Source organism: Bacillus sp. TE8-1, from assembly GCF_008368855.1.
GTDB lineage: Bacteria > Bacillota > Bacilli > Bacillales > Bacillaceae_G > Bacillus_A > Bacillus_A cereus.
Genome location: NZ_QPET01000002.1, coordinates 1 through 197,130 on the forward strand (window position 1 = coordinate 1; position 197,130 = coordinate 197,130).

Genomic DNA, 197,130 nt, shown 5'->3' on the forward strand with positions numbered 1-197,130 from the left:
AGCCTCTTTCTTTATTATATATTACGCCTTATGACACTCTGGACAAACGCCATAAATTTCTAAGCGATGACTATTGATAACGAAGCCTGTCGTTTTCGCAGCTTCCTCTTCCAGCTTTTCCAAGCCTCCATAAGGAAAATCAACAATCTTACCACATTTTTCGCAAATCACATGATAATGTTGACTTGTAACATAATCAAATCTACTTGAAGCGTCTCCATAAGTTAATTCCTTTACAAGTCCAACCTCTTTAAACACACGTAAGTTATTATAGACAGTTGCAACACTCATATTTGGAAACTTACCTTCTAATGCTTTATAAATATCATCCGCTGTTGGGTGCGTCATTGATTCCACAAGGTACTCTAAAATAGCATGACGCTGTGGAGTAATGCGTACACCCGTATTTTTCAGCATTTCTAGCGCTTCTTTTAATTCTTCTTTGACCACCGTCATGCACCCCGATTCTATACGGATTATTATTTTATAATTCTTATAAAGAGTGTACTCCTTTTCTTATAAATCGTCAATATTTCTACTATAAGTATGTAGTTTATTTTTATATTCAGGACTTGTTTTTATGTATCTTTCCCTTTTTTCTTCATATATTCCATAGAAAAAAGTGCGACATAATCGCACTTGGAATACTATCATCTGAGGAGGTATGCCCTACACTTCCACTTTATGTAAGGCAGTAAAATATGTATAGACACTTGCCTTGTTTCTGCATATTTTATCTCCAATGTAGATTTATTTTATATAAGAAAGAACATCCTCAATATGTCCTTTCACTTTCACTTTACGCCACTCTTTTACAAGTTCACCGTCTTTATTAATAAGGAATGTAGAACGCTCGATTCCCATATACTCTTTCCCAAAGTTCTTTTTTAACTTCCAAACATCGTATAACTCTGCTACTTTATGATCTTCATCTACTAAAAGTGTAAATGGCAATTCATGTTTCTCAATGAATTTCAAATGTCTATTCGCTGAATCAGGACTTACTCCAAGAATAACCGTATCCTTCTCTTGAAATACTCCATACGCATCACGAAAATCACATGCTTCAGTTGTACATCCTGGCGTCATATCTTTCGGATAAAAATAGAGAACTACATTTTTACCGCGGAAATCAGCTAGGCGAACTTCTTCTCCATTACTTCCCTCTAATGTGAATTCTGGTGCCATTTCTCCTACTGTAATCATAGTTATCACTCCTACTCTTTTCCTTTACTATAACAAATGCTTCCTTATTTTTCATTGTCTATTACAGACCTCATCACAAAAGCAAAAGGGAGTGTATATCCAATTAGTGCTTCTGCGATTGCAATCCATCGCCCAATTCCAATCGGAGATATGTCACCATATCCAACAGACAATAAAGTAACTGCGCTAAAATATAAACAAACTTCGACGAGTTGAAAAGAATGAGCGTTCAAACTTTCTCCGTCCTCTTTCAAAACTGCGAAACCCATTTCCTCTAATACAACGTAACTTAATCCAAATGCGATTAGTACTGTTGTATAGATTAAAAATAATGTGGCCAAATTATAGAGCGAAAAAAAACGCGTTGAATCCGAATAGGAACTCCATAATAATTGGACACTTTTCAAAATAGCGATTGCTGCAATTAATAGAATAAATCCCCATAACATGTCCTCCACCTCATTTTATATGTATGAGGTGGAGAACTGATTTATCCCTTAGAAACGAACAAGCTTCTATAATTAATTACCCGCGCCACGATACCTTTTTACCCCTTGGTTCCAGAGGGTGATTGCAATCGTAAAACAGATAACACCAACAATTGGCGTCGCAAATGCATAACTATTCCATTCTGTTTTTCTTAAAAAGTATGCCGCTGGATATACTCCAACAAACGCAAACGGTAAAACAAACGTTAAAATGAAACGAATTACACGATTATAAATATTAACAGGATAGCGCCCGTAATTACCTATGTTATACATAAGAGGCATAATTGAACTTTTCGCATCCGACCAAAAGCCAAGGCTCGCCAGCGTAACAAATATACCTCCATATACAAGTGCTCCTCCTCCTACCATCAATATAAATAAGAAGAAATCATACCAGTAAAAAGATAATTGTAACTCCACAGCTGCATATCCCATTACAACAATCCCTGTAATAGCTCCAATTAAAGATTCAAGTTCCATTCTTTCTAATATAATTTGAAATAGGCTATGGATCGGCCGCGTTAATACACGATCCATCTCCCCTTTAATAATGTATCGATCATTAAAATCCCATATATTAAAGAAAGCTGAAAAGATGGCAAATGGTACTAAAAAGAAACCATAAATAAAGATTACTTCTTCTCGACTCCATCCCTTCAATGCTTGTGTATGCCCAAATACAACGAGAATAAATATTAAATTAACTGCTTGAAGCGATAAATCAGAAAGTAAACCAACGATAAAATCGCCTCGATACTCCAATTTTGTTTTTATATATTGACTTGCATATTGTAAAAATAAGTTTATATATAGCATCTCATCATCCCCCTTGTACAATTAGACGTTTTCTCGCCGTTCTCCACATGAGTACAATTGGAATAATAAGTACAATCGCCCAAATCACTTGAAATACTAAAGCCTCATACAACTTACTCCCCTGTATACCTTCAGAAAAAATCATACTTGGAATATAACTAATAGCCTGAAACGGTAAAAACATCATTGCTTTTTGGGCCCATAGCGGATAAAAACTAATTGGTAATAATAGACCTGAAAATAAATCAATAACAACGCGTTTTGCATACATAATCCCACTATTATTAAATAGGAAAAACGTAAGCATTCCCGTCATTAAATTAATTTGTGTATTAATAATAAAACTAAATATTAAAGATAAGAAGAAATATAACCACGTTTGAAAATTTGTTGTAATTTGCAACGAAAATAATAACGTAACGATAACCATGCCTGGAATGGAAAAGAAGGCAAAACGAAATATTCCCTCGCCAAGACCTTGCATAACTTTCATTCCCAAATAGTTATACGGACGAATTAATTCTACAGCCACACGTCCTTCTTGAATCTCCATCGCAATTTCCCTATCTATATTATTAAAATAGAAGGCACGTGCCATCCACGCGATTGCGATATACGTGGTCATTTGCGAAATAGATAAACTTTCAATATTCTCTTTTCCGCTATAAATTGCTTGCCATAAAAAATAGTAAGCACCGATATTAATCGTATAAATTAAAATCCCGCTATAGTAATTTGTACGATACGCAAGCATCATTAAAAAGCGAATTCGAATCATTTCAATATACTTACCCATGCGTAATACCTTCTTCATAAATGTTACGAATAATTTCCTCTGTAGACACTTCGTTAATTTTTAAATCTTTAATTTGAAAGGCTTGTACTACTTTAGAAATAAGCATTGAAATAATAACTTCTTCATTCGGAATTTTTGCAACCCATGCATTTTCCTCTTTTGCTTTCGACCAAACGACATGATTATCTGGCATAACCATTGATAAAGCCTGATAGGAAACTGGTGCAACAAACTGAAAGTGAATTTCCTTCTCCGCTCCCCACTGCGTACGAAGATTATTTAAAGAACCGTCATACATAATATTTCCTTCATCCAGCATGATAACGCGCTCACATAAAGCTTCAATATCAGTAATATCGTGTGTTGTTAATAAAATTGTTGTTTTATAACGTTCATTCATTTCTTTTAAAAATTCACGTATTTTCAATTTCACAAGTACATCTAACCCAATTGTTGGCTCATCTAAAAATAATAACGGTGGATTATGAATTAAGGCTGCCGCTAATTCACAACGCATCCTTTGACCAAGAGATAATTTTCGAACTGGTTTATCTAATAAGGGCCCTATATCTAACGTTTCAATTACGTGTTCCATATGCTCCTTATACTGAGCGTCTGATACACCATACACTTTCTTTAATAAACGAAACGATTCTTGTACTGCAATATCCCACCAAAGTTGCGAACGCTGTCCAAAAACAACACCAATTGTTCTTACAAATTCTTCTCTTTGTTTATGTGGGTTCATTCCATTTACTGTGATTTGCCCTGATGTCGGAGTTAAAATCCCCGTAAGCATTTTAATTGTTGTTGATTTACCAGCACCGTTCTCACCGATATAACCAACCATTTCACCTTGCTTCACAGTAAAAGATACATCATTTACTGCTGGTACTATTTTATAATTACGATTTAATAAATCGCGAAATGCACCCTTTAAGCCCGGACGACTTGAATAGGCTGTAAACTCTTTACGTAACCCTTGTACCTCAATTACCGATTTCATAATCGGACCCCCCTCCTAAATGTCACAACGAATAGTTTACCCAACTGCCTTCGCTATCACAAACAATACGTCTTTTCGAAAAACATGTTAGAATAATACATAGATTTTTGTAAGGAGATGAATTGTAGTGAATTTCACAAAGTCAGAAGCATTACATAAAGAAGCTTTAGAGCATATCGTTGGCGGTGTTAACAGTCCTTCTCGTTCTTTTAAAGCAGTTGGCGGCGGCGCTCCTGTTGCTATGGAACGTGGGAAAGGCGCTTATTTCTGGGATGTAGACGGAAATAAATATATCGATTATTTAGCAGCATACGGTCCTATTATTACTGGACATGCTCATCCGCATATAACAAAAGCAATTACAACAGCTGCTGAAAATGGGGTACTTTATGGAACACCAACAGCGCTAGAGGTAAAATTCGCAAAAATGTTAAAAGAAGCAATGCCTGCATTAGATAAAGTCCGTTTCGTAAACTCTGGTACAGAAGCAGTGATGACAACGATTCGTGTTGCTCGTGCTTATACAGGTCGCACAAAAATCATGAAATTTGCTGGTTGTTACCACGGTCATTCTGATTTAGTACTTGTGGCAGCTGGATCTGGCCCTTCTACTTTAGGAACTCCTGACTCAGCTGGCGTACCACAAAGTATCGCACAAGAAGTTATTACCGTTCCATTTAACAATGTAGAAACTTTAAAAGAAGCTTTAGATAAATGGGGTCATGAAGTAGCAGCTATCCTTGTAGAACCGATCGTTGGAAACTTCGGTATTGTAGAGCCTAAACCTGGATTCCTTGAAAAAGTGAATGAACTTGTTCACGAAGCTGGCGCACTAGTAATTTATGATGAAGTTATTACTGCTTTCCGCTTTATGTACGGCGGTGCTCAAGACTTACTTGGTGTTACACCCGACTTAACAGCGCTTGGTAAAGTTATTGGCGGCGGCTTACCAATCGGTGCTTACGGTGGTAAGAAAGAAATTATGGAACAAGTTGCTCCGCTTGGACCTGCATACCAAGCTGGTACAATGGCAGGAAACCCTGCTTCTATGGCATCAGGTATCGCTTGTCTAGAAGTACTTCAACAAGAAGGGCTTTATGAGAAATTAGATGAACTTGGTGCAATGCTTGAAAAAGGAATTTTAGAGCAAGCAGCGAAACATAATATCGACATTACATTAAATCGTCTAAAAGGGGCTTTAACTGTATACTTCACAACTAATACAATTGAAGATTACGATGCCGCACAAGATACAGACGGTGAAATGTTCGGTAAATTCTTCAAGCTTATGCTTCAAGAAGGAGTTAACTTAGCACCTTCTAAATACGAGGCATGGTTCTTAACTACAGAACATACAAAAGAAGATATTGAATATACAATCGAAGCTGTCGGCAGAGCATTTGCTGCCCTAGCAGACAATAAATAATCCCTTCATTAAAAGGAAAAAAGAAAGCTCACCTTTCTTTTTTCCTTTTTTCTATTTCATAAATCACGCATTAATAGTATAATTATTCATAATTATCTGTTTTATATTCTTTTACAGCATTACTATCTCTGTGTACAAGGTGATTTGCACCTTAAATAGTAAGATTATTCTAACTTTTACAAAAGGGGGGATTGACGGATGCTCAATAAAAAAAATACATGGACACCGTCTTTATTTCGAGATTATAGAAATGCAGAACATGATGCGTGTGGAATCGTTTCCGTTATGGAGAAACGAAAAATTGCTACAAAAGAAAACATTGACCTTTGCATACAATCACTCGTCAAAATGAATCATAGAGCTGGTTTCATTAATGGCGAGGGCGATGGCATCGGCATTCACATTGATATACCAAAAACGCTTTGGAATGAAAAACTAAAAAGTAGCGGATATAATCCAACGATTGTGGATCATCCCCACTTTATCGTTGGACATTTTTTTCTAAATAAAAAAGAAAACATTACTGCCTTAAAAGATTATATTCGTACGCAATTAAACAACAAAAACTTTGCAATCATTTTCGAAAGTGATGATGCAACAAACTCAGATGCGCTCGGTCCACTTGGTAAACAAGAAGAACCTTTATTTTGGCAAGTTGCCCTTATCGCAGAAAACGAAATTACAAATATTGAGCAAACATTATTTTCTGTCACAATAAAAATAGAGGAAAACGAAGCAATTCATGTTGCTTCATTAAGTCATGATCATGTTGTATATAAAGTTCTAGGTGCTGGTGATACGCTTGTTGCCTACTATAATGATTTACAACATCCGCTTATCGCTTCAACTATGACATTAGGACATAACCGCTACTCTACTAATACATTATCTAATTTTTTTCGTGTACAACCATTTAGCATTCTCGGACATAATGGTGAAATTAACACAATTGCGAAATTACGCGATCAAGCTGAAATGATTGATGTACCACTTACTGCAGGAGGCAGTGACTCTCAAGATTTAAACCGCACCTTAGAAACCCTACTTGTTCAATACGGCTACAGCTTATTTGAAGCAATGGAAATTCTATTCCCACCAATTATTAATGAAATTAAACTTTATGAAACACCTTTACAAGATTTATATACGTATATACGTGAAGCATGGGGACATTTTGCACAAGGACCAGCTGGCATCATTTCCCGTTTTAAAGATGAAGCTGTTTTCAGCGTTGATTCCCTTGGATTACGCCCAGTATGGAAAGTAGAGACAGAGAGCTCTTATATTTTCTCTTCTGAACCTGGAGTTGTATCACCAACTAAATATGTAGCAGAACCAAAACCACTCGCTCCTGGAGAAAAAGTCGGATTAAAATGGAATGAACAAGATGAACTTGTTCTTTATGAATATGACAAATATCAAATCCAAGTATATAACCGTTTTAAAAAGCGAATTGATACTACCAATTACCATTTAAATTTATCTATCCCTGAAACGAAAAAAATCCAAGGGCTATGTGATTCTGTTCAAGTTGAAACGAAACAATACGTCGCTTTCGGATGGGACCGAGAACATATTCAACTTCTTGAACAGATGGCAACAAAAGGCGTTGAGCCAATACGCTCACTTGGGCATGACTCACCACTTGCCGCACTCGATACTGATAGACGAAATATCGCTGACTTTATTAAAGAAAGTGTAGCTGTTGTTACAAACCCTGCAATTGATCGTGACCGTGAAATTGAACACTTCTCTACACGTACTGTACTTGGAGAGCGTCCAAGTTTATTAAGCGGCGCAAAACGGCCATTTGTAGTTGAAATGCTTTCACCAATTATTTTAGAAGGCAGCGTGGCACAACCTATTGCAGAGGAATTACACACAATTACGTACGAACAACTCATAGAGCTATTTAAGACTCATAACTCTATCGCCACAATCTCTGCTACATTCAGCTCGTCAGAAACTCTGCAATGCGCATTAAGCCGCATTAGTTCTGAAGCGATAGCTGCTGTTAACAATGGCGCTTCCCTACTAGTATTAGATGACGCAAAAGCCCATCTAAATGAACGATTGTGGATTGATCCACATTTAGTTACTGCTAAAGTACATCAAGCATTAAGTGAAAATAAATTACGCCGCAATTGTTCTCTCGTTATACGTTCTGGTGCTCTTCGCTCCTTACATGACATTGTCACGCTATATGGATTAGGAGCAGATGGTATTAATCCATATTTATTATTCGCGACTGTAAATGATGGAACAAAAACACCAATTACGAATCTATATAATGCACTTAATAAAGGATTAGAAAAAGTCATTTCAACAATTGGAATTCATGAGTTACGTGGTTACGGACGTCTCTATTCATCTATTGGGTTACATGAAGAAATCGCAAATATATTACAGATTACAAATTTCTTCGGTTCAAATGATTTAGCCTTTTCACTTGAATCACTTGTTGAAGATGCAAAAATACGAGCAGAGGATTATAACAATCCTAAAATTAGAATGCGAAAATCATTTCATATATTCCCGCGAATTTGGAAAGCAATCGGCGATGTTGCAAAAGGAAATTCTTATGATGATTACCGTGACAAGTTAAGTGAACTAGAAGAGAATAATCCAATTGCAATCAGACACCTTGTTCAAACGAAACAAACAAAACATGTCGTTCCAACTGAAGAAGTATCTATCGGCATCAAAAATCATAATTTACCATTTATTATTAGTTCTATGTCATTTGGTTCTCAAAACGAAATTGCCTTTCGCGCATATGCAGAAGCAGCCGATCAGCTAAATATGATTAGCTTGAACGGTGAAGGCGGCGAAATTAAAGATATGATTGGAAAATATCCACATACACGTGGACAACAAGTGGCATCTGGGCGATTTGGAGTAAATGCCGAACTACTAAACTCATCAAACTTAATTGAAATCAAAATCGGTCAAGGCGCAAAGCCTGGGGAAGGTGGGCATTTACCTGGTTCAAAAGTGACAGCCAAAATCGCTGAAGCACGTAATGCGACAATCGGCTCAGATTTAATTTCACCTTCTAATAACCATGATATTTATTCAATTGAAGATTTAGCTCAAATGATTACAGAAATTAAAACAGCTAATCAACTTGCCAAAGTAGCCGTGAAAGTCCCTGTTGTTCCTAATATCGGAACAATTGCTGTCGGTATCGCCAAAGCTGGCGCTGATTTTATTAACATTAGTGGATTCGATGGCGGAACAGGCGCTGCACGTATTCACGCATTGCAGCATGTAGGTCTCCCTGTAGAAATTGGTGTTAAAGCCGCTCACAACGCTTTATTAGAAGCAAGCATGAGACATAAAGTAGAGATTTGGGCAGATGGTGGTATTCGAAGTGTAAATGATGCCTTGAAAATCATGCTCCTCGGAGCAAACCGTATTGGATTTGGCACACTATCAATGATTGCAATCGGCTGTACTACTTGCCGTGGGTGCCATCTAGATACTTGCCATGTTGGAATTGCGACACAAATCGAGTCTGAAGCACAAGCAAAAGAACATGGGTTACGCCGCTTCGTCCCACGCGAATTAGAAAGCGCAGTTGCTGGCCTGCTAAATTTATTCACCTCTTTCGGTGTAGAACTAAAACGATTAACAGGACAGCTTGGTTATACAAATTTACAAGCAATTGTTGGGCGTTCTGATTTATTAGAGCAAGTTCGAGGCGAAAATTTATTAAACTTACGTAATTTACTACAAATAATAGAACATCCATCTGTTACAACAACAGAAGGCGTACCGGAAAAACAATTTAAGACAGTTCATTCCGCTGACTCAAAAGAATTGGTAGGCGTTGGTGTAGAGCAACGCGTTATGGGTGGTCTAGAATCATGTTATCGCGTTCGCAGTAAACTATATGAAGCTACTCAACTTGAACCACTTACATTAAAGTATACGAATGGTTCTATTCCCGGAAATGGGTTAGGTGCTTACAATAGTGAAAATTTATTTATACACGTAAATGGCGGCGCACAAGATGGCATTGGTAAAACTTCCTTTGGTGGTGGGATTTATATAACGAAATCAAAAGGAAAAGACGGAGTATATTATAACGGTTCTGTCGGAAAAGGATTTGGATATGGTGCACAAAAAGGGGCACTATACGTGCAAGGGAACGCTGATGCTCGCGCTGGCATTCGCCTTTCTGGGGCAGACATGATAATTGGAGGTAGAATAACAAAACCACTCCGTGAAAAAGAGCAAGGAAATATAGGTGCATACTCCAATATTAAAGGTTTTGCTTTTGAATATATGACAAATGGGCGAGCGCTTGTTTTAGGTGACCCTGGTCCATGGATTTGCGCTGGCATGACTGGCGGTGTTGTTTATTTGCGCCGTGATTCAAACTTAGGCTTAACAGAACAGGCCTTAAAAAGAAGAATCGCAAAAGGCGCAAATGTTACATTACAACCAATTAGTAAAAATGGTTTGAAAGATGTAACTGAATTATTGCTAGACTATATTCGTGTACTAAACGAGCACGAGCAATATGAGGAAGTTGCTTTGTTAACACCATTATTAGATGATATACAGAACAAGTTTTTTGAGATTATCCCGAAAAAAGAACAGGCAGATCCATCTATCTCAACAGAGTAAAATGAGTAATTTTCATTATTAAGAAAAAATTGACGAAGTACGCTTCTCATAGTAATCTATAGTAACAATTTGAGACCTGCTGAAATTCAGCAGGTTTTTTTACTAAAAACTGATGTTTAAAAGGAATTAGGAAAAATTATAAAGTGAAACTTTAATTAGCCTACACCAATCGGACGTTTACCGGCATCCAGCTTCTGAATTTTGAGGCGTGAATCTTACTACTCACAATTAGCGGGATAAAATGAACACTAATTTCTTTTAACGTCACTAAAATATCACTTGCTAACATATTGTAATGAATGTATAGTATCATGTTGTACATTCATTATGACAAGAGAAAGGATCTTATTAAGGGTATGAAACTTGGTGCTCGCATTTTAAAAACGGGTATTGCCATCACGTTAGCTTTATTTGCTTGTATTTTACTTCAATTACCGAGTCCGGTATTTGCGGGAATTTCAGCTATCTTTGCTGTCCAACCGTCTGTATACCGTTCTTATTTAACAGCACTTGAACAAATTCAAGCAAATGTAATTGGTGCGATATTTGCTATCGCATTTGCTACTGCTTTTGGACATAATCCTTTTATTATTGGATTAACATGTATATTAGTAATTGCTCTTACATTACAATTACGATTAGAAAACACAATATCAATTGCTTTAGTAACAGTTATCGCCATTATGGAGTATCAAGGCGAAGATTTCTTTAGTTTTGCCTTACTTCGATTTGCGACGATTATGATTGGTATTATTGCGGCTTCACTTGTAAATTTAGTATTTATGCCGCCAAAATATGAAACAAAACTTTATCATCGTATCGTTGATAATACAGAAGAAATTGTAAAATGGATTCGAATGAATAGCAGGCAGGCTTCTGATTTTACAACGCTAAAAACTGATATTGATCGTATGAAAGAAAAAATGATCAAACTAAACCATTACTATTTGCTGTATAAAGAAGAAAGAAGCTACACGAAAAAAGTAAAGTTCGCAAAAATTCGTAAGCTCGTTTTATTCAGACAAATGTTAGCGACAACAAGCCGTGCTTTAAGTACGTTAAAATCATTACACCGTACTGAAAATGAACTGCGCTATATGCCGGAAGAATTTCAGGAATCTATCCAAAACGAACTTGACTCATTAACGCATTATCATGAACAAGTTTTATTAAAATTTATTGGTAAAGCAAAAAAACAACAATCAGTTGAAATGCTTGATGAAGTTGAAACAGGTAAACAAGAATTAATTGATATCTTTATGGAATATCAAAATAAAGACGATGAAGAAGCATATAAAACATGGTTACATCTCTTCCCTCTTATTTCTTCCATCATTAACTATAGTGAAGAAGTAGAGCATTTAGATTTGCTTGTAGATAGCTTCTACACATACCATAAACCAGAAAAAGAACTCCAAATCGATGATAAAAAAGAAGACGAATAAAAAACAGCTCCTTTTATGCTAAAGGAGCTGTTTCTGTTATATGTTGAAGTTGATATAAATTGTAATAAAATCCTCTTTTTCGCATTAACTCTTCATGAGAACCAGTCTCTTTAATCTCACCGTCTTCAATGTAAATAATCGTATCAACATGCGTAATCGTCGCTAATCGATGTGCAATTATAATCGTTGTCCGGTCAGCAGCTAACGTCTGAAGCGCCTCTTGAATATACCTTTCATTTTCTAAATCTAATGCTGAAGTTGCTTCATCTAATATAAGTACCGAAGGATTCTTTAGAAACACTCGTGCAATTGCCACGCGTTGTCTTTGCCCGCCCGATAGCTTCACACCACGTTCTCCAACGACAGTATTATAACCATCTGGTAAGTCTATAATAAAATCATGAATTTGCGCAGCTTTAGCAGCTGCAATCACCTCTTTCTCTGTAGCCTTCGGATTTCCATATAAAATATTAGCTCCAATTGTATCGCTAAACAATAAATTATCTTGCAGTACAATTCCAATATGACTACGCAAATTTCTCATATTATACTTTCTTACATCTATGCCATCTACATAAACCGTGCCTTCAGAAACATCATAGAAACGCGGGATCAAACTAGCAAGAGATGACTTTCCTCCCCCACTCGCTCCTACAAGCGCTACTTTCTCTCCAGGTTGCATAGTTAATGACAAGTTGTGTAATATCTCTTTTTCATCTGCATTATAACGAAAAGAAACATTGTCAAATACAATTTCTCCATTTAATTTTTTCGTTTGTACCGCATTTGGTACATTAACAATATCGTATTTTTCATCTAACAGTTCAAACACACGGTCCATCGATGCAAAAGATTGTGTTAATGTTGTAGATGAATTAACAAGGCGGCGAAGCGGACTATATAAACTATCCATATATCCAACAAAAGCTACCATCGTTCCTAGCGTTAACTGCCCTTGAATTACTTCATATGCTGCAAAACCAATCACAAGTAACGGACCTAAATCGGTTAACGTGTTTACTGCCGAAAATGTTCTTGCCGTCCAACTTGTATGGGTTAATGCTTTCGTTAAAAATTCATTATTTCTTTTTTCAAACTGCTTCCCCTCATACTCTTCTAACGCAAAGCTACGTGTCACTTGCATTCCTTGAATACGTTCATGCAAATACCCTTGCATCGTCGCTAACGCTTGTGAACGCTCTTTCGTCAATTTCCGAAGACGTCCGAAAAAATATTTCACTGCAATTACATAAATAGGTAAAATCAATAACGCAACAAATGTTAATTTTATATTCATAGAAAACATAACAATGATAGCAATAGCAATTGTTGCAGTATCTAACCAGACGTTCATCAAACCAGTAATTACAAAATCTTTCGTTTGTTCTACATCATGGATGACACGCGAAATAATCTCCCCTGTTTTTGTATTGGAGTAATAACGTAAACTTAACTTTTGTAAGTGACCGAAAATATGCTTCCGCAAATCATACAGTATTGTATTTGCGATACGTTGGGCGAAATATTGACGATAATATTCAATCGGTGGTCTTAATACCGCAAAAATAAAGAAAGCAATTCCAATCGCTGTTATTAATTGAGATGTTTTATCTTGAAGTGAGCCAGCGCCTTGAATTACATCATCGATAATATACTTTAATAACCACGGCATAATAAGTGGGATACCGAACTTAACTAGTCCAATAATAATTGTAATAGCAATAAGCCATCGATATGGTTTAACAAATTGTAAATATCTTTTTATGCCTTGCACATAATCCCCCCTCTAATAGGACAAACCTGCCGGGAAGCCCCCTGCAGGTTTGTTTTAATTTCTGTACATTAAATATCGTTCATACCACATATCTACGAAATCTGGTGCAAATGGACCTTTTCTTTGATGAATCCACTGTGTTAAATGTGCTACATTTCGTTTTAAAATTGTATCAATAACAGGTGGATACTGCATAATTTCACTATGTTTTTCATACTCATCTTCATCTAGAAGCGTATATGTCATATCTGGATATACTTTAATATCTAAATCATAATCAATATACTTTAATGCTTCAGGATCATACGCAAAAGGTGAGCTTAAATTACAATAATAATATACGCCATCTTCCCTAAGCATCCCAATCACATTAAACCAATAGTTGGCATGAAAATAACAAATTGCTGGTTCACGAGTAATCCATGTTCGGCCATCCGATTCTGTAACTACTGTACGATCATTCGCTCCGATTACAAGACTCTGTGTCCCTTTTAAAATTGTTGTTTCTTCCCACATTCTATGAATGGAGCCATTATGTTTATAACTATGTATTTGTACTTTTTCTCCTTCTTTGGGAAATCCCATATATGCTCCCTTCTTTCAACTGCAAATGCCCTTTGAACGGCATTCACTTTTTTTCTATTATAACTTTTTTGTCGAAATTTTAAAACTAAAGGGATAAGACTCTATTTTTCAAACTGAATATGCAGGAGGTTTATCGTTGAATACTATGCCCCACCGCTTCTTAGGAGATAAAAGGATTGTACTGTATTATTTATAAGCGAGGACACGTAATAGAAAAAGCCCTTCTCTATTTCCATACAAAGAAGGACTTTTCACCTAAAGATAACAATATATCTTATCCTAAATTTGAAATCATTTTTTCAGTTGCAAAAGATTGAATTACACTATTCGTTTGTTCTTCAAATTTCTCATGTAACATCTTCAACGCTACTTCTGTTCTATATATTTCCTGGCGGATAAAATGCAGTTCTTTTTTATCGCACGTATCTTTTTCATTCATTTCAATTTGTTGATACTTCTCTAGATGTGCTTGTAACTTTAACAATTCATCCATCGTTTCTAATTGCTCCCCTACCAACTTATCAAAATCGTTCATTACTTACCCCCTTTTGGACTTATTCATCAGTTATTATTCCTAATTACATAATTCTAATTGTTAACTTCCTTCTCCTTTGACTACATTTGTTGACTTATTAGAAGTTATGTCGTTCGCTTTCTTTTCATTACAACGATCCACGCAAAAAGAAAACACTTCTCCCGAATTAGAGAAGTGTTTTTCTTTCATTACTGATTTGAGCTAGAAGATTGTGATTGTTTTGCAGCTGACTTAGCATTTTGTTTTTTCACAGAATGCACGTCTGTTTCAGTTGCAAATTCTGTACCATAACTAGCGTTTGCACTTTGTGCACCAGAAGCTTGTGCTTTCTTTGCTTCTGATTGTGCGTTTGCTTGTTTTACAGCTTGTACATCTGTTTCAGTTGAAAACTCTGTACCATAACTAGCATTTGTACTTTGAATGCTAGCACCAGAAGTTGCTTTGTTATAACCTTGTTGTTTTTTACTCATCTTTCTCACCTCCACAATCAATAATGTAACCAATTCACTTAGAAGCTATCCGTAATTTTCTTTTGAATAATTTCCGCATATATCTTTTGTTACTTATTCAAACTATAAGAAATGGAGGTGGAAATATGTATATAGGACGCGATATGACTGAACTAACGATGATTTCAAAAAATGAATGGAAAGAAGATGAATTAGCTTATTTTCATCACTCACTACAACAGGTTCTGCCTTATTTAAATGTAGAAGGGCAAAGTATTTACAAAGAAATTGTAGTAGAAATCGAATCAAGAGGCGGCTTACAAGAAGGTGAAGCTAGTTGGACTCATGGGACAAAAATTTCTTACGATTAAAAAAGTGTTCCCTAGATTGGGAACACTTTTTTATTTATTGCATTGTAATTTTCTCCACACAATTTTCATAAATAGTACGGTGTGATTTTGAGAAAGGTAATTGCTCAAATACCTCTTTCGATACAAATTTTAATGTATCTGTATCAACAATATTACCGGTTACTTTTCCGTAAAATACAAATATATCCCAAGTACGATGTGTAAACGTATGTTGTACATTCATTGCGTATTCATCAATAGAAACCTCGAGCTCAAATTTTTCTTTCATATAATCTATAAGCTGTTCCTTCTGATTTCGAATACCTTCTCCAAGTTCAGCATTAGGAAACTCCCACATGTTAGCTAACAAACCTGTACTTGGACGTTTATTAATAACGTAACGACCGTCTTCAGTTTGAAGTACGCCTGCAACAATAGGTACCATTTTAGGAGCTTTCGCTTTACTTTTTACTGGTAATTCTTTTTGAACACCTTCAGCATATCCTCTGCAATGCTCACGCACAGGACAAAGTAAGCACGATGGATTTTTAGGAATACAAATCAATGCACCTAATTCCATCAATCCTTGATTAAAATAAGATGGGTTTTCTACTGAAATAATTTCACGCACAATCTCTTCAAAAACTTTTCGAGTCTTTGGTTTTGCAATATCATCCCATACTGATAAAATACGAGATAATACACGCATAACATTTCCATCAACTGCCGGCTCTGGTATACCATATGCGATACTTAAAATAGCACCTTTTGTATATGGTCCTACTCCTTTTAACTTTTCAATTTTCTTTACATCACTTGGTACAACCCCGCCGTATACTTCTTTTACCTCTTTTACTGCCGCATGTAAATTACGTGCTCTAGAATAATATCCTAAACCTTCCCATGCTTTTAATACTTCTTCATCATCAGCGTTCGCTAACGCTTCAAGTGTAGGAAACTTCCCCATAAAATTTGCGTAATATGGTTTTACAGCTTCTACTCTTGTTTGCTGCAACATAATTTCAGAAACCCAAACGCGGTATGGATCTTTATTCTTTCTCCACGGTAAGTCGCGCTGTTCTTCTTCAAACCAACCAATTAAATCATTTTGAAACTGCTCTATATTAAAATTGTTTAGTATTTCAAGTGTCAAACTTGATCCCCCTCATTTTTTTGCATATAAGTACTATTATAAAGATTTTAGGAAAAAATTTAAGTAAGATGACATAGGAAATAGAAGGCAAAGGACTTGAGGTATCGAATAAAAAGAGTTACATTAATAAAAAACGGAGGTGGATTTCTATGGACACAGCCACTCACCTTGTTATGGGTATCACTTTAGGTAGCTTAGCAACATTAGATCCAGCCATAGCACAAAGTGATATTGGCCCCCAAGCTGTTATGCTTGCTACAATTGCTGGTTCCAACATTCCTGACATTGACACAGTTTTAAAATTGCGTAATAACGCTAAATATATAAGAAATCATCGTGGGATTACTCATTCTATTCCTGCGGTAATTCTTTGGTCATTCCTTATAAGTGGCATCTCTTTCGCCTTCTTTTCAGAAGCTCCATATCTTCATCTACTACTTTGGTCATTTATTGCCGTCTTTCTTCACGTCTTTGTAGATATTTTCAACGCCTATGGTACACAAGCATTACGACCTTTCACAAAAAAATGGGTCGCACTTGGCATAATTAATACATTCGATACCGTAATTTTCTTTATCCATATACTTGCAATTGCTTGCATGCTCGTCGGTTCTCATAAGGGATATACAGCTTTAGCGGCATATATATTAATGATTGTTTACTATATCGGACGGATTATGATGCACAGAAATATAAGAAGCGTTGTACACAAACGTTTCAAAAATGTCGAAAAGATTATCATTTCTCCTTCTTACCGATTTTATCATTACCATTTAGCAGTCGTTACGGCTGATTATTACTACGTTGCGAGATGGCACCGTGGTAACATCATGATATATGATAAGTTCGATCGGATACCGTTCCCAGACAATAATATTATGCGAGCAGCTAAACAAGATGAAAACATCTCAGCCTTCCTATCTTTCTCTCCTGTATATCGCTGGGATATTTTTGATCATGACCATTATTATGAAGTACGATTCATTGATTTACGATATCGAAGTAAAGATTATTATCCATTTGTTGCAATCGTTCAGCTCGACCACAATTTAAATATTATTAGTTCCTATACAGGATGGATCTTTAGTGAAGAAAAGCTTCGAAAAAAACTGGAATTACTTCCACATTAAAAAAAGCGACTTAAGTCGCTTTTTTTAATGTTTCAAATGATCTTCTTGATTAATTAAATGACTATACTTCGGATTATTTGTCCGCATTTCATGAAGGCGTACACCATGATTATTAATCCATGATCGTACCACTTGTTCCGTCATTTCATCGCCTTGATAACGACCTGATTTTGCATAAGTTGTTTGAAAATCTTCCCATAGTAACTCAACCCACGCACGAGCTTGTGCGTAAGAAAGCTTGTCATTCTTGTCTAATAATTCTTTCGTTAATGTTTCATAAATATCATTCATATTATAATCTCCTTTTACCTATTTATCCCTTCATTTCTAAAGGATAGTTTCTTCAATTTTGCACATTCTATAATTGATACTTCTTAAAGAGGTATCAACCGATAATGAGGAGGGCGTTCGCAATGGGTAAACAAGCCGAATTTTGGTCTGAGTCAAAAAACAACAGCAAAATCGACGGTCAACCGAAAGCGAAATCACGCTTCGCTTCGAAACGACCTAACGGCACAATTAACACGCACCCACAAGAACGTATGCGTGCTGCAAATCAGCAGGAAGAATAGTACAAATTAAATTAACTTCCTACACGAGGTGATAAAGATGAGCTACCGTGATCGCTTAGATAGTCGTTCTGAATTATTTAACCATACGTGGACTCGTCCAAAACATGCGAAAGCACAAGTTAACGGACAGACGCAACAAACCCAGTCTCTCATTATATTGGCAAATGAATGTAAAAAACGCCAATTTTAGAATCTCCTATCTCCTTTAACGCCTACCAAAGATGAAAACCAGAGAGATATATGCTCTCTGGTTTTTATTTTTCTTGCAATAAGGAAATTGGTATGCCAATCTCTTCATTATCATTTTGCTTATATCCCCAAGCAAATACCCCATTGAAATACGTAATTTTAAATAATACACCAGGTTCTTCTACTAATTCATATGTTTCACCAATACGGAATTTGTTTACATCCGTCATATAAGCACGAGCCATTGCCATTTTTCTCATTAATACATCAAATTCATTGACAATCCCAAGCTGCTCAGCTTTTACTGCTTGCTCCTTCAAAGCGCCAATTTCTTCCCTTAGCTCATGCGGTGTCATTTCACTGTAGCGTTTTGGCATATTCATCTTATTCTCCTCATTCCTCTTCGCGTTTCATTTGCAAAAATATCTCGATTTCATCAATAGAGAATCCTTTTCGATATAACGCTTGTTTCATCTTGTTTTCAAATGTCCATCCATCATACTTCTTATATTTCTCATAATATTTATTCCCATGATAGTGTAACGCTTCTTGTTGCTTTTCGTCATCTTTTTCGTCTTTCAATTCTTCCAAACAAATTTGAATTACTTCTCTAGAATATCCTTTTCGAACAAGCATCTCATCTAACTTTAGTTTCATTTGTAAAAAAGAATGTTTTTGATAAGATTTTTTCTTCTTCTCTATGAGAAACAAGGCATTCTCAATTTGCTTTTCCTTCGGATATTCTTGTAAACTATGTGTAATAATTAAATCCTGAACACCTTTATTTAATAACTCTCTTTTAATAACAGTTGGACCTTTTCGATTCACATTACTTTGCGTTCGCGTATATAAAACAGCATACTCTTTATCATTAATATATCGGTCATGTAATAATTTCGAAACGACTTCAGAGATGATGGCCTGTCCCACTTCTTTTTTTCGTAAAAAATCTTCTATTTCTTGTTTTGTTCTCATTTGATAGGATAAATAGGAGATTGCTTGTAAATATGCTTTTTGTACTTCTTCATTGTACAAAATATTTCCTAACTCGATTTCATCAATTTCTAAGCCTTTTTGTAATCCATGTTTTATTAAGATTACTTGATCCACACTAAATCCGTACTCTTCGCCTTGACCTTTATCAATATAAATATTAAATCGTTCTTTCGATCGTTTTTGTACTTCTATTTTTGTAATGACAGCCATACTCTCACCTCTCTATTATTTTAACATAGTCGAGGAACATTTTTTCTTTTCAAGAATATATATAATGAGGAGGAAATACTTGTGAAAATCGCAATTTCTGGTGGTACAGGCTTTATCGGTAAATCCCTTTCTACTTTTTTTATTCAAAAAGGATATACTGTTTACATTCTCACACGAAAAAAAACTACTGAAACTTCCGATCCTAACCTTCAGTATGTTCAATGGACACCAGATTTACAAACCTTCCCCCTCTCTTCTATTGATATAGTTATTAATCTAGCCGGAGAGTCTATTAATAGTAGATGGACAAAGCAACAAAAGAAAGTCATTTTAAACAGTAGAATTCAAACAACAAAAGGAATCATTAAACAATTGCAGACACTCCATACAAAACCACACACATTTATTAACGCAAGTGCTATTGGATACTATGGAACGTCTGAAATAGAGTCTTTTACAGAACAGCATGAGACTCCTGGAAATGACTTTTTAGCAAATACAGTATATTCATGGGAACAAGAAGCATCTAAAGCACGTTCTCTCGGAATACGAACAATCTACGCAAGATTTGGAGTTGTATTAGGTGCAAATGGAGGAGCTCTTCCCAAAATGCTACTTCCCTATCAATTCTATATCGGCGGCACCATTGGTTCTGGGAAGCAATGGTTATCATGGATTCATATAGACGATGTCGTTCGTATGATGGATTTCATCATACACAAAAAAGAAATTGATGGTCCTCTTAATATGACAGCACCAACACCCATAAGAATGAAGGAATTTGGAGAAAACATTGCAACTATAATGAAAAAACCTCATTGGTTGCCTGTACCTTCATTTATCATTCAAACTTTACTGGGTGAAATGAGCATACTTGTACTAGAAGGGCAACGTGTATTACCCATTAAGGCAATTGAACATGGATACCAATACACATTTCCGGCAATAGACCATGCATTACAAAATATACTTTCGCATACAATGTAGTACTTCTAAAACACAATTTTACATGGGCTCTTTCAAAACTTTCATTTTCTAGGATCCTAAGCATTACCATACAAATAACCTTTCAGTTACTTTCCCTTAACTTCCATTAGCATTATAAAGTAACAGAAATGAGGTACCTATGAAAATATTGCTCAAACAAGCCATTGTATACCCTATTACATCTCAAAAGTTTCAAGGAGATGTACTCGTTACAGGAGAGCGAATTACCGAGGTCAAACCTTTTATTCAACCTACTCAAGATATGACCGTTATAGATGCACGAGCACTCCATCTCTTACCTGGCTTTATTGATGTCCATACTCACCTTGGTCTCTATGATGAAGGTACTGGTTGGGCTGGAAATGATGCCAATGAAACATCTGAAGTTTCAACACCACATATTCGTTCTTTAGATGGAATCCATCCTTTCGATATTGCCTTTCAAGACGCTGTACAAAACGGAATTACAACCGTTCACGTTATGCCTGGCAGTCAAAATATTATCGGGGGTACTACTTGTGTAATAAAAACAGCTGGAACTTGTATTGATCATATGATTATTCAAGAACCTGCTGGTTTAAAGATTGCCTTTGGAGAAAATCCTAAAAAAGTCCATAGTAATGGAACAAAAGAATCCATTACACGTATGGGGATTATGGGGTTACTTCGGGAATCATTCTATGAAGCACAACACTACGGGCACGAAGCTGATTTTAGAATGCTTCCTATTTTAAAAGCATTACGTCGTGAAATACCCGTACGTATCCACGCTCACCGAGCAGATGATATTAGTTCTGCGCTACGCTTTGCAACGGAATTCAACCTCGATCTACGTATTGAACATTGTACAGAAGGACACTTTCTTGTTGAAGAGCTTTCGAAACACAATTTGAAGGTTTCAGTTGGTCCCACTCTGACACGTCGTTCTAAAATCGAACTAAAAAACAAGACATGGGATACTTACCATATATTATCTAAAAATGGTGTGGAAGTTTCTATAACAACAGATCATCCTTATACACCCATTCAATATTTAAATATTTGTGCCGCTGTTGCAGTAAGAGAAGGGTTAGACGAGAAAACAGCACTAGAAGGAATCACCATATTCCCAGCGCGAAATTTGCGTTTAGAGGATAGAATTGGAAGCATTGAGGTTGGAAAAGACGCCGATCTCGTGTTATGGACTCATCATCCTTTCCATTATTTAGCCAAGCCTGTACTAACTATGATTGATGGAAAAATAATTTACAAAAAAAATAAAAAAAACTAGTTTATTTTTTTGACTAGATAAAGTATTATACGATTATAAACTGAATGAAACCATAATCAATTTGTGTCGTGATTATCATTTTCAAATTGATGAATGGGGAAGGCAAATGGTGCGCCACCAGCGTTAGAAACTGGTTCTAGTGGGTTCGATTCCCACCCCGAAATTTTTTAAAGATTGATATAAAAATTTCGAGGGTGGGGTGTTTTTTCGTCATGCTACCCTCGTGTGAGGAGGAGTTAGTATGTTGAAAAAACGCGACTTACACGACAGCCACGTTCTATACGAGTTAATGGTGGATCCAGCTGTCTTCCCTTTTGTGCGTCAAAAGGCTTATTCTTATGAAGAATATTTATTCTTAACAAAACAAACGATTGAAGCTGAAGAACGTGGTGAATTAATTTCACGCACAATTTTAGATGAATGGGGTAACCCTATCGGAACAATTACTTTATTTGATGTGCAAGAAAAAGCTGGATTTCTCGGGACATGGCTTGGCAAACCATATCATGGAAAAGGCTATAACAAATTAGCAAAAGATTCATTTTTTAGTGAACTTTTCTATGAATTAGATATTGAAACAATTTTCATGCGTATTCGTAAAATAAATATTCGTTCTATTAAAGCTGCAGAAAAACTGCAATATGTGAATCTAGCAAACGAAACAAGAAAAGCCGTATATGATGAAATTAACGCAAACGAAGAAGTGTATAACTTATATGAAATTCCAAAAGATCAATACACACTTGCTACAATGCGAGATACAACCTTCCAAGATGCTCATCAATTAAAAGAAGCGTAATCTAAATTTTCTGAAATGATAATCAATCGTTAACATTTTCCATATGCGTATATCCCCTCATGTCTTTGGAAACGATAAATAGTAACTTTAAGACACGAGGTGATTTGTAATGGATAAAAAGAAACGTGATAAAGCAAAAAACACATTATCTAGTACACAAGAAGTTCTCTATCAACGCGAATTTCAAAAAGCAGATCGTGCAGCAGGATATCGCTCGAAAAGCATTTAAAGTGAAAATGAATAATTAGAAGTTTCCCCCCTAATTATTCATTTTCATTACATAATTTTCTCGACTGATAGAAGTAAGCAAAAAAGCCCCTTATACATAAGGGACTTTTTTTGCTGTGGACAACTTTATCCACAAAACCAACAGAATTGTTAGTAATTTTCAAAAACATTTAATATTTTTCTATATTAAAGCATATATCAGCTGTTTTAATTGTGGATATTTTTCTAAAAATTGTGGACAATGTGGATATAGTTGTTAATATTCCGACTTTACTGTTTAATGAAAGCGTAATCCTTTTGTGGATAACTGGCTGAATTTTCTTTGAAAATAATAAAGAACCCTCTTTACATATACAAAGAGGGTTTCATATTAAGTAAAAGATTGTGCAAGAGCAGGTGATTTAATAGGTATATGACGCGGTTCTGCATGATTTTCTGCCAAAATTGCATCTACAATATGACCAGCTGGCTCTGGAAGATAGATGCTTTTCATTGCTTCTTTCATTTGAAGAAGCTTCACATCATCTTGTAATAATGCCTCTGTTTTTGCAAAAACCTCACTATCATCGCGAATGACAACTGCTGCTCCCTTTCTTTCAAAGTACATCGCATTTTCATTTTCTTGTCCTGGAACAGGCTTATATAAAATGACAGGTACTTGCAACGCTGCTGCTTCACTTAATGTTATTCCGCCTGGCTTCGTAATCATACAAGAAGTAACACGGAATAATTCATCAATATTTTCAACATACCCAAACACTTTTAATGCATCGGAATTTTGCTTCTGTAAACTTAATAAATCCTGTTTTAAAGCTTCATTTTTCCCACAAACGACAACTATTTGTAAATTAGGCACTGACATAAATGATTGGCATAGTTCTTTTACATTTCCTAATACCCCATGAGCACCTGCTACAATTAGTAAAATCTTTTTATTCTTACATAACTGATATTTAGTATATATGATTTCCGGATTTACCTTTAACTCAAAACTACTCCGAATTGGAATTCCTGTTTCAACAATTTGTTCCGCAGGTACACCGATATCAACCATCAATTCTTTCACATGATCCGTTGCAACAAAATAACGATCTACTTCTCGATGAATCCATATTTTGTGCACGCAAAAATCCGTTAATACGTTATAGACAGGAATTGAAATACCTGTTTGTTTCTTCAATTCTGGTACAGCGATAATTGGAAATGTATTAATTACAATATCTGGTTTCTCCACCTGTAATAGTGTTTTCAAACGTTTTCTTCCAAAGTTCGCATACCAAGATGCTATTTTCTTATCATAAATTTTTTCTACCCCGTAATAAAACAAACGATATAATTCTTTTCCTATTGTATAACTTTTTAAATATAGATATTTTGTAATGTCAGTTATAAATGGATGTGATTCTCCAAACAAGTCGCATACAATAACATCTTCAATTCCTTTTTGGCGAAATGTTTGTTCTAATGTTTTTGCTACTTGCACATGACCATTACCGTAATGTGCAGTTAATATTAAAACCTTGGGGTTTTTTATCAAACAAATCCACTCCTAGCTTTTTGTTTCTCCATATTGCATATACGACAATAGGAAAAACATTTTCCTTAAAAATTACATAAACAGATTCTAATAATTCCCTTTCAGCTATGTACCTGTCGTGGATATGCAAAGCATATAAGATTGACCCCTTAATCCTATCTGTGCTCATATCTTTACATTATACTTTCCTATAAGAGCTTTCGCAATAACTTACAAATGTTCTCTATTCCATGATACTCACTCTTTTACTTCTTAATTCTTTTTACTATTTTGATTTCCCTTTACAATTATGTAAATTTCTCCATTTATTCCGTACAAAATTATGGATATTCTACTTTCAGTATACTCTTTTATCAATATATACTCTAGATTTTATTGTAAAGAAAGCAAAAAGCCTAATCCAATATTTGGATTAGACCGCTTGTAAAATATATTTAGCATGTTCTACATTTTTCTCAGTAGGTGGTTCTACATTTGCGAGTGGATACTTGTGTCCAAGCGCCTCCCATTTATATACACCAAGCTTATGATATGGTAACACTTCAACTTTTTGAACATTAGACAGACTTTGAATAAAGCTAGATAGTTTTTGTAGATCCTCTTCATTATCCGTAACACCAGGAACTAATACGTGTCGTACCCAAATTGGTTTATTCTTATCCGATAAATAACGAGCAAATTGTAAAATATGTTCATTTGGTTTCCCTGTTAATTTACGATGCTTTTTGGAATCGATATGTTTCAGATCCAATAAAACTAAATCTGTATAATCCATTAAAATATCTAGCTTATTTTGGAATTCTGGTTCCTCAGAATAACAACCACCAGAAGAGTCGATTGTGGTATGGATACCAGCCGCTTTACACTTTTTAAACAACTCAATTAAAAAGTCTAGCTGTAATAATGGCTCTCCACCGCTAACTGTTATACCGCCTCCGGAAGCTTCAATAAATGGAAGGTAACATGTCACATCCTGCATCACTTCTTCAACTGTTATTTCTTTACCTTTACCGATTTCCCACGTATCAGCATTATGACAATATTGACAACGTAATAAACACCCTTGTGTAAATATGACATAACGAATCCCCGGGCCATCAACAGTACCACAAGACTCTACAGAATGTATTCTTCCTTTTACCATGTTACTTCCTCCTTTATTGAAACAGCCTCCCTTCGCTATATATTAAGAGCGAAGGGACACTTTTTTCATTTACATGCTTTCATGCATTGTACGGTTAATTACATCAATTTGTTGTTCACGAGTTAATTTAATAAAGTTTACAGCATAACCAGATACACGAATTGTTAATTGTGGATACTTCTCAGGATGTTCCATTGCATCCATTAATGTTTCACGGTTAAATACGTTAATATTTAAGTGGTGCCCTTCTTTTACTGCATAGCCATCAAGCATTGATACTAAGTTACGTACTTGTACATCATCTTCTTTACCAAGTGCTTTCGGAATAATAGAGAATGTATTAGAAATACCATCTTGTGCATCTTCATATGGTAATTTAGCCACAGATAATAATGAAGCTAATGCACCTTTTGTATCACGTCCATGCATTGGGTTCGCACCTGGTGCAAATGGTTCTCCAGTACGGCGGCCATCTGGAGTATTACCAGTTTTCTTACCGTATACAACGTTAGATGTGATTGTTAAGATTGACATTGTATGAACAGAATTTCTGTATGTTTTATGTTTACGAAGTTTATTCATAAATGTTTTTACAAGATTTACAGCAATCTCATCTACACGATCATCATTGTTACCGTATTTAGGGAAATCTCCTTCAATCTCGAAGTCAACTGCAATACCATTTTCATCACGAATTGGTTTTACTTTTGCGTATTTAATTGCACTTAATGAATCTGCTACTACAGATAGACCAGCGATACCTGTTGCCATTGTACGAAGAACGTTTGTATCATGAAGTGCCATTTCAATACGTTCATAGCTATATTTATCATGCATGTAATGGATAACATTTAATGTGTTTAAATATAGACCCGCTAACCATTCCATTGTCATATCAAACTTATGCATAACTTCTTCATAATTTAATACTTCAGAAGTAATTGGTGCGTACTCAGGACCAACTTGTGCTTTTGACTTTTCATCTTTACCACCGTTAATCGCATATAATAATGCTTTCGCTAAGTTTGCACGAGCTCCGAAGAACTGCATTTGTTTACCGATTCTCATTGCAGATACGCAACATGCAATACCGTAATCATCGCCGTATTCAGGACGCATAATGTCATCATTTTCATATTGAATTGCTGATGTTTTAATAGACATTTTCGCACAGTAGTTTTTAAAGTTCTCTGGTAATTGTTTAGACCAAAGAACAGTTAAGTTTGGTTCTGGAGCTGGTCCTAAATTATCTAATGTATGCAAGAAACGGAATGAGTTCTTTGTTACTAATGGACGACCATCTAATGCCATACCACCGATAGATTCAGTTACCCAAGTTGGGTCACCAGAGAATAATTCATTATAATCAGGTGTTCTTGCGAATTTCACAAGACGTAATTTCATAATGAAGTGATCTACAATTTCTTGTACTTCTTCTTCTGTTAAAGTACCATTTGCTAAATCTCTTTCAATGTAAATATCTAAGAATGTAGAAGTACGTCCAAGACTCATTGCAGCCCCGTTTTGCTCTTTAATCGCTGCAAGGTATGCGAAGTATAACCATTGGAATGCTTCTTGTGCATTTGTTGCTGGCTTAGAAATATCGAAGCCATGAGAAGCAGCCATTTCTTTTAACTCTTGAAGTGCACGCATTTGCTCAGATAACTCTTCGCGTAAACGCATCGTATCTTCGCTCATTACACCACCAGTTAAATTCAAATCAGCTTTTTTCGCTTCAATTAAATGATCAATACCATATAACGCTACTCGGCGATAGTCACCGATAATACGTCCACGTCCGTATGCATCTGGAAGACCAGTAATAACACCTGATTTACGTGCATTTCTCATTTCTGGTGTGTATGCATCAAATACACCTTGGTTATGAGTTTTTCTCCACTCTCTAAAAATACGACTAAGTTCTTTATCCATTTCGTATCCATAAGATTCACAAGCTTGTTCTGCCATACGAATACCACCATATGGTTGTAAAGAACGTTTAAATGGTTTATCAGTTTGGAAACCGACTACTTTTTCAATATCTTTATTTAAGTATCCTGGGTCATGTGATGTAATAGAAGAAACAATTTTTGTATCCATATCAAGAACGCCACCGTTTTCACGTTCTTTCGTTGTTAAATCCATTACTTGATCCCAAAGTTTTTTCGTTGCTTCAGTTGCTTCTGCTAAGAAAGATTCGTCCCCTTCGAAAACGTTTACATTATTTAAAATGAAATCGCGAACATCAATCTCTGCTTTCCATTTTTCACCTTTAAAGTTTTCCCATGCGTTTTTAACATTTTCTAATACTTGAGTCATCCTAATCTCCTCCATTTTTGATTAGTACAGGACTAAGATTTTTTATATAACAGCTTACACACTTAGAATACTACTTTTTTACGAAAGTGAACGAAATAGTTGTGACATGTTTGTGAAATGTTGAGCAAACTACTATATATATAGTGTTAACTTCATTTAAAAGTCTTTAAAATTAACCCTTTCCTTAATTGTATTTTTTTGGTATCCTTATATACGAGTCCTATTTTGTAATATAAGAACAATACCCATTGTAGAGCTGTAATACTCTTATCTCCTAATCTGTTATAGTTTTTATAACAGAACAAAAAAGTGTACACATGTTGTACACTTTTTTTGTTACTTCTATAAAACATCTCTTTTTCTATTGCCATCATAGAATCCGCCACGATTGTCTGTTAATGCAATTATTTGATCTAGTCCTTCTATATGATCACCTATAATTCGAAGTACAGCTGGTGGATGACCTATTTTAGCAAAATGTTCACTGGGACGAATACGGTTCATCTTATCGACCTCAACACGACTTACACATGCAACTTCAAATCCTGAAAGAATAGCTTTCACTTGGGCTACACACGGCGCCAGTAAAGATCTATACCCAATTTCTTTCAAACACTTACGGCTAAACGCATTCGGTACAGCGATAAGAGAGCCTACGCCTAGATCTTTTCTATCACAAGCTAAATTTAATGCATATTTAAATGCAGTTACAAGATGAAGCGGTACTCTTAAATCTAAATAATGATTTAGATCATTTAATGCAACATCTGTTCCATCTGCAATAGCTTTCGCAAAAGGATACAGCTCACTCGCTGGAATAACAAAATCGCCATCTATAAATAACACAATTTCTCCTTTTGCAAAATACGTTCCAAGTGAGCGCCCCACATCATTTCCGAGTGCTTCTTTATATACAATTGTCGTTGCCCCTTTGTCTTTTGCAATTTTTTTCGTTTTATCTGACGAACCATTTACGACAACGATAATTTCGAAGGGTTCAATTTTGCGAAGCTCTTCTATAACGTTTCCAATTGTTTTCTCTTCATCTTGTACGGGAATAACAACCGATAGTTGCTTTCCTTTATACAAATCAGATGTAACACCCCACCCTTGATAAAACTCTTCAAAACTTAAAGTATGATAGACACTATCCCTTTTCCTATTTCCATCATAATATCCTCCGCGCTCATCACTGCTTAATATCCGTTCTGCTACTGCTTCTATATGATCACCTATCATTCTTTTTTCAGATTGGGAAAGATTTGGCCCATATGCAGCATGCTGGAATGGACGAAATTTATTCGGCGTAATAACGTCAATGGCACAATGACGACTAATTCTCCATTTACTTTGAACTAGGTGTAAATGAGCCACAATAGGATTAACAAAACATTCATATCCGATGCTTTGAACGACTTCTTTCGTCAGCGCATGAGGTACATCTAATAAAGAATTCATTTTTAATTCTTCACGCTCTAACATTGCATTTAATATTTGGCGCCATACTGTAATAGAAGTGGTTTTTTTCCTTTTTAAAAATAATGCATCCAAATTATTTAAAACTACATCTGCCTGATCGTATAAAATCGGATTAAGGAATAATTTTAATTTTGAAGTTGGAATAGCAAAATCACCATCTATAAATAGTAATACATCACCTATCGCATGTTTTGCGCCGACTGCACGTCCAACATCGTTCCCTAGTAGCTCTGTATGCTTGATTACTTTACACCCTAAACGATCTGCAACATCTTCTGTTCCATCATTACAACCGTTTGCTACTACAATGATTTCTACTGGATTTAATGGTCTTACCGATTGAATAACGTCTGAAATCGTATCGACCTCATTACATGCAGGAATAATAACAGATAATGACTTAGCCATTGTTTTGTTCACGAAACCACTTAATTGTTTCCTTCAATCCGTTTTCCCACGTTACTTTCGCCTGAAATTGAACAAGCTCTTTTAATTTTGTTACATCTGGTCTTCTATTTGGAATTTCTTCAAAACCATGAGGATATACTTCTTCAAAAGGCACTTGTACAATCTTCGAAGAAGAATTCGTTAATTTTTTAATTACTTCTGCTACTTCTTTTATACTCTGTTCATTCTCAGAACCTATATTAATAATCTCACCATTTACCTTCTCATCCATTGCCCGAATTGTTGCTTCTACCGCATCACTCACATACGTAAAACAACGTGTCTGCTTTCCATCTCCATATACGAGAATGTCTTCTCCTTGCAGTGCCGCACGGATAAATCGCGGAATTACTCCTGCATACGGACCATCTTTCGCTCTTGGACCATAAATATTAAAATATCGAACAATCGTTACCGGTAAGCCTTCTAATGCGTATCCTAAACATAATGTTTCTTCTAACGTTTTACAAACCGCATAACTCCAACGAATTTTAGAAGTTGCCCCGTACAATCGATCTCCCTCTTCAGAGAAAGGCGGCTTGGCCTTACCATATACTTCTGAAGTAGAAGCAAAAACTACTTTCTTCTTTCCTTTTAGCGCTGCTTGTAAAATATTTCTCGTCCCATCAAAATTCGTTTCTATGAGCTCTATACTTTTTTCCATTGTTGTTTTCACACCTAAAATTGCTGCTAAATGAAACACGACATCATGCTGATCTACTAATTCATAAATAGAATTTTTATCTAAAACACTTATTGGAATAACACGGATTTCTTTCATTAACTCTTTATGGTACTTATTTTTACCTTTATAAAAGTTATCCACAACAGTGACCTCATAACCTCTTCTCATCAACTCTTCAGCTAAATGTGACCCGATAAATCCGGCTCCACCTGTAATTAAACATTTCTTACTCATTTACTCACCTTCTTTACAATCCCGCGTGTATCTATTACTCGGTCTATTCCTTTAAAAAGCTTCCAATCAATATTAGAATGATCCGTTAAAATTAAAATACAATCCGCTTTTTTAACTTTTTCTTCATCTAAAGAAACAGATTGGTACACCTTATCTCCAATTTCCGCGGAAGAAATATAAGGATCATGATATTCTATCTCGTATCCTTGATTTCTTAATAATTGAATAATCGGTAACGCTGGTGATTCTCTCAAATCATTTACATCTTTTTTATACGCAATCCCTACAATTAACACCGTTGCAGGTAATTGCACCACACTTTTTACTTTCCGGACCATTTTCTCTGGCATTTCTTCATTAATTATATGTGCAGCCTCAATTAATTGACTAATTGCTCCATTCTTTTTTATTCTCCATTGAAAATATAAAGGGTCTACGGGAATACAGTGTCCCCCTATCCCTGGCCCTGGCCAATACGGAGTAAACCCAAATGGTTTTGTAGATGCCGCTTCAATGGCCTCATAAAAATCAATGCCTAAACTTTCACATAGTGTGTTTAGTTCATTTACTAAAGAAATGTTAACTAAGCGCTGAATATTTTCAAATAGCTTGCACATCTCTGCTACTTTCGGAGAGCTAACAGGTACAACTTCGTCAAAAATGGTACTATATAAATCCTGTACCTTTTGTTTACACTTTTCTGTTTGTCCACTAATAACTTTTGGAATAGCTTGAACTGAATATTGACTATTTGCTGGATCAATTCTCTCAGGGGAATATCCGATATAGAAATCTTCCCCTACCTTTTTACCATTTTGAGAAATAATAGGTAGGATGACTTCTTCAAGTGTGCCTGGATATGTGGAGCTTTCAAAAATGAAGGTTTGTCCTTTTTGAAGGTTTTGTTGTATATAATGCGAAGCTGAAATGAGGGCACTTAAGTCTGGTTCTCTTTGTTCATTAATTGGAGTCGGGACAGTGACAATAACATAATCACTATTTTGAAAATCAGCAATGCCTTGATCCGGTGTATTTACTGTTAATTTTTTTTTCGTCAATAAACTTTGTAACTCTTTAGAAGAAACATCCGGAATATAACTTTCTCCTTTTATAATTGAGTCTATTTTTCTAATATCTTTATCTAATCCAAGTACTGTATGCCCTCTTTCTGCAAAATGTACCGCTAAAGGAAGGCCAACATACCCTAGCCCAATAATAGCTACTTTACTACTATTCATTTGTATTCTCTTCTTCCCTTCTCAATTGTTGAATTACATCTCTATCTCTATCTCCATCTGTAAAACCACCACGTTCGTCCGTACATTGTAATAAATACGCAACCGCTTCAAGTTGATCACCGAAAATACGATCAAACGCTGAAATACGCCCATTTACAAATTCGTGTTGCTCTGGACGTACTCGATTTGTTTTTATAACATCTACTAACTCTACTGTTGTAATAGAGAATCCTTCTAAAATAGCTTTCACTTGTGCTAATGGCGGAATGATAAGGGAATCATATCCTATTTTCTCTATTACCTTCTTATGAATGGCATGTGGTACAGCAGTTAGTGAGTTATTCCATAAATCTGGTCGTTTCGCTATCAAATTCACAAAGTATTTTCCCATACTAATTGGATCTGCTGGATGAAACATATCTAATAAGCATTGTAAATCATTTAACACCACGTCATTTCCATCTTCAACAGCATGTAAAAATAGAGTGAGTTTTTTTGCTGGAATAACAAGATCACTATCAACGAATAAACAAATATCTGCCGTAGCATGCATGGCACCTATTGCTCGTGCTACATTATGTCCAAGCGCCTTCGTAAATTCAACAACAATAACATTCTCTAGCTTTGCCTGTTTAACAGTCTCAACATCTGCTCCATTCGCGACAACTATAATTTCATCTACACCTGCTTCTTTCACTTCTTTTATAACAGACCTTATGGTCATTTTCTCTTCTGATACTGGGATAATGGCACTATATTTCGCTTTATTCTTTTGTAATAAAACTGGTTTATACTTTCCTACAAACTCTCTATCTCTATTGTCCTCTGAAAAACCACCGCGTTTACCATATGTTTCGATTACGTATTGTAAAGCTCGCAAATGATCACCCATAATACGACTAGTCGCTTTCGGATAAGGAGAGCCAGGTGATGTACCAGTATGCACAGGACGAACTTTATTTGTGTAGATGACATCAACTGAAGCCATATCAGAAATATCTACTCCTCTAGACATCGCCATCGCTTGAAATAATGCTGGATCTGCTAAATTCCACCACCCCAGTTTTTCAATCACTTTACGACTTATCGCATGTGGTATTGCAATTAAAGATCCTACAACAAACTCTTTCTTGTTCAAATAACGATTTAACATATATTTTCCAACCGTCGTATAATGCGGTCTCATCTTCAAGTAAACGGACCATGTTAAATTATTTAAAACAATCTCATGTCCTTGTCGTATTCCTTTAATAAAATTGTATAATTCTTCACTTTTCATGACGATATCACCATCTAAAAACAAAACAATCTCGCCTTTTGCTTCTCTAGCACCAATTGCCCGTCCCACATCATTACCAAGAGAATATCTATAATAAATCACACGGCAATTATGCTGTAATGCTATTTCCTTCGTCCCATCTGTCGATCCATTATCTACTATGATAACTTCATATGGTTCGAGCTTTCTTACCTCTACTAAAACTTTTGATAAAGTACTTGCTTCATTATGCACTGGAATAACAACTGACACTCTCATACTTGTATCACTCTTACCCTTCCAAGCGAACATAAGCAATAATAGGAATACGCACAACTACATCTTCTGGTGGTCCATAAGAAGGAGAAGTACGAACAATTACTGCCCCATCCGTCACAGATAAAAGAACGCCTACAATGATTTCTACAGCTGTCACAACTTGCACTAGTTCTCCAACATGGTTACGTAATTCATCAGTAAATAACATATATAACTCTCCTTTCTTACGCTTCTTTAATTGATATAATACTTGTAAATGGTAATAAAACTTCAGTTCCTATTCCTTCTTGCAATGTTAAGAAGTCATCACCAACTGCTACAATAACACCTGTTAATTGTCCAACTGTCACCGTAATTTCTACGTTTTTACCTAAATACTGCTTTGCAATTTCTTTAAAAGGTGATGTATTGCATTCTTTTAAAATGTTACAAATAATAGATTGAAATCTACTTGATTCAATAACTTCTTCCGTAGCTTGCTTAGAGTTTCTTTGAATAAATCTCGCGAAGTTTTGTGAAAATAAAAGTCTTTCCACAGCAGGCAATAACTTATTATCTAAAAAATAATCTAATTGTCTATTAAACAATCTTGATAATTTATGCCAATATTTTCTGAACAGACACATACACTTCTCCTCCTATTATTTTTAGATTATAAAATTTTACATCCATACATCTTAATGTATACAAAATGGATATTTTTGTGATAGGTAAGACATACATTTTCTAAAAGAAATATTTGTTTCAGAGCATAAAAAAAACTATCCAACAGGATAGTTTCTTACACTTCAATATTCCGCAATATCGAATAAATGTCATTATTCACTTTACCAAATGATTTAATATTATTTTGAATGTTAGATAATAAAACAACATATACACTACCATTTTTACTAAATCCGTTTAAGCAATTCCAACCTGGCATTACACCATGATTCGAATAGCTTCCTGGGTCTACGTACCATCCAAACCCGTAATCCTTTTTTCCACCCGTAAACATTTGATCGTAACTCTCTTTTGAAATTAATTTTCCAGAGAATAGTGCTTCGTTAAATAAATATAAATCATGCGCACTTGTGTATATATCACCACAACCATATAGTTGTGACATGCTTGGAATATTAGGTGTTGTCATATTATTATTTACTATTTTATAACCCGTTGATGGGAATCTTGTTTGTTCTAACGCTGTGCCAAAGCCAGAATGTTTCATACCGGCAGTGGCAAAAATATGTTGTTTAATATATTCTTCGAGTGACTGCCCACTTACCTTCTCTGCAATATAAGCAAGTATAGAGTAGTTCGAATCAGAATACTTCCACTTCTCTCCTGGACCACCAATACGCTTTTGATTTCCTATCCGCTTTATCAGTTCTTCATGAGAAATATCTTCTTTTCCCTGCTCATATTCGGGAATCCCTGATGTATGTGTTAATAGATGTTTTAGCTGAATATTATTACCTTGTGGAAAATCTGGAATATACTTCGCAACAGTATCTTCTACTTGTAATTTATTTTGATCTTTCAATTGCATAATAGCAGTTGCTACAAACGCCTTTGAAATAGAACCAATATAAAAAGTCGTCTCTGAATTATTCGGTACTTGCTGCTCTTTATTTGCCATACCATACCCTTTATTCAGAAGAACTTTTCCGTTCTTCACAATAACAGCTGTCCCGCTAAATCCTGCGTTTTGTAAATACTGGTCCAATTGAGCGTTTTCATTAATTTCTTGAGGTGGCCCTTCAGCAGGTTTCTCCGCTGCTTGCGCTTGCTTCATTTGTTCTTCCTGCTCTTTTTGTTTTTGCTTCTGTACTTCTTGTTTCTTTTTTTCTTCTTTCTTTTTTAACTCTTCTTGTTTCTTCATTTCTGCTGCCGCTTTTAAAGTTTCTTCTTTCTTATTATGCGCAACAATTTTTGTATACATGAAATATACAAGTGATAATAGTAAGACGAGAATGATTGTTCTTTTTATGTATACAATCGGCCGATGTGCTTTCCCATTCGCATTATTTTTTTCCTGATCCATAATTGCTTTTTTCCCCTTACTCACCAATAATTTAATTCCTCTACTAAAGATTCGTTTTAGTAGATTATGGATAATCCATTCTATATCATCCCTACTTTATCACGCACTGCACATATTACCAACCTATATGTACAAAAAAGAAAAAGAAAATTTACAAAAGTAAGATTCCCGTTAAATTATTAACAAAAAAAAGAGGATATCCTCTAAAAAATTGATGTTATCAATCTTTTTGGACATCCTCTTATCTCATTATTTATACGTGTTTTTTCATATCATCGGCAACAGATTCAACATTTGTACCTACGATAACTTGTACACTTGTATTACTTAATTTCATAACACCTTTTGCACCAGCACGTTTTAATGCTGCTTCATTTACTTGACCAGCATCTTTTACTTGTAAGCGTAGACGTGTTGCACAGTTATCAATAACTGTTAAGTTTTCTTTTCCGCCTAAAGCTGCTACGTAAGTTTCACCAATTGAACCTGCAACTGGTGCATCACCATCTTCAACTAACTCATCGTCATCTTCACGACCAGGAGTTTTTAAATCGAACTTCTTAATTAAGAAGTAGAATACTATGAAATAAATTGCTGCGTAAATTAAACCGATACCTGCTAGTAAGACTGGTTTTGTTGCAATACCGAAGTTTAAAGCATAATCGATTGCACCGGCACTAAATGAGAAACCATCATGAATGCCAAGTGATGTTGTAATGAATAAAGAAAGACCTGTTAGTACAGCATGAATACCATATAATACTGGTGATAAGAACATGAATGAGAATTCAATAGGCTCTGTAATACCAGTTAAGAATGAAGTTAATGCTAGACCAGCTAACATACCAGTAACTGCTTTACGCTTTTCTGGTTTAGCAGCTGCAATCATTGCGAAACATGCTGCTGGTAAACCGAACATCATAACTGGGAAGAAACCAGTCATAAACATACCTGCTGTTTTGTCACCTGCAAGGAAACGAGCAATATCACCATTAACAACATTACCTGCTGCATTTGTAAAGTCCCCAAATACAAACCAGAAGTATGTGTTCATTACGTGGTGTAAACCAATTGGGATTAATAAACGGTTTAATAAACCAAATAATCCTGAACCAATTGCACCTAAATTAACAATTCCATGAGCTAATGCATCAATACCATTTTGAATTGTTGGCCAAATTTGTGCAAATAGAATTCCTAATATCAGCATCACAACTGATGTAACAATTGGAACGAAACGTTTTCCAGCAAAGAAACCTAACCATTCTGGAAGTTTAATCTTATGGAATTTATTATAAAGAAGTCCTGCTATAACACCAACAATAATACCACCTAAAACTTTCATATCTACTTTAGTCGATAATTCAGCAGCCTTAGATACTTGTGTCATTGTATCTGCAAGCTTAGATGGATCTACATTTGCGCTATTACCTATTAAATCTTGGACTTTACCTAATTTACCTTGTAATTCAGCAGTTGAATACCCTTTGCTAAGTGCATCAATACTATTTTTCATAACAAGATAACCAATTGCACCTGCAAGACCTGCTGCACCACTACCATCCACTGAAAGACCGATTGCAATACCAATTGCAAAAATAAGTGCTAAGTTATCAAAAACTGCTGCGCCGGCCTGTGCCATAACAGGAATATCAAATACATCTGGTTGCCCTAAACGAAGCAATAATCCTGCTGCTGGTAGTACTGCGATCGGAAGCATTAACGCTTTACCAATACGTTGTAAAAACTGCAACATTTTAATTCCCCCTAATTAAATTTATGAAATCGTTATCATTATAAGTACGCTTTAGAAAACGCTTTCTATTACATAACCATAATAACATATAGTTGTATAGATGTGTAGTTTTTATTTCTGAACTTTTTATGGATAAATCTCCTATTTCCAAACTGTTATATAAAAGGAAAATTCTCCTTTTTAAAATACAGAATACTCGAAACGAAAGACCTATTATATCACATTGAACTTTCGTTTTATCATTCCACTTTTTCATGTTATTATTTATTTCCGAGCATATCGGGAAAAGTAAACTTAGTTAATTCAAAATAGGAGCGTTGGTACTATGCAGTGCATTGAAACAAACAACTTACAACAGTTGTTAGAACAAGTAAAACCATATACGAAAAAAGGCAAACTTGCTACTTATATCCCCGAACTAGGAAATGCAAATCCAGACGATTTAGGGATTGCCATTTTCCATAAAGAAACAGAATATATCCATGCAGGCAACTCACAAACACTATTTACTCTTCAAAGTATTTCCAAAGTAATTACACTTGCCCTTGCCCTTTTAGACCGTGGTGAAGAATATGTATTTTCTAAAGTTGGAATGGAACCAACGGGTGACCCATTTAATTCTATTATTAAGTTAGAAACGACAAGTCCGTCCAAACCCCTTAATCCAATGATAAATGCAGGAGCATTAGCTATTACAAGCATGTTAGCAGGAAAAGATAACGAGGAAAAAATGGAACGTATTCTTCACTTTGTACGTGAAATAACAGATAATCCTACTATTAATTATTCCTCTAAAGTTGCCGATTCAGAACTAGAGACAGCTTATCTAAACCGTTCACTTTGTTATTATATGAAACAAAACGGAATTATCGATTGTGATATTGAAGAACTTATGGATTTATATACTCGTCAATGCGCAGTTGAAGTAAACTGCATCGATTTAGCACGTATCGGCTTAATTTTTGCAATGGATGGATATGACCCATATAAAAAGAAACAAATCATCCCTAAACATATTACAAAAATTTGCAAAACATTTATGGTCACATGTGGTATGTATAACGAATCTGGTGAATTTGCAATTCGTGTTGGTATTCCTGCAAAAAGCGGTGTAGCCGGTGGTATTTTTGGCTGCGTAAAAGGAGACATGGGAATCGGTATTTTCGGACCAGCTTTAGATGCAAACGGAAATAGTATTGCTGGTTTTAAAATTCTTGAACTTCTTTCTGCTCAAGAAGGTTGGAGCATTTTTTAATCGCGAGTTATCCTGCTATACTAGCAGGATTTTTTATTTCGCCAAAATCTCAATTTTGTGAGTTATCAATCTTCTTATAAAAACAGTGCTGAAAGTTTCTCTATATCATGCATATTTGTTCCCCCCTCCTGAATAATATAGTACAACCTAGCGCTATATGTGGAGGTGTGAAAGATGAAACTAATATTTCAAATGGGAAAACAACCTGTTCTTGAAAAAACAATCCTTCTTTTTATATTGAGTATTGTAGAAAGCTTGAAGTTAAAAGTTGTTTCACTCGACGAAGCTCACCGATACATATTCAATTTAGAAGTACTTGAATTATTAATGGATCGGAACATCGATGATCAAGTACTTGAACTTATTCATTTCGGGATGGGACTTGAAGACATTTATCACGTGCTTCCTGAAGAACTTGAGCATACGATTGAGGAATTAAAATGGCTTTGCATTCAAGTATTAAGTGAGTACAGTATGCATGAAGAATCGGAACAATTAATTGAAGATATACGGTAAAAAAGCACCTATGTAGGTGCTTTTAATGTTTTTTTAAACTATTTTTATACGCCTCAATATTTACTGGTAGCTCTTCCTCTTCCAAAGTATGTTCATTTACATCTTTATGAATGAACGCACCTTTAGGTGGTTGATGATCATGCCCTTTTTTCTTATGATCAAATGCTTTCCCGCGTCCCATACAAATCCCCCTTTCTTAAAAGAAATCCGTATTAGTATGGAGAAAAGTACGTCGATATATGCAATCCCTTGCTGTATTTCCAAGGAAATACTCGAACCTTGTTTTCTACTCTCCTTACAACAACTGATCAATCCCAATAAGAATTAATAACACTCCTGCGATAACTGTCGCCCACTTTCCTAAGTATTCTGCTAAAAATCGTTTCCCTACATACGCAAAGCCACTAATACAAATAAAACTAAACACCCCTGAAATAGTTGCTGTAAGCCAAAGGTTCAAATTTGTTATCCCAGCATCAAATCCACCTGCAATATTATTAATAGACAACGCAATCCCTAATACAATTGCTTCTGAAAAACTAATTGTTTTAGAACCATCAAAATCTGCTTTTTCTGGATCACGTAAAATTCCCATAAGTACATTACCATCTTTAGAGCCTACGGTATTTCTTTGCCCCAAGAAAGGCTGGCACAAAATAAACACCCCGATTATCCCTAAAACGATTGCTCCAATCAGGTTTGCTGTAAACTCTGAAATAAATAACGCGATCCAGTTCCCAAAAAATCCAGCTAATAAAGTAAATAAAAACCCAAAAAATGCGATGATAAAATTGTTGAACCACGAAATTCTAATTTTACGAATGCCATATGCAATCCCAACACCTGCATTATCTAAATTAGAAGCAATCCCGATTAAAAAAATTGAAAATAGACCTGCCGTACTCATAAATAGCCACCCCTTTTCCTCACTTTTCCATGCATCTTATGAAAATGTTGAGCAACTGTGCCTGTCTGTTTCATATACATGTAATAAATGCTCAACATTTTTTCAACAATAAAAAGGAGTGCCTTCGCTATGCCTAAAGAAAATCCAAATGAGCGGCTTAGTAGATTAATAAAAAAACTTTTAAAAGAACGTGCCTTATCTATGCGCCAACTCGGAATGCTTACAAATATTGATCCCGCAACAATCTCAAGAATTATGAATGGTAAACAACCGCCAAAACAAAAACACCTACAAAAATTCGCAGAATGTCTGCAAGTTCCACCCCAATTGTTATTTGATGAAATGTATCCTGATTCTCCTCACATTAATAAAGAAAAGACGGATATGTACACATCTCTTGATACAATTCAGCAAACTCTGCAATCCTCTAACTTATTCGATTTCGACTACACAACAACCCGCGTAAAACAAGAACTTGAAAACTATGAACGATATGCTCAAACAACAGAAGGTGAAAAGCGCATTCATGAAAGTTTCGCGAGCAAGTTAGAACAAATTGATAGTGCTGGCCCTTTCATTGAACAATTAACAGATATGTATCAACAATTTTGCAATGAAACGATTCCAAAAGAAGAGCGTGCAGTTCTTGGTGGCGCATTACTGTATTTCATTTTATCGACAGATATTATTCCCGACTATCTCTTTCCAATTGGCTATTTAGATGATGCGATTGCTGTTGAATTAGCAAAAGAGAAATTAATGGAACTAAAACGAAAGACATAGAAAAATAAAGAACTATTTCAGTTGTTTCTATTTAACTCTGAAATAGTTCACTAAAAAATCGTACAAGTATACATACCTGTACGATTTCAACATACTAATCTATTTTTTCATATGACACCATTCATATATAAATGCTGTTATTACTTTTGTAAATTCAATTAACTGCTCTACTTCTACTTTCTCATTTATTGAATGAGCTTCCTCTAATGTGCCTGGTCCGTAAATAACAGCCGGAATATGAAATTCACTAAACCAACCACCATCCGTTACCGTTGCAGACATATCTAAAATTGCGTTTTTAGAAAGAATTGATTCATGTACTGAGCTAAGCGTTTTTACAGCTGTATGTTCACTATCTATTTCTAAAGAAGGGAAAATTTCGCCACGATCCACAATCATTGATTCTCCGCCCCACTTAAATTGTGGTGGATTTTCACTTAGCCATGGATCGGCAGCTGCTACTTTACCGATATACTCTTCAATTTCTTTTATTATTTGTTCATGTGTTTCATTCGGATAAAAGTGCACTGTTATCCATAACCGGCACTCATCCGCAATAAAAGCTGCATGTCTTCCACCCTCAATAACAGCTGGATTAATTGTTGTTGTTCCAGACGGATAGCCTTCATATGTTTTCATAACTGCCCAATGACGCTCTAATTCTTGTAAACTTTGCACAATTTTCATCATTTTTTCAATTGCACTCGCTCCAAATAAACGTCCTCCAGCATGAATCATTTGCCTACGCGTTGCATCATGAAACGTTTGAGGGCTTTTCACAGTAATCCAGCCAGTAATTACGCCGCCCTGTCCTTGCATATGTAAATTACTCGTATCCACTACGACTGCAAAATCAGCATCATAACCTCTTTTGCAGCATTGAAGTGTACCAGCTTCTCCAACTTCTTCTCCAATTACGGATTGAAAGATTAAATCTCCAGGTAATTCAATACCAGCTTCTTGTAATAGCTGAATAGCAAATAGCGCTCCAGCTAGTCCCCCTTTCATATCAGCTGCACCACGTCCAACTAACCAACCATCTTTTATAAATGGCTCAAACGGATTTGTTTCCCACGCCTCATCTGCCGATACTTCAGCTACATCCATATGTCCATTAATAATAAGACTTTTATATGAGTCACTTTTTGCCCCTTTTTTCACACCAACAACGTTCGGATCATTAGGATATACATCCCATTTATCAACACTAAAATTTTGTTCTCTTAGAAACTCTGCAACAAATTGTTGTGCCTCATTTGTATTTCTCGCCGGCGGTGCTGGTGTTTCAAAACGAATTAAATTCTTTGTAAGCTCTAGTAACTCATCTTTTCGTAAATCAATCTGCTCTAATAGCTGTGAAACTTTTTTATTCATCGCTAATTCCCCTTTACATACGTAGTATGTTTCCAACTTTATTTTCACAAAAAAAGAGACTGTTTACAAATCTTACAGTCTCCAAATTAATTCATATTAGAAGCTCTCTACTTCCGTCGTATTTGTCTTTTCAATATGTTCTACTTTACGTGCCTTATTTCTTGTCGCACGGTAAAACAGTAAACAAACAATCATAAATGGAATTCCGCAATACAATGCCATTCTTTGCTCTGGAATAAAGGCCATACCAATAATTACTGTTACATTTAATACTAGTGCAAGCAGTGGTACGAATGGATACAGAGGTGTTTTAAATTTCAATTCTTTCACATCCCCGCCCTGCTTTATGTATGACCTCCTAGCTAATAAGTTAGATAGAGCAATAGATGCCCAAACTAATATCGCCCCGAACCCAGCAATAGAAAGTAGCCATAAATAAACTGTATCTTCCGCATAAATACCTGATAGTAATGAAAGGCAACCTACAATTGTACTTACAATCAATGCATAAATAGGAACACCGTTTTTAGATAACTTACCAAAAATCGGACTAATCATTCCTTGATTAGACATAGACCATAGCATACGAGAAGTTGCATATAATCCTGAATTCGCAACGGATAGAACCGCTGTAATGATAACAAAATTTATAATATCTGCTGCATAAGGAATACCAATTTTATCAAATACAACTACAAATGGACTTTCTATTACTCCTGCTTGTTGCCAAGGGAATAGTCCAGCAAGAATAAAAATAGATAGTACAAAGAAAACAAGTATACGCCAAACTGTATTGTTAATTGCCTTCGGGATTGTTTTCTCTGGATTTTCACTCTCACCTGCTGCAATACCGACTAGTTCCGTTCCTTGGAAAGAAAAATTAACTGCAATCATCGTAATTAAAATAGCTGATAATCCATTTGGGAACAATCCACCATAATCAGTAAAACTAGAGAACATCGGTGCTGGTTCATTTCCTTTCATATCTAGAAAACCAAACATTGCTGCCCCGCCCAAAATAATAAATGCAATGATCGTAATTACTTTAATACTTGCAAACCAAAATTCAACTTCCGCAAAACTTCTTGAAGATAACGCATTAATAGCAAAGAGGAGTAACGCAAACACTACGCACCAAATCCATGAAGGTACATCTGGAAACCATCGCTTCATTAAAATACTAACTGCAATTAGTTCAATCCCTATCGTAGCTGACCAGTTTAACCATGACATCCATCCAACTACATAACCCGCTGCAGGGGAAATATGCTTCGTAGCATACGTTTGATAAGATCCTGCGTCAGGCATTGCAACAGCTAACTCTCCAAGACAGAGCATCGTTAAATACATAACAAATCCTCCAACAAGATATGCTACAATCGCTCCTCCAGGCCCAGCTTCATGAATTGTATACCCAGATCCTAAAAAAAGACCGGTACCAATAACGCCTCCAAGTGCAATCATAAATATGTGCCTGCTTTTCAATTCTCTTTTTAATCCTTGATTTTGATTCATCATATAAATCCCCCCTTTTCACTTTGTAAACCCATTTAATGTAAGCGTTTTTAAAATTATTCACCGTAAAAATAATGATTTAAAAGAGCAAAAATACACGTCACTTACATTAATCACTGCCTGTTACTAAAAGGTCATCCCTTACTGTTATTAATAACTTTTGATCAGCAATAGCTTGTCCTTCTACTACTTCTAATGATTCAATATAACCACTGATCCCTATCTTAATTTCTACTTTCTGTTTATCTATTGTTGCAATTAATGCTAATTTCTCCCACTCATATACGTAAGAACTTTCCGTAACAAATAACTTCTCTACTTTCCCGTAACAAGGACTATACACGCATTCTATAACCGTCTTCACTTTATACACTCCTCCTTCTTATTAGTTGGTACTGAAACGTTGCATATCCCTCCTTTAGATATATCAATTATTATTTATGCAAAATGCGTACCAATCTCCAATTCCTATTTAAAATGAAGGTTTCTCAAAAAAAAACTTCATAACCGCAAAATTTTTCTATCATTTCAGAGATTTTAAAAGGAAAATAGCAAAAAATTTTTGCGATTTTATAAGAATTTTAATAAAATTATAAAAAGTCAGTCTTCATAGGGTGGAATGAGGAGAAGATAATCTATGCGTACAGAAGAAATTAATTTAAAACAGATCATTGAAATGAATATGCTATATGAAACTTTACTCAATGAACTCGACATCGGAATTCATATTATTAATGAGGAAAGTAAGACGATTATCTATAACCGCAAAATGATGGAAATTGAATCAATGGAGCGCTCAGATGTGCTATATAAAAGTCCTTTAGAAGTATTCGCATTTGAGGAAAATAAAAATAGTACTCTTATAGAGGCATTAAAATTTGGAAAAACAAAGAAAAATATAAAACAAACGTATTTTAACAATAAAGGACAAGAAATTACAACGATTAACGATACTTTCCCTATAATAGAAAATGGAAAAATTAAAGGCGCTATTGAAATATCAAAAGAAATTAGTAACTTAAAGCAAACGATAAAAATAGGTCCTTCTCGAAAACAAAGCACTAAATTTACCTTTGATCACATAATTGGTGATTCTGAAGCCATTCAATCAATCATTACAGAAGGAAAAAGAGTAATTCGTACATCTTCCTCCATACTTCTAGTAGGAGAAACAGGCACTGGTAAAGAACTATTTGCACAAAGCATCCATAATGAAAGTCAGCGTTCAACAAAACCCTTTATTTCACAAAACTGTGCCGCTATACCTGATACCTTAATGGAAAGCCTACTATTTGGCACAAATCGAGGTGCCTTTACAGGAGCAATAGATAAATCAGGCTTATTCGAAGAAGCAAACGGAGGAACTTTGTTATTAGATGAAATCAATTCATTAAGCCCAATACTTCAAGCTAAGTTGCTGCGGGCTATACAAGAAAAAACAATACGAAGAATCGGAGGTACACACGAAAAAGAAATTGATGTTCGCATTATAGCAACTATCAATGAAGATCCCTTTGAAGCCATCGCACATAATCGATTAAGAGAAGACTTATATTACCGATTAAGCGTCGTTACTTTATGTCTTCCGCCTTTACGTGAAAGAAAAGAAGATATTCCAGCTCTTGTTCAGCACTTTATTGAAAAATATAATACTCAATTCGGGCTCAACGTAACCGATGTAGATGTAAATGTAAGAGAATTTTTCTATGCATACGATTGGCCTGGAAACGTACGGGAGTTGGAACATATAATTGAAGGTTCCATGAACTTGATAGAAGATGAAACCATCATTACAGCGTTTCATCTTCCTACTCGCTTTCGCGAACGAATAAAAACAGAATTCAATATGCAACATGCACTAACTACTCACAATACTGATGCACCTAAAACTTTAAAACACACAATAGAAAAAATGGAAAAGAACTACATTAACCAAATTCTTAAAGAGAATCATGGCAACATCTCACAAGCTGCAAAATTTTTAGGATTAAGTAGGCAAAACTTACAATATCGAATTAAAAAACTACATTTACACATATGAAATAAACATGTCTCCAAGTGTAAAAATAAATTGGTAAAATATGTTACAATAAACATATAACATGCTAGAAAGGGGCTATATATATGAGTAATGATAAAAAATTAAAGTTATTACAATACTTATACTTTTTCCCTGCCATGCTCTGTATGATGTTATTCATTAATGCCGATGTAAGCAGCTCTCCTTATGCAAAGCTATTAGGAACAATTTTTGGCTCCTTTGCAGCTATTATGCTTGCTGCTTTTTGGAATTTGAAGATACGTATAAAAAACGAAAAATCTTCTTAATACTAAAAAAATCGAGCTACTTAGCCCGATTTTTTTATTTGCCATTAAAACTCAACATTCTCTAAATACAACCCACTTGCCTCAGCAAGACAATTAATTTGATTGCGCTGCTTTTCCTCTAAAATGTTTGGAATTGCTTCAGCATCTAATTGTCCTAATCCAACTTCAATTAATGCCCCGACAATTTTTCTTACCATATTATGAAGGAAGCCGTTACCACTTACTCTAATTTGTACAAACCCTGCCTCTTCCATCACATCAAGTGTATATACTTCTCGAACCATGGATTTTTTCTTTGATTTCGCATTTGAAAAAGCAGTAAAGTCATGTGAACCAATTAAATGTTTTGCAGCTGCTTTCATGCTTTTCACATTTAATTTTTTATTCACATGCATGCTGTATTTACGCATAAATGGATTTGTATGCTCTTCATTCCAAATTTTATACAGATATGTTTTTGCTTTAGAATTGTAACGAGCATGGAAACGATCATGTACTTCTTCCACATTCGTAATGCTAATATCGTTAGGTAAATATTGATTTAAATATTTTTTCACTTTATGTTCCACTAACTTCTCATCACTTTGAAAGTTAGCAACTTGATTCAAAGCATGTACACCAGCGTCTGTTCTACTACAACCGATAATTTCAATTTCTTTTCCGACCATTTCAGATATGACACTTTCGATTTTTCCTTGAATTGTATTATCGTTATTACCGAGACGTTGCCATCCTTTAAAACGTGCGCCGTCGTACTGAATCGTTAATTTATAATTATGCATAATATTCTCCTTCATAGAAAATATTCCCTCATACCATGAGGGAATATTAATAAACTTTACTTTCTAACAAGCTTCACTACATTTTCTACGTGAGCTGTATGCGGGAACATATCAACTGGTTGCACATACTCCACTTCATAGCTCTTCATTAATGCTTGTACATCACGTGCTAATGAAGAAGGATTACAAGACACGTACACAACTTGTTTCGGCTTCACTTTTAAAATTGTTTCCAGTAATTTATCATCGCAACCTGTACGTGGTGGGTCGACAACAATTATATCTGGACGCCATCCTTCTTTTACCCATTTCGGTAACCATTGTTCAGCTTTACCTGCTTCATATTTCGTATTTGTAAATCCGTGACGCTTTGCATTTTTTCTTGCATCTGCAATTGCTTCTGGAATTACATCCATACCACGTACTTCCGCTGCATCATTTGCAAGCCAAAGACCGATTGTACCAACACCACAGTACGCATCCACAATCTTCTCGTTTCCTGTTAACGCAGCTGCTTTTTTCGCTTCATTATACAAAACAACTGTTTGCTCTGGATTCAACTGGAAGAATGCACGTGCTGATAATTCAAATGATAAATCGCCAAGTGTTTCTTGAATGACTTCTTTTCCAGCTAATTTAAATGTTTTGTCGCCAAAAATAACAGATGTTTTACGCCAGTTTACATTTTGCATAATTGATTTAACCGCTGGCATCTGTTTTTGTACTTCTGCAATAAATTGTTCTTTATTTGGTAATTCTTCTTTTGTTGTAATAAGTGTAACTTGTACTTCCCCTGTTTGAACTGCAGTACGTGTTACAATTGTGCGTACTAAACCTTTTTGTTTTTTCTCATTGTAAATAGAAACATTTAATTTTTCTAAAATACGTCTTACAACTTTTGTCGCTTCATTCGTTGCTTTATGTTGAATCATACAGTGAGCGATATCAATTAACTGATGTGAGTTTTGTTTATACAGCCCTGTAATAACCTTTTCGTCTTTACGCCCCACTTGTAATTGACTCTTATTACGATAATGCCATGGATTTTCCATGCCAAGCGTTGGGCGAATTTTCTCTTCCATACTATTTTTCATGTACTTCTCAAATGCTTGTACAACGATATCACGCTTTTGATTCAATTGTTCTTTATAATCTAAATGTTGCAGCTGACAACCGCCACACTCCTCATATACTGGACACGGTGCTTTCACACGATGCGGTGAAGCTTTACGAACTTTTTTCACTTTCGCTTCAGCGAAGCCACGCTGAATTTTCGTTGTTTCTGCAACAACTTCTTCTCCTGGTAATGCCCCTGGAATAAAAACAACTTGTCTCTTAAAATAACCAACGCCTTCTCCGTTAATCCCAAGACGTTTAATTGTCACAGGAAACGTTTGACCAACTTCCAACTTACTCTCATGTTGCTTTTGTATCATTATTACACCTCTACTCTATACTTTTCCATAAATATAACGCTGCATAACTGCAGTATGGTTCACACTCTTGTTTCACTTTTTCTAAAAATGCATCATCAGGTTTATCATCTAATTGAAATATACCTTGCACTGCACGCTGAATCCCAATATCCGCTTTCGGGAACATATTTTTCCGTCCAAGCCCAAACATTAAAAAGTTTTGCACTGTCCATGCACCAATTCCCCTAATTGGCAACAATTGTGCTGAAATGTCTTCTTCCGTCCCATTTTCTATACTCGCTAAATTTAATGTACCACTGACAATACTTCGACCTAATCCTACTATATATTCAGCCTTTCGCTGACTAAACTTCTGCTCTCTCAATTCTTCTATTGAAATATTTGCTACTATTTCCGGAGTGGGGAAAAAGAATACACCGTTCTTCTCTGTTCCATACCGTTTCACAAATTGTTCTGTTAACACAGTAGCAAATTTCAAATTTATTTGTTGGTGAATGATACAGCGAAGCAGACAAGCAAAATAATCAAATTCTAAAATAATTGGAGTATAAGCATATGTTTCAAATAGTGGACGTAATGATGTGTTTAAAAAATGATTTTGTATATCTTGAAACGGTTCATTCCAATGAAAAATGGCCCTCATTCGTTTCATGACTTTCTCTGGATCTCCTGTCTGACTAGAAATCCAAAACTGTGGATTTTGAACAGTACCAATCCCTTGTAAGCGAACAACAACCTGTTCCTCGTCTATACAAAGCGGGATATAAATAACTTTCTCATCTAATTGAATGACGTTAAGAGGATCAAAAGATAAACGTTTTAATACTTCTTCAAAATGATACGGATACTCTAACGTAACATGCTCGCTCCACATACGTTTCCCCATCCTTTTTACACATCATTATAGCATGAGAAAACCGTAAGCATACATGCTTACGGTTGATTGCCTTTTACTAAGTCATCTAGACTTTTAAAATGATACCCTTTCTCGCGCAAATCATCAATGATTTTCGCAAGTGCTTCTGCATTATCTTTTGATATTGCATGAAGTAATAAAATAGATCCTGGATGAATCATCGTCATAACATTATTATGCGCATATTGCCATCCTCTTTGCTGATCCACTTTCCAATCCAAAAATGCAAGTGACCAAAATACATTATAATAGCCCATTTCTTTCGTAAGAGCTAACGTTCTTTCACTAAATACACCGCGCGGAGGACGTACATATTTCACTTCTTTTTGCCCAGTTACTTTTTTAATTTCTTCCGTTACACTCGTTAATTCTTCACGAAGTTTCTCATCATTTACCGCTGTAAAATCAGGATGACTCCAAGAATGGTTTCCAATAATGTGTCCTTCATCCTTCATTCTTAACAATAAATCTTTTTGCGTTTTAATGTAATGCCCCGTTACAAAGAAAGTTGCTGGTACTTTTTTCTCTTTTAATACATCTAATATTTTCCCTGTGTATCCATTCTCATATCCATTATCAAATGTTAAATAAATATCTTTTTTCTTCGTATCTCCTAAATAAAACCCGCCATTTTTTTGTAGTAAATCTGTATATAACTTTCCTGCATCTGGTACTGTTTCATTTTTAGGACGCGGGATTCCCCAGTTATGTGGAGTATTTGTATAAGCCAGTGCTGAAACTGGAACAAGTGCCATCATAATTGAAAAAATGAGACCGATATATAACCATTTATATTTCATAAATAGTCTCCTTTCCATATATAATCGTACTTGTAGTTTCTGTTGCTACGCATTCTTTCATGCTGAACATGTTTTTCTATATATACCAAAAAAATGCATCTCGAATCATTCGAGATGCATTTTTTATTTACTTAAATACTGGCTCTTTAAAGCTAGCTAATTTTTCAAGTGATGTTTTATCAACATCTGCATGTAAGCTATTACCATGAGAGTCCATCGTTACAACTGCTTTAAACCCGTCGATACGTAAATGCCACATTGCTTCTGGAATACCAAATTGTAAGAAATCAACATCTTTCACTTCTTTAATACATTCAGCATAATATTGCGCTGCACCACCGATTGCGTTTAAATATACACCGCCGTGTTCTTCTAAAGCCGCTAATGTTTTCGCACCCATACCGCCTTTTCCAATGACAGCGCGAATACCGAATTTCTTCATAATATCGCCTTGGTACGGTTCTTCACGAATACTTGTCGTTGGACCTGCCGCTTTAATTTGCCAATTGTCATTTTTATCTTTCACAACAACTGGACCACAGTGGTAAATAATTTGTCCATTTAAATCTACTGGACAATCCTTATCCATTAAATGCTTATGGATTGCGTCACGACCTGTATACATCATGCCATTAATTGTTACAACATCACCAACGCGAAGTTCACGAATTTGCTCTTCTGTAATTGGTGCTTGTAATACAATCTCACGTTGCTCTGTTTTTTCTTGTACTTCATGCTGAAGTGTATCTTCACCTTCTTGATATAGCCAATCCATAATGTCTCCTGTTTCAGGATGGATTTTCACACCAAGGCGACGATATGCCCAGCAATTATACGCAACAGATACATAGAAACTAGCTGGCAAACGATTATAGACGCCAATTTTACAACCAAGTAAAGTTGTTTCTCCGCCAAATCCCATCGTACCAATGCCAAGCTTATTCGCATTCTCTAATACGTACTCTTCAAGATGTTGTAACTCTGGTACTGGATTGACATCATCTAATGTACGGAATAATTGATTTTTTGCTAATTCATAACCTGATGTGCGGTCTCCCCCGATACCAACACCAATTACACCAGCGCTACATCCTTGCCCTTGTGCTTGATATACTGCATGAAGAAGGCATTTACGAATCCCTTCTAAATCACGGCCAGCTCGTCCAAGCCCTTCTAGTTCACACGGTAAGCTATATTGAATATTTTTATTCTCACAGCCACCACCTTTTAGGATTAAACGTGCATCAATATAATCTTTTTCCCATTGTTCAAACTTAATCACCGGTGTACCTGGTCCTAAATTATTTCCACTATTATCTCCAAAAAGAGAATCAACAGAATTGGGACGAAGTTTACCATCTTTTGTCGCCCGCTCAAGCGCATTATAGATAGCTTCCTTCAACTTTAATTGATTCACACCAACTGGTGTATAAATTTTAAACGTTGGCATCCCTGTATCTTGGCAAATCGGCGAGATGTTATCATCAGCCATTTTAATATTATTTGTAATTGTGCCAAGTGCCATCGCAGAACGAGTCCCTGCATTTTCTCGCTCTTTCGCTTGTTGAATCGCACGACGAACATCTTTCGGTAAGTTCGTTGACGTTTCAACAATTAGTTGATACATGCTTTCTTGAAGCTTTTCCATTGTTACTTCCCCCTCAATTGTGAACGCTACCAAAACGTTATGAGCTGAAAATTCAATTGTTATGCTCTTTAGCTATTTATTTGTTTCACGCTATTAGAGCATAAATGAAATTTTTCACAACTTGATTATACCTCTTTTTCTATCGTCCTTCTATTACCCGAACAGAAAAAGGCTACCAAATTGGAATTGGTAGCCTTTTTAATATATTATTCGTCTTTTTTAAATTGCTCACATTTTAATTCTAATTCATCTAACATTGCAAGAAGACGATCTACATCTTCTAATTCTACTTCTTCAGGTTCAATTGTATCAATTACTTCAATGAACATATTTAAACGTTCTTTTAAATATACTAATTGTGTATCTTTATCTTGAATTGCTTTTCCCATGAAGGCACTCTCCTTTTAATTCGAGTTGCTTTTATTATACCGCAAAAACGATTGCTATGGGCATGAAATTTCATCAATTTTGTCACAGTCATCCACTATAATGTAAGCCCTCTCTCTTTCCATGCTAAAAAGTTTCACTTTATAAAAAGCACATATTCTTCTATTATAGAGAATGGACAAATTGTTATTTCAATAGTCAAAGGAGTATTTCATATGACGATATCACAAAAAATGAAGCCGATTACTCCTTCTTACGATCCATGGGAAGCGTATATGGACCTTGAAGAGTACGGCAAACTACTATTAACAAATGTTGAATTTACAACAACGACGTTATGCAACATGCGCTGTGAGCATTGCGCTGTTGGTTACACGTTACAGCCGAAAGACCCAAATCCGCTTCCGATGGATCTTTTATTAAAACGATTAGATGAGATTCCTCATTTACGTTCTTTAAGTATTACTGGCGGCGAACCTATGCTTTCAAAAAAATCCGTCGACAACTATGTAACACCACTCTTAAAATATGCCCATGAACGAGGCGTTCGCACTCAAATCAACTCTAACTTAACTATAGATTTAGCACGTTACGAACAGATTATTCCTTATTTAGACGTATTGCATATATCTCATAACTGGGGAACAATTGATGACTTCGTTGAAGGCGGATTTGCAATGATGGAGCGTAAGCCTACTTACGAACAACGTGCAAAATTATTCGAAAGAATGATTACAAATAGTAAGGCTCTATCAGATGCAGGTGTACTTGTATCGGCCGAAACAATGCTAAACAAAAGAACTCTACCACATATTGAACATATTCACCGCCAAATCGTCGAAGAGATGGGCTGTAAACGTCATGAAGTTCATCCAATGTATCCAAGTGACTTCGCGAGTAATCTAGAGATTTTAACAAAAGCTGAAATTCGTGATGCGATTGAACATTTACTAGAAATTCGCGATGAAAATGTATGGATGCTATTTGGAACTTTACCTTTCTATGCTTGTAGCGATGACGAAAAAGACATAGCTACATTTAAAAAATTGCAAGAGAGCAAAAATGTAACTGTTCGTAACGATCCAGATGGTCGTTCACGCTTAAATGTAAATATTTTTGATGGTAATATTATCGTTACTGATTTTGGTGATGTTCCACTTCTAGGAAACATACAAACAAACACATTACAAGAAGCGTATGAAAAATGGAGCGCTTCAAAAACAGCAAAATCATTAAGCTGTCACTGTCCTGCAGTAAAATGTCTTGGACCAAATGTTCTTGTAAAAAACAGCTACTATCCGACAGAAGATTTCTTATCAAAAACAGCAAACATTACATTATAAAAAAAACGTCAGCTTATAAGCTGACGTTTTTTTTGTTATTGCGAGTGAGAAGAAGAAATAAATTTAAAAAACAAATGATCATGAATTGGAATTGCCGCTCCAATTCCTTGAGAAGTAATATTTTTCACAACAAGTCTTTTTTGATTTCCCTTTAATACAAGATACACTTCTCCAAATGTTACTTTTCCCTTTTCATTTACTGCTGGTGTATAAGCGTATAAATATCCGAGTTGACTCGGACTAATATTATACACACGCTCATGTCCAGTACCATAACCAATAGTTGTTTTAAACGAAAGGGGCAATTGTACTTTTTCAAGCGCTTTGAGAAGCATCATTTTTTTCACATCTGCAGCATCTTTCATATCTGCTGTTAAATCGCCTTCAACCGTCTTTTGTGTTTCTTGCTTATAGCGAAGTGGATACAAACGGTCTCCTCCGCGATTATCATACACATTTCGATTCACTTGTTTATATTCCCAATTAATCGATGTGTCTACTGATTCATAATGTAAAGCCCATTGACCTAAATAAATTTTTGCCCGATACCCTACTGCAAGCGGAGCATTTGAAATTGTCGTTTCATTAAACATCCGAATTAAGTCTGGATTTTCAATTTTAATATTAGCCGTTTTCAATAGCTCTTGAGCAAATTTACTTGGTTGTAAACGTGGCAAATCTTGCGCATCATTTGGAAATGTATTGTCTTTTGAAATATTTAAAACAGATGAAGGCATTTTTGTTCCTACTGTTGTCTTTGCAAAACTCATGTTAGGAAATAATAAAATAAACGAGACCATAGTTGAAAGACATATGCTGTATACTCGTTTCACCTGTCTGGCTCCTTCCTATGTAGGTATATATACTACTTCGTTTATTGTTTTCTCTGAGTGCAATTGTTATGCCTATTTTTCATAATAAATAAAAACCAATTCCCATAATGACATACGCCGCTAGTAAAGTGCCACCTTCAAACCAGTTTGTATCTCCATCATTGGAAATCGCAATCGTTAAGAAAACGGCTGTAATCATAGACACAAGTTCTGGTATGGTAAATACTAAAGGCATCCTTTGCGCGAAGAACATAGATAGCAATACTAATACAGGAGCAACAAACATGGCGATTTGTAATGTAGAGCCTATTGCAATTTCGACTGCAATATTTACTTTATTTTTATAAGCCATAATAATTGCAGACGCATGTTCCGCTGCATTCCCAACAATTGCAACGATAATAACCCCTATAAATAACTCTGACCAGCCAAATGACTTTGCAACAGTTTCAAAAGTATGCACGAGTGCCTCTGACACATAAGCTACCGCTAGTGTTGCTATTGCTAAAATAAGGAGCGCCTTCCCTTTCGACCACTCTGGCTCTTCTTCATGCGCTACTTCGTCACTTTTATGTTGATATACACCACGGTGCGTAACTAACTTAAATAGTAATGCAGCAAGGTACATGATAATCATAATAATAGAAACACCTATACTTAATTGATACGTCTTGCCAGCGTCCATCTTCATTGAAAAGATCTCTGGAATAACAAAGGCCACAACAACAGCAAATATTAATAAAGCTGAATTATGCCTTGCATCATATACATTAAAACTTTGTCTTTTGTATTTAAGACCTCCAACAAAGAAAGATAACCCTCCTACCAATAATAAATTTCCAAGTACAGAACCGGTTAAAGAAGCTAACACCACTTCAATTAACCCTGCTTGAAGTGCAAAAATTGAAATGATAAGTTCAACAGCATTACCGAAAGTAGCATTTAATAATCCGCCTATTCTAGGACCAGAAACAATTGCTAGACTCTCTGTTGCTCTCCCCATAAAACCAGCTAATGCGATAATCGTAATACAATACACAGCGAACATAATTGTTTCTGGCCAATGAAGTGTTTTTCCAAGTACAGATAGTGGTACACCTATAAGCGCTACTATAAGAAATATTTTATTAAACATGCTTTTCATCCTTCCATCGTATGTATTTCTCCTCAATATTATTATTATTCTTCTCCTAACTTGTCCGATTTCATCACAATTACGTTTAAAAAATCGGATTGAAGAAAACAGTATGAAAGATATTTAAATTATCTTGTTTAAACAGACAGAATTATAAATTGTGAAAAGGGGTTAAAATTATGCACTTAAAAGAAAAAATCGCAACTATTATTCAAGGTCAACGTACTGGTGTATTATCTACAGTACGAAATGAGAAACCTCATAGCGCCTTTATGATGTTTTTCCATGAAGATTTTGTACTATATGTTGCAACAGATCGACAATCAAAAAAGATAACAGATATTGAACAAAATCCTAATGTCCATGTACTACTCGGACGAGAAGGAAAAAAATTAGATGAAGATTATATTGAAGTTGAAGGGTTAGCTTCAATCGAGGAAGACTCAACATTAAAAAACAAGTTTTGGAATAATAGCTTAAAACGTTGGTTACTCGGTCCTGAAGACCCTAATTACGTATTGATCAAAATCAATCCCGACACAATTTATTACATTGATGGTGCGGGTACGACGGAGCCTGAGTTTTTACGACTATAAAATAAAACAAGCCCCCCCTTAGGTGGGCTTGTTTTGTCGAAAAGTTCTTTTAAAAAAAATAATAAAATAGGTGGAACTTTCCAAAGATTCTGTTATATAATAGCAGTAACTTAAATAAACTGTATTAAAACAGATTGGGAGGAGAAATAAAATTGATGAAGAGAGAAGAACGCAAAAATATGATTGAGTTTATTGAAAAGAAAAAAGGGATTGAGCGTGACGAATTATTGTTTATGACAGACGATGAAGTAGAACATATTTATAATGTAACGTACTTTTTATATGAGGAAATTGCAGAGTAGTATAATAATCCCCACCTTATTAAAAATATAAGGTGGGGATTATTTCGTTATTTAGCCCACTATTTACAGGCAGTAAAACTCCCACCTTAAAATTCAGGTGGAGCAAGAAGTTAAGTTGAAGTCGTGCTTCCTATAAAGCTCAATTGCTTCAACTTTATACATGAGAATCATTTTCATGTATAATACTGTAAGATTGGAGGAATTTTACTATGAGTTCGTGGCTCTTATTTGCACTATTATCAGCAATTGCTGCTGCCCTTGTATCGATTTTTGGAAAGTTTGGTTTAGACGGCATCGATGCAAACGTTGCAACAACAATTCGATCTATTATTATGGCATTATTTATGATAGGCGTTATTATCATACAAGGTAAATTTCAAAATATCGGCGACGTACTGCTAAATAAAAAAGCACTGCTATTTATCACATTAAGTGGGATTGCAGGTGCTTCTTCATGGCTATTTTATTTTCTTGCCCTCAAAACAGGAAAGGTTTCACAAGTAGCTCCTGTCGATAAATTAAGCGTCGTATTTTCTATCATTCTCGCTATGATTATCCTCGGTGAAAAGTTAAACTTTATGACCGGCGTTGGTGTAGTCTTTATTACAGCTGGTGTATTATTTATTGCTTTCAGCTAAAAAAACCGCTATTAGCGGTTTTTCTTTTTCTTTATGTACAACCATACAACACATGTAACAACTGCTGAAATTAATAAAATCCATATTCCATAATGATGTAAACTATACTCAACGAAGCGCCACTTCTCGCCTAATTTCCAGCCAAGCCCAATAAAAACACTTATCCAAATGAGCGCACCACCGTAAGCGTACAAACAAAAACGCCAAAGTGTCAAATTTGATACCCCAGCAAAATATGCTGTTAAATGACGTACGCCCGGTATAAAATAACCAATCATTAAAAGAAATGGCCCATATTTTTCAAATAAAATATGTGTTTTTTCAATGTGATGTTCTTTAATTCTAATTTTCGGCCCATATTTCTTTAAAACAGGGAGCCCAAGTTTTAAACCTAATATGTAGCTTAACGTGATCCCTAACATCGCACCAGCCATCCCACTTAAAAAAGCAGCAGTTCCTGACATAACTCCTTTTGAAACATTATAACCAACAAAGGTCAATAAAAACTCGTCTGGTATCGGTAATCCGACAATCCCACCAGCCAAAGCTATAACAATTCCAAAATAGCCATAATGCGCGATTAACTCGCCAATATGTTGTTCCATTCGGAAGACACATCCTATGCACGGTCGTTATTCCACATTGTACCCTTTCTATCTTTAAGGCAAACATGGTATACATATTCACTATACATTGTTTTTATAATGAACTCTACTTCTATTCTTTCCTTTAACAGAGATAAAGGAAAACTTTACTCAGTGGGAGTTTTGTTCATCCTCTACTAATTATTAACCTATGCCAACCTTGCTTTTACAGACATCCCGACTCCACATAACTCACTTACATTCACCAATTTTGAGATTAGATTCTTATTGCCCGCAAATAACCCGATAAAAAATAAAAATTCATATGCGTGTTTTTTTGTTACAATAAAGGAAAGTTACTTTTCGCAACGGTTTAACTCTCAAGAAAAATGATATATCTAGCAAAAACATAGTTTGGTCTATATAATGCAACTTCTACCTATTAAAAGAACATACACCCTTTTACATACAACATCATTTTTCTAAATTATACAGGGGGGAACGAACATGACCATTGAAAATCAATTTATTCAAAAAGTTTACTATAAAACATTTTTAACAGAAGAAACTTCTACTCCTGCATCGGAAATACTCGGTGAAGCATATATAAATGAATCTAAAAATGAATTCTCCAACATTTCTAATATTCGATTTGCTCAAGGTGAATTTTATTATCAAAATAAAGATTTTGAAGCAGCTATATTTAAATGGGAAAAAGTAAATAATGCTCTTGCACTTTGGGCGACAAAAAATATTGCAGATGCTTATTTTGAACTAGGATTCTTACCAAAGGCAGAAGAAATTTATCAATCTATTCAAACGGAAGATACGACTCTTACGATGGAGGTTTCCTTACAACTTCTTTCTCTTTATATCGAACAAGATCGTTTAGGACTCGCTTTTAAGACGATTAGTGAAGCTGTTGCATTCCAACCGGATTACCCAAATATTACTGCAATTGCACGTTCTTTCTATGAAAAACAAGAAGATTGGAACAACGCTATCGAACTAGCTGTTCAAGAAGGTATCCGAACACAATCTTTACACTGGTTTGATACGTTAATAACTTACATAAACAAAGGATTTACAAAAAACATTAAGCCTGAATATTTCTATGAGTCTTTAAAAGCTCTATATGCTGTTGATCAAGCTCAATTTAAAGAACTTGTTATTGCTCTTTGGAATAGCTATCAACATGAATCCTTATACCTTCCTTGGATTCAAAGTATTAATCATTTATTCTTGCATATTGAAACAGACAATAATGACGATTGGAATGAAATTTCTACTCGCTACCAAGAAACATACTTTGCATTAATTACCGGAAATCATTTTATGCATGAATTAAACGGACTTGTACCAAATCTATTAACAAATTGGTTCAGTTTAACGAAAGCAAAAGATTCTCTAGTTGTCTCTGCAGCAGTGTTAGCATGGAATGAAGTCTCACCTACAACTTTAGAATCATTACTCGTAAAAAGTGCTGGATCCTTACTTTCTAATACATCAGCTGAAGCAGATGTAAATATGGAAACAGTTTCTCATTTATTCGAAACAATCGCTGTATGGGCTGAGAAAAATGATGTAGATTTAAGTCATCAATTTACGCTACTCGTCCATGAACTATGTGATTTAAATGTCACACCAATACTAATAGCTGGAACTAGTGACCATGATAAAACATCATTTGTTAATTCAATATTAGGAGAGAACATCTTAACTGAAACTTTAACAACTCCTATTCTATTTAAAGACGCTAGTCAAACTGAAATAACAGAATTTACCGATTTAGATATAAGAAATATCCCTAACCTTGATGAATTCCATCAAATAACGGCTACATCTGCTCAGTCAGAACTTGAGAAAAAATGTATAGAAATTAAGCTACCAAGTAGGTTTTTAAGAAAAAATAAGTTTACATTTCTTATTACACCATCCATTCAAGGACAATTGGATAAAAACAATGCATACTTTGAATACTTACAAGCAGCAGATAGCCTTGTATACGTATTAAATTCTTCTTCACCATTGCATAGTCAAGAAATTGATACGTTAATTTATTTACGTGAACAAGTACCAAACTTACAAATTCACTTCGTATCACACACAAATAATACGACTACTAATGAAAAACTAATTAGTAAACTTAAAGTACATTTTCCAGATGCACAATTCTTCCCATACTCTCCTTCGCAAGAGAGTAGCCAGCAACTTGGAGATGTAACAGAATCTATTCTTTCTAATCTTGCAAAACGCGATATAGAAAAAGAACGTATAGAAAAGCTAATATGGTTTACGCAAAAGACAATTGCTTATCTCATAAATGAACGTGTGGAATTAGAAAATACATTAGTAAAATCCGTACGCTGGAATAAACACATCTCAGTGAAACTTACTGGATTTATTAATAACCTTACTGCTCTTGAAAAAGATAAAATTCGTTCTATTACCGAATCCTATCTTTTAACGAAAGAAGAAATTACACGAGATATACATTCTCAAATTCCTGAATTATTACAGAGCTGCTCTGATCTTGTTCAAGAAGATAGTGATTTCAAATTAGTTCATGAAGAATTAAATGCTGCAATGAATGAACGAGTTCAAAAGCATGTACAACAGGTACTTCTTCCTAAATTTACTGGGTCTATTCAAGAATGGATTGAAACAGCACATAATGAATTTATTCAAGCTCAAGCTTATTTAGATGAAATGAGTGAAACGTTTAATAAATTATATAAAGAAGAACGTATGAAACTTCCTTGCGATTTCAAATTATTAGATGATTGGAATCGAGATGTTGTACGAATGACAAATCGAATTACAGTAACGAACATCAATATTTTATTACGCTTTACACCGACACAGTTTTTCTTAAAAAGTGCCGGAAAATTATTTGGTAATATGCAAAAAAACCAATCTATGCTCGCCAACAAATATAAACAATATATTGAAACAGAAGACTATACAGAAATTGCTCACACAATTTCAAAACAATTCTTCCTTCAATTTGAAGTATTTGAAGGTGCATTAGAACGTGATATCATGATGTTCTTCAAAGATCCACTTAACATATTGAAACAAAATGTAGATGCAGCTCAACTTGAGATAAAGGAAGACGAGCAAACATTAGCAACGCTAAGAAGCAATCCAGAAACATATCATGATCCTTTGGCGTTATTTAAACTACAATTGCTACAACATAAATTCGTTTTAAGTACTACAAAGAAACATGAAGATATTTTTGTATCAAACGAATCTCCTACTGTTTAACAAAAAAACCAAGCAAACTAAAATTTGCTTGGTTTTTTACTTTATTATTTTCATATGTTCAAACGGATAATAAATGCCTGCTAACTTTCCTAACACATCTTCTCTATCAATAAAACCTAAACCATTTCTACTATCTTTACTTATTAAGCGATTATCTCCCATAACAAAAATCTTATTTTCGGGAACTGTAATTGGTCCAAAGTCCTCTGTTAAATTCATAAGTTTTTTTTCTGCTTGTTTTTTATTACTATCCAAATACTCTTCATCTTTCACTTCAGAATTTACATATAATTGATCATTTCTCATCTCAATTATATCTCCAGATAATCCAATCACTCTTTTGACATAAAAATTATCTGTTTTCACAACAATAATATCTTCTCTCCCATAGCTTTCAAATTGTTTTGCTAACTTATTAACAATCACCTTATCTCCATCTTGCAACGTTGGCCTCATAGATGCTCCTTTTACAGTCGTAGGGAAAAACACAAAAATTTTCGCCAAAAACACCAATAAACATGCAATTGCAATAGTTCCAAAGAATTCACGCCAACATTTTTTCTTTTGCATCATTTCACCATCTCATCATCTTTTTACTTTTATTATAAATAATACAACCGATATTTTTCTACAAAATTATGAATTATAAAATTATAATATTAGAAATTTAAAAATGGTAATACTGATCAAATTAAACAAGCAAAAAAGATACTCTCAAAATAGATCAAATTAAACAAGCAAAAAAGATACTCTCAAAATAGTCTATCCACTATTTTGAGAGTATCTTTTTATAATCCCACATATACAATACACATTTGAGCAGCTACATATGTAAACCAAATCCAAAGTGGCTCATACTTTAATTTACGCCCTCCGATATCTGTCACGCCAATAATAAAATCAGAAATCACAAACAGTAAACCACCAAACGCTGGTATCCACCATATTCCTGTATTTTCATAATATAAGGCGAATGCAAAGCAAGCCATTCCTCCAACCCACAATCCGTAAATTAGAGCTCCTATCGTAAACAATTTATCCTGTTTATCATTTCGGATAAAGAAGAACCATCCTACAATTAGAAAGAGCCCATATACGAGTAAACCAATCCAAAAACCATTCCACGAAATTCCTGTTTGCAAAAATGCTTTTACATAAAAACAATGAGCAAGAGCGAAAGTAACCATCCCTCCAATTAACCTGTGACCAATTGGAATCAGCCCAGCCATAAACAAATCTCCCACAGTCGATAAAGTCATACCAAGTGCAACCCACGTACTATACTCTACAGATGGATCTTGTAACCATATCCAAATTGCACTACCTGTTAAAGAAAAACTAAGAATAAGACGGATTGCTAAAGGTAACGGCATATTATCTTTCGTTCTTTTTGTCTGCCGCATTGCATAAATTGCACCAATTAAAAAAAGAAGTATTTGCCCAATTAACACCACGTAAAGTAGATTCATAATATGTTCTCCTCAATAAATGCTTTTTGTATCTTTTTTCGTTACACTTAGTCTATTATCCTTTTTCTATAAAAAAAGAAGAACAGTACTGTTCTTCCATTGTAATCGCTTTTCTGCTTTCTATGCTACTTGTTTTTCTTTCTCTATTTTTTGCTTAGCTGGCGTCCGATTTACCACAATAATTCCCGCGGCTACACATGCTAAACCGAGTAACACAAATGAATGAATTGCTTCACCTAAAATCATGCTCGATAATAACACACCAAATACGGGTATAAAGAACATATACATAGATACTTTTCCAACCTTATTGTACTTCATAATTGTATTCCAAATGCAAAAACCAGCTGCAGATAAGAAAGATAAATAAATCAGCATAAGTAGTGCATGTAGACTAAATGTAAATGGCATGACTCCAACTTGTAAAGCCCCTATACATAATAATCCTATAGAACCAAACATCATTTGGTATGCTGTCATATAGCCAACATCTAATGTTTTACTACCTTCTTTTGCTAATATGTTTCCATATGAATACAGCATTGCTGCACTAAGAAGTAATAAGCTTCCGATTCCAAAATGAAATGATAAGCTACCATCACTCGGCACATTTACTAAAACGACGCCACAAAAACCAATCGATACCCCAATTATTTTTCTTATATTGAGAGCATCATCTTTATATAAAAAATGGGCGAGTAAAATTTGAAAGAATGATGATGTCCCTGAAATGATAGCTCCTTCAATTCCTGAACTATAACTCATTCCAATGTAAAAACAGATATATTGAAGAAACGTTTGGAATAAACCAATTTGTATTAACTGTTTCCCCGTTCCTTTTTTGAAGCTCATATCTTTTCCTAACACTTTAAAGAATAATAAGAGCATGACTCCAGATAACAAGAAACGATAACCGGCAAATAATATTTGTTCTCCAACTTCTTGTGGTTGAATTCCAAGTTCAGCATAACTTAACTTAATAAAAGGAAATGCGCTTCCCCATAAAAAAGTTGCTACTATTGCAGCAATAAATACGCCAATCGGATGGGTAAAAAATTTCTCTGTCTTCACTTGTTGTCTTCCTTTCCGACCTTTTTATGAACAATATTCATATATACCAAAGGAATTGCGAAAACACAAGTTTTCCGTTTATACTTGAAACAAAACCGTACCATCTCATAAAAACATATGATATACTATAGAATAATTACAACATAATAACTATTAAAAACAGATTCAACAGAAATGCTGCTATCCATTATGGATGGCAGCTTTCGTCGTTTTATAGGGGTTTCGATTTTGATTATTTTTCTCAATAAGAATTCGGAAGGAGCGAGTAGTAATGAACTCAGAAGTAAAAACGTTACACGCAAAAGAAACAATTTCTCATCCCTCTTTATGGGACACATTAAAAAAACATTATGAACTTGTATTTGCATTGGCATCTGGTATTTTTATTTTAGCTGGCTGGCTATTCACAAAGAACGATGCAATGAATGCAGGTATTACTTGCTATATCCTTGCTTATATAGTTGGTGGATATGCAAAAGCGAAAGAAGGAATTGAAGATACGATTGAAGAAAAAGAGCTAAATGTTGAAATGCTAATGCTCTTTGCAGCTATCGGTGCTGCAATTATTGGCTACTGGGCAGAAGGGGCTATTTTAATCTTCATCTTTGCGCTCAGCGGTGCTATGGAATCTTATACATTAAGTAAGAGCCAAAAAGAAATTTCCGCTCTTCTTGACTTACAACCCGAAGAAGCATTACGCATTTCCAACGGAACAGAGGAACGTATTCCTGTTGGAGAGTTACAAATTAACGACATTATTTTAATTAAACCAGGTGAACGTGTTCCTGCTGACGGTACGATTCATAACGGTGAAACAAATATCGATGAAGCAGCAATCACGGGAGAACCTATTCCAAATGAGAAAAGACATGGCGATGAAGTATTTGCAGGTACTGTAAATTTACGTGGTGCTATCGAAGTTAAAATTACGAAGCCGAGCGATCAAACATTATTCCAAAAGATTATCCGTCTCGTACAAAGTGCACAAAGTGAAAAATCACCATCACAACTATTCATCGAAAAGTTTGAAGGAACATACGTAAAAGGTGTACTACTCGTTGTTGCGCTTATGATGTTCGTTCCTCATTTCTTACTTGACTGGAGCTGGAATGAAACGTTTTATCGCGCTATGATCTTACTTGTAGTCGCATCTCCTTGTGCACTCGTTGCTGCCATTACACCAGCAACGTTATCTGCAATTTCTAACGGAGCAAGAAATGGAATTCTCTTTAAAGGTGGCATACATTTAGAACGCCTCGCTTCAGTAAAAGCAATCGCCTTTGATAAAACAGGAACATTAACAGAAGGAAAACCTACCGTAACAGATATATATGTTCGAGAAAATATGACAGAAAAAGAAGTACTTTCTATTACAGCATCAATTGAAAGTCACTCTACACATCCTTTGGCTGAATCTATTGTTAAATATGCACAACATGCGTACGACATTACATTAAAAAAACCAGAAAAGGTTGAAGATGTAACTGGTTTTGGGCTAAAAGGAATATTCGAAAACAACGCTTATAAAATAGGTAAAGCTGATTTTATCGGTGAAGAAACAAAAACATTTCATAATGGTATTTCTGCCTCACTTGAAAAGGAAGGTAAAACTGTCGTTTATATTAGTGATGAGGGAGGCATTCTTGGACTTATCGCTTTAAAAGATACGCTTCGCCAAGAAACAATAGCTGCTATTCGTGATTTACAAAGCATTGGTGTCGAAGCAATTATGATTACTGGAGATAATGAAGAAACGGCAAAAGCAATTGCCTCTGAAAGTAATATAAAGGAATATTACGCATCATGCTTACCAGAAACAAAAGTTGAAACGATTAAAAAGTTAAAAGAAAAATACGGTACAGTAGCAATGGTCGGAGACGGTATAAATGATGCACCTGCACTAGCTACTGCTAGCATTGGTGTCGCAATGGGAGAAGGAACAGATGTAGCTTTAGAAACTGCGGATGTTGTACTGATGAAGAACGAACTATCTCGTCTTTCTCAAGCAATCCGTCTATCAAAACGAATGAATCGTATTGTGAAGCAAAACGTAATCTTTTCGCTAGCCGTTATTGCCATGCTAATTTGTTCAAACTTCTTGCAATTTTTAGCTCTTCCATTCGGTGTTATTGGCCATGAAGGAAGTACGATTCTTGTCATTTTGAATGGCTTACGATTATTAAAAGGAAGCAAATAAAACGGGTCCCTCATAGAGGACCCGTTTTTTTTAATGATAGCTATTATGACCGTTCGCACTGCTACTCGTTTTATGCTTTGGATGCGAACTGCTCTTTTGTTTATTATTACTTTTATTATTATGGTTCTTTTTATTATTACTCATGAAATATCCCCCCTGTTCCTTTTTATTATGGAACAAGAGCTCATTATTCATTACGGGAATTATTGTCACCGGTTCTATAATGGTGGAGTAAACCATTAATTTCACCGCCAAGTAAAATTACCCATCCAGTTAAGTAAAACCATAACATTAAAATAATGATACCACCGAGACCACCATATGTATTGGCGTAATTCGCAAACTTATCTACATAATAAGCAAATGAGTACGATACCACAATCCATCCTACAGTAGCAAATAACGCCCCTGAAATAACTTCTCTTCTTTTTAACTTTCGATCTGGTGCAAATGTATATAAGAAACTAAACAAAGCAAATAGCACGAAGAAACTCGCTACTAATCGTGTAATGCTCCATACGAAAGAAAAGCTATCTGATAAACCGAGTGCTTTAAACACTGCTGCTCCAATAACTTGTCCGAATACCGGAACAATTAACGCAAAGACAATCATAAAAATAATAGCTAATGTAAACACAATTGATAACGCTCTTGTTGTAATAAAAGAACGTGTTTCCTTCACGTCATAAGCGCGGTTAAAAGCATTCATAACCGCATTAACACCATTTGAGGCAAACCATAACATGGATAATAAACCAAATGATAATAAACCACCATTTTGCTGGTTTACAACTTTATCTACATTTACCTCAATTAAGTTCATTGCATCATCTGGTACATAAACCTCTAATAAACTAAGCACATCCTCTGTTTGAATGGGAATAAATCCAAGAAGCGTAATTAAGAAAACGAGCCCAGGAAAAATTGCAAGCAAGAAGAAATAAGCGAGCTGTGCTGCCAAGCCCGCTACATCATCGCGCATCGTCCGGTCATATAAATCTTTACCAAACGAATAAGTACGATTTCTTCTCACCTTTTCTAAAATTTTTCTCATATATGTTTAAACGCTTTTCTTCTCTTCTTTATCTTGCTTTAACTCAATGTACGCTTCAGTTTTTTTTTCCACTGCATTTGAGTCTTTCATAAATAATTCACGCGCTTCTTTCATACCACCATCTTCAGCAACTATTGGCTCTTCTTCTACTTTCAACTCATCTACCTTTGGAGATACAGCTTGAATTTCAATCGTTTCTGGCTTTTCTTCTGGCTCAACTTTTTTCTTACTAAAAATTTCTTTCGTTTCTTTTAACGTCTCTACAACAGATGGCGTTAATTTTTTAATTTCTGCTACTTTCGCTTTTACCACATTGAAATCAGCAAGTTCGCGTCCTTTATCTGTAACAGTTTGCACTTTTTCTTTGATCTTTGCATTTTCGCCAATTTCAATCATCTTTGTTTTTGCTTTTTCTGCAGTATTTTTTACTTTTTCACGATTTTCTTTCTTCAACATAGATACAGCTACACCTGCAGCTACACCAATCGCAATGTTTCGAGCAATATTATTTTTCTTTGCCATATTCCTTCACCCTTTCATTTCTTATGTTAGAAAGTATTTCTTTCTAAGCTTCCTCATATTCCTTGTTCATTTCGAATGAAAGCTAATAGCTTTGCACACCCTTCTGTTACAAGGTCATATACTTCTTGGAAATTCCCTGTATAGTAAGGGTCGGGAACGTCTGTCCAGCCACCGTCTGGAACAAAATCGGACAGCCTACCAATATAGCCTCCAGTTTTACCTAAACTTTTTAAATCTGCTATATTCTTGTTGTCCATGGCAATAATATAATCAAACTTTGTTAAGTCTTCTTTTTCTACTTGCCTTGCTTTAATTCCTTCAAAAGTGACTGCATTTTCTTTTAAAATTTTTTGTGTTCCTTTATGTGGCGGATGGCCAACATGCCAATCTCCAGTTCCTGCAGAATCAATGACAATTTTCTCTTCAAGTCCCTCTTTTACGACAAGATTTCGAAAAATCGCTTCTGCCATCGGAGAACGGCAAATGTTCCCAAGACAAACAAACAATACTTGAACCATATTTTTGTTTCTTCCCTTCTTGGTGCATTTCTTAATATATACTTATAGTATAAACAACCAATTATTAAATATAAAGGAAATCCCTACTAATTTAATGGGATTGAAAAGATTCATTAACGAAAATGATAAAAAATGTTAAGATAGCCTTATGTTATTTTAAAGGGGGACACTTCGGTGGATTTATCCGTAAAGTCAGAAGAAAACGTTGAATACATGGTCGAAGCTATTAAAGAAAAATTACGTATGGTTAATGCTGGAGCGATGAGAGCTGCTAGTTTTAACGAAGAAATGTACGAAGATTTACGTGACATTTATGATCATGTTATGAAACGTGAAACATTCAGCATTAGTGAAATGCAAGCTATTACAGAAGAATTAGGTACATTAATTAAAAAGTAAAAAAGCCTCTCTTATATGAGGCTCTTTTTTATTTCCAACAAATTCATGACAACTCTTCTCTTTCCCTCAACCAACTGTAAAATATTGTACAATAGAAGTAGAACCTCACCTTAGATTTTTTCTCCATACATACTACTCACAAATAATAGCAACACTACCATTGCTAACTGTTTTTACTGGAGGTGCTTACTTATGAGCAATTGGTACAGTAAGACGAAAGATCAAACATTAATTGACCTAGAAACAAACGAACAACACGGTTTAACAGATGAAATTGTAAGTGAACGTTTAAAGCAATACGGTTCTAATGAATTAGCTACAAAACAAAAACGCACTTTATTGCAGCGTATTTTCGCCCAAATTAATGACGTCCTCGTATATGTCCTTATTATTGCAGCCCTTATTTCTGCCTTTGTAGGTGAATGGGCAGATGCAAGTATCATTGCGCTCGTTGTAGTTTTAAATGCTGTTATCGGTGTCGTCCAAGAATCGAAAGCAGAACAAGCCTTAGAGGCATTGAAAAAGATGGCGACACCTAAAGCTATCGTCAAGCGAGATGGTGAACTAAAAGAAATTCCATCTGAGCACGTCGTTCCAGGTGATATCGTTATGCTCGACGCCGGACGATATATCCCATGCGATTTACGCCTGATCGAAACCGCAAATTTAAAAGTTGAAGAATCTGCTCTAACTGGTGAATCTGTCCCTGTTGATAAAGATGCAATCTACCACCCTTCCATGCAAAGTGATGAGCAAGTACCACTCGGTGATCAAAAGAATATGGCCTTTATGTCTACTCTTGTTACATATGGACGAGGCGTCGGTGTTGCTGTTGAAACTGGAATGAACTCACAAATTGGTAAGATTGCTACCCTTTTACATGAAGCTGACGATGATATGACACCACTTCAAAAAAGCTTAGCACAAGTCGGAAAGTATTTAGGCTTTGTTGCTGTAGCTATTTGTATCGTGATGTTTCTCATAGGCTTTTTACAAGGACGAGATACACTAGAAATGTTTATGACTGCAATTAGTTTAGCCGTTGCAGCTATTCCAGAAGGTTTGCCAGCTATCGTTTCCATCGTTCTTGCAATTGGTGTGCAACGTATGATTAAACAAAACGTTATCATTCGGAAACTACCAGCTGTTGAAGCCCTCGGTTCTGTCACAATTATTTGTTCAGATAAAACAGGTACGTTAACGCAAAATAAAATGACCGTTACTCACTTTTATAGTGATAACACATACGATCGCTTAGAGAGTTTAAATGTAAATAATGATGCGCAACGTCTATTGTTAGAAAATATGGTGCTATGTAATGATGCGTCTTACAATAACGAATCACAAACGGGAGACCCGACTGAAATTGCTCTTCTCGTTGCCGGAACCACCTTTAATATGCAAAAAGATCATTTAGAAAAAATACATGAACGTGTTAACGAAGTACCTTTCGATTCAGATCGTAAAATGATGTCAACTGTACATACATACGATGAAAGCTACTATAGCATGACGAAAGGCGCTATTGATAAGCTCTTACCCCGATGTACCCATATTTTTAAAAACGGCAAAATCGAGATTTTAACTGATTCTGATAAAAATCAAATATTAAAAGCTGCCGGATCAATGTCTCAAGAAGCTTTAAGAGTACTTTCATTCGCATTTAAACAATACGATTCAAACGATGTGGATATAAATCATCTTGAAAAAAATCTTATCTTTATTGGTCTTGTCGGTATGATTGATCCACCACGAACTGAAGTGAAAGATTCAATTAAAGAATGTAAAAAAGCCGGTATTCGCACAGTTATGATTACTGGTGACCATAAAGATACCGCCTTTGCAATTGCCAAAGAACTTGGCATTGCTGAAGAAATATCGGAAATTATGATTGGAACTGAATTAGATAACGTTTCTGATACAGAACTAGCTAGCAAAATTAATCATTTAAATGTATTCGCTAGAGTCTCTCCTGAGCATAAAGTGAAAATTGTAAAGGCATTACGCGCGAAAGGAAATATCGTTTCTATGACTGGTGACGGTGTCAATGATGCACCATCTTTAAAGCAAGCTGATGTTGGCGTAGCGATGGGCATTACAGGAACAGACGTTGCAAAAGGGGCAGCAGATGTCGTGTTAACAGATGATAATTTCTCATCTATTGTGAAAGCCGTTGAAGAAGGTAGAAATATTTATCGTAACATAAAAAAATCAATTCTCTTCCTACTCTCTTGTAACTTCGGAGAAATTATCGCTTTATTTTTAGCGATTTTACTCGGCTGGGCAACACCACTACGACCTATTCATATTTTGTGGGTGAATTTAATTACAGATACACTGCCTGCATTATCACTTGGGGTTGATCCTGAAGATCCAGATGTGATGAAGGAAAAACCACGACATGCGAAAGAAAGCTTATTTAGTGGCAGCGTTCCTTTCCTGATTTTCAATGGAGTTATCATTGGACTTTTAACGCTAATAGCTTTTATCGCCGGAGCAAAATTCTATACTGGAGATACAAATTTATTCCCTCTTTTCCCAGAGCGAATTGATGACGATGCTCTATTACATGCTCAAACGATGGCATTTGTCGTTCTTAGTTTTTCTCAGCTCGTTCATTCATTTAACTTGCGTTCAAGAACGAAATCAATTTTTTCAATTGGGATCTTTACAAATAAATATTTAGTTTTCTCCCTTCTTATCGGTGTTCTTATGCAAGTTTGTATCATCTCCATCCCGCCCCTTGCAAATATATTCGGTGTACATGCATTAACGATGCGAGATTGGGGATTTGTTCTCTTATTAAGTATCATTCCACTTATTGTGAATGAGATTATTAAATTAGTGAAGAGAAACTAAAAGGCAATGAGGAATAGTCCTCATTGCCTTTTCATTTACCCCACTGATTAAAGTTTCACTTTATCCTTGTAATTCTTTTTTAATGTTCTCTGTTAATGTAGCCATACGTTTGCGGCTTTCTTCACGCTCACGCTTGTTTTGTTCTTCAATTTGTTGTGTTTCTTGCATACCTCTTGAAATAATGTTCCAAGTTTCCTCAAGTGTTTCCATCTTAATACTAGAAGAACCTGATAATCTCGCTACTTCTACACTTTGCGTTGCGATATTTTGTGCATTTTTCTTAAGTAATTCATTTGTACGACGATCCAGTTCAGCCATAGAATCTGCAACAAGTTTTTGACGCTTCGCATTTACCGCCTGAATGATACCATTTTTAAAGATAGGAATCGTTGTAATAAATGCTGTATTGATTTTACCAATTAATTTATTATTACCACGTTGAATCATACGAATTTGTGGTGCTGTAAGTAACGCAACCATACGTGCTTTTTCTAAATCGTCAATACGCTGTTCTAAAATTTCAACAGAGTTTTTAAGCGACTCTAATTCAATACCTGCTAATTGATCATTATTACGTACACGCTCTTCATACATCGGAACTAACTCTGTATTTAAACGCTCTAATAACATTTCTCCTGCTACTACGTACTTCTCTAAGTCTAGATAATATTTTAAGTTTTGCTCATACAAGCCATCTAACGTACCAATTGATTTTTTCATCTCATCTTGGTACTTCGTAATTTCCACATAAACTTTATCAATTTCACGGCCCATCGTTTGATACTTGCTAAAAATTTGTTCAATCATTTTATCCGCTTTTTTAAACATACGTGAAAAGAAACCGCTTTTCTCTTCCGCAAAGTCTTTACTATCGAATCGGTCCATAATTTTACCAAGCTGTTTTAATAATTCACCAGAATCTTCTATCTTTGATAATGACATTGTATGTAAAATTTGATCAGCAAAACGTGAAATTTCCATAGAAGGTTCTTTTCCAAGTTCAATTAATTCTAATTGATCTTTAATATCTACCGCATTATAAATACGTTGTACATCCGCATCTTGTCTAAGCTGTAAGCGAACATCTTGTGCTGTTTGTTCATTTAATTCTGTTTTCGGATCTAGTACGACTGGGTTATTCATATGGTATTCTCCCTTTCCTTATAAAAATGGACGAAATAGTCCTTTTATTGTTTGTGATAAATTTTTATAGGCTGATGAACCATGAAACTCAAGATCGAAATTAACCTCTTCAAGCCAATGTGAATCAAATGCCCCCGCTTCAATATACGGTTCAATATCGTTTCTTCCCGTTGGATTGAAATGAAATACATCTACTCCAATTTGATTCAAAAATAGTAATAAAACAGCATCAGAACGAGTTAACTCTCCACTCTTCTCATTATTAAATATAACAATTTTCGGTACATCTTGTGAATAATCAAATTTCTCAAGCTGTTCTAAAATATTCGGTGGTATTTGAGAAAGTTGCGCGAAAACATATAGCGCTACATCTTGTTTCGTCTCTTTCGCAATTGGTTTACACATTTCACTTTCACACGTATGGATAATCGCTTCTGCAATTCCATGCTGTAAACCTTCCGGTAAACGCTTATGCGGCCACCAATGGCTATTCATAATTAGATCAGGATGCAATTTCCCAGCTCGGTCCAATGCATCTCGATAATGATATTGGAAGTTTGCTTTTTGCTCTTTCGTAAATGGGAATGTATTAATTAATAAACTGTTATCAAATGATGTAACAGCCTTTAATCGTTGAAAATATTCTTTATCATTCTTTGAAACGCCTGATATTTTCGCAAATAAAGAAGGAATATAAATGTGTTTATTTTCAACAAAGAATGTCGGGCGTACAAACGCCTTTTCTTTCGTAATTAAAAAGAGTTCATCATATGTTGTTTTTAGTGTACGAGCTACAGGCGTATAGGAACGGAATTGCCACGGCTTGTACAGCAGTGAATTATCGTGGTGAAGTACTTGTTCAATTTCTTTTGAAGCTTGATACGCTACTGTTGCAACACGCTCACGGCGACGATCAGGGAATGGTTCAAGCGAAATGCGACTTGAATGAGATACAACAAAAGTTCTTCCCTCTTCATCAATATTTTCAAATCCATCTTTTCCTTCTGGGTGATAATAAAGCACATCACAACCGAGCATAATAAGAAAGTATAAGAAATATATACGGCTTTCCTGTGCATCACCGTACCAAATGATACGCGGCATTTGTTTCTTATAATTAATCGTAGAGAACCACTTCGCTACGTAATTTTCGCTTAGTTTAATTATGTCGATTAAGAAACGACGGAAGCCTTCTGTCTTTAACGACTGATTATGTTGCTTCTCATATAATTTCAATAGTGAAATAAACGTCGTATGTATGTAATGCTGTAAATCAGGGTTGTCTACTTTCGGTAAAAGTTGTTTCCCAGATAAGTGTGCAACTAGCCTATTTACTGTCAGACCATTTGGTGCTTCTTGATGTAATCCGAACACTTCTTGAATATGACGAAGCTTTTCCGAATCAATCACTTTGTTTAAATTTTGTTCGTGTAAAACTTCGATTCCTTTCGCTTCACTATAATCAAACAGTTCATTAAAATATTCATCTACATCATTAGGAACACCAAGGATTCGACATGCTATATAACTAAATTTCATCTCATTCTCTGTCAGCTCATATTGTGGGCGTTTTTCTAAAAGCGTTTCAAATTGCTTTAAATCTGATTCATCTTTTAATGCATATGGTTGAAGTGTAAAACGTGAAAACACAACAGTTCACCTCCAAAAACATTTACGTTTTTTCTAAGTCCTTCTTCTATTATAAACTATTTTTGGTTATAAAAAATGGGCGCTCGCAAAACGAGCAAACCCATTTCAATTATTTATTGTCTTCTTTAGTAGCTGCAACTTCTTCTCTAGCTTGTCCAGAATTCTTCATGTAGTGAAGTATAAATGTTGCTCCAAATGCTACAACTAAAATAATAAAGAATAGTGTATGACTAATCTCAATCTCGATTAAAGACAGTAACATTTTTGCTGCAATAATTAAGATTAAAATGTATGCTGTCGTTTCAAGCTCTGGAATACGCTCTAACAATTTTAAGAATACACCAGCAATACCACGCATCATTAAAATACCTAGCATTCCGCCTAATAGTAAAATCCAAACTTCATTAGATACACCAAATGCAGCAAGTACGCTATCTACAGAGAATGCGATATCCATTAATTCAACCATCGCAACTGTTCCCCAGAAGACACCAAACATTCTAAAGAGAATACTATTTTGATTCATACCGTGAGCTTCGTCTTCTTCACTTGCACCTTTACGCTTATCAATAAAGTATTTTACTGATAACCAAGCAAGGTAAAGTGCACCAAGAAGTTTTACCCACCATAATTTAATTAAGAACATTCCGATTCCAATCGCAATAAAGCGGAACACATAAGCTCCAATAAGTCCATAGAATAATGCTTTTTTACGTTTTTCTTCCGGAAGATGTTTTACCATTACCGCTAACACAAGTGCGTTATCAGCAGATAATAATCCTTCAAGTACAACAAGTGTACCAATTAATCCCCAAGATACTGGATCCTGCAACACTTTAATCCACATGTCCAAGTCGAAAAACTGAGCATACGTATCAAGGATTCCTTGCAAAATACTCATCTTACCTTTATCCCCTATTCTTTGCTAGATTTATAGAAAGGTCAAAAAAAGGAAACGAATATCGTTTCCTTTCTATGCATCCAAGCCATACGCTCTTACAAGCGCACCTAAACCACCTTGGAATCCACTTCCTACTGCATTAAACTTCCACTGTCCATTATGACGGTATAATTCACAAAAGACAACTGCTGTTTCGATGGAGAAATCTTCCCCTAAATCAAAACGAAGAACTTCTTCACTCGTTTCTTCATTCGCTAAACGAACAAACGCATTTCCTACTTGCCCAAAGTTTTGACTACGGCCTTCTGCATCATAAATCGTAACTGTAATAGCAATTCTGTGCACATCTGCTGGAACTTTCTTCAAGTCCACAACAAGTTGCTCATCGTCACCTTCACCTTCACCTGTACGGTTATCTCCTGTATGTAAAACAGATCCACAAGGAGACTGTAAATTATTATAGAAGATAAAATCAGTTTCCTTCGTACATTTTCCGTTTGCATCTAATAAAAAGGCAGATGCATCTAAATCGAAATCGGCTCCGCCGTCATAAGATTTAATATCCCATCCAAGACCAATTACTGCTTTTGTTAAACCAGGGCTTGTCTTACCTAAATCGATTTTCTGGCCTTTTTGTAATTGAATAACCATCTATATTCACCTCTATATTTTTATCTTTAAAAATATATCCATCAGTAAACATACATTTCACCGATGGATATATAAATCAAATCTATTACTCTACATCTAAACCAAAGTTATTACATAGAGACGCTAATCCACCTTGGAATCCACTTCCGATTGCATTGAATTTCCAATCACCTGCATGACGATATAATTCACCTACTACTACGGCTGTTTCAATAGAGAAATCTTCTCCTAAATCGTAACGAATTAATTCTGCATTCTTTTCTTCATCAAGAATACGTACGAAAGAATTAGAAACTTGTCCGAAGTTTTGGCTACGGCCTTCTCCATCATAAATTGTAATTGTGAAACAAATACGTTCGATGTGAGCAGGAACATTTTTCAAATCTACTTTAATCGCTTCGTCATCGCCTTCACCTTCACCAGTGCGGTTATCTCCTAAATGCTCCACAGCACCATTCGCACCTTTTGGATTATTATAGAAAACGAAATCTTCAGCTCCTGAAACTTTACCATTCGCGCCTACTAAGAAAATACTAACATCTAAGTCGAAATCGTTTTGTCCGTCATAACGATTCGTGTCCCAACCAAGTCCTACAAGAACTTTCGAAAGACCTGGATTCGTTTTTGTTAAGTCTACCTTTTGTCCCTTTTTCAATGAAATTGATGCCATATACAATTCCTCCTCGGTTATTTTATTGATAACGTGATACAATCTCACTTAAGTTTTTATCTTGCGTGCCTTCTCCAACTGCTGAAAACTTCCATTCACTTCCGTGACGATACATTTCACCTGCAATTAGAGTTGTTTTGCCAGCATAATTATCCGATAAATTATAGCGTGCTAATTCTTCACCAGTTTGCGGGTTTTGAATACGAATATATGCATTACGAATCATCCCGAAATCTTGACGACGATTTACACAGTCATAAATATTTACAACGAATACTAAACGATTAATACGGCTTGGAACTTTATGTAATTCTACGAAAATTGTTTCGTCATCACCAGCGCCTTCACCTGTTAAATTATCTCCTGAATGAATAATACTACCACAAGTAGAAAGTTTATTTCCGAAGTAAACTAAATCATTTTTGTTTAAAAAACGATCTCCTTCTAACATAACAACAGATGCATCACAATCTACATTTGGTTTACTTCCAAATAATGAAGACAGAAATCCACCTGATTGCCCAATTGGATCCCAGCCTAAGCCAACCTGTAGTTTTGCTACTTTTGGTTGTCCTTTCGTTAAATCGATCTTTTGACCTTTTTCTAAAATAATAGGCATGAAGTTTCTCCCTTTCTACAAAGCATTTTCCAAATCGGAAAATATTGTATTCTTCTCTTATATTGTAGCATTATTTACCTAGCGATAAAAAGGATAAATTCTCAGTTATATGAAAACATTCATATAACTTACTTATGATGATGTAAGAAGTGGTAAATAGCACCAATCATTCCTGCACAATTACCGTTTTGCGCAAGTTCAATCTCACAATTATTATAAATCTCTTGATTTAAGTATTTACTGACCTCTTCTTTTACTTCTTTTAAAAACTCATTTCCTCTATCGGTAATTCCTCCACCAATAATAATCGTTTCTGGATTAAAAATATAAGCAAGATTACTAATTCCGATTGCCAAATGTTTAAAGAAAATCCCAACTGCTTGAGCAACTTCCCGATCTCCTTTATCATACAACTCGAAAATTCTTTTCCCATTCCACTTGCCTTTGCCTTTATATTTGCTTACAAGTCGAATTAATCCTGAAATCGAAGCAACCTCTTCAAACGTTTTTCCTTCTATTAACATATTCCCCCATTCACCAGCACTAAATGAATGTCCTCGGTACAATTTTCCATCTATAAAAATTGCTCCCCCAATCCCTGTTCCAAGGGTGAGCATAATAAAGTTATCTTTCTCTCTTCCACTACCATTCCACATTTCTCCAAACGCTGCACAATTCACATCATTGTCAATCGATACTGGAACTTTTAATATCTCTTGCAATCTATCAATAATAGGAATAGTACTATATCCCGGAATATGATCCGCACCTCCCGTCACAATTCCTTTATTAATATCAACAATTCCCGCAGTGCTAATACCGATTCCGGCAATAGTATGTTCATTCATTATTTTTTTGGATACATATATAAGTTTTTGAATAATTTGTTCTCCGCCTAAATGAATTTCTGTTGCAACTGTTTGACGCTTTAATACTCTCCCTATTTCTGAAACAATACCATACTTAATTTGCGTACCGCCAATATCAAACGCTATATACTCTTTCATCTGCTGCCACTTCCTCTACCGTTATGAATGTAAATTCTCCCCCTCTACTATTTGTAGGAAATCTACATTAACTCTTTTCTGCTTTGACAAATACACCACCTTTTTCTATATATAGTTTTTTTTGCATAAAACTCTTTTTCCTAAGAAATATTACAAAGGGATGTATTTTAGATGGAACATTAATCTCTTAGGAGGAAAACCATGACGAAAATCTTCATTTTAGCATCAACACTCTCTTTATCTTTTTTTAGCGGTTTAAATATCGGTAATGCTGCAACTGAAAACTTCCAACCATTAACAAACGCTATTGTACAAAATAGCGATCATTTTGCAGAAGGAAACTCAAAGGATAATAATATACCTCCAGGAAATAACGGTTCTCAGGACGATACTGGTTCTGGTGACAATGGTTCTGGCGGTAACGGGGCAATGGTTCCGGCGGTAACGGTTCTGGTGGCAGTGGCTCTGGTGGCAATGGTTCCGGCGGGAACGGGTCTGGTGACAAAGGTTCCGGCGGTAACGGGGTGGTGTGCTGGTGGCAACGGTTCTGGTGGGAACGGTTCTGGGGGTAATGGTTCTGGTGGCAATGGTTCTGGTGGCAATGGCTCTGGTGGCAATGGTTCTGGCGGTAACGGTTCTGGCGGTAACGGTTCTGGCGGCAATGGCTCTCAAGGCGGCAATCGTGTTAAAGGTGATAGCAGTTCTCAAGGGGGTAATGGCTCTCAAGGTGGCAATCGTGTTAAAGGCGATAGCAATTCTCAGGAGGGCAACGGTTCTCAAGGGGGTAATGTAAAAGGTAATACGAAAAAACAAGGTGATAAATTACCTAATACTGCAACGCATTACCCTATATCTATTTTAATGGGGCTTTCAACATTCCTAATTGGTATGTTACTGTTTATTCGTCGTAAAAACGTAAAATAAGAACAACATCCTTCCATCTAAAAAGTACATGAAATACTGTATAAAACTAAAAAGGACTTTGGATTACATTTTATTATGCAGCCCAAAGTCCTTTTATCACCTATCAGAAAAAGTATTAATACGCTTTTCCCCAATACACCATTTGTTTAGCTTCTTTACCACAACAAATACATTCTTCAGCTAAATGCTCTTGCTCAAAAGGCATACAACGTGAAGATACGCCAACTTCTTCTTTTAGTTTTTCTTCACAAGCTAATTCCCCGCACCACATTGCCTTAATAAAGCCTTGCTTTTCGTCAGCTATTTTTTTCATCTCTTCGAAATTTGTCGCAACATACGTATTCTCATCGCGAAATGCTTTTGCTTTATTAAATAAAGCAATATGAATTTCTTCAAGTAATGCTGGAATACGTTCTTCTAATTGATCCATTGGTACAAACTCTTTTTCCTTCGTATCTCTTCTTACAAGTACAACTTGATTCTTTTCAATATCTTTAGGGCCAACTTCTAATCGAATTGGAATCCCCTTCATTTCATACTCATTAAATTTCCAGCCTGGTGTTTTATTACTAGCATCTATTTTTACTCGTGCAACCTTTTGAATATGTGCTTGTAACTCTGTTGCTTTTGCTAAAACTCCTTCTTTATGCTGAGCAATTGGTACAATAACAACTTGCACTGGAGCGACTTTTGGTGGCATTACAAGTCCATTATTATCACTATGAACCATTATTAGCCCGCCTATCATTCTTGTTGATACACCCCAAGATGTTTGGTGCACATATTGCCACTTACCGTTACGATCTAAAAACTTAATATCAAATGCTTTAGAGAAATTCGTTCCAAAGTTATGAGAGGTTCCTGTTTGAAGTGCTTTTCCATCATGCATTAAACTTTCAATTGTATAAGTTGCCTTTGCTCCAGCAAACTTCTCTTTTTCTGTTTTTTGTCCTTTAATAACTGGTATTGCTAAATAATCCTCACAGAAAGAAGCATATAAGTTTAAAATATTTAATGTTTCAGCCTGCGATTCTTCTGCCGTTTCATGGATTGTATGACCCTCTTGCCATAAAAATTCAGTCGTACGAAGGAATGGCCTAGTTGTCTTCTCCCAACGAACTACTGAACACCACTGATTATATAACTTTGGCAAATCATTATAGGATTGCACAATTTTTGAAAAGTGCTCACAAAATAAAGTTTCAGATGTAGGACGTACACAAAGTCTTTCCGCCAACTTTTCATCTCCGCCATGCGTAACCCATGCTACTTCAGGAGCAAATCCTTCAACATGATCCTTCTCTTTTTGCAATAAACTCTCTGGGATAAACATTGGCATATATACATTTTCATGGCCAGTTTCTTTTAACTTCTCATCCATCACCTTCTGCATATTCTCCCATAAGGCATAACCATACGGACGTAAAATCATGCATCCTTTTACACTTGAATAATCAACAAGTTCGGCTTTTTTTACAATATCGGTATACCACTGCGCAAAGTCCTCTTCCATCTTCGTAATGGCTTGCACTTGTTCTTTTGCCATAGTCAGTCTTCCTCCTTCTAGAAAATACAAAAAAGCCCGCGTCCCTAAATAGGGACCGAGCTTTGTCGGCGTTACCACCCTGATTCATGCACAAAAATTGCGCATGCTCTCTTTTTGATAACGGGAAATTCCCGCTGCATATGCAGAACTCAAAGGCAGGTTCCATATTGCCTTTTTAAGAATCTTTCAGCCTGACGGATTCTCTCTCTGCTAAAAAGGTTGAACATGTACTAGTCCTTTTTCATCGTTATAACGAAATAAATTTGTTGATTATCATAATATAAATTTCAACCCAAAACAAGAGTGAATTTTCTTATTTTTATATTCTTTTCATTTTTTACAGTTTTATACGTAGCTTTTTCGCGTAATTTTTACAAGTTGATGTGCAATCATACCGATAAGTGTACCAAGTAGGACGAAGAAACCAATAAATCCATATCCCATTCCTTCCCACCCACCAATAACCATCATTGTAACGGGAAAGGATGCTAAGCAAAGAAGTATTAAACTAAGTGCAAATATAATATCGAACTGTTTGTCTGGAAACCGTTTCTTTAGTAAATATGAAATAGCAAATACAAGGATAATCGTGACTCCGCCAATGATGTAAAAGATACCAAATCCATCTAACCAATCCATAGTGTTTCCTCCTTCCATAGATTCCCTTATACTTAATTATATGTTTAATTTTTCTGAAAATAAATAATAAATTTTCACATAGAAATATATTTTTATTGCTAGGTATTAATAGTAATATATAAGAATAGGTTTTATATAATCAGGAGGGAACTTTATGGATAAAGCATTAACAAACCATGTCATTATTTTATCATTCGACTGTTTATCAGCTTTAGATTTTCCTATACTACAAAAACTACCTCATTTCCAATCTCTAATAAAAAAGGGCACGGTTGTCGAAAAAGTAGAACCAATTTATCCTTCTGTAACATATCCAAGCCACTCAACAATCGTAACCGGTAATTACCCTAACAAGCACGGTGTTGTTAGCAATACGTTACTTCAACCAGGGCGTGAATCACCTGATTGGCATTGGTACCGAAAATCAATAAAAGGAACAACATTGTATGATGAAGCGCGCAAAGCAAATTTAACGACAGCTGCCCTTCTATGGCCTGTTACTGGAAGAGCGAATATTGATTACAATTTACCAGAAATTTTCCCCAATAGACCTTGGCAAAATCAAGTGTTAGTTTCCTTATTTAGCGGTAGCCCACTATACCAATTAGATTTAAATCGTCGTTTCGGCCATATAAGAAATGGTTTATCACAACCAGAACTGGATGATTTCGTCCTCGCCTCTGCTGTGCATACAATCCAGACGAAAAAGCCTAATGTCATGTTTGTACATTTCACCGATTTAGACACACAAAGACACTATCACGGCTTTGAATCTAACGAAACAATAGCTGCTATCCAGAGACACGACGAACGTCTAGGGAAAATTATTCAAGCACTAAAAGAAAGTGACTTATACGAAGAAAGTACAATTATTGCCCTTGGTGATCATAGCGCTTTAAGTGAAAACAAATCCATCCAATTAAATGTGCTATTCCATCAAAGAGGACTTATATCTCTTAATAAAAAAGGAAAATTAGTAGACTGGAAAGCCTATTGCCAAAGTTGCGACGGCTCTGCCTATGTATATGTAAAGGACAAAAATGATACGGATACAATTCGGGAGGTACAACTACTCCTTGAAGAACTACTTCAAAATAAACAAAACGGAATTGAATTTATACTTCATGATGAAGCTGCCAAAGACTGCGGTGCAGACGGTAATTGTTTATTCATGTTAGAAGCACGAGAAGGGTATTATTTCACTGAAAACTATACAGGAGATTTTATAAAAGAAATTACCGAAAAAGATGTTACGCCTAGTAAAAAATATACATTTGGTACGCATGGATACTCTCCAACAAAACCTAACTATGAAACAATTTTTATCGCTGCTGGGAAAGGGATAAAAAGCGGCATTACCATACCGTATATGAGACTTATTGATGAGGGCCCAACTATCGCTAGACTACTCGGTTTACACTTAGGTGAAACAGACGGATCAATTGTAGAGGATTTACTCCAATTGTAAAGAACTGTGTATATATGTAAAAGTTATGTAAAATTCATCATTGTTTCTCTTTTTATAATTTTTATTTTTGTACACTGTTAGTAAAACAAATTTGAGGGGGAACATTATATGAAAAAAATGTCCAGACAAGAAAAAAGCTGGATATTATACGATTGGGCGAACTCCGTATATTCGCTCGTCATTACAACTGCATTATTTCCAATTTACTTTAAAGCAGCTGCAAAAGAAGCGGGTTTATCTGGGGCAACTTCAACAGCATATTGGGGATATGCAAACTCATTCGCAACACTTTTAATTTCTATACTTGCTCCTATTCTTGGCACAGTTGCTGATTATAAAGGATTTAAAAAACGTTTTTTCACATTCTTCTTTGGACTCGGTATCGTATTTACAAGTATGTTAGCAGTCGTTCCAACCTCTCAGTGGTACTTATTGCTAGGGTGCTATATGCTCGCCTTAATCGGCTTTGCTGGAGCAAACATTTTTTATGATGCATTTTTAGTAGATGTCACTTCTGAAGATAGAATGGATCGAATTTCTACGAGAGGTTTCGCTTTAGGCTATATTGGGAGTACTATTCCATTTATCGGTTGTATCACTCTTATCATTCTTGCTCAAAAAGGAACTATCCCTTTATCAGTTGGCATTGCTAGTCAAATTTCATTCGCGATAACAGCTCTTTGGTGGGGGTTATTTACAATTCCAATGCTAAAAAACGTAGAGCAAACGCACTATATTGAACGTCATCCAAGACCTATTAGAATGAGCTTCAAACGCCTTGCTGATACTTTTAAAAATATTAAAGAATATAAAACTGTATTTATGTTTCTAATCGCTTACTTTTTCTATATTGACGGAGTCGATACGATTATTACTATGTCTACCGCTTACGGAACCGATCTCGGTATTAGTGCAACGAATCTATTAATCATATTATTTGTAACACAAATTGTCGCTTGTCCATTTGCTTTACTATATGGAAAACTATCTGAAACATTTACTGGTAAAAAAATGTTATATGTCGGTATCATTATTTATATCATTATTTGCACATATGCTTATTTCTTAAAAACGACACTTGATTTTTGGATTTTAGCAATGTTAGTTGCTACATCTCAAGGTGGTATTCAAGCACTAAGTCGTTCATACTTTGCAAAACTAGTACCTAAAGAATCTGCAAATGAATTCTTCGGATTTTATAATATATTTGGCAAGTTTGCCGCGATTATGGGTCCAGTATTAGTCGGTGTTACAACCCAATTAACAGGAAAAACAAACGCTGGTGTTCTTAGTATTATTGTTCTGTTTATTATCGGAGGATTTTTACTAACTAGAGTTCCAGAAAATAATACATCCGTTACACCACCTAGTCCAAAGACTAAAACGCTATAAGAAAAGATCCTCTTCTCATAAGAAGAGGATCTTTTTTATTTTTAAAGGTGCGACTTATAATGAACGACTCTACTGCTTGTACAAAAATAATTTATCAACAGTTGTTCCTAATACTTCAGCTAAACGGAATGCTAACGCTAAACTTGGATCATATTTATTATTCTCAATTGCATTTATCGTTTGTCTAGAAACCTTACATTTATCAGCTAATGCGCCTTGTGAAATATTATTTTCAGTGCGTAATTCATAGATTTGATTTTTCACACCATTGCTCCTAACCTGTAAAATCGTTTTTACAACATCAGTATATAATTGGCTCATATAGTTGTCAAAAGTTCCTCAAAGAAAAAGGGAGCAATATTGCTCCCTTACAATAGTTATTTCGAAGCTAACGAATTTGTTAGTGCCTCTTTATTAGCAACATCTTCTTTTTTTATTTGCATACGTAGAACTGGCCCTATCGCTAATAAAATAAGTGCCATTGCTATACAAAACACAGTAACTAGTGAAGTTAGTTCCTTTAATCCTCCAGCTAGTGAAGTTCCAATTAGCATTGCCCCCATAAACAGTGGTAAAATCGTCCCATTTACTCTTCCAACCATATTTTCTGGTACAAGTTGAATCATAAGCGTACCGACAACAATATTAACACAAGCTAAACAAATACCTGTTCCAAACCTCATGAAACTAGTAATCCAAAATGATGTAGATAGCCCTTCTACTAAAAATGACATTGCTAATATGCCCATACCGAATACAAACATTTTTTTCGGATTCACTTTTGAAGCGAAAATTGCAGCAACAATACCACCAATTAACATACCTATTCCATCAGCTGCAGCTAAATATTGAACTGCTTCCTTTTCCATTCCAAGGCGTTCTATTACAAGAAACACCTCTAATGGAGTTGTTAATCCAACAGCTAAGCCTATAATGGTGAAAGTGATCGTAATCATACGTAAATTTTTCGTATGAAGAACATACTTCCAACCTTCTTTTATATCATTTTTTAATGAATCTCTCGCCACTTGCTCTTTTTCAACCCATTTTGGTAAAAATGAAAGGGCGATAGCAGATAACAAAAATAAAATGATTAAGCTATATAGTGACGTAAATAAACCAAGTTGTGTATACACAAGCGATCCTACCACTGGTCCAAAAATCAGAAATAATGACTGTAATGTTTGGTTAAATGCAATTGCATTTGCTACCTCTTCTTCTTTTACATAGCGCTTAAATATGCGCGAAGATGAGGGCTGAGAAAACTGGCCTACAATCGCGGAAATGAGTGTTGCAAAAAATATAGCCTGCCAATAATCCAGCTTTAACAACAGGACAATTCCTATAATAGACAGTACACTTAATACATCTCCAGCGACCATTGTTCTTTTCGGATTCCAGCGATCAGCTAGCGCACCACCGATAAACGAGAAAATAAAAATAGGTGCATATTCCATAACTGATAACAAAGAAACAGAAACCGGATCATTATTCGTTCGCTCCATTATGAAATATAAAAGAGCCATATTTCTGATCCAAATTGCAAATTGTTGTAAAATATCAGATGCCATAACGAGCATAAATGCTCGGTTTTTAAATAAAGCGTTCATTTTCATCCCCCTTTTACAAACCGACCGTTCGGTCTATTTTATTTTGTAAGAAAAGCAACTGACCTATTATTCAGCTGCCATTCCTTTTAACAATACATCTATTGCCTTTTTATAAATACGCTTCAACTCTTTATAATCTAGCTCGTAGTAAAGTACTCCAAGCCCTGATAATAATCCATTCACAATATACATAAGATCACGAGTATTATCTTCACGGAACTCTCCAGACTGTATACCTGCTTCAATTAATTTCTCAAACATAACATATGATTCTCTAGTTAAAGCTAATAGTTCCTCCAAAATCTCTTTACTTACAACTTGACTCATAGAGAATTCCTCTATTGCATTTGAAATTGGTTGCTGTATGTCCTCTACATGATATTCCGCGAGACCATATAGTTTTTCAGTACTAGTGCTATACAACTTCTCTTTTTCATTCCATTTTTCAACCCAATCATACGTATGCTGTTTCACTACAAATAAAAATAATTCTTCTTTACTTTTAAAGTGATAATAAATGCTTCCTTTACTTCGCTCTGTAATTTCACAAATCTCTTCCATAGATGTAGCTGCGTAGCCTTTCTGTGAAAATAGACTTTCTGCTTTGTATGCAATTTCTTTCTTTATCTCTTCTGCGCTTCTTCTCATATTCACACCTCTTTAAACCGACCGTTCAGTCTAATAATAACAAATCAAAAACCTCTATCGCAAGAGGCTATATTCCTTATTTAAGAAAACGTACTTTCAAACCAAGTTCGAATCATATGTATTGTTCCAAATTTAAATGCTAATTTAACAAGAAATACGCCTCCCGCAGCTAATAAAAATAACACTACTTTCCCCTTATTTTTCACTTTCGGTTCCCTTTTCATTTCCATTCCCCTTAGTATGTTAAAAATATTAATCAAACGTTTGTTTAACTGTGTTTATGTATATGTAAGCCGACTAATCAAACGTTTGTTTAAAAAGAAATACGCCTATATAAGGCGCATTTTCATCAATCCCCACCGCCACCGCAGCTTCCTCCGCTATCTCCCCCAAAAGAGCCTCCACAATCATGTGAACCGCCATCATGCGAGCTATCATTATCCGATCCAGCAAAGAAAAATAATGGTGATGAGCTGTTAGATGAGTTATGTATGTTATTTTGTTTCGCCAAGTTCACCTTCTTTTTGTTCGATCGAACTGCTGTTACGATTATTCCAACTACAACAAATAATAGTATGACAATAATAAATCCCATATAAAAGCCTCCCCTATTCCTCGAATAATTGAATGATTCTCTCTAGATTTTCAAGTGAAATGAAGCGTGATTCACGAAGAATTTCTTTTCCATTATGAAATAATAAAATTGTTGGCCCTGTAAATACTCCATATCGCCCCGCAATCTCTTGCATGTCTTGTAGTAATATTTCTATTTTCTCTACGTAATCATAATTTTCTAATACGCAATTTACTTTTCTTAGCATAACATCACAAACACCACAATTTTCCGTTTTAATAAACAGAAGTACCAATTGTTGTTCTTCGATATAGGTCGCTAATTCTTCTATCGTTTTAAATGTAGTCATCTTATCCCTCTTAGCGTAATTTACGAAATAATTTGCCTTGATACATACGAAAAGCTGAACTATCTTTAATCTTTCTCTTTTCCATTACCTGCTGAAAACGAAGAGTTTTTGCTGTTAACTCTTCTCGTAATTTCTTTCTCTCTTCTTCATCATAACAGCAAGCAATTAAATCCTCTATTTTTAATATATCTTTTTGTAGTTCCATTTCTGGTGGAATCATTCCCGCATTTTTTAAAATTTTATAACTCATTCTAAGTTCTGGAGGTACCATTGAAAGATCTTCTAATTGTAGTGGTTTTCCTTTTCCCGGAAGATAATCAAGATCACCATTCCGTATTGCTTGTCGAATTTTTTCTTCAGCAATGTTCAAAAACACATCCACACTATTCCCTCCTTTACATATTTTTACTATTATTTTACATGATATTTCCTTATCTTTCTACGTCTTTAATAATTGGCTCCATACAATTTTTTCTCAAATTTATTTATAATGAGCTTTTTCTTCCCATACCAATCTTTCGTTTTCATATATAGTTTGTATTCAAGCCTTTTTGTATTGAGAAAGTCTTTTTCAACTTAATAAAGCGTTTACACTAAATCTTACATTTGTTACGATTTAATCACCCCCAGCTCCCTTGTATAGACTTCGTGATGTCTGATCATTTTATCTAGACGTTTCATACGTCTAGATTCATTTTGGTTTATTGGCGTATGCCTTTAAATATATCTTTTATTTTGAAAGGAGAAATGGCTATGAGGTCTCAAAAATTCACACTGCTATTACTATCTCTACTACTTTTCTTACCTCTTTTTCTCACAAATTTTATTACTCCAAATCTCGCATTAGCAGATTCACCAAAGCAAAGTCAAAAAATTGTTGGGTACTTTCCTTCGTGGGGCGTTTACGGACGTAATTATCAAGTTGCTGACATTGATGCATCAAAGCTTACTCACCTTAACTATGCTTTCGCGGATATTTGTTGGAATGGAAAACATGGAAACCCTTCTACTCATCCTGATAATCCAAATAAACAAACGTGGAACTGTAAAGAATCTGGTGTACCATTGCAAAATAAAGAGGTTCCTAATGGTACTCTCGTACTCGGTGAACCATGGGCTGATGTTACCAAATCGTATCCTGGCTCAGGGACAACTTGGGAAGATTGCGATAAATATGCCCGTTGCGGAAATTTCGGGGAACTAAAACGATTAAAAGCTAAATATCCTCACTTAAAAACAATTATTTCCGTTGGTGGCTGGACTTGGTCTAACCGCTTTTCTGATATGGCCGCTGATGAAAAAACAAGAAAAGTATTTGCTGAATCTACAGTAGCTTTTCTTCGCGCATATGGGTTTGATGGCGTAGATTTAGACTGGGAATATCCGGGCGTTGAAACGATTCCTGGTGGTAGTTATCGTCCTGAAGATAAACAAAATTTCACTCTCCTTCTTCAAGATGTCCGAAATGCTTTGAATAAAGCAGGTGCTGAAGATGGCAAACAATATTTACTAACAATCGCTTCAGGCGCAAGCCAACGCTACGCTGATCATACAGAGCTAAAGAAAATTTCTCAAATACTCGATTGGATTAATATTATGACATATGATTTCCACGGCGGATGGGAAGCTACTTCTAATCATAATGCAGCTCTATATAAGGATCCAAATGACCCAGCAGCAAATACGAATTTTTACGTAGATGGTGCTATAAATGTTTATACAAATGAAGGTGTTCCAGTCGATAAACTAGTATTAGGCGTACCCTTTTACGGACGTGGCTGGAAAAGTTGTGGCAAAGAAAATAACGGACAATATCAACCTTGCAAACCAGGTAGTGATGGGAAACTTGCTTCTAAAGGTACTTGGGATGATTATTCTACCGGTGACACAGGTGTGTATGATTACGGTGATTTAGCAGCCAATTACGTTAATAAAAATGGTTTTGTACGCTACTGGAATGACACAGCTAAAGTACCTTATTTATATAATGCAACTACAGGCACATTTATTAGCTACGATGACAATGAATCTATGAAATACAAAACAGACTATATAAAGACGAAAGGTTTAAGTGGAGCAATGTTTTGGGAACTAAGCGGAGATTGCCGTACAAGTCCAAAATATAGTTGCAGTGGTCCAAAATTACTTGATACGCTAGTAAAAGAATTACTTGGTGGACCTATTAGTCAAAAAGATACTGAGCCACCAACGAATGTTAAAAACGTTGTAGTTACGAATAAAAATTCAAACTCAGTTCAATTAAACTGGACTGCATCTACTGATAACGTAGGAGTTATGGAATATGAAATTACTGCTGGAGAAGAGAAATGGAGTACAACAACAAATAGCATTACAATTAAAAACTTAAAACCTAATACGGAATACACATTTTCAATAATTGCCAAAGATGCTGCTGGAAATAAATCACAACCTACCGCTCTTACTGTCAAAACGGATGAAGCTAATACGACACCTCCTGATGGAAATGGCAATGCTACATTTTCAGTCACTTCGAATTGGGGCAGCGGTTATAACTTCTCGATTATAATCAAAAATAATGGAACGACTCCTATTAAAAATTGGAAATTAGAATTTGATTATAGCGGCAATTTAACACAAGTTTGGGATTCTAAAATTAGTAGTAAAACAAATAATCATTATGTAATTACAAACGCAGGATGGAATGGCGAAATTCCTCCTGGTGGATCTATTACAATTGGTGGTGCAGGAACGGGTAATCCTGCTGAACTTTTAAATGCCGTCATTAGCGAAAACTAGACGTAATATCCATTAATTATTTCACTAAAGTTTGAATTTAGGTTCGAGAAATACCTCCTAAATTCAAACTTTTAATTTTATAAAAAATCAAAAACATAACAATAACCTATTATAATTATATTTAGTTTCTAATATGAAGTTTATATGAAGTTCATTTGAATTTTACATGAATTCCCTTTAATTTCTATTGTCTTCCTATAATATCCATATTATCCTTTATATAAAGGAATTATTTTCATTCCATTTTGAACTATCTATATATATAAAGAAAGATAGTCACCTGTTAGGGAAAGGCTTTCGTATTATAAATATAACAAAAGAAAAAGCACGCTTATAAGCGCACCATAAGAGTGCTTCTTCATACAATTCTCATGTAAGAGTTCTCGAAAATCATGTTAATCACAAAGAAAAGGCATTAGCTCCTAAAAGCTAATGCCTTTTCTTTATTCATATTGTTCAGTATTCCAATCTTCTATATTCCATACTTTTGTTATCCACGATTCATAGAAAGAAGGTTCATGTGAGACAATTAAAACCGTTCCTTTGTATTGTTGTAACGCTTCCTGTAAAGCCATCTTAGTTTCTACATCCAAATGATTAGTCGGTTCGTCTAAAATTAAAACATCAGCTTTTTCTATTTTTTCATATAAGGAGCTAACACACTTAAAATCTCTTCTTTATCCTTTTTTAATTCGAGTGATGTTAACATATCCATCGTTCTCGGCCTAGGTAATTTCACTTGTACCTCGCCAACTATTGACGCTGGTCTTTGAGATAAAATAAATACGCGATCTGAAAGCAAGATTGCCTCATCTAAGTCATGTGTCACCATAACGATTGTTTGCTTTTCTTGATGCCAAGAGTTTAAAAGCCAGCTATGTACTTCCATTTTTGTAAATGCATCTAATTTACCAAAAGGCTCATCAAGCAGCATAATTGGCTTTTCACATAAATATGTGCGCAGAAAACTAATTCTTTGACGCATACCACCAGATAATTCATCTGGATAATGGTCTGCATATTCATCTAGTTCGAACTGCTTTAATGCTTCCATTCCTTCTGTCAGCCTTTGTTTTTTCGGCTTTCCTTCAATTTCTAACGGAAGAACGATATTTTGCAAAGCTGATCGCCACGGTAGTAATAAATCTTGTTGTGGCATATAACTAACAACATCTTGCTCTTGTACTTGCTTATCGTTATACGTTACGTTCCCGCTTGTTGGTTTTTCAACATTTGCAATCATGTTTAATAATGTGCTTTTCCCGCAACCACTCGGTCCTACAAAGGAAACAAACTCTCCCTCTTGTATAGAGGCACTAATATTCTCTAATACATTCTTTCCGTCGAAAGATTTCACTATATTTTTTATTTGTAATCCGCTCATTTTTCACTTGGAAGGAATTCATTTGTAAAAGCATCTTTTACATCGATTTTCTTTTTAATAACTTTGTTGTCATATAAGAAATTCATGTAATTCGTCCAAATTTCTTCCTTCTGTACTCCCCATGCTTTAGCATCATCTTGATACTTCGTACTTAACCATTTTTGGCTTTCTTGAACTAAATCTTTATTTACATCTGGAACAGCTTTAATTAAAATATCAGCAGCTTCTTTCGGTTCCGTAATTGCAAAATTATAACCTTCTGTCGTTGCACTCATAAACTTTTTCACAAAGTCTTTATCTTGCTTCGTATGTTTTTCACTCGTAATAATAACAGGACTATAGAAATCAAGCGCTGGATCTAAGTCCTTCACCATAATCGTATTTAACTCTTTTCCTTGACGCTTCGCTTCAATCCCATCCCAACCGTAATAAATCCATTCAAAATCTGCATCACGGCCAATTGATTTAAAGAAATCTGTTTGTCCTAAGATGATTTTTTCAACTTTATTAAAATCAGCTTGATGTTTATCCATAATCGTCTTTAATGTCGCTTCTTCCGCTGGTCCTCCCCAGCCGCCGTAACGTTTACCTTCAAAATCTTTCGGTGACGTCATATTATCTTTCTTAAGCGATGCAAACGCTGAAGTGTTATGCTGAATAATCGCTCCTACAGATACAACAGGAATTCCTTCTACACGAGCTAACGTTACATTTTCTTGTGCGCTTATTGCGAAGTCTGCTTTTCCTGATGCTATCATTTGCTCTGCTGTTACATTGTCACCTGGTTGAATAATTTCTACATCTAATCCTTGCTTTTTGTAATAATCTTTCGTTTGCGCTACATACAAGCCAGTATGATTCGTATTTGGAAACCAATCTAATACTACTTTTACTTTTTGATCTTTACTTGCACTTTCTTCTTTCTTCGCCGGATTACATCCAGCCACACCTACCGCTACTAAGGCAGCTAACATAACTTTCAAACCTTTTTTCATTTTCTGCCGTCCTTTCTATATATCCATGGTGCTGTTATTCTTGCCATAAACTCTACGATAAAATACAGGCATAATGTCACCATAACGATGATTGCTGCAACCCCAAATACTCGGGCAGTCAAAAAGGATTTTGTAGCCCTCGTAAGCATAACGCCTAATCCTTCACTTGCACCGAGCCATTCTCCGATAATTGCCCCCATTACGCTATATGTAACTGCAATTTTTAAACCTGAGAAAAAGTATGGAAGCACTGCTGGAAATTTTACTTTCTGGTAAACTTGCCATTTTGTCGCCTTCATTGTTTGTAACAGTTTCAGCATGTTTTTATCTACTGTTTGAAAACCTTCTAAAATACTAAGCGCAATTGGGAAGAAACAAACGAGTATTACGACCATTACTTTCGGCAACATCCCATATCCAAACCAAATAATAAATAGCGGTGCAAGTACAACAATTGGAATTGTTTGCGAAATAACAAGCAATGGATTTATTAAAATACGAAATAACGGTATAACGTCCATAATAATTGCGATGCTCGTCCCCAATAAAATTGCAAAAAATAGTCCAATTATAACTTCCTGCAGTGTTTGCATCGTATTTGGTAATAGTAAATCTTTCATCCCAATTAATTCTTGAACAATGGCAGAAGGCTTTGGTAAAATCCACGGTTCGATTTTAAATAATGAAACAGATCCTTCCCATATCGCAATGAGAAGGATAAGCCAAATAGTTGTAATAAGTTTAGATTGCTTCTGGTTTTGCATATTCATCACGGTACTTCCAAACCTTTTCATCTATCGTTACACCAGTGCTTGGACGATAATGGATTTTAATAGAAGTAATCACTTCTTCTGCTCCAGCATCGACGCAAGCTTGTTGCGCACGTTTAACGACATCAAGAAGTACATCTAATTCTCCTTCCAAAGTTGTTTCCATTGCCCCTACTTCATAACGAACTCCCGATTGTTGCACAACTTCAATTGCTTTATCGACAACAGAATATACATCTTTCGTTTTCGCTTGTGGTACTACTGAAAATGACATTGTAACTTGTTGTGACATAATAAAATCCCCCTTATAAAATTAAATTTCAAAAATAAGAAAAGGCTTTCCTACTGCGTAGGAAAGCCTTGTATGCAAGTTATTACAGAATAACATATGCTACATCACTTTAAGTAACTCCCTACGCTGGCATTATCCAGATCAGGTTGAGGGTCGATGTTTACTTACATCCTCTCAGCCAATTGGCTCCCCGGTCCTTAATTCGTTTTCATTGTAGCATGATTTATTTTATTGAACAAACAAAAGCATGCATAATCATTTCATTATTTTTGGAAAATAACCAACTTTTTCACCATGAGCTAATAACTGCTGAATAAATTCTTTATTAATTGCTGGTACTATCAATTCTTTTTTCTTAATCCATTTATTCGTTCTACGCGTACCCATTACAATTTCAGATTGCTGCGCTCCATCTCCTGCAACTTGAGAAGCAATTAACTCTGCTATTACTTCATTTCCCTTCGCTAATGCAAGTCCGGTATTTACATATTCTGAAAGTGGAACCATTTCAAGATTGTATCCACACTCTCCAATTAGCTGTATAAATTGTTCAAACTCAATTTGATGCGGATGACAAATATGTAACGTCTCTCCTATAATTTTCGAATCTTGCAAATACGATACAATTGATTTACTAGCAAAATCAATTGGTGTGAAATCAACTTTCCACTTCACATTTGGTGCTTTCCCAATTAATAGCATTGTTTTAATAAGACGATAAAATGCGTTTCCTTCAATATTTTGTTGGAACGAACCTGTTTCTGAATGACATGCTAAATTACCTGCACGATAAATATTTCCGCGCAAACCATTTTTCATTGCTTCACGAACAATGTTTTCCGCTTGTAGTTTACTATTTGAATATACATTCTCTAAGTCTACACTGTAATTAAAATCACCAGTTTTCATGTATGTATCCCATTGATCTACCGCTAATTCTAACGGGATACCAATTGTAGAAATAAAATGGAATGTAGCACCTTTCTCCGCTAATGTTAGCATACGGCTAGTTCCTTGGACATTTATATTTTCAAATTGTTTTACATCTCCAAAATGTCTTACATCTGCACCGCAATGAATTATCGTATCCATCTTAGAACTGATGAACATAAATTCTTCTTCGCTCATCCCAAGATACTCTTCTCCAAGATCACCAGCTACGGCCTGTATACGCTGTAACCATTCTTCACATATATCATTAAAGTAGCCTGTTAATGTATCTATAATTCTTTGCTGCACATCTTTAGTTGGTCTTACTAAACAATAAATAGTAGCAGATGTATCTCTCAACAATTCATATAATATGTGTGATCCTAAATAACCAGTAGCTCCTGTTAAAAAGACATTTGAAATCTGGTTTTCTTCCAAAACGTTTGCATACGTGATAGTATCTGGTTCGTGAATCACTTTATATTCACGAAATACTTCTTCTTTCTCTACTTTTACTTCTCGCTCAATTCGAGCTAATCCATATATCGTTCTTTCTTTAAAGAAATCTTGAATTGTTAAATGTGAGAAATCTTCTTTTAACAATGTTAAGACTCGTAATACTTTTAATGAATGTCCACCAATTGTAAAGAAATCATCATGCACTCCAACTTTTGAAATTCCTAATACTTCCGCCCAGGCGTTCGCTATTTGTTTTTCTGCTTTATTAGAAGGTGCAACATATTCTTGTAGCCGAACCGGTTCATACTTTTCTTCTAACTGAGCTAACTTCTTAACATCAATCTTTTTATTAGGTGTAAGTGGTAATTCATTAATATAAATTAGTTTAGATGGCACCATATAATCTGGTAATTGCTCTTGTAACTGATAAACTAATTCTGGTATTTCTTTTTTATTTAAAGTTGTATAGAACGCGATTAAATATTGGCTACCTTCCTTACTCTTCTTAGCAAAAACAGCATTTTCTTTTATATTATGATTTTGAGAAATTTTACTTTGGATTTCGCCTAGTTCAATACGATGTCCTCTAATTTTTACTTGATCATCTTTCCGATGTAAAAACTCTATATTTCCATCCTCTAGCAACTTAACGATATCACCTGTTTTGTATATATTAACTATAGGATTAAAAGGGTTCGGAATAAAAGCTTCAATTGTTTTATTAGGCTTATTAAAATACCCTTTTGCTAATCCCACTGAATCTATATATAATTCACCAGGTACACCAATTGGACAAAGATTCATATTCTCATCCAAAATCATAACTTGATAATTAGCACATGGTTTACCAATGGGAATACTCGCAACATCCTCATTTAACTGACTAGGTATTTTATAGGTTGTCGTCACTACAGTACATTCTGTCGGTCCGTATACATTATGAATTTCAACATTTGTACCTATTCTTTCTCTCCACAATTTAATAACCTCTACAGGCAACATTTCACCGCCAATCGCAATTCTTTTTAGGGAAGCTAGCTTATATATATCTTCTTCTGCCAAATAAGTTGCTACTTGTCGAACAAAAATTGTTGCTAATGCCAAGATTGAAGTTGCTTTCACTTTATAGATTGCATTTGCAAATGCTTCTACAGACAATCGCTCTTCCTCTAATAGTACATATAAGTTTCCTCCACAGAATAAAGAAGCAAATGACTCCCATACAGAAGCATCGAAACTAAAGGAAGGAAATTGGGCAAATACATCCTCTTCTGTCAATTCATATTGCTTTTTCATCCAAGTATACAGATTGACAACGCCTCTATGTGCTAACATCGTTCCCTTTGGATTCCCTGTTGAACCAGATGTATAAATCATATAAGCTACATCATCACAATGAATAGACAACTTTACATCTGTATCTTCATAAGTTTCACTATCATACATTGAAACTGTTTGAACCCCATCACATGTTATAGGCGTCTCTTTCATCAATATAACTTTCGCTTGGCTATCTTGAATAATGTACTGTATTCTACTTTCCGGATAATCTGGATCAATCGGAACATACGCTGCACCAGCTTTTAATATAGCTACCATACTTACTACTGTGTCTATGCTACGTTTCATAAATATTCCAACATAGTCTCCTAATTGGACGCCGTTTTTAATTAACATATGAGCTATTTGATTACTTTTTTTATTTAGCTCCTCATAAGTTAAAGTACCTTCCCTTGAAGATAAAGCTATACGATTTGGAAATTGAGTAACAGTATTATAGAACATATCGACGATACTTTTCTCAGGATATACTGCTGTCGTATCATTCACTTGACTATAAAGTGCCATCTCGGCCTCTGTAATAATATTAAAATCATTTATATGATTATTCTTATTTTGTGATTTATTAATTAAAACACCTTGTATTTGTTGTGCATAACGAGTAATTGTTGTCTCTTTCCAATTAACACTATTAAATATTATTTCTACACTTTGCATATTTTTACTAAATACAAATTGTAATGTATTCGTGTCTTGTAGCTCATAATATGTTTCGCCAATAATAATAGGTGACATTTCATATAATGTATTACCGTTTTGAAACTCTTCTATTTCTTCCTCATTCATTTCTTTAATTTGCTCCAGTTGCTCTTCAATCTGTAAATTCAAACTTTCATAGGAAAGAAAATTAGAAACTTCAATAATAATCGGAAATAAACTTCCTCTTACATGATAAAGCACGACAATATGTTTTTCTTTAGAAATATGATATAACCACGTTGCAGTCGCTCCTATTAAATCTACAATGTGAGTCAAATTTGGAAACAGTTCCGTTTTCCTTTTTACCCCAAGTTCTGTTCCTTGCACATCTTTAGGTATTTTAATACTCCCTTCTACTTTTCCTAAAAATTCTTTTACCATCTTATTATAAGAAATTGCTAATTTCATATTTATGTAAATTCCTCTCTTAAATATAATAAAGGTGTGAAAATTCACACCTTTTTCATCCCTTATTAACGGGCAGATTCGTTCAATTCATAATCAAGGGGGGATCCCCCTTGATTAGAATTGAACTTTCTCCTTATTCGCTTTTAAACTCACCAATAAGCTCTTGTAATTCTTGAGAAAGCCAACTTAAAGAAGTCGCTAATTCTGCAATATCTTGTACTGATATTTCTTGCTCTTTCATGCTTTCTTCAACATTACTACTGCTGTTGGCATAAGTATTTGCAATATGTGATAATTCATTTACGACTTGAACGATATTCTGGCTATTTTGTAAAATATCACTCGAATTACCAGAAACAGCTTTTACTTGATCTGTAACAGATTGCGCTGATTTTGAGATTTTTTCAAAGAAATCACCGCTACTTTGAACAAGCGAAATTCCAGTTTCTACTTCTCTTGAACCTTTTTGCATGGAAACTACAGCATCTTCTGTCTCAGCTTGTGTTTCACCAATTAATTTCGCTATATCTTTAGCAGACGCTTCCGTTTGTTCTGCTAATTTTCGTACTTCATCAGCAACAACTGCAAACCCTCTTCCAGCTGCTCCAGCACGTGAAGCCTCAATAGAAGCATTTAAAGCTAATAAATTTGTTTGATTTGAAATACCTGTAATTACAGTTACGATATCACTAATTTCTTTTGACCTTGTTTCTAACGAATAAATGATGGAAGATAAATCTTGTACTGCATTTTGGATTAAACTCATTTGATTAATAATTTGTCCAATCACTTCATTACCTTCAATTGAATGTTGTTCCATACCTTCAGAAGCAACCGCAACTTGTTTTGCAGCCCCAGTTATTTCTTCTACCTTATCTTCCATTCCATGTACAATTCCTAAACATTGTTGTACTGAAGTTTTTTGAGACTGTGCCCCTACTCTTAAACCTTCAATAGAACTTGCAATCTCTTGAACTGCCATGCTGTTTTCCTCTGTACTCGCCGACAATTCTTGTGAAGAAGAAGAAACTTGCTCAGCAGTTTGCCTTACTTTATCTATAATCCCTTTAAATTTTTCAATCGTGTTATTGAAATAAACATTAATAATTCCAATATCATCTGGTCTTTCTTTTAATTTAATACTCAAGTCACCTTCACCAATTTTACGTAACCCTTCTCGTAAATCTTTTAATGGAGCTAACGAGTGACGCACGATAAAGAATTGAGTAATAGTCGCAATTGCTAATGAAATAATGATAAAGAGTAAGCCCTGTATCATAAACTTCTCTTTTGTAATAGGAACAATGGAAGCATCTAAGTCAGCCGCAACAATTGCAATAATATTGTTTTCTCCATCTGTAATTGGTTCTAATATTGTCACCCACGAACCTATTTCATCTTCATATACTTCTGTCATTTGAGCCTTTTTCGTATCAATCACTTTATCGTATGCCTTCATCCAATGAGCGGGTTGTTCATAATAATCTCCCGGCTTTATAGGAAACGCATTTGTTAACTCTGTAGTCAAACCAACGAGTTGTAATTCTCGCTTTTCATTCGGCTTTGCTCCTGTAACATACGTTTGTCCAACGCTTTTCAATTCTTTTGATACTTCATCTAATTTCTCTGTTAACTTTTCTTTTTTCACTTTTTCGGCTGTAGGATCTTTCGCCATGTCTCTAACTAATTCTACATCCAGTTTTTTCAATACTATTTCTCCTGTTTCAATAGACTGCCTTTCAAATAAAGACATCATACTATTTTGAAACATATTGAAACTTAATGCACCCATACTTCCAACAAGTGTCAAAATAACTAATACGGTTAATAAGACGTTCTTTTGAAGGAACGATAACTTATGCCAATATTTTTTCATTAATATCCACCTTCCTTAATCAACACAAACAAAAAAACAAAATATATGGATATTTTGTTTGAAAATGTTTCTCAATATGTTCGAGAATAAAAAAAAGCCAATGTAAAAGCATTGGCCAAGACCAACCCTATCCGTCCGGTAACTGGCTAGCGTAGCCTTTCGACCTTAGCTCCTGTAGTTTTGCGTCCTCATGTTTCCATCAGTTTGCCTTTCTCGCTGAACGAGTTGAACGATATGGGAGTTCTATGAGAATTAATTTATTCTCTTTCAAAGATTACAACATATAAATCAAAATGTCTACTTATTTAGAGATATAAATACAAATTTTTAATGCATTGCTTTTTCGAAATAATTTCAAAAAGTACGTGAATGTTACTTTTTTTGTGTTATATAATAAAAAATGTATAAATAACAAGGATTTCTTCGGGTATTTATTTAATTTTCATTCAAATTAAACTATTCGAATATATCTTAACTAATGAATTTCGGAGGTAGTTTATCATGTTTTGGCTACAATTTCTTACCTTGTTACTCTGTATTTTTATTGGTGCACGCCTAGGCGGAGTTGGTTTAGGAGTAATGGGTGGAGTTGGTATGGCAATACTCGTTTTTGTCTTCCACCTACAACCAACCGCGCCTCCTATCGATGTAATGCTTATGATTTTGGCAGTAATTACAGCTGCTGGTGCTTTGCAAGCTGCTGGAGGAATGGACTATCTTGTTCATCTAGCTGAAAAGGCATTACGAAAAAATCCAAAGCGTATTACTTTTTTTGCTCCAATTGTTACTTATTTATTCACACTATGTGCAGGTACTGGTCACGTTGCCTATTCTGTACTTCCTGTTATTGCAGAAGTCTCTCGTGAATCAGGGATTAGACCGGAACGCCCAATGTCGATTGCCGTAATCGCTTCTCAACAAGCAATTACAGCTAGTCCAATTTCAGCTGCCACAGTTGCTCTTTTAGCAATGTTAGCTGACTATAAAATCACTTTATTAGATATTTTAAAAGTGAGTATTCCTTCCACTTTCATTGCTTGTATGTTAGCAGCATTCGTTGCTAGTAAGATGGGAAAAGAATTAAATGAAGACCCTGAATACTTAAAACGATTAAAAGAAGGAATGATTCCTAAGCTTGAAGAGAAAAAAGAATTTGTAGGTGTAAAGGGCGCAAAATTATCAGTTATCCTTTTCCTTGTAGGAACCTTCCTTGTTGTACTTCTTGGTTCATTTGAAGCACTTCGTCCAGGATGGATAGTTGATGGGAAGTTAGCTCGTCTTTCCATGCCGAATACAATTGAGATGGTTATGTTAACTATCGCGGCTCTTATTATTATTTTCTGTAAACCAAATGTAGAAAGCATTGTGTCTGGTAACGTCTTTAAAGCGGGGGCAACAGCAGTTGTTGCTATTTTCGGTATCGCTTGGATGGGAGATACTTTCTTTAATGGAAACTTAAATATGATTCAAGGATCCATTCAGCATTTAGTAACAAGTGCACCTTGGCTATTTGCCATCGCACTATTCATTCTATCTATTTTACTGTACAGCCAAGCAGCAACTGTTCGTGCCTTAATGCCACTTGGACTATCTCTTGGCATTCCACCAGCGCTACTGATTGCTATGTTCCCTGCAGTAAATGGATATTTCTTCATTCCAAACTATGGAACAATCGTTGCTGCTATTAACTTTGACCGTACTGGTACAACAGGTATCGGTAAATACGTATTAAATCATAGTTTTATGATTCCTGGCCTAATTGCAACATTTACTTCTATCGGAATTGGAATGCTCTTAATTTCAATTATGTTTTAAAGAAAAAGCACAAACCTTTATTTAAAAAGGTTTGTGCTTTTTTAATCAAATGTTTGTTTAAATTTTGGGGCAGTCTATTTCTCCATGTAGCACTTAAAATACTACACGTCCTTCCCTACAAACTTCTCTTTACTTCTTCAGCTAATTTTCTCGTACTTTCATACGCAGATTCAGCTAAACTAATTGCTGAAATAACTGAAACACCGTCCGCACCCGCTTCTATAACTGCCGCTGTATTTTCAATTGTAATCCCACCAATACCAACGATTGGCACTGTAATTCCTTGTTCTCTAAAATAGACTAATCCTTTCGTTCCTTGAACCGCTTTCGTATCTTTTTTCGTACTCGTTGGGAAAATAGGTCCAACGCCTAAATAATCTGCTCCATTTTCGATTGCAAAGCGTGCTTCTTCAATTGTATGAGCAGATACGCCGATAATTTTATCTCCCATTTTTTCACGAACAGATGTAATTCCTTCATCATCTTGTCCTACATGAACACCATCTGCATCTAATTCAATGGCTAATTCTACATCATCATTTACAATGAAAGGAACACTATATTCCTTACAAAGCGTCTGCAATTCTTTTGCAAAGCGCACTCTATCTTCTCCGATTAAAGAACCTTCCCCCTTCTCGCGAAACTGAAAAATTGTCACTCCACCATCTAACGCTTCTTTCAATACAGCTAAAGGATCCCTCGTGCAGTTATTACTTCCCATAATAAAATACACTTGCAATAGCTTAGACATTTTATCTATTTCAATGCGTGCCATTTCTTTCACTCCCTCTTACTCTAACTCCTCAATCTTTCCATACTTCTCAATATCACCAGAAGTAGTATTCGCTAACTGATTTAAAAATTCAATTTGGAAACTACCAGGTCCCTTTTCCACGGTCTTAGCAGCTGCCAGTTCCGAAGCTACACCATAAAACGTTAATGCTGCTACTGCTGCTTTTACATAATCTTTTTCCACTGCTACAAATGCTCCTATTACAGAAGTTAGTAAACAACCTGTTCCCGTAACTTTCGTTAAAATAGGGTGACCATTTCGAATAACAATAGTTCTCTCTCCATCTGTAACAACATCTTCTTTTCCAGTAATGACCGCAACTGTATTTAGTTCATCTGCTGCCTGCCTTGCAATACTTACAACATTTCCATTTCCAGTACCAGCGTCTACCCCTTTAATTTCCCATTTCTCATTAATAACATTTGCTATTTCAGCTGCATTTCCGCGGATAATTGCTAACTCAATTTCAGCCGGAATATGTCTCGCAACTTCTGTTCGATACGAAGTTGCTCCTGCACCAACTGGATCAAATAGTACTGGCACATTGTTCGCATTTGCTGATTTACCCGCGAGTAACATCGCTTCTACTTCTTCAGGACGAAGTGTCCCCATATTTAATACTAACGCTCCAGCAATGCTAGCCATTTCTGCTACTTCTTCTTTCGCATACGCCATTACAGGCGATGCCCCAAGTGCCAACAAACCGTTAGCAGTAAAATTTGTTACAACAACATTTGTAATATTATGAACAAGCGGATTAGATTCTCTCACCAAATCCACTACTTTACTAATTTCTTTCATATTCATCCTTTTCATCTCCTAACTATAATGATGGGAGATACACAAAAAGACACTTTGCGCGTACGCAAAGTGCCTGAATATGTGCTTTTACACTCTCCCTACGCTGGCATTATCCAACAGGTTCAAATGGTCAATGACGGACTAGTAGCCATACTCTCAGTTTGTATCCACAAACTCCCATGTGTTTCTTATTCATCTACTTCAAAGTCTACTCTTATTCTAGTAAAATAACAAGTTCTTTACTTTTCTATTTGATATAGAGGCAACTGATAAAGTGAAACTTTAATCAGTTGGGATTTTGTTAACTCCATTAAAAACAGCTGAAATATGGAGCGAAACTGAATCTCAAGAAGATGTATGCTATATTTAACTTATGGAAATTTGAAAGGATGTTTTTAATATGTCAAAAAGCGTTGTAATCGCTGAAAAACCTTCCGTTGCACGAGATATTGCTCGTGTACTGAAGTGTGATAAAAAAGGAAACGGCTATCTTGAGGGTAGTAAATATATTGTAACTTGGGCTTTAGGCCATCTCGTTACATTAGCAGACCCAGAAAGCTATAATGTGAAATATAAAAAGTGGAATTTAGAAGATTTACCGATGCTACCGGAGCGTTTGAAATTAACGGTTATTAAACAAACTGGGAAACAATTCAATGCTGTGAAAAGCCAGCTACTTAGAAAGGATGTAAATGAAATTATTGTAGCGACAGATGCTGGACGTGAAGGAGAATTGGTCGCTCGCTGGATTATTGATAAGGTTCGCATTAATAAACCGATCAAACGTCTATGGATTTCATCTGTAACCGATAAAGCAATTAAAGATGGTTTTGCAAATTTAAAACCAGGTAAAGCCTATGACAATTTATACGCTTCAGCAGTTGCACGTTCAGAAGCTGACTGGTATATCGGTCTTAATGCAACTCGTGCTTTAACGACTCGCTTTAATGCCCAGTTAAATTGCGGCCGTGTACAAACCCCTACTGTTGCTATGATTGCTAGTCGTGAGGATGAAATAAAGAACTTCAAAGCACAAACTTACTACGGCATCGAAGCTCAAACAATGGAGAAGCTCAAACTTACTTGGCAAGATGCAAATGGCAATAGCCGTAGTTTTAATAAAGAAAAAATCGATGGTATTGTAAAACGTTTAGATAAACAAAATGCTACTGTTGTGGAAATTGATAAGAAACAGAAGAAGTCATTCTCTCCTGGTCTTTACGATTTAACTGAATTGCAACGTGATGCGAATAAAAAGTTCGGTTACTCTGCTAAAGAAACATTAAATATTATGCAAAAATTGTATGAACAGCATAAAGTACTAACGTACCCTCGTACAGATTCACGCTACATTTCATCTGATATCGTTGGAACACTTCCAGAACGTCTAAAAGCATGTGGTGTTGGAGAATACCGTCCCTTCGCACATAAAGTATTACAAAAGCCTATCAAACCTAACAAATCATTTGTTGATGATAGTAAAGTAAGCGATCATCATGCGATTATTCCAACAGAAGGATACGTTAACTTCTCAGCATTCACAGATAAAGAACGCAAAATTTATGATTTAGTTGTAAAACGTTTCTTAGCTGTGTTATTCCCGGCATTCGAATACGAGCAACTAACGTTACGCACAAAGGTTGGCAATGAAACGTTCATTGCGCGCGGAAAAACAATTCTACATGCCGGTTGGAAAGAAGTATATGAAAATCGCTTTGAAGATGATGATGTAACTGATGACGTAAAAGAGCAACTTCTACCTCACATTGAAAAGGGCGATACATTAGCTGTAAAGTTAATTATGCAAACATCAGGTCAAACAAAAGCACCTGCACGATTTAACGAAGCGACTTTACTTTCAGCAATGGAGAATCCTACAAAATATATGGATACGCAAAATAAACAACTTGCTGATACGTTAAAATCGACTGGTGGATTAGGTACTGTAGCGACACGTGCTGATATTATCGACAAGCTATTCAATTCGTTCTTAATTGAAAAACGTGGCAAAGATATTCATATTACTTCAAAAGGCCGTCAGTTACTTGATTTAGTACCAGAAGAGTTAAAATCCCCTACACTAACTGGTGAATGGGAACAAAAACTTGAGGCTATCGCAAAAGGTAAGCTGAAAAAAGAAGTATTCATTTCTGAAATGAAGAACTATACGAAAGAAATTGTTTCTGAAATTAAATCGAGTGATAAAAAATATAAACATGACAACATTTCAACGAAGTCTTGTCCAGACTGCGGTAAACCAATGCTAGAAGTAAACGGCAAAAAGGGAAAAATGCTCGTATGCCAAGATCGTGAATGTGGTCATCGTAAAAATGTATCTCGTACAACAAACGCTCGCTGTCCGCAATGTAAGAAGAAACTAGAATTACGTGGTGAAGGCGCTGGCCAAATTTTCGCATGTAAATGTGGCTATCGCGAAAAACTTTCTACATTCCAAGAAAGACGTAAAAAAGAATCTGGAAACAAAGCTGATAAGCGCGACGTTCAAAAATATATGAAACAACAGAACAAAGAGGAAGAACCATTAAACAACCCATTTGCGGAAGCATTAAAAAAATTAAAATTTGATTAAACAAAAAGGTTCCTACCACTATCGGTAGGAACCTTTTATTTTAATGAATGATTTTACTTCCTTTTGCATTCTCAACAAATTTTTCACTTGATTTGTTAATTGGTGTTTTCAGTAATAACGCAGCAACAATCATAACTACTACGAAAGCACTTAACACAAGTAAATCTCGCGTTACGATATCCCATAGCATTCCGCCTACTGTTTCACGAATTGCACTAATTGCATATGTGAACGGTAAGAACGGATAAATCGCTTGGAAGAACGCTGGTGTCATTTGGATTGGGAATGTTCCGCCCGATCCTGCTACTTGTAGTACAAGTAAAATGATCGCCATCGATTTCCCAACGTTTCCGAAAATAGAAACGAGTGAGTATACGATACAAACGAAGACTCCACCAATAAATAAACTAAATAACACAAACCAGAACTTATCGACTACGTACGTACCGAGTAAGAATATATCTCCCATCGATACGATAAACGCTTGTGAAAGACCTATCGTTAAGAATGTTAATAAACGTCCGAAGTAAATTTCATGGCTCTTATAATTTGCGCCCTCTTCATGTACTTCTACCGTTAATAATGAAACCATTAATAATGCGCCTACCCATAATGCAAGCACTGTATAGAATGGTGACATCGCTGAACCGTAGTTCGGCATCGCAAATAATTTATTCTCTTTTAAATTGACTGGATTCGCAAAGTAATCACTTTGCTTTTCAACATCGTTTTTCAATAAGCGTATGATGTCTTTTATATCTTCTTCAGATTCAAAATCACGAATTTTATTTGCTAAGTCTTTAATTTTTTTCTCAGTCTCCGGCATTTCAGCTTTAATGTCTACTAATTTCTTTCTACCGTCTACTAAGCCTTTTGATGAATCTTCTAGTAATTTTTTAACATCTGGAAGCTTTTTGTCTGCATCATTTAAAATTTGAGTTGTATTTTTCGACATCTCTTTTGTACGAGCAATTGCTGTATTGAAATTAGGTACAATTTCTGAATCATACGTCGATAATACATCTGTTAATTGAGCTGATCCGCCCTTCGCAGCGTTGTTAATACTTTCAATTACATCTTTTGTAGGTTTCTGGCCATTGTTAAGAAGTGTAATCCCCTTATTCGTTGCATCTACACCTTTTTGCAGACTACTTTTCGCTTTGTTTAATTTTGCGATTCCATTATTAAGGTTTTTATCACTATTTACATCCGCTAAAACCTTATTTGTACTTTCTAGAACTGGAATCATATCATCAATTAAACCGATTCCAGATTGGAATTGACCATTTAAGCTATTTAAAGCTACTTTCGTTGAATCTAAACCGTTAATACCTCTATTTTGTACATCTTCTTTTGCTTTCTGTAAATCTGCTTTTGCACCCTCAATACCATTTTTTACTTTATCGTAATCTGCTTTTGCATTATCATATACTGCATTTGCATCAACTTTAGCTTGATCGACTGTGCTAACTGCTTTTTTATAATCTGCTACAAACGTTTCATTATAATCTTTTTCAGCTTGATCAATTAATCCATTTGCTGCATCTAATTTTTGATTCGCTACATCTGTTACATCTTTCTTTACTTCTTGTCCTTTGCCAATAACATTTACAATATCTTTAATACCGTTATTTGCATTTTCCATACCTTTTTTAACATTAGTTAAGTGATCCACTCGCCCTTTGAAAAAGCTTTGACCAAAATCAGTAGTCGCCGATTTTTGAAGTTCAGTAAAGAAATTAATAAGATATGAAATACCATCTGTACCAGTTTGTAATCGTTCTGATACCGCATTTAAATCTCTCTTTGCTTGTTCTGGATCAAACTGACCATTTTGCAATCCATTTAAAACACTTTTCCCATAAGCTGTTCCTGCACGTGATGAACTTAAAACATTATTTACTGTTTGATTAATATTTTGCGCTATACTCTTATAACCATCACTATTCAACTTAGAAAGATCTGGTCTCGCTGGGAATTCAGGTAATCCATTCATTCCAGACAAGTCAGGAATATTTAGTTCTACACCTGGATTCATTAAAAAGTCAGTAAATGCAGCTGCACTATCCATAACGCCTTTTGCTGCTACTAAATCATTTCTTATCGTCCCTGGAGCATTTTTTAATGTTTGATCTTGTCTTGCAAAGAACTTATCTAAATTCGCCAACGCTTCCTGTCCATCATTTATTACACTCTCTACAACAGGTAAATCTTTCTGCGCTACTTTCACAACATCTTCTGCTCGAGTTGCATCATCTAACGCCTTATCCATAAGTGTATTCATTTCTGGGAACTGCGCTTCTAACTTAAATACAAGATCTTTTACTTTTTCGATACTTGGTAAGTTTGTTTCTAAATCGATTCCAAGATCATTGAAAATTTTAAAAATCTCACCGTTTGCTGTTTTTACAAAGTTTTTACTAATTTCTTCTGTAATACCTGATGCACCTTTTGCTGTAATCTTCGGTGCAATCGCGTTTACTTTTTCATTCACATAGTAATCCAGTTCTGGTTTTTTAGGATTTTCATCCAGAACAGTTGCAATTTTTTCAGAGAAATCTTTTGGAATCGTAATACTTGCATAATAATCTCCACGCTCAACTCCGTAAATTGCTTGTTTTTCATCTACAAATTTCCAGCCAAGATTTTTGTTTTTCTTAAGGGAGTCTACAATCTCTTTCCCGATATTAATATCTTTCCCTCTTAAATTAGAACCTGCATCTTGGTTAGAAACTGCAATGGGAACCTCTTTTGTATTTCCATACGGATCCCAAGAAGCTTTAATGTTAAACCATGCATATAACGATGGTAAAATCATTAATCCTAAAACAATAACAATTGCAGCCCAATGTTTGGCTACATTCCGTAAATCTGTCTTATAAATACGCCAAATCTGTTTCATAGAAGTTATCACCTAATTATATATTTTTCCTTCTTTAGAAAATGATACATACATTTTGCAATTATATCACTTTCTACATCGTGTATTAACCAAAAACGTACTATTTTTTCCCATTAACTTTCACTTACTTCATTATATAACGAAGTGAGTCAAAGTATGAATACAAAATGACCAAATCGGTTTTACATTCAATAATAACAAATATATATGAAATGTCATAAAAAATACAAGTATTTTCTCTTGGAAATACTTGTATTCCTAAAAAAATCCTCACAGCTTTTATTCTCTGTGAGGATTTCTTCTATTATATATCTAATTGAACCTCTACACCGAAATGATCTGAAATTACATTTCTGTTTGTACCATTAAAAATAACTTTTGAAGAATGAACTTTTTTACTTTGGTTACACAATATTAGATCGATTCGCAAATTATGTTTATTTTCATCCCAACCAGCAATCTCACCTTGGACAGTCGTTCCTTCATCCTTCTCTATTGCTAATTCATATGTGTCATACAACCCTTTTTGCATCATATACTCATAACCTTCGCCTTTCAATCGAGCATTGTTATTAAAATCCCCCATTAAGAAGGCGAGCTTATTGCTATCTACACGCTCCATCAAACGATCGACTTGACCTTTGAATGACTCTTCTTCATCATTCCACCAACCGAGATGACAAGAGTAAAACGTTATATCCTTACCATTATAAGCAATTGTTGCACTTACAATTTTACGCGTTTTCCAATACGTTGTATCCTCGTTTTCTGAAATGAAGAACGTATCTTCTTTTATAATATTATGCTTCGTTATAATCGCTAATCCTTCTTCATACACGTCATAACCAATATGAGAGAAATCCCAAGTAATATTGTAATCTTTTACATGTAGCGCTTTTAACTCTTCTAATAGTAAAAGTCCAAAATTATCTTCTTTCTTGTTACCGCATACATTTTCAGCTTGTATGGACTGACTTACTTCTTGCAATGCGATGACATCGTACTCTTCTTCTTGAATTACTTTAGCAAGGTATTGTATCTTTTCTATTTGATTCTCTTCTTGCCAAGAATGACAGTTTAAAGTTAGCAATTTCATATTATTACGCACCTAACATATCTTGAATGTCTGACTTTAATACGTCAGCTTTCGGACCATATACCGCTTGTACACCTTTATCTTTTACAATAAGCCCTAAAGCACCATTTTGTTTCCACTGTGCTTCTGGTGCAACAACATCTAAATCTTTTACTGTTACACGTAAGCGTGTCATACAAGCATCTACGTCAGCAATATTTTCTTTTCCACCTAATAAATCGATAACTTTTGTTGCTAATGAACCGTCTTGTACATTTCCTGTTCCTTCTGATGCCTCATCTTCATTATCAATATAGTTACCTGCACGCCCTGGTGTTGGTAAATTGAATTTTTTAATTAAGAAATTAAATAGTGTAAAGTTAAGACCGAAGAACACTAATGAAACAATAACAAAGTTGATTAAGTCTCTTGTTAAACCTGCGTTAACCATCATTGGCGTACGAGTAATTAACTCAATAAATCCAAATGCATGAACACGTAAGTTAATTAAATCAGCTAGCGCGAATGCAAGTCCTGTTGTAATAGCATATACAACATATAATACTGGAGCAATAAACATGAACATGAATTCAATTGGTTCTGTTACACCTGTTAAGAATACTGCTAATGCTGCTGATAAAAACATTGGTTTATATTTTGCACGCTTTTCTTTATCAACGTTACGGAACATCGCAAATGCAATCCCCATTAACGCTGCTGTTGAGCCGATAACTTGTCCAGCTTTGAAACGAGCTGGTACAACGTTATTTAATAAATCGTTATATGCCTTCGTATCTCCATTTGCTAATAAATTATTTAAATCTGTAATCCATGCAAGCCATAATGGATCTTGTCCTGCTACAACTTGTCCAACTTTTGAACCAGTTAGCATCGTATATGTTCCGCCTAGCTCTGTATAGTTCATCGGAATCGTTAACATATGGTGTAAACCAAATGGTAATAATAAACGCTCTAACGTTCCATATACAAACGGTGCAACAACTGGTGCACTATCTTTTGAAGCTGCAATCCAGCGACCAAATTCATTTAACCCACTTTGGATGAATGGCCATAGAAGTGATAATACAATCGCAGTAACTGTAGACCAAAGAATTACAACGAATGGTACAAATCGTTTTCCATTAAAGAATGCTAATGCCTGTGGCAGTTTATTATAGTTATAATATTTGTTATATAAAGTAGCTCCTAAGAAACCTGTGATAATCCCTACGAACACTCCCATGTTTAATGCGGGTGCACCAAGTACAGAAGTAAAGTAATCTTTTACAATTAAATCTCCCGCTATTACTGAAGAAACTTTCGCTTTTGAATCCGCTAACATTTCAGCGTTTACCCCAAATATAGCTCCTGTAATTCGGTTTGTTAAGACGAATGCTAATAGCGCTGCAAATGCACCACCCGCGCGATCTTTCGCCCAAGATCCCCCAATTGCTACTGCGAATAAGATGTGTAGATTTGTAATGATTGCCCAACCGATGTCTTCCATTACGCGAGCGATTGTATGAACTGCGTTAACATCCCCAGCAGACATACCAATTAACTTACCGATGGAAATCATTAAACCAGCTGCTGGCATTACGGCTACAACAACTAATAACGCTTTCCCGAACTTTTGCCAAAAATCAAAAGACGTAATTTTCATCTGTTCTTCCTCCCCTTTATTTATAAAAACATAATGATTTAAATTATAATTTCTGTTCCCTTTATGAAAACGATTCCTTATGTTACTTTATTTTTATCTTTACGCAACCGTTTTCATAAATCTATTTTAATAAAAGCGTTTTCACTTTGCAATAGAAATTTATTTTTTTCATAAAAAAAGATGCTCAAAGAGCATCCTTTTTTATTATGAAATGCGATAAACCCTTGTTTCATAAGGCTTTAAAGCAATTGTTGTTACTTCTTCATGTTCCGCAACTTCATAGTTATTTAAAAGCAAGCGTTTGCGTTCTAGTGCAAATGAACCCTCATTATACACAGCTTCCTCTTTTGAGATATTACTAATTACAATGACTTTTTCATCCTGTAACGTACGTGTATATGCATAAATTTGTGGATCGTCTTCTAAAAGTAAATCATACGTACCATAGTTCAGTACATCGTGCTCTTTTTTCAGGGCAATCATTTTCTTATAGAAATTGAAAATAGACTTTTCTTCATTTTTTTGCTTTTCAACATTAATTTCTTTGTAATTTGGATTCATGCTAAACCAAGGTGTACTTGTCGTGAAACCAGCATTCATCTCATCATTCCACTGCATAGGTGTACGTGAATTATCGCGGCAAGAAGCCCATATAATCTCCATCATATCTTGATGTGGTACGCCCTCTGCAATTTTCTCGCGATATAAATTTTTAATTGCTACATCATCGTAATCTTCAATATTTGGTAACTGAACATTTGTCATACCAATTTCTTGGCCTTGATAAATAAAAGGTGTACCGTGCATAAAGAAATACATTGCCCCTAGAGCTGTTGCACTTTCACGCCAATATTGTTTATCATCTCCCCATGTTGAAACGATACGTGGTTTATCGTGATTCTCAATATATAAAGCGTTCCATCCTTTATTTTCTAATCCTTTTTGCCATTTCGTTAATACTTTTTTCAATCCTACAACATCAAGGTCTTTCTTCTTCTCTGCATCCCATAAACTTAAATGTTCAAATTGGAATACCATATTGAACTTACCTTGCTCTTCTCCAACCCAAAGCTCAGCATCTTCAATCTTAACACCATTTGCTTCACCAACAGTCATAATATCGTACTTAGAGAATGTATTTTCTTTTAGCTCTTCTAATAAAGGTTGAATACCTTTCACATTCATATGTTTATCAAAAGATGGCACATATTTTAACCCTTTTGGATTTGGCATATCCTTGAGGCCTTCTTCTTTTTTAATATGACTGATCGCATCAACGCGGAAACCATCAATACCTTTATCAAGCCACCAATTAACCGTATCGTATAGTACTTCGCGAACTTCTTTATTCTCCCAGTTTAAATCTGGTTGTTTACGTGAGAATAAATGTAAATAATATTGTTCTGTTTCTTCATCATATTCCCATGCCGAACCATTAAAAATACTTTCCCAGTTGTTTGGCTCCGCACCATCTTTACCATCATGCCAAATATACCAATCACGCTTCGGATTATCTTTAGATGAACGTGATTCAATAAACCATGGATGTTCATCACTCGTATGATTAATAACTAAATCAATAATAAGCTTCATATCACGCTTATGAACTTCATCTAGTAAAGCATCAAAGTCTGCCATTGTACCAAACTCATCCATAATATCTTGATAATCACTAATATCATAACCATTATCATCATTAGGCGACTTATACATTGGACAAATCCAAATTACATCTATACCTAAATCTTTTAAATAATCCAGTTTTGCAATAATACCTTGTAAATCTCCAATACCATCACCATTTGAATCCATAAAGCTTCGTGGATAAATTTGATAAGCAACCGCTTCTTTCCACCATGTCTTATTCATAGTCATTCTCTCCTTTTGCATCCCATCGGAAATTTTATGCAAACGTTTTCGTAACACTATCATAACAAAATATGAACAGTTTGCAACTGTTTTCATTGAACTCTATGTAGATTCTTTATTCTTATGCTTTATTTATTTCTCACAAAGGTAAATCTCATTCTTCACCTCTCCTTGTCCACGCGTATTACAGACATTTTTCATATATTAATAAAAAACTCTGATTATTTTAGAAAGGAGTAATAAATTGAAGCAAACAAAATTAACAGGTCGTATCGTTGTTCCCACAGATCCTGACTACGACGTAGCCCGAATGAATTTAAATTTAAGTATTCCAAAACTCCCTTGTATTATTGTTTTTTGTCAAAATAACAAGGATGTCTGTAACGCCTTAAAATGGGCACGTGAACGTCATATACCATTTCGGTTAAGAAGTGGACGTCATAGCTATGAAAATTTTTCTCTTTTAAATAGAGGACTTATTATTGATGTGAGTGAAATGCATCGCATTACTATTAATACAGAGAAATTAACAGCAACAATTGAGGCTGGTGCAAATCTTGGCACTGTTTATAAAGAACTTTGGAATTACGGTGTTACAATTCCTGCTGGTACAAGTGCAAGCGTTGGAATTGTTGGATTAGCACTTGGTGGTGGTATTGGTATGCTTTCGCGCTTATATGGATTAACATGTGATCAATTAATGGAAGTGGAAATGGTACAAGCATGTGGAAAATTTGGTGCAAAACTCATTCGTGCAAATGAACAAGAGAACTCTAACCTTTTTTGGGCATGCCGTGGTGGCGGTGGTGGAAACTTCGGAATTGTCACTTCATTAACTTTTCGAGTCCACCCGATAAAAAATGTATCAATTTTCTCAATTACATGGAAATGGGAAGAATTTATTGCTGCATTTCAAGCGTGGCAAAACTGGGCACCTTATATAGATGAACGTCTCACTTCATCGATCGAATTATTCGCCAAGCAACGAAATAAAATCGAAGCACAAGGCGAGTTTATCGGTTCTCCCTCTGAACTCCATTCCCTATTATCCCCTCTTCTTGAAACTGGTAGCCCCTCTCTCTTTATAGAAGAAGTTCCTTATATAAAGGCTGTTGAATTTTTTAATGGAGGTAACATCCCTGAAAATTTCAAGCGCTCTGGTTCCTATGTCTATAAACCTATTCCCCTTAAAGGCATTCAAATCATGCAATCCTTTCTTTCTCATGCACCAAATAAAGATGCTAGTATTTGGCATCAATCGCTCATAGGTGCTGTTGAAAATATTTCGCCGAATGAAACGGCTTATTTTCATCGTAAAGCAATTATTGCTCAAGAATACATTACCTCTTGGAAATGCGATGATGAAGAAAATCGAAATATACGCTGGGTTAAAGGTTTACGAGAAAGCTTAGATCCTTATACACTAGGTGACTATGTGAACTGGCCCGATATCGACATTAAAAATTGGCAAACTAGTTATTATGGCTCTAACTTTCACAGATTACGTAAAGTAAAAACCATGTATGATCCTTGTGATGTTTTTCATTTCCAACAAAGTATTCCTCCTTTTCATACGTGAAAAAAGGGGATAACATAAAAAATCATCCAATATACCGTTACCTCGCAGTATGTTGGATGATTCAAGTTGATTTTCTATATCGTTTCAAATTCTTGCTCCTACTCATAAACTTTTACTTACAGATTAATTGTATTTCGTATCATTTTCATGCAATGAATGTAATTTAATATTTGGTACTTTATCTTTTTCAATACCTCTATTATAAGAAACAGGAACTTGAAATTCAAATTGCTTTGTCTCATGTTTTTGTAAATAGACTGGTTTCGGTACTGGATAGCTTTTTGAATTCTCGTTTGCATTATCATATAAAACAACTTTTAATGCTTGTGAATGATTACGATAATTTTTTAAAGTAACAATGCACTTCGGTTGGATATTATCTCCATTTTTCTCCATTCTACACTGGCTATCTTCTTTTTTATATTCTATTGCTTCTACCCCTGTTTTTCCTGCGTAATACCATGTTTTATTCAATGTTTGAAGGATTGTATTTAAAATAAACGGCATCATTACAATCAAAATACTAGTACCTACTACTTTTATCTTATTCATTTTTCTAAATGTACTAGATTCCTTTTTTCCTAGCCATTTTAAAAATAATATAAATGCAATTACATGTAGTATGAAAGAAACAATCAATATATTTGAGACTTTATAATCCATATAAACATACGTATGTATCGGAACCTTATAGACATTGAATAGTTTTTCCCCAATTAATTCATTATCATTTGGAATTTTTAATAATAACAAAACCCCTATACTGTAACAAATAGCTACTAATCGATCATACTCAATACGAATCATTCTTTCTCCCCTTCACTTTGTATTTTATTATCGATTTTAGCTATTATTACCATACTATACAATCTTTTTATAGAGGATAACGTAAAAAAGTTCCTTATAAATATATAAAGAACCTTATTAATATACACTATGAATTAAAAAATCAATATACAATTTTCACATAGAGATTTCTTCAAAATATGTTGGATCATGTATTGTAATTTTTTTATCTAAAATTGTAACAATGCTATCATTTTTTAATTGTTTTAATACGCTGCTAACTGTCTCTCGAGATGTTCCAGATATTTTGGATATTTCAATTGTTGTAAGTGGACATGAAATTACAATCTTTTCTCCACTCTGTTCTCCTAAATCCTGCATTAAATAATTTAACGTTTGGATAACACGATCTTGTGCATTAGGAATTGTAATATTTTGCACTCGATTTTCGTTCAATTTTAATATAGATGATAATTGCTGAACAACGTACATCAATTGCGTTCTGCTGGACTTTACCATATCTTCAAAGATTACCGTTGGAATATAATATACCTCCACATCCGTCATTGCTTCTGCTGTATAGTTATATCCTCTGTCTGTAAACATACCACCATAAGGAAAAATAGAATACCGCTTTACATAGTCATCGTATAATAAGTTCCCATTTTGATTAACCCGCTCTAACTTTACAAAACCATCTAACATGAAGTAAATTCTTTCCCTTGAATCCCCTTCTAAAAATAAAAATTGACCTTTTTTATAAGTTCGCCAATAAACAAACTCTGTTAAGCCTTTCAATTTTTTTTCTGTTAAATGAGCAAATAATTCGAACTGCTTTAAGTCTTTCACTACGTTCCGTCTATTCATAAAATTCCCTCTCTCTTGCTGTATGTTGGAGCGAAAAATCAAGAAAGCGTATTCAATTTGAATTTTATCATAATTAACTTGTATATTCAGATTTCATCATGAAAACTTTATGAACAATGAATACAAAAAATATTAATAAATAAAAAGAATGAAGTTACTAACTCCATTCTTTTTTACTACTAAGTAGCGTACATAATAATTTTAAACACACATGCATACATTCTGTTTTGAAATAATAGTACCGGCTTTTTCTTCTAGTGCTTCATATACTTTTTCTAAAGACGTAATAATTGTTTTTCTTTTTGGATTTGTATTAACAAAATTAATAGCAGCTTCGATTTTTGGAAGCATGCTTCCCGCAGCAAATTGTTGTTCTTCAATATATTCTTCTAATTGATTCACTGTGACATGCTCTAATTTTTTTTGATTCGGTTGATTATAATTTACATACACATAATCAACTGCAGTTAAAATAACGAGCGTATCGGCATCTACTAATTCTGCTAATTTCTGCGCAGCGAAATCTTTATCGATAACCGCTTCAGTTCCTTTTAACCCTTCTTCAGAATCAATTACTGGAATTCCACCTCCGCCCACAGCTATCACTATGTTTCCATCTTCGACCAAAGAATTAATCACTTTATGTTCATGAATACTTACAGGCTTCGGTGATGGAACAACACGTCTCCATCCTCTACCAGCATCTTCTTTAAACACTGCTTTTGTTTCATCCATTAATTTTCTGGCCTCTTCTTCTGTATAAAAAGGACCAATTGGTTTAGTTGGATTTTTAAATGCCTCATCTTTTTTATCCACAACAACACGTGTTATAACCGTTGCTACATCTTTGTTTATATTCCGTTTTTTCAATGCCTTTCCAATTGCATTTTCCATCCAATATCCAATCATCCCTTGGCTCATTGCCCCACAAGTATCTAATGGCATTGCAGGTGTCTTTTCCGTTTCTGCAGCTTTTTGCTGTAATAAAATATTCCCCACTTGTGGGCCATTTCCATGCGCAATTACTATATCCACATCATTTTCCATTATTTTCACAAGTTGTTCTGCCGTTTTTTCCAACGCTTCTTGCTGCGCTCCCGCAGTAGCTTCTCCAGACTGTATCGCATTTCCCCCTAGTGCAACTACAATTTTTCTTCGTGCCATATTCCAGCCCTCCAGTTGATTTCGCTTTCACAGCGCTTTATAAAGTAATACTGCCTGTAATTAATCCATAAATCGCAAAGAATGCTAAAGCACCAATTGCTACGGATGATGCTAATTCCACTCGAGTAAATATTTGCTTCGAACTCTTTTGCTTTTGAACATTGTAAAAAATAAAAATACCTGGCGCATATAAAGTCATTGTTAATAATAAATACTCTAAACCGGCTGCATAAACTAACCACACGCCATAAATACTTGCGATCAAGCCAATTATTATATTTTTATTTCGATCTGCTTCTTCAGACTTTAAGCTATGCTTCAGTTGATAAAATGCTGAAAAAGCATATGGGATTAAAATAGCTGAAGATGCTAAAGAGAATGCAAAGTTATACGCCTGATCAGAAACGACGAATGTTAACAAGAATATTTGTATTAAACCATTTGTTATCCATAATGAATTTACTGGAGCCTTATTTTTATTTTCTTTTGCGAACCATTTTGGAAATACTCCATCTTTAGCCGCTAAATATGGAATTTCAGAAGCGAGCAAAGTCCAACCTAACCAAGCACCTAATACAGAGATGACTAAACCTAAATTAATAAAGATAGCACCCCATTTTCCAACAACACTTTCAAACAAATAAGCCATAGCCGGATTTTTCAAACCTGCAATGTCTGCTTGCTGCATAAGTCCAAGAGACAATAATGTGATTAAAATGTAAATGATGAGTGTACCAATTAAGCCAATAACGGTTGCTTTCCCTACATCACTTCTATTTTTTGCTCGACTGGATAAAACAACAGCCCCTTCTACCCCAATAAATACCCATAAAGTTACAAGCATTGTACTTTTAACTTGGCTGCCAACTGCTCCCCATGAAAAAGAACCAGTTTGCCCCCAAAATCCATCTAAGAACGTATCAATATGAAACGCAAAGATTCCTATGACAATAAATACAAATACAGGTACTAATTTTGCGATTGTAGTTACTAAATTCACAAGGGCTGCTGATTGAACTCCACGTAAAATTAACATGTGAACACACCATAATAATACGCTTGCACCAATAATGGATTCTACATTTTGACCGCCTTCAAAGATCGGGAAGAAATATCCTAATGAAGAAAACAATAATGTACCGTAAGCTACATTCCCAAGCCAAGCAGATAGCCAGTATCCCCACGCACTATTAAACCCCATAAAATTACCAAACCCTGCTTTTGCATAGCTAAAAATACCACCATCTAAATCTGGCCGTTTTACAGTTAGATTTTGAAAAGATAATCCGAGTGCAATCATCCCAATTCCTGTTATAACCCAGCCAATAATAATGGCTCCAGCACCAGCACCTTTTGCCATATCACTCGCTAAATTAAAGGCTCCACCGCCAATCATAGACCCAACTACAAGAGCCGTTAGTGTAAACAACCCTAATTTCTTATCTTCACCCATTCCACTCACCTCTCTTAAATTGCAATAACAATACAAAAGCAATAGTGAATGATCGTGTCTAAAGGAGGAGAAAGAAGAAAGGAAGACTCCCTTTCTTCTTTACTCCATGTTTCCTAAAGTAGCTGCCATAACCGCTTTAATTGTATGCATTCTATTTTCAGCTTGATCAAATACTTTTGAATGTTTACTGCGGAATACTTCGTCAGTTACCTCCATTTCTTTCAACCCATATTTCTCATAAACTTCTTCGCCATACATCGTTTCAACATCATGAAATGCAGGTAAACAATGTAAGAAAATTACGTTTTCATTCCCTGTTGCTTTAATCATTTTCATATTTACTTGATAAGGTTTCAATAACTCAACACGTTCAGCAAATTTTTCTTCTTCCCCCATAGACACCCATACATCTGTATAAATTACATCTGCACTTGCAACAGCTTCTTCCACATTACTTGTTATCATTACTTGTTCATTATATTTTTTTGCTAAATCAATTACTTCTTGTGCAGGCCATAAAGATTCCGGTGTACAAATACGTACATCCATTCCAACGATTGCTCCACCAACTAGTAAGCTATTAGCAACATTATTTCGCCCATCGCCAACGTAAACGAGCTTCACATTTTTCAATTTCCCTATATGTTCTCTAATTGTTAATAAATCTGCTAGTGTTTGTGTTGGATGCCACATATCTGTTAATCCATTCCAAACTGGCACACCAGAATTTTGTGCTAAAGATTCTACAGTTTCATGATTAAATCCACGAAACTCAATTCCGTCAAACATACGCCCTAACACTTTTGCTGTATCCTCTACAGATTCTTTTTTCCCAAGTTGAATATCACCTTTCCCTAAATATTCAGGATTTGCCCCTAAATCTGTACATGCTACTGTAAATGCACAACGCGTACGAGTAGAAGTTTTTTCAAATAAGAGCGCTACATTTTTACCTTCTAAATAATGATGCGGGATACCATTTTTCTTTTTCTCTTTTAATTCTGCTGCCAAATCTAGAAAATATAACAATTCTTCTTGTGTAAAATCTTTTTCTGCTAGAAAGCTTCTTCCTTTTAAATTTGGTCTAGTCATTAACATAATTCATCCCTACTTTCTCCGTTATTTATACTAAATATCTTTACGAACAATTGGCATACTCATGCAACGTGGACCCCCACGACCACGAGATAATTCCGAACTTAGCACCTCAATCACTTCTATACCGTGTTCACGTAATAACGTATTAGATACATAGTTGCGATCATATGTAACAACTACACCTGGCGCAATTGCTAATGTGTTCGAGCCATCATTCCATTGTTCACGAGCAGAAGCAATTACATCTCCTCCTCCACATGGAATAAGAACTAATTCACTTAAGCCTAATACCTCTTTTAATGCTTCCATTAAAGAAGTACGATGTGTAATTTTAAGAGTTTCCTCATCTGATCCTTTTTCTAAAATATAAATATTCATATTCCCTTTTGGCCCTTGAATGGCTGGGTGAATTGTAAACTTGTCATAATCAACCATTGTAAATACTGTATCTAAATGCATAAATGCTCGACATTTTGGAATTTCTATTGCTAACACTTTCTTAATTTTATTTTGTCGGCTAAAGAGATTTTTAGCTAAACGTTCAATTGCTTTAGCTGAAGTACGAGCAGATACTCCAATCGCAATTGTTTCTTCATTTAAAATTAGCTCGTCGCCACCTTCAATTGGAAATTTATAATCACGATCTAACCAGATTGGTACATTATGCTTTGCAAATCTTGGATGATATTTAATGATGTACTCCATGAATAATGATTCACGTCTACGCGCTGGTTCTCTCATCTTATTTATCGTTAAGCCATCGCCCACGCTAGCTGCTGGATCACGAGTAAAATATAAATTAGGCATTGGATCTAAGTAAAACGGATAGTGATCTTCCATTAATTCATATAAATGTGTCTTCTTACTTGTTTCAATTTCGTTTTTCCGTACACCGCCCATAATTTTTTGAATTAATTCTTCATTTGAAAAGGAAAGTAAATATTCTTTTAAAGTTTGATGTGCAACATTTACGTCGGCCTGTCCTTCTTTTAAAATACGATCAACAAATTCTTCTCGAAGTTTTTTATCTACTAACGCCTCAGCGGCTAGTTTTTCTAAATAAAGAACTTCAACACCCCGATTGCGTAACGTTTGTGCAAAATAATCATGCTCTTTTTGAATAATTGGTAAGTATGGAATATCGTCAAATAATAATTGCTGCAAATAATCTGGCGTCAAGTTTTCCACTTCTTTACCCGGTCGTTTTAATAAAACCGTTTGTAATTCCCCAATTTCTGAAGTAACATGTATCGGATGTTTCATTTGTTGTACCTCCTTTTAAATATGTTTGATGTCTTACAAGTACATAATAAATGCTCTGTACTTTCATCTTTGTGAAAGCATCCACATTATCATTGTGAAATATTAAACAAGTTATTTTTTTAAAATCATACGAATATGTATTTTTATAACAAACTATCTTGCTTTCTCAATAAAAAATACATATATTACGCATATATGTTGAATATTTAACTTCCGTATTTAAACAAAAATCCTGTTTTTAATTTTATTAAAAACAGGATTTTTGCATCTAAATAATTAAATTTAATCTTTCTTCTATAATCTCCCTATCTGATTTCGACTGTGAAATTATAAGGCATGTATCATTTCCACATATACATCCTATTTTTTCTTTCCAATCTAACTCATCAAATAAAACACCAATAACATGTGCATTACCAGGTAATGTTTTAATAACCATTAATTGATCTACACAATCAATTTTTACAACAACTTCTCGTAATTTTTTCTTTAACTTTATATCAGTTTGTACATGCTCTTCTGAGAAAACTTTATATATCATTAATCCTTCTTGAGAAGGTACCTTCGTTAAGTTTAACTCACGAATATCGCGAGAAACCGTAGCTTGTGTTACTAATACATCTTTTTTTGCTAACAATTCTACTAATCTTTCTTGCTTATCTATTTCATACTCCTTTACAAATTGTTTAATTAACCGTTGTCTTTTTTCTTTTTTCATAAAAGACACCCCTTTTAATATTATAGCTCGCTATAATTTTCATCCGAAAGGGACAGAAAAGAATGTTGCGGAAACGTTCATAGTTTAACTGTAAATATTAAATCAAGCTAAATAAAAAAGAGAAGAACAATATTCTGTTCTTCCTTTTACATTGAAAATCGTTCAATTGTTTGTTTCAAATCAGTTGCTTGCTTCTCTAAATCCTTTAATAATTGATCGATTACTATCATATTTTTAGACTGTTGTAGCGTCACACGTGCCACTTCTTGCGAACCAGCTGACGTTTCTTCAGCAATTGCTGCTACAGCTTTTGTTTGTGCTCCTGTTTGATGAATGTGGCTCACTTGTTCATTCATATAACTACTAATTTGCTGAGTTGCATCGGCTACTTCCATAACACTTGATGACATTTCTTTTAAAATTAATTCCGTAGCTTCCCCACGTTTCGCCTCTTCTTTAGCTATTTTCACTTGTTCTGTCATTTTCATTGCAACTTGTTGTACTTCATCTTGCATATTCCGTAATAACTGCGATATGTTTCTTGCAGAATGATCACTTTCATCAGCAAGTTTACGTACTTCTTCCGCAACAACCGCAAAGCCTCTTCCATGCTCTCCTGCACGAGCTGCCTCAATAGAAGCATTTAGTGCTAATAAATTCGTTTGGCTAGCAATCGCACTCACAACAGACACAATATGTTCTACTTGTTTCATTCGTTCTTCTAACTTCTGTACATTTTGCATTGAATCTTCATTTTCTTTTGCCAATGTTTGAATACCTTGAATTAAAGACGTAAAGACACGAGTACTATGCCCTAAAGCTTGAACCATTTCTGAAGACAACATATCAGACTGCTTCGCTTTTTCTTCTACTTCACTTGCAATAGACGTCGTTGTATCAACAGCAGAAACAATTGCTTGAATTGATGCCGCCGATTGCTCGGCGCCTGAAGAAATCTCTGCAAGTGTCTCAGATACACCTTGCGCTTGTCTCGTTGCTTCGCCTGTTTGTTTTCTAATCTGCTGCACTTGATTATTTGTATACGAAAATGTTGTATCAATATTTTTTACCATGCCTCTTAAGTTTCCTAACATCATATTAAATGCAACACTTAAAGATTTAATTTCATCATCTGTCTTCGGTAATGGAACATCTTCACGAATATCACCCTCAGCTGCTTTTCTTGCCGCTTCCTCTAACTTGCGAAGCGGTTTAATTAAAAATACGGCTGCTCCATATGCTAAAATTCCAGACCATACTACCCCTAATAACATAACGATAATATTATATACTGTTTGACTTACATAACTTTGAAAATAATCGTATATCACGTAAATAAAAAATATACTTGTTGAATATGTAATGAAAGCTAAAACTGTAGTGAATAGCATAAGTTGTGTACGTAATCCAAAAGAAAATGTTTTTCTTTCTTTTTCCATCTTCCCTTTCCCCCTTTTTATAAGCAATATAAATACTACCTATATATTATTATCCATATTTTCATTATAGAAGGATATAGAGATTTTAAAAATCATTATTTCTTTGAATATCAAATTGCACTAAAAAAATAAAGGATTCTGACAATTTATGACTAATAACAGAAATACGGGGCAACATTTGTAAAATATATTTTTAACTGGGGGTTTTGTATGATTCAAGTTCGAAATCTAGTAAAATCATTCGGTTCACTTGATGTGTTAAAAGGAATTGATTTAGAAGTAAAAGAAAAAGAAGTTGTTGTTTTAATTGGTGCCAGTGGTTCTGGTAAAAGTACATTACTTCGCTGTCTTAACTTTTTAGAAATGTACGATGAAGGCGAAATTCACTTACAAGGTGAGCGAATTGATCCAAAGCATTCAAATTTAAATAAAGTCCGTGAAAATGTCGGTATGGTTTTTCAGCACTTTAACCTCTTTCCTCATATGACCTCACTAGAAAACATCATAGAAGCACCTATTCACGTAAAAAAATTAGAGAAAGCAAATGCACAGGATATTGGAAATCAACTTCTCCAAAAAGTCGGCCTTCAAGATAAAGCGGATGTAACTCCTCATCTTCTTTCAGGTGGTCAAAAACAGCGCATTGCCATTGCACGAGCTCTTGCAATGAGCCCTAAGATTATGCTGTTTGATGAGCCTACCTCAGCTTTAGACCCTGAACTTGTTGGAGAAGTATTGCAAGTTATGAAAGAACTTGCTGAAGAAGGGATGACAATGGTTATTGTTACTCATGAAATGAATTTCGCAAGAGATGTAGCTGATCGCGTCATCTTTATGGATGATGGAAAGATTGTAGAAGATGCTCCGCCAGCACAATTCTTTTCAGCTCCATCACATGAACGGGCAAAACAATTTTTACGCAACGTTTTATAATGTAACTTTTGTTTCAAACGAAAAGGAATACATTCATACGGTGCACAACTAATCATCCAAATAAAATATTTCAATAACATACTGAAAAACCATCCGTATGATCAATATATAGGAGGGGTTTTATGAAAAGAAAACTATTAACCATTGTTGCGAGCATTACACTATGTACATCCTTCATACTAGGAGCTTGTAGCAAAGAAAGCTCTACTACTTCATCAAATGGTGAAAAAGAATTTCGCTATGCGATGAGTGGATTATACAAACCTTTTAACTATAAAGAAAATGACGGCAAACTTGTCGGTTTTGATGTAGAAATCGGTGAAGCTCTTGCTAAAAAGATGAACATGAAGGCTACGCCAGTTACAAACCCATGGGAAACGCTGATTCAAGGTCTTCAAGCGAAGAAATATGATGTAATACTGGGTAGTATGGCAATTACAGAGGAGCGCTTAAAAGCTGTTAGTTTCTCAAATCCGTACTATCGCTCTGGCGCCCAAATTTTTGTAGCTAAAAAGAATAACGCTATCTCTTCTCCAGAAGATTTAAAAGGTAAGAAAATTGGTGTTGTAAAAGCTAGTACCTTTAAAAATCTTGTTGCAAAATATACAGATCAAATCACAGAATATGACAGCGATATTACTGCTCTTATGGATTTAGAGCCTGGGCGTGTTGACGCAGTAATTACGGATCAAATGGTTGGTCTACGTATGATAAAAGAAGGAAAATCGAATATAAAAGAAGCCGGAAAACCATTAAATCTTGATGAAATGGGAATTGCTATTCGCAAAGATGATAAAGAAATGGTTGAGAAAGTAAATAAAGCGTTAGATGAAATCATTAAAGATGGTACGTATGAAAAGATCAGTAAAAAATGGTTCGGGCGTAATATTCTCGGTGAAGAGGAAAAAACGAAGTAAGTTAGCCATTCAAAAGATTCATAAACAATGCCCCACTGATTAAATGTTCATTTTATGTGGGGCATTTCATTCTCTACTAAAATCTATACAATATGAGGTGAAACGCATGTTTGAAATTTTTATCTCTTCCTATCCCACACTCTTAAAGGCTACTATTGTCACATTACAATTAACATTAACTTCCCTAGTACTCGGTTCATTAATTGGATTATTATTCGCTTTCTTTCGAATCTCTAACAATAAAGTTTTAAATAGTATCGCTCATGTCTACATTGCTATTATTCGTGGTACACCTTTAATTGTTCAAATTGCCATTCTATATTTTGGAATTACATCCGTTGTTGTTTTCACCCCTTTTTGGGCAGGTGCAATCGCTTTAGCAATTCATAACGGTGCATATATTACGGAAATTTTCCGTGGATCTATTCAATCCGTTGACCGGGGACAATTAGAAGCAGCTCGCTCTTTAGGCATGCCTTATCCTTTAGCTATGCGACGAATTATATTACCACAAGCATTTCGTCTGTCTCTTCCTCCTCTAGGAAACCAATTTATTATCGGATTAAAAGATTCTTCACTTGTTGCTTATGTAGGAATGTCCGAATTATGGGGTTCAGGTTTATCAATTGCAGCAGGTAACTTCCAACAATTAGATACTTACATAATCGTTGGCGCATACTATCTCGTACTTGTTCTTCTATTTACTTATTTTGTTAATCTTTTAGAAAACCGATTACAACGAAAAGAAACTAACTCCGTCCAAGTCCATAAAAGGAACAAAAAGGAAGTTTCTTTATAAGAAAAAGCAAGCCTGAGATGGCTTGCTTTTTCATTGCAAAAATATATTAATTTTTACTGATTTACTTTTTTAATACTCTTTTCTTCTTCTATATGTTCCTCACGATATGAAATATTATGAGGATCTAGTCCATTTCCTAAAGAACCATAGAAATGCTCTCTATGCGGATCCACTAATTCACTTCCTTGATAATACACACGTGGTGTATTCCATAGCGCTGCCAAAGCTTTTGTCATCGGCATCTCATGATAGCGTTCCGGCCACATTTCTTTAATCTTCTCTTTTACTAACGGATAGTATTTAGAACTCATAGCAGGAAACAGATGATGTTCTGTATGATATGAGAAATTGAAATGTAAAACGTCTACCCAGCGCGGCACTGTTACTGACAAACAGTTTGCTAACGGATCATTTACTGGAACAATTGGATTTAAGCGGTGATTTGTTGCGATATATGCCATTACAATAAAGTTAGCAATTAACAACGGAATGACATATGCAAATAACCATTTTCCAGGTCCCATAATAAACAATAAACTAATCCAAACTGTCCAAGGCAAAAGAAGTTGAAGCCATACAGATTTTTGATTGGATGACTTGAACTCTTTTATAAAATGAAAGAACATTCGAGTCGAATGCAATGTAAATTGAATTGTTAGTGACAGAAAACTAAAGAATGAACGTACATGTAAAGGCATACGATATACCCAACTCAAAAACTTACTCTTCTTAAGTTTCTCAAGTGTCGGCCATGCATCTGGATCATTCTCTTCATGCTGTGTATGAACATGATGCGTTGCATTATGCCACTTTCTCCAAAGCTTTGGCCCTGTTGATAATGGCATAAATGCAATCGCGCCTAAGAAGTCACGAAGCCATGCCTTTCTTACAACAGTTCCATGTAAAATTTCATGCCCTAAAAATCCTAGTGAAGCAAAACATAATCCAAGAACAATCGCAATTCCTAGATTCGCCCACACATTCAATTCAAATACACCAATCGATATTAACCCCGCCAATGCCACAAGCAAATAAGCCAGTCCACCAAATAAACGAGTAGGCACTGGTTTAAATGCTTTTTTCGGCAAATGTGGTGATACACGTGCTGCATACCACCCAAACGTATGAAGCTCCTTCATCCTTTTGCTCCTTTCTTATGCCGCGCCTTGCGCAACTTACATATATCAATTCTTGCTTCCAGATTGATTTTACTAGATGATCCAAAAAGCATCTATTATAAGGAAAATATACTCACTCTATCGTCACTTATTTTTCGCTTTTATTATCAATGAAAAACATTTCTCTTTTTACTCTCTATCAACCTTTCCACATGATGAATCATAACAATAGAATTTCTATATTGTCAACACCTTTTATGACCTAGTAATAAAAGGTGGTTATATTTTTATAATCATACTTTATTTCACTAAAGAAAATGTATAGATTCCATAAGGATTTACCCACTATATATAGACATTTCCTTAAACGCCATAGACTCTATCTCATTCAATAACTCCCTATGTAATCAACAAACAGAATCACTTGAATTTAGTTTTATATAAATCCTACTACATCATAATGCCCCACCTAATTAATTATATTAAAAAAATTTATAACCTCTTTTAATAAAAATAGACTACTTCTAAAACAACACACATGAATTTCATATAATATGGAAATATTAAAAGAAAAATTGTTCTAAAATCAGGAGGTTTCCGCAATGACAAGTGATACATTTCCACAACTGCCGCTATCTTATTGGATTGAATCTACTCAGTTTCCTACTTTCCCTCGTTTATCCGAAAATATAAAGACGAAAGTTGCTATTATCGGTGCTGGTATTACAGGTATTACTACTGCCTATTTACTTGCAAAAGAAGGCATCGATGTTGTTTTAATTGATTCTGGTCGTATTTTAAATGGAACGACTGGGCATACAACAGCGAAAGTAACAGCACAACATGATCTTATTTATGATGAATTAATAAATCATTTCGGTGTAGAAAAGGCCCGGCTTTACTATGAATCAAATAATCAGGCTCTACAATTCATAAATAAAACTGTTCAAACATATAAAATCGACTGTAATTTCTCAAATGAAGATTCATATTTATATACAACTACCGATAACGGATTAAGAAATTTAACGAAAGAATATGAAGCTTATCAAAAATTAAATATACCTTGTGACTATGTTCAATCTCTATCGATTCCTATTCCAGTACAATCTGCACTTGTAATGAAAAATCAAGCACAATTCCATCCCCTTCTTTATTTAAAAACACTTTTAGAAAAGTTTGTGGAGATGGGCGGAAAGCTCTACGAACAAACAACAGCTATGGATGTGGAAAAGGGAGATTATCCACAAATAATTACAAAAGAGGGCCATCATATCACTTGTGAATATGTCGTCTCTTGTTCACATTTTCCTTTTTATGATGCGAATAGCTTTTTCTTTACGCGAATGTACGCAGAACGCTCCTACGCTCTTGCAATAAAAGCAAAAACAGATTATCCAGGTGGCATGTATTTAAGTATTGATGATCCAAAGCGCTCCTTACGCTATATAACAAACAATGGAGAAAAATTAATTTTGATTGGCGGAGAGAGTCATAAAACAGGACAAGGAATAAATACGATGCTTCATTATGAAGCACTCTATTCTTTTGCTGAAGCAACTTTTGGAATAGACGAAGTTCCTTATAGATGGTCAGCACAAGATTTAATCACTCTAGATAAGCTTCCTTATATCGGACATATTAACGAAAGAAATCCAAATATATTTGTTGCAACTGGATATCGCAAATGGGGAATGACAACTGGAACTGCTGCCGCTCACCTACTGAAGGACTCCATCCTAAAAGTTCACAGTCCCTATAAAGAACTGTATGCACCATCACGCTTCCATGCAAATCCAGATATAAAAACGTTCCTCTCCCAAAACATTGATGTTGCGAAACATTTAATTGAAGGAAAGATTGAAACCGCATTACGTAAGCCAGAAGATCTCGAAGTTGGTGAAGGATCTGTCGTACATGTTAACGGTAAACGAGCAGGTGCTTATAAAGACAAAGAAGGAAAATTACATATCGTCGATACAACTTGTACACATCTCGGCTGTGAAGTTGAATGGAATAATGGTGATTGTACTTGGGATTGCCCTTGCCACGGTTCTCGTTTTTCTATTGAGGGGGACGTTATTGAAGGCCCAGCAGATCAACCGTTAAAACGAGTTGATAATGAGTAAACAAATAAAGAAGTTCAACAAAATTACTGTTGAACTTCTTTATTTGTTATAAACCCTTTTCAGATAAAATTCGACACAAGGAGGAAAATATTAACATTAAATAAAATAATATATTCATCTACAAATTAAAAGGGGTGAATATTATGCAACCTTCAGCTCCACCTCATCTAGAATCTACAGAAACTATCTTTCCAAGCTCTATTACAAAACTTGTTGTTTTTATTTGTTGGCTAGCCATTTTAGCTGATGGATATGATTTAGGTATTTACGGTGCCGTTCTACCAAAGCTCCTAGAAGACAAAAGCTGGGCGCTATCACCAGCGCATGCTGGTACAATTGCAAGCTATGCTTTATTTGGGATGTTTATTGGAGCTATTCTAGTTGGAACGATTACAGATCTAATTGGGCGTAAATGGACGCTTATATGCTGTTTAGCACTTTTTTCTATCACAATGGGTTTAGCGGCTATCGCTCCTTCTCCTGAGTTATTTGGATTATCTCGATTTATAGGAGGAATCGGATTAGGCGGTGTTATCCCAACAGCTTCAGCACTTACTGTTGAATATTCACCAAAAAAAAGGCAATCTTTTATTTATGCTCTTATGTTTACTGGCTATCCTTTAGGTATCGTGTTAGGTGCTATTTTGTCCATGCTTATGTTAGCAGATTTCGGATGGAGAATTATGTTTGGTATCGGAATGATTCCACTACTCCTCATTCCTTTCATTATTCGCTATTTACCCGAGTCCATTCAATTTTTATTATCACGTAATCGCCAAGAAGAAGTGAACCAAATTCTTAATCGTTTTCAAATTGAATTTCATATAAAAAATAAAACTCATCAAGCTCCATCTACTATACGAAAGAAAAATGGATTTTTCACTTTATTCTCAAAAGAATATATAAAAGCAACACTACTTTTTTGGATCACTTATATAATGGGAATGTTTTTAATATATGGTTTAAACACTTGGTTACCACAGATGATGCGCCAGGCGGGATATCCTCTTGGATCTAGTCTGTCTTTTCTACTTATGCTAAATATTACCGCAGCTATCGGCGCATTATTTGCTGGAGCAATTGCTGATCGTATAGGCGCAAAAATTGTTATTAGCATCTCTTATCTTATGGCAGCCATATGTATCGGACTATTAACAATCAAACCATCTGTTACAATCATTTATCTTTTAATTGGCCTTGCTGGTATTGGATCAGTCGGTATTACTCAAATATTAAATGCATATGTAACACAATACTTCCCATCACATATCCGAGCTACCTCCTTAGGCTGGGGACTGGGGCTTGGCCGAGTTGGTGCAATTGCTGGCCCAATTCTCGTCGGTATTATTATGACAATGCAATATGACTTAGCATGGAATTTTTACTTATTCTCCTTTGCAGGTCTTATCGCAGCTATATCTGTTTTCTTCATTCCTACAAAATAAAAAGAGCACAAACTTACTTGTGCTCTTTTTCATATGCTTCAAACAACATATCTCGAAACAATGTATTTAAACTCTCAATATCGATTCCTAATCCCTTTTCAATTCCTTTTACATATTGCTGATAGTAATGAATTTGTTCTTCTAAAAATTGATTTAGCACCTTAATTTTCAATCCAATATCTAATTCAGTACCTGCTTTTTTCTTTATTAACAACTTTTCAATTTCATCTAATACGCTACGTTCTAATGATAATTCTGTAATTAATCGATCAAATTCTACAGGAGGTAAAGTCGTTTTCTCTTCTAGCCACTTACAAGCTAAAATGGGACGTAATACATAAAAGTACTTTTTCAGCTTTACATTCTCACCTTGCAAAAATTCACGATAATTTTTCGACGCCATATGTAAATAATGATATATCGTTGCTTTTGGATCAAAATTCTTCTCACTCATCTGTTGAAGTAGTTCTGGAAAATTAGAGTTTTTCGAATAAAAAATTGGTGATCGAATCCACTCAAGTAAAGCAGGATTCGACTTCGCGAATAGTTGCAACGCCTTTTTAATATCCCAACCACTTATATCTAAATCATCACTAATTGGATATTCAATTACATCTCGTTTGTCATGAATTGATAAATACCATTCTACCGGATGTATATAAACAAACCTAACATCATAATCGCTATCTTTCGATGGAAACCCCCAAGCACGACTCCCTGATTCCACCGCAAATAAAATTTTTACATCATTCTCTTTTTCAATTCTTTCTAACTCCAACTCGATTTTCTCTCTCATTTCATAACATCTCCATTTTTTGATTATTTCCTTGGAAATTCGACAATACACTATTAATTTTACTACATACTAAAAAAACTGTCAGAAATTACTGACAGCCTAATGAAACGTCTATTGTTGCTTTTCAATTACAGTAGCAGCCATTCGTTCAAACTCTTTTTGAATCTCCTCTTTATATGCATCTACTATTGAAAAATCCATAGCAGCAATATAAATTCGTTCTAATTTATCACGAACCGATTTTGCTTTCGCTAAGAAAGACATCGCCTCATTCATTTTTGCTTTATATTGAATGGAGACATCACGAATTTCCTTCGCATATTTCTCATCCGTCCCTGGCGTAACAATAAGGGCATACATATCAATAATTTCATCACCCTCGCGACTTGGAAAATATTCATGTGGTGCGGTGCTATCAAAAATTGCAAATCCTAATTCTCTTACGATAACCATATCAAGACTATTCGGGTCAAATCCGCAATGATATACTTCAACTTCAAACCCTTTTTCTTCAGCTGCCTTAGCTAACTTTTTGAGCATCGTTGATTTTCCAGAGCCTGGGCGCCCTTTTATAAAATAACGATGTGGTAACCCTTCTGTTAAATTAGGAACAAAATCAACTGCTCCTTTCGGTGTAGCAGCTCCTAAAAAACGATGTTTTATAAGCGATTGTCTCCCGCTTTTATCTGCAAATAATTTCTGGATTAGCTGATTGGTTAGTTCATTTGCTTTATTAAAATCTATATTATCAATATATATCTTCTCCCACTCATCATGTATAACCAATGCCTCTTTAAAACGTGCGTAAGCAGACTGAAAAGCTTTGCTTGCTTCTGAAACAAATCTTTCAATTTCTAACTTCTGCTTTCTTAGTTTATCTGAGTCCCAAGCAATTCCTAAATTTATATACTCTTCAACAACTCCTGGCATTTTTGGCTCAATAACATGCGGCGATGTCCCATCAACAATTCCTACTTTTAATTTTGGGATAATTACACCATCAACCGATTTATTATCAGAAGAACAATGTAAAAATTCAATATCATATCCTTTTTCAATCCATTCACGACCTATTGCCTTTATTAAAGAAGATTTTCCCGTTCCTGGGCCACCCTTTAAGATAAATAATCTGTCTAATCCTTTTAAATTCTCTTCGTATAAATTGTGAAATCCCCTAGCTGTATTACCACCAGCATAATAATTTAATACATTTCCTGTCACTGCACTCACTCCTTCGCAGCATTCTATTTACATAAGCTACAATATGCGAGCAGCTTTATTTGGGTGAATACCTATTTTGTATTGCACGCAAAAAGGAAATGAATTACAATTTAACTATCGGAAAATTCCGATTTTAAAAACTGAATACTTCTTTATCAAGAGAGGCAGAGGGACCGGCCCTTTGAAGCCCAGCAACCTCAGTTTATACAAACTGAATAGGTGCTAATTCCTGCAAAATGCAATGCATTTTGGAAGATAAAACTCAACTAGCATGTAAAGCTCATCTTTCTTGATACTGAAGGATGAGCTTTTTATTATTTGAAAAACATATATTGGAGGTATGTAAAATGAAAGTAATTGATTTATCACAAACATTTGAAAATAATATGTCTCAATTTCCTGGAACACCTAAAATACAACTAGAAGCTGTTACAAGTGTTGAAGAATCAGGCTATCAAGTTACAGATTTTCATTCTGTCGTTCATGTTGGCACGCATTGTGATGCTCCTGCGCATTTTATTTCAGGCGCAACGACCATCGATCAATTACCGCTGGATCAATTTGTAGGTGAAGCTGTTCTTATTGATGTAACTCATGTACAAGAACGAAAACTACCTAAAGAAGTACTGCACGATGCTGATATAAAAGAAGGAGATATTGTTATTTTTCATTCTAATCTATCCACAAAATGGAATACAGAAGCTTATGAGAAGGAAGCATTTTATCTTTCTGAAGAATTAGCTAAAGAACTAGTGCGATTAAAAGTAAAATCTATCGGTTTAGATTTCATTTCTCCTGATGAAGTCACAACAGAAACATCACCGATTCATCACATATTACTAGGGAATGATATTTACTTAATTGAAAACTTAACAAATCTAGATGCTATCGAAGCAAAACGTTTCTTTTTCTCAGCAGCACCTTTAAAAATTAAAAATAGTGACGGTGCTTTCGCAAGAGCATTTGCTGTTATTTTTTAAACACAGCCTATAAAAAAAGCAAAGGCCACTACTGGTCTTTGCTTCTATATTTTCTATTTAAATTAAGAAAGAATTGTTCCACACGAGGACGCACCCAAGCTAAACAATCTATCTCTTTCTTCTTTGTGCAAGCTATCTCTTCTCCATCTACCATTTCAACAAGTTCTAGTTCTAACAGTTGCCTCGTGAATGCTAACATATTCACTTCTTCGGATGGATACTCTTCTTTTAATTTCTCCTCAATTTCCCCCAATAAAAAACCGTCACGCATCATTGCCAATGCATCAATCCAAAGTGGCGGCATTTCATATTTTTCTCCTGTAATTGTATCTTTTACAATATAATTCTTTTGCTCTTTTCGAAATTGAATCGTGTGTAAACATACAGTCGAATTTAATGTTAATTCCATCATACCACCTCTTTCATAATATCTGCATAGAAAAAAGGATGCGTGTGCACCCCTTCTTATCTTTTCATAACACTACTGAACCGCTACATGAGCAATCAATCTCATGTCGATATTTTCCTCCATTATAAACGAAGTATTTTATAAAAAAAACCCTTCTTGAAACATTTTATAAAATGTTTATATTTACACAACAAGAACACTTTTCTGAAAAATCTTTTCTCCCAATACATTAAAAGGTAGGCAAAAAAATTTCTACTTTCGTTCCTACTCCTACACTACTTTGGATCGTGATACTCCCTTGATGTTCCTTAATAATTTTATATGTAATCATTAATCCAAGTCCTGTACCAGTCTCCTTTGTTGTGTAAAACGCCTTGCCGATTTTTTCTAACTTCTCATTCTCTATACCAAATCCTTGGTCTTCAACAGAAATACACAAATGTCCTTGCGTTTTTTGATATGCACGGATATGAATTTCTCCACCCTCTGGCATTGATTCTATTCCATTTTTAATGATATTTAATAACACTTGTTTTAATTGCTTATCATCACCGTTTATAGCCGGTAAATTCCCATCTACTTGTAAATGACATTTAACTCTATATTGCGTTGCATAACTTTCCATTAGATGCACAACATATAGAAGGATGTCTCGTATATTACACCTTTCATAATTTGTTGGCTTTGGTTTTCCTAACAACATCAATTCACTAACAAATCCATTGACTCTTTCAATTTCTTGTAGCATAATGTCGTAGCTCATCGTATCAGTTGGGTTTCTTTCTTTTTGCATTTGCGTAAACCCTTTTAACGCTGTTAACGGATTTCGAATTTCATGGGCAATTGTTGTAGACATAGTCCCAATCACAGCTAAATTTTCCGTCTCTTTCATATTGTTCATCATTTCAACCACTGTTCTTACATAAGATTGAAATCGTTTTAATAAAGAATGTGAAATAATGAAATAAAATACACATAAAACAAGTGGAATTATCACTTTTAAATCTTGTAATAGCAATGTGAAAAATACGTACTTTCCAATTACACTAAAGGACACTAAATAAAAGTATTTTTTATTCACGAAAACTGGGGCAAATAAAATTAATAACATTTCTACCATACTGCCATGTTCAAAAGGTCTATCCGTTCGCAAATAAATCATTAAATTATTCACAAGATTGATAAACATGTACCCAAATAAAAATAAATATTTTACAGAATATACATACCCTCTTTTTTGAAGATATATAGAAATAGGAAATAATGCTATTACAAATATAGGCACACCTACCCCAAGACCACCTTCTGGCCACCCTACCGCTGTTCCACTAATATTCATAGCAGGATATACAAAATAATATATAGCGTCATATAAAAAGAATATAATATAAAATAATAATATAAATACCTTTAAGGCTCTTCTTTCTTCATAAATCAAGCTCTTGTATTTATTCATATAAAAACTCCCCTTGATCGATACAAAAAACTTTCATTGTTATCTCCTTAAAGTATAAGTATGAAATTGCTTTCAGGGCAATATTTAACCTTATAATACTGAAAGGAAGGAGATCTCTCCTTCCTTTTGGTAACAACTTACATCCATCTTACCCTGTCATGTAACAATCCATCCGTAAAATTATTATGCCCCATTACAAAATCCTTCATATATAAATTTAAATACTCACCGTACTTACTTTCTGTATTTAATAACAACTCCTCGACGTAATAAGCACCTTGTTCAAATTGATCTAAAAGTAAACTGGACAAGCCCGCATAAATCCCGCACCCTACCTGAAAATACGTTGCATTCGTTTTATATTTACGAAAAACTTGGCTACTATTCATCACATTATACATATATGCCTCACTATTTTCATAAACGAGTAACACACCGACCAAGTCCTCTCCAGCAACCTCTTCTTCCGCTGGATTAAACACTTTACGATTCCAGTTCCATAAATCTTCTACTTGATCTAAGTTCTGTCTAATTATATTTGTTGTATACTCATTAATTCGATAAAGAAAACCAACTTCCATATTGAAGTTTTTCCCTAAAATTAATACTTCCTCATGTGGCATTAAACAACCATAGAATTCTTTTTCTCCTAACTTCACTTTATACTCTGAAGAATATACATCTTCATAAAAGTAAAGAGGACGATGATGACTCATATACATCGGATAACTCCAGATCGCTTCATCTAAAAATCGCTCTACTGCCCATGAAGCATAAAGTGTATGTGGCTTTATAAGTGCTGTATCATTCAAAAATGATGTGTCATGTTCTACAATATAACATGCTCTTGGCCTTTCATTTGGTCGTTCCTTCATAAGCTCAACAACCATCCATTGAACAACACCTGGATTCATACCTGAACCTATAATCGCTTTTGTATTTGTAAATTTCTCTTTCTCCTTCTCAAACCTTGTATATCTTTCCGTAAGCTGAAAACCGATTAAGCTATCGTCCTGATCTACTGCCTCATTTTCCAAGGCTGAATTAATATAACAAATTCCTAGTTCATTACAGCAGCTTAATACTCTAATTGTATCTGCCCCTGAAACATCAATCACAACACTCGTTCTTTTTTCTTTTAAATGTTTTTTAAATTCCACTACATTTTGAAGGTTTATTTCATATAAATATAATTGATCTTTCAAATTCGAAAACAACTCATCGTAATAATTCCTATCTTTTTGTTTTATATCCACCAAATGAAATTTAGCATTCTTTAATACTTCATAAATTGGATCTTTTTCATTTGCTATCGCTTGATTTAAAATTGCTAAAACTGCTTTTGCTGCTCCACCAGCACTACCAAGCAATGTAATTGATAACGAATTCGGAAACTGCTCCACAAACAAAACCCCTTTAATAAATTAGTTGAGCAGCTCCTCCTCAAAAAATAAATTGAATATATAATAAGATAGCTCGTACACAATGTTTATAAGTTAGTGCAAAGTTACCTTTTAAAAAATCACACTATACTATGCTTATATTCAATTCATTTTCCCCTCATCTTCAAATTAAACTAAAACAAATAGGCTCGACCTTTTCTTCTGCATATAAAAGAAAAAGTCAGCCCTTCCAACTAATCTACGGACAATGGACGGATTTTACATGTTGAATATTCACATACATTTTTGCATCACGTGCTTTTGATATTTCAATATGACCTTCATCAATTTTCGCCATTTTTCCAATTTTATTGGACTCCTCACCTAAATCAAACACCATAATTTTCCCAGTCATTTTAATAAGCTGTTCTTCAAATGTTCTAGCTAATGTAATATTTAACGGATTTACGGGGAGTTCATTTTTATTGAGGGCATACGGTACTTGGTTTTCTTTATACGGAATTAACCATTTTAAATGCTTTAAAGATATATATACCGTTTTATAAACCGGACTATAAAAAACAATATAGTCGTTCATCACACTTGTAACATAACCATGTATTGGAGCATTTCCTGCTACATAAACTTCTGTAAAAATCCCTTTAGAAGTACTTAATACTTTTCTCAAAGAAATTGAAGGGGATTCCCTCTTAATTACAGAATCAACATCTGGTTTTAGTATGTCTTCGTCATGTGGTCTTAAAAATTTATAGTATTGTACATGATATAAAGATATATATACATAGTCTTGTCCATTGTAAAGAACAATAATGTCATTTCCTACGTCTATTAATATACCTTTAAACCTTTTTTCACCGATTAATTTAACATATATATTTTCCCCAATACTTTTGTTTAACTCATTCATCTATATCCTCCTTCCTATGAATTTCAGCTTTCCTATCTTCCGTTTCAAAAAAATAATCAGGGCAATGTTCTGTCTTAATAGTAAGTAATTCCTTTTCATACTATCGAAATAAGAAATTGTTCTTCTCTTTCCCTCATAATGCCCCTCTTATTTATTAAACATTATTCATCTTCATTCTTTTTACATTTCACTACTTGACTCACACTCTTAATATGATAATTAATGATATAAATAACTTCATCACCGTTTACTAGCGTAATACATTCTTCATGCACTTCACTTAATAGGCCTTCTACACACTCTGGGCCGCCACGGTTAATCTTTACCCACTTATACTTCAAGTCACGTAATACATCGACGAAAGTATCATCATCAGAGCAGAAACATGAAACATAGCCATCGCCACATTTACTTTCTTTCACTTTCTTAACTAGACTCTTCACATGTTTCAATTGGTAATATACTAATTCACCAAGAGGAAGTTGTAATGTAAGGTAATCTCTTCCTAACGATACAAGTACCCCCACTCGACTCTCTGGTCCACGAAGATTTACTTTTACAGTCTCACCGACTAAGCCTTTAATTTGTTCACAGCATAATATACTTTCCAAATTTGTATCCTCCTTTCTTATTATCTTCCTCTTCTTGACTGTCTTTGTGCGCGAGCTCGACCTGAATCATTACTTTCGCTTTCACTTTCGCTTTCTTCGCTCTCTCTACAAGGTACTGTTACACTCTTAATATGAGATACTGCAACTAATATAACTTCTTCTTTTACAATTAGTGTCACAAATTCACAAGAAACATCTTGTAAAATACCTTCAACTTTCTCTGGGCCACCACGATTAATTTTCACCCAGCAATATTTGAAGCTTTGAAGTAACTTTTCAAAGTCATCTTCACATTCACATTCCAACCATCTGCAATCATCTGCTTTACAATCTTTCACATTTTTTGTAATACTTTTCAGATGACGAATCTGATAGTAATAGAGCTCTCCTTTTTCATTCTTTAATACAAAGTAATCCGAACATACAGCGACTATTGTCCCTTTTTGAGATTCTGGACCACCCCTGTTTACTCTCACAAAAGATCCAATTAAGTCTTTCAGAAAATCACAATGAAATAAACTCACGAGAAAACCCCTTCCATTAATTTATAAGCTTTTGCACTGATAGTATATGTATCTGTACAGGTTACGTTCTCTATGTTTGTCCTAGCTAGAAAAAAATATGCTTTTAACATGGTAGACTACTACCTATCAAAATTTGAAGAAAGGCTAAGAACTCCTTATGTTTTTGATATCTTCAAACAAAAAATCCCTTATGAAGATACATTTCTGCATATCTTCATAAGGGATTTCCCATAGTTTAATCTTCGTCTTTAACATCCATATCTTCTGGAATTGGTTCGTTCAATATTTCTTCCACTAATTGCTTATATTTCTCCATTTGTTCTAAATGCGTATTGAATTGTTCTTTATTTACTAAATATTGCTCTCCATCGAATAGCGCACGAATTTTCTTTTGCTGAATTAACTCTTCAATATACGATTTTGGTAAATTCAAATACTCCGCAGTCTCTTCTATTGTTATATACAATGCGTTCATTCCTTTATTATTTTTTCATCTATACTGTATCTTACTTTACTTTATTTTTGTAAACAAATAAAAAAGATTTTGTAAATGCAGTTCAAAAAGCAGGTAGATGCATTCCATATATTGTATAGTATTATATAGTAAGAATTTTTTAAATATAGAATGGTATTACCCATTTACACAAAGGAGAGTTAACATATGGCTACTCGTCACATCATTACAATGTTAGAAAAAACACTACAAGTTGAAACAGAAAACACAATTTCTCATTTGAATGTATCTTTATCTGATCGTTTTCTTTCTCAAAGCACAGCAATACATGAAAACAATTGTTATCATACAATTGGTGAATGGTACAAAAATCATTTCTTATTCCAACAAGATGATTTCCTTTGGGCTAAATATGCCTTCTATGACGCATATTGTGAAGCCATCCAAAAACAAGGTCATCTTACAAAACGCGTCCGTCAAATATTAGAATCATTGGCTCGAAAACATGGAAAACAATATATTGCTTCTATACTAAATATGCCATTTCCTAATGAACGCGCTAAAGGGACAGCTTAATTTAGCCATGTTCTGCGTAAGCAAAACATAGCTAAATTGTTTTCTAAGATGCTTTACCAATAAAAATGTTCATATCATATGAACTGATGAAACCGGTGTCATTATAATGATTGAAAATATAGTAAACAGGAAAACCCCCACGTACATCTCTCATCCATTTGAATAGAGAAGTATGTGGGGGTATACTTGTTCCTTATTATTTTATCATCTGCTTAATCAGTTCGCGATTTCTCTTCTTAAATACTTCATTATGAGAAGAAACCATTCCGTACTCACTTGCATCTGGTTGGATAAATTGCTTTGCTTTATTCACAGCATTTCCAGCATCTTGGAATGCACCTGCAATTAAGTGTAGTTTCCCTTCGTGCTTTAAAATATCTCCAGCAGCATATAATCCATCTACTGAAGACTCACTATTTGCATTACCTGCAATATAATAATTATCTATAATTGCAACGTCTAACTCACTATTTTCTAATAATGTAATGTCGCGTTCATATCCATGATTAATAATAACTTCATCAATAGGTAAGTGAGAAACCTCACCTGTTTCATGATTTGTTAATTCTACATATTCGATCGCTTCATGATTATCACCAGCAATTAATTTTGTAATCGATGTATTAAAGAAACACTCCGCTGAGCTGTTCATAAGTTGTTTTACTTGTGCTTCATGACCAGATAATTCTTCTTTTCTATAGGTTACATACACTTTTTTCGCAATTGGTTCCAATTCATTTGCCCAATCAACAGCAGAATTGCCTCCACCGGAAATAATAACTGTTTTACCTTTGAAACGCTTTAAAGATTTAACTGTATAATTTAAATTCGATACTTCAAATCGCTCAGCACCTTCAATAGATAACTTTTGCGGTTTCAATATACCACTTCCTGTTGCGACGATAACTGTTTTTGAAAAGTGTTCTTCGCCAGTACTTGTTTTTAATGTAAAAGTACCATCTTGATTACGAATAATCGATTCTACTTTTGTATCTAATACAACTTCCGGCTTAAATGTTAACCCTTGCTGTACAAGTTGTTCAATTAACTTATCACCTGTAACTGGCAATAGTCCTCCTACATCCCAAATCATTTTTTCCGGATACACATGTATTTTTCCACCTAAATGTGGTTGAAATTCTATTATTTTCGTTCTCATTTCTCTGAGTCCACTATAAAAAGCTGAATAAAGCCCTGCAGGTCCTCCGCCTATCACGGTTACATCAAACAATTCTTCTCGATTCATTCGTGCTCACTCCTCAGCTATTAATCGTTGATTATCATTCTCAATAAAATATAACCTGTTTCCGCAAAATTTACAATCAAAATTACTATTGACAATACACCTATATAAAATTATATTATTTAAAGAATCAATAGTGATAATCATTATCATTTTGTTAATAATTAGCAAATTTGAGATTACATCTTCTTTCATTAATATGGTTATTACTATATTATAAAATCTCATATTCAAGATTTTTAATAAATTATTTTGCATTACCACTACTATTTCAAAAAGATTGCAGTTAAACAAATTATTGTATACACATATCATCTATGTTAAAGGAGAAAGACGATGAAAAAGTTATTTATTTCACTAACAGTCCTTTTCGTTCTTGTTATGAGCGCTTGTAGCAATAGCTCTACAGACAAAAAGAACGATGCAAAAGGTAGCAAATCAGAAACAATTACATACCAATCTGAAGATGGTAAAAAAGTAGAAGTTCCTGCAAATCCAAAACGCGTTGTTGTATTATCATCATTCGCTGGTAACGTAATGTCATTAGGTGTAAATCTTGTTGGAGTAGATTCATGGTCTAAACAAAACCCACGTTTTGATAGCAAACTTAAAGATGTTGCTGAAGTATCTGATGAAAATGTTGAAAAAATCGCTGAACTAAATCCAGATTTAATCATCGGTTTATCAAATGTTAAAAATGTCGATAAGTTAAAGAAAATCGCGCCTACTGTAACATACACTTACGGAAAAGTTGATTACTTAACACAGCATTTAGAAATCGGTAAGTTATTAAATAAAGAAAAAGAAGCAAAAACTTGGGTTGATGACTTCAAGAAACGTGCACAAGAAGCTGGTAAAGAAATTAAAGCAAAAATCGGTGAAGATGCAACAGTTTCTGTTGTAGAAAACTTCAACAAACAGCTTTATGTATACGGCGAGAACTGGGGCCGTGGAACAGAAATCCTGTACCAAGAAATGAAATTAAAAATGCCTGAAAAAGTAAAAGAAAAAGCATTAAAAGAAGGTTACTACGCATTATCTACTGAGGTATTACCTGAATTTGCTGGTGATTACTTAATCGTAAGTAAAAACAAAGATACTGATAACTCATTCCAAGAGACAGAATCATATAAAAACATCCCAGCAGTAAAAAATAATCGCGTATATGAAGCAAACATGATGGAATTCTATTTCAATGATCCACTTACATTAGATTTCCAACTAGACTTCTTCAAGAAGAGCTTTCTTGGTAAATAATACAAACATGAGGAATTCTTAATTTAAGAATTCCTCTTCCTTTATTCTATGAACAGAAAAGATGTGAAACGAATGACAAAAGATCATGACAATCCACGTTCTATAGCTTTTACATACAAACTAATTTTAAGCTTAATTGCATTCTTTCTTATTTTTATGGTTGCAATGGTATTAGGTGCTGCAGATACTTCGATAAAAGATGTATGGTTAGCACTCACTTCCTCCGCTAAAGGAGACAAAATATCTATTATTCGAGAAATACGTTTACCACGTGAAGTTGCTGCTATTTTTGTAGGAGCTGGATTAGCCGTTTCTGGGGCAATTATGCAAGGATTAACACGAAATCCACTTGCGGATCCTGGATTATTAGGGCTATCTGGTGGAGCAAATGCTGCGCTTGCACTGACACTTGCTTTCAACCCTTCCATCAGCTATCTTTACTTAACATTAGCTTGCTTTATCGGTGCGGCAATTGGCGCAATTATGGTATTTGGAATTGGTATGGTGAAAAAAGGCGGCCTTTCTCCTCTTCGAATTGTATTAGCAGGCGCTGCAGTTTCAGCATTTCTACTCGCAATTTCAGAAGGAATCGGCATTTACTTTAAAATTTCACAAGATGTATCACTTTGGACTGCTGGGGGCGTAATTGGAACAACTTGGAGCCAATTAAAAATTATTATTCCAGTCATTTCAATTAGTATCTTTATCGCTATCTTACTAGCAAAAAAATTGACAGTTCTTAGTTTCAGTGAGGAAGTGGCTATTGGACTAGGTCAAAAAATTATTGTTATTAAAACTATTTTATTTATCATTATTATCTTACTTGCAGGTGCATCTGTAGCGCTTGTTGGAAATATGGCATTTATCGGCTTAATGGTACCTCACATGGTACGCCCAATTGTCGGTCCAGATTACCGATTTGTTATACCGATGTCAGCAATTGCTGGAGCTTCCTTTATGATACTTGCAGATACAATCGGACGTACTATTAACGCTCCATACGAAACACCAGTTGCGGCAATTGTTGCGATTGTAGGGTTACCATTCTTCCTATTCATTGTACGTAAAGGAGGAAAAACATTCTCATGATGCAATCTATTTTAAGAAAACAGCGTCTCATTATACTCGCTTTACTTATAGTAATCATCACAACCATTGTAGTTGGAATGGGACTTGGTTCAGCGTCTTTATCTTATGATCGACTACTCCCAACATTAATGGGGCAAGGGACTTTTAAAGAGGAGTTTGTTTTATACTCTTTAAGACTACCTAGAATTGTCATTACATTATTAGCTGGTATGGCTCTCGCTTTATCAGGGGCTATTCTGCAAGGAATTACCCGAAATGATTTAGCTGAACCTGGTATTCTTGGTATTAACTCTGGGGCCGGTGTTGCTGTTGCTATTTTCTTTTTATACTTTCCAATAGATGTAGGTTCATTTCTTTACTTACTACCTGTAGTTGGATTTATCGGAGCATTTCTGACAGCTGTTCTAATTTACGTATTTTCATATAGTAAATCAACTGGACTTCAACCAATCCGATTAACATTAACCGGTATCGGTTTTGCATTTGCACTATCTGGAACGATGATTGTCCTTATTTCATCCGCGGATCGTATGAAAGTAGACTTTATTTCAAAATGGATTGCCGGAAATATTTGGGGAGATGACTGGATCTTCGTTTTAGCAATGCTCCCATGGTTAATCGTATTCATTCCGTTTATTTTCTATAAAGCAAATCGATTAAACATTTTAGCATTAAACGAACCAGTCGCAATTGGCGTTGGAATTGAAATTGAAAAAGAACGCAGGTACTTATTAGTTGCAGCCGTTGCACTTGCAGCTGCAGCTGTTTCCGTAACAGGAGGAATTAGCTTTATCGGATTAATGGCTCCTCATATTGCGAAATCTTTAGTAGGTCCAAGACATCAAATTTTCATGCCTATCGCCCTTTTAATCGGCGGATGGCTATTATTATTAGCAGATACAATCGGACGAAATATCGTTGATCCTAATGGCATTCCAGCAGGTATTGTCGTTGCTTTAATTGGGGCTCCTTACTTTATGTATTTGTTGCTTAAAAAAGCGTAAAAGACACCCTCAAGATCTTTTCTTGAGGGTGTCTTTGTTTCATTCTACTGCTGCCCATACCCTTCAAACTTCTTCGCCAAATTCTCCATCTCATCTTCTGGCAATAGCTTTGGTTCCCCAATGCTTTTCGTTTGATAATAAATTTGAGCACAAAACTCAATCTCTTCTGCAACAGTAAACGCCATTTTTATATTATTTGCACCAGCAATTAAACCGTGATTTGCAAGTAGCACAGCTCGGCGATCAATCATGCCTTCAAAAGCAGCATCCGCTAATTGCTTCGTACCAAATGTTTCATACGGCGCACAGCGGACATTCGGGCCTGCAAAAGCAATTAAATATGACACAGCCGGAAGCTCCCATCCTAATGACGCAATCGTCTTCGCGTAAGGAGAATGTGTATGCACAAGCGCATTTATATCTTCACGCTTCCTATAGTAAATAAGGTGCATATCTAATTCACTTGATGGTTTTCTCTCTCCTTCTACTACTTCACCATCTAGGTTTAATATAACTACATCTTCAGGCTTTGTTTCATAATACTCTAAACCACTTGGGCTAATCGCAACAAGACCTTGTTCACGATTAAAGATACTAATATTACCGCCCGTTCCCTTTGTTAAACCACTAGAAATCATTTTCTTTCCATACGCTACAATTTCTTCTCTTTCTTTTTGTAATAACATATACATCCCCCTAAGTATGAAGCTTATGATGACTGACTTTTACATTTATCTACTTATTGAAATAACTTTTTTAAATTCTCCGTAAACGGTGCCTTTACAATCCCTTTTTCTGTAATAATCGCTGTTACATTTTCATGTGGAGTAACATCAAATGCCGGATTATATACTTTACTTTCTGTCGGAGCTGAATATTGTCCGAAACGATTAATCACTTCAGAAGCATCTCTTTCTTCAATCGGAATTTCTTTTCCTGTCGATGTCTTTAAATCAATTGTCGGCGTTGGTGCCGCTACATAAAACGGAATGTTGTAGTATTTCGCTAAAATAGATACGCCTAATGTTCCAATTTTATTTGCTATATCACCGTTCGCTGCCACACGGTCGCATCCAACAATTACAGCGTCAATCTTCCCTTGTGACATGACCATAGCTGCCATATTATCCGTAATGACAGTAACATCAATTCCCGCTCGCTGTAGTTCTAATGCCGTTAACGTTGACCCTTGTAATCTTGGACGTGTTTCATCCGAAAAGATTTTTAAGTCCCATCCTTTTTCTTTCGCTAAGTACATTGGAGCCGTCGCAGTACCATACTTAGTCGTCGCTAACGCACCAGCATTACAATGTGTTAATACTCCCATTCCATCATGGAATAATGTTAATGCATGTTCTCCAATTTGACGGTTAATTTCTTCATCTTCTCTATGAATCTCTTTTGCCTCTTCTAGTAATCTATTTTTCAGCTGTGAGATTGATAAATGAATATTATCTGTCGCTACACTTTCCATTCTTTCAAGTGCCCAAAATAAATTTACGGCAGTCGGTCTTGATGTCGCCAAGTATGTACATACCTTTCTTACTTCATCCATAAATCCTTCTTCCGTACCTTCAGCAAATTCCTTTATCCCTAAATACACTCCATAAGCTGCTGAAACACCAATCGCTGGTGCACCTCGTACTTTCATTACTTGAATGGCATCCCACACACTTTCAGCTGTTTTAAAAGATTCATAAACAATTTCATTCGGTAATAACGTTTGATCTAACAAAACTAAGGCATCATCTTTCCACTGAATTGGTATTAATTGCTCTTCCATCATATTCTCCCCTTACTCCGCGTAGTGCATTGACTGTTCTTTTAACGTTTCTACAAAACTTGTACCCGTTCTATATTGATTCGCTCGTAAAATAAAACTCTTCGCTACTTTAAGACAAATTCGCTCCGCTCTAGCACGTGCTTCCTCATTCTCAATACAAGTAATATCTTTTACTTTCGCTAATCCAACAATACGGCGGATTAATTCAAGACCTGTCACTGCAGCTGTATCCTCTAATACAGATTGTAAATAGGCTTCGTTAAAGCCTTCTTCCTTCGCCATAATCTCGGTCACATGAATATCCCAAGCATCTAAAAACTTCTTCTTAAATAAATCAATTACCTCTACCATCGTAGTTTGTAACCAATCCATATACGTATCTTTCTCAGCTCCAGGTAGCATCGTTGCATCTGCATTCACCCAAGCAAACATTAAATTCGCCATTACATTCCCGACGTCATATCCCATAGGTCCATAAAAAGCAAACTCAGGATCAATAACCTTTGTAGAATCATCTCTTACAAAAACAGAACCAGTATGTAAATCACCATGAATAAGCGCCTGTGCATTCGTCATAAAAGAAAATTTACGTTTCGCTACTTCCATACGAAGCTCTTTATCACTATAAATATGCTCCCTAATCCATCCCTCATTTAAAGGAAATAACTCATTACGCTTATTATGATTTGTAAATGGTTCTGAATATACGAGGTCCTCTGTAATCTCACATAATTCAGGATTTATATAATTCTTCACAAGTTCCTTCTTCTCTTTATGATTCATTACAACATCCGATGTTAATAAAAGTGTATTTACCATAAAAGTAGTTAAGTCGTCAGCAAGCCGCGGAAATATTTGATGATTTATAAGTGCTGTACGTAATATTGTGTGATTCGATAAATCTTCCATTACGCAACAGTTCATCACACTATCAAATAAATACACCTTAGGAACAAGTCCAGGTGCTAACTCATCCTCTAACTGCAAAACATCTGATTCTATGCGAATACGATTCGTCGACAACTTAAACTCATCTGAAATGCGAGCTGTATCCCCAGCTTGCTTTACGATGACAGACATGTTCTCTTTTTCATCCCAAACGCGGAACACATAATTTAAATTGCCATCACCTATTTCTTTACACTTTAGCCCCTTTGCATGTTCAAACTTAGATAATTTCTCTTTCACATATGCAATCACATCTTTAGCTTCCATTAAAAAATACTTTGTGAACTTAGACATGGTTTCCCCTCCACACCAATTGTAAGCGTTTTCTAAAAGCTATAAAAAATAATAGGTTGAATTTTTTCATCCTATAAATATGTATTCTTCTTTTTGAAAGATATATCTAGGTTTTATTATATCTCGTTAGCACTTTGAGTCAATATTTCTAACTATCATCGTAATATACTTCCTAATTATATATTCGAGATGACAAAAATTGTTCAAAAAGATTTCGATTCATTTTATTTTATTTATCGCACAATTCTTTGTAAAATAGAAATAAGCAGTTCCTTTTCAAATACATAACTTCTAAGAAATATTTCCTTCCTAAGAATTTACACTTACACCATATCTCTAACATACACACTACTCTTTCAAACAATCATTGAAAATTTATAAACTTAAAGTTACCTTTCCATTCCCTGTTAGCCTTAATTGAGAATAAATATTAATTAAATCGGTATAAAGTTGGTTTATTCTCTTGACAAAATAACCACTTCTATATGATAATTAATATCGAATTAGAATTATTATAGTTAATTAAAAAATATATTTTATGAGCACACTATTTTTTGATGCTCAAAACCAACATTTAGGAGGAATTTTAATATGTTATTAATCGGCACAGAAGTAAAACCGTTTAAAGCTAATGCTTACCATAATGGAGAATTTATCCAAGTTACTGACGAAAGTTTAAAAGGAAAATGGAGTGTAGTTTGTTTCTACCCAGCTGACTTCACATTCGTTTGCCCAACTGAACTTGAAGACTTACAAAACCAATACGCAACTCTAAAAGACTTAGGCGTTGAAGTATACTCTGTATCTACAGACACTCACTTCACTCACAAAGCATGGCATGATAGCTCAGAAACTATCGGCAAAATCGAGTACATCATGATTGGTGACCCAACTCGCACAATCACTACAAACTTCAACGTTTTAATGGAAGAAGAAGGTCTTGCTGCTCGTGGTACATTCATCATCGATCCAGACGGCATTATCCAATCTATGGAAATAAATGCTGACGGTATCGGCCGTGACGCAAGCATTCTTGTTAACAAAATTAAAGCTGCTCAATACGTACGTAACAACCCAGGTGAAGTTTGCCCAGCTAAATGGCAAGAGGGTTCTGCAACACTTAAACCAAGCCTTGACCTTGTAGGCAAAATCTAAGGAGTTCGATCAAAATGATACTAGATGCAGATATAAAAACACAACTATCCCAATACCTTCAATTAATGGAGAACGATATTTTACTTAAGGTAAGCGCAGGAGACGATAACGTATCTAAAGATATGTTAGCTCTAGTAGACGAATTAGCTACTATGTCATCTAAGATTACAGTAGAAAAAGTTGAATTAGAGAGAACACCAAGCTTTAGCGTAAACCGCCCTGGTGAAGACACTGGTGTCGTATTCGCTGGTATTCCATTAGGACACGAATTTACATCATTAGTGTTAGCTTTACTACAAGTAAGTGGACGCGCTCCAAAAGTTGAACAAAAATTAATCGATCAAATTAAAAACATTCAAGGCGAATATCATTTTGAATCTTATATCAGCCTAAGTTGTCATAACTGTCCTGATGTTGTACAAGCTCTTAACGTAATGAGCGTTCTTAACCCTGGTATTACACATACTATGATTGATGGCGCTGCATTCAAAGAGGAAGTAGAAAGCAAAGACATCATGGCAGTACCAACTGTTTACCTAAACGGCGAATCTTTCGGAAGCGGTCGTATGACACTTGAAGAAATTTTAGCTAAAATGGGTAACGGTCCAGATGCATCAGAGCTTTCTGATAAAGATCCATACGATGTTCTTGTTGTTGGTGGCGGCCCTGCTGGTGCAAGTGCAGCAATTTACGCAGCACGTAAAGGCATCCGCACTGGTATCGTTGCTGAGCGCTTCGGTGGTCAAGTAATGGATACTATGGGCATTGAGAACTTCATCAGCGTGAAAAAGACTGAAGGTCCTAAGCTAGTAGCAAGCCTTGAAGAGCACGTAAAAGAATACGACATCGATGTAATGAATCTACAACGTGCGAAACGTTTAGAGAAAAAAGAACTTATTGAAGTGGAACTTGAAAACGGCGCTATTCTGAAAAGTAAGAGCGTAATCGTTTCTACAGGTGCTCGCTGGCGTAATGTTGGCGTACCAGGTGAAGCTGAGTTCAAAAATAAAGGTGTAGCATATTGCCCACACTGTGACGGTCCATTATTCACTGGAAAAGACGTAGCAGTTATCGGCGGAGGTAACTCTGGTATTGAAGCAGCTATCGACTTAGCAGGTATCGTTAAGCACGTAACTGTTCTTGAATTCATGCCAGAATTAAAAGCTGATGCTGTATTACAAGAGCGTCTTAACAGCTTACCAAACGTAACTGTTCTGAAAAACGTTCAAACGAAAGAAATCACTGGTACTGATAAAGTAAACGGTATTTCTTACATCGATCGTGAAACTGAAGAAGTTCATCACGTTGAATTACAAGGTGTATTCGTACAAATCGGTCTTGTGCCAAACACAGACTGGTTAGGCGAAACAGTTGAACGCGTTCGCGGTGAAATCGTAACAGACAAGCACGGCGCTACAAACGTACCAGGAGTGTTTGCTGCAGGTGACTGTACAAATAATCCGTACAAACAAATCATCATCTCTATGGGTTCAGGTGCAAACGCAGCTTTAGGTGCATTTGATTACTTAATCCGTAACTAATAAAAAAGACGCGCTACCAATAGGTAGCGCGTCTTTTTTATTATATTTCATGTAAATAGTTATCAAGTTCCTTCCAACTCATTACTGTATAAGGTGTTCCTACATTCAATACTACCTTTACATTTTCTGCTACTACTTGCATTCTCTTAGTTGGATTATCTCTTTTTCCTGAAGGATAAATAGCAAGTTTCATCATTTCTTGCTTTCCATCTTCATAAATCCTTTTCTTTAAACCGAATTGGTTAATTTGTTCCTTTGAAGGAACTTCTTTGCCTTCCCAGTCACATATTTCAAATAGAGGATACCGATCTCCGTGCCATTCCTCAATAATCTCAATGACTTTAAGAATAATATAACTCCCTGATGCTAATTCATAACTAACAGCATCACCTGCTTTTAAAGAAGTATTAGCTATAAATCTTTTCGGCACTTTTTTAGCTTCTGGCTGCCGAGAATGTAACTGCTCTCTTAGTTTATTTAAAACTACTTCACGTTTCTTCTGTAATTTAGGTTCTTCTTCCCAACGGGCTAAATCTGCACCACTTTCTATTATTTGCAATGCCTCCTGCTTAACATTCTCTTGAAGTCTCCCTAACTTCCATTGTATGGAAGAAAATACCAACCAAAAACCAATAGTCTCTTCATCATCTAATTCATTCTTGTATTCCTCAATTACAATCTTACTTGCTTCCTCATTTGAATATTCATTTGCTAACAAATCCTTATACAGTAACTTAATATCCTCAGCAATATCGTCTGATAATATTGCTACTCCCCAAGCCCCCATACATTAACACTCCAATCTATACACTAAAAACCTCTCATTCCCATTCTTCTCATAAGCACCTGACAATCTAACTTCTTTCTTCAGCTCAAACGCAGTCTGATTTTCTAAGAAGAAAATATAGTCCTCAGAAGGATAATATAAAATAATATCTACTTCTCTCCCCGTTTCTTCTACTGAAAGCAAAATGTTATTTACTACATTCATAAACACTTGCACAGAAAACGGATTAAAGAAATAAAACCTATTATCATGTGGATCAATCTCATATTCCTGCGCTAAACAACATTCAAATCGAATTTTGTCTTTACTGTTTCTTACCTTTCGGGCATAACGATTAAGATTATCCATCGCTTCTTTATAAAACTCTTCATTCATTTCAATTCCAACCGCTGAAGCACTACACTTATGGTGCATATAAAAGTTTAACCGCCCTTTTCCGCACCCAAAGTCTACAATTCGGTCGCTACTTCGTATTTCATATTGATTCAATAACTCATCTAACCCGCTATACGGTGTCGGTTCATAGCGATGATAATGCATAGACTTGTTAAACCCTTTTTGCTCACCGACTGTTTTTATATGTAAAACTGCATCGTAATATTGTTCGTTCATTCGTTTTCTCCTATTAAAAAATGGTACTTATTATTATACACCATGTACTGGAGGCTCATTTTTCATCAAATTAATAGGTACGTGAAATTATATTAACGATTTTCTTAATATATCTATCGTAACTTCAAATATATCAACGATTTTCTCAATATATCTATCATAACTCAAAATATATCAACGGTTTTTCAAATATATCGATTTGCCGACAATTCACGACAAAAAAACAGGAGCTCTCTAGCCCCTGTCTTCTAACACTTTCAATATAGTTTGTTTCAATATTTCTACCCCATCCATAATACAACTATGGTCAAACCTCATATACGGATGGTGTAATCCAGGTTGTAGGTCTGCTCCTAGTCCAAGCATGACAGCTTTTAAATGTGGTCTTTTCACTGTATAGTAATGGAAATCATCGCTTCCTGTCGTATAGAGAGGCCCTGTGCATCTCTCTTCCCCATACACTTCGAGAATACCTTTACGCATAAAGCGCTCTGCTTCTTCGGAAACCTCTGCTCCTGGTGCAAGATCCATCCATTCGTATGAAGTTTTTGATCCCATCGATGCAGCTGATTCTATTACATGCTCAATCTTTTTCTTTAATTCTTCTAATAGTATATTACTCTCTGCTCTTACATCTAAACTGAAATGACCATTTCCCGGAATAATATTTAAATTATCACCACCAGCTTGGCATCTCGTCATTTTTACTGAATAAGAACTTTGCGGTGGCAGCCAAATATTTTTCAAACCGATATTAATCATGGAAATGACATCAATTGCATTCACACCTTGATGTGGTCTTGCCCCGTGTGCATCCTCCCCATGAATCATACCCTCTAAAAATCCTGCTGCTCCATGACGAATAGATGGGGCTGCTTGTTTCAAAGATAGTTCTTCAATTGGTCTTAGATGGACGCCAAATAAGAAATCAGCATCATCTACAGCACCTTTCTCCACCATCTTCAAAGCACCATTCCCCTTCTCTTCTGCTGGCTGAAAAATAAATCTAACCGTACCACTTTTCCATCTCATATTTTTCAATTGTAAAATAAGTCCCATTACAATGGTCATATGAGCATCATGGCCACATGAATGGTTCGCTTTAAATTCTCCATTTACTTCTTGCCAAAGTGCATCCATATCAGCACGAATCGCAATAACTGGATTCCCGCCTCCAATCTCAGCAATTACACCTGGACAATCATCAAATGTTCTATATGAAATTCCTTCTTCTTTTAAAAAGTCAGTAATATACGCTGTCGTTTCATATTCTTTCCAACTTACTTCAGGGTTTTCGTGTAAATGCTGAAAAATCTCCGTTAAGCGCTCTTGTAGTTCTAATGTTTTCAACGTTCCAGTCTCCTTCCCACATTACAAACGATTCGGGTTAATTATACTTATGAAAAACAGATGTTTTTATGAACATATTGAATTTTAAGAAAAAAGTCAATTATTTATTTTTAAATACTTAAAAAGCTTACTCTGCACTTATATTACAAACTAAACAAACAACTAGAACATTCCTTATTTTCTGTTTTTTATGTTGACGCTTACATAAACTTTTAGTTATCATAACCTAATAAACGTCTATTTTACGACAATTCTAAAAATACAAACAAACATACGTAACAAGGAGGAACTTTATGAAAAAAGAAATACCTTTTGGAATAGCGATTATCCCTATTATCATTACCGTTGCAGTTATGATGGTTACAATTGTTGTATTAAAACAAACCCCTCACGTTCCACTTATTATTGGTACAACCGTTGCTTCTATTGTCGCTTGGCGTTACGGTTACAAATGGAATGATCTTGAAGAAGCAATGTATAAAGGGATTCGTCTTGCATTACCTGCTATCGTCATTATTATTCTTGTTGGCTTAACAATTGGTGCTTGGATTGGCGGTGGAATCGTCGCAACGATGATTTATTACGGTTTAAAACTTTTAACTCCATCACTATTTTTAGTTTCCATTACCGTCATTTGTTCTATCGTAGCATTAGCAATTGGTAGCTCTTGGTCTACAATGGGCACAATTGGTGTTGCTGGAATGGGAATTGGCCTAAGTATGGGAATTCCAGCTCCAATGGTTGCTGGTGCCATTATTTCAGGCTCTTATTTTGGCGATAAAATGTCACCGCTTTCAGACACAACTAACTTAGCCGCAGGATTAACAAATACAGATTTATTCGCACACATTCGTCATATGTTATTTACTACAGTTCCAGGTTTAATTATTACTCTTATCGTCTACGCGGTCTTAGGAAGAAGCTTCGGCGCTAACAATATTGATGCGAAGAGCATCGATCAAACGTTACAAGTATTGCAACAAAACTTTGTTATCTCACCTTTCCTACTCATTATACCCGTAGTCGTTATGGTATTGGTCGCTAAAAAGGTCCCTGCTATACCAGCGATTCTCGTCGGTATTATTTTAGGATTTTTATCACAAGTCTTTATTCAAGGTGGTTCTGTCTCAGCATCTGTCGGTGCACTCCAAGCTGGATTTGTTATAGACACTGGAAACAAGCTAGTAGACGAACTATTTAACCGCGGTGGCTTAGATTCGATGATGAATACAGTCTCGATGACAATTGTCGCTATGACTTTCGGAGGAGTATTAGAACATACAGGTATTCTTCGCTCAATTGTAAATCAGATTTTAAAGTTAGCGAAATCAGCAAAAGGGCTTATCGCTTCTACTATCGCATCTTGTTTTGCAACAAACCTTACTTGCTCTGAACAATATATTTCAATTGTTGTCCCTTCAAGAATGTACGCAAATGCATACACAGAAAAAGGACTACATTCAAAAAACTTATCCAGAGCATTAGAAGATGGCGGAACATTAACTTCTGTCTTCGTTCCTTGGAATACGTGCGGTGTATTTATTCTCGCTACACTTGGCGTAGGTGCATTTGAATATGCCCCTTATGCTATTTTGAATTTCATCGTACCTATTATCTCAATCATTTATGGTATAACAGGCTTCACAATTGTAAAACTATCAGACATTGAAAAAGCAGAACTGCTAAAGAAACAAAAAGCTCAACTAGAAGCTTAAAAATAGCGGTAAATTCAGTTCATATAGTGCGCGAGGTCGCCCTTGTTGATAGGGCATTTCCTCGCCGCAAATATGAGCATACCCGTAATCAACTAATTTCTTTAACAACCTTTCTGTCGATCTTCGAGTCACTTGTAAATACTCAGAAAGGTCAGCTGCTGTAAACTTCAATGACGGGTGCGATTGACTAAATTGAATGATTTTTGACAAGTTGGCCGGACTAAGCTTCGTTTCCTTCGCTATTTTCATTAGTTCCGGATTATCATTTTTCAAACTTTGTACTCTCTGTTTTTTCGGGAACGGACCAAACAAATCTTTATCACTTGTTAGTATATAAAAACAACGATCTATTGGATTGTTCTTTGCAAAACTTTGAGCAATTTTTGCATTTTGCTCCGCTTCTTTCACGGTTTTCCCATAACCAAATCCAATAGCTATCGTTCCTTCTACGCTCGCAAACAAGTTATCTATCGCATTTGTTTTAATAATTGATTCGATATCACCACGAGTTGTATACAAAATGCATGTCATTTCATCCACTTGTTTAAATGAACCACGTAGTTCTTTTGAAATGACATCTAGTTTTTCAAGCAAACTCGTTCGTAATTCTAAGGAAGAAATAATACAAGCACCAACAGTAGCTGAATAGCTTTTTGCTAACTCAGCTTTTATTTTTGCATCTTTTAGCCCATGTATAATGGATTGTGTTGGATCAATCATACGCTCTGAAGGAACACCTATTTTTTGAAGCTCGTCGTAAACAGCGTGAATACTAGTTAAAGCTAAATGAGCCTCTCCAGATTGATATTTAGCTACATGAAAATCGATAACTCTATTTATCTCATCTTTACTCCACAGCATATTTTCATAATCCAACACTTGCGGGCTTTCTTTTATACCGATATCATGGAACACATTTGTAATAAACGAGCGGTCTACTAAATCGATGGAAATGTTATGTGGTTGAATACTTTGATGATACATGATAGAAAGAATTGAAGATGCGACAGTTGTCTCGTCTTGCTGTAAGTATGTACTTGGAATTCGTAATTGTTCTCTTATTTCTTTTGCCATATAATAAGGTAAAGCACCTGAGAAAAAGATGACATCACAAGGCTTTAAACACTTTAATAGTTCAGAAGATTCCGCCGGATGAAGGTAAATATATGGATCAATTTCTATTCCTTCTAATTTTTGAGCAATAGGAAAAAGGTTCTCCATAAACTCCTTTGAACCGACAACTGCAATTTTTATCATCATTTTCTCTAACTCCTTATCATTAATTAACGACTATTTAACGTCAACTATATCAAATGTATAAAACTATTGTAAACAGGAAGGGGTCTCTATTCAATGAAAATTACAGCTATTCATCTTTACGCAATTCGTTTACCGCTTCGCAATCCGTTTGTTATTAGTTATGGCTCTTATTCTGATATGCCCTCTATTATCGTCAAAATGGAAACAGATGAAGGTATTATCGGTTACGGTGAAGGCGTTGCTGATGATCACGTCACAGGTGAATCATGGGAAAGTACTTTCCATACTTTAAAACATACGCTAACCCCTGCTCTAATCGGAAAAAATCCAATGAATATCGAAAAAATACACGACATGATGGACAATACAATTTACGGTGTTCCAACAGCGAAAGCCGCAATTGATATTGCTTGTTTTGATATAATGGGCAAAAAACTAAATCAACCTGTATATCAATTAATTGGCGGGCGCTATCATGAAGAATTCCCTGTCACTCATGTTTTAAGTATTGCCGATCCAGAAAACATGGCTGAAGAAGCTGCTTCTATGATTCAAAAAGGTTACCAATCTTTCAAAATGAAAGTTGGTACAAATGTAAAAGAAGATGTGAAACGTATTGAAGCTGTACGAGAACGTGTAGGAAATGACATCGCTATTCGCGTTGATGTAAACCAAGGCTGGAAAAATAGCGCAAACACATTAACAGCACTACGTTCATTAGGACATTTAAACATTGACTGGATTGAACAACCTGTTATCGCGGACGATATTGATGCCATGGCTCATATTCGTTCTAAAACAGACCTCCCGCTTATGATTGATGAAGGATTAAAAAGTTCTCGTGAAATGCGCCAAATTATTAAATTAGAAGCTGCTGATAAAGTAAATATAAAACTAATGAAATGCGGCGGCATATATCCAGCTGTAAAGCTCGCTCATCAAGCTGAAATGGCCGGCATTGAATGCCAAGTAGGATCAATGGTCGAATCATCTGTTGCCTCTTCCGCAGGATTCCATGTCGCTTTCTCAAAGAAAATCATTACGAGCGTAGAGCTAACAGGACCATTAAAATTCACAAAAGACATTGGAAACTTACATTACGATGTACCATTCATTCGCTTAAACGAAAAGCCCGGACTCGGCATTGAAATAAACGAAGATACATTACAAGAACTAACCGTCTTTCAAGACGTTGTACGCTAAAGGAGGACTATCATATGACGGTTCTATACGAAGGAACATTAAAACAAAATAACAATCCATTTCACGTTACATTACTATCACTAGAGCACATCGAACAAATTTTATCACTACAAAACATCGTAGTTGAAGCACTAGAAGATAAAAGTCGTTTACAACCACTCTCACAAGAAGAATTTCAATACATTCTAGAAGGAAACGGCATGATGATCGGTGCTTTTATCGAAAACGAACTCATCGCATTTCGCGCTCTACTCGTCCCTCCTATCGACGATGAACATTTAGGGCTTGATATTGGTCTATCAGAAAGTGAACTGCACCGCGTCATCTATCAAGAAATCTCAAACGTTCATCCGAACTGCCGAGGAAATGGGATGCAAAAAATATTAGCAAACGTCATCATGGACGAATTGCAAAAAGAAGACAGCAAATATGATTATGTATGCTGCACCGTTGCTCCTTTTAACATCCCGAGTTTGAAGGATAAGTTTGCGCAAGGGATGGAGATTGCTGCGCTAAAGGAGAAGTATGGTGGTAGTCTGCGGTATGTTTTTATGAAGAAATTGCGCGGAGATAAAGAAAGCGATTGGACGGATATTCAAAGTATTCTAATGAGTGATGCTAGTGGACAGCAGGCTTTGCTTTCGGAAGGGTATCGTGGGTATGAGATGGAGAAAGTGGATGGGGATTTTGTTGTGAAGTTTGGGCGATAATCTATATGGTCGAAAAGAGGAGATGTCTGCTGTGACCTCTTCTCTTTTCGATTTGTTGAACAATCCTGTGGTAAATGAAATTATATCAACGATTTTTCGAATATATCTATCATAACTTACAATATATCAACGATTTTTAAAATATATCTATCAAAACTCACAATATATCAACGATTTGACAAGAAATATCGATTTACAGACAAAAATCGATATCCCTTCCTAAACCGTCATCTTCCAACTAGATAACGCTAACCAATTCTCCATTTCTTTATAATCAGGCATTATCTTCCCGACAAGACGCCAAAAAGAGCGATCATGATTTAAATGAACCATATGACACATTTCATGAACGACTACATAGTCAATTACTCGCTGTGGTGCCATTGCTAGCTTCCAATTGAATGTTAGTTGTAAATTCGAATCGCAAGTACCCCAAGTACGACTACTATCTGTAATACGAATAGAACGTGGTTTTGTTTTGAAATTACTTTGATGCGCTTTAATACTCTTCTCTACTAAAGATTTACACTGCTTATAGTAAAATCGTTTTAAAGCTTGTTGTATTTTCTCATCCTTAAGCTCTTTCACATAAATATGTAACTTATCCCCTTCAAAAATCGCATTGTCTTGCTCAATGCTTGCATCTTGGGAAATCTGTATCGGATACGTACTTCCTAAATATAGAAAGCCCTCTCCTTGATCATAGTCCTTTTCCTGTGGTCCAAGCGCTCTCTCCTGCATTTCCTTACGTGTTGCCTGAATCCAATCCCACTTTTCCTCTAGCAACTGGACTAAGTATTCAACAGGTGTTCCTTTCGGAGCTTGCACTTCCACATTTCCATACGAATCCACAAAAAGACGCACGGACTTTTTCTTCTTATAAGTTATATGAAAATTAATTGTCTCACCTAAATATGTATGTACCATTTCATCACCTAGCATAGTATTTTTACAAATAAAAAAGAGTAGGATACGAACGTCCTACTCTACCTATTATATCATTTACTGCTTTAGCAAGCTTATTATCCTCTATACTTTACACCTAATCCCTTAATGAAATTCCTTGCGTATCTATCGCCGCACTCTTTGTAATTTTTATGGCCTTTCTTTCTTAATAGAGCGCCTAACTCTCCTTTTGTTACCGTAACGCCTACGCTATCTAATATATCAAGTACATCCTCACTCGTTAAAGATAGTGCGATTTTCATTTTCTTTAGAAGAAGGTTATTGGCACTCTCCTTGCTCTGTACAGGTGCAGGCTGCCCTGGTTTCGGATCTTGCTTTCCTCTTTTTAAAGTAATAAATCCATTTAAAAATGCCTCTAACATCATCATATCGCATGTTTTTACGTACTCATCTTCAGCTACCTCATCATTTTCAGCTTCATGCTGAGGAGCTCTCTTTATTTTGGTAAGCATATCAACTACGTCTTCTTTCGTTACTTCTACGCCACCTAGTTTAAAGATTTCTACCATATCTATATCTCTTATATCTAAAGCGTATCGTACTCTTTTTAATATATCGTTGTTGCTCATTGCCATTGGGTTTCCCTCCTGAAATGTTGATTATTTATTCAGCGGTTAAAGTTTATGCTATAACCTACTTTAAATTATCATGTTTAATCTAACCTTTTAATTATTGTCCGCTAAATTAATACTTTAACATTTTAAAGATATGTTTTATAGTCTTACCCGAACTTTTCTCTATCATTGTATCTACAGCGCTCTTACATGTTTTTTATATGCCTATAAAAAGATTTCTCTCTTAACATTAACTAAAAGAAAAAAAACAGTGTTTTGATTTCTCAAATACACTGTTCTTTTCCAGCTCTGCACTTATTTTCAACTCACTCATGTCATGCACTACATATGAAATGATTTAACTGCTTAAAAGTTAAACCGTCTCACTATCCTGAGCCACACCAACACTATCCTCAAACTTATCCAACAAAGCACGCACCTCATCAGTCGATTTCGTACTCATCAATTGATTTCTCAATTCAGCAGCTCCAGGGAAGCCTTTTACATAAATTTTGAAGAAGCGGTGAAGCCCTGTGATTGAGCGTGGCAGTACTTCTGCATATTGATCTTGAAGATCAAGTTGTAGTCTTAAAAGATCTAGGTGCTCTTTACTGCTATGCTCTCTCGGCTCTTTTTCAAAAGCAAATGGATTTTTGAAGATGCCTCGTCCGATCATTACGCCATCAATGCCGTATTTTTCAGCAAGTTCCAGCCCCATTTTACGATCAAGAATGTCCCCATTGATTGTTATTAACGTATTTGGTGCGATACGGTCACGTAATTTTTTAATTTCCGGAATTAGTTCCCAATGCGCATCTACTTGGCTCATTTCTTCTCTTGTACGTAAGTGAATAGAAAGGTTTGCAATATCTTGTTTGAAAATGTGCGTTAACCAATCTTCCCACTCGCTTAACTCTTTAAAGCCAAGTCGTGTTTTTACGCTGACAGGTAGTCCGCCCGCTTTTGCTGCTTGGATAAGTTCTGCCGCAACGTCTGGACGTAGAATAAGGCCACTACCTTTTCCTCTTGATGCAACGTTCGGTACTGGGCAACCCATGTTAATATCGATGCCTTTAAATCCTAGTTCTGCCATACCAATACTCATTTGACGGAAGTATTCGGGATTGTCTCCCCAAATATGTGCCACCATCGGCTGTTCGTCTTCTGTAAAAATTAAACGGCCACGTACACTTTTCATACCCTCTGGATGACAATAGCTATCCGAGTTTGTGAACTCCGTGAAGAATACGTCTGGGCGACCAGCTTCACTTACTACGTGACGGAACACAACGTCTGTCACATCTTCCATTGGTGCAAGTACGAAAAATGGTCGTGGTAATTCACGCCAAAAATTATCTATCATTTCAAATTCAAATCCTCTCACTATGAATACAATTTCAAAATCTCAATTTATAATTTGTGAAAATCAGCAATATTTATTTTAACTAAAATCGCTTATGAATGGTATTTTTGTAAACCAAAAAGCAGGTGGTATAGATTTTCCTATATCAACTGCTTTCCTATTATACCAACTTAAGCCAAGCCACACACTCCACATGCGTCGTATGCGGGAACATATCAACAGGTTGTACTTCCTGCGTTTTATATCCGCCTTCTTCTAGTACTTTTAAATCACGTGCTAATGTTGCTGGGTTACATGATACGTATACGACGCGGTTTGGCTTCATGTCGATGATTGTGTTTAGTAATGCTTCGTCACAGCCTTTACGCGGTGGGTCTACGACCATTGTGTCGGCGATTACGCCTTCTTTGTACCATTTTGGAATGACTACTTCTGCTTCTCCTACGCCAAATTCAGCGTTTGTCATGTTGTTTAGTGCTGCGTTTCGGTTTGCGTCTTCGATTGCTTCTGGGACGATTTCAACGCCGTACACTTTTTTCGCTTTTTGCGCTAGGAATAACGAGATTGATCCGATTCCGCAATAGGCATCGATTACTGTTTCGTTACCATTTAATTTTGCGTATTCTAACGTTTTATCGTATAGCAATTTCGTTTGTTCTGGATTTACTTGATAGAATGAACGTGCTGAAATCGCAAATTTAATGTCACCGATAAAGTCATAAATATATTCTGATCCGTATAATACTGTCGTTTTGTCTCCGAAAATTACGTTTGTACGCTTCGTATTTACGTTTTGAACGATTGATTTTACTTCTGGGAATTTCGCTGCAATTTCTTCAATGATTGCTTTTTTGTTCGGCAATTCTGCTGTACGCGTAATGAAGACAAGCATAATTTCCCCTGTTACTTGTCCGTAACGAGCCATTACGTGACGAAGTGTTCCTTTGTTACGCTCTTCGTTGTACGCAGTGATACCGTGCTTTTCACAAATACGTTTTACTTCTTGGATTAATGTATCGTTTTCTTCTGCCTGAATTAAGCATGATTCCATATTAATGATGTCATGCGTTCCTTGGCGATAAAAACCAGCTACAAGTCCGCCTTCACGTTCTCCGATTGGTACTTGTGCTTTATTACGGTATACCCACGGATTCTTCATGCCAAGTACAGGATGAACAGGAACATCAGCTAGTCCTCCGATACGCTGCATAACGTCACGTACTTGTTTTTCTTTCGCTTGTAATTGTCCTTCATAAGTTAAGTGCTGAAGCTGACAACCGCCGCACTGATTATATACTGGGCATTCAGCATCTTTACGATATGGACTTTCTGTATGAAGCTTCATTAAACGGCCAAATGCGAAGTTTTTCTTCACTTTAATAATTTTAATTTGCGCTTCTTCACCTGGTAATCCGTTTTTAACGAAAATAGGATAGCCCTTTACTTTCGCAACACCGGCACCATCATGTGTTAAATCTTCAAATACTACATCTATAAACTCGTTTTTCTCAACTGGTGGCGTCATTTTAGTACTCATTTTCCGACCTCTCTTTTTCATAACACTGCGTTACATTTTATCATACTTATATGGTCTTTTTCTATTGGAAGAAAAAAAGCTATTGACGATACTTCTCTGTTAATGTTACGCTACTACTAATTTAATACGGACGATGTTACCTCATATATACTTGATAATATGGATCGAGAGTTTCTACCCGGCAACCTTAAATTGCTGGACTATGGGGAAAACTAATGAATATTAGCCTATGCGCAAAAAAGGACTCATATTGATTAGCTTTCTCTCATAGATGAAAGTGAATCCATATGGGTCTTTTTTTATTTTTATTTTTCTAAAAGGTCAGACATCTTACGTATGACATAAAACCTCATTCTTTTATTTTTAGTAATATAACGAGCGTTTTATGTACAAACTTTATACGAACTTCTGAAAGGGGCAACTACATGCAATATGTAATGAGCATTATCGGTATTCTTGCCGTGTTAGGTTTATGTTTTGCTTTGTCAAACAACAAAAGTAAAATCAACTTCCGTGCAATTGCAATTATGATTGGTTTCCAAATTTTAATCGGTTGGTTTATGTTTGCTACAAAGATTGGTCAACAAATCATTATTTTCATTAGTAAAGTTTTCAACAAACTAATTAAACTTGGTACGACAGGTGTCGATTTTCTCTTTAATGGAATTCACAGAGATTTTGTCTTTTTCTTAAACGTATTATTAATTATCGTATTTTTCTCAGCACTACTTTCAATCTTTAGTTATTTAGGTGTTTTACCATTCATCGTTCGCGTTGTCGGCGGTGCTATTTCAAAAATTACTGGTTTACCACGTGTTGAGTCATTCCACGCAGTAAACTCTGTATTCTTCGGTTCAAGTGAAGCGTTAATCGTTATTAAAAACGATTTACAGCATTTCAATAAAAATCGTATGTTTATCATTTGTTGTTCTGCGATGAGCTCCGTTTCTGCTTCTGTTACAGCATCATACGTAATGATGTTAGATGCAAAATACGTACTGGCAGCTCTTCCGCTAAACTTATTCTCAAGCTTAATCGTTTGTTCGTTATTAACACCAGTTGATACGAAGAAAGAAGATGAAGTGATTCAGAAATTTGATAGAACTCTATTCGGAGACAGCTTTATCGGCGCAATGATTAACGGTGCGCTTGATGGTTTAAAAGTAGCTGGTATCGTTGCCGCATTAATGATCGCCTTTATCGGTGTGATGGAAGTTGTAAACTACGTAATTAGTGCAGCTTCAGGCGCAATGGGACATGCTGTTACTTTACAACAAATCTTCGGTTACGTACTTTCTCCATTCGCATTCTTAATGGGTATTCCAACTCAAGATATTATCCCAGCTGGTGGTATTATGGGTACGAAGATTGTTTTAAATGAGTTTGTAGCAATCCTTGATTTAAAAGACACAGCTACAACATTAGCTCCACGTACAGTTGGAATCGTTACAGTATTCTTAATTAGCTTCGCAAGTATTAGCCAAATTGGTGCAATCGTTGGTACAATCCGTGCCCTTTCTGAAAAACAAGGAAGCGTTGTTTCTAAATTTGGTTGGAAAATGCTATTTGCATCAACACTTGCTTCTATTTTATCTGCGACAATCGCTGGATTGTTTATTTAATAAAAAATCACCTTACTTTAACGAGTAAGGTGATTTTTTTGATTCTTTATGAAATCGAGTGAAATTCAACTGCTTCTTCTGTATTGATAATCCTATCTTTATATATACCTTTTATTGAAATGTAAATGATAGATTTGTTTATGTTTTTTAACTTTCCTAATGAAAAATGATAAAGTAATCCATCGCTTTTTAAAGTCCACATCTTCCCACTCCATGGACCAGTAGCTTTTTGTTCATCCGACGCCTTTATTTCACCTTCATATTCGCATTCTCCTAAAGGAGTTTTAATTATATTCTTCTCTGTATCAATTCGAATATTTTTAATTAGCTTCAAATTTTCATCAGAGAGAATTTGAATTTCATGATCTTTCTGTTTAAAAAAGAGTTTTCCGTCTTTGGTATTTACATATTCTGCATTATTCATTTTATCTATCATAAAATCATATTCTTCTTTTGTAATACCTAAGTTTTGATGATAAGGAAACGTTTTTTCGGTATAATTTCTTCTTCGGCATACTTCAAATACCAATCTAAATTATTTGTAATACTATCGCTCATTTTATTTCCTATTTTCTCTAATTTCTCTTTTATCTCATAAGGAAATTCTAGTGTCATAATATCCGCCGTCACTTCCGCATTCATAAGATGCGATGGAATATACTCTTCCACGCTATTCGCTTTACTCACTTCACTTTGACAACCAACTATAAATAGCGATATGAAAAAGATATATATTATTTTTTTATATTTCATTTCTATTCTTCACTCCATACATTATTCTTACTTAGTTTTATAGCGGTTTTCATTATAGTATAAAATCTTTATATTTTAATATAAATACATATCCTTATGCAAAATTGCATATTAATATGTCTTCTTCTTACTTTAAAATTAGCTTAAATAACTTTCCAAATTATACAAATAATAAGCGTTAAATGTTATAATTTGTAAAAAACATTGGAGGACCTTATGAAAATTCACGCCCTTTTCGATTTCTTACATTTACTAGTCTTAACGCTGAAAAGCTATTATGTATGGGGAATGCCTATCTATGTCTTCATTATTCCTCTTATCTTTGTAGTCGGTTATATTATTATTAATTCTAATAAGAAACAAAAAAATACATCTATTCAAAGTCACTAATCTATTACCTTAATAGCCTCCTAAAAATCATATTCCCCTCATTTTCTTCAAATGATATGATGAACAAGGGTATATCCCCACCACTCTTATAGCGGTGGGGATTTTAATGTCAATATGCAACATACTACACAATAGAAGGTGATTTTTATGAGAAAATACGCAGCAATTGCTTTATGTACGTCTGCCATTCTAGCAGGCTGCAATACTAGCAATGTAAGCCAAGAACCTAAAAAAGAGAAAAAGGTTCAAGAAGTAGCTATACAAAAAGAGACTCTACAAGAACAAGGTAAAATTTCTTATACTCCCATCACACACGAATCTACAAACACAAGTATTCATATTACAGACTTAAAAGATTCTTTAAATGAAGTACAATATAAAATTTGGCGCACAGCTGATGGAAAGGAACGTGCTAAATCTTTTTCTTCTAAAGAAAAGGAGAAACAATTTACAATTCCTTTTGACATAAAAGAATTTGAAGGAAAACGCGGTGAGTTCCAAATTGAAGCAACAGGAATGAAAGAAGATGGGAAAACAATCCCGCTTACGAAATCTACTATTACTTTCGAACAAAAGGTTCCTGTTCTTATGTATCACGCAATCGATGATTATCATGGTCAAGGTATTAAAGACTTATTCGTATCACCAGCTAACTTTGAAGCACAAATGAAACATTTAAAAGACAATGGTTATACGCTTTTAACGTTTGAACGCTGGGGCGATATAAATAAAGTAAATAAGCCGATTTTCGTTACATTTGATGACGGTATGAAAAATAATATGAATGCATTTCGCGTTTTACAAAAGCTAAAAGATGATACTTTTAAACCGGCAGCAACAGAATATATGATTGTTGATAACGTTGATGTAGAAGGAGCATTGTCTACTTCTGAAATAAAAGAAATGGTTGATTCCGGCATTTTCTCGGTGCAATCTCATACTGCAACACATGCAGACTTACCGAAAATTACAAACTATGAGGAAGAGTTAAAAGGTTCAAAAGAAAAACTAGAAAAAATAACAGGTAAGCCTGTTATCGCGATTGCTTATCCATTCGGTCATGTAGATGATAAGGTTGTTACAGAAACGAAGAAGTATTATCAATTTGCGACGACGACAAAGCCTGGGCAATTCATTACGAAGGGTGAACCTGATGAATTGTTAAAGATGAAGCGCGTTCGTATACACCATACAACGACTGTAGAGCAGTTTGCTTCTTCAATTAAGTAAATATAAGGGCTCAATACATTTTGAGCTCTCTTTTTACTTTATATTTATATATATTTTTAGAATTTTCTTGTATTATATATAGTAAGAAATCTTTCAAATTAAAGGAGATTATACATATGTCATTTGAACAAACGTTAGAGAAATATGCTGCTCTTGCAGTTAATGTTGGTGTTAATATTCAACCTGGACAAACTTTATCAATTAGTGCACCTCTTGAAGCTGTACAATTTGTACGCCTCGTTACAGAAAAAGCATATAAATCTGGTGCAAAACACGTATATGTAGATTGGAATGATGAGACGTTAACACGCTTAAAGTTCGATCTAGCTCCTGAAGAAGCTTTCGCTGAATTTCCATCTTGGAAAGCACATGCTCGTGAAGAATTAGCAAAAGAAGGCGCTGCATTTATGTCTATCTATGCAGAAAACCCTGATTTATTAAAAGGTGTAGAAGCATCGCGTATTGCAACAGCTCATAAAGTAGCTGGAGAAGCAATGAAAGTATACCGTGATTACGTACAAGCAGATAAAGTAAGCTGGTGTGTCATTTCTGTTCCTACGAAAGAATGGGCTGCGAAAGTATTCCCTGACGTAGCGCCAGAAGAACAAGAAGCAAAGTTATGGGATGCTATTTTCAAAGCTACTCGTGCTGATTTAGAAAATCCTGTAGAAGCATGGAAAGAACATGATGAAACATTACATACAAAAGTGGATTACTTAAACGAAAAGCATTATAAAGCTCTTCACTATACAGGTCCTGGAACAGATTTAACAATCGAGCTTCCAGAAAAACATGTATGGGCTGGTGCTGGTAGCTTAAATGAAAAGAACGTACCATTTATGGCTAATATTCCAACTGAAGAAGTATTTACAATGCCACTTAAAACAGGTGTAAACGGCCAAGTTTCTAGTACAAAACCGTTAGTATTTGCAGGTAATATTATCGATAATTTCACGTTAACATTTGAAAACGGGCGTATCGTAGACTATAAAGCTGAAGCTGGTGAAGAAGCTTTACAACATTTAGTAGAAACAGATGAAGGTTCTCACTTCTTAGGAGAAGTAGCTTTAGTACCTCATGACTCACCAATTTCAAACACAAATGTTTTATTCTACAATACACTATTTGACGAAAATGCATCTTGCCACCTTGCAATCGGAAATGCTTATGCATTTAACTTAGTTGGCGGAAAAACAATGTCTAAAGAAGAACTTGCTGAAAACGGCGCAAACGCTAGTATCACACACAACGACTTCATGATTGGATCAGCTGAGCTTGATATTGACGGTATTACTGCTGATGGCAGACATGAGCCTATCTTCCGTAAAGGTAACTGGGCGTTTTAAATTTATTACCATAAAGAAACACATTGGATAATCCAATGTGTTTCTTTATTTATTTGGTTTCAATTCAAATTTTATCGTTCTATTTTCATGCGTAAACTCCGGTCTATACGTAGCGATATACGTATTTTCTTTCGCTACGTCAAATAGCATGATATCTTGAATTTTTTCATCTGGTGCTAACTTTTTACTAATAAAGCTATCAGGGTTATTATATTCTTTAAATCTTGTACCTTTCTTATCGGTAATCTCAAATTCATAAAATGCAAAAGGTATTTCCTTTTTACTATTATTTTCTACTTTGAAAATAATCCCCAAAATCTCCTCTTTCTTTTTATTCTCATCATAATCCGGATATCCTAATTTAACTGAATCGATAGTTACTTGCAAACCATCTACGTCTACTGTCTCCCCTATTTTATACACTTTATCTTGAACATCTTCTTGTTTACTTTCATTACTATCTTTAGTCTCAGTGCAAGCACTTAAACTAAAAGCTATGCCAAAAATTAAAACAATTTGACTTACCTTTTTTAACATACTCTTTCCTCCACATAAGACAATATTTCATATGTATCATAACAAAACGCTTTACTCTTTCTTGTCATATTTTGTCGTATTAATTGCTAACTGCACAAATAGAAAAAAGCTATCTTCTACAAAAGATAGCTTTCATGATGCCGATGAAACCTTAAGCCCAATGACACCCAAAACAATAAAAAGAATACAAAATGCTTGAAATAAACTAATATGCTCTTTAAAAAAGTACACACTAATGATTGTAATAAGTAATGTTCCAACGCCAGACCAAATAGCATAAGCAATACTTAAATGAATCTTTTTCACAACGATGGCAAACACGCTGAAACAAATCCCATAAAACACGAAAATCAGTACACTTGGAACGAGCTTTGTTAAACCATTTGATAGTTTCATCGCAATTGTTCCAGCTACTTCAAAAATAATTGTAACAAGCAATAATAGCCAATATACCATACTAGAATCTCCTTCTCTGTTACCTTATAGAGATTCTAGTATACTACTTATAGTCCCAATGAAATATATTTAATTTCTAAATATTCCTCGATGCCGAAATGGCCTCCTTCACGACCGATACCACTTTCTTTAAATCCACCAAATGGTGCTTGTGCAACTGATGGAAGACCATCGTTTAGACCGATAATACCGTACTCTAACGCTTCACTAATTTGGAATGCTTGGCTAATGTCTTTCGTGAAAATATACGCAGCTAAACCGTATGGTGTATTGTTTGCACGTTCGATTACTTCATCAACTGTTTTAAATTTCGCAACTGGTGCCACTGGCCCAAATGTTTCTTCATTCATACAAAGCATCGTATCATTTGCCAACCCAATTACAGTCGGTTGAATGAAATGTCCCTCTAACTCTGCGACCTTTTGACCACCATATAAAACTGTTCCACCTTTTTGAATAGCATCTTCAATATGTTCTTGTACTTTTGAAACTGCATTCTCATCAATAAGTGGCCCGACAGTCGTTCCGTCACCGAAACCGTCTCCTACTTTCAACTGCCCTACTACCTTTTCGAACTTCTCTACAAATACTTCGTATACTTCTTCTTGAACGAATACTCGGTTTGTACATATACACGTTTGTCCTGCGTTACGGAATTTCGAACCAATCACCGCTTCTACTGCTTTATCTAAATCTGCATCATTCATTACGATAAACGGAGCGTGACCCCCTAACTCAAGCGAAACTTTTTTCATCGTTTGCGCCGCACTAGCCATTAACTCTTTCCCGATTTCCGTTGACCCTGTAAAGGACACTTTTCGAACGCGACTATCTTCCATCCATGTATCAGCAATTGCTTTTGCACTACCTGTTACGATATTGATTACGCCCTTTGGAATATCTGCTTCATGGGCTAATTCAGCTAATTTCAATGCAGTTAATGGCGTTTGACTCGCCGGTTTCACAACGGCTGTACAGCCTGCTGCAAGCGCTGGGGCTACCTTTCTCGTAATCATAGCTGCCGGGAAGTTCCAAGGTGTAATAGCTGCCATAACGCCAACTGGTTGCTTCGTAACTAAAATGCGCTTATTCGGATGAGAAGCAGGAATCATTTCACCATACACACGTTTCCCTTCTTCTGCATACCATTCAACAAAACTATTTGCATAATTTACTTCACCAAGCGCTTCTGCAAACGGCTTTCCTTGTTCCTTCGTCATAATCGCTGCGATCTCTTCTTTATTTTCATCAATAAGCGTAAACCACTTTTTTAACTTCGTGGCACGATCTGCTGCCGTTAACTTAGACCACGTTTTAAAAGCTTCATGTGCAGCATCAACAGCTTGCTTTGCCTCTGTTACTCCGCCTTTTGGTACAGTTGCAAATATTTCCTTCGTCGCAGGATTATTTACTTCAATTTGTTCTTGTAGTGTAATCCACTCACCATTTATATACATCGCCTTTTTATCTATACTTACGAAAGTCGCCTTTTTATCCAATGTTTTCTTCCTCCTCTATGAACTTCTTAATTTTCCTAGTAGCCGCAGATTGACTAATTTGCAAAAACTCAGCCACTTTATAACTTGATCCATACGTTTTATACGCTTTAAGAATTATATTTCTCTCTACCTCTTCCAGCATTTTATAAAGGCTTTGCCCCGATTGTTCAACTGCAGCCTCTTGCATAGAGAGTGGCAAATCCTCTACCGTTACAACATCATCAACAGTAATAACAATTCTCTCAATTACATTCTCTATTTCTCTATTGTTCCCTTCCCACGGATATCCAACAAACATTTGTAACGTACTCGGCGCTAGTTTCACATCACGTCCGTACTTTTTATTAAAGTGCTGCAAGTAATGATAAATAAGCGGCAAAATATCTTCTGTTCTTTCCCTAAGCGGGGGAATTGCAATTGGAATGACATTCAAACGATAGTATAAATCTTTCCGAAATGTTCCTTGTTTCACCATCTCGCTTAAATCTCTATTTGTTGCCGCCACAATTCGAACATCTACTTTTTTTAATTCTCTTCCGCCTATAGGACGAAATGTTTTTTCTTGCAATACTTGCAAAAGCTTCGCTTGAATTTCAAGCGGCATTTCACCGATTTCATCTAAAAAAAGAGTTCCTTTATGCGCGGATTCTAATAGTCCCTTTTTCCCTTCACGATTCGCACCTGTAAAAGATCCACCTGAATATCCAAAAAGCTCCGATTCAATTAAATTAGTTGGTAATGCCGCACAATTAATTTCATAGAAACTTTCATGCTTACGGTGACTCACTTCATGTAAATGGCGTACTAATCGACTTTTTCCTACTCCAGTCTCGCCTAAAACGAGAACAGTACTATCCACTACAGATACTTTTTTGATTGTATCGACTATTTTTTGCATAGCTAGACTTTTAAAAATAAGTCCTTCATGCTCATATGTTTCTCTTAATTCTTTTTTATATGTTTTTAGCTGATTATCCATTTCCTCTACCTTTTGACGTAATTGATAGAGTTCAGTAAGGTCGCGAGAATAACTAATCACTCTTCTTAAATTTCCCTCATCATCAAAAACAGGCCTTGTACGAACGTGTAAATACTCTCCTGATTTTGTAGTTTGAACGAGTTCAATTGGCCTCTTTTTTTCAATCACTTCTAATGTCGCTGATGGATAAAAGATTCCATCCTTTTGTAGTTCTTTTACATGCTTACCAACTAACTCTTCTGCAGCTAGTTGGTAGTGCCTTTCACATGTACTATTTACACGTACAACGATCCCTTGCTCATCTGTAACAAAAATTTCGTCAAACGCATATTCAAATACATCTTTTAAATCCATTAACACTCGTTCCTTTTCTGCAACCATCCTAGCCACCCCTAACTTCAAATCCATCGATCCACTTCACTACCTTTATTATAAAGTGAATTTTCTGCATTTAATACAGAGTCAGCTAGAATGTTTGCTATTTATACTTCAGTTTTTAAACGCGAGCGATGTTTGTTTGCTCATAACAAGCTTGCAATGATTCTTCAATTATTGTTAAACCTTCTTCAAGTTGCTCATCTGTAATAACTAAAGGCATTAACACACGGATAACATTTCCATATGTCCCTGCTGATAATAACAGTAACCCACGCTTATTTGCTTCTGCACATAGATTAGCCGTTAACGTTTTGTCAGGTGCTTTCGTCTTACGATCTTGAACGACCTCAAATGCACACATTGCGCCTAACCCACGCACATCACCGATGCAATGATATTTATTTTTCATCTCTTCGAATCGGTTCATTACGACTTTTCCTAATTCTATCGCTCTATCATTTAATTTCTCATTTTCTATTACATCGAGAACAGCTAATGCAGCCGCACATCCTAGTGGACTTCCTGCATACGTTCCACCAAGTTCACCTGGTGCAGACTCATTCATAATTTCTTTACGTCCAATGACACCACTTATCGGTACACCAGCACCTAATGATTTAGACACTGTAATTAAATCTGGAACGACATCATAGTGATCAATTGCAAAATATTTTCCTGTACGACTAAAGCCTGTTTGTATTTCATCCGCTACAAATAAGATGCCGTTCTCTGAACAAATGCGGCGTACTTCTTGAACAAATTTCTTACTTGGGACGATAAATCCACCTTCCCCTTGAACAGGTTCCATTACAACAGCTGCAATTGTTTCTGGTGCTACTTCCGATATGAAGAAGTTCTTAAACTCTTCAATAATAAAATCATCATACTGCTCTTCCGTTAATCCCTCTGGGCGACGGTATTCGTATGGAAATGGCGCTTTATATACTTCTGGAGCAAAGGGACCAAACCCAAATTTATATGGCTTCACTTTACTTGTCATCGTCATTGTCATTAATGTACGCCCGTGGAAACCTTTAGAAAATGCGATAATACCAGGTCTCTTCGTATATTTACGAGCGATTTTCACCGCGTTCTCAACTGCTTCTGCACCACTATTTAAAAACAGGACTTGCTTATCGAAACTTCCTGGTGCCAATGCCGCAAGCTTTTCTGCTAATTCAATATATGGCTCATACATCATGACGTTAAATCCAGTATGAATGTATTGATCGACTTGTTTATGGAGCGCTTCTTTAACCGTTGGATGACAATGCCCTACGTTAATTGTCCCGATTGCTCCTGCAAAATCAATGTACTGATTGCCATCAACATCTGTTACAAGAGCACCATTGGCAGATTGTACAAACGTTGGGATGCCGTTACTTACTCCTTTTGGTACTATATTTTGACGGCGTTCTAATAAAGATGCCGCTTTCGGTCCTGGAATTTGTTCATTTACTTTAGCAAATTTTTTTGTGTTCATTGCGTACCCCATCCTTTTCTTTACATTGTTTTCTCTTTTTATTGCAAAATATATGCCAACTTTCTTTTCTAGCATTTATCCTATATTCTTTGTATCCAGGCATAAAAAATAAGTCTATAAAGACTCATTAAGAGTCTTTATAGACTTATTTTCCTTACACATTAGACTTTTCTTTCTCCCAGAAAAACTCACCCGATTGAGAAATAAACTCTCCAACAGAATCTAACACTAAATCAGCAAGTGGTTCTAATGTTGGACGGTCTCCTGTACCAGATAGCACCCCAATTGCATAGCAATCGCCATTTTTAGCTAAATGTAAATCAGTTGGCGTATCTCCAACAATCGCAACCTCGCATGATTCTAAATTAAATTTCTCACAAAACACTTCTATAATCTTTTTATCTGGTTTTTGCGCAGGGAATGTATCCGAGGCTATAATATAATCAAAAAAGTTCTCCAACTTATATTGTTTTAAAAATAATTCTGTTGGTGCGAAATCATCCGCCGTGACAACCCCTAATATAAATCCTTTATCTTTTAATGCCTGTAACACTTTCGGTAAGTCTGCTGTCATTTTCATATGCGAACGATGCTCATACATAAGGGAAAATAACTTCTCACTTACCCACTGATGCATCTCTTCTTCTCTAGCAGACTCAATATAATTACAAAGCCCCTTCGCTACATCAAGGCTTGTTCCAGCAGCTATTGCACTCCTTGGATTAACAAATGCTCCCTCTACACCAATCTCTTCTAATAAGGTCTGCCGCATTGTACTTGGTAAATGATATAAACTTATACATTCAGCTACAAGTTCTTCAGCTACTTTTATCCATATTGAATGAAAATCCATTAATGTCCCATCTTTATCAAATAATATTGCTTTTACCTTCTCCATAGCATCCTACCTCTCATTTCTTATCTCTTCCAGTGTATCAATAAAGTATGGATGTAAAATAAAAGAATTGTAAAAATACCATAAAAATCAAACTAACTCCCAATTTACAATTCATTTTAACAAAGTAAAAAAGGATGCCTTTACAGGGCATCCTCTTGATGTTCAGGAACAAATAGTTCTAAACAATGATATATATTTTCGAATTCCATCGGTGCATCTCCACCATACTCACCATCTAAATTAATCATTAGTTTATCTGGTGAATGTACTTTAATTCGGTTCGCTTGTGTATATAACACTTTTGGATTATTAATATGTTCACCACGTTGTGCTTGTGTTGCTGCTTTAATTAAATCAGCGATAGAACCTTTTTTCAGTACTAATAGGTCAAATAACCCATCGTTAATAGATGCATACGGTGCTACCTTTTCAAATCCACCTACTGAACGAGTATTCGTAATTAAAAACATCGTAATTTCTTCTTGTAGTAACTTTCCATCATACTCAATTTCAACATATGTCGGATGCAATGATGGTAACATCTCGATACCTTTTAGGTAATAAGCAAGCTGCCCTAATACTGTCTTTAACTTACTCGGTACTTCGTATGTTAATTCTGTAATACGACCGCCACCAGCGATGTTAATAAAATATGTATCGTTCGCTCTACCAAGGTCTAATGGCACTGTTTTTCCTTCGCAAATAATATCTGCTGCCTCTTCAATAGAACGAGGTACACCAATTGCACGTGCAAAGTCATTTGTCGTTCCAACTGGAATAATTCCAAATTTCGGACGGAATTCATGCCCAACTAAACCGTTTACTACTTCATTTAATGTACCGTCGCCACCAGCCGCAATAACAACATCAAACTTACGATCCGCAGCTTGCCTCGCAGCCACAGTAGCGTCTCCAGGACCCGTTGTCGCATGACAAGATGTCTCATAGCCAGCTTGTTCTAATTTTTGTAATACTTCTGGTAAGCTCTTCTTAAATAGCTCACGCCCAGAAGTAGGATTATAAATAATTCTTGCTCGCTTCATCATTTATTAGCACAGGAAATTTCTTTATGTATCGAAAAAGAACATACTGAACTTCTATTCAGTATTCCCATGCCTACCTCCTCTCATCTTGCTATCCTTCTTTTATCCCGCTCAAACAGGCAGTAAGAACCCGATTCGTGTAGTCCATCAAAAGTAAATATTCATTTCAATGGTTTTTTATTTGACCCCAAAATTTATCCCGCTATTTGCGGGCAGTAAATGCCCGATTGGTGAGGGCTAATAATCAGCTTTGGATGAACCTCCCACTGATTAAAGTTTCACTTTATGTCTATCCATTCTTCCATAAAAATTTACATATAACGAATAATAACTATCTATTATTTCATGAGATGAAAAAAAACCTCTATGTTTAGATTTATCATTATTCCCACCTTTTTGCAACTATCATACCATAGTTGCTATACAAACATTTTTCCACTTTTGACAGTTAATCAAACGTTTGTTTAAACGATTTGTCTCATTTAAACAAACGTTTGATTAACCTAGAAAAACACCCATGTACGGGTGTTTTTCTGCTTAATCTTTAAAAGTTACTACTATTATCGCTTATTAATCTCTTCAAGTAAGATTTTGTTAACAAGCGGTGGATTTGCTTGTCCTTTTGTAGCTTTCATAATTTGACCAACTAAGAAGCCAATTGCACGGTCTTTACCGTTTTTAAAGTCTTCGATAGATTGCTCATTATTATCAAGAATTTCTGTTACAACTTTACGAAGTGTACCCTCGTCAGAAATTTGAACAAGACCTTTCGCTTTAACGATTTCTTCTGGGTCTCCACCTTTTTCAATTAATTCATTAAATACTTTCTTCGCGATTTTAGAAGAAATTGTACCTTTTTCAATTAATTGAACCATTTTAGATAAACCAGCAGGCGTTAATGCAACGTCTTTTAATTCTTTTTGTTGTTTGTTTAAGTATGCAAGTACTTCACCCATTAACCAGTTCGATGTTAATTTCGCATCAGCACCGTCTGCAACAGTTGCTTCAAAGAAATCAGACATCTCTTTCGTTAATGTTAACACGTGTGCATCATAAGCTGGTAAGCCTAGTTCTGCAACGTAGCGAGCTTTACGTGCATCTGGAAGTTCTGGAATAGAAGCTCGAACTGCTTCTTTCCACTCATCATCAATGTAAAGTTCAACTAAGTCTGGCTCCGGGAAGTAACGGTAATCGTCAGATCCTTCTTTCACACGCATTAAGATTGTTTTCTTCGTTGCTTCATCATAACGACGTGTTTCTTGTTGGATGATACCACCAGATAACAGTTCTTTTTCTTGGCGCACTTGCTCGTGCTCAAGACCTTTTTGTACGTAAGTGAATGAGTTTAAGTTTTTCAGTTCCGCTTTTGTACCGAACTTCTCTTGTCCAACTGGACGAAGAGAAATGTTCGCATCACAACGTAAGGAACCTTCTTCCATCTTACAATCAGATACACCAGTGTATTGAATGATTGATTTTAACTTCTCTAAGTATGCATATGCTTCTTCTGGCGTACGCATATCTGGCTCAGATACGATCTCGATTAAAGGCATACCTTGACGGTTGTAGTCTACTAATGAACCATCAGCTGTATGCGTTGATTTACCAGCATCTTCTTCTAAATGAAGACGTGTAATACCGATACGTTTCTTTTTACCGTCTACTTCGATTTCAATCCAACCATTTTCACCAATTGGCTTATCAAATTGAGAGATTTGGTAAGCTTTCGGGTTATCTGGATAGAAATAGTTTTTACGGTCAAACTTCGTTTCCGTTGCGATTTCACAGTTTAATGCCATTGCAGCTTTCATCGCAAAGTTAACTGCTTCTTTATTTAAAGTAGGAAGTACCCCTGGGTATCCTAAGTCAATTACACTTGTTTGTGTATTTGGCTCCGCTCCGAATTCTGTTGGACTCGCAGAGAAAATTTTCGAATTTGTTTTTAACTCAACGTGAACCTCTAAACCAATAATTGTTTCTAAATTCATCTATGCTCGCCTCCTTACAGACTTGCTTTTTTTGTATGATAGTCTGTTGCTTGCTCAAACGCATGTGCAACGCGGTAAATTGTCGCTTCATCGAAGTGTTTACCAATGATTTGTAGACCAAGTGGCATGTTGTTAGCACCGAATCCACATGGAACTGAAATCGCTGGAACACCCGCTAAGTTTACTGGGATTGTTAAAATGTCATTTGCATACATTGTCATTGGATCGTCAACTTTTTCTCCCACTTTAAATGCCGGAGTTGGTGTTGTTGGTCCAATAATAACATCATAGTTAGCAAATACGTTTTCAAAGTCGTTCTTAATTAATGTACGTACTTGTTGTGCTTTTTTGTAATATGCATCATAGTAACCAGAGCTAAGAGCAAATGTACCAAGCATAATACGACGTTTAACTTCATCACCGAAACCTTCACTACGTGTGTTTTTGTAAAGATCTAATAAGTTATTTACATTATCAGAACGAACACCGTAACGCACGCCATCAAAGCGTGAAAGGTTAGCAGATGCTTCAGAAGAAGATAGTAAGTAATACGTTGCTAGAGCGTATTTAGAGTGTGGAAGAGATACTTCCTCCCAAGTTGCGCCCATACCTTCTAATACTTTTAAAGCAGCTAGTACTGACTCACGAGCTTCTTCGCCAACACCTTCGCCTAAGTATTCTTTCGGTACAGCAATGCGTAAACCTTTAACATCGCCTGTTAAACCAGCTAAATAGTTTCCAACTTCAACGTTTGCAGAAGTTGCATCCATGCGGTCAATACCTGAAATAGCTTGTAATAAGTATGCATTGTCTTCTACTGTACGTGTAATCGGTCCGATTTGGTCAAGTGAAGATGCGAATGCTACTAATCCGTAACGAGATACGCGTCCGTAAGTTGGTTTTAAACCTACAACACCGCAATATGCAGCTGGCTGACGGATAGAACCACCCGTATCAGAACCTAGAGAGAATAGTACTTCTCCTGCTGCTACAGCTGCTGCAGAACCACCACTAGATCCGCCTGGAACGTAATCTAAGTTCCATGGGTTTTTCGTAGCGTAGAATCCTGAGTTTTCATTTGAAGAACCCATTGCGAACTCGTCCATGTTTAATTTACCGATTGTAATTGTGTCAGCAGCTTTTAGCTTTTGCACAACTGTCGCATCATAAATTGGATCGAAGTTTGCTAATATTTTGCTTGCACAAGTTGTACGAAGACCGTTAGTTACAATGTTATCTTTTACACCAATTGGCATACCGAATAATAAACCATTATCTTCAGCGCCGATTTTTGCATCTAATTCTTTCGCTTTTGCGCGTGCATTTTCTTCATCTAATGTAAGAAAGGCTTTTACGTTATCTTCAACATCCGCAATACGTTTGTAAGATTCTTCTACTAAATCCGTAACGGAAATTTCTTTGTTGTTTAACTTCTTATGTAACTCTGATACTGAATGATCAAATAATGACATCGAAATTCCCCTCCTCTATTCTAATACTGCTGGAACACGGATTTGATTATCTTTGTGATCCGGTGCATTTTTTAATACTTCTTCAACTGGTAAACCTTTTTCTGGTACATCTTCACGCATAACATTTTTCATAGTTAATACATGAGTTGTTGGTTTTACATCTGTTGTATCTAATTCATTTAACTGTTCTGCAAATGTAACAATTGCATCTAGTTGTTTTTGAAATTTTTCTGCTTCTTGATCAGTAATTGCAAGACGTGCTAAATGTGCTACGTGCTTTACATTCTCAACGGAAATTCTTGACACGGCTAGGCCACCTCCATAATATATCGTTCAATCTACAATACTATTGATGATACCAAATTTTCAGTACTTCAAGCAAGTCAACACAGAGTACTTACGCCATTTTTACATAAAAAAAGAAAGGCAAATGCCTTTCTTTACAATTTACTCTTTATCTAACGGTTTATTTTTTGGAAATCTCTCGTTATCTTCTTCATTATCACGAATTGTTTTTTGTAATACAAAACAAGACATCGTTAAAAATAATGTTCCAATTAAATAGTATCCTTTTACACTAAGCGTTTCATCTAACGTATAAATCCCAATTAGCATACCTGAAAGCGCACAAACAAATGAAGTCCATGCTAAAAATGTGAACGCTTGCGTATTACGTCTTCTCATCGTTCTCCCCCTCGTTAGCTGTATACCCATTATAGATAAGTATATTTACCATGATGGATTTTTATGTAAATTCTAGTTTTATATTTATAAATCTATCATAAAAGAATACTATTTTAAAGAAAGTTTTCTGTCTAATCTGAAAAAATAATTAAAATCATTGACAATTTTTTCTATTCTACATAAAATAAAAATAAATATTACGAACCTCGAAATATACGGGAGTGGAATTAATTGTTGCAATATGAACATTTTTTAGACTTACTGCTAGATAACGCCAAGAAACTTTTCTATCCTGAAGAATGGGTAAGCCTAGATTTAACACTTTCTAAAACAGAAGTATTTTGTTTACTTTGGATGGAACGAAATACAGATATTACAATGACGAAAATTGCTGACCTTCTTGATATACCGATGAGTACAACGACGGGCGTTGTAAATCGCCTTGTAAAAAAGGGATATATTGAGCGCTACCGTGATGAAAACGACCGACGTATTGTATTAATTCGGTTAACAGAAAACGGCGTAATGCTCGTTCAAGAAGTAAAACAAAATGCAGCCCACTACTTTAGCTTAGTGACAGAAGCATTGTCAGAAGAAGAAAAAGCATTCTTACTACAAATCTTCCAAAAGATTATGAATCACATTGCTACGTCACAGCAAAAAACAGAAGAAAAAGTTTCTACACCTAAAATGAAAAACATTCCGATTGAATAAAACCCTATCTGGGTTTTTATTCAATCATTTACTTCGACACTCGTAATATTCGATATTCGAAACAAAGGAGATATGAATGATGAGAATTATTTTGTATACAGGTAAAGGCGGCGTAGGAAAAACTAGCATTTCAGCAGCAACAGCAATTCAAAGCGCAAAACAAGGATTAAAAACTTTAGTCATGAGTACAGATCCCGCTCATAGTTTAGGAGATTCATTTGGTATAAAGCTATCTTCTGAGCCATTAGAAATTCGTGAAAATTTGTGGGCACAAGAAATTAATACGATTTATGAGATGGAAAAAGGATGGGGAAAATTACAGAAATATATTACACTACTCTTCACTTCCAAAGCAGCCGATGATATTACAACAGAAGAATTAACGATGTTTCCTGGTATGGAAGATTTAATTAGCTTACTTCGCGTACTCGATTATTATAAACAAAACACATATGATGTTATCATTATTGATTGTGCTCCAACAGGAGAAACATTAGCAATGCTAAGCTTTCCAGACATGCTCGGCTGGTGGATGGAAAAATTGTTTCCTATTAAAAGAAAAGTTTTAAAAGTCGTTCGTCCTGTAGCTCAACCACTCCTTGGTGTCCCTCTTCCAACCGATGATATTATGGACGAATTAACAAATACACTTGAACAGCTCGGAGAAATGAGAGATATTTTATCAAACCGAGAAGTAACAAGTATCCGCATCGTTGTAAATCCTGAAAAAATGGTCATTAAAGAAGCTCAGCGTAGCTTTACTTATTTAAATTTATACGATTATAACGTAGATGCCATTATGATTAATCGCGTCATCCCTAACACTGTCACCGATCCTTATTTTCAGGCATGGAAAGATACACAGAAGAAATATAAAACATTAATTCAAGATAGTTTTCAACCCCTTCCTATTTACGAAGCTCCAATGTTTGAACAAGAAGTTGTTGGTTTGTCTATGTTAGAACGTGTAGGAGATTCTTTATTTAAAACTGATCATTCCCCTACAGAAGTGAAATTTAACGGGCGCACTCAATATGTAAAAAAGGATGGCGATGAATATATTTTCGTTCTGTCCATTCCCTTCTCAAACAAAAGTGAACTTTCCTTAAATCAAAAAGGTGATGAACTTATTATTCGAGCGGGTTCTGTTAAACGGAACATCACGTTACCAAAAACATTAACACACCTTTCTATTCAAGGGGCAAAATTTGAAGAAGATATACTAAACATTCGGTTTGGAGGTGTAGTGCATGCATGAGGAACTACTACGAAGGGTAATTCGTACAAAAGTAAAAGTCGGGATGCATATATTAGAAGAGCTACCTAATCCAATCCAGCAATCAGCTAAGCAAATATTAAATATTTTGCAAGAGGAGCTAGCTGCTTATCCGAAAGAACGAGATCATCATGAAGTTAATTTAAAAAATATCATAATTGAATAACTATCTCTGTATAGAGGGCCTTTTTTAGGCTTTCTATACTTTATTGGAGTGATGTAAGTTGATGAAAAAGCATTCCACTACTATACTCTGGATCATTCCCTTATTATTTTTCATTCATAACCTTGAAGAAGCTTTCCAAATGCCACAATATCTTGCTAATCAATTTTCAATCCGTCTTATAACTAGCCAACAATTTTTCATTGCCATTTCCGTATTAACAATCTTTGTATTACTTATCGTCTTTCTATATCAACTTAACTTCTTGTCTTCTATATGCTGGATTATTTTTATACAAGGGGCCATCTTCTTCAACTCTGTTCAACATATTATTTTGTTTTTCATTTATCGCTCCTATAACCCCGGCGTCATATCAGCATTTTTCATTACTCTCTTTTCTATTTTCTTTTTTTTATCCAAAAAACACTTAATTCATCAAAAGCAATTCGTAATTACACTCCTTTTCAGCTTATTTTCTTATCCCATTATAATTTGGATTACCTTACTGTTCGCTAGCTATTTTCATTCATAAAAAAAGACCAGGAAAACTCCTGGTCCATTACTCTACTTAACAAACATTGGATTCTACGTTATACAAAATTGGAAGGTACAGAATTAGGGTTTGTTTGTTAAGTTTATATGTTGAACGAACTAACAGCGGAGGGGTTCCTTCTGTTAGTCCATTAAACCCAATAATTATTTTACGATTTTTTCAAGCTCCTCAAGTGAAAGATCTACTGAAATTGAACCATCATTTGTTTCTTTCTTAATTGCATCTGTTACTTCTTTTGAATGGTATAATTCAATTACTTTTTTCAGTGTTGGATCATCTTTATCTTTCGTACGAGCTGCGAAAATATTAATATAAGGCTTCGCATTTTCATTCTTTGGATCTTCTAAGAAAATAGGATCCTTCGCTGGATCTAATCCAGCTTGACCAGCAACACCGTTATTAATAACTGATGCCGCTACATCTTTTAACACACGAGGTGTTTGCTGTGCGATAACCGGTGTAATTTTTAATTTCTTCGGATTTTCAGCAATACCACTTGGATCTCCAAATAGACCAAAATCCTTTTTCAGCTTTAATAATCCAGCTGCATCAAGAAGTTTTAATGCACGTGCTTGGTTCGTTGGATCGTTTGGAATTGCAATTTCTGAACCATCTGGGATTTCATTTGATTTCTTATATTTTTCAGAGTATAAACCCATTGGTGCAATTTGTGTTGTACCAACAGCTGTAATATCTAACTTATGTTCCTTTTTAAATTGCTCTAAGAACGCAATATGCTGGAATGAGTTTAGTTCAATATCTCCATCAGCTAACGCTTTATTTGGCGTTGTGTAATCGGAGAACTCCACCAGTTTAATCTTAATCCCTTCTTTTTCAGCTTTTTTCTTCAAAATTTCCCAAGCGTCTCCATCCGTTCCAGTTACACCGACGCGAACTACTTTTTCTTTCGCTCCTGCACCCGTGTCTCCACTTGAGCAGCCGCTTAATGCTGAGACTCCTACAATCGCTGATAATGCAAATGCTAAAATTTTCTTCATTTTCTTTTCCTCTCTTCCTTTTTATGATCTGCGTAACAAGACTTTCGCAAAGTAATTCCCTAAATTTTGAGCTATCTGTACGAGAATAATAAGTAACACGACCGTTACGAACATAACTGATGTATCAAAACGTTGATAACCATATGTCATTGCTAAATCACCAAGACCGCCACCACCGACAAGCCCAGCAACTGCAGAAAATTCAATTAAACCAACTGTCATAAATGTGACACCTAAGATTAATGGTGCTAACGCTTCTGGTACAAGGATTTCAAAAACAATTCTAATTGGCGAGGCGCCCATTGCTTGCGCTGCTTCAATTACTCCTTTCGGAACGGAAACAAGGTTTGTTTCAACCATTCTAGCAATACCAATTGATGCGACTAAGGTCATCGGGAAAATTGCTGCTGCTGTTCCAATCGTCGTTCCGATAACACTTCTCGTTAGTGGACTTAACGCTACTAAAAAGATAATGAATGGTACCGGACGAATTGTATTAATTATGATGTTAAGAATAGAAAAGACCCATTTATTTTCTAAAAAGTTTCCTTTTCTCGTTACATATAAAAGTAAACCTAGCGGTATACCAAGAATTGTAGCAAATATAAGGGTTACAATTACCATTAAGAGGGTATCCCCCGTCGCATCTAGTATGCGCGGCCAAAATATACTCCAATCAACTCGCATGAGCTTCTACCTCCTTCAGCTTCACTTGCAGTCTTAGATGTTGTAATGCTTTTTGAATTTCCCTCTGCTCCCCTTGCAACTCTACAAGAAGATTTCCAAATAGCACATTTTGAAGTTCAATAATATTTCCGTACAGTACATTTACATCGACGTTATAGTTTTTTGCGATATATGATAGTACCGGCTGTCCTGTCTCCTCACCAGTAAATGTTAGACGATAAATTTGACCACCATTTTGAATTTTCGCTAGAACACTTTCCGGTAAATGATCATTAATGACAGAACGTACAAAGTTTTGAGTCGTCTTTGTTTTTGGTTGCGTGAAAACATCAAACAGTTTTCCTTCTTCAATAACTTTTCCCTTCTCCATTACAGCTACACGGTGACAAATTTCTTTCACAACATGCATTTCATGTGTAATAAGAAGAATTGTTAAATTGTATTCTCTATTTACTTTCTTTAATAAGTTTAGAATTTCTGTCGTTGTTTCTGGATCTAAGGCTGATGTTGCCTCATCACATATAAGAATATCTGGCGATGTCGCAAGTGCTCTAGCAATGCCCACACGTTGCTTTTGTCCACCTGATAGCTGCTCTGGGTAATAGTTTGCTTTATCTTCTAACCCTACAAACTTCAGCAGTTCATTTACTCTTTCTTTTATCTCATTCTTTGGTACTTTCGCTAACTTTAATGGATAAGCAATATTTCCAAATACTGTTCTTGAATTAAATAAATTAAAACTTTGAAAGATCATTCCGATTCTTTGTCTTAGTTTACGTAATTCTTTCGTCGATAATGATGTAATATCTTTATCATCTATTGAAATCGTTCCTGCCGTCGGTCTCTCTAACATATTTACTAGGCGTAATAACGTACTCTTTCCAGCGCCACTAAAACCGATAATGCCAAAAATTTCGCCTTTCTCAACTGATAATGTTACATCCTCTACCGCATGAACAGATTGCCCAGCTGATTCATACACTTTACTTACATTGTTAAAAGAAATCATTTTTTCCCCTCCTATATGCTGTAAAAACTTGAAGCAGAGCTTTCGAGGTAAAATAAAAAGTGCTCTCCTTCTTATCAACCATAAAGATAAGAAGGAGAGCACTTATATGTACTCATTCACATCTTCTCATCTTCCAAGCCTTTATATGGCTTGCTGGAGTTAGCACGGTATTAAAAAAACCCGTTGCTGAGGTATCGTAGGGCCAGTCCCTCCACCTCTCTGGATAAGAATGTATCGATTTAATTGTCGTTTAATTAATTCTCATTATAGAACTCAGAATAATAAGAGTCAATACATTTTTTAGAAAAATATTAATTATTCCTTTATTAAAATTTTCAGATGAAAATTCATGAGAAAATAGTAACTTTCAAGGTTATTTAAAATTCTTCTTCCTCATATTTTTAAACAGGAGAATCTTCTCTACGAATTGAATAAATTTATTTGAATATGAAACTCGGAGGAAGATAAATATATGAAAACAGCTCTTTTACTCATCGATATTCAAAACGATTATTTTCCAAATGGAAAGATGGAATTGCGTAATCCAGTAGAAGCAAGCGAATATGCTAATCAGTTATTACAACACTTTAGAACAAACAGCGAACCTATTTTTCATATCCAACACGTAGCTATAAAAGATGACGCTACTTTTTTCCTACCTAATACAGAAGGTGTACATATTCACGAAAGCGTACGTCCACTTAGAGAAGAAACAGTTATAGTCAAACATTATCCAAATAGCTTCCGAGAAACTAATCTTCTAGAGCAATTAAAACGTTTAAATATTGAACATGTCGTTGTATGTGGGATGATGACTCATATGTGTATCGATGCTACAGTAAGGGCTGCATTCGATTTTGGCTTTCAATGTACCGTTATACATGATGCTTGTGCTACAAAAGACCTGTCTTTTAAGAACGCTACTATACCAGCTGTTTACATTCACAATACAATTTTAGCTAGTTTAAATGGCGTATATGCAAATGTAATAAGCACGCAAGAATTTTTAGCTACATAAAAAAACACTCCTTTCAGTGAGCAAAACCGAAAGGAGTGTTCCTTGTCGAACCATAGATTTTCTTTCAAATTGTATTATACAGGAAATTCTAAAAATGAATACTAAAAAATATGACTAATAAGTCAACTTTTCTCATCATTTTATTTCTGTTCACATGTTTATCCCGCTATTAATAGGTTTTAGCTCATTCCCTTCGAACGATGGTAATATATAGGATTTCAATTTTAAAAGGAGCTCTTCACATTCTGTGAAGAGCTCCTCTACTATTTCTTATAAAGTTTCAGAAGTAGTTTTTGCTTGCATGTGAAGTGCTAAGTAATCAGGTCCACCAGCTTTAGAGTCTGTACCAGACATGTTAAAGCCACCGAATGGTTGGTAACCTACGATTGCACCAGTACATCCACGGTTGAAGTATAAGTTACCAACGTGGAAGTCTTCGCGTGCTTTTTCAATATGGTCACGGTTGTTAGTAATAACAGCACCTGTTAAACCGTATTCCGTATTATTTGCAATTGCAAGTGCATGATCGAAGTCTTTCGCTTTACAGAATGCTACTACTGGTCCGAAGATTTCTTCTTTCATTAAGCGAGCATCTTCTGCAACGTCAGCAACGATTGTTGGTTGGATGAACCAGCCTTTAGAATCGTCTCCTTCGCCACCTGCTAAGATTCTACCTTCTTCTTTACCAATTGCAACATAGCTCATTACTTTATCGAATGCAGCTTGGTCATTAACAGGACCCATGTTTGTACCTAATACTGCTGGGTTAGCAACTGTTAATTCTTTTGTTAATTCAACAGCACGATTTAATACATGATCATATACATCTTCATGGATTACTGCACGAGAACATGCAGAACATTTTTGTCCTGAGAATCCGAATGCTGATGCAACGATAGACTTAGCTGCTAATTCAAGATCTGCTTCTTTATCAACAACGATTGTATCTTTACCGCCCATTTCAGCGATAACGCGTTTTAACCAAATTTGTCCTGGGTTTACTTTCGCTGCACGCTCATAGATGCGGATACCTACATCACGAGATCCCGTGAAGCTTACGAAACGTGTACGAGGATGATCTACTAAGTAGTCACCAACTTCAGAACCGTTACCTGGAACGAAGTTTACTACGCCAGCTGGTAAGCCAGCTTCTTCTAATACTTCCATAAATTTCGCTGCTACTACAGGAGTTGTACTAGCTGGTTTTAGTAATACTGTGTTACCAGAAACTAAAGCAGCTGTTGTCATACCTGCCATAATTGCGAATGGGAAGTTCCAAGGAGAAATGATAACACCTACTCCTAATGGAATGTAAGAGAAACGATTATATTCAATTGGACGGCTTTCTACTGGAATACCGTCTTTTAATTTTAACATTTGACGACCATAATATTCCATAAAATCGATTGCTTCTGCTGTATCAGCATCTGCCTCATTCCATGGCTTACCTGCTTCTTTTACAAGAATAGCAGAGAATTCATGTTTTCTGCGACGAACGATTGCTGCAGCACGGAATAAAATATCTGCACGCATTTCTGGCTTTGATTTTCTCCAAGTTTGGAATGTTTCATCCGCTACTTGCATTGCTTTTTCAGCTAACTCACGGCTTGCTTTTGAAACACGACCAACAAGTTCCTCTTTATTTGCAGGGTTTACAGAAACAATTTTGTCTTCTGTAGTGATTTTTTCTCCCCCAATAATTAATGGATAGTCTTGTCCAAGATAAGATTCTACTTTCTTTAAACCTTCTTCAAACGCTAATTTGTTAGCCTCCACTGAAAAATCTGTAAATGGCTCATGTTTGTATGCTACTACCATTTTTTTTAGCCTCCCCTTAGAAAAACGTTTACATTTTACAACATTATTCTACACGATAATTTAGATTTATTCAAATATTCCTAGACTTATATTTTAAAAATTAATAAATTTTTAAAATATAATAAAAAAAAGAGATTCATACATGCGTATGAATCTACAAAATATGAGTATATTCCAAAACATTTTTCCCGATCAATAATATAGTAACTAATAAAAATAAAGTCCTTACATATCCAACACCTTTTTGAACCGCAAACTTCGATCCAAAATAAGCACCTAAGATCATTGATAATCCCATGATAATACCGTATTCAAAATGAATTATATCTAAAAATAAAAAAGTAATTAAAGATACAATATTACTAACAAAGTTCAAAAGTTTTCCAGATGCTGCCGCTTGAATAAAATCCAGGCCAATTAATAAAAATGCAAAAATTAAAAACGACCCTGTCCCTGGTCCAAAAAATCCATCATAAAATCCTATCATTAAAATAGCAAAGAAAAATATTAATGTTTTTCTTTGCGTCATCTTCTTATAGGTAGACACACTTCCCCAATTCTTTTTTGCAATAATATAAATAGCAATAAATACCAACATTACAAGTACTAATGGGCGTAAAATATCCGGTGGAATAAATTTTACTACTAAAGCACCTGCAACAGCTCCAACAATAGTTAACGGGATTAACTTTCCTACAATTTTAAAATCAACTTTTCCTGATCGAATGAAATACATCGCACTCGTAAACGTCCCCATTGTTGCCGCTAATTTATTCGTTGCAATTGCCGAAGCTGGCGATAAGCCAACAAACATAAGTGCAGGAAGCGAAATTAACCCTCCTCCTCCAACAACGGAATCAATAAAAGCTGCTAAAAAACCGAATGCAATTAATAAAATAATGACTTGAAAACTTAATTCTTCCATGAGCTTTACCCCTTACCCCTATTTTTTACAACATTTTAAATTATAACAAAATTACATAAGAAAAAAAGCTGTTCCATAGAGGAACAGCCTTCATATTTAATCTAAAATCTTCACAAGTGGTTCATCTTGTTTTGCTTCACGTATAATAATAGCTTCTGGGCGTTCTACAGATTTAATCGTTACTTGTACTTTCATATAATTCGGGAAGTATTCCATAACAAGCCCTGCCACATATTGTGTAAAACCAACTATTTCAGCTTTTCCATTAAACTGGACAGGAATATCAAGCTTCATTTCTCTTAATTCATCATCTCTATACATACCAGTACCAATAACAGCTGTATAATCGCCTTGGAAATAATCGCTTAGTTTTGCCTTAAAGTTGGATACTCTTGCAAGGTCTTCACGTTTATTATCTGTTTTCGCTTGCTCTGATGGGAACAAATAATATTTTTCATTAATTTGTTTCCAATCTTCAACCGTTTCACTACCTTTTTCGGCATTTGCATAAGAAACAAAATTACCTGGCACGAGCGAAGACTTTGGAGCTTGGCGATAAATCGCAAATGTTATTGGAATATTTTTGGTTTCAGGTTCTTTTTGATGTATGACTTTCAAAATTTCTTGCGCCATTTTTTTCCCTTCAGCTAACATCTTTTCATCCGGGATTGCAGCTTCACGTGGATAACCATGCTCTTCGTTAAAATATTGAACAGAATTCATCGCTAATCCAACTACCATACCAACGCGTTCCTCGCCGTTATCGCCTTTTTTCACATAATAATCATGCTCTAAAATATTCGAAATATATATTGGATTTTTTTTATTTTTCACTTCTAGTGATTCGGATCCTGTTCCTAATGCAGGGTTTAATCCTATATTAGGAAATTTAACTGCATCTTTTTTTAATTTGTCCTCTAGTTCCTTTTGTTCAGCATCTGTACGTTTTCTTTTAACAAGCATCTGTATAGTTTGAGTATCTAGAGCTTTTCCGCCTTTTAAAAAATTATCTTTCGTACTAAATGATTCTTTTGCAATTCGCATTAACCCTGTTTCAAATTCATCTATATCAAGACGACTATTTAACCCTTGCACGACTAAACCACGTGCCTTTCCACCATCAAATGGAATAGTCGTCTTATAATATTCATCCGAAATAGCGTATTTTGGAACAACTGATTGTTCTTTTGCTTTCCCCGATTTCTCAGCCACTTTTTCATCTTTGTCGGCACCTGCACTACACCCACTTACAAGTAGGCCAAGGCTTAATACCGCTAATGCTATTTTTTTCATGGTAAGTTTGCACCTCTTACTTATTTAGCTCTTGTAAGAACCTCTCTTCATTCCAAACCTCAACATTATGTTTCTCCGCTTGTGCTAATTTCGAACCAGCCGCTTCACCTGCAACAACTAAATCCGTACTCTTACTAACACTTCCCGTTACTTTTCCACCTAATGCCTCAATCTTCTTCTTCGCTTCACTTCGCCCCATAACTTCTAGCTTACCTGTTAAAACAACCGTTTTTCCTGCGAAGTAAGATTCAACATTTTGTAAATCTGCAATTTTTATACCTTTGTATGTCATATTCACGCCATACTCTTTAAACTGCTGTAATAACTCTAATACATCTTCATTATCAAAATATGTCACAACAGATTGAGCCATTTTTTCGCCAATTTCATTAATTGCTTTTAGTTCTTCTTCCGTTGCTTTTACAAGCTCATCCATCGTTTCAAAGTGCTCTGCAAATGTACGTGCTGCTTTCGCTCCAACGTGGCGAATTCCAAGACCAAATAATAATCGCTCTAACGAGTTTTCTTTAGACTTTTCAATTGCTTGTATTAAGTTTGTTGCTGATTTTTCACCAAAACGTTCTAACTGTAATAATTGCTCTTTCGTCAATGCATATAAGTCAGCAAATGTACGAATATAATCTGCATCAAACAGTTGTGTAATGACACGTTCTCCAAGTCCATCAATATTCATTGCATTTCTTGAAACGAAATGGATTAACCCTTCTCGAATTTGAGCAGGACAAGTTGGATTTATACAACGAAGTGCTACTTCTTCTTCTAAACGAACAAGTTCACTCTCACATGCTGGACAATGAGTTGGCATGCGGTATTCTTCTTCCTCACCAGTACGCTTATCAAAAATAACGTTCACAACTTCAGGAATAATATCTCCAGCCTTCTTCACAACAACGTAGTCACCAATTCGAATGTCTTTTTCACGAATTAAATCTTCGTTATGTAAAGAAGCACGACGAACAATCGTACCAGCAACTCTCACTGGCTCTAGTTCTGCAGTCGGTGTTACAACTCCTGTTCGGCCAACACTTAATTCAATGCCTGTTAATCTCGTTACAACTTCTTCAGCCGGGAATTTATAAGCAATCGCCCATCTTGGACTCTTCGCTGTAGTTCCTAGACTTTCTTGAAGGGCAACATCATCTACTTTTATAACGATTCCATCAATCTCATAATCAAGATGCGGACGTTTTTCTTGCCATTCTTCTACATAAGCTATAACTTCTTCAATTGTTTCACATGTACGGCGATTTGGATTTGTCTTAAATCCAAGTTCACCTAAGAAATCAAGCGATTCACTATGTGATGGAATTGTTTTTTCTTCTACATTCGCAAGACCATACACAAACATAGATAAGTTACGCTTCGCTGCAATTTTCGGATCAAGTTGACGTATTGAACCTGCTGCTGCATTACGCGGATTCGCAAATACATCTTCTCCATTTTGCTCTTTTTCTTCATTTAGTTTAACGAATGAACGCTTCGGCATATAAGCTTCGCCTCGTGCTTCTAACGTTACTTCTTCATTTAAACGAAGTGGGATAGCTTTAATCGTTTTTAAATTTTGAGTAATATCTTCACCCGTTACACCATCACCACGTGTCGCCCCTTGAATGAAGCGTCCTTTTTCATAATGAAGCGAAACGGCAAGCCCGTCAATTTTTAATTCACATATATATCTTACATTCGCACCATCAATTCCTTGACGTACTCTTCTGTCGAAATCACGTAAATCTCCTTCGTTAAATGCATTTCCTAAACTTAACATTGGTGACTTATGTGTTACTTTTTCAAATATATCAAGAACAGTCCCCCCAACGCGAACGGAGGGAGAATCTTCACTCATAAACTCTGGGTTCTCTGCTTCTAATTTTATAAGCTCCTGCATATTACGGTCATATTCCGCATCAGAAACAGAAGGATTGTCTAATACGTGATATTGATAGTTAAATGTATTTAATAAATCACGCAGTTCTTCTATACGTTTTTTTGCTATCTCTTTTGACATATCCTCATTCCTTTCTATTGTTTCGTCACAGGTGCAAATTTTGCTAACAAACGTTTAACACCAATTGGGCTTGGGAATGCAATATCTAATTCTTTTGCATCACCTTCACCTTTTACACTTACAACTGTACCGACTCCCCATTTTTGGTGGGAAGCTTTATCTCCTACTGCCCAGCCAATTTGTTCGCCGCCTGTCGTCTTAGCTGCAGGGCGCGCGAAAGCTGAACGAGAGCGTGTTGTCGTTGTGATTGTCGTTTTGCCGCTACTTGCCGTTCTGCCTTTTGCACCAAACGATGTTTCACGCTTTGGCGCTGTTTCATTTAATGATTCCACTAGTTCTGTCGGGATTTCTGTAATGAATCGAGACGCAGCGTTCATACTTGTTCTACCAAATAAAGTACGCATTTGCGCGTTAGATAAATATAGCTCTTCTTCTGCACGGGTAATACCTACATAAGCAAGACGACGTTCTTCTTGCATTTCATCCTCTTCCATAAGAGAACGAGTATGAGGGAATATCCCTTCCTCTAAGCCAACAATAAAGACAACCGGGAACTCTAATCCTTTCGCTGAGTGCATCGTCATTAAAATAACTTCTTCACCAGCAGTTGGGTCTTCATCTACACGATCAATATCAGCAACAAGTGCTAAATCTGTTAAGAATGCAACAAGGCTCTTATCTTCGCTTTGAGATTCAAATGTTTGCGTAACAGATAAGAACTCGTCTAAGTTTTCTAAACGACCTTCCGCTTCTAAAGAACGTTCATTTTTCAACATATCGCGATAGCCTGTTTTTTCAATAACTTCTTCTACTAATTCTGTAACAGATAAATACTCTTGCATATTTACCCAGTTATTTAATAAATTCGCAAATTCTTTTACTGCCTTTGTAATTTTTGCACTTACTCCAACATGCTCAATTTCATCAAATACAGCAGTTAATGAAATTCCGTTTTGCACACCGTAATTAATAATTTTATCGATAGAAGTCGCACCAATACCACGCTTTGGCATGTTAATAATACGTGCAAAACTAATTTCATCATCTGGATTACCGATTAAACGTAAGTACGCCAAAATATCTTTAATCTCTTTACGATCGTAGAACTTCGTACCCCCGACAATTTTGTACGGAATGTTAGATTTAAGGAAAATCTCCTCGACCATACGAGACTGAGCATTCGTACGATATAACACTGCAAAATCAGTATATTTTCGTTTCCCCATTTGAATATCGTCACGAATTTTTTTCGCAACAAAATACGCTTCGTCCTTTTCAGTTGCAGCACGATAATACGAGATTTTACTTCCAACTTGATTGTCTGTCCATAATTTCTTCGGCTTACGATTCGTATTTTTTTCAATAACAGCATTCGCTGCATTTAAAATATTTTGTGACGAACGATAGTTTTGTTCTAACAAAATTACTTGTGCATTCTCATAGTCTTTTTCGAACGACAAAATGTTAGAAATATCTGCACCACGCCAGCGATAAATAGACTGGTCAGAGTCACCTACAACGCAAAGATTTTTAAAACGCGCTGCCAAATGTTTAACAAGAAGATATTGCGCTTTGTTCGTATCTTGATACTCATCAACGTGAATATATTGGAACTTACGCTGATAAAACTCTAATACTTCTGGAACACGTTCAAATAACTGAATCGTGGTCATAATTAAATCATCAAAGTCTAATGAATTATTTTTCAAAAGACGTTTTTGATACTCTGTGTATACATCGCTCGTTAATTTTTCATATGGATCAGCCATTGTAATTTTTTTTGCATATTTATCCGCAGATAACAGTTCATTTTTCGCATTACTAATACCCGCTAAAATAGAGCGCGGCTCAAATTTCTTCGGATCAATATTGCGCTCTTTCATAATTTTTTTGACTACAGTTAGCTGATCGCCTGAATCTAAGATTGTAAAGTTACGATTAATACCAATACGATCGATATCCCGTCGTAAAATACGTACACACATAGAGTGGAACGTCGAAATCCAAATATCTTCTGCTTCTGGTCCCACAAGTGTATCAATACGCTCACGCATTTCACGAGCTGCTTTATTTGTGAAGGTAATAGCTAGTACATTCCATGGTGCTACACCTTTTTCACCAAGTAAATACGCAATACGATGTGTTAACACACGTGTCTTACCACTACCTGCACCTGCCATTAATAGAAGTGGTCCATTCGTTGTTTGGACTGCTTTTTGTTGCTGTGGATTTAAACCGTTTAATAATCTATCTGTCATACTCATATACGCCTGCACCTACTCTCCTTTTACTGCTTTAACTGTTTTTAACGCCGATTTTATATCATCATAAATAATATTTCCAACAACTACTGTATCAGCATATTGTGCCATGTCTTTCGCCTGTTCTGCATTAGAAATACCACCGCCATAGTATAACTTAGCTTGTTTCAATTCTGCTTTTACATTTTTAACAAGTTCAACATCTCCATACGTACCGCTATATTCTAAATAAAATATCGGTAAATGTAATAACTTGTCTGCTAAACGAGCATATGCAATAACGTCATCTTCTGTTAAATCACATTTCGCTTCTGTAAGCTGGGCTACTTTCGCTTCTGGATTTAAAACACAATACCCTTCCATAAAAATTTCGTCCCAGTCCATAATATCCCCAAATTCTTTCAATGCCTCATGATGAACACCTGTTACCCATTCTACTTTTCGGCTATTTAAAACACTTGGGATGTAATAAAAATCAAATCCTGGTGTAATTGCTTCTACATCAGAAACCTCTAATACACAAGGAACTGCATATCTACGAATGCTAACTAGCATGTGTAATACGTTATCAATTGTAACTCCATCACTTCCGCCTACAATAACCGCATCAGTTCCAGACTCACAAATCATTTCTAAATGTTCATCGCTTAACTCCTTATTTGGATCAAGCTTAAATACATGTTTCCATCCGGAAATATCGTACATGAAAACACCCTTCCTTTTCTCTAGTTATATATATTTCTGTTCAAAATAACAGTTTATTTTCATCATTATTGTTTTAACTTCATCTTAAATATTTGTTTAAAACGGAGAATTAAGTTTGGAATTACCTCTTCCATATTTTTTAAACTAGAGGATTTAATTTTGAAGTTCCTTTTATGCATTCTTTCATTATAACAAAAAAAGTTACTTACACACACGCACATTCCAACATCTTTTTCCACGTCAAATGTTGGATTACATATCCCAAAAATCAAACGGGATACTAATAAAAGAAATAGTATTATCTATTTCAACTTTCATAAAAAGGAGTGTTTTTCTAATGAAGCAAAATATCGGGACAATAAACGCTCTAATTCGAATTACACTTGGGCTTGTCCTCTTCGGATGTAGTGCAACTAAACTTGTACGCAAGCCGTGGTGCACTTGGTCTAACATTTTTCTATGGATTGGTGCAATGAAAATTGCAGAAGGAATTGTTCGTTTCTGCCCTGTTGTTGAAATGTGGAAATTCGGAAAATACATGAATATGGGGGCATTTAAAATGCCTAGCATGAATTTTGCTGAAAAAGGACATGCTAAAGAAGAAGTGAATCAAACTTCCACTCATGACAAGCCAAAGTCAAAAGGAAGTTATGACGCTTCTGACAAAGAGATTGAGTCAGCGATTGAAAATATAATCCTGGCAAAACCGCTTTGAATCATTTGTCACGATGCAAGATGCTCTCAAAGGGACTTAGCTGCTGCAGTGGGCGGTTAAGTCTTCTTTATTTTACCATAAAACAGAACGTACATTCTCTTTTTTGACCTTAAAATGTATATAAAAGATATCAATCAATAAAATTCAGAAAATTAGGTGCATACCTCTTGCTTAAAATGATATAAAAGTGATATCATTTTTATATCAGGAGGCGATCATATGAAAGAAAAACAAGTATTTTATGTAAATGGTTTTCTCGGTATTATTGGAATTTTGATTTTAGCTGCTATCGGTGTATTTTTCCTTGCACAAGAAATTTTCATAGGAGCGGCACTAACTATTATATTATCCGCAGTTCTCGCTACAGGTATCGGTATTGTTCAACCGAATCAAGCGAAGGTTATTACGTTCTTCGGTAATTATTTAGGAACAATTCGTCAAAACGGTTTATTTTTAACGATTCCGTTCGCATTCCGTCAAACTGTATCTTTACGTGTTGAAAACTTTAACAGTAAAAAATTAAAAGTAAATGACGTTGATGGAAATCCAATTGAAATTGCAGCTGTTATCGTATATAAAGTTGTTGATTCTGCAAAAGCAATGTTTGGTGTTGAACATTATGATCGATTTGTAGAAATTCAAAGCGAAACGGCAATCCGCCATGTTGCAACAAAATATCCTTATGACAATTTCCAAGATGAAACCTGCGTTACGTTACGCGGAAATACTGAAGAAATCTCTGAAGAATTAAAACGTGAGTTAGAGGCGCGTCTTGAAATTGCTGGTGTAGAAGTATTAGAAACTCGTTTAACGCACTTAGCTTACGCAACAGAAATTGCCCATGCAATGCTACAACGCCAGCAAGCAAAAGCAGTATTAGCTGCTAGAAAAGAAATTGTTGAAGGTGCTGTGAAGATGGCGAAAGATTCCATCCATATGTTAGATGAAGAAGGCGTACTAGAACTCGATGACGAGCGTAAAGCAAATATGGTAAACAACTTATTAGTTGCCATCGTTTCAGATAAAGGTGCGCAACCAGTTATTAATACAGGAAGCCTATACTAAGGGCTATAAGTAATTATGGCTAAAAAGAAAAGCTTTCCATTACGTATTGATCCTGAATTACACGCAGTCATCGAAAAATGGGCAAATGATGAATTTCGTAGCGTCAATGCACACATCGAGTATTTACTTCGAGAAATGGCAAAGCAAAAAGGGAAATTAAAAAAAGATAAAGATGCATAAAAAATCCCGCTGATTCCTCAGCGGGATTTTTACATATTAACTTTTCGTCATCTCATGCCCAATTGCACGATATCCTATATCACTTCGATAAAATAGACCATCACTCTCAATTTTACCGATTTCTTTATATACTTTATCTTTTGCTTCTTGTAAACTATTTGCCTTACAAGCAACAAATAATACACGGCCACCGTTCGTTACAAAGTCCCCATGTTTCATTGCTGTACCTGCATGGAAAACAATCACATCTTGCAGTGCATCTAGTCCACTAATAATATCACCTTTTTTATATGCTTCTGGATATCCTTTAGAAGCAAGTACAACACCGATTACCGCTTCTTCTGACCATTGTAACGTTAGTTCACTTTCATCTAATACAGCGTTACATACGTCAACTAAATCATTTTCTAAGCGAGGTAATACAACTTCTGTTTCAGGATCACCGAAGCGTGCATTAAATTCAATTACCTTCGGACCATCATTTGTTAAAATAAGACCTGCGTATAAAATACCTGTAAACGAACGGTTTTCTGCAATCATCGCCTTAGCAGTTGGATGTAATACGGTTTGAATCGCTTCTTGAACTACTGATTCTGGAATTTGTGGTACTGGAGAATATGCACCCATTCCGCCCGTATTTGGACCTTTATCACCATCAAAAGCTCTTTTATGATCTTGGGCGATTACCATTGGATGTACAGTTGTTCCATTCACGAATGCCATTAATGAAAATTCTTGTCCATCTAAAAACTCTTCAATAACGACCTTCTTACTTGCCGCGCCGAATTTCACATCTTGTAGCATTTCTTTCACAGCTTGTAATGCCTCTTCAAGCGTCATTGCTACCGTTACCCCTTTACCCGCAGCTAGGCCGTCAGCTTTAATAACGATTGGTGCACCAACTTTTTGAATGTACTGTACCGCTTCTTCATAATCTGTAAAAGTTTCGTACGCCGCAGTTGGAATATCATACTTTTTCATAAGCTCTTTTGTAAAAGCTTTACTACCTTCAATAACAGCAGCCGCTTTATTCGGACCAAATACGCGAAGTCCCTCTTCTTTAAAACGATCAACAATTCCATTCATAAGTGGAATTTCTGGTCCAACGAAAGTTAACTCAATATTATTCTCTTTGGCAAATAAAACTAATGCATCAAAATCATTTTCATCAATATCAACTGGTATTGCAACATCTCTCATACCTTCATTACCTGGTGCTACATATACCTTTTCTACTTTTTCAGATTGTGCAAACTTCCAAGCTAAAGCATGCTCACGCCCACCGCGGCCAATTACTAAAACATTCATATTTCATCCCCCAATAATTAAATAAGTACAAACTAGAAGCTATGCTCCTAGTTTGCTTTTTCATATCAATAAAAGGTTATCTTGACCGGACTTTTTAAACATCCATATCAATAAAGGTTTA

Annotated in this window: 181 protein-coding genes, 5 pseudogenes, 6 riboswitches and 1 other annotated feature; of the genes and pseudogenes, 58 read left to right on the forward strand and 128 right to left on the reverse strand. The window is 35.4% G+C overall.

The annotated features are described in order from the left end of the window. Nucleotides 1–21 precede the first annotated feature (21 nt). The 6 genes from perR to DN404_RS01390 all read right to left on the reverse strand — a co-directional run bounded on the left by perR (nucleotide 22) and on the right by DN404_RS01390 (nucleotide 4,315). Nucleotides 22–450: a peroxide-responsive transcriptional repressor PerR gene (gene perR, locus DN404_RS01365; protein WP_000237829.1), complete on the reverse strand. Its 429-nt coding sequence runs from the start codon at nucleotides 448–450 to the stop codon at nucleotides 22–24. Nucleotides 451–750: 300 nt separating this feature from the next. Further along, complete coding sequence (bcp, locus tag DN404_RS01370; protein ID WP_000633710.1) at nucleotides 751–1,206, reverse strand: thioredoxin-dependent thiol peroxidase; 456 nt, start codon at nucleotides 1,204–1,206, stop codon at nucleotides 751–753. A gap of 44 nt (nucleotides 1,207–1,250) precedes the next feature. Beyond that, nucleotides 1,251–1,655 (reverse strand): potassium channel family protein, encoded by a 405-nt coding sequence (locus tag DN404_RS01375; RefSeq protein ID WP_000964343.1) that lies wholly within the window; start codon nucleotides 1,653–1,655, stop codon nucleotides 1,251–1,253. Nucleotides 1,656–1,727: 72 nt separating this feature from the next. Continuing rightward, complete coding sequence (locus tag DN404_RS01380) at nucleotides 1,728–2,513, reverse strand: ABC transporter permease (protein ID WP_000965773.1); 786 nt, start codon at nucleotides 2,511–2,513, stop codon at nucleotides 1,728–1,730. 4 nt (nucleotides 2,514–2,517) lie between these two features. Continuing rightward, on the reverse strand, nucleotides 2,518–3,309 hold the full coding sequence (locus tag DN404_RS01385; protein WP_000521519.1) for an ABC transporter permease: 792 nt from the start codon (nucleotides 3,307–3,309) through the stop codon (nucleotides 2,518–2,520). Beyond that, entirely contained in the window at nucleotides 3,302–4,315 is a 1,014-nt protein-coding gene (locus DN404_RS01390; protein ID WP_000843655.1) for an ABC transporter ATP-binding protein, read from the reverse strand. Before DN404_RS01390 ends, DN404_RS01385 begins: the two co-directional genes overlap by 8 nt. A gap of 127 nt (nucleotides 4,316–4,442) precedes the next feature. Between DN404_RS01390 and hemL the strand changes: the two genes are divergently transcribed. The 3 genes from hemL to DN404_RS01405 all read left to right on the forward strand — a co-directional run bounded on the left by hemL (nucleotide 4,443) and on the right by DN404_RS01405 (nucleotide 11,821). After that, the gene (hemL, locus tag DN404_RS01395) at nucleotides 4,443–5,741 is read left to right on the forward strand and encodes a glutamate-1-semialdehyde-2,1-aminomutase (RefSeq protein WP_001011863.1); all 1,299 of its coding nucleotides are present in this window, start codon (nucleotides 4,443–4,445) and stop codon (nucleotides 5,739–5,741) included. 198 nt (nucleotides 5,742–5,939) lie between these two features. After that, a complete protein-coding gene (locus DN404_RS01400) occupies nucleotides 5,940–10,376 on the forward strand; it encodes a glutamate synthase-related protein (RefSeq protein WP_000932758.1) in 4,437 nt (1,478 codons plus the stop codon). 356 nt (nucleotides 10,377–10,732) lie between these two features. After that, nucleotides 10,733–11,821 (forward strand): aromatic acid exporter family protein, encoded by a 1,089-nt coding sequence (locus DN404_RS01405; RefSeq protein WP_000765787.1) that lies wholly within the window; start codon nucleotides 10,733–10,735, stop codon nucleotides 11,819–11,821. 13 nt (nucleotides 11,822–11,834) lie between these two features. Here the strand turns inward: DN404_RS01405 and DN404_RS01410 are convergent, their stop codons facing one another. The 4 genes from DN404_RS01410 to DN404_RS01425 all read right to left on the reverse strand — a co-directional run bounded on the left by DN404_RS01410 (nucleotide 11,835) and on the right by DN404_RS01425 (nucleotide 15,185). Next, nucleotides 11,835–13,595: an ABC transporter ATP-binding protein gene (locus tag DN404_RS01410; protein ID WP_001161598.1), complete on the reverse strand. Its 1,761-nt coding sequence runs from the start codon at nucleotides 13,593–13,595 to the stop codon at nucleotides 11,835–11,837. 54 nt (nucleotides 13,596–13,649) lie between these two features. Beyond that, nucleotides 13,650–14,180, reverse strand: coding sequence for a nucleoside tri-diphosphate phosphatase (gene ntdP, locus DN404_RS01415; RefSeq protein ID WP_000506622.1), 531 nt, complete (start codon nucleotides 14,178–14,180; stop codon nucleotides 13,650–13,652). 274 nt (nucleotides 14,181–14,454) lie between these two features. After that, the gene (locus DN404_RS01420) at nucleotides 14,455–14,715 is read right to left on the reverse strand and encodes a YgaB family protein (RefSeq protein ID WP_000997575.1); all 261 of its coding nucleotides are present in this window, start codon (nucleotides 14,713–14,715) and stop codon (nucleotides 14,455–14,457) included. Nucleotides 14,716–14,903: 188 nt separating this feature from the next. Then, nucleotides 14,904–15,185, reverse strand: a complete 282-nt coding sequence (locus tag DN404_RS01425; RefSeq protein ID WP_000039046.1) for a gamma-type small acid-soluble spore protein — start codon at nucleotides 15,183–15,185, stop codon at nucleotides 14,904–14,906. Nucleotides 15,186–15,310: 125 nt separating this feature from the next. Here DN404_RS01425 and DN404_RS01430 point away from each other — a divergent pair, with 125 nt between their 5' ends. Then, entirely contained in the window at nucleotides 15,311–15,535 is a 225-nt protein-coding gene (locus DN404_RS01430; protein ID WP_000275436.1) for a hypothetical protein, read from the forward strand. A gap of 34 nt (nucleotides 15,536–15,569) precedes the next feature. Here the strand turns inward: DN404_RS01430 and mutY are convergent, their stop codons facing one another. Beyond that, the gene (gene mutY, locus DN404_RS01435; protein WP_000171397.1) at nucleotides 15,570–16,667 is read right to left on the reverse strand and encodes an A/G-specific adenine glycosylase; all 1,098 of its coding nucleotides are present in this window, start codon (nucleotides 16,665–16,667) and stop codon (nucleotides 15,570–15,572) included. A 149-nt stretch (nucleotides 16,668–16,816) separates the two neighbouring features. Here mutY and DN404_RS01440 point away from each other — a divergent pair, with 149 nt between their 5' ends. Beyond that, the gene (locus DN404_RS01440; protein WP_000379109.1) at nucleotides 16,817–17,797 is read left to right on the forward strand and encodes a metal-dependent hydrolase; all 981 of its coding nucleotides are present in this window, start codon (nucleotides 16,817–16,819) and stop codon (nucleotides 17,795–17,797) included. Nucleotides 17,798–17,821: 24 nt separating this feature from the next. Here the strand turns inward: DN404_RS01440 and DN404_RS01445 are convergent, their stop codons facing one another. Next, a complete protein-coding gene (locus DN404_RS01445; RefSeq protein ID WP_000998166.1) occupies nucleotides 17,822–18,088 on the reverse strand; it encodes a YfhJ family protein in 267 nt (88 codons plus the stop codon). 122 nt (nucleotides 18,089–18,210) lie between these two features. Between DN404_RS01445 and DN404_RS01450 the strand changes: the two genes are divergently transcribed. Next, a complete protein-coding gene (locus DN404_RS01450; protein ID WP_000517891.1) occupies nucleotides 18,211–18,369 on the forward strand; it encodes a small, acid-soluble spore protein K in 159 nt (52 codons plus the stop codon). A 37-nt stretch (nucleotides 18,370–18,406) separates the two neighbouring features. Next, nucleotides 18,407–18,559: a YpzG family protein gene (locus DN404_RS01455; RefSeq protein ID WP_000122093.1), complete on the forward strand. Its 153-nt coding sequence runs from the start codon at nucleotides 18,407–18,409 to the stop codon at nucleotides 18,557–18,559. 64 nt (nucleotides 18,560–18,623) lie between these two features. Here DN404_RS01455 and DN404_RS01460 read toward each other — a convergent pair whose 3' ends face one another. Beyond that, on the reverse strand, nucleotides 18,624–18,941 hold the full coding sequence (locus DN404_RS01460; RefSeq protein WP_001057025.1) for a YfhH family protein: 318 nt from the start codon (nucleotides 18,939–18,941) through the stop codon (nucleotides 18,624–18,626). 10 nt (nucleotides 18,942–18,951) lie between these two features. Continuing rightward, nucleotides 18,952–19,764: a recombination regulator RecX gene (gene recX / locus DN404_RS01465; RefSeq protein ID WP_025710264.1), complete on the reverse strand. Its 813-nt coding sequence runs from the start codon at nucleotides 19,762–19,764 to the stop codon at nucleotides 18,952–18,954. Nucleotides 19,765–19,845: 81 nt separating this feature from the next. Here recX and DN404_RS01470 point away from each other — a divergent pair, with 81 nt between their 5' ends. The 4 genes from DN404_RS01470 (at nucleotide 19,846) to DN404_RS01485 (ending at nucleotide 23,049) form a co-directional block, all read left to right on the forward strand. After that, nucleotides 19,846–20,751, forward strand: coding sequence for a TIGR01777 family oxidoreductase (locus tag DN404_RS01470; RefSeq protein ID WP_000684379.1), 906 nt, complete (start codon nucleotides 19,846–19,848; stop codon nucleotides 20,749–20,751). Between the two features lie 139 nt (nucleotides 20,752–20,890). After that, nucleotides 20,891–22,021: an amidohydrolase gene (locus DN404_RS01475; RefSeq protein ID WP_000698317.1), complete on the forward strand. Its 1,131-nt coding sequence runs from the start codon at nucleotides 20,891–20,893 to the stop codon at nucleotides 22,019–22,021. A 241-nt stretch (nucleotides 22,022–22,262) separates the two neighbouring features. After that, entirely contained in the window at nucleotides 22,263–22,820 is a 558-nt protein-coding gene (locus tag DN404_RS01480) for a GNAT family N-acetyltransferase (RefSeq protein ID WP_000914737.1), read from the forward strand. Nucleotides 22,821–22,929: 109 nt separating this feature from the next. After that, a complete protein-coding gene (locus tag DN404_RS01485; RefSeq protein ID WP_000358482.1) occupies nucleotides 22,930–23,049 on the forward strand; it encodes a YfhE family protein in 120 nt (39 codons plus the stop codon). A 369-nt stretch (nucleotides 23,050–23,418) separates the two neighbouring features. On the opposite strand, the gene DN404_RS01490 is transcribed toward DN404_RS01485, so the two are convergent. The 13 genes and pseudogenes from DN404_RS01490 to DN404_RS31230 form a co-directional block, all read right to left on the reverse strand. Beyond that, entirely contained in the window at nucleotides 23,419–24,585 is a 1,167-nt protein-coding gene (locus DN404_RS01490) for a diglucosyl diacylglycerol synthase (protein WP_000594690.1), read from the reverse strand. 412 nt (nucleotides 24,586–24,997) lie between these two features. Then, nucleotides 24,998–25,729, reverse strand: coding sequence for a pyruvate formate-lyase-activating protein (pflA, locus tag DN404_RS01495; protein ID WP_000238458.1), 732 nt, complete (start codon nucleotides 25,727–25,729; stop codon nucleotides 24,998–25,000). A gap of 69 nt (nucleotides 25,730–25,798) precedes the next feature. After that, the gene (gene pflB, locus DN404_RS01500) at nucleotides 25,799–28,048 is read right to left on the reverse strand and encodes a formate C-acetyltransferase (protein WP_033695425.1); all 2,250 of its coding nucleotides are present in this window, start codon (nucleotides 28,046–28,048) and stop codon (nucleotides 25,799–25,801) included. 152 nt (nucleotides 28,049–28,200) lie between these two features. After that, the gene (locus DN404_RS01505) at nucleotides 28,201–28,422 is read right to left on the reverse strand and encodes a hypothetical protein (RefSeq protein WP_002094217.1); all 222 of its coding nucleotides are present in this window, start codon (nucleotides 28,420–28,422) and stop codon (nucleotides 28,201–28,203) included. Beyond that, a complete protein-coding gene (locus tag DN404_RS01510; protein ID WP_149214689.1) occupies nucleotides 28,391–29,935 on the reverse strand; it encodes a glycosyltransferase family 2 protein in 1,545 nt (514 codons plus the stop codon). Before DN404_RS01510 ends, DN404_RS01505 begins: the two co-directional genes overlap by 32 nt. Beyond that, entirely contained in the window at nucleotides 29,928–30,893 is a 966-nt protein-coding gene (locus tag DN404_RS01515; protein ID WP_000037018.1) for an NAD-dependent epimerase/dehydratase family protein, read from the reverse strand. Before DN404_RS01515 ends, DN404_RS01510 begins: the two co-directional genes overlap by 8 nt. Next, nucleotides 30,890–32,131, reverse strand: coding sequence for a nucleotide sugar dehydrogenase (locus DN404_RS01520; protein WP_001088924.1), 1,242 nt, complete (start codon nucleotides 32,129–32,131; stop codon nucleotides 30,890–30,892). The genes DN404_RS01515 and DN404_RS01520 overlap by 4 nt, the downstream gene beginning before the upstream one ends. Further along, nucleotides 32,124–33,668, reverse strand: coding sequence for a glycosyltransferase family 2 protein (locus tag DN404_RS01525; RefSeq protein WP_001266468.1), 1,545 nt, complete (start codon nucleotides 33,666–33,668; stop codon nucleotides 32,124–32,126). Before DN404_RS01525 ends, DN404_RS01520 begins: the two co-directional genes overlap by 8 nt. A gap of 13 nt (nucleotides 33,669–33,681) precedes the next feature. Beyond that, nucleotides 33,682–33,876, reverse strand: a complete 195-nt coding sequence (locus DN404_RS01530) for an LSm family protein (RefSeq protein ID WP_000899470.1) — start codon at nucleotides 33,874–33,876, stop codon at nucleotides 33,682–33,684. A gap of 16 nt (nucleotides 33,877–33,892) precedes the next feature. Next, on the reverse strand, nucleotides 33,893–34,294 hold the full coding sequence (locus DN404_RS01535) for an LSm family protein (protein WP_000335531.1): 402 nt from the start codon (nucleotides 34,292–34,294) through the stop codon (nucleotides 33,893–33,895). Nucleotides 34,295–34,449: 155 nt separating this feature from the next. After that, on the reverse strand, nucleotides 34,450–35,697 hold the full coding sequence (locus DN404_RS01540; RefSeq protein ID WP_033691709.1) for a serine hydrolase domain-containing protein: 1,248 nt from the start codon (nucleotides 35,695–35,697) through the stop codon (nucleotides 34,450–34,452). 253 nt (nucleotides 35,698–35,950) lie between these two features. Continuing rightward, nucleotides 35,951–37,453, reverse strand: coding sequence for an N-acetylglucosamine-specific PTS transporter subunit IIBC (gene nagE, locus DN404_RS01545; protein WP_000938900.1), 1,503 nt, complete (start codon nucleotides 37,451–37,453; stop codon nucleotides 35,951–35,953). A gap of 141 nt (nucleotides 37,454–37,594) precedes the next feature. Further along, nucleotides 37,595–37,709, reverse strand: a pseudogene (locus tag DN404_RS31230) (transcriptional regulator). 69 nt (nucleotides 37,710–37,778) lie between these two features. Here DN404_RS31230 and glsA point away from each other — a divergent pair. Then, nucleotides 37,779–38,708: a glutaminase A gene (gene glsA / locus DN404_RS01555; protein ID WP_001149850.1), complete on the forward strand. Its 930-nt coding sequence runs from the start codon at nucleotides 37,779–37,781 to the stop codon at nucleotides 38,706–38,708. 174 nt (nucleotides 38,709–38,882) lie between these two features. After that, nucleotides 38,883–39,224 carry a DUF3969 family protein gene (locus tag DN404_RS01560; RefSeq protein ID WP_000766604.1) on the forward strand — a complete coding sequence of 114 codons (342 nt, stop codon included), beginning with the start codon at nucleotides 38,883–38,885 and terminating at the stop codon, nucleotides 39,222–39,224. A 22-nt stretch (nucleotides 39,225–39,246) separates the two neighbouring features. Here the strand turns inward: DN404_RS01560 and DN404_RS30410 are convergent, their stop codons facing one another. Together DN404_RS30410 and ytaF are read right to left on the reverse strand one after the other, a co-directional pair. Continuing rightward, entirely contained in the window at nucleotides 39,247–39,405 is a 159-nt protein-coding gene (locus tag DN404_RS30410) for a hypothetical protein (RefSeq protein WP_000532409.1), read from the reverse strand. A gap of 114 nt (nucleotides 39,406–39,519) precedes the next feature. Beyond that, nucleotides 39,520–40,131: a sporulation membrane protein YtaF gene (gene ytaF, locus DN404_RS01565; RefSeq protein ID WP_000100724.1), complete on the reverse strand. Its 612-nt coding sequence runs from the start codon at nucleotides 40,129–40,131 to the stop codon at nucleotides 39,520–39,522. A 129-nt stretch (nucleotides 40,132–40,260) separates the two neighbouring features. On the opposite strand from ytaF, the gene DN404_RS01570 reads away from it, so the two are divergent. Beyond that, nucleotides 40,261–40,914: a helix-turn-helix domain-containing protein gene (locus tag DN404_RS01570; protein ID WP_001123718.1), complete on the forward strand. Its 654-nt coding sequence runs from the start codon at nucleotides 40,261–40,263 to the stop codon at nucleotides 40,912–40,914. A gap of 99 nt (nucleotides 40,915–41,013) precedes the next feature. Here the strand turns inward: DN404_RS01570 and DN404_RS01575 are convergent, their stop codons facing one another. The 3 genes from DN404_RS01575 to DN404_RS01585 all read right to left on the reverse strand — a co-directional run bounded on the left by DN404_RS01575 (nucleotide 41,014) and on the right by DN404_RS01585 (nucleotide 44,167). Then, on the reverse strand, nucleotides 41,014–42,336 hold the full coding sequence (locus tag DN404_RS01575; protein WP_100617805.1) for an acetylornithine deacetylase: 1,323 nt from the start codon (nucleotides 42,334–42,336) through the stop codon (nucleotides 41,014–41,016). A 48-nt stretch (nucleotides 42,337–42,384) separates the two neighbouring features. Then, on the reverse strand, nucleotides 42,385–43,806 hold the full coding sequence (locus DN404_RS01580) for an amino acid permease (RefSeq protein WP_000981860.1): 1,422 nt from the start codon (nucleotides 43,804–43,806) through the stop codon (nucleotides 42,385–42,387). 106 nt (nucleotides 43,807–43,912) lie between these two features. Next, the gene (locus DN404_RS01585; protein ID WP_149214663.1) at nucleotides 43,913–44,167 is read right to left on the reverse strand and encodes a biotin/lipoyl attachment domain-containing protein; all 255 of its coding nucleotides are present in this window, start codon (nucleotides 44,165–44,167) and stop codon (nucleotides 43,913–43,915) included. A gap of 273 nt (nucleotides 44,168–44,440) precedes the next feature. Here DN404_RS01585 and DN404_RS01590 point away from each other — a divergent pair, with 273 nt between their 5' ends. Beyond that, the gene (locus tag DN404_RS01590) at nucleotides 44,441–45,844 is read left to right on the forward strand and encodes a sigma-54 interaction domain-containing protein (protein WP_001258445.1); all 1,404 of its coding nucleotides are present in this window, start codon (nucleotides 44,441–44,443) and stop codon (nucleotides 45,842–45,844) included. A gap of 83 nt (nucleotides 45,845–45,927) precedes the next feature. Continuing rightward, on the forward strand, nucleotides 45,928–46,131 hold the full coding sequence (locus tag DN404_RS01595) for a hypothetical protein (protein ID WP_000063860.1): 204 nt from the start codon (nucleotides 45,928–45,930) through the stop codon (nucleotides 46,129–46,131). Between the two features lie 44 nt (nucleotides 46,132–46,175). Here the strand turns inward: DN404_RS01595 and truA are convergent, their stop codons facing one another. From truA to DN404_RS01625, 6 genes are all read right to left on the reverse strand, one after another. Next, nucleotides 46,176–46,913 (reverse strand): tRNA pseudouridine(38-40) synthase TruA, encoded by a 738-nt coding sequence (truA, locus tag DN404_RS01600; protein ID WP_000553117.1) that lies wholly within the window; start codon nucleotides 46,911–46,913, stop codon nucleotides 46,176–46,178. A gap of 56 nt (nucleotides 46,914–46,969) precedes the next feature. Then, nucleotides 46,970–48,349: a 23S rRNA (uracil(1939)-C(5))-methyltransferase RlmD gene (rlmD, locus tag DN404_RS01605; RefSeq protein WP_149214664.1), complete on the reverse strand. Its 1,380-nt coding sequence runs from the start codon at nucleotides 48,347–48,349 to the stop codon at nucleotides 46,970–46,972. 10 nt (nucleotides 48,350–48,359) lie between these two features. Continuing rightward, the gene (locus tag DN404_RS01610) at nucleotides 48,360–49,223 is read right to left on the reverse strand and encodes a DNA-3-methyladenine glycosylase family protein (protein WP_000269422.1); all 864 of its coding nucleotides are present in this window, start codon (nucleotides 49,221–49,223) and stop codon (nucleotides 48,360–48,362) included. A gap of 59 nt (nucleotides 49,224–49,282) precedes the next feature. Further along, nucleotides 49,283–50,065, reverse strand: coding sequence for a delta-lactam-biosynthetic de-N-acetylase (gene pdaA, locus DN404_RS01615; protein WP_000875956.1), 783 nt, complete (start codon nucleotides 50,063–50,065; stop codon nucleotides 49,283–49,285). A gap of 127 nt (nucleotides 50,066–50,192) precedes the next feature. Then, complete coding sequence (gene fumA, locus DN404_RS01620) at nucleotides 50,193–51,713, reverse strand: class I fumarate hydratase (protein WP_149214665.1); 1,521 nt, start codon at nucleotides 51,711–51,713, stop codon at nucleotides 50,193–50,195. Nucleotides 51,714–51,919: 206 nt separating this feature from the next. Next, nucleotides 51,920–52,102: an SE1561 family protein gene (locus DN404_RS01625; protein WP_000513558.1), complete on the reverse strand. Its 183-nt coding sequence runs from the start codon at nucleotides 52,100–52,102 to the stop codon at nucleotides 51,920–51,922. A 213-nt stretch (nucleotides 52,103–52,315) separates the two neighbouring features. On the opposite strand from DN404_RS01625, the gene yfkAB reads away from it, so the two are divergent. Then, nucleotides 52,316–53,443 (forward strand): radical SAM/CxCxxxxC motif protein YfkAB, encoded by a 1,128-nt coding sequence (gene yfkAB, locus DN404_RS01630; RefSeq protein ID WP_016125372.1) that lies wholly within the window; start codon nucleotides 52,316–52,318, stop codon nucleotides 53,441–53,443. Between the two features lie 35 nt (nucleotides 53,444–53,478). Here yfkAB and DN404_RS01635 read toward each other — a convergent pair whose 3' ends face one another. Continuing rightward, the gene (locus DN404_RS01635; RefSeq protein ID WP_002083605.1) at nucleotides 53,479–54,276 is read right to left on the reverse strand and encodes a YfkD famly protein; all 798 of its coding nucleotides are present in this window, start codon (nucleotides 54,274–54,276) and stop codon (nucleotides 53,479–53,481) included. A gap of 79 nt (nucleotides 54,277–54,355) precedes the next feature. Continuing rightward, nucleotides 54,356–55,411, reverse strand: coding sequence for a calcium/proton exchanger (gene cax / locus DN404_RS01640; RefSeq protein ID WP_000482133.1), 1,056 nt, complete (start codon nucleotides 55,409–55,411; stop codon nucleotides 54,356–54,358). Nucleotides 55,412–55,590: 179 nt separating this feature from the next. Between cax and DN404_RS01645 the strand changes: the two genes are divergently transcribed. The 3 genes from DN404_RS01645 (at nucleotide 55,591) to DN404_RS01655 (ending at nucleotide 56,947) form a co-directional block, all read left to right on the forward strand. Further along, nucleotides 55,591–56,007: a pyridoxamine 5'-phosphate oxidase family protein gene (locus DN404_RS01645; RefSeq protein WP_000550220.1), complete on the forward strand. Its 417-nt coding sequence runs from the start codon at nucleotides 55,591–55,593 to the stop codon at nucleotides 56,005–56,007. A gap of 155 nt (nucleotides 56,008–56,162) precedes the next feature. Beyond that, entirely contained in the window at nucleotides 56,163–56,309 is a 147-nt protein-coding gene (locus DN404_RS01650) for a BH0509 family protein (protein WP_000817786.1), read from the forward strand. A gap of 209 nt (nucleotides 56,310–56,518) precedes the next feature. Next, a complete protein-coding gene (locus DN404_RS01655; protein ID WP_000100295.1) occupies nucleotides 56,519–56,947 on the forward strand; it encodes an EamA family transporter in 429 nt (142 codons plus the stop codon). Nucleotides 56,948–56,958: 11 nt separating this feature from the next. Here DN404_RS01655 and DN404_RS01660 read toward each other — a convergent pair whose 3' ends face one another. After that, nucleotides 56,959–57,552 carry a DedA family protein gene (locus DN404_RS01660; protein ID WP_000434878.1) on the reverse strand — a complete coding sequence of 198 codons (594 nt, stop codon included), beginning with the start codon at nucleotides 57,550–57,552 and terminating at the stop codon, nucleotides 56,959–56,961. Between the two features lie 486 nt (nucleotides 57,553–58,038). Here DN404_RS01660 and DN404_RS01665 point away from each other — a divergent pair, with 486 nt between their 5' ends. Next, on the forward strand, nucleotides 58,039–60,801 hold the full coding sequence (locus tag DN404_RS01665; protein WP_048535054.1) for a tetratricopeptide repeat protein: 2,763 nt from the start codon (nucleotides 58,039–58,041) through the stop codon (nucleotides 60,799–60,801). A 36-nt stretch (nucleotides 60,802–60,837) separates the two neighbouring features. On the opposite strand, the gene lepB is transcribed toward DN404_RS01665, so the two are convergent. From lepB to DN404_RS01680, 3 genes are all read right to left on the reverse strand, one after another. Then, nucleotides 60,838–61,374: a signal peptidase I gene (gene lepB / locus DN404_RS01670; RefSeq protein ID WP_041183968.1), complete on the reverse strand. Its 537-nt coding sequence runs from the start codon at nucleotides 61,372–61,374 to the stop codon at nucleotides 60,838–60,840. Between the two features lie 215 nt (nucleotides 61,375–61,589). Further along, nucleotides 61,590–62,270 (reverse strand): lysoplasmalogenase, encoded by a 681-nt coding sequence (locus tag DN404_RS01675; protein ID WP_001051080.1) that lies wholly within the window; start codon nucleotides 62,268–62,270, stop codon nucleotides 61,590–61,592. Nucleotides 62,271–62,390: 120 nt separating this feature from the next. After that, nucleotides 62,391–63,341, reverse strand: a complete 951-nt coding sequence (locus DN404_RS01680; protein ID WP_000845697.1) for a DMT family transporter — start codon at nucleotides 63,339–63,341, stop codon at nucleotides 62,391–62,393. Between the two features lie 271 nt (nucleotides 63,342–63,612). On the opposite strand from DN404_RS01680, the gene DN404_RS01685 reads away from it, so the two are divergent. Then, the gene (locus DN404_RS01685) at nucleotides 63,613–65,538 is read left to right on the forward strand and encodes a heavy metal translocating P-type ATPase (protein WP_006927450.1); all 1,926 of its coding nucleotides are present in this window, start codon (nucleotides 63,613–63,615) and stop codon (nucleotides 65,536–65,538) included. 187 nt (nucleotides 65,539–65,725) lie between these two features. On the opposite strand, the gene DN404_RS01690 is transcribed toward DN404_RS01685, so the two are convergent. The 3 genes from DN404_RS01690 to DN404_RS01700 are packed head-to-tail and all read right to left on the reverse strand — an operon-like array spanning nucleotide 65,726 to nucleotide 67,632. Next, nucleotides 65,726–66,592, reverse strand: a complete 867-nt coding sequence (locus DN404_RS01690; RefSeq protein WP_001226536.1) for a YihY/virulence factor BrkB family protein — start codon at nucleotides 66,590–66,592, stop codon at nucleotides 65,726–65,728. A gap of 6 nt (nucleotides 66,593–66,598) precedes the next feature. Next, entirely contained in the window at nucleotides 66,599–67,114 is a 516-nt protein-coding gene (locus DN404_RS01695; protein WP_001085389.1) for a DUF4075 domain-containing protein, read from the reverse strand. Between the two features lie 53 nt (nucleotides 67,115–67,167). Next, nucleotides 67,168–67,632, reverse strand: a complete 465-nt coding sequence (locus DN404_RS01700; protein ID WP_000250916.1) for a low molecular weight protein-tyrosine-phosphatase — start codon at nucleotides 67,630–67,632, stop codon at nucleotides 67,168–67,170. 174 nt (nucleotides 67,633–67,806) lie between these two features. On the opposite strand from DN404_RS01700, the gene DN404_RS01705 reads away from it, so the two are divergent. Then, a complete protein-coding gene (locus DN404_RS01705; protein WP_000366196.1) occupies nucleotides 67,807–68,031 on the forward strand; it encodes a DUF1128 domain-containing protein in 225 nt (74 codons plus the stop codon). Between the two features lie 192 nt (nucleotides 68,032–68,223). Continuing rightward, nucleotides 68,224–70,890, forward strand: a complete 2,667-nt coding sequence (locus DN404_RS01710; protein WP_088362194.1) for a cation-translocating P-type ATPase — start codon at nucleotides 68,224–68,226, stop codon at nucleotides 70,888–70,890. A gap of 60 nt (nucleotides 70,891–70,950) precedes the next feature. Here the strand turns inward: DN404_RS01710 and DN404_RS01715 are convergent, their stop codons facing one another. The 7 genes from DN404_RS01715 to DN404_RS01745 form a co-directional block, all read right to left on the reverse strand. Beyond that, complete coding sequence (locus DN404_RS01715; protein WP_001064409.1) at nucleotides 70,951–72,033, reverse strand: toxic anion resistance protein; 1,083 nt, start codon at nucleotides 72,031–72,033, stop codon at nucleotides 70,951–70,953. Nucleotides 72,034–72,051: 18 nt separating this feature from the next. After that, entirely contained in the window at nucleotides 72,052–73,683 is a 1,632-nt protein-coding gene (locus tag DN404_RS01720) for a YceG family protein (protein WP_000492859.1), read from the reverse strand. A gap of 109 nt (nucleotides 73,684–73,792) precedes the next feature. Continuing rightward, nucleotides 73,793–74,584 carry a TerC family protein gene (locus DN404_RS01725; RefSeq protein WP_000025704.1) on the reverse strand — a complete coding sequence of 264 codons (792 nt, stop codon included), beginning with the start codon at nucleotides 74,582–74,584 and terminating at the stop codon, nucleotides 73,793–73,795. A gap of 72 nt (nucleotides 74,585–74,656) precedes the next feature. Further along, complete coding sequence (locus DN404_RS01730) at nucleotides 74,657–75,235, reverse strand: TerD family protein (RefSeq protein WP_000236643.1); 579 nt, start codon at nucleotides 75,233–75,235, stop codon at nucleotides 74,657–74,659. 85 nt (nucleotides 75,236–75,320) lie between these two features. Then, on the reverse strand, nucleotides 75,321–75,905 hold the full coding sequence (locus DN404_RS01735; protein ID WP_000146726.1) for a TerD family protein: 585 nt from the start codon (nucleotides 75,903–75,905) through the stop codon (nucleotides 75,321–75,323). A 22-nt stretch (nucleotides 75,906–75,927) separates the two neighbouring features. After that, entirely contained in the window at nucleotides 75,928–76,524 is a 597-nt protein-coding gene (locus tag DN404_RS01740) for a TerD family protein (RefSeq protein WP_001121586.1), read from the reverse strand. 128 nt (nucleotides 76,525–76,652) lie between these two features. Continuing rightward, nucleotides 76,653–77,531, reverse strand: a complete 879-nt coding sequence (locus tag DN404_RS01745; RefSeq protein ID WP_059304172.1) for an ROK family protein — start codon at nucleotides 77,529–77,531, stop codon at nucleotides 76,653–76,655. A gap of 201 nt (nucleotides 77,532–77,732) precedes the next feature. On the opposite strand from DN404_RS01745, the pseudogene DN404_RS01750 reads away from it, so the two are divergent. Further along, nucleotides 77,733–78,455, forward strand: a pseudogene (locus DN404_RS01750) (LPXTG cell wall anchor domain-containing protein). 115 nt (nucleotides 78,456–78,570) lie between these two features. On the opposite strand, the gene proS reads toward DN404_RS01750, so the two are convergent. Both proS and DN404_RS01760 read right to left on the reverse strand, forming a co-directional pair. Continuing rightward, nucleotides 78,571–80,001: a proline--tRNA ligase gene (proS, locus tag DN404_RS01755; protein WP_001040985.1), complete on the reverse strand. Its 1,431-nt coding sequence runs from the start codon at nucleotides 79,999–80,001 to the stop codon at nucleotides 78,571–78,573. 47 nt (nucleotides 80,002–80,048) lie between these two features. Further along, nucleotides 80,049–80,255: a binding site (T-box leader), on the reverse strand. Between the two features lie 91 nt (nucleotides 80,256–80,346). Next, nucleotides 80,347–80,640: a YesK-like family protein gene (locus tag DN404_RS01760; RefSeq protein ID WP_000383865.1), complete on the reverse strand. Its 294-nt coding sequence runs from the start codon at nucleotides 80,638–80,640 to the stop codon at nucleotides 80,347–80,349. A 154-nt stretch (nucleotides 80,641–80,794) separates the two neighbouring features. On the opposite strand from DN404_RS01760, the gene DN404_RS01765 reads away from it, so the two are divergent. Together DN404_RS01765 and DN404_RS01770 are read left to right on the forward strand one after the other, a co-directional pair. After that, on the forward strand, nucleotides 80,795–82,108 hold the full coding sequence (locus DN404_RS01765; protein WP_000356414.1) for an alkaline phosphatase family protein: 1,314 nt from the start codon (nucleotides 80,795–80,797) through the stop codon (nucleotides 82,106–82,108). A gap of 108 nt (nucleotides 82,109–82,216) precedes the next feature. Then, on the forward strand, nucleotides 82,217–83,500 hold the full coding sequence (locus DN404_RS01770) for an MFS transporter (RefSeq protein ID WP_000738816.1): 1,284 nt from the start codon (nucleotides 82,217–82,219) through the stop codon (nucleotides 83,498–83,500). A 69-nt stretch (nucleotides 83,501–83,569) separates the two neighbouring features. Here DN404_RS01770 and DN404_RS01775 read toward each other — a convergent pair whose 3' ends face one another. The 7 genes from DN404_RS01775 to DN404_RS01805 all read right to left on the reverse strand — a co-directional run bounded on the left by DN404_RS01775 (nucleotide 83,570) and on the right by DN404_RS01805 (nucleotide 87,063). Further along, nucleotides 83,570–83,821, reverse strand: coding sequence for a helix-turn-helix transcriptional regulator (locus tag DN404_RS01775; protein WP_002023181.1), 252 nt, complete (start codon nucleotides 83,819–83,821; stop codon nucleotides 83,570–83,572). 56 nt (nucleotides 83,822–83,877) lie between these two features. Beyond that, nucleotides 83,878–85,110 (reverse strand): MFS transporter, encoded by a 1,233-nt coding sequence (locus DN404_RS01780; RefSeq protein WP_044307350.1) that lies wholly within the window; start codon nucleotides 85,108–85,110, stop codon nucleotides 83,878–83,880. 66 nt (nucleotides 85,111–85,176) lie between these two features. After that, entirely contained in the window at nucleotides 85,177–85,758 is a 582-nt protein-coding gene (locus tag DN404_RS01785) for a TetR/AcrR family transcriptional regulator (protein WP_149214666.1), read from the reverse strand. Nucleotides 85,759–85,838: 80 nt separating this feature from the next. Continuing rightward, nucleotides 85,839–85,982 carry a hypothetical protein gene (locus DN404_RS01790; RefSeq protein ID WP_000817981.1) on the reverse strand — a complete coding sequence of 48 codons (144 nt, stop codon included), beginning with the start codon at nucleotides 85,980–85,982 and terminating at the stop codon, nucleotides 85,839–85,841. Between the two features lie 125 nt (nucleotides 85,983–86,107). Continuing rightward, nucleotides 86,108–86,353: a hypothetical protein gene (locus tag DN404_RS01795; RefSeq protein ID WP_000505774.1), complete on the reverse strand. Its 246-nt coding sequence runs from the start codon at nucleotides 86,351–86,353 to the stop codon at nucleotides 86,108–86,110. A 13-nt stretch (nucleotides 86,354–86,366) separates the two neighbouring features. After that, nucleotides 86,367–86,681, reverse strand: a complete 315-nt coding sequence (locus tag DN404_RS01800; protein ID WP_000206515.1) for a thioredoxin family protein — start codon at nucleotides 86,679–86,681, stop codon at nucleotides 86,367–86,369. 10 nt (nucleotides 86,682–86,691) lie between these two features. Beyond that, nucleotides 86,692–87,063: a DnaJ family domain-containing protein gene (locus DN404_RS01805; protein ID WP_000382376.1), complete on the reverse strand. Its 372-nt coding sequence runs from the start codon at nucleotides 87,061–87,063 to the stop codon at nucleotides 86,692–86,694. Between the two features lie 371 nt (nucleotides 87,064–87,434). On the opposite strand from DN404_RS01805, the gene DN404_RS01815 reads away from it, so the two are divergent. Beyond that, nucleotides 87,435–89,459, forward strand: coding sequence for a glycosyl hydrolase family 18 protein (locus tag DN404_RS01815; protein WP_149214667.1), 2,025 nt, complete (start codon nucleotides 87,435–87,437; stop codon nucleotides 89,457–89,459). A 443-nt stretch (nucleotides 89,460–89,902) separates the two neighbouring features. Here DN404_RS01815 and DN404_RS01820 read toward each other — a convergent pair. From DN404_RS01820 to DN404_RS01850, 7 genes and pseudogenes are all read right to left on the reverse strand, one after another. Beyond that, nucleotides 89,903–90,097, reverse strand: a pseudogene (locus DN404_RS01820) (P-loop NTPase family protein); the annotation flags it as partial. Then, nucleotides 90,094–90,843: an ABC transporter ATP-binding protein gene (locus DN404_RS01825; protein ID WP_000016084.1), complete on the reverse strand. Its 750-nt coding sequence runs from the start codon at nucleotides 90,841–90,843 to the stop codon at nucleotides 90,094–90,096. The pseudogene DN404_RS01820 and the gene DN404_RS01825, both read right to left, overlap by 4 nt. Beyond that, nucleotides 90,840–91,838, reverse strand: a complete 999-nt coding sequence (locus DN404_RS01830) for an ABC transporter substrate-binding protein (protein WP_149214668.1) — start codon at nucleotides 91,836–91,838, stop codon at nucleotides 90,840–90,842. Before DN404_RS01830 ends, DN404_RS01825 begins: the two co-directional genes overlap by 4 nt. Beyond that, a complete protein-coding gene (locus DN404_RS01835; protein ID WP_001057166.1) occupies nucleotides 91,835–92,608 on the reverse strand; it encodes an ABC transporter permease in 774 nt (257 codons plus the stop codon). The genes DN404_RS01830 and DN404_RS01835 overlap by 4 nt, the downstream gene beginning before the upstream one ends. Beyond that, nucleotides 92,580–92,900, reverse strand: coding sequence for an MTH1187 family thiamine-binding protein (locus DN404_RS01840; protein ID WP_000082906.1), 321 nt, complete (start codon nucleotides 92,898–92,900; stop codon nucleotides 92,580–92,582). The genes DN404_RS01835 and DN404_RS01840 overlap by 29 nt, the downstream gene beginning before the upstream one ends. A 101-nt stretch (nucleotides 92,901–93,001) precedes the next feature. After that, nucleotides 93,002–93,103: riboswitch (TPP riboswitch) on the reverse strand. A gap of 52 nt (nucleotides 93,104–93,155) precedes the next feature. Continuing rightward, nucleotides 93,156–96,737, reverse strand: a complete 3,582-nt coding sequence (locus DN404_RS01845) for a non-ribosomal peptide synthetase family protein (RefSeq protein WP_149214669.1) — start codon at nucleotides 96,735–96,737, stop codon at nucleotides 93,156–93,158. A 133-nt stretch (nucleotides 96,738–96,870) separates the two neighbouring features. Further along, nucleotides 96,871–98,613: a methyl-accepting chemotaxis protein gene (locus DN404_RS01850; protein WP_049106499.1), complete on the reverse strand. Its 1,743-nt coding sequence runs from the start codon at nucleotides 98,611–98,613 to the stop codon at nucleotides 96,871–96,873. A 134-nt stretch (nucleotides 98,614–98,747) separates the two neighbouring features. Then, a riboswitch (cyclic di-GMP riboswitch) is annotated at nucleotides 98,748–98,832 on the reverse strand. A 282-nt stretch (nucleotides 98,833–99,114) separates the two neighbouring features. Here DN404_RS01850 and DN404_RS01855 point away from each other — a divergent pair. Further along, a complete protein-coding gene (locus DN404_RS01855; protein ID WP_000498704.1) occupies nucleotides 99,115–100,428 on the forward strand; it encodes an anaerobic C4-dicarboxylate transporter family protein in 1,314 nt (437 codons plus the stop codon). Nucleotides 100,429–100,543: 115 nt separating this feature from the next. Here DN404_RS01855 and thiE read toward each other — a convergent pair whose 3' ends face one another. After that, nucleotides 100,544–101,203, reverse strand: a complete 660-nt coding sequence (thiE, locus tag DN404_RS01860; RefSeq protein ID WP_149214670.1) for a thiamine phosphate synthase — start codon at nucleotides 101,201–101,203, stop codon at nucleotides 100,544–100,546. A gap of 15 nt (nucleotides 101,204–101,218) precedes the next feature. Then, nucleotides 101,219–102,028: a hydroxyethylthiazole kinase gene (gene thiM / locus DN404_RS01865; protein ID WP_016121778.1), complete on the reverse strand. Its 810-nt coding sequence runs from the start codon at nucleotides 102,026–102,028 to the stop codon at nucleotides 101,219–101,221. 72 nt (nucleotides 102,029–102,100) lie between these two features. Next, a riboswitch (TPP riboswitch) is annotated at nucleotides 102,101–102,213 on the reverse strand. Nucleotides 102,214–102,422: 209 nt separating this feature from the next. Here thiM and topB point away from each other — a divergent pair. Further along, complete coding sequence (gene topB, locus DN404_RS01870) at nucleotides 102,423–104,612, forward strand: DNA topoisomerase III (RefSeq protein ID WP_149214671.1); 2,190 nt, start codon at nucleotides 102,423–102,425, stop codon at nucleotides 104,610–104,612. A 40-nt stretch (nucleotides 104,613–104,652) separates the two neighbouring features. On the opposite strand, the gene DN404_RS01875 is transcribed toward topB, so the two are convergent. From DN404_RS01875 to DN404_RS01890, 4 genes are all read right to left on the reverse strand, one after another. Beyond that, entirely contained in the window at nucleotides 104,653–107,514 is a 2,862-nt protein-coding gene (locus DN404_RS01875; protein WP_113302759.1) for a YhgE/Pip domain-containing protein, read from the reverse strand. A gap of 304 nt (nucleotides 107,515–107,818) precedes the next feature. Further along, nucleotides 107,819–108,610: an endonuclease/exonuclease/phosphatase family protein gene (locus tag DN404_RS01880; RefSeq protein ID WP_000771986.1), complete on the reverse strand. Its 792-nt coding sequence runs from the start codon at nucleotides 108,608–108,610 to the stop codon at nucleotides 107,819–107,821. Nucleotides 108,611–108,614: 4 nt separating this feature from the next. Then, nucleotides 108,615–110,252, reverse strand: coding sequence for a PTS transporter subunit IIBC (locus DN404_RS01885; RefSeq protein WP_000705560.1), 1,638 nt, complete (start codon nucleotides 110,250–110,252; stop codon nucleotides 108,615–108,617). Between the two features lie 204 nt (nucleotides 110,253–110,456). Beyond that, nucleotides 110,457–112,121 (reverse strand): glycoside hydrolase family 13 protein, encoded by a 1,665-nt coding sequence (locus tag DN404_RS01890; RefSeq protein ID WP_001044710.1) that lies wholly within the window; start codon nucleotides 112,119–112,121, stop codon nucleotides 110,457–110,459. Between the two features lie 244 nt (nucleotides 112,122–112,365). Between DN404_RS01890 and DN404_RS01895 the strand changes: the two genes are divergently transcribed. Next, nucleotides 112,366–113,700, forward strand: coding sequence for an FAD-binding oxidoreductase (locus DN404_RS01895; protein WP_149214672.1), 1,335 nt, complete (start codon nucleotides 112,366–112,368; stop codon nucleotides 113,698–113,700). Nucleotides 113,701–113,823: 123 nt separating this feature from the next. Here DN404_RS01895 and DN404_RS01900 read toward each other — a convergent pair whose 3' ends face one another. The 8 genes from DN404_RS01900 to DN404_RS01935 form a co-directional block, all read right to left on the reverse strand. Then, nucleotides 113,824–114,507, reverse strand: coding sequence for an ABC transporter permease (locus tag DN404_RS01900; protein WP_098955595.1), 684 nt, complete (start codon nucleotides 114,505–114,507; stop codon nucleotides 113,824–113,826). 156 nt (nucleotides 114,508–114,663) lie between these two features. Beyond that, nucleotides 114,664–115,353 (reverse strand): Crp/Fnr family transcriptional regulator, encoded by a 690-nt coding sequence (locus tag DN404_RS01905; RefSeq protein WP_001081905.1) that lies wholly within the window; start codon nucleotides 115,351–115,353, stop codon nucleotides 114,664–114,666. Between the two features lie 201 nt (nucleotides 115,354–115,554). Continuing rightward, entirely contained in the window at nucleotides 115,555–116,517 is a 963-nt protein-coding gene (arcC, locus tag DN404_RS01910; RefSeq protein ID WP_016121523.1) for a carbamate kinase, read from the reverse strand. A gap of 37 nt (nucleotides 116,518–116,554) precedes the next feature. After that, complete coding sequence (gene arcD, locus DN404_RS01915) at nucleotides 116,555–117,970, reverse strand: arginine-ornithine antiporter (protein ID WP_000503412.1); 1,416 nt, start codon at nucleotides 117,968–117,970, stop codon at nucleotides 116,555–116,557. 99 nt (nucleotides 117,971–118,069) lie between these two features. Next, nucleotides 118,070–119,068 (reverse strand): ornithine carbamoyltransferase, encoded by a 999-nt coding sequence (gene argF / locus DN404_RS01920; RefSeq protein ID WP_000930291.1) that lies wholly within the window; start codon nucleotides 119,066–119,068, stop codon nucleotides 118,070–118,072. Between the two features lie 30 nt (nucleotides 119,069–119,098). After that, on the reverse strand, nucleotides 119,099–120,331 hold the full coding sequence (gene arcA / locus DN404_RS01925; RefSeq protein ID WP_000682331.1) for an arginine deiminase: 1,233 nt from the start codon (nucleotides 120,329–120,331) through the stop codon (nucleotides 119,099–119,101). 268 nt (nucleotides 120,332–120,599) lie between these two features. Then, a complete protein-coding gene (gene argR / locus DN404_RS01930; protein ID WP_000711827.1) occupies nucleotides 120,600–121,049 on the reverse strand; it encodes an arginine repressor in 450 nt (149 codons plus the stop codon). Nucleotides 121,050–121,195: 146 nt separating this feature from the next. Then, complete coding sequence (locus DN404_RS01935; RefSeq protein WP_144597007.1) at nucleotides 121,196–122,488, reverse strand: methyl-accepting chemotaxis protein; 1,293 nt, start codon at nucleotides 122,486–122,488, stop codon at nucleotides 121,196–121,198. Nucleotides 122,489–122,698: 210 nt separating this feature from the next. On the opposite strand from DN404_RS01935, the gene DN404_RS01940 reads away from it, so the two are divergent. The 3 genes from DN404_RS01940 (at nucleotide 122,699) to DN404_RS01950 (ending at nucleotide 125,137) form a co-directional block, all read left to right on the forward strand. Continuing rightward, nucleotides 122,699–123,421, forward strand: coding sequence for an amino acid ABC transporter ATP-binding protein (locus tag DN404_RS01940; protein WP_144597005.1), 723 nt, complete (start codon nucleotides 122,699–122,701; stop codon nucleotides 123,419–123,421). A 122-nt stretch (nucleotides 123,422–123,543) separates the two neighbouring features. Continuing rightward, nucleotides 123,544–124,338, forward strand: coding sequence for an ABC transporter substrate-binding protein (locus tag DN404_RS01945; RefSeq protein WP_000823753.1), 795 nt, complete (start codon nucleotides 123,544–123,546; stop codon nucleotides 124,336–124,338). Nucleotides 124,339–124,381: 43 nt separating this feature from the next. Next, nucleotides 124,382–125,137 (forward strand): amino acid ABC transporter permease, encoded by a 756-nt coding sequence (locus DN404_RS01950; RefSeq protein ID WP_002023139.1) that lies wholly within the window; start codon nucleotides 124,382–124,384, stop codon nucleotides 125,135–125,137. 53 nt (nucleotides 125,138–125,190) lie between these two features. Here the strand turns inward: DN404_RS01950 and desB are convergent, their stop codons facing one another. Continuing rightward, complete coding sequence (gene desB / locus DN404_RS01955; protein ID WP_000661226.1) at nucleotides 125,191–126,276, reverse strand: Delta(10) desaturase DesB; 1,086 nt, start codon at nucleotides 126,274–126,276, stop codon at nucleotides 125,191–125,193. 581 nt (nucleotides 126,277–126,857) lie between these two features. On the opposite strand from desB, the gene DN404_RS01960 reads away from it, so the two are divergent. Both DN404_RS01960 and DN404_RS01965 read left to right on the forward strand, forming a co-directional pair. Then, nucleotides 126,858–128,384 carry an FAD-dependent oxidoreductase gene (locus DN404_RS01960; protein WP_149214673.1) on the forward strand — a complete coding sequence of 509 codons (1,527 nt, stop codon included), beginning with the start codon at nucleotides 126,858–126,860 and terminating at the stop codon, nucleotides 128,382–128,384. A 143-nt stretch (nucleotides 128,385–128,527) separates the two neighbouring features. After that, a complete protein-coding gene (locus tag DN404_RS01965; RefSeq protein ID WP_149214674.1) occupies nucleotides 128,528–129,829 on the forward strand; it encodes an MFS transporter in 1,302 nt (433 codons plus the stop codon). A gap of 13 nt (nucleotides 129,830–129,842) precedes the next feature. On the opposite strand, the gene DN404_RS01970 is transcribed toward DN404_RS01965, so the two are convergent. Both DN404_RS01970 and DN404_RS01975 read right to left on the reverse strand, forming a co-directional pair. Then, nucleotides 129,843–130,625: a nucleotidyltransferase domain-containing protein gene (locus DN404_RS01970; protein ID WP_149214675.1), complete on the reverse strand. Its 783-nt coding sequence runs from the start codon at nucleotides 130,623–130,625 to the stop codon at nucleotides 129,843–129,845. Nucleotides 130,626–130,736: 111 nt separating this feature from the next. Beyond that, nucleotides 130,737–131,846 (reverse strand): PRK06851 family protein, encoded by a 1,110-nt coding sequence (locus tag DN404_RS01975; protein WP_149214676.1) that lies wholly within the window; start codon nucleotides 131,844–131,846, stop codon nucleotides 130,737–130,739. A gap of 149 nt (nucleotides 131,847–131,995) precedes the next feature. Beyond that, nucleotides 131,996–132,108: riboswitch (SAM riboswitch) on the forward strand. A gap of 85 nt (nucleotides 132,109–132,193) precedes the next feature. Between DN404_RS01975 and DN404_RS01980 the strand changes: the two genes are divergently transcribed. Beyond that, complete coding sequence (locus tag DN404_RS01980; RefSeq protein ID WP_149214677.1) at nucleotides 132,194–132,826, forward strand: cyclase family protein; 633 nt, start codon at nucleotides 132,194–132,196, stop codon at nucleotides 132,824–132,826. 28 nt (nucleotides 132,827–132,854) lie between these two features. Here DN404_RS01980 and DN404_RS01985 read toward each other — a convergent pair whose 3' ends face one another. The 7 genes from DN404_RS01985 to DN404_RS02015 form a co-directional block, all read right to left on the reverse strand. Further along, entirely contained in the window at nucleotides 132,855–133,235 is a 381-nt protein-coding gene (locus DN404_RS01985) for a hypothetical protein (RefSeq protein WP_000424116.1), read from the reverse strand. Nucleotides 133,236–133,464: 229 nt separating this feature from the next. Then, a complete protein-coding gene (locus tag DN404_RS01990; RefSeq protein WP_001046095.1) occupies nucleotides 133,465–134,691 on the reverse strand; it encodes an ATP-binding protein in 1,227 nt (408 codons plus the stop codon). A 137-nt stretch (nucleotides 134,692–134,828) separates the two neighbouring features. Further along, complete coding sequence (locus tag DN404_RS01995; RefSeq protein WP_000434715.1) at nucleotides 134,829–136,094, reverse strand: hypothetical protein; 1,266 nt, start codon at nucleotides 136,092–136,094, stop codon at nucleotides 134,829–134,831. A gap of 238 nt (nucleotides 136,095–136,332) precedes the next feature. Continuing rightward, the gene (locus DN404_RS02000) at nucleotides 136,333–137,001 is read right to left on the reverse strand and encodes an LSm family protein (RefSeq protein ID WP_001004268.1); all 669 of its coding nucleotides are present in this window, start codon (nucleotides 136,999–137,001) and stop codon (nucleotides 136,333–136,335) included. Between the two features lie 161 nt (nucleotides 137,002–137,162). Further along, a complete protein-coding gene (locus tag DN404_RS02005) occupies nucleotides 137,163–137,612 on the reverse strand; it encodes a hypothetical protein (RefSeq protein ID WP_000443836.1) in 450 nt (149 codons plus the stop codon). 20 nt (nucleotides 137,613–137,632) lie between these two features. Further along, the gene (locus DN404_RS02010) at nucleotides 137,633–138,136 is read right to left on the reverse strand and encodes a spore coat protein (RefSeq protein WP_149214678.1); all 504 of its coding nucleotides are present in this window, start codon (nucleotides 138,134–138,136) and stop codon (nucleotides 137,633–137,635) included. Between the two features lie 235 nt (nucleotides 138,137–138,371). After that, complete coding sequence (locus DN404_RS02015) at nucleotides 138,372–138,611, reverse strand: helix-turn-helix domain-containing protein (RefSeq protein WP_002025240.1); 240 nt, start codon at nucleotides 138,609–138,611, stop codon at nucleotides 138,372–138,374. A gap of 186 nt (nucleotides 138,612–138,797) precedes the next feature. On the opposite strand from DN404_RS02015, the gene DN404_RS02020 reads away from it, so the two are divergent. Then, nucleotides 138,798–139,166, forward strand: coding sequence for a hypothetical protein (locus DN404_RS02020; protein WP_016121517.1), 369 nt, complete (start codon nucleotides 138,798–138,800; stop codon nucleotides 139,164–139,166). 196 nt (nucleotides 139,167–139,362) lie between these two features. On the opposite strand, the gene DN404_RS02030 is transcribed toward DN404_RS02020, so the two are convergent. After that, nucleotides 139,363–140,412 (reverse strand): NAD(P)/FAD-dependent oxidoreductase, encoded by a 1,050-nt coding sequence (locus DN404_RS02030; protein ID WP_001078298.1) that lies wholly within the window; start codon nucleotides 140,410–140,412, stop codon nucleotides 139,363–139,365. A gap of 333 nt (nucleotides 140,413–140,745) precedes the next feature. Here DN404_RS02030 and DN404_RS02040 point away from each other — a divergent pair, with 333 nt between their 5' ends. From DN404_RS02040 to DN404_RS02050, 3 genes are read left to right on the forward strand one after another with little or no spacing between them, the layout of a single operon-like run. After that, the gene (locus DN404_RS02040) at nucleotides 140,746–141,666 is read left to right on the forward strand and encodes an iron-hydroxamate ABC transporter substrate-binding protein (RefSeq protein ID WP_000732597.1); all 921 of its coding nucleotides are present in this window, start codon (nucleotides 140,746–140,748) and stop codon (nucleotides 141,664–141,666) included. A gap of 48 nt (nucleotides 141,667–141,714) precedes the next feature. After that, the gene (locus DN404_RS02045; RefSeq protein WP_149214679.1) at nucleotides 141,715–142,755 is read left to right on the forward strand and encodes a FecCD family ABC transporter permease; all 1,041 of its coding nucleotides are present in this window, start codon (nucleotides 141,715–141,717) and stop codon (nucleotides 142,753–142,755) included. Beyond that, the gene (locus DN404_RS02050) at nucleotides 142,752–143,759 is read left to right on the forward strand and encodes a FecCD family ABC transporter permease (protein WP_000983753.1); all 1,008 of its coding nucleotides are present in this window, start codon (nucleotides 142,752–142,754) and stop codon (nucleotides 143,757–143,759) included. Before DN404_RS02045 ends, DN404_RS02050 begins: the two co-directional genes overlap by 4 nt. A gap of 44 nt (nucleotides 143,760–143,803) precedes the next feature. Here DN404_RS02050 and DN404_RS02055 read toward each other — a convergent pair whose 3' ends face one another. The 3 genes from DN404_RS02055 to mtnK are packed head-to-tail and all read right to left on the reverse strand — an operon-like array spanning nucleotide 143,804 to nucleotide 146,784. Further along, nucleotides 143,804–144,445 carry an L-fuculose-phosphate aldolase gene (locus DN404_RS02055; protein WP_000926554.1) on the reverse strand — a complete coding sequence of 214 codons (642 nt, stop codon included), beginning with the start codon at nucleotides 144,443–144,445 and terminating at the stop codon, nucleotides 143,804–143,806. Nucleotides 144,446–144,498: 53 nt separating this feature from the next. Continuing rightward, complete coding sequence (gene mtnA / locus DN404_RS02060; RefSeq protein ID WP_003269303.1) at nucleotides 144,499–145,545, reverse strand: S-methyl-5-thioribose-1-phosphate isomerase; 1,047 nt, start codon at nucleotides 145,543–145,545, stop codon at nucleotides 144,499–144,501. 9 nt (nucleotides 145,546–145,554) lie between these two features. Next, nucleotides 145,555–146,784 (reverse strand): S-methyl-5-thioribose kinase, encoded by a 1,230-nt coding sequence (gene mtnK, locus DN404_RS02065; protein WP_000033223.1) that lies wholly within the window; start codon nucleotides 146,782–146,784, stop codon nucleotides 145,555–145,557. Nucleotides 146,785–147,375: 591 nt separating this feature from the next. On the opposite strand from mtnK, the gene ahpC reads away from it, so the two are divergent. After that, a complete protein-coding gene (gene ahpC, locus DN404_RS02070; protein ID WP_000924419.1) occupies nucleotides 147,376–147,939 on the forward strand; it encodes an alkyl hydroperoxide reductase subunit C in 564 nt (187 codons plus the stop codon). Nucleotides 147,940–147,953: 14 nt separating this feature from the next. Beyond that, the gene (gene ahpF / locus DN404_RS02075) at nucleotides 147,954–149,480 is read left to right on the forward strand and encodes an alkyl hydroperoxide reductase subunit F (RefSeq protein WP_000599501.1); all 1,527 of its coding nucleotides are present in this window, start codon (nucleotides 147,954–147,956) and stop codon (nucleotides 149,478–149,480) included. Nucleotides 149,481–149,520: 40 nt separating this feature from the next. On the opposite strand, the gene DN404_RS02080 is transcribed toward ahpF, so the two are convergent. The 3 genes from DN404_RS02080 to DN404_RS02090 all read right to left on the reverse strand — a co-directional run bounded on the left by DN404_RS02080 (nucleotide 149,521) and on the right by DN404_RS02090 (nucleotide 152,229). Beyond that, nucleotides 149,521–150,267, reverse strand: coding sequence for a hypothetical protein (locus DN404_RS02080; RefSeq protein WP_149214680.1), 747 nt, complete (start codon nucleotides 150,265–150,267; stop codon nucleotides 149,521–149,523). A 3-nt stretch (nucleotides 150,268–150,270) separates the two neighbouring features. Continuing rightward, complete coding sequence (locus DN404_RS02085; protein ID WP_149214681.1) at nucleotides 150,271–150,879, reverse strand: SAM-dependent methyltransferase; 609 nt, start codon at nucleotides 150,877–150,879, stop codon at nucleotides 150,271–150,273. Between the two features lie 234 nt (nucleotides 150,880–151,113). Next, a complete protein-coding gene (locus DN404_RS02090; protein ID WP_044307360.1) occupies nucleotides 151,114–152,229 on the reverse strand; it encodes a M20 peptidase aminoacylase family protein in 1,116 nt (371 codons plus the stop codon). 293 nt (nucleotides 152,230–152,522) lie between these two features. On the opposite strand from DN404_RS02090, the gene nhaC reads away from it, so the two are divergent. Beyond that, the gene (nhaC, locus tag DN404_RS02095; protein WP_000711525.1) at nucleotides 152,523–153,944 is read left to right on the forward strand and encodes a Na+/H+ antiporter NhaC; all 1,422 of its coding nucleotides are present in this window, start codon (nucleotides 152,523–152,525) and stop codon (nucleotides 153,942–153,944) included. On the opposite strand, the gene DN404_RS02100 is transcribed toward nhaC, so the two are convergent. Continuing rightward, a complete protein-coding gene (locus DN404_RS02100) occupies nucleotides 153,933–155,204 on the reverse strand; it encodes a transcriptional regulator (RefSeq protein WP_149214682.1) in 1,272 nt (423 codons plus the stop codon). The two genes, nhaC and DN404_RS02100, sit on opposite strands and share 12 nt — an antisense overlap. Before the next feature lie 93 nt (nucleotides 155,205–155,297). Between DN404_RS02100 and DN404_RS02105 the strand changes: the two genes are divergently transcribed. Both DN404_RS02105 and DN404_RS02110 read left to right on the forward strand, forming a co-directional pair. Beyond that, a complete protein-coding gene (locus DN404_RS02105; RefSeq protein WP_149214683.1) occupies nucleotides 155,298–156,407 on the forward strand; it encodes a mandelate racemase/muconate lactonizing enzyme family protein in 1,110 nt (369 codons plus the stop codon). A 14-nt stretch (nucleotides 156,408–156,421) separates the two neighbouring features. Continuing rightward, a complete protein-coding gene (locus tag DN404_RS02110) occupies nucleotides 156,422–157,117 on the forward strand; it encodes a GNAT family N-acetyltransferase (protein WP_149214684.1) in 696 nt (231 codons plus the stop codon). A gap of 219 nt (nucleotides 157,118–157,336) precedes the next feature. Here the strand turns inward: DN404_RS02110 and DN404_RS02120 are convergent, their stop codons facing one another. From DN404_RS02120 to rlmD (DN404_RS02135), 4 genes are all read right to left on the reverse strand, one after another. Then, nucleotides 157,337–158,044 carry a M48 family metallopeptidase gene (locus DN404_RS02120; protein ID WP_000233742.1) on the reverse strand — a complete coding sequence of 236 codons (708 nt, stop codon included), beginning with the start codon at nucleotides 158,042–158,044 and terminating at the stop codon, nucleotides 157,337–157,339. A gap of 95 nt (nucleotides 158,045–158,139) precedes the next feature. Beyond that, a complete protein-coding gene (locus tag DN404_RS02125; protein WP_025710048.1) occupies nucleotides 158,140–158,658 on the reverse strand; it encodes a YehS family protein in 519 nt (172 codons plus the stop codon). 352 nt (nucleotides 158,659–159,010) lie between these two features. Continuing rightward, nucleotides 159,011–160,000: a tRNA dihydrouridine synthase gene (locus tag DN404_RS02130; RefSeq protein WP_000566708.1), complete on the reverse strand. Its 990-nt coding sequence runs from the start codon at nucleotides 159,998–160,000 to the stop codon at nucleotides 159,011–159,013. 160 nt (nucleotides 160,001–160,160) lie between these two features. Beyond that, complete coding sequence (gene rlmD / locus DN404_RS02135) at nucleotides 160,161–161,537, reverse strand: 23S rRNA (uracil(1939)-C(5))-methyltransferase RlmD (RefSeq protein WP_149214685.1); 1,377 nt, start codon at nucleotides 161,535–161,537, stop codon at nucleotides 160,161–160,163. Nucleotides 161,538–161,658: 121 nt separating this feature from the next. Further along, a riboswitch (purine riboswitch) is annotated at nucleotides 161,659–161,760 on the forward strand. Between the two features lie 202 nt (nucleotides 161,761–161,962). On the opposite strand from rlmD (DN404_RS02135), the gene DN404_RS02140 reads away from it, so the two are divergent. Continuing rightward, nucleotides 161,963–163,159 (forward strand): NupC/NupG family nucleoside CNT transporter, encoded by a 1,197-nt coding sequence (locus DN404_RS02140; RefSeq protein WP_001200491.1) that lies wholly within the window; start codon nucleotides 161,963–161,965, stop codon nucleotides 163,157–163,159. A 46-nt stretch (nucleotides 163,160–163,205) separates the two neighbouring features. Here the strand turns inward: DN404_RS02140 and DN404_RS02145 are convergent. After that, nucleotides 163,206–163,912, reverse strand: a pseudogene (locus tag DN404_RS02145) (hypothetical protein). Nucleotides 163,913–164,128: 216 nt separating this feature from the next. Between DN404_RS02145 and DN404_RS30415 the strand changes: the two are divergent. The 3 genes from DN404_RS30415 (at nucleotide 164,129) to DN404_RS02155 (ending at nucleotide 166,878) form a co-directional block, all read left to right on the forward strand. Continuing rightward, nucleotides 164,129–164,302 carry a hypothetical protein gene (locus tag DN404_RS30415; protein ID WP_000690673.1) on the forward strand — a complete coding sequence of 58 codons (174 nt, stop codon included), beginning with the start codon at nucleotides 164,129–164,131 and terminating at the stop codon, nucleotides 164,300–164,302. 147 nt (nucleotides 164,303–164,449) lie between these two features. Beyond that, nucleotides 164,450–165,532: a polysaccharide deacetylase family protein gene (locus DN404_RS02150; RefSeq protein WP_001233735.1), complete on the forward strand. Its 1,083-nt coding sequence runs from the start codon at nucleotides 164,450–164,452 to the stop codon at nucleotides 165,530–165,532. 116 nt (nucleotides 165,533–165,648) lie between these two features. Beyond that, entirely contained in the window at nucleotides 165,649–166,878 is a 1,230-nt protein-coding gene (locus DN404_RS02155) for an aminopeptidase (protein ID WP_063245439.1), read from the forward strand. Nucleotides 166,879–166,923: 45 nt separating this feature from the next. Here the strand turns inward: DN404_RS02155 and DN404_RS02160 are convergent, their stop codons facing one another. The 11 genes from DN404_RS02160 to DN404_RS02210 all read right to left on the reverse strand — a co-directional run bounded on the left by DN404_RS02160 (nucleotide 166,924) and on the right by DN404_RS02210 (nucleotide 178,295). Then, on the reverse strand, nucleotides 166,924–167,415 hold the full coding sequence (locus tag DN404_RS02160) for a DUF4352 domain-containing protein (RefSeq protein ID WP_000915109.1): 492 nt from the start codon (nucleotides 167,413–167,415) through the stop codon (nucleotides 166,924–166,926). Nucleotides 167,416–167,547: 132 nt separating this feature from the next. Next, a complete protein-coding gene (locus DN404_RS02165) occupies nucleotides 167,548–167,871 on the reverse strand; it encodes a DMT family transporter (protein WP_000263262.1) in 324 nt (107 codons plus the stop codon). Nucleotides 167,872–167,918: 47 nt separating this feature from the next. Then, the gene (gene gabD / locus DN404_RS02170; protein ID WP_149214686.1) at nucleotides 167,919–169,370 is read right to left on the reverse strand and encodes an NADP-dependent succinate-semialdehyde dehydrogenase; all 1,452 of its coding nucleotides are present in this window, start codon (nucleotides 169,368–169,370) and stop codon (nucleotides 167,919–167,921) included. Next, nucleotides 169,363–170,730 carry a sigma-54 interaction domain-containing protein gene (locus DN404_RS02175; RefSeq protein ID WP_000225136.1) on the reverse strand — a complete coding sequence of 456 codons (1,368 nt, stop codon included), beginning with the start codon at nucleotides 170,728–170,730 and terminating at the stop codon, nucleotides 169,363–169,365. Before DN404_RS02175 ends, gabD begins: the two co-directional genes overlap by 8 nt. Nucleotides 170,731–170,845: 115 nt before the next feature. Beyond that, the gene (gene gabT / locus DN404_RS02180; RefSeq protein ID WP_001093019.1) at nucleotides 170,846–172,210 is read right to left on the reverse strand and encodes a 4-aminobutyrate--2-oxoglutarate transaminase; all 1,365 of its coding nucleotides are present in this window, start codon (nucleotides 172,208–172,210) and stop codon (nucleotides 170,846–170,848) included. A gap of 154 nt (nucleotides 172,211–172,364) precedes the next feature. Continuing rightward, the gene (locus DN404_RS02185) at nucleotides 172,365–173,108 is read right to left on the reverse strand and encodes an HAD family hydrolase (RefSeq protein ID WP_149214687.1); all 744 of its coding nucleotides are present in this window, start codon (nucleotides 173,106–173,108) and stop codon (nucleotides 172,365–172,367) included. 140 nt (nucleotides 173,109–173,248) lie between these two features. Continuing rightward, nucleotides 173,249–174,154, reverse strand: coding sequence for a diacylglycerol kinase (locus DN404_RS02190; protein ID WP_000977679.1), 906 nt, complete (start codon nucleotides 174,152–174,154; stop codon nucleotides 173,249–173,251). Between the two features lie 557 nt (nucleotides 174,155–174,711). Continuing rightward, the gene (gene gatB / locus DN404_RS02195) at nucleotides 174,712–176,139 is read right to left on the reverse strand and encodes an Asp-tRNA(Asn)/Glu-tRNA(Gln) amidotransferase subunit GatB (protein WP_001047685.1); all 1,428 of its coding nucleotides are present in this window, start codon (nucleotides 176,137–176,139) and stop codon (nucleotides 174,712–174,714) included. Between the two features lie 14 nt (nucleotides 176,140–176,153). Continuing rightward, on the reverse strand, nucleotides 176,154–177,611 hold the full coding sequence (gene gatA, locus DN404_RS02200; RefSeq protein ID WP_000051433.1) for an Asp-tRNA(Asn)/Glu-tRNA(Gln) amidotransferase subunit GatA: 1,458 nt from the start codon (nucleotides 177,609–177,611) through the stop codon (nucleotides 176,154–176,156). A 15-nt stretch (nucleotides 177,612–177,626) separates the two neighbouring features. After that, entirely contained in the window at nucleotides 177,627–177,917 is a 291-nt protein-coding gene (gene gatC / locus DN404_RS02205) for an Asp-tRNA(Asn)/Glu-tRNA(Gln) amidotransferase subunit GatC (RefSeq protein ID WP_000086999.1), read from the reverse strand. A 141-nt stretch (nucleotides 177,918–178,058) separates the two neighbouring features. Next, nucleotides 178,059–178,295, reverse strand: coding sequence for a YiaA/YiaB family inner membrane protein (locus tag DN404_RS02210; protein WP_001254393.1), 237 nt, complete (start codon nucleotides 178,293–178,295; stop codon nucleotides 178,059–178,061). A 231-nt stretch (nucleotides 178,296–178,526) separates the two neighbouring features. On the opposite strand from DN404_RS02210, the gene DN404_RS02215 reads away from it, so the two are divergent. The 4 genes from DN404_RS02215 to DN404_RS02230 all read left to right on the forward strand — a co-directional run bounded on the left by DN404_RS02215 (nucleotide 178,527) and on the right by DN404_RS02230 (nucleotide 180,980). Beyond that, nucleotides 178,527–179,009: a MarR family winged helix-turn-helix transcriptional regulator gene (locus DN404_RS02215; protein ID WP_000942482.1), complete on the forward strand. Its 483-nt coding sequence runs from the start codon at nucleotides 178,527–178,529 to the stop codon at nucleotides 179,007–179,009. 76 nt (nucleotides 179,010–179,085) lie between these two features. Further along, a complete protein-coding gene (locus DN404_RS02220) occupies nucleotides 179,086–180,267 on the forward strand; it encodes an ArsA family ATPase (protein WP_002023162.1) in 1,182 nt (393 codons plus the stop codon). Next, nucleotides 180,260–180,451, forward strand: a complete 192-nt coding sequence (locus tag DN404_RS02225) for a DUF3926 domain-containing protein (RefSeq protein ID WP_000544106.1) — start codon at nucleotides 180,260–180,262, stop codon at nucleotides 180,449–180,451. Before DN404_RS02220 ends, DN404_RS02225 begins: the two co-directional genes overlap by 8 nt. Before the next feature lie 61 nt (nucleotides 180,452–180,512). Beyond that, complete coding sequence (locus DN404_RS02230; RefSeq protein ID WP_002182395.1) at nucleotides 180,513–180,980, forward strand: HXXEE domain-containing protein; 468 nt, start codon at nucleotides 180,513–180,515, stop codon at nucleotides 180,978–180,980. A gap of 164 nt (nucleotides 180,981–181,144) precedes the next feature. Here DN404_RS02230 and DN404_RS02235 read toward each other — a convergent pair whose 3' ends face one another. The 3 genes from DN404_RS02235 to DN404_RS02245 are packed head-to-tail and all read right to left on the reverse strand — an operon-like array spanning nucleotide 181,145 to nucleotide 183,695. Continuing rightward, nucleotides 181,145–181,999, reverse strand: a complete 855-nt coding sequence (locus DN404_RS02235; protein WP_000721599.1) for a MetQ/NlpA family ABC transporter substrate-binding protein — start codon at nucleotides 181,997–181,999, stop codon at nucleotides 181,145–181,147. A 21-nt stretch (nucleotides 182,000–182,020) separates the two neighbouring features. After that, nucleotides 182,021–182,686 (reverse strand): methionine ABC transporter permease, encoded by a 666-nt coding sequence (locus DN404_RS02240; RefSeq protein ID WP_001261865.1) that lies wholly within the window; start codon nucleotides 182,684–182,686, stop codon nucleotides 182,021–182,023. Next, on the reverse strand, nucleotides 182,676–183,695 hold the full coding sequence (locus tag DN404_RS02245) for a methionine ABC transporter ATP-binding protein (protein WP_149214688.1): 1,020 nt from the start codon (nucleotides 183,693–183,695) through the stop codon (nucleotides 182,676–182,678). The genes DN404_RS02240 and DN404_RS02245 overlap by 11 nt, the downstream gene beginning before the upstream one ends. Before the next feature lie 123 nt (nucleotides 183,696–183,818). Then, nucleotides 183,819–183,925: riboswitch (SAM riboswitch) on the reverse strand. 242 nt (nucleotides 183,926–184,167) lie between these two features. Between DN404_RS02245 and DN404_RS02250 the strand changes: the two are divergent. Then, nucleotides 184,168–184,733: pseudogene (locus tag DN404_RS02250) on the forward strand (cysteine hydrolase family protein). Between the two features lie 250 nt (nucleotides 184,734–184,983). Here DN404_RS02250 and pruA read toward each other — a convergent pair. The 6 genes from pruA to pcrB form a co-directional block, all read right to left on the reverse strand. Next, a complete protein-coding gene (pruA, locus tag DN404_RS02255) occupies nucleotides 184,984–186,531 on the reverse strand; it encodes an L-glutamate gamma-semialdehyde dehydrogenase (protein WP_000259555.1) in 1,548 nt (515 codons plus the stop codon). A gap of 154 nt (nucleotides 186,532–186,685) precedes the next feature. After that, entirely contained in the window at nucleotides 186,686–187,456 is a 771-nt protein-coding gene (locus tag DN404_RS02260) for a TSUP family transporter (protein WP_000391974.1), read from the reverse strand. A 96-nt stretch (nucleotides 187,457–187,552) separates the two neighbouring features. Further along, entirely contained in the window at nucleotides 187,553–188,749 is a 1,197-nt protein-coding gene (locus DN404_RS02265; protein ID WP_000717028.1) for a CamS family sex pheromone protein, read from the reverse strand. 16 nt (nucleotides 188,750–188,765) lie between these two features. Then, entirely contained in the window at nucleotides 188,766–190,775 is a 2,010-nt protein-coding gene (gene ligA / locus DN404_RS02270; RefSeq protein ID WP_086388541.1) for an NAD-dependent DNA ligase LigA, read from the reverse strand. Nucleotides 190,776–190,789: 14 nt separating this feature from the next. Further along, nucleotides 190,790–193,039 (reverse strand): DNA helicase PcrA, encoded by a 2,250-nt coding sequence (pcrA, locus tag DN404_RS02275; protein WP_002164784.1) that lies wholly within the window; start codon nucleotides 193,037–193,039, stop codon nucleotides 190,790–190,792. A gap of 12 nt (nucleotides 193,040–193,051) precedes the next feature. After that, nucleotides 193,052–193,741: a heptaprenylglyceryl phosphate synthase gene (pcrB, locus tag DN404_RS02280; protein WP_000272097.1), complete on the reverse strand. Its 690-nt coding sequence runs from the start codon at nucleotides 193,739–193,741 to the stop codon at nucleotides 193,052–193,054. A gap of 337 nt (nucleotides 193,742–194,078) precedes the next feature. Here pcrB and DN404_RS02290 point away from each other — a divergent pair, with 337 nt between their 5' ends. The 3 genes from DN404_RS02290 to DN404_RS02300 all read left to right on the forward strand — a co-directional run bounded on the left by DN404_RS02290 (nucleotide 194,079) and on the right by DN404_RS02300 (nucleotide 195,701). After that, nucleotides 194,079–194,456, forward strand: coding sequence for a YgaP family membrane protein (locus DN404_RS02290; RefSeq protein ID WP_149149299.1), 378 nt, complete (start codon nucleotides 194,079–194,081; stop codon nucleotides 194,454–194,456). A gap of 219 nt (nucleotides 194,457–194,675) precedes the next feature. Continuing rightward, nucleotides 194,676–195,521, forward strand: a complete 846-nt coding sequence (locus tag DN404_RS02295) for an SPFH domain-containing protein (protein ID WP_149149298.1) — start codon at nucleotides 194,676–194,678, stop codon at nucleotides 195,519–195,521. A gap of 15 nt (nucleotides 195,522–195,536) precedes the next feature. Further along, on the forward strand, nucleotides 195,537–195,701 hold the full coding sequence (locus DN404_RS02300) for a type II toxin-antitoxin system antitoxin (RefSeq protein WP_001085171.1): 165 nt from the start codon (nucleotides 195,537–195,539) through the stop codon (nucleotides 195,699–195,701). Between the two features lie 36 nt (nucleotides 195,702–195,737). Here DN404_RS02300 and purD read toward each other — a convergent pair whose 3' ends face one another. Then, nucleotides 195,738–197,009: a phosphoribosylamine--glycine ligase gene (purD, locus tag DN404_RS02305; RefSeq protein WP_088362279.1), complete on the reverse strand. Its 1,272-nt coding sequence runs from the start codon at nucleotides 197,007–197,009 to the stop codon at nucleotides 195,738–195,740. Nucleotides 197,010–197,130 lie beyond the last annotated feature (121 nt).

Coding starts and splice junctions, on each gene's coding strand:
- bcp (WP_000633710.1), bottom strand. CDS start 1,206: ATGATTACAGTAGGAGAAATGGCACCAGAATTCACATTAGAGGGAAGT.
- DN404_RS01375 (WP_000964343.1), bottom strand. CDS start 1,655: ATGTTATGGGGATTTATTCTATTAATTGCAGCAATCGCTATTTTGAAA.
- DN404_RS01380 (WP_000965773.1), bottom strand. CDS start 2,513: ATGCTATATATAAACTTATTTTTACAATATGCAAGTCAATATATAAAA.
- DN404_RS01385 (WP_000521519.1), bottom strand. CDS start 3,309: ATGGGTAAGTATATTGAAATGATTCGAATTCGCTTTTTAATGATGCTT.
- DN404_RS01390 (WP_000843655.1), bottom strand. CDS start 4,315: ATGAAATCGGTAATTGAGGTACAAGGGTTACGTAAAGAGTTTACAGCC.
- DN404_RS01400 (WP_000932758.1), top strand. CDS start 5,940: ATGCTCAATAAAAAAAATACATGGACACCGTCTTTATTTCGAGATTAT.
- DN404_RS01405 (WP_000765787.1), top strand. CDS start 10,733: ATGAAACTTGGTGCTCGCATTTTAAAAACGGGTATTGCCATCACGTTA.
- ntdP (WP_000506622.1), bottom strand. CDS start 14,180: ATGGGATTTCCCAAAGAAGGAGAAAAAGTACAAATACATAGTTATAAA.
- DN404_RS01420 (WP_000997575.1), bottom strand. CDS start 14,715: ATGAACGATTTTGATAAGTTGGTAGGGGAGCAATTAGAAACGATGGAT.
- DN404_RS01425 (WP_000039046.1), bottom strand. CDS start 15,185: ATGAGTAAAAAACAACAAGGTTATAACAAAGCAACTTCTGGTGCTAGC.
- DN404_RS01430 (WP_000275436.1), top strand. CDS start 15,311: ATGTATATAGGACGCGATATGACTGAACTAACGATGATTTCAAAAAAT.
- DN404_RS01440 (WP_000379109.1), top strand. CDS start 16,817: ATGGACACAGCCACTCACCTTGTTATGGGTATCACTTTAGGTAGCTTA.
- DN404_RS01445 (WP_000998166.1), bottom strand. CDS start 18,088: ATGAATGATATTTATGAAACATTAACGAAAGAATTATTAGACAAGAAT.
- DN404_RS01450 (WP_000517891.1), top strand. CDS start 18,211: ATGGGTAAACAAGCCGAATTTTGGTCTGAGTCAAAAAACAACAGCAAA.
- DN404_RS01455 (WP_000122093.1), top strand. CDS start 18,407: ATGAGCTACCGTGATCGCTTAGATAGTCGTTCTGAATTATTTAACCAT.
- DN404_RS01460 (WP_001057025.1), bottom strand. CDS start 18,941: ATGAATATGCCAAAACGCTACAGTGAAATGACACCGCATGAGCTAAGG.
- recX (WP_025710264.1), bottom strand. CDS start 19,764: ATGGCTGTCATTACAAAAATAGAAGTACAAAAACGATCGAAAGAACGA.
- DN404_RS01475 (WP_000698317.1), top strand. CDS start 20,891: ATGAAAATATTGCTCAAACAAGCCATTGTATACCCTATTACATCTCAA.
- DN404_RS01480 (WP_000914737.1), top strand. CDS start 22,263: ATGTTGAAAAAACGCGACTTACACGACAGCCACGTTCTATACGAGTTA.
- DN404_RS01485 (WP_000358482.1), top strand. CDS start 22,930: ATGGATAAAAAGAAACGTGATAAAGCAAAAAACACATTATCTAGTACA.
- pflA (WP_000238458.1), bottom strand. CDS start 25,729: ATGGTAAAAGGAAGAATACATTCTGTAGAGTCTTGTGGTACTGTTGAT.
- pflB (WP_033695425.1), bottom strand. CDS start 28,048: ATGACTCAAGTATTAGAAAATGTTAAAAACGCATGGGAAAACTTTAAA.
- DN404_RS01505 (WP_002094217.1), bottom strand. CDS start 28,422: ATGATGGCAATAGAAAAAGAGATGTTTTATAGAAGTAACAAAAAAAGT.
- DN404_RS01510 (WP_149214689.1), bottom strand. CDS start 29,935: ATGGCTAAGTCATTATCTGTTATTATTCCTGCATGTAATGAGGTCGAT.
- DN404_RS01515 (WP_000037018.1), bottom strand. CDS start 30,893: ATGAGTAAGAAATGTTTAATTACAGGTGGAGCCGGATTTATCGGGTCA.
- DN404_RS01520 (WP_001088924.1), bottom strand. CDS start 32,131: ATGAATAGTAGTAAAGTAGCTATTATTGGGCTAGGGTATGTTGGCCTT.
- DN404_RS01525 (WP_001266468.1), bottom strand. CDS start 33,668: ATGAGAGTGTCAGTTGTTATTCCAGTGCATAATGAAGCAAGTACTTTA.
- DN404_RS01530 (WP_000899470.1), bottom strand. CDS start 33,876: ATGTTATTTACTGATGAATTACGTAACCATGTTGGAGAACTAGTGCAA.
- DN404_RS01535 (WP_000335531.1), bottom strand. CDS start 34,294: ATGTGTCTGTTCAGAAAATATTGGCATAAATTATCAAGATTGTTTAAT.
- DN404_RS01540 (WP_033691709.1), bottom strand. CDS start 35,697: ATGGATCAGGAAAAAAATAATGCGAATGGGAAAGCACATCGGCCGATT.
- nagE (WP_000938900.1), bottom strand. CDS start 37,453: ATGTTGCAGTTTTTACAACGTATTGGTAAAGCGTTAATGCTTCCGATC.
- glsA (WP_001149850.1), top strand. CDS start 37,779: ATGCAGTGCATTGAAACAAACAACTTACAACAGTTGTTAGAACAAGTA.
- DN404_RS01560 (WP_000766604.1), top strand. CDS start 38,883: ATGAAACTAATATTTCAAATGGGAAAACAACCTGTTCTTGAAAAAACA.
- DN404_RS30410 (WP_000532409.1), bottom strand. CDS start 39,405: ATGGGACGCGGGAAAGCATTTGATCATAAGAAAAAAGGGCATGATCAT.
- ytaF (WP_000100724.1), bottom strand. CDS start 40,131: ATGAGTACGGCAGGTCTATTTTCAATTTTTTTAATCGGGATTGCTTCT.
- DN404_RS01570 (WP_001123718.1), top strand. CDS start 40,261: ATGCCTAAAGAAAATCCAAATGAGCGGCTTAGTAGATTAATAAAAAAA.
- DN404_RS01580 (WP_000981860.1), bottom strand. CDS start 43,806: ATGATGAATCAAAATCAAGGATTAAAAAGAGAATTGAAAAGCAGGCAC.
- DN404_RS01590 (WP_001258445.1), top strand. CDS start 44,441: ATGCGTACAGAAGAAATTAATTTAAAACAGATCATTGAAATGAATATG.
- DN404_RS01595 (WP_000063860.1), top strand. CDS start 45,928: ATGAGTAATGATAAAAAATTAAAGTTATTACAATACTTATACTTTTTC.
- truA (WP_000553117.1), bottom strand. CDS start 46,913: ATGCATAATTATAAATTAACGATTCAGTACGACGGCGCACGTTTTAAA.
- rlmD (WP_149214664.1), bottom strand. CDS start 48,349: ATGATACAAAAGCAACATGAGAGTAAGTTGGAAGTTGGTCAAACGTTT.
- DN404_RS01610 (WP_000269422.1), bottom strand. CDS start 49,223: ATGTGGAGCGAGCATGTTACGTTAGAGTATCCGTATCATTTTGAAGAA.
- pdaA (WP_000875956.1), bottom strand. CDS start 50,065: ATGAAATATAAATGGTTATATATCGGTCTCATTTTTTCAATTATGATG.
- fumA (WP_149214665.1), bottom strand. CDS start 51,713: ATGGAAAAGCTTCAAGAAAGCATGTATCAACTAATTGTTGAAACGTCA.
- DN404_RS01625 (WP_000513558.1), bottom strand. CDS start 52,102: ATGGGAAAAGCAATTCAAGATAAAGATACACAATTAGTATATTTAAAA.
- yfkAB (WP_016125372.1), top strand. CDS start 52,316: ATGACGATATCACAAAAAATGAAGCCGATTACTCCTTCTTACGATCCA.
- cax (WP_000482133.1), bottom strand. CDS start 55,411: ATGTTTAATAAAATATTTCTTATAGTAGCGCTTATAGGTGTACCACTA.
- DN404_RS01645 (WP_000550220.1), top strand. CDS start 55,591: ATGCACTTAAAAGAAAAAATCGCAACTATTATTCAAGGTCAACGTACT.
- DN404_RS01650 (WP_000817786.1), top strand. CDS start 56,163: ATGAAGAGAGAAGAACGCAAAAATATGATTGAGTTTATTGAAAAGAAA.
- DN404_RS01655 (WP_000100295.1), top strand. CDS start 56,519: ATGAGTTCGTGGCTCTTATTTGCACTATTATCAGCAATTGCTGCTGCC.
- DN404_RS01660 (WP_000434878.1), bottom strand. CDS start 57,552: ATGGAACAACATATTGGCGAGTTAATCGCGCATTATGGCTATTTTGGA.
- DN404_RS01665 (WP_048535054.1), top strand. CDS start 58,039: ATGACCATTGAAAATCAATTTATTCAAAAAGTTTACTATAAAACATTT.
- lepB (WP_041183968.1), bottom strand. CDS start 61,374: ATGATGCAAAAGAAAAAATGTTGGCGTGAATTCTTTGGAACTATTGCA.
- DN404_RS01675 (WP_001051080.1), bottom strand. CDS start 62,270: ATGAATCTACTTTACGTGGTGTTAATTGGGCAAATACTTCTTTTTTTA.
- DN404_RS01685 (WP_006927450.1), top strand. CDS start 63,613: ATGAACTCAGAAGTAAAAACGTTACACGCAAAAGAAACAATTTCTCAT.
- DN404_RS01690 (WP_001226536.1), bottom strand. CDS start 66,592: ATGAGAAAAATTTTAGAAAAGGTGAGAAGAAATCGTACTTATTCGTTT.
- DN404_RS01695 (WP_001085389.1), bottom strand. CDS start 67,114: ATGGCAAAGAAAAATAATATTGCTCGAAACATTGCGATTGGTGTAGCT.
- DN404_RS01700 (WP_000250916.1), bottom strand. CDS start 67,632: ATGGTTCAAGTATTGTTTGTTTGTCTTGGGAACATTTGCCGTTCTCCG.
- DN404_RS01710 (WP_088362194.1), top strand. CDS start 68,224: ATGAGCAATTGGTACAGTAAGACGAAAGATCAAACATTAATTGACCTA.
- DN404_RS01715 (WP_001064409.1), bottom strand. CDS start 72,033: ATGAATAACCCAGTCGTACTAGATCCGAAAACAGAATTAAATGAACAA.
- DN404_RS01725 (WP_000025704.1), bottom strand. CDS start 74,584: ATGAGTATTTTGCAAGGAATCCTTGATACGTATGCTCAGTTTTTCGAC.
- DN404_RS01730 (WP_000236643.1), bottom strand. CDS start 75,235: ATGGTTATTCAATTACAAAAAGGCCAGAAAATCGATTTAGGTAAGACA.
- DN404_RS01735 (WP_000146726.1), bottom strand. CDS start 75,905: ATGGCATCAATTTCATTGAAAAAGGGACAAAAGGTAGACTTAACAAAA.
- DN404_RS01740 (WP_001121586.1), bottom strand. CDS start 76,524: ATGCCTATTATTTTAGAAAAAGGTCAAAAGATCGATTTAACGAAAGGA.
- DN404_RS01745 (WP_059304172.1), bottom strand. CDS start 77,531: ATGAAAGAGTATATAGCGTTTGATATTGGCGGTACGCAAATTAAGTAT.
- proS (WP_001040985.1), bottom strand. CDS start 80,001: ATGGCAAAAGAACAAGTGCAAGCCATTACGAAGATGGAAGAGGACTTT.
- DN404_RS01760 (WP_000383865.1), bottom strand. CDS start 80,640: ATGGATTGGTTAGATGGATTTGGTATCTTTTACATCATTGGCGGAGTC.
- DN404_RS01765 (WP_000356414.1), top strand. CDS start 80,795: ATGGATAAAGCATTAACAAACCATGTCATTATTTTATCATTCGACTGT.
- DN404_RS01770 (WP_000738816.1), top strand. CDS start 82,217: ATGAAAAAAATGTCCAGACAAGAAAAAAGCTGGATATTATACGATTGG.
- DN404_RS01775 (WP_002023181.1), bottom strand. CDS start 83,821: ATGAGCCAATTATATACTGATGTTGTAAAAACGATTTTACAGGTTAGG.
- DN404_RS01780 (WP_044307350.1), bottom strand. CDS start 85,110: ATGAACGCTTTATTTAAAAACCGAGCATTTATGCTCGTTATGGCATCT.
- DN404_RS01785 (WP_149214666.1), bottom strand. CDS start 85,758: ATGAGAAGAAGCGCAGAAGAGATAAAGAAAGAAATTGCATACAAAGCA.
- DN404_RS01790 (WP_000817981.1), bottom strand. CDS start 85,982: ATGAAAAGGGAACCGAAAGTGAAAAATAAGGGGAAAGTAGTGTTATTT.
- DN404_RS01795 (WP_000505774.1), bottom strand. CDS start 86,353: ATGGGATTTATTATTGTCATACTATTATTTGTTGTAGTTGGAATAATC.
- DN404_RS01800 (WP_000206515.1), bottom strand. CDS start 86,681: ATGACTACATTTAAAACGATAGAAGAATTAGCGACCTATATCGAAGAA.
- DN404_RS01815 (WP_149214667.1), top strand. CDS start 87,435: ATGAGGTCTCAAAAATTCACACTGCTATTACTATCTCTACTACTTTTC.
- DN404_RS01825 (WP_000016084.1), bottom strand. CDS start 90,843: ATGAGCGGATTACAAATAAAAAATATAGTGAAATCTTTCGACGGAAAG.
- DN404_RS01830 (WP_149214668.1), bottom strand. CDS start 91,838: ATGAAAAAAGGTTTGAAAGTTATGTTAGCTGCCTTAGTAGCGGTAGGT.
- DN404_RS01835 (WP_001057166.1), bottom strand. CDS start 92,608: ATGAATATGCAAAACCAGAAGCAATCTAAACTTATTACAACTATTTGG.
- DN404_RS01840 (WP_000082906.1), bottom strand. CDS start 92,900: ATGTCACAACAAGTTACAATGTCATTTTCAGTAGTACCACAAGCGAAA.
- DN404_RS01845 (WP_149214669.1), bottom strand. CDS start 96,737: ATGAAATTAGCAATTTCTTATAATAAGATGGTAAAAGAATTTTTAGGA.
- DN404_RS01850 (WP_049106499.1), bottom strand. CDS start 98,613: ATGAAAAAATATTGGCATAAGTTATCGTTCCTTCAAAAGAACGTCTTA.
- DN404_RS01855 (WP_000498704.1), top strand. CDS start 99,115: ATGTTTTGGCTACAATTTCTTACCTTGTTACTCTGTATTTTTATTGGT.
- thiE (WP_149214670.1), bottom strand. CDS start 101,203: ATGGCACGCATTGAAATAGATAAAATGTCTAAGCTATTGCAAGTGTAT.
- thiM (WP_016121778.1), bottom strand. CDS start 102,028: ATGAATATGAAAGAAATTAGTAAAGTAGTGGATTTGGTGAGAGAATCT.
- topB (WP_149214671.1), top strand. CDS start 102,423: ATGTCAAAAAGCGTTGTAATCGCTGAAAAACCTTCCGTTGCACGAGAT.
- DN404_RS01875 (WP_113302759.1), bottom strand. CDS start 107,514: ATGAAACAGATTTGGCGTATTTATAAGACAGATTTACGGAATGTAGCC.
- DN404_RS01880 (WP_000771986.1), bottom strand. CDS start 108,610: ATGAAATTGCTAACTTTAAACTGTCATTCTTGGCAAGAAGAGAATCAA.
- DN404_RS01885 (WP_000705560.1), bottom strand. CDS start 110,252: ATGAAAATTACGTCTTTTGATTTTTGGCAAAAGTTCGGGAAAGCGTTA.
- DN404_RS01890 (WP_001044710.1), bottom strand. CDS start 112,121: ATGAATAAGACATGGTGGAAAGAAGCGGTTGCTTATCAAATTTATCCA.
- DN404_RS01900 (WP_098955595.1), bottom strand. CDS start 114,507: ATGATTCGTATTGAGTATGATCGATTAGTAGCTATTTGTTACAGTATA.
- DN404_RS01905 (WP_001081905.1), bottom strand. CDS start 115,353: ATGAATAGACGGAACGTAGTGAAAGACTTAAAGCAGTTCGAATTATTT.
- arcC (WP_016121523.1), bottom strand. CDS start 116,517: ATGGCACGAAGAAAAATTGTAGTTGCACTAGGGGGAAATGCGATACAG.
- arcD (WP_000503412.1), bottom strand. CDS start 117,970: ATGGGTGAAGATAAGAAATTAGGGTTGTTTACACTAACGGCTCTTGTA.
- argF (WP_000930291.1), bottom strand. CDS start 119,068: ATGTTAATGACTAGACCAAATTTAAAAGGAAGAAGCTTTCTAGCAGAA.
- arcA (WP_000682331.1), bottom strand. CDS start 120,331: ATGAAACATCCGATACATGTTACTTCAGAAATTGGGGAATTACAAACG.
- argR (WP_000711827.1), bottom strand. CDS start 121,049: ATGAAAAAAGAAAAAAGACAACGGTTAATTAAACAATTTGTAAAGGAG.
- DN404_RS01935 (WP_144597007.1), bottom strand. CDS start 122,488: ATGGAAAAAGAAAGAAAAACATTTTCTTTTGGATTACGTACACAACTT.
- DN404_RS01940 (WP_144597005.1), top strand. CDS start 122,699: ATGATTCAAGTTCGAAATCTAGTAAAATCATTCGGTTCACTTGATGTG.
- DN404_RS01945 (WP_000823753.1), top strand. CDS start 123,544: ATGAAAAGAAAACTATTAACCATTGTTGCGAGCATTACACTATGTACA.
- DN404_RS01950 (WP_002023139.1), top strand. CDS start 124,382: ATGTTCATTTTATGTGGGGCATTTCATTCTCTACTAAAATCTATACAA.
- desB (WP_000661226.1), bottom strand. CDS start 126,276: ATGAAGGAGCTTCATACGTTTGGGTGGTATGCAGCACGTGTATCACCA.
- DN404_RS01960 (WP_149214673.1), top strand. CDS start 126,858: ATGACAAGTGATACATTTCCACAACTGCCGCTATCTTATTGGATTGAA.
- DN404_RS01965 (WP_149214674.1), top strand. CDS start 128,528: ATGCAACCTTCAGCTCCACCTCATCTAGAATCTACAGAAACTATCTTT.
- DN404_RS01970 (WP_149214675.1), bottom strand. CDS start 130,625: ATGAGAGAGAAAATCGAGTTGGAGTTAGAAAGAATTGAAAAAGAGAAT.
- DN404_RS01980 (WP_149214677.1), top strand. CDS start 132,194: ATGAAAGTAATTGATTTATCACAAACATTTGAAAATAATATGTCTCAA.
- DN404_RS01985 (WP_000424116.1), bottom strand. CDS start 133,235: ATGGAATTAACATTAAATTCGACTGTATGTTTACACACGATTCAATTT.
- DN404_RS01990 (WP_001046095.1), bottom strand. CDS start 134,691: ATGAATAAATACAAGAGCTTGATTTATGAAGAAAGAAGAGCCTTAAAG.
- DN404_RS02000 (WP_001004268.1), bottom strand. CDS start 137,001: ATGAATGAGTTAAACAAAAGTATTGGGGAAAATATATATGTTAAATTA.
- DN404_RS02015 (WP_002025240.1), bottom strand. CDS start 138,611: ATGAACGCATTGTATATAACAATAGAAGAGACTGCGGAGTATTTGAAT.
- DN404_RS02020 (WP_016121517.1), top strand. CDS start 138,798: ATGGCTACTCGTCACATCATTACAATGTTAGAAAAAACACTACAAGTT.
- DN404_RS02030 (WP_001078298.1), bottom strand. CDS start 140,412: ATGAATCGAGAAGAATTGTTTGATGTAACCGTGATAGGCGGAGGACCT.
- DN404_RS02040 (WP_000732597.1), top strand. CDS start 140,746: ATGAAAAAGTTATTTATTTCACTAACAGTCCTTTTCGTTCTTGTTATG.
- DN404_RS02045 (WP_149214679.1), top strand. CDS start 141,715: ATGAACAGAAAAGATGTGAAACGAATGACAAAAGATCATGACAATCCA.
- DN404_RS02050 (WP_000983753.1), top strand. CDS start 142,752: ATGATGCAATCTATTTTAAGAAAACAGCGTCTCATTATACTCGCTTTA.
- DN404_RS02055 (WP_000926554.1), bottom strand. CDS start 144,445: ATGTTATTACAAAAAGAAAGAGAAGAAATTGTAGCGTATGGAAAGAAA.
- mtnA (WP_003269303.1), bottom strand. CDS start 145,545: ATGATGGAAGAGCAATTAATACCAATTCAGTGGAAAGATGATGCCTTA.
- mtnK (WP_000033223.1), bottom strand. CDS start 146,784: ATGTCTAAGTTCACAAAGTATTTTTTAATGGAAGCTAAAGATGTGATT.
- ahpC (WP_000924419.1), top strand. CDS start 147,376: ATGTTATTAATCGGCACAGAAGTAAAACCGTTTAAAGCTAATGCTTAC.
- ahpF (WP_000599501.1), top strand. CDS start 147,954: ATGATACTAGATGCAGATATAAAAACACAACTATCCCAATACCTTCAA.
- DN404_RS02080 (WP_149214680.1), bottom strand. CDS start 150,267: ATGGGGGCTTGGGGAGTAGCAATATTATCAGACGATATTGCTGAGGAT.
- DN404_RS02085 (WP_149214681.1), bottom strand. CDS start 150,879: ATGAACGAACAATATTACGATGCAGTTTTACATATAAAAACAGTCGGT.
- nhaC (WP_000711525.1), top strand. CDS start 152,523: ATGAAAAAAGAAATACCTTTTGGAATAGCGATTATCCCTATTATCATT.
- DN404_RS02100 (WP_149214682.1), bottom strand. CDS start 155,204: ATGATGATAAAAATTGCAGTTGTCGGTTCAAAGGAGTTTATGGAGAAC.
- DN404_RS02105 (WP_149214683.1), top strand. CDS start 155,298: ATGAAAATTACAGCTATTCATCTTTACGCAATTCGTTTACCGCTTCGC.
- DN404_RS02110 (WP_149214684.1), top strand. CDS start 156,422: ATGACGGTTCTATACGAAGGAACATTAAAACAAAATAACAATCCATTT.
- DN404_RS02120 (WP_000233742.1), bottom strand. CDS start 158,044: ATGGTACATACATATTTAGGTGAGACAATTAATTTTCATATAACTTAT.
- DN404_RS02125 (WP_025710048.1), bottom strand. CDS start 158,658: ATGGCAATGAGCAACAACGATATATTAAAAAGAGTACGATACGCTTTA.
- DN404_RS02130 (WP_000566708.1), bottom strand. CDS start 160,000: ATGATAGATAATTTTTGGCGTGAATTACCACGACCATTTTTCGTACTT.
- rlmD (WP_149214685.1), bottom strand. CDS start 161,537: ATGAGTACTAAAATGACGCCACCAGTTGAGAAAAACGAGTTTATAGAT.
- DN404_RS02140 (WP_001200491.1), top strand. CDS start 161,963: ATGCAATATGTAATGAGCATTATCGGTATTCTTGCCGTGTTAGGTTTA.
- DN404_RS30415 (WP_000690673.1), top strand. CDS start 164,129: ATGAAAATTCACGCCCTTTTCGATTTCTTACATTTACTAGTCTTAACG.
- DN404_RS02150 (WP_001233735.1), top strand. CDS start 164,450: ATGAGAAAATACGCAGCAATTGCTTTATGTACGTCTGCCATTCTAGCA.
- DN404_RS02155 (WP_063245439.1), top strand. CDS start 165,649: ATGTCATTTGAACAAACGTTAGAGAAATATGCTGCTCTTGCAGTTAAT.
- DN404_RS02160 (WP_000915109.1), bottom strand. CDS start 167,415: ATGTTAAAAAAGGTAAGTCAAATTGTTTTAATTTTTGGCATAGCTTTT.
- DN404_RS02165 (WP_000263262.1), bottom strand. CDS start 167,871: ATGGTATATTGGCTATTATTGCTTGTTACAATTATTTTTGAAGTAGCT.
- DN404_RS02175 (WP_000225136.1), bottom strand. CDS start 170,730: ATGGTTGCAGAAAAGGAACGAGTGTTAATGGATTTAAAAGATGTATTT.
- gabT (WP_001093019.1), bottom strand. CDS start 172,210: ATGAACACAAAAAAATTTGCTAAAGTAAATGAACAAATTCCAGGACCG.
- DN404_RS02185 (WP_149214687.1), bottom strand. CDS start 173,108: ATGGAGAAGGTAAAAGCAATATTATTTGATAAAGATGGGACATTAATG.
- DN404_RS02190 (WP_000977679.1), bottom strand. CDS start 174,154: ATGATGAAGCGAGCAAGAATTATTTATAATCCTACTTCTGGGCGTGAG.
- gatB (WP_001047685.1), bottom strand. CDS start 176,139: ATGAATTTAGAAACAATTATTGGTTTAGAGGTTCACGTTGAGTTAAAA.
- gatA (WP_000051433.1), bottom strand. CDS start 177,611: ATGTCATTATTTGATCATTCAGTATCAGAGTTACATAAGAAGTTAAAC.
- DN404_RS02210 (WP_001254393.1), bottom strand. CDS start 178,295: ATGAGAAGACGTAATACGCAAGCGTTCACATTTTTAGCATGGACTTCA.
- DN404_RS02220 (WP_002023162.1), top strand. CDS start 179,086: ATGATGAGAATTATTTTGTATACAGGTAAAGGCGGCGTAGGAAAAACT.
- DN404_RS02225 (WP_000544106.1), top strand. CDS start 180,260: ATGCATGAGGAACTACTACGAAGGGTAATTCGTACAAAAGTAAAAGTC.
- DN404_RS02230 (WP_002182395.1), top strand. CDS start 180,513: ATGAAAAAGCATTCCACTACTATACTCTGGATCATTCCCTTATTATTT.
- DN404_RS02235 (WP_000721599.1), bottom strand. CDS start 181,999: ATGAAGAAAATTTTAGCATTTGCATTATCAGCGATTGTAGGAGTCTCA.
- DN404_RS02240 (WP_001261865.1), bottom strand. CDS start 182,686: ATGCGAGTTGATTGGAGTATATTTTGGCCGCGCATACTAGATGCGACG.
- DN404_RS02245 (WP_149214688.1), bottom strand. CDS start 183,695: ATGATTTCTTTTAACAATGTAAGTAAAGTGTATGAATCAGCTGGGCAA.
- pruA (WP_000259555.1), bottom strand. CDS start 186,531: ATGGTAGTAGCATACAAACATGAGCCATTTACAGATTTTTCAGTGGAG.
- DN404_RS02260 (WP_000391974.1), bottom strand. CDS start 187,456: ATGGAAGAATTAAGTTTTCAAGTCATTATTTTATTAATTGCATTCGGT.
- DN404_RS02265 (WP_000717028.1), bottom strand. CDS start 188,749: ATGAAAAAAATAGCATTAGCGGTATTAAGCCTTGGCCTACTTGTAAGT.
- ligA (WP_086388541.1), bottom strand. CDS start 190,775: ATGTCAAAAGAGATAGCAAAAAAACGTATAGAAGAACTGCGTGATTTA.
- pcrA (WP_002164784.1), bottom strand. CDS start 193,039: ATGAGTATGACAGATAGATTATTAAACGGTTTAAATCCACAGCAACAA.
- pcrB (WP_000272097.1), bottom strand. CDS start 193,741: ATGTACGATATTTCCGGATGGAAACATGTATTTAAGCTTGATCCAAAT.
- DN404_RS02290 (WP_149149299.1), top strand. CDS start 194,079: ATGAAGCAAAATATCGGGACAATAAACGCTCTAATTCGAATTACACTT.
- DN404_RS02295 (WP_149149298.1), top strand. CDS start 194,676: ATGAAAGAAAAACAAGTATTTTATGTAAATGGTTTTCTCGGTATTATT.
- DN404_RS02300 (WP_001085171.1), top strand. CDS start 195,537: ATGGCTAAAAAGAAAAGCTTTCCATTACGTATTGATCCTGAATTACAC.
- purD (WP_088362279.1), bottom strand. CDS start 197,009: ATGAATGTTTTAGTAATTGGCCGCGGTGGGCGTGAGCATGCTTTAGCT.